At 72.1% G+C, this 230686-nt stretch carries 163 protein-coding genes, 1 tRNA gene and 1 pseudogene (2 of these 165 cut by a window edge); 79 read left to right on the top strand and 86 right to left on the bottom strand.

The features are described from left to right. The 5 genes from WMF31_RS14270 to WMF31_RS14250 form a co-directional block, all read right to left on the bottom strand. Positions 1-717, bottom strand: partial view of a hypothetical protein gene (locus tag WMF31_RS14270; protein ID WP_436602467.1) — the 5' portion only. The gene continues 120 nt to the left of window position 1, outside the view; 717 of the gene's 837 nt are visible here — the first part of the coding sequence; it begins with the start codon at positions 715-717; its stop codon lies beyond the left edge, outside the window. Further along, the gene (locus WMF31_RS14265) at positions 714-1739 is read right to left on the bottom strand and encodes an AAA family ATPase (protein WP_436602466.1); all 1026 of its coding nucleotides are present in this window, start codon (positions 1737-1739) and stop codon (positions 714-716) included. Before WMF31_RS14265 ends, WMF31_RS14270 begins: the two co-directional genes overlap by 4 nt. Positions 1740-1980: 241 nt before the next feature. Continuing rightward, positions 1981-3510: a right-handed parallel beta-helix repeat-containing protein gene (locus WMF31_RS14260; RefSeq protein WP_436602465.1), complete on the bottom strand. Its 1530-nt coding sequence runs from the start codon at positions 3508-3510 to the stop codon at positions 1981-1983. A gap of 384 nt (positions 3511-3894) precedes the next feature. Next, positions 3895-5916 carry a lipoxygenase family protein gene (locus WMF31_RS14255; protein ID WP_436602464.1) on the bottom strand — a complete coding sequence of 674 codons (2022 nt, stop codon included), beginning with the start codon at positions 5914-5916 and terminating at the stop codon, positions 3895-3897. A 231-nt stretch (positions 5917-6147) separates the two neighbouring features. Beyond that, a complete protein-coding gene (locus WMF31_RS14250) occupies positions 6148-6747 on the bottom strand; it encodes a ferritin-like domain-containing protein (protein ID WP_436602463.1) in 600 nt (199 codons plus the stop codon). A 459-nt stretch (positions 6748-7206) separates the two neighbouring features. Here WMF31_RS14250 and WMF31_RS14245 point away from each other — a divergent pair, with 459 nt between their 5' ends. The 4 genes from WMF31_RS14245 to WMF31_RS14230 all read left to right on the top strand — a co-directional run bounded on the left by WMF31_RS14245 (position 7207) and on the right by WMF31_RS14230 (position 13652). Further along, positions 7207-8343 carry a hypothetical protein gene (locus WMF31_RS14245; RefSeq protein ID WP_436602462.1) on the top strand — a complete coding sequence of 379 codons (1137 nt, stop codon included), beginning with the start codon at positions 7207-7209 and terminating at the stop codon, positions 8341-8343. Positions 8344-8750: 407 nt separating this feature from the next. Continuing rightward, a complete protein-coding gene (locus WMF31_RS14240; RefSeq protein ID WP_436602461.1) occupies positions 8751-9920 on the top strand; it encodes a glycoside hydrolase family 19 protein in 1170 nt (389 codons plus the stop codon). A gap of 329 nt (positions 9921-10249) precedes the next feature. Further along, on the top strand, positions 10250-12160 hold the full coding sequence (locus WMF31_RS14235) for a kelch repeat-containing protein (RefSeq protein ID WP_436602460.1): 1911 nt from the start codon (positions 10250-10252) through the stop codon (positions 12158-12160). A gap of 190 nt (positions 12161-12350) precedes the next feature. Further along, positions 12351-13652 (top strand): glycoside hydrolase family 5 protein, encoded by a 1302-nt coding sequence (locus WMF31_RS14230; protein ID WP_436602459.1) that lies wholly within the window; start codon positions 12351-12353, stop codon positions 13650-13652. Positions 13653-13754: 102 nt separating this feature from the next. Here the strand turns inward: WMF31_RS14230 and WMF31_RS14225 are convergent, their stop codons facing one another. Next, entirely contained in the window at positions 13755-14381 is a 627-nt protein-coding gene (locus tag WMF31_RS14225; protein ID WP_436602458.1) for a TetR/AcrR family transcriptional regulator, read from the bottom strand. Positions 14382-14457: 76 nt separating this feature from the next. Here WMF31_RS14225 and WMF31_RS14220 point away from each other — a divergent pair, with 76 nt between their 5' ends. Continuing rightward, positions 14458-15372, top strand: a complete 915-nt coding sequence (locus WMF31_RS14220) for an aldo/keto reductase family oxidoreductase (RefSeq protein ID WP_436602457.1) — start codon at positions 14458-14460, stop codon at positions 15370-15372. Positions 15373-16786: 1414 nt separating this feature from the next. Here the strand turns inward: WMF31_RS14220 and WMF31_RS14215 are convergent. Together WMF31_RS14215 and WMF31_RS14210 are read right to left on the bottom strand one after the other, a co-directional pair. Further along, a complete protein-coding gene (locus WMF31_RS14215; protein WP_436602456.1) occupies positions 16787-17290 on the bottom strand; it encodes a hypothetical protein in 504 nt (167 codons plus the stop codon). Between the two features lie 10 nt (positions 17291-17300). Further along, on the bottom strand, positions 17301-17963 hold the full coding sequence (locus WMF31_RS14210; RefSeq protein ID WP_436602455.1) for a hypothetical protein: 663 nt from the start codon (positions 17961-17963) through the stop codon (positions 17301-17303). Between the two features lie 982 nt (positions 17964-18945). On the opposite strand from WMF31_RS14210, the gene WMF31_RS14205 reads away from it, so the two are divergent. The 5 genes from WMF31_RS14205 (at position 18946) to WMF31_RS14185 (ending at position 23899) form a co-directional block, all read left to right on the top strand. Further along, positions 18946-20403: a type I restriction-modification system subunit M gene (locus WMF31_RS14205; RefSeq protein ID WP_436606560.1), complete on the top strand. Its 1458-nt coding sequence runs from the start codon at positions 18946-18948 to the stop codon at positions 20401-20403. Between the two features lie 169 nt (positions 20404-20572). Further along, positions 20573-20698, top strand: a complete 126-nt coding sequence (locus WMF31_RS14200) for a hypothetical protein (protein WP_436602454.1) — start codon at positions 20573-20575, stop codon at positions 20696-20698. A gap of 511 nt (positions 20699-21209) precedes the next feature. Next, positions 21210-22391 carry an LLM class flavin-dependent oxidoreductase gene (locus WMF31_RS14195; protein ID WP_436602453.1) on the top strand — a complete coding sequence of 394 codons (1182 nt, stop codon included), beginning with the start codon at positions 21210-21212 and terminating at the stop codon, positions 22389-22391. A 135-nt stretch (positions 22392-22526) separates the two neighbouring features. Beyond that, on the top strand, positions 22527-23111 hold the full coding sequence (locus WMF31_RS14190; protein WP_436602452.1) for a cupin domain-containing protein: 585 nt from the start codon (positions 22527-22529) through the stop codon (positions 23109-23111). Positions 23112-23167: 56 nt separating this feature from the next. Beyond that, a complete protein-coding gene (locus WMF31_RS14185; RefSeq protein ID WP_436602451.1) occupies positions 23168-23899 on the top strand; it encodes a glutathione S-transferase family protein in 732 nt (243 codons plus the stop codon). Between the two features lie 319 nt (positions 23900-24218). On the opposite strand, the gene WMF31_RS14180 is transcribed toward WMF31_RS14185, so the two are convergent. Further along, positions 24219-24938 carry a DUF1775 domain-containing protein gene (locus tag WMF31_RS14180; protein WP_436602450.1) on the bottom strand — a complete coding sequence of 240 codons (720 nt, stop codon included), beginning with the start codon at positions 24936-24938 and terminating at the stop codon, positions 24219-24221. Positions 24939-25376: 438 nt separating this feature from the next. Between WMF31_RS14180 and WMF31_RS14175 the strand changes: the two genes are divergently transcribed. Continuing rightward, positions 25377-30902 (top strand): DNRLRE domain-containing protein, encoded by a 5526-nt coding sequence (locus tag WMF31_RS14175; protein WP_436602449.1) that lies wholly within the window; start codon positions 25377-25379, stop codon positions 30900-30902. Between the two features lie 102 nt (positions 30903-31004). Next, positions 31005-32678, top strand: a complete 1674-nt coding sequence (locus tag WMF31_RS14170) for a VWA domain-containing protein (protein ID WP_436602448.1) — start codon at positions 31005-31007, stop codon at positions 32676-32678. A gap of 84 nt (positions 32679-32762) precedes the next feature. On the opposite strand, the gene WMF31_RS14165 is transcribed toward WMF31_RS14170, so the two are convergent. Continuing rightward, positions 32763-33755, bottom strand: a complete 993-nt coding sequence (locus WMF31_RS14165; RefSeq protein WP_436602447.1) for an AraC family transcriptional regulator ligand-binding domain-containing protein — start codon at positions 33753-33755, stop codon at positions 32763-32765. Between the two features lie 141 nt (positions 33756-33896). Then, a complete protein-coding gene (locus WMF31_RS14160) occupies positions 33897-34286 on the bottom strand; it encodes a hypothetical protein (protein WP_436602446.1) in 390 nt (129 codons plus the stop codon). A 383-nt stretch (positions 34287-34669) separates the two neighbouring features. Here WMF31_RS14160 and WMF31_RS14155 point away from each other — a divergent pair, with 383 nt between their 5' ends. The 4 genes from WMF31_RS14155 to WMF31_RS14140 all read left to right on the top strand — a co-directional run bounded on the left by WMF31_RS14155 (position 34670) and on the right by WMF31_RS14140 (position 40798). Then, positions 34670-35656 (top strand): hypothetical protein, encoded by a 987-nt coding sequence (locus tag WMF31_RS14155; protein ID WP_436602445.1) that lies wholly within the window; start codon positions 34670-34672, stop codon positions 35654-35656. Positions 35657-35981: 325 nt separating this feature from the next. Continuing rightward, positions 35982-37688 carry a DUF1592 domain-containing protein gene (locus WMF31_RS14150; protein WP_436602444.1) on the top strand — a complete coding sequence of 569 codons (1707 nt, stop codon included), beginning with the start codon at positions 35982-35984 and terminating at the stop codon, positions 37686-37688. A 43-nt stretch (positions 37689-37731) separates the two neighbouring features. Next, the gene (locus WMF31_RS14145) at positions 37732-39078 is read left to right on the top strand and encodes a DUF1552 domain-containing protein (protein WP_436602443.1); all 1347 of its coding nucleotides are present in this window, start codon (positions 37732-37734) and stop codon (positions 39076-39078) included. A gap of 208 nt (positions 39079-39286) precedes the next feature. Beyond that, complete coding sequence (locus WMF31_RS14140) at positions 39287-40798, top strand: PQQ-dependent sugar dehydrogenase (protein WP_436602442.1); 1512 nt, start codon at positions 39287-39289, stop codon at positions 40796-40798. Between the two features lie 272 nt (positions 40799-41070). Here the strand turns inward: WMF31_RS14140 and WMF31_RS14135 are convergent, their stop codons facing one another. Then, positions 41071-42297: a hypothetical protein gene (locus WMF31_RS14135; protein ID WP_436602441.1), complete on the bottom strand. Its 1227-nt coding sequence runs from the start codon at positions 42295-42297 to the stop codon at positions 41071-41073. Positions 42298-42529: 232 nt separating this feature from the next. Next, positions 42530-43129: a hypothetical protein gene (locus tag WMF31_RS14130; RefSeq protein ID WP_436602440.1), complete on the bottom strand. Its 600-nt coding sequence runs from the start codon at positions 43127-43129 to the stop codon at positions 42530-42532. Positions 43130-43148: 19 nt separating this feature from the next. Between WMF31_RS14130 and WMF31_RS14125 the strand changes: the two genes are divergently transcribed. Further along, entirely contained in the window at positions 43149-43568 is a 420-nt protein-coding gene (locus WMF31_RS14125; protein WP_436602439.1) for a hypothetical protein, read from the top strand. A gap of 170 nt (positions 43569-43738) precedes the next feature. On the opposite strand, the gene WMF31_RS14120 is transcribed toward WMF31_RS14125, so the two are convergent. The 7 genes from WMF31_RS14120 to WMF31_RS14090 all read right to left on the bottom strand — a co-directional run bounded on the left by WMF31_RS14120 (position 43739) and on the right by WMF31_RS14090 (position 53405). After that, positions 43739-44941, bottom strand: a complete 1203-nt coding sequence (locus tag WMF31_RS14120; RefSeq protein ID WP_436602438.1) for an ATP-grasp domain-containing protein — start codon at positions 44939-44941, stop codon at positions 43739-43741. Positions 44942-44980: 39 nt separating this feature from the next. Further along, the gene (locus tag WMF31_RS14115) at positions 44981-46204 is read right to left on the bottom strand and encodes an MFS transporter (protein WP_436602437.1); all 1224 of its coding nucleotides are present in this window, start codon (positions 46202-46204) and stop codon (positions 44981-44983) included. Further along, positions 46201-47244 carry a methyltransferase gene (locus WMF31_RS14110; protein ID WP_436602436.1) on the bottom strand — a complete coding sequence of 348 codons (1044 nt, stop codon included), beginning with the start codon at positions 47242-47244 and terminating at the stop codon, positions 46201-46203. The genes WMF31_RS14115 and WMF31_RS14110 overlap by 4 nt, the downstream gene beginning before the upstream one ends. After that, positions 47245-49281, bottom strand: coding sequence for an aminotransferase class I/II-fold pyridoxal phosphate-dependent enzyme (locus WMF31_RS14105; RefSeq protein WP_436602435.1), 2037 nt, complete (start codon positions 49279-49281; stop codon positions 47245-47247). It lies immediately after the preceding gene. After that, on the bottom strand, positions 49278-50345 hold the full coding sequence (locus WMF31_RS14100) for a cupin domain-containing protein (protein ID WP_436602434.1): 1068 nt from the start codon (positions 50343-50345) through the stop codon (positions 49278-49280). The genes WMF31_RS14105 and WMF31_RS14100 overlap by 4 nt, the downstream gene beginning before the upstream one ends. Continuing rightward, entirely contained in the window at positions 50335-51696 is a 1362-nt protein-coding gene (locus tag WMF31_RS14095) for an FAD-dependent oxidoreductase (RefSeq protein ID WP_436602433.1), read from the bottom strand. Before WMF31_RS14095 ends, WMF31_RS14100 begins: the two co-directional genes overlap by 11 nt. Positions 51697-52643: 947 nt before the next feature. Beyond that, positions 52644-53405 carry a polyphosphate polymerase domain-containing protein gene (locus tag WMF31_RS14090; protein ID WP_436606559.1) on the bottom strand — a complete coding sequence of 254 codons (762 nt, stop codon included), beginning with the start codon at positions 53403-53405 and terminating at the stop codon, positions 52644-52646. Between the two features lie 271 nt (positions 53406-53676). Here WMF31_RS14090 and WMF31_RS14085 point away from each other — a divergent pair, with 271 nt between their 5' ends. The 4 genes from WMF31_RS14085 to WMF31_RS14070 all read left to right on the top strand — a co-directional run bounded on the left by WMF31_RS14085 (position 53677) and on the right by WMF31_RS14070 (position 59778). After that, complete coding sequence (locus WMF31_RS14085; RefSeq protein WP_436602432.1) at positions 53677-54339, top strand: DUF47 domain-containing protein; 663 nt, start codon at positions 53677-53679, stop codon at positions 54337-54339. Continuing rightward, positions 54336-55343, top strand: a complete 1008-nt coding sequence (locus tag WMF31_RS14080) for an anion permease (RefSeq protein WP_436602431.1) — start codon at positions 54336-54338, stop codon at positions 55341-55343. The genes WMF31_RS14085 and WMF31_RS14080 overlap by 4 nt, the downstream gene beginning before the upstream one ends. Positions 55344-55467: 124 nt before the next feature. After that, complete coding sequence (locus tag WMF31_RS14075) at positions 55468-58236, top strand: cation-transporting P-type ATPase (protein WP_436602430.1); 2769 nt, start codon at positions 55468-55470, stop codon at positions 58234-58236. A 105-nt stretch (positions 58237-58341) separates the two neighbouring features. Beyond that, entirely contained in the window at positions 58342-59778 is a 1437-nt protein-coding gene (locus tag WMF31_RS14070) for an amidase (protein ID WP_436602429.1), read from the top strand. Between the two features lie 116 nt (positions 59779-59894). Here the strand turns inward: WMF31_RS14070 and WMF31_RS14065 are convergent, their stop codons facing one another. After that, positions 59895-60629, bottom strand: a complete 735-nt coding sequence (locus WMF31_RS14065; RefSeq protein ID WP_436602428.1) for a hypothetical protein — start codon at positions 60627-60629, stop codon at positions 59895-59897. Between the two features lie 218 nt (positions 60630-60847). On the opposite strand from WMF31_RS14065, the gene WMF31_RS14060 reads away from it, so the two are divergent. Beyond that, positions 60848-61603 carry a glutathione S-transferase gene (locus WMF31_RS14060; RefSeq protein ID WP_436602427.1) on the top strand — a complete coding sequence of 252 codons (756 nt, stop codon included), beginning with the start codon at positions 60848-60850 and terminating at the stop codon, positions 61601-61603. 21 nt (positions 61604-61624) lie between these two features. On the opposite strand, the gene WMF31_RS14055 is transcribed toward WMF31_RS14060, so the two are convergent. The 3 genes from WMF31_RS14055 to WMF31_RS14045 form a co-directional block, all read right to left on the bottom strand. Further along, positions 61625-63082 carry a cytochrome P450 gene (locus WMF31_RS14055; protein WP_436602426.1) on the bottom strand — a complete coding sequence of 486 codons (1458 nt, stop codon included), beginning with the start codon at positions 63080-63082 and terminating at the stop codon, positions 61625-61627. Between the two features lie 52 nt (positions 63083-63134). Further along, positions 63135-64331, bottom strand: a complete 1197-nt coding sequence (locus WMF31_RS14050) for an SDR family oxidoreductase (protein WP_436602425.1) — start codon at positions 64329-64331, stop codon at positions 63135-63137. A 155-nt stretch (positions 64332-64486) separates the two neighbouring features. After that, positions 64487-71119: an SDR family NAD(P)-dependent oxidoreductase gene (locus WMF31_RS14045; RefSeq protein ID WP_436602424.1), complete on the bottom strand. Its 6633-nt coding sequence runs from the start codon at positions 71117-71119 to the stop codon at positions 64487-64489. Positions 71120-71497: 378 nt separating this feature from the next. On the opposite strand from WMF31_RS14045, the gene WMF31_RS14040 reads away from it, so the two are divergent. Further along, the gene (locus WMF31_RS14040; RefSeq protein ID WP_436602423.1) at positions 71498-72037 is read left to right on the top strand and encodes a MarR family winged helix-turn-helix transcriptional regulator; all 540 of its coding nucleotides are present in this window, start codon (positions 71498-71500) and stop codon (positions 72035-72037) included. A 7-nt stretch (positions 72038-72044) separates the two neighbouring features. On the opposite strand, the gene WMF31_RS14035 is transcribed toward WMF31_RS14040, so the two are convergent. Then, positions 72045-72938: a LysR family transcriptional regulator gene (locus WMF31_RS14035; RefSeq protein ID WP_436602422.1), complete on the bottom strand. Its 894-nt coding sequence runs from the start codon at positions 72936-72938 to the stop codon at positions 72045-72047. 161 nt (positions 72939-73099) lie between these two features. On the opposite strand from WMF31_RS14035, the gene WMF31_RS14030 reads away from it, so the two are divergent. After that, positions 73100-74392, top strand: a complete 1293-nt coding sequence (locus WMF31_RS14030) for an MFS transporter (RefSeq protein ID WP_436602421.1) — start codon at positions 73100-73102, stop codon at positions 74390-74392. A gap of 19 nt (positions 74393-74411) precedes the next feature. Here the strand turns inward: WMF31_RS14030 and WMF31_RS14025 are convergent, their stop codons facing one another. Next, positions 74412-74783, bottom strand: coding sequence for a group II truncated hemoglobin (locus tag WMF31_RS14025; RefSeq protein ID WP_436602420.1), 372 nt, complete (start codon positions 74781-74783; stop codon positions 74412-74414). Positions 74784-74969: 186 nt separating this feature from the next. On the opposite strand from WMF31_RS14025, the gene WMF31_RS14020 reads away from it, so the two are divergent. After that, on the top strand, positions 74970-75530 hold the full coding sequence (locus tag WMF31_RS14020) for a helix-turn-helix domain-containing protein (RefSeq protein WP_436602419.1): 561 nt from the start codon (positions 74970-74972) through the stop codon (positions 75528-75530). 40 nt (positions 75531-75570) lie between these two features. Here WMF31_RS14020 and WMF31_RS14015 read toward each other — a convergent pair whose 3' ends face one another. Continuing rightward, the gene (locus WMF31_RS14015; protein ID WP_436602418.1) at positions 75571-75699 is read right to left on the bottom strand and encodes a hypothetical protein; all 129 of its coding nucleotides are present in this window, start codon (positions 75697-75699) and stop codon (positions 75571-75573) included. A 130-nt stretch (positions 75700-75829) separates the two neighbouring features. Here WMF31_RS14015 and WMF31_RS14010 point away from each other — a divergent pair, with 130 nt between their 5' ends. After that, positions 75830-76765 carry a LysR family transcriptional regulator gene (locus WMF31_RS14010; protein ID WP_436602417.1) on the top strand — a complete coding sequence of 312 codons (936 nt, stop codon included), beginning with the start codon at positions 75830-75832 and terminating at the stop codon, positions 76763-76765. A gap of 60 nt (positions 76766-76825) precedes the next feature. Here the strand turns inward: WMF31_RS14010 and WMF31_RS14005 are convergent, their stop codons facing one another. Further along, on the bottom strand, positions 76826-77701 hold the full coding sequence (locus WMF31_RS14005) for an NmrA family NAD(P)-binding protein (protein WP_436602416.1): 876 nt from the start codon (positions 77699-77701) through the stop codon (positions 76826-76828). 379 nt (positions 77702-78080) lie between these two features. On the opposite strand from WMF31_RS14005, the gene WMF31_RS14000 reads away from it, so the two are divergent. Then, on the top strand, positions 78081-79376 hold the full coding sequence (locus WMF31_RS14000; protein WP_436602415.1) for a trypsin-like serine protease: 1296 nt from the start codon (positions 78081-78083) through the stop codon (positions 79374-79376). Positions 79377-79549: 173 nt separating this feature from the next. Here the strand turns inward: WMF31_RS14000 and WMF31_RS13995 are convergent, their stop codons facing one another. The 10 genes from WMF31_RS13995 to tssJ form a co-directional block, all read right to left on the bottom strand. After that, positions 79550-80632: a hypothetical protein gene (locus tag WMF31_RS13995; RefSeq protein ID WP_436602414.1), complete on the bottom strand. Its 1083-nt coding sequence runs from the start codon at positions 80630-80632 to the stop codon at positions 79550-79552. A 230-nt stretch (positions 80633-80862) separates the two neighbouring features. Beyond that, positions 80863-81456 carry a TIGR00730 family Rossman fold protein gene (locus WMF31_RS13990; protein ID WP_436602413.1) on the bottom strand — a complete coding sequence of 198 codons (594 nt, stop codon included), beginning with the start codon at positions 81454-81456 and terminating at the stop codon, positions 80863-80865. Positions 81457-81541: 85 nt separating this feature from the next. Beyond that, entirely contained in the window at positions 81542-83026 is a 1485-nt protein-coding gene (tssC, locus tag WMF31_RS13985; RefSeq protein ID WP_436602412.1) for a type VI secretion system contractile sheath large subunit, read from the bottom strand. A gap of 3 nt (positions 83027-83029) precedes the next feature. Further along, entirely contained in the window at positions 83030-83521 is a 492-nt protein-coding gene (gene tssB / locus WMF31_RS13980; RefSeq protein WP_129349760.1) for a type VI secretion system contractile sheath small subunit, read from the bottom strand. 108 nt (positions 83522-83629) lie between these two features. Continuing rightward, positions 83630-85318 (bottom strand): type VI secretion system protein TssA, encoded by a 1689-nt coding sequence (tssA, locus tag WMF31_RS13975; RefSeq protein WP_436602411.1) that lies wholly within the window; start codon positions 85316-85318, stop codon positions 83630-83632. Positions 85319-85428: 110 nt separating this feature from the next. Next, positions 85429-86487 (bottom strand): type VI secretion system-associated protein TagF, encoded by a 1059-nt coding sequence (gene tagF / locus WMF31_RS13970; protein WP_436602410.1) that lies wholly within the window; start codon positions 86485-86487, stop codon positions 85429-85431. A 557-nt stretch (positions 86488-87044) separates the two neighbouring features. Next, positions 87045-90746 (bottom strand): type VI secretion system membrane subunit TssM, encoded by a 3702-nt coding sequence (gene tssM, locus WMF31_RS13965; RefSeq protein WP_436602409.1) that lies wholly within the window; start codon positions 90744-90746, stop codon positions 87045-87047. A gap of 42 nt (positions 90747-90788) precedes the next feature. Continuing rightward, positions 90789-91466, bottom strand: coding sequence for a DotU family type IV/VI secretion system protein (locus tag WMF31_RS13960; RefSeq protein WP_436602408.1), 678 nt, complete (start codon positions 91464-91466; stop codon positions 90789-90791). A gap of 34 nt (positions 91467-91500) precedes the next feature. After that, positions 91501-92859, bottom strand: coding sequence for a type VI secretion system baseplate subunit TssK (gene tssK, locus WMF31_RS13955; protein WP_129349768.1), 1359 nt, complete (start codon positions 92857-92859; stop codon positions 91501-91503). A gap of 132 nt (positions 92860-92991) precedes the next feature. Then, complete coding sequence (tssJ, locus tag WMF31_RS13950) at positions 92992-93609, bottom strand: type VI secretion system lipoprotein TssJ (RefSeq protein ID WP_436602407.1); 618 nt, start codon at positions 93607-93609, stop codon at positions 92992-92994. A gap of 685 nt (positions 93610-94294) precedes the next feature. Between tssJ and WMF31_RS13945 the strand changes: the two genes are divergently transcribed. From WMF31_RS13945 to WMF31_RS13880, 14 genes are all read left to right on the top strand, one after another. Continuing rightward, on the top strand, positions 94295-98074 hold the full coding sequence (locus tag WMF31_RS13945; protein ID WP_436602406.1) for an RHS repeat-associated core domain-containing protein: 3780 nt from the start codon (positions 94295-94297) through the stop codon (positions 98072-98074). Next, entirely contained in the window at positions 98071-98442 is a 372-nt protein-coding gene (locus WMF31_RS13940; protein ID WP_436602405.1) for a hypothetical protein, read from the top strand. The genes WMF31_RS13945 and WMF31_RS13940 overlap by 4 nt, the downstream gene beginning before the upstream one ends. A gap of 181 nt (positions 98443-98623) precedes the next feature. Then, entirely contained in the window at positions 98624-99853 is a 1230-nt protein-coding gene (locus WMF31_RS13935) for an RHS repeat domain-containing protein (RefSeq protein WP_436602404.1), read from the top strand. Next, positions 99850-100425: a hypothetical protein gene (locus WMF31_RS13930; RefSeq protein WP_436602403.1), complete on the top strand. Its 576-nt coding sequence runs from the start codon at positions 99850-99852 to the stop codon at positions 100423-100425. Before WMF31_RS13935 ends, WMF31_RS13930 begins: the two co-directional genes overlap by 4 nt. 160 nt (positions 100426-100585) lie before the next feature. Further along, complete coding sequence (locus WMF31_RS13925) at positions 100586-101749, top strand: integrase core domain-containing protein (RefSeq protein ID WP_436602402.1); 1164 nt, start codon at positions 100586-100588, stop codon at positions 101747-101749. 731 nt (positions 101750-102480) lie between these two features. Continuing rightward, complete coding sequence (locus WMF31_RS13920; RefSeq protein ID WP_436602401.1) at positions 102481-104841, top strand: serine/threonine-protein kinase; 2361 nt, start codon at positions 102481-102483, stop codon at positions 104839-104841. Positions 104842-104856: 15 nt separating this feature from the next. Then, positions 104857-105618 (top strand): hypothetical protein, encoded by a 762-nt coding sequence (locus WMF31_RS13915; RefSeq protein WP_436602400.1) that lies wholly within the window; start codon positions 104857-104859, stop codon positions 105616-105618. 11 nt (positions 105619-105629) lie between these two features. After that, on the top strand, positions 105630-106748 hold the full coding sequence (locus WMF31_RS13910) for a hypothetical protein (RefSeq protein ID WP_436602399.1): 1119 nt from the start codon (positions 105630-105632) through the stop codon (positions 106746-106748). A 338-nt stretch (positions 106749-107086) separates the two neighbouring features. Next, entirely contained in the window at positions 107087-108355 is a 1269-nt protein-coding gene (locus tag WMF31_RS13905; protein ID WP_436602398.1) for a PGRS family protein, read from the top strand. 756 nt (positions 108356-109111) lie between these two features. After that, positions 109112-110209 (top strand): hypothetical protein, encoded by a 1098-nt coding sequence (locus WMF31_RS13900; RefSeq protein ID WP_436602397.1) that lies wholly within the window; start codon positions 109112-109114, stop codon positions 110207-110209. Between the two features lie 344 nt (positions 110210-110553). Next, the gene (locus tag WMF31_RS13895) at positions 110554-111825 is read left to right on the top strand and encodes a PGRS family protein (protein WP_436602396.1); all 1272 of its coding nucleotides are present in this window, start codon (positions 110554-110556) and stop codon (positions 111823-111825) included. 748 nt (positions 111826-112573) lie between these two features. Then, positions 112574-113656: a hypothetical protein gene (locus WMF31_RS13890; RefSeq protein WP_436602395.1), complete on the top strand. Its 1083-nt coding sequence runs from the start codon at positions 112574-112576 to the stop codon at positions 113654-113656. Between the two features lie 62 nt (positions 113657-113718). After that, positions 113719-115263: a PGRS family protein gene (locus tag WMF31_RS13885; protein ID WP_436602394.1), complete on the top strand. Its 1545-nt coding sequence runs from the start codon at positions 113719-113721 to the stop codon at positions 115261-115263. Positions 115264-116521: 1258 nt separating this feature from the next. Beyond that, positions 116522-117343 (top strand): PP2C family protein-serine/threonine phosphatase, encoded by an 822-nt coding sequence (locus WMF31_RS13880; RefSeq protein WP_436602393.1) that lies wholly within the window; start codon positions 116522-116524, stop codon positions 117341-117343. A 157-nt stretch (positions 117344-117500) separates the two neighbouring features. On the opposite strand, the gene WMF31_RS13875 is transcribed toward WMF31_RS13880, so the two are convergent. From WMF31_RS13875 to WMF31_RS13860, 4 genes are read right to left on the bottom strand one after another with little or no spacing between them, the layout of a single operon-like run. Further along, positions 117501-118322 (bottom strand): sigma-70 family RNA polymerase sigma factor, encoded by an 822-nt coding sequence (locus WMF31_RS13875; RefSeq protein WP_436602392.1) that lies wholly within the window; start codon positions 118320-118322, stop codon positions 117501-117503. After that, on the bottom strand, positions 118319-118675 hold the full coding sequence (locus tag WMF31_RS13870; RefSeq protein WP_436602391.1) for a hypothetical protein: 357 nt from the start codon (positions 118673-118675) through the stop codon (positions 118319-118321). Before WMF31_RS13870 ends, WMF31_RS13875 begins: the two co-directional genes overlap by 4 nt. 43 nt (positions 118676-118718) lie before the next feature. Further along, positions 118719-121421: a type VI secretion system ATPase TssH gene (gene tssH, locus WMF31_RS13865; protein WP_436602390.1), complete on the bottom strand. Its 2703-nt coding sequence runs from the start codon at positions 121419-121421 to the stop codon at positions 118719-118721. 38 nt (positions 121422-121459) lie between these two features. Further along, complete coding sequence (locus WMF31_RS13860; RefSeq protein ID WP_436602389.1) at positions 121460-123370, bottom strand: transglycosylase SLT domain-containing protein; 1911 nt, start codon at positions 123368-123370, stop codon at positions 121460-121462. A 195-nt stretch (positions 123371-123565) separates the two neighbouring features. On the opposite strand from WMF31_RS13860, the gene WMF31_RS13855 reads away from it, so the two are divergent. Both WMF31_RS13855 and WMF31_RS13850 read left to right on the top strand, forming a co-directional pair. After that, positions 123566-124810, top strand: coding sequence for a type VI secretion system-associated FHA domain protein (locus WMF31_RS13855; protein ID WP_436602388.1), 1245 nt, complete (start codon positions 123566-123568; stop codon positions 124808-124810). A 91-nt stretch (positions 124811-124901) separates the two neighbouring features. Next, a complete protein-coding gene (locus WMF31_RS13850) occupies positions 124902-125597 on the top strand; it encodes a hypothetical protein (RefSeq protein ID WP_436602387.1) in 696 nt (231 codons plus the stop codon). A gap of 133 nt (positions 125598-125730) precedes the next feature. Here the strand turns inward: WMF31_RS13850 and WMF31_RS13845 are convergent, their stop codons facing one another. Then, positions 125731-126648: a hypothetical protein gene (locus WMF31_RS13845; RefSeq protein WP_436602386.1), complete on the bottom strand. Its 918-nt coding sequence runs from the start codon at positions 126646-126648 to the stop codon at positions 125731-125733. Positions 126649-127166: 518 nt separating this feature from the next. Between WMF31_RS13845 and tssD (WMF31_RS13840) the strand changes: the two genes are divergently transcribed. The 5 genes from tssD (WMF31_RS13840) (at position 127167) to tssG (ending at position 131777) form a co-directional block, all read left to right on the top strand. Next, a complete protein-coding gene (gene tssD / locus WMF31_RS13840) occupies positions 127167-127679 on the top strand; it encodes a type VI secretion system tube protein TssD (protein ID WP_436602385.1) in 513 nt (170 codons plus the stop codon). 137 nt (positions 127680-127816) lie between these two features. Continuing rightward, complete coding sequence (gene tssD / locus WMF31_RS13835) at positions 127817-128302, top strand: type VI secretion system tube protein TssD (RefSeq protein ID WP_436602384.1); 486 nt, start codon at positions 127817-127819, stop codon at positions 128300-128302. A 114-nt stretch (positions 128303-128416) separates the two neighbouring features. Beyond that, on the top strand, positions 128417-128839 hold the full coding sequence (gene tssE, locus WMF31_RS13830) for a type VI secretion system baseplate subunit TssE (protein WP_436602383.1): 423 nt from the start codon (positions 128417-128419) through the stop codon (positions 128837-128839). A gap of 81 nt (positions 128840-128920) precedes the next feature. Continuing rightward, positions 128921-130690 (top strand): type VI secretion system baseplate subunit TssF, encoded by a 1770-nt coding sequence (tssF, locus tag WMF31_RS13825; RefSeq protein ID WP_436602382.1) that lies wholly within the window; start codon positions 128921-128923, stop codon positions 130688-130690. Between the two features lie 13 nt (positions 130691-130703). Continuing rightward, on the top strand, positions 130704-131777 hold the full coding sequence (gene tssG / locus WMF31_RS13820) for a type VI secretion system baseplate subunit TssG (RefSeq protein WP_436602381.1): 1074 nt from the start codon (positions 130704-130706) through the stop codon (positions 131775-131777). An 85-nt stretch (positions 131778-131862) separates the two neighbouring features. Here the strand turns inward: tssG and WMF31_RS13815 are convergent, their stop codons facing one another. Then, positions 131863-132579, bottom strand: coding sequence for a hypothetical protein (locus WMF31_RS13815; protein WP_436602380.1), 717 nt, complete (start codon positions 132577-132579; stop codon positions 131863-131865). A gap of 146 nt (positions 132580-132725) precedes the next feature. Here WMF31_RS13815 and WMF31_RS13810 point away from each other — a divergent pair, with 146 nt between their 5' ends. Next, a complete protein-coding gene (locus tag WMF31_RS13810) occupies positions 132726-133436 on the top strand; it encodes a hypothetical protein (RefSeq protein ID WP_436602379.1) in 711 nt (236 codons plus the stop codon). Between the two features lie 170 nt (positions 133437-133606). Next, positions 133607-134581 carry a hypothetical protein gene (locus WMF31_RS13805; protein ID WP_436602378.1) on the top strand — a complete coding sequence of 325 codons (975 nt, stop codon included), beginning with the start codon at positions 133607-133609 and terminating at the stop codon, positions 134579-134581. A 70-nt stretch (positions 134582-134651) separates the two neighbouring features. On the opposite strand, the gene WMF31_RS13800 is transcribed toward WMF31_RS13805, so the two are convergent. Both WMF31_RS13800 and lon read right to left on the bottom strand, forming a co-directional pair. Next, positions 134652-135812, bottom strand: coding sequence for an FHA domain-containing protein (locus tag WMF31_RS13800; RefSeq protein ID WP_436602377.1), 1161 nt, complete (start codon positions 135810-135812; stop codon positions 134652-134654). Between the two features lie 166 nt (positions 135813-135978). Then, a complete protein-coding gene (gene lon, locus WMF31_RS13795) occupies positions 135979-138432 on the bottom strand; it encodes an endopeptidase La (RefSeq protein WP_436602376.1) in 2454 nt (817 codons plus the stop codon). Positions 138433-138816: 384 nt separating this feature from the next. On the opposite strand from lon, the gene WMF31_RS13790 reads away from it, so the two are divergent. Then, positions 138817-139629 (top strand): formylglycine-generating enzyme family protein, encoded by an 813-nt coding sequence (locus tag WMF31_RS13790; protein ID WP_436602375.1) that lies wholly within the window; start codon positions 138817-138819, stop codon positions 139627-139629. An 86-nt stretch (positions 139630-139715) separates the two neighbouring features. Then, positions 139716-140651: a methionyl-tRNA formyltransferase gene (gene fmt / locus WMF31_RS13785; protein WP_436606558.1), complete on the top strand. Its 936-nt coding sequence runs from the start codon at positions 139716-139718 to the stop codon at positions 140649-140651. Positions 140652-140798: 147 nt separating this feature from the next. On the opposite strand, the gene WMF31_RS13780 is transcribed toward fmt, so the two are convergent. From WMF31_RS13780 to deoC, 3 genes are all read right to left on the bottom strand, one after another. Further along, a complete protein-coding gene (locus WMF31_RS13780) occupies positions 140799-141638 on the bottom strand; it encodes an aldehyde dehydrogenase family protein (protein WP_436606557.1) in 840 nt (279 codons plus the stop codon). A 176-nt stretch (positions 141639-141814) separates the two neighbouring features. Then, a complete protein-coding gene (locus WMF31_RS13775; protein ID WP_436602374.1) occupies positions 141815-143356 on the bottom strand; it encodes an aldehyde dehydrogenase family protein in 1542 nt (513 codons plus the stop codon). Positions 143357-143442: 86 nt separating this feature from the next. After that, a complete protein-coding gene (deoC, locus tag WMF31_RS13770; RefSeq protein ID WP_436602373.1) occupies positions 143443-144396 on the bottom strand; it encodes a deoxyribose-phosphate aldolase in 954 nt (317 codons plus the stop codon). Positions 144397-144532: 136 nt separating this feature from the next. Here deoC and WMF31_RS13765 point away from each other — a divergent pair, with 136 nt between their 5' ends. The 4 genes from WMF31_RS13765 to WMF31_RS13750 all read left to right on the top strand — a co-directional run bounded on the left by WMF31_RS13765 (position 144533) and on the right by WMF31_RS13750 (position 147548). Further along, entirely contained in the window at positions 144533-145279 is a 747-nt protein-coding gene (locus tag WMF31_RS13765) for a peroxiredoxin (protein WP_436602372.1), read from the top strand. 253 nt (positions 145280-145532) lie between these two features. Beyond that, complete coding sequence (locus WMF31_RS13760) at positions 145533-146435, top strand: alpha/beta fold hydrolase (RefSeq protein WP_436602371.1); 903 nt, start codon at positions 145533-145535, stop codon at positions 146433-146435. Positions 146436-146584: 149 nt separating this feature from the next. Beyond that, positions 146585-146656: transfer RNA gene (locus WMF31_RS13755), tRNA-Thr, on the top strand. 292 nt (positions 146657-146948) lie between these two features. Then, on the top strand, positions 146949-147548 hold the full coding sequence (locus tag WMF31_RS13750; protein WP_436602370.1) for a Uma2 family endonuclease: 600 nt from the start codon (positions 146949-146951) through the stop codon (positions 147546-147548). Positions 147549-147785: 237 nt separating this feature from the next. On the opposite strand, the gene WMF31_RS13745 is transcribed toward WMF31_RS13750, so the two are convergent. The 4 genes and pseudogenes from WMF31_RS13745 to WMF31_RS13730 form a co-directional block, all read right to left on the bottom strand. Next, positions 147786-147977 (bottom strand): hypothetical protein, encoded by a 192-nt coding sequence (locus WMF31_RS13745; protein ID WP_436602369.1) that lies wholly within the window; start codon positions 147975-147977, stop codon positions 147786-147788. Next, on the bottom strand, positions 147974-148516 hold the full coding sequence (locus WMF31_RS13740; RefSeq protein WP_436606556.1) for a DUF6484 domain-containing protein: 543 nt from the start codon (positions 148514-148516) through the stop codon (positions 147974-147976). Before WMF31_RS13740 ends, WMF31_RS13745 begins: the two co-directional genes overlap by 4 nt. Before the next feature lie 98 nt (positions 148517-148614). Then, positions 148615-148890, bottom strand: coding sequence for a hypothetical protein (locus WMF31_RS13735; RefSeq protein ID WP_436606648.1), 276 nt, complete (start codon positions 148888-148890; stop codon positions 148615-148617). A gap of 277 nt (positions 148891-149167) precedes the next feature. After that, positions 149168-149740, bottom strand: a pseudogene (locus tag WMF31_RS13730) (contractile injection system protein, VgrG/Pvc8 family); the annotation flags it as partial. A gap of 688 nt (positions 149741-150428) precedes the next feature. Between WMF31_RS13730 and WMF31_RS13725 the strand changes: the two are divergent. Both WMF31_RS13725 and WMF31_RS13720 read left to right on the top strand, forming a co-directional pair. Beyond that, positions 150429-151214: a class I SAM-dependent methyltransferase gene (locus tag WMF31_RS13725; protein ID WP_436602368.1), complete on the top strand. Its 786-nt coding sequence runs from the start codon at positions 150429-150431 to the stop codon at positions 151212-151214. A gap of 121 nt (positions 151215-151335) precedes the next feature. After that, positions 151336-152391, top strand: coding sequence for an aldo/keto reductase (locus tag WMF31_RS13720; protein WP_436602367.1), 1056 nt, complete (start codon positions 151336-151338; stop codon positions 152389-152391). A gap of 86 nt (positions 152392-152477) precedes the next feature. Here the strand turns inward: WMF31_RS13720 and WMF31_RS13715 are convergent, their stop codons facing one another. Further along, positions 152478-154169, bottom strand: coding sequence for a serine/threonine-protein kinase (locus WMF31_RS13715; RefSeq protein ID WP_436602366.1), 1692 nt, complete (start codon positions 154167-154169; stop codon positions 152478-152480). A gap of 179 nt (positions 154170-154348) precedes the next feature. Between WMF31_RS13715 and WMF31_RS13710 the strand changes: the two genes are divergently transcribed. From WMF31_RS13710 to WMF31_RS13695, 4 genes are all read left to right on the top strand, one after another. Continuing rightward, positions 154349-154744 (top strand): hypothetical protein, encoded by a 396-nt coding sequence (locus WMF31_RS13710; RefSeq protein WP_436602365.1) that lies wholly within the window; start codon positions 154349-154351, stop codon positions 154742-154744. Continuing rightward, the gene (locus WMF31_RS13705; RefSeq protein ID WP_436602364.1) at positions 154741-155496 is read left to right on the top strand and encodes a sigma-70 family RNA polymerase sigma factor; all 756 of its coding nucleotides are present in this window, start codon (positions 154741-154743) and stop codon (positions 155494-155496) included. The genes WMF31_RS13710 and WMF31_RS13705 overlap by 4 nt, the downstream gene beginning before the upstream one ends. 175 nt (positions 155497-155671) lie before the next feature. Beyond that, positions 155672-155920, top strand: coding sequence for a DUF433 domain-containing protein (locus tag WMF31_RS13700; RefSeq protein WP_436602363.1), 249 nt, complete (start codon positions 155672-155674; stop codon positions 155918-155920). Between the two features lie 12 nt (positions 155921-155932). Then, the gene (locus WMF31_RS13695; protein WP_436602362.1) at positions 155933-156271 is read left to right on the top strand and encodes a DUF5615 family PIN-like protein; all 339 of its coding nucleotides are present in this window, start codon (positions 155933-155935) and stop codon (positions 156269-156271) included. A gap of 115 nt (positions 156272-156386) precedes the next feature. On the opposite strand, the gene WMF31_RS13690 is transcribed toward WMF31_RS13695, so the two are convergent. Both WMF31_RS13690 and WMF31_RS13685 read right to left on the bottom strand, forming a co-directional pair. Further along, a complete protein-coding gene (locus WMF31_RS13690) occupies positions 156387-157427 on the bottom strand; it encodes a hypothetical protein (protein WP_436602361.1) in 1041 nt (346 codons plus the stop codon). A 633-nt stretch (positions 157428-158060) separates the two neighbouring features. Further along, positions 158061-159068, bottom strand: a complete 1008-nt coding sequence (locus WMF31_RS13685; RefSeq protein WP_436602360.1) for a hypothetical protein — start codon at positions 159066-159068, stop codon at positions 158061-158063. A gap of 274 nt (positions 159069-159342) precedes the next feature. On the opposite strand from WMF31_RS13685, the gene WMF31_RS13680 reads away from it, so the two are divergent. Next, positions 159343-160236 (top strand): hypothetical protein, encoded by an 894-nt coding sequence (locus WMF31_RS13680; protein WP_436602359.1) that lies wholly within the window; start codon positions 159343-159345, stop codon positions 160234-160236. Between the two features lie 133 nt (positions 160237-160369). Here the strand turns inward: WMF31_RS13680 and WMF31_RS13675 are convergent, their stop codons facing one another. Next, positions 160370-161401: a synaptic vesicle VAT-1 family membrane protein gene (locus WMF31_RS13675; RefSeq protein WP_436602358.1), complete on the bottom strand. Its 1032-nt coding sequence runs from the start codon at positions 161399-161401 to the stop codon at positions 160370-160372. A gap of 100 nt (positions 161402-161501) precedes the next feature. After that, complete coding sequence (locus WMF31_RS13670) at positions 161502-166688, bottom strand: AAA family ATPase (RefSeq protein ID WP_436602357.1); 5187 nt, start codon at positions 166686-166688, stop codon at positions 161502-161504. A gap of 461 nt (positions 166689-167149) precedes the next feature. On the opposite strand from WMF31_RS13670, the gene WMF31_RS13665 reads away from it, so the two are divergent. Beyond that, positions 167150-168415: a PAS domain-containing protein gene (locus WMF31_RS13665; RefSeq protein WP_436602356.1), complete on the top strand. Its 1266-nt coding sequence runs from the start codon at positions 167150-167152 to the stop codon at positions 168413-168415. 70 nt (positions 168416-168485) lie between these two features. Here the strand turns inward: WMF31_RS13665 and WMF31_RS13660 are convergent, their stop codons facing one another. Further along, entirely contained in the window at positions 168486-169793 is a 1308-nt protein-coding gene (locus WMF31_RS13660) for a DUF362 domain-containing protein (protein WP_436602355.1), read from the bottom strand. A gap of 378 nt (positions 169794-170171) precedes the next feature. Between WMF31_RS13660 and WMF31_RS13655 the strand changes: the two genes are divergently transcribed. Next, complete coding sequence (locus WMF31_RS13655) at positions 170172-170336, top strand: DUF1328 domain-containing protein (protein ID WP_436602354.1); 165 nt, start codon at positions 170172-170174, stop codon at positions 170334-170336. 586 nt (positions 170337-170922) lie between these two features. After that, positions 170923-175863 carry a translocation/assembly module TamB domain-containing protein gene (locus WMF31_RS13650; RefSeq protein WP_436602353.1) on the top strand — a complete coding sequence of 1647 codons (4941 nt, stop codon included), beginning with the start codon at positions 170923-170925 and terminating at the stop codon, positions 175861-175863. A gap of 39 nt (positions 175864-175902) precedes the next feature. On the opposite strand, the gene WMF31_RS13645 is transcribed toward WMF31_RS13650, so the two are convergent. From WMF31_RS13645 to WMF31_RS13625, 5 genes are all read right to left on the bottom strand, one after another. After that, positions 175903-176406, bottom strand: a complete 504-nt coding sequence (locus WMF31_RS13645; RefSeq protein WP_436602352.1) for a hypothetical protein — start codon at positions 176404-176406, stop codon at positions 175903-175905. Between the two features lie 460 nt (positions 176407-176866). Then, positions 176867-178822 (bottom strand): hypothetical protein, encoded by a 1956-nt coding sequence (locus WMF31_RS13640; protein WP_436602351.1) that lies wholly within the window; start codon positions 178820-178822, stop codon positions 176867-176869. Positions 178823-179693: 871 nt separating this feature from the next. Beyond that, a complete protein-coding gene (locus WMF31_RS13635; protein ID WP_436602350.1) occupies positions 179694-180860 on the bottom strand; it encodes a hypothetical protein in 1167 nt (388 codons plus the stop codon). 8 nt (positions 180861-180868) lie between these two features. Next, the gene (locus WMF31_RS13630) at positions 180869-181552 is read right to left on the bottom strand and encodes an RNA polymerase sigma factor (RefSeq protein WP_436602349.1); all 684 of its coding nucleotides are present in this window, start codon (positions 181550-181552) and stop codon (positions 180869-180871) included. A 67-nt stretch (positions 181553-181619) separates the two neighbouring features. Further along, positions 181620-182711 carry a hypothetical protein gene (locus WMF31_RS13625; protein ID WP_436602348.1) on the bottom strand — a complete coding sequence of 364 codons (1092 nt, stop codon included), beginning with the start codon at positions 182709-182711 and terminating at the stop codon, positions 181620-181622. Between the two features lie 165 nt (positions 182712-182876). Here WMF31_RS13625 and WMF31_RS13620 point away from each other — a divergent pair, with 165 nt between their 5' ends. Further along, the gene (locus WMF31_RS13620; protein WP_436602347.1) at positions 182877-183254 is read left to right on the top strand and encodes a hypothetical protein; all 378 of its coding nucleotides are present in this window, start codon (positions 182877-182879) and stop codon (positions 183252-183254) included. A gap of 157 nt (positions 183255-183411) precedes the next feature. Here the strand turns inward: WMF31_RS13620 and WMF31_RS13615 are convergent, their stop codons facing one another. The 3 genes from WMF31_RS13615 to WMF31_RS13605 all read right to left on the bottom strand — a co-directional run bounded on the left by WMF31_RS13615 (position 183412) and on the right by WMF31_RS13605 (position 186769). Then, positions 183412-184308: a carbohydrate ABC transporter permease gene (locus tag WMF31_RS13615; RefSeq protein WP_436602346.1), complete on the bottom strand. Its 897-nt coding sequence runs from the start codon at positions 184306-184308 to the stop codon at positions 183412-183414. Position 184309: 1 nt separating this feature from the next. Then, the gene (locus tag WMF31_RS13610; protein WP_436602345.1) at positions 184310-185242 is read right to left on the bottom strand and encodes a carbohydrate ABC transporter permease; all 933 of its coding nucleotides are present in this window, start codon (positions 185240-185242) and stop codon (positions 184310-184312) included. A gap of 120 nt (positions 185243-185362) precedes the next feature. Continuing rightward, positions 185363-186769: an ABC transporter substrate-binding protein gene (locus WMF31_RS13605; RefSeq protein WP_436602344.1), complete on the bottom strand. Its 1407-nt coding sequence runs from the start codon at positions 186767-186769 to the stop codon at positions 185363-185365. 513 nt (positions 186770-187282) lie between these two features. Here WMF31_RS13605 and WMF31_RS13600 point away from each other — a divergent pair. The 3 genes from WMF31_RS13600 (at position 187283) to WMF31_RS13590 (ending at position 193129) form a co-directional block, all read left to right on the top strand. Further along, positions 187283-188563 (top strand): isochorismate synthase, encoded by a 1281-nt coding sequence (locus WMF31_RS13600; protein WP_436602343.1) that lies wholly within the window; start codon positions 187283-187285, stop codon positions 188561-188563. Positions 188564-188660: 97 nt separating this feature from the next. Next, on the top strand, positions 188661-190880 hold the full coding sequence (locus WMF31_RS13595; protein WP_436602342.1) for a chorismate-binding protein: 2220 nt from the start codon (positions 188661-188663) through the stop codon (positions 190878-190880). A 98-nt stretch (positions 190881-190978) separates the two neighbouring features. Continuing rightward, positions 190979-193129, top strand: coding sequence for an anthranilate synthase component I (locus WMF31_RS13590; RefSeq protein ID WP_436602341.1), 2151 nt, complete (start codon positions 190979-190981; stop codon positions 193127-193129). A gap of 324 nt (positions 193130-193453) precedes the next feature. Here the strand turns inward: WMF31_RS13590 and WMF31_RS13585 are convergent, their stop codons facing one another. Continuing rightward, positions 193454-194275 (bottom strand): GNAT family N-acetyltransferase, encoded by an 822-nt coding sequence (locus WMF31_RS13585; protein WP_436602340.1) that lies wholly within the window; start codon positions 194273-194275, stop codon positions 193454-193456. A 220-nt stretch (positions 194276-194495) separates the two neighbouring features. On the opposite strand from WMF31_RS13585, the gene argG reads away from it, so the two are divergent. Further along, positions 194496-195848 carry an argininosuccinate synthase gene (argG, locus tag WMF31_RS13580; protein WP_129349892.1) on the top strand — a complete coding sequence of 451 codons (1353 nt, stop codon included), beginning with the start codon at positions 194496-194498 and terminating at the stop codon, positions 195846-195848. A 165-nt stretch (positions 195849-196013) separates the two neighbouring features. Further along, positions 196014-196376 carry a phage holin family protein gene (locus WMF31_RS13575; RefSeq protein WP_129349894.1) on the top strand — a complete coding sequence of 121 codons (363 nt, stop codon included), beginning with the start codon at positions 196014-196016 and terminating at the stop codon, positions 196374-196376. Between the two features lie 70 nt (positions 196377-196446). On the opposite strand, the gene WMF31_RS13570 is transcribed toward WMF31_RS13575, so the two are convergent. Then, positions 196447-197430, bottom strand: coding sequence for an aldo/keto reductase (locus WMF31_RS13570; protein ID WP_436602339.1), 984 nt, complete (start codon positions 197428-197430; stop codon positions 196447-196449). 206 nt (positions 197431-197636) lie between these two features. Further along, the gene (locus WMF31_RS13565) at positions 197637-199394 is read right to left on the bottom strand and encodes a MutS-related protein (RefSeq protein WP_436602338.1); all 1758 of its coding nucleotides are present in this window, start codon (positions 199392-199394) and stop codon (positions 197637-197639) included. Positions 199395-199631: 237 nt separating this feature from the next. On the opposite strand from WMF31_RS13565, the gene WMF31_RS13560 reads away from it, so the two are divergent. Beyond that, positions 199632-200483: a BON domain-containing protein gene (locus WMF31_RS13560; protein ID WP_436602337.1), complete on the top strand. Its 852-nt coding sequence runs from the start codon at positions 199632-199634 to the stop codon at positions 200481-200483. 92 nt (positions 200484-200575) lie between these two features. On the opposite strand, the gene WMF31_RS13555 is transcribed toward WMF31_RS13560, so the two are convergent. The 4 genes from WMF31_RS13555 to WMF31_RS13540 all read right to left on the bottom strand — a co-directional run bounded on the left by WMF31_RS13555 (position 200576) and on the right by WMF31_RS13540 (position 206164). Further along, positions 200576-202264, bottom strand: a complete 1689-nt coding sequence (locus tag WMF31_RS13555; RefSeq protein WP_436602336.1) for a protein kinase domain-containing protein — start codon at positions 202262-202264, stop codon at positions 200576-200578. 533 nt (positions 202265-202797) lie between these two features. Then, a complete protein-coding gene (locus WMF31_RS13550) occupies positions 202798-203859 on the bottom strand; it encodes a 3-oxoacyl-ACP synthase III family protein (protein ID WP_436602335.1) in 1062 nt (353 codons plus the stop codon). A gap of 320 nt (positions 203860-204179) precedes the next feature. Then, on the bottom strand, positions 204180-204929 hold the full coding sequence (locus WMF31_RS13545; RefSeq protein WP_436602334.1) for a c-type cytochrome: 750 nt from the start codon (positions 204927-204929) through the stop codon (positions 204180-204182). Next, a complete protein-coding gene (locus WMF31_RS13540; RefSeq protein WP_436602333.1) occupies positions 204926-206164 on the bottom strand; it encodes a YncE family protein in 1239 nt (412 codons plus the stop codon). Before WMF31_RS13540 ends, WMF31_RS13545 begins: the two co-directional genes overlap by 4 nt. A gap of 254 nt (positions 206165-206418) precedes the next feature. Between WMF31_RS13540 and WMF31_RS13535 the strand changes: the two genes are divergently transcribed. After that, positions 206419-208032, top strand: coding sequence for a metallophosphoesterase (locus WMF31_RS13535; protein WP_436602332.1), 1614 nt, complete (start codon positions 206419-206421; stop codon positions 208030-208032). A gap of 31 nt (positions 208033-208063) precedes the next feature. On the opposite strand, the gene WMF31_RS13530 is transcribed toward WMF31_RS13535, so the two are convergent. Both WMF31_RS13530 and WMF31_RS13525 read right to left on the bottom strand, forming a co-directional pair. After that, entirely contained in the window at positions 208064-208804 is a 741-nt protein-coding gene (locus WMF31_RS13530) for a 4'-phosphopantetheinyl transferase family protein (RefSeq protein ID WP_436602331.1), read from the bottom strand. Then, complete coding sequence (locus WMF31_RS13525) at positions 208805-209644, bottom strand: metallophosphoesterase family protein (RefSeq protein ID WP_436602330.1); 840 nt, start codon at positions 209642-209644, stop codon at positions 208805-208807. A 229-nt stretch (positions 209645-209873) separates the two neighbouring features. Between WMF31_RS13525 and gltB the strand changes: the two genes are divergently transcribed. The 3 genes from gltB (at position 209874) to WMF31_RS13510 (ending at position 216716) form a co-directional block, all read left to right on the top strand. Next, positions 209874-214481, top strand: coding sequence for a glutamate synthase large subunit (gene gltB, locus WMF31_RS13520; RefSeq protein WP_436602329.1), 4608 nt, complete (start codon positions 209874-209876; stop codon positions 214479-214481). Continuing rightward, positions 214474-215919 (top strand): glutamate synthase subunit beta, encoded by a 1446-nt coding sequence (locus WMF31_RS13515; RefSeq protein ID WP_436602328.1) that lies wholly within the window; start codon positions 214474-214476, stop codon positions 215917-215919. The genes gltB and WMF31_RS13515 overlap by 8 nt, the downstream gene beginning before the upstream one ends. A 356-nt stretch (positions 215920-216275) precedes the next feature. Further along, entirely contained in the window at positions 216276-216716 is a 441-nt protein-coding gene (locus WMF31_RS13510) for a hypothetical protein (protein WP_436602327.1), read from the top strand. A gap of 57 nt (positions 216717-216773) precedes the next feature. Here WMF31_RS13510 and WMF31_RS13505 read toward each other — a convergent pair whose 3' ends face one another. Next, entirely contained in the window at positions 216774-218012 is a 1239-nt protein-coding gene (locus WMF31_RS13505) for a GRAS family protein (RefSeq protein WP_436602326.1), read from the bottom strand. 1001 nt (positions 218013-219013) lie between these two features. Continuing rightward, positions 219014-220402 carry a sigma 54-interacting transcriptional regulator gene (locus WMF31_RS13500; RefSeq protein WP_436602325.1) on the bottom strand — a complete coding sequence of 463 codons (1389 nt, stop codon included), beginning with the start codon at positions 220400-220402 and terminating at the stop codon, positions 219014-219016. 207 nt (positions 220403-220609) lie between these two features. Here WMF31_RS13500 and WMF31_RS13495 point away from each other — a divergent pair, with 207 nt between their 5' ends. Further along, entirely contained in the window at positions 220610-221257 is a 648-nt protein-coding gene (locus WMF31_RS13495) for a hypothetical protein (protein ID WP_436602324.1), read from the top strand. Between the two features lie 128 nt (positions 221258-221385). On the opposite strand, the gene WMF31_RS13490 is transcribed toward WMF31_RS13495, so the two are convergent. From WMF31_RS13490 to WMF31_RS13460, 7 genes are all read right to left on the bottom strand, one after another. Then, positions 221386-222783 carry a hypothetical protein gene (locus tag WMF31_RS13490; protein ID WP_436602323.1) on the bottom strand — a complete coding sequence of 466 codons (1398 nt, stop codon included), beginning with the start codon at positions 222781-222783 and terminating at the stop codon, positions 221386-221388. Between the two features lie 80 nt (positions 222784-222863). Further along, a complete protein-coding gene (locus WMF31_RS13485) occupies positions 222864-225815 on the bottom strand; it encodes a carboxypeptidase regulatory-like domain-containing protein (RefSeq protein ID WP_436602322.1) in 2952 nt (983 codons plus the stop codon). 101 nt (positions 225816-225916) lie between these two features. Continuing rightward, entirely contained in the window at positions 225917-226354 is a 438-nt protein-coding gene (locus WMF31_RS13480) for an ExbD/TolR family protein (RefSeq protein WP_436602321.1), read from the bottom strand. Positions 226355-226358: 4 nt separating this feature from the next. After that, positions 226359-226817 (bottom strand): ExbD/TolR family protein, encoded by a 459-nt coding sequence (locus tag WMF31_RS13475; protein WP_129349936.1) that lies wholly within the window; start codon positions 226815-226817, stop codon positions 226359-226361. Next, a complete protein-coding gene (locus tag WMF31_RS13470; RefSeq protein WP_436602320.1) occupies positions 226771-227478 on the bottom strand; it encodes a MotA/TolQ/ExbB proton channel family protein in 708 nt (235 codons plus the stop codon). The genes WMF31_RS13475 and WMF31_RS13470 overlap by 47 nt, the downstream gene beginning before the upstream one ends. A gap of 59 nt (positions 227479-227537) precedes the next feature. Then, positions 227538-228323 (bottom strand): energy transducer TonB, encoded by a 786-nt coding sequence (locus tag WMF31_RS13465; RefSeq protein WP_436602319.1) that lies wholly within the window; start codon positions 228321-228323, stop codon positions 227538-227540. A gap of 173 nt (positions 228324-228496) precedes the next feature. Beyond that, the gene (locus WMF31_RS13460; RefSeq protein ID WP_436602318.1) at positions 228497-229204 is read right to left on the bottom strand and encodes a response regulator; all 708 of its coding nucleotides are present in this window, start codon (positions 229202-229204) and stop codon (positions 228497-228499) included. 110 nt (positions 229205-229314) lie between these two features. Between WMF31_RS13460 and WMF31_RS13455 the strand changes: the two genes are divergently transcribed. Further along, on the top strand, positions 229315-229905 hold the full coding sequence (locus WMF31_RS13455) for a serine O-acetyltransferase (RefSeq protein WP_436602317.1): 591 nt from the start codon (positions 229315-229317) through the stop codon (positions 229903-229905). A 434-nt stretch (positions 229906-230339) separates the two neighbouring features. Here the strand turns inward: WMF31_RS13455 and WMF31_RS13450 are convergent, their stop codons facing one another. Further along, on the bottom strand, positions 230340-230686 hold the end of the coding sequence (locus tag WMF31_RS13450; RefSeq protein ID WP_436602316.1) for a PrsW family intramembrane metalloprotease. The gene runs 727 nt beyond the window's last position; 347 of the gene's 1074 nt are visible here — the last part of the coding sequence; the start codon falls outside the window, past its right edge — the gene reads right to left on this strand; the stop codon is at positions 230340-230342.

Raw genomic sequence — 230686 nt, 5'->3', positions numbered from 1 at the left:
TTGTGGGCGCCTTCTGGTCCAGATCCTCGTCGTGAGGTCGCGGAGGAGCTCCTTCCCGGAGAACTCTTGCCGCCAGGCGCCGGTGGTCAGCATCGCGCGGTAGCTGGCCTCGTGCTGCGTGAGCTTCGTCGTGATCGCGGCCGCATTACCCCAGCTTGGCTGCAGCGTGGGCAGGACCCGCGCCCACCACGGGCTCCCGGTGATGGCGGCCTCAGCATCCACCTGCGATCTCACGCGCTCCCTCCGCGGATGCTCGAGAAATTCCCCCACCACCGCGTCGCGGATCTCGGTGATCGTACGGCGGCAGCTCATCCACCAGGTGAGCGGCGCCGCCAGCTTCCCGAGCTCCTGTTCGATCTGCGCGGCGTCGAGGCCCGAGGTGTTGACCTCGCAGGCGGCGATGGCATCGGGGTCGAGGAGAAAATTCTCGATCTCGACCACATCCGTCGTCAAGACCACCACCGTATCCTCGTTCCATCGTGTCCGGTTGGAGGTGCCGAAGTCTCGATCTCGAAAGCCGAACACGTGCGTATTATAGTCGTTCCGCGCCGCGTTCACGACGGCGTGGAGGTGCCCGTGACCACCGGCGACGAGGACCTTGATGAGCAGCTCGCCTTCCCATGCCGTCTGGAGATAGGTGCGCGTCTCCTCGTCCTCGACCCAGAGATAGGCCGGAAAACTCCGGTAAAGGCCCGTCACGTCCGACGACGGCTTCACGACGCCTCTTGCGTGTGCGGAAGCGGCTGCGTTTCACGCCATGCCCGCGAGCGCGGATCCGTATCCGGCACGAGGAGGAAGCGCGCGTAGCTGGCCGTCTGATCCCAGACCGCATCCGCGTGCGACGCGACGAGGAGCTGCACGTCCGGCGCGAGCGCGCGGAGGGCCGGGAGGATCGTCGCCTGCCACTGCGGATGCAGGTGCAACTCTGGCTCGTCGATGACGACCAGGCCGCCCTTCCAGTCGTTGAGGATCACCCAGCCCGCGAAAGAGAGGAGCTCGATCTCGCCCGAGCTGATCTGGTCGATGGAGCAGATCCTCCTCCCGTCCGCGGTCAACACGAAGAGATCGGCGAGCAGCTCCTCGTCCTCGGGAGCGACGATCTGGGCGTCGATGCGGGTGCCGTCGTCCCCGTGGAAGCGGCTCCATGCATCGTTGAGCCGCTGGAGCCACGCATCTGCCTTTCCGCGCCCCGGCAAGGTCCCGTTGTACCCTCCCCGCGCGCGCTCGTCATTGATCCGTTGCTTGAGCCGCCAGAGGCGGTTGGTCTCGTTGTCGGTGGGACGCCCGCCGCGACCGACGAGGGGCTTGATCGGGCCCACGAGCTCCGGCGCGCGCCACGAGGAGAAGTACTCGACGGACAGGGATTGCAGCCACTGGGGAGGAATCGGCTCCTCCCTGCCGTCCGGCAGACGGTGAACGTGCTTGTCCGCCGTACGGATCCAGGTGGTCGGGCGCGCGTCGTCGATGGCGACATCGAGCTCGATGATGGCACCTTCGGGCACAGCGACGCGCCAGTGCTCCTCTCTGCGGGAGCGCTCGAGGTCACGCACGATGAGCGAGCCCATTCCCAGGCCGAGGAGCACCGCCTCGATGACGCTGGTCTTCCCGCACCCGTTGGGCCCGGCAAACACCGCCTGCTGGGCTGAGCTCCCCCGCGGCGTGGTCAGGTCCACCTCCAGCGCTTCCTGGATGCGCCGGAATTTCTCGACCCGGATCCGGAAAATCTTCGGTGTGTGCAAGGGGACCTCCTCCGCTGGCGCGTAGCGCGGGACGCTAGCACGAACGACGCGGCACTCGAAGGACGGGGCGGGCGCCACGACCGAGACGGCGTCTGCGCCCGAGTCGGGCAAGACGCCGCCGGACGCGCGTCGGACGTCACGGGCAGGGGCCTCTACGTCCTCCGCCGGGTCGCGCGCGGCCCTGTCGCGCAGGGCCACGCGCGTGGTTCGAGCTTCCTCTGGGAGCAGGCGCGCCGCCCGGCTAGAGCCCGAATGCGCCGATCGTGAGCGCTGGACCGTCGTTGCGCGCGCCGGCCTGCTGGTGCGGCACGTACTGGTGCTCGACCGCGGGCAGGCCGTCGAGCGACGCGCCGGCGCCGAGGAGCGGCGCGCCCGCCGCCGGGGTGAAATCGAGGTCCGCCGCCGACACGAACGGCGGGTCGACGCCGATGATCGAGCCCTCCAGGCCGTCCACCCGCCCGACCACCTTCGCCCCCGGGACGGGATCGAGCGCCACCCACCCCTCCATGATCCAGTTCCCGGCGAGGGTGATGATCCCCGCGGCCACCTCGTCTCGGTCTCCGAGGAAGGTGATCGCGCGCAGCTCGGTCGGCTCCCGGCTGCTGGCGAACACGTTGTTCCGCGCGTCGATCCGCTCGTCGTTGGTCGAGGCCTCGAACACCTCGGAGCGCTGGTAATCCTCGTACGTGTCGTTCCTGACGAACACCGTGTTGGAGAAGAAGTGGAGCGTGCCTTTCCTGTAATATTCGGTCTCCCCGCTGTCCCCGCCGTAGTGGATCAGGGAGGGGCCGTAGCCGTTGCGCAGGAGCACGTTGCCGTAGATGAACGTCTCGTGGAACGACGGCAGCGCGACCAAGTCGGTCGCCTCCTGCGCGTCCACGAGGTCGACCAGGTGGGCGCCGTCCTCGATCCAGTTGTACCGGATCACGACGCCGGCCGAGCGCTCCTTGATGTTGTTGCCGTTGCCGTTGCGCGTCGGGCCGAAGCGGTTGAACTGGTAGACGACGTTCGATGCCTCGTTGTAGACGTTGTGCTGGTTGTCGCCCGTCAGGTCGCCGTTGTCGTGGATGTAGTTGGACTCGATGAGCACGTTCGTGGTGAGGAGCTCCCGGCCGCCCGTGCCGACGAAGAGGCCATTGGCGTTCTCGCGCACCTCGCAGGCGCGGATCGTCACGTGGTCGCCGCGCTCCACGAAGATGCCGGCCGCGTTGCGCGCGTAGGGCACCACCTCCCCCGCCCTGTCGGTGAAGCGGAACGGGGGCGACGCGTTCCTGATCTCGAGCCCTTCGATCGTGATGTGGCTGGGCGCGAGCTCGTACGGGTCGTCGTGCTTGTGCCCGACGATCACGAGCCCCCTGGGCTGGTGGCCGTCGAACGGGAAATCGAGCTCGGGCCGGGTGGTGGCGTCCTCGCCGTCGATCACCGGCAGCTCGCCGCCCGGGCCCGGAACGCCGCAGATCCGGATCGGCTGTTCCGCGGTCCCCTGCCCTCCGATCATGATCTTCTCGTGGTACCCGTCGGGGCGCCAGAAGATGCGCACCGTGTCGCCGGCGACGAGCGACTCGAGCGGCACGTCGCCGATCGCCTCGAACTCCTTGCCGGGGCCGACCTGATAGTCCTTGCCGCTCCCGACGTGCGTGCAGTCGATGTGAACGGGAGGGATGTTGACGACGGGCGGCGGCCGGGTCCTGGCGCCCCCCGTCGTAGCGCCGTCCCTCGTCGTTCCACCGATCTCGCCGGTGCAGCCGGCAGCAAAGAGCAAACCCGTCATGCAGGCCTGAAGTCTCAAGATGTGCCTCCTCATCGCTGGGAAGTATTGATGTAATTGTTCGCGCAGAGCGCACGCGCCCCGCGCGGTGTACCAAGATGACACGGCTGAGGCCGTTGTCATCTGTCCGGAGGTCGCATTCGTCGCGGGGCCTGTGCCCCGGGGTGCCGGCGCACGCCGGACGGACGTAATGCGACGCCCGAGAGCCGCTCCTGGGCGGCAGAGGGATCGATACGGGGCGGAAGCGGCGGGGATGGCGGGGCCGTCGTGGCGGAGGGGCGTTGGCCGGGGCGGGCCACCGCTGGGGCCAGGCGACGCCCCGCCACGGCGATCTCCGATCTCGGACTCCCTGGGCGGAGACTCGCCGGGGAAACGGCGAAACCCGCGTCAGATGTTGATGCTCTGCGGGATCTGGGACGGGAGCAGGAAGACGTACGGATTGCGCTGGAGGTTGCGCTTGCCGATCGTCGCCTCGATCTCGATCAGCGCGCGCTGGAACGCCTCGAGGGGCTCGCGCACCCGCGGATCGGTGAAGTACGCGCCCGGGATGTTCCGGTCGTAGTCGCCGAGCCGCGAATAATACACTCCGCCGAGGAGCATCATCACGTTGATCTGGAGGAGCGCCTGCTGCAGGGGTGGCAGGTGCCTATAGATCTCCGAGGAGGGCAGGCCCTCGGCGACGCTCGGCGCCGGCGCGTAGGCCGCGAGCGGGTACGCCGGGGTGAAGCTCATGATGGACCTCTGCGGGAAGTTCACGGCCGCATGCTGGGCGCTGGCGGTGAAGATCACGTGCGTCAAGAGCGTCGCCAGGTAGCCCACGGTGCGGAGCGCGCCGTCCTCGCCGATGTCCTTCAGGCCGCCGCCCGACGGGGACGAGAGCTCGGCGAACCAGCCCTGCAGCTCGTAGTCGCCCTGCACGTCCGCGTCGCTCGTGTAATAGAGGGCGAGGTACCGCGACACCCACGGATGAATCGCTCCCCAGAGGAGGAGCGCGTCGTCGCGGTAGGGATAGCTCGGGAGCGCGCCCGGGTCGTCGACGCCGCGGCTCGCGAGCGCCGCCGGGAGGAACTGCTGATTGACCCTGTAGCCCAGCACGGAGTCGACCGCGAGCTGGACCGACGAGGCGATCGTCCCGGCGAGCAGGTTGTCCACCGGGCCCCCCGGGGCGACCAGGTCGGCCTCCGCGGCGTCGTTGATCGCCAGGGTGCCCTGGAGGTGCGGCGTGAGCAGCACGTTCACCGGGTGCTCGGGCGCGAGCTGCCGCGGCGTGGCCATCGCGAACGCCTCGATGACGAGGTGAGTCTGCCCGAGGTGGGAGATCATCTCGTGGTAGTTCCCGTCGGCGACCTCCACGTGGAGCTTGGCCACCTCCCACGCCACCCCGTCCGAGGGGGTGAAGATCGGGCTCGCCGCGCCGGGCGCCTGCGCGCACTGGATGGCCACCGGACGGAGCAGGCGGCTCGGTGCGCCCGCGGCGGGCACCGCGAAGAGCGCGAGCGGCGCCTCGACGTACTTCTGCTGGTCCGGGGCGGACCCAGGCACGAGCCGCGAGAGCGCCGCGTAGTCGGCCAGGTAAAGGCGCCCCTCCTCGCCCGCCCGCGCCAGCGTGTCGTCGTCGCCCATCACCGCTCGATACTGGGCGTCGGTCACGGGGAAGCGCGCGCCGGGCGAGGCGACGCGCCGGATCACGAGCGGGTTCGGCCCCGCCACACGCATCCAGGCGAACGACGCGTCGTCCTGGTAGACGCTCGCGATCTCCGGCAGGCGGAACGTCTGGAACTCCGAGGCGTAAGCGTACACGCTGGTCGCGGCCCCGTACATCCCGACCCGATCGAGCAGGAGCTTCCCCGCGGCGCTCAGGAGGATCTCCAGGAGCTTTCGGAGGAGATCGCCCGCCTTCCCCACGGAATGCGCCTTGTCGCCGGGGACCAGGCCTGTCGCGCGGTCCTCCGCCGCCCGGACGATCGTCTCCGCGACACCCTCGAACAGCGCCACGGCCGGCCGGCCCGGGGGCGGCGCGGGGGCGCGCTCGGGCTCGGCGTGGAGCGGCGTCAGCAACGAGGAGAGCTCCCGGTGACATTGCTTCAGATCGAGGAAGACGCCGAGCAGCGTGTCGCGCGTGTCCGTGTCCAGCGCGGCGCCTTCGGCGGCGCGAAGCGAGCCATCAGGACCGACGAGCTTGGACGCCCTGGCCACCACGTTGCCGACGAGATCGAGCACCACGAGCACCGCCGATCCCACCAGGATGGGGGCAAAGCCACTTCCGCTCGGAACGCTCCGGGCTACCCCGAGGGGGGCCAGGCGGGTGTCGTGGTCATAGACATAGGCCTTCTGGGCCTGAGCGAGCTCGCTCTTGCGCTGCTGCTGCTCCGCGGGCGGGTCCTTCTGCGGCAGAGAGGGGTACCTCATGGCGCCTCGATGGTGGAGGTTTGTCGGAACTGCGAGGGACGCCCACGCTACGCCGGGTCCCCATGCCAGGCAACCCTGCTCTCGGCCGGATCGGGCACGCCGGCGCTCGAGGCGAGATCCAGGCGATAACCTCGCTCCTCGCGCCACACGCAATGAGGATCCACCACAGATCCACGCAGGGCACACAGGATGTCTCGGGGACGTTCCTCCGGAGGCCCGGCGCGCGGGAGCTCAGGTGGGCGCGGCGGGCCTGTCGGACGCGCTCGCCGAGCGGCGCCACGCGGCGGCCGCGTCGAGGCCGTGCTCGCCGAAGCGAGGCACGTAGGCGCGCTCGAGGATCTCGCCATAACGGGCCACCGGCATCAGGCCCCAGGCGCGGTCGTCGTCCGGGATCGCCGCGCGCTTCGCGCCGGCAGGGGGCATGTAGCTCCCGCGCAGCCGCGCGAACATGGCGTGGAGCTCGCGATCGAGCATCCGCCGCACCGCCGGCGCGCACGGCAGCTCGAGCAGGGAGCGGAGCAGCGTCCAGCCGAAGTCGCGGTGCCGCACCTCGTCGCGCAGGATGCGGTCGAGCGCCCGGCGCGCGACAGGGACGGTGCACCCCTCGCGGAGCACCTTGAAGAGCGGGACCGCGACCGTCTCTCCGAGACAGAACACCTCGACGCCGGCCCGGGCGACCGCCAATTCGAGCGGCTCGTCGCCGCGGCCCTTGAGGCCGAGCGTCTCGCGGCGCAGCGCCGGCAAGGCCCCGCCGCCCGCGCGGGCGTGGACGCGATGGCTCAGCCGCGCGTGCGCGAGCTCGTCCTTCAGCGCGCGTTGCGGTCGGACCAAGCAATCGAAGTGCCACGCCGATCGGCAGGCGGTGGCCGGCGGGGTCGCCGGGCCGATGCAGCTCGGCGCGTAGGCGCGCGCCCGCGGCGAGCGACGATCGAGCGTGCCCCGTATGCAGGCGGCAGCATACCACGCCGGCGGGTGATCTCGCGGTGGTGCGGAGCGGGCAGCAGGCGCGAACCCACCGCCGAGATCGCCGCCCCGCCGTCACGCCGTCACGCCGTCACGCCGTCACGCCGTCACGCCGTCACGCCGTCACGCCGGAGCCAGGGCTTCATTCGAGATCGATCGTTCACCACGGAAGCTCGCGGCAGGGGCGAGAACGCATCTCCGGCGCGAGCATTGACTCGCTGGAGACCCCAGCTACCATGGCGGTCGCGCAGCGAGCGGGCGAGCGGGCGCGCATCCGTCATCAGCGCGCGAGCCTTGCTGTCGAGCGGCGCAGCAGCGGAGTTGACCATGAAGAAGATCCTTCGATGGGCGCGGGCGATCGCGGCGTCGGTGCTCCTCTGCGCCGTCGCGGCACCGGCCGAAGCGCAGGTGCTGGGTCCGGCGCCCGAGGAATGCACCGACAAGGTCCTTCCGAGCGGCGCGCGCATCCGCCTCTGCATCCCCCGTCGCGGATGGAACGGCGACCTCCTCGTGTGGCTGCACGGGTATGTCTCCGTCTTCCAGCCCCTCGATCTCTACAGCTTCCCGTTTCCCGAGGGGTTCCACCCGCAGAACGCCGCGTTGCGCCGCGGGTTCGCCTTCGCGGCGACGAGCTATCGGCGGAACGGGCTCGCGATCCTCCCGGGGGTCGACGACGTCCGCGAGCTCGTCGAGGCGTTCCGCGAGGAGGCGACTCCGGCTCACACGTACCTGTTCGGTGTCTCCGAGGGTGGGCTCATCACGACGCTCTCCATCGAGCGGTATCCGGAGCTGTACAGCGGCGGGCTCTCCATGTGCGGCCCCATCGGCAGCTTCAGGGGGCAGCTCAACTACTTCGGAGATTTCCGGGCGCTCTTCGATTACTTCTTTCCCGGCCTGCTCCCCGGCAGCGCGATCGAGGCTCCTCCGGAGCTCATCACCAACTGGTCCACCGTCTACCGGCCCCGGATGCGGGCCGCCATCGCCGCGAACCCCGACGCGGCCAGGCAGCTCGTCCGCACGGCGAAGGCGGCCTTCGATCCCGAGGATCCAGGGACCCTCGCGACGACGATCGTCAACGTGCTCCAGTTCAACGTCTTCGCCACCAACGACGCGATCGAGCAGCTCGGCGGGAACCCCTATGACAACCGCGGGCGCTTCTACGTCGGCTCGGACAACGATCTCAGGCTCAACCTGCGGGTCGCGCGCTTCGCCGCCTCGCCGGAGGCGCTCAGCAACGTCGCCCTGCACGAGACCACCGGCGATGTCTCGCTCCCGCTCGTGACGCTGCACACCACCCTGGACGAGATCGTCCCTTCCTGGCATCAGCCGCTCCACCTGCTCAAGGTCGACACCTCGGGCCGCGGCGTCGTGATTCCTTTCCCGGTCCACCGCTACGGCCACTGCGAGCTGACCAACGAGGAGATCCTGGGCTCGCTGGGGCTCCTCGTCGCGCTGGGCCGCTGAGGGCGCGTCGGGCCGGATCGATCGACGCGCGGCGCGCCTCGCCCGGCAAGCGCGTCGAGCCGAGCGGCGCGACCTCGCCGCCGGCACCACCGTCACGCGTGACCGATCCCACGGCCGGGCCGTCGGCCTTCGCGGCCACCATCGACGATCCGCGGGATCGCCGGAGGGCGATCCGCAGGATCGCCGGAGGGGGCGATCGGGTGGATCGCCCCCTCCGGCGCGATCGCTGCGCGCGCCGCGGTCATCGCTGCGCGGAGGCCAAGAACGGCGCTCCTTGAAGGCAGCCGGCCACGCGGCCCGCTCCTTGCGATGCGGCCAATCGAACCTCGCGACCGGCAACGCTGCGCCGAGACGGCCGGCGGGGCTGCATGCGAGACCACACCACCGCACAGCAAAGGAGCGCTGTCATGTCGCACCAGCTCGGCATCATCCCTGGTTCATTCCTGTCCCTGGCCTTCATCGCCGCAGCCGTGAGCGCGAGCGGGTGTCTCGCGGAGACCTCGCTCGACGAGGAGGGCTTCGACGGCCACGAAGCGGCCATGTGCTCGAGCGCGCCGGGCTGGGCCGAGGGCGTCGCGTACACGATCGGATCGGTCGTGAGCCACGGCGGCAAGTCCTACTCGTGCAGACAGAGCCACACGAGCCTCGCAGGCTGGACGCCCGCCGCCGTGCCCGCGCTGTGGCAGGAGACGGGGACCTGCTCCGGCTCGAGCACCAGCAGCTCCAGCTCAGGCGGCAACGGCAGCGGCAGCGGGTGTAGCTACCCCGCGTGGCAGCAGGGCAAGAATTACCGCACGGGCGACATCGTGCTCTTCAACGGGTCTGCCTATGTCGCCGAGCACGATAACCCCGGCTATGACCCGACGATCAGCACATGGTTCTGGGACCCCCACGCCGGCTGCGGCGGCGGTGGAAGTGGGAATGGAAGTGGAGGTGGAGGCGGTGGTGGCGGCAGCGGGTTCGGGGCGATCCTGAGCGAGTCGGTGTTCAACACCATGTTCCCCGCCCGCAACCCGTTCTACACGTACCAGGCCCTGATCGCCGCGGCATCGACCTTCCCCGGGCTCGCCACCACGGGCGACGCCGACACCCGCAAGCGGGAGGTCGCGGCCTTCCTCGCCAACGTCTCGCACGAGACCGGCGGCCTCGTGTACGTCGAGGAGATCGCCAAGGCGCCCCTCTGCGATACCTCATGGGGTCCGCCGGGCTGCGGCTGCGCACCGGGCAAGTCGTATTACGGGCGCGGGCCGATGCAGCTCTCCTGGAACGGCAACTACTGCGCTGCCGGCAACGCGCTCGGGCTGCCCCTCCAGAGCAACCCGGACCTGCTCGCACAGGACGCGAACGCCGCGTGGCGTTCGGCCTTCTGGTTCTGGACCACGCAGACCGGCGCCGGCGCCATGACGGCGCACGACGCCATCGTCACCGGCGCCGGCTTCGGTGAGACGATCCGCACCATCAACGGAGCGCTGGAGTGCAACGGCCGCAACCCCGCCCAGGTGCAGAGTCGCGTGAACCGCTACATGCAGTTCGCCCGCCTCCTCGGCGTGAGCCCCGGGGACCACACCGGCTGCTGAGCTGCCCCGGGGCCCTGCTGGGACGCCGTGCCGCCGAGGATCACGCCCCGCGGCGGCCACCCGGCCACGGTGCTCCAGGGCCGGCCTCGGCCTCGCCGTGCGCGGGGTCCTGGTCCTCAGGACCATGAACGAGGGATGGCGTGGCTGCACCAGAAGCGCAGGGGCTCCGCGCGCGCTCGCCATTCCGCGGCCCCGTACGGCTCCGAGCTCCACGACCCCCTGGAGGTGTCCCCATGTCCCACCACGAGACTCCTCGATATCGCTCTGGCGGCGGACGCAGCGCAGCGCGTGTGCTTTCGTTCTCACCGGCCCCGCCGCGCGCCTGTGAGGTGCCTGCTCCGTATTCCGGCACGTGGAGCCCCGCGGCCTCGACCTGGATGCTCGGGCTCGCGCTGGCGTGCGCGTCGGTGATGCTGTCCGCGGGAGAGGCCTGGGCGGACGGCGCGCCGTCCTGGGAGGAGGTGCCGCCGATGATCACGCCGCGCGGCGACCACACCGCCACGGTGCTCCAGGACGGTCGGGTGCTCGTCGCCGGCGGGTACGCGACGAGCGCCTCCGGGGGGTCGCTCCTGCGGGACGTGGAGATCTACGACCCGGCGAGCAAGTCCTGGGCGCCGGCGGCGTCGCTCGGCGCCCCGCTGCCCCGCGTCGGCGCGACGGTGCTCCTGCCGAGCGGCGAGGTGCTCGCGACGGACGGCATCGCCGCGCAGCGCTACAGCCCGGCGCTCGACGAGTGGACGTCGCTGCCGCCCCTGCCCACGTCCCTCTCGCAGGGCTCGCAGCTCTCGAGTCCCTCGGCGGTGCTCCTGCCGAGCGGCAACGCGCTCGTCGTCGGCCTCGGCGGGTCATCGGCCGCGGGGTTCCACCTCGCCGGCAGCGTCTACGATCCCACGTCGTCGAGCTGGACGGCCATCCCGACGCGCGCCGACCTGGCCGTCGGCCTCGACGCCCGCGCGACGCTGCTCGACGACGGCCGTGTGCTCGTGGTGACCGGCAAGAGCGGCGCGATCTACGACCCGGGTAGCAACGCCTGGGCAGCGTCGCCGGAGCTCGGCCACAGGCAGTACCTTTATCGCGCGGTGCGGCTCGCGAGCGGCGATGTCCTCGTCGTGGGCACCGGCAATGACGAGCCGGGGAGCCCGTACGTCGTGACCGCCTCGGAGGTGTACCTCCGGGAGAGCAATCTGTGGATGACGACGGAGAGCACCTCCATCGACTGGCAGTCGGGCGACGGCCAGTCGGAGCCGGCATGCTGGGGATGGGGCACCATGGGCATCGGCGTCTCCCTGCTCCCCAGCGGTCGGGTGCTCCGGACAGGGGGCATGCGGAACTACTCCTGCGACATGCGCCCAACGCCGTGGAACCCGGACTTGCCCCTGGTCGTGAACTACGCGTGGATGCTCTTCGATCTGCCCACGAGCGTCTACGATCCAGCGAGCTTCTCCTGGGCGCCCCTGGCAGCGACGCCGCCCGTCACCATGGCGCGCGCGCACCACACCGCGACGCTGCTCGACGACGGCAGCGTGCTGATCGCCGGCGGGTACGTCGATGACCCGGCGTTCGACGGGGATCCCGAGACGGCCATCGTGCCCGCGACGGCGTCGGCCGTGCTCTTCCACGAGCTTCCGCCGCGCGGCGCGCCGTGCGCGACGGGCAGCGACTGCGCGAGCGGGTTCTGCGCCGATTCGGTCTGCTGCGACGCGGCCTGCGCCGATCCAGACCACGCGTGCGCCGTCGCCGCGGGGGCGTCGCAGGACGGCATCTGCACGCCGCTCTCGGGCGCCGGTGGCGACGGCGGCAGCGGCGGCGACGCGGGCCAGGGCGGCAGCGGCGGCGATGCGGGCCAGGGCGGCAGCGGCGGCGACGCGGGCCAGGGCGGCAGCAGCGGCGACGGCGGCAGCGGCGGCGACGCGGGCCAGGGCGGCAGCGCGACCGGCGACGGCGGCGGCGACGCCGCCACCAGCGGCACCACGGGCAGCAGCGGCAGCGCCGTGGATGGCAGCGGCGGCACAGACGCGACGAGCGCGAGCAGCGGCAGCGGCAGCGGGGGATCCGGCGCGCAGAGCGGCGCCGGGGGCGGCTCCTCCGGGGGAGAGGGAGAATCCTTCCGCTGCCACATGACGCCGGATGCCCGGAGTGCGCCCTCATGGCTCCTCCTCCTTGGCGGGCTCGCCACGCTGCGGCTCCGCCGGCGCATCCAGGTGCCGCCGGCGCGACGACCGCAGCGAACGATCCCATGAGAGCGCCGGACGGCGTTCCGGATGGACCGGAGCGTCCGGCTTCGATGTCGGCTTGCTCTCCCTGATCCGAGGGGCTCAGGCGTCGAGCTTGGAACGCACGACGGACTGGAATATCGTGGCGTTCATGCCCTCTTTCCAAGCTTACCGCTCTGCGGCCACGTCATGGTTCCATCTCACAGCCCCCTTGTTGATGCTCGCTGCTCTGGGGTGCTCCTCGGAGAGCAACCCGAGCGGGAACGCAGGGGGCAGCGCCGGCGGCACGGCCACGGGCGGCGCCGCGACGGGTGATCCCGGCGCGGGCGGCGCCGGCACGGGCGGCGAGGGCACGGGCGGCGAGGGCACGGGCGGCGCCACGACGGGCGGCGCCACGACGGGCGGCGCCGGCACGGGCAGCGCCACGACGGGCGGGGGCGACACGGGCGGCGCCGGCACCGGGGGAGTCGGCGGCTCGGACGGGACCGGCGGCTCCGCGACGCCGGTGGATGCCGCGGCCATGGTCGCCGACATGGGCGTCGGAGCCAACATCGGCAACACGCTGGAGAACACCACCGAGTGGGAGACGGGCTGGGGTCAGCCGCGGATCACGCAGACGTTCATCAACGGCATGGCCAGCCGTGGCATCAAGACCGTGCGCGTGCCCGTGGCCTGGGACACCTACGCCGACAACGGCACGATCGACGCTGCCAAGATGGCCCGCGTCAAGGAGGTGGTCGGCTGGATCGAGGCCGCCGGCATGTACTCGATCGTGAACATCCACTGGGACGGGGGCTGGATCTACAACGAGGCCGACGCCGACAAGTACAAGCTCACCGACGACGTCAAGGCCAAGTTCGCGTCCTACTGGACCCAGATCGCCACGGCCTTCCGCGACGTCGGTCACACGCTGATCCTCGAGGGGATGAACGAGGAGGGGAATTACTGGGTCAACGGCGTTCACGACGGGGGGACGCCGGACTACGCCGCCCTCAACGAGATGAACCAGCTCTTCGTCACCACCGTGCGCGAGCAGGGCGGCTACAACGCGAGCCGCGCCCTGCTCATCTCCGGCTTCGTGACGGACATCGACAGGACCTGCGTGAGCGATTTCAAGGTGCCGACCGATCCGGCCGGCACGAAGAGCCTCTTCCTCTCGCTCCACTACTACACGCCCTACACCTTCTGCGGCCTCGACACGGTGGAGAGCTGGGGCTCTCCCAGGACGACGTGGGGCACGGATCCCGACATGGCGGAGCTGAAGAGCAAGTTCGACACGCTCGGCGCGTTCAGCGCGGAGCGGGGCATCCCGGTCATCCTCGGCGAGTTCGGCGTCACGCTGGGCACGAACTACCCCCGTGAGCCGGCGTCGCGGACGCTGTGGATGCGGTCGGTGGTGGAGGCGGCGCTGTCTCGCGGCATCGTCCCCGTGCTGTGGGACACGGGGGCGGACATCCAGCGCACGGACGGCTCGTTCTCGGCGGAGTGGCAGGCTGTCATGGATGCCGTCGAGCAGTAGCCGGCGCCAGGGAAAACCGAGCTGCGAGATCCGCCCTGCTGTCGAGCAGGTCCGGCGGCCGAGGGGAGCTCGAGGTCGACGTCGGCGTGCTGCTCGCCGCCGTCAGCCCCGATGCGCCTGCAGATACGCCGTCAGCAGCCGGGTCAGCTCCCGCTCCAGGCAGGCCTCGAAGCCTGCCGGCGCCTGCCCTTCCAGCACCGCGCGCACCGGCCCCACCAGCGCGCTGGCCGACATCACGGCGGTGGCGGCCGGGTCCTCGAACCGGACATCGGGAGCGGTCTCCAGCATCGCGGCGATCGCCGTCACCACGCGTCGGTGCGCGCGCGTCGCCAGCTGCTGGCCGCCGCGCTCGGCCGCCACCGCATAGAGCGCCTTCGACTCCTGCGGATCGCGCAGCTTCTCGCGCAGGAAGACGGCCACCAGGGTCGAGGCCATCCGCGCCACCGGCTCGCCGGCGCTCGCCTGGCAGGCACCTTCCATCGCTCCGGCGATGCCGTCCAGGTGCCTCTCCAGCACGGCGGCCAGCAGCGCGTCGCGATTGGGGTAGTACTGGTAGAGGCTGCCCACGGACATGCCCGCGCGCTCGGCCACGCGCGTGGTCGTGCAGCGGGCCAGCCCTTCCCGCGTCAAAACCTGAATCGTCGCGGCGTGCAGCGCCTCCACCGTGGCGGCCGAACGCGCCTGAACGGGCGATTTTCTGGGCTTGAGGGGCGTGGCGACCTTGCTCATGGAATGCGAATTCAAAACCTGAAGGATCCCTCATATCTTTCCGGCATCCCCAACGCAAGCGACGGAGGCGATGGATATGAGCGAGATCGCACAGGCCGGCACCTTCTCTCTCGGCACCCGCACGGTAAAGCGGATGGGCTACGGCGCCATGCAGCTCGCCGGCCCCGGCGTCTTCGGCCCGCCGAAGGACCGCGACGCGGCCGTGGCCGTGCTTCGCGAGGCCGTCGCGCTGGGCGTCAACCACATCGACACCAGCGACTTCTACGGTCCGCGCGTCACCAACCAGATCATCCGGCAGGCGCTGCATCCCTACCCCGACGACCTGACCCTGGTGACCAAGATCGGCGCCGTCCGCGGCGAGGACGGCGCCTGGCTGCCCGCCTATTCCGCCGAAGCGCTGACGCAGGCCGTGCACGACAACCTGCGCAACCTCGGCCTGGACGTGCTGGAGGTGGTCAACCTGCGGATCATGTTCAAGGTGGATGGCCCGACGGAGGGTTCCATCGAAGCGCCGCTGACCGCGCTGGCCGAGCTGCAGCGGCAAGGGCTGGTGCGGCACATCGGCCTGAGCAACGTCACCCCCGCGCAGGTCGCCGAGGGCCGCACGCTGGTCGACATCGTCTGCGTGCAGAACCTGTACAACATCGCGCATCGCCAGGACGACGCGCTGATCGACGCGCTGGCGCAGGCCGGCATCGCCCACGTACCGTTCTTCCCGCTGGGCGGATTCTGGCCGCTGCAGTCGTCCGCGCTGTCCGACGTCGCGCGCCGGCTCGGCGCCACGCCGATGCAGGTGGCGCTGGCCTGGCTGCTGCGCCGCTCGCCGAACATCCTGCTGATTCCCGGCACGTCGTCGGTGGCGCATCTGCGCGAGAACCTGGCCGCGGCTGCGCTCGTGTTGCCTGAAGAGGCGGTCGCCACGCTCGATGGCATCGCCGGAGAAGGCGCGCGGGCGAGCAGGCCGGGCGAACAGGTGGGTGCTGGGGCCTGATCGATCGGGTCACCTCGGCGTGACCTGCCACCTGCCGGCGGTGCACGGTGAACGCCGGCGATCCCGTGGCCGCGATCTTCACCGATCCGACGCGGGACGCGAGGATCACCGCTCCTGCGAGCGCCGCCAGCGCACGGCGGGATGGATGCGCCACGAGCGGCGCGGCCGCAGGCCGTAGCCCCGGCCAGGGGGAGTGCCGACACGGGGCGAGGAACGCTCCCGGCCTCGAGTCCCCCACGGTGCGCTCCACGATCCGCCGTGAGGCGGTCCCGAACCCTCGACGGACGCTCGACATTGCGGTCCCGAGAGCTCCCGAGCCCTCGCGCGCGCTCTGATTTGCGGTCCGGAGGGGTCCGGACCCCCCATCTGGCACAACGAACAGCGCCTCCGGGGGGTCGATGACACAAAAAAATCGAAAGAAATGGCGGCATCTGGCACAACTTCGCCCCCAGGAAGCGCTCCGCAGAGCATCCTGGGGGGTCCGGACCCCTGTGTGTCGCAATGCATTGCGTTTGAGCCAGTGTCGGACCCCCCTCACTTGGCACAGATCAGGACCGTCCTGGCACAGCGCCGGCGGCGCGCGTCACGCGACGGGGATCGGGGGATCAGAGGTCGGCCTGCGACCGCCTGAGATCACCCTCGTCCGTGGCAGGAGCGCGGGATTGCGCTGGAATGCCAGACGGGCCAGCGTGGCCTATTCATGAAATGAACAGAGGCGTCCAGAGAGAAATGGATAGGAACGTGATTCGTCGAAGAAGGGAGGGTGTCGGATTCTTGCTATGGGGAGGCCGCGTGGGGGGATGAGGCGGTGAGAAGAACGAGCGATGTTGCGGGGATAGATGGGCTGGCACGAATCTGGCCAGAGGGAGCCAAGAGGGGCGCGAGATGCCCTGGCGGCACCGCGGGCGGGGCGGCGGGGGCGGCGCCATCGCCGTGCTCGACGAGGAGCTCGAGCGGACCGACCGTTTCCTGAGCCCGGGAGGGACGTGATCCCCCGCGGGTTCACGGGCGGGATGAGCCGACCCGGAAGACGGACGCGAAGCGGGGAGCGCGAGGCGGCCCGGGTCGGGCGGGCCGAGCACGAGCTCCAGCAGGGCCGCGTCGGGCATCGCGGGGACGTCGGCCGGGGTGAGGCTCATCGGGCGCCTCCGCGTGAACGAGGGCGGTTCACCGGCGCGATGACGGCTCGGGCGCGGCGGCGGGCGGGCCTGGATGGACGGGGACTTTGCCCCGGATCGGCGGGTGTGCGGACCATGCGAACGTCCTACCGCCGAACGAATCACAATAAAACAATCTATGGTTTGTGTTTTCGCGGACGCTGAAGTGAGCCGCGCTCGACGTGCACGCCGGACCGCATCCACACGCCCCCTGCGTTCATGCCTCCGACTGGGCATGGTTCGGCGCCACGGTGAGCTCAACGCGGATCTCGTCCTGGCGGCCATTGCCCGTTGAGGATCGCGGGTACGCCTTCGGGCCAGAGGAGTGCGTCCTCGTACGTGATGCCGCCTTGCGCCGGGGCCTCGTACGCGTCCCATCCACAAGCCGGCGGCTCGAACCCCTCGCACTCCATGAGCGCCCGAGATATCTCGACGGCCTCGCGGGGCAGCGCGGGTGGAGCCCAGGCTTCAAACAGCTCCCGAAGCCGCAGGGCGAGCGGCAGACGGCGCTCGAGCAGCACGGGTTCGACCTGCGGCACCGCGTGATGGGCACCTCGCTTGGCATAGGCGATGTAGATGTCCAAGAGACGCAGGATATGGTCGCGCGGCGGCGTTCGGCTGAACGCCTGGTAAACACGAGGGGACGCAAAGGCACCTAGCCAGTGAATGACGTTGAAGACATCGACGACATCCTCCGTGTCCTCCCGACCGTCGACGCTGGTGAATCTCAGGGTGTTCCCGTCCTCGAAGGTGATCTTCATCGTCGCTCGCCTACCAGTAGATGCATTCGACGCTGCCGGCTCCCCACCATGTGGACACCAGGATGTACGCGCCGGCCACCATCTGGCCGTTCCTCATGCAACCGTAGGAGCACCAGGACTTGAAAACGAGGTTCCCCAGCTCCCAGGGGCACCACGGACACTGAGCGTCGCCGCAAGACGTGATCATGCAGACCGCCACGCCCCCGTTGTATGGGCATTCGGTGGTGTAGGGGCAGCCATAGGGCTCGTTCATGCACGAGAAATCAGGGATCATGTAGTCCGAGGCCATGGCCAACGCCTCCGGGGTTTCAGACCAGAGCCTGGCGGCTTCCCCGGCGCCTGGAGCATAGTGATCGACCATCGCAGCGAACGACTCTTCGTTGATCGATGCGGGATCTGGGACCTGACCCTCGATCAGGCTCGCGACCATCACGGCCGCGTAGGAGGTCGCCATGGTCTTGAGCGTGAACTCCTGGGGATCGACGCTCAGCAGCTCATCGTAAGCCTGCTCCTCCGGGGACCGCGGCTCGTCACCGACGTCGATCTCCGAGGCATCGCCAGCCTCGCTGTCCTCGTCAGGGCGCTCCGCAGGCGCGTTCTCCACCGGCTGGTCCTCTGCCTCCTCATCAGCCTGCGTGCGGTTCAGGAGGATCGTGCAAGCTGGAGCCAGCACGGTGAGAATCCCCCCCGGTCAGCACGAGCGCAAGAGCTCCACGCGTCCACTGCTGCATGCGGCGCCCCCTCCTGGACACGGCGCCACCTTATGGGGATCCGTCGCTGGCGTCCATCGATGCTTCTCCCGACCCAGCGTCGGGGGATCGCCTGACTCCGCGCGCTTCCTGGTCCTGGTTCAGCGTACGCTGCGGAGTGCGGGGAGCTCGTCTTGCGTCCACGAGCTCGGCGCCCATGCGGCACGATGGGCGCAAGCCGAACGCCGGCGCCGTGGGATCGGGTCCGGCTGACCGATGCGCTCGATCGCGATCGGTGGCGAGCCGCGTGTTCTGCTGCGCTGCGCCGTGCCCCGGAGGCGAGGCGCAAGGGGCCCCGCAGCACGCGGGCGAAACGCCAGACGCCGAGGTAGGCCGGCAGCGGCCATGCGCTGACATCCTCGCCGGAGGTCCAGCGTGCGCGCGGCCTTGCGGGAGCGGCGAGACGTTGATCGCCGATCCGATGCGGGCATAGCCTGATCACCCCGCATACCGACCAAGCGAGACCTACTGACCCACCTCACCCGGGACGAGCTGCTGGCCTTCGTCGCCCGGTTCGAGCTCCCCGTGAGCGACCGCCGCGTCCGCGAGCAGCTCATCGACGCCATCATCCAGGCGCGCAGCGCCGACCTGTCCGCGGTCCTCCTCGGCTACCCCCGCGACCGGCTGAAAGAGCTCTGCCGCAAGCTCGGCCTCGACGACCACGGCAAGGAGAAGGCGCCGATCGTCGAGCGCCTGCTCGGCAAGGCGGCGGCCGCGGAGGACGCGGCGCAGCGCGCGCTGCCGTTCGAGAAGGCGCCGCCCGCGGCGAGGCCCGCGGCCGCCGGCAAGGCCAACGGGAAGGCCGCGGGCAAGCGCGACGCGCACGCCGGGCACGCCGCCGGCAGGCCCGACGGGAAGAGGGCGAACGGCGCCGGCCGCCAGGCCGAGGGGCGCGGCGGCGGCGACCTGGGCTTCGAACGCAAGCTCTTCCAGGCGGCCGACAAGCTGCGGAACAACATGGATGCGGCCGAGTACAAGCACGTCGTCCTCGGGCTCATCTTCCTCAAGTACATCAGCGATGCGTTCGACGACCTGCATCAGCGGCTCTCGGCGCAGGTCGACGAGGGCGCCGACCCCGAGGACCGGGACGAGTACCGCGCCGAGCGCGTCTTCTGGGTCCCGAAGGAGGCCCGCTGGGCCGTCGTCCAGGCCAGCGCGAAGCAGGCCAAGATAGGCCAGCTCATCGACGATGCGATGGTCGCGATCGAGCGCGACAACCCGTCGCTGAAGGGCGTGCTGCCGAAGAACTACGGGCGGCCCCAGCTCGACAAGCAGCGGCTCGGCGAGCTCGTCGACCTCATCGGCACCATCGGCTTCGGGGCCAGGGAGGACCAGTCGAAGGACATCCTCGGCCGCGTGTACGAGTACTTCCTGAGCGAGTTCGCGCTCGCCGAGGGGAAGAAGGGCGGGCAGTTCTACACGCCGCGCTCGGTGGTGCGGCTGCTCGTCGAGATGCTCGCGCCGTACAAGGGCCGCGTGTACGACCCGTGCTGCGGCTCGGGCGGGATGTTCGTGCAGTCCGAGAGGTTCATCGAGGAGCACGGCGGGCGCGTGGGCGACATCAGCGTCTACGGGCAGGAGTCGAACCCGACGACGTGGCGGCTCGCCAAGATGAACCTGGCCATCCGCGGCATCGAGGCGAACCTCGGCCCCGAGAACGCGGACACGTTCCACCGCGACCTGCACAAGGACCTGAAGGCCGACACCATCCTGGCGAATCCGCCGTTCAACGCGAAGGACTGGGGGCAGGAGCGGCTGAAGGACGACGTGCGGTGGAAGTACGGCACGCCGCCGGCCGGGAGCGCGAACTTCGCGTGGGTGCAGCACTTCATCCACCACCTCGCGCCGGCGGGGCAGGCGGGATTCGTGCTGGCGAACGGGTCGATGTCGTCGAACCAGTCGGGCGAGGGGGAGATCCGGAGGGCGATCGTGGAGGCGGACCTCGTCGACTGCATGGTCGCCTTACCGGGGCAGCTCTTCTACTCGACGCAGATCCCGGTGTGCTTCTGGATTTTGGCCCGGGACAAGAAGAACGGGCGGTTTCGGGACAGGCGGGGGCAGATCCTGTTCATCGATGCACGGAAGCTGGGGCGGATGATCGACCGGACGCAGCGGGAGCTGACGGACGAGGATGTTGCGCGCGTGGCGGGGACCTACCACGCATGGCGCGGCGACAAGGGCGCGGGGAAGTACGAGGACGTCGCGGGGTTCTGCAAGGGCGCGACGCTGGAGGAGGTGCGCGCGCACCAGCATGTGCTGACGCCGGGGCGGTACGTGGGGGCGGAGGACGTGGAGGATGAGGAGGAGCCGCTCGAGGAGCGGTTTCCGAAGCTGGTGGCGAAGCTAGGGCGACAAACGGGTTGAAACCGCCTGAAAGTGCAGAAATTCGAACCGCCATGGCGCCAAGGACGCCAAGAAGAGAATCAACTCTTGGCGTCCTTGGTGTCTTGGCGGTTGATCTCTCGCTTGTTCAACGTGATCGGTACTCTAGGAGGATCTCCTACCCAGCTCGATGATGCTCGCGGTGGCCGGTTTGCCCATCCGAGTCCTGTCGCTGGAGCGACTGATCGAGGTGAAGGCGAAGCTGACGAGGCCCAAGGATCGGGCGATGTTGCTCCTGCTCCAGGCAACCCTCGACGAGAAGCGCCGAGCGCCCTGAGCGCCGCGCCGAGCAGCACCGTCAGCCCTCCGCGACGCGGGCGCCGGGGTCACGGCGCTGGCCAAGTCGCGGCGCCTCTGCGCCTCGGCGCACACCCACCGCGGGCGCACGCTCGTGCGCCATGACATCGAGCTCATCGTGGTGGGCCGCATGGCAACAGCGATTCAGGGTGCCCCAGTGAATCCGCTCGACCTCGACATCGTGTACCAGGCCAACGACGCGCCGGCTGGACGCCCCGCGACCGGCCGAGGTGGGATGGGAGAAGCGTGGGTTCCAGGGGGAGACGCCATGATGAGCGCGCCAAACATCCCACACGGGCCGCGTCCCGCGAACAGCGAGCCAAGACGCCCCTGGGCCTCGGCGCACACCCACCGCACGTGGGCCAGCTCGCAACCACGACGCCTCCGGGTAGACATCCCCCATCGTGTGCTCCGATGTGGGAACAGCAAGCAACTTGTCTTTCGCCTCGAGCGGATCGATTCTCCTCGCTCCCCCTTGCTTGTGAGGCGCAATGAAGCTCGACATCTTCACGGAAATGCAGAGTCCTCGTCCGTGGCCGGAAGACCATGAGCACAGGCTCATCCAGAACACCCTCGAGCAAGCGAAGCTCGCCGATCGCCTCGGTTACGGCTGCTGGTGGCAGGTCGAGCACCACACCGGCGAGGAGTTCAGCTACTCCTCCGCCCCGGAGCTCATGCTCACCGCGATCTCGCAGCATACGAAGTCCATACGCCTCGGGCACTCCTCGGTGCTGGCGCCGTTCAACTTCAACCACCCGATCCGCGTCGCCGAGCGCGCGGCCTTCCTCGACCACCTGAGCGGCGGGCGCCTGGAGCTCGGCCTCGCCCGGTCGACCATCCCCGAGTGGCGCACCTTCAACATCCCCCCGGACCGGACGCGGGCGCAGATGCAGCAGGCGTTCGAGATGCTCCCGAAGATGTGGACCCAGGAGCGGTTCTCCTGGAAGAGCGACGAGCTCGACATCCGCAACGTGCCCATCGTCCCGAAGCCGTACCAGAAGCCCCATCCGCCCCTCTGGCAGGCCTGCTCGAGCCTGGCCTCGTTCGAGCAAGCCGGGCGCAACGGCGTCGGCGCGCTCGGGGTCACGCTGTGGGCGCCGCCCGAGCAGGTGAAGGAGTGGATCGGCATCTACCGCGAGGCCATCCGCCGGTGCGATCGCCCGGTGGGGGCGTTCGTCAACGACCAGGTGGCGTTCTTCACGTTCGTCCATTGCGCCGAGACCGACCGGCAGGCCATGGAGAACGGCGCCGCCGCCGCGGCCGCGTGGTACACGAACGGGTCGTTCACGTTCTTCGAGGCCAAGGAGCACTTCCTCAAGACCTTCGCCGAAGAGCAGGCGCTGCTCAACGACCCGGCGGGCGGCGGGCTGACGGGCCAGCTCCTGCGCGAGCGCGCCGGGAAGTCGCCCGCGACGACCAGGGCCCAGGCGATCATCGCCCGCATCATGCAGGGCGAGGAGGTCCCGAACGAGGAGGTGTTCGAGGGCCTGCGCGAGCAGGACTCGCTCATCGTCGGCAGCCCGGAGACGTGCCTCAGGAAGATGCGCGTTTACCAGGAGCTCGGCATCGATCGCCTGATGTGCTTCCAGCAGGTCGGCCGCCTGCCCCACGAGGCCGTCATGGACAGCATGCGCCGGGTCGGCGCGCTGATCCCGGAGCTCGACCGGGCCTAGGAGCTTCCCCAGGGACCTCGGCCGCGCGGGGGCGAGGCGCGCCGCGGCGCCCGGACGGCGCGCGAATGATCCATAATGGCCGGCCAGCGGGGCGCCGCCGTGGCAAGGGGCGACCCCCGGAAGGTGGAGAAACCCATGCGCGACGCACGAGAGCTCATCGAATCGCTCGGCCTCATCCCCCACCCCGAAGGCGGCTACTTCCGGGAGGTCTTCCGCAGCGGCTCGACCCCCATGACCACCAACGGGCTGACGGATCCGGCCGGCTCCGTCGTCCAGACCGATCGCACCCCGCCCGAGCGGAACGTGCTCACCAGCATCTACTGGCTGCTCGACAGGAGCCGCCCCGTCGGACACTGGTGCATGAACCTCTCCGATCATGTGCATTATTATCACGCCGGGGCCGCGCTGACGTACTCCGTCATCCACCCGGACGGGCGGCTCGAGACGCAGCGGCTCGGCCCGGACCTGCGCCGCGGCGACGTGATGCAGCTCGTCGTGCGGGGCGGCTGCTGGAAGGCGTCGCACCTGGAGGAAGGGGACTACTGCCTGATCGGCGAGGCCGTGGCGCCAGGCTTCGACTTCCGCGATTTCCACTGGGGGGTGGCGGAGGAGCTCCTGCGCGCATTCCCGGGCGTGTTCGCGTCGAACAGGCACCTCCTCGGCTACGCGAAGCCCGACGCGCGGCGGAACTTCGAGGACTACTATGAGCGCCAGGGCTGAGCGCGGGCGCGCGCGCGAGGTTCCGCCCCTCTCGCCCCCGTGATAGCCATGCCGGCATGACGCTCGTCCTCCACCGGTTCGCCCTCAGCCACTTCTCCGAGAAGGCCAGGGCCTGCCTCGACTTCAAGGGTCTCGACTACCGCGTGGAAGATCACCTCCCCGGGCTCGATCAGATCCGCATCGTCCGCCTCTCCGGCCAGCGAAAGCTCCCCGTACTCGAGCATGACGGCACCGTCATCGCCGACTCGACCGAGATCGGCCTCTACCTCGAGCGCGCCTTTCCGGAGACCCGCAGCCTCCTCCCCGCGGACGCGGACAGGCGCAACGAGGTCCTCGCCCTCGAGGACCGCCTCGACAGGACCCTCGGCGCGATGGCGCCGCTTCTCCTCGTCGTCTCCGACCCTGACGCCGCCGTGATCGAGGCCGTGAAGCGCAGCATGTCCCGCCCGCTCGCCGCGATCGTCACGGCGCTGGCCGCCGGCGTGCGCCGCGCCCGGCCGCTCGTGCCCGCCCTCGCGCAGCAGCTCGACGAGGCCGAGCGGGTGGTGCGCGACACGCTCGCGGAGCTGACCCGCCGCCTGGAGACCTCGAAATACCTCGTCGGCGACGAGCCCTCGTTCGCCGACATCGCCGCCGTCGCGCTCGTGCAGCCGCTCAGGTTCCCGCGCTCGCGCTACGTCGTGAGCCCGGACCTCGCGGGCCGGGCGGTGACCGCGGTCGCGGAGGACCCGGCGTACGCCCGGTTCTTCGCGTGGCGCGACCAGTTCTATCGCGATCATCTCCAGTGAGCGGGGGGCGCGCGCCGCGGCGTGCGCCCCCGCTCAGCGGACAGGAGGCTTCAGGTCGTCCGGCAGCCTGCTGCCCGGTGGCCGCGGCAGATCCGCGGGGCGATCGAGCGGCGAGGGCGGAGACGTGGGATCAGGCCGGGGGCCCGCGCCGGTCCCGGGCGCCCCGCCGGATCCGGCGCCGAGCGCGGGCGCCCCGCCGGAACCCGCGTCGCTTCCCGCGCCGGGCGTGGGCGCGGGAGAGAGCGACTCGTCGGGACACCCGCACAGCACGCAAGCAGCGATCAAGAGGAGCCAGCAGCGCATCGTCCGACTCCCCTGCTCAGTACTTGACCCAGATCTCGGTGCCAGGATGGATCTCGGACAGCACCTCCGTGTCCGGCTCGGCCTCGATCAGGCCGAGGGTGACCGGGTTCGGGCTGTACGCGGCCTTCCCCGCCCAGACGATGAGCGCATCCTTGAAGACCGAGAGATCGTGGACGTGCTCGTTCACGGTGTACTTGTTCCAGCCGGGCGCGCGCGGGGGCAGGATCATCAGCGCCGGAGCCGGGAGCGCGGCCGGCGCGTCGCCGCCCGTGCCGTGGCTGCCGTGATCGCCCGAGGTGTCGACCCACTCCGCCGTCGTCTCGACGCCATCCGCGGTGCGGCACGTCTGGATGGTGGGAAAGTGCAGCGTCTTGAACGGCGTATCCGGCGCCTTGAACCGCACCGTCAGCTTGTAATAGTTGGTGTCCGCGGGGAGCACGTCCTCGACAGTGGGCTTCGTCCAGACCACCGCCGTGACGTTGCCCTCCGCGTCCTTCTCCAGCACGGCTTTGCCAAATGCGCTGTCCATCGGGCGCACCGAGGTGACCCCGGACGGGATCTGCACCTTGACCCGGTACGTGTCCGCGCCGTCGCAGCCGTGGCCGACGCCGAAGCTGGCCTCGTGGGTCGCGCCGGCGAACGCGGGGCCCGACACCGAGATGTGCGCCATCGCGGCGGTCGCGGTGAACAGTGCGGCCGCAGCGGCGGCCGCACCGAGGTGAATCGCGGTCTTCATCTCAAGAACCTCCACTCGAAAAGCTGGTGCAGCTTAGTGGGGGCGCCCGCATCCGTGAATGCGACCATTTGTCGCAGCGCCGCAGCGCGTCGCGTCGAGAACGGCCGTCGCCCCGGGGTGCGCATCGGCGCCGGACGCTGACGGGCGGGGCGGCGCCTGGCGCGTCTTGTCACCCCCTGGCGCGCTTTGTCGTCTGCATGGCCTGCGCCCGACAGGCTACTTCGTTCAATGACGGGAGACCGTTAGCCGCCCCGAGATCGGCCCGGCGGCCGGTCACCGCGCTTCCTGTCCTCTCTCATCCCGGCCAGCAAGGCCGCTGAGGTTGAATCCATGACACTCCGCAGGTCCGCGCTGCTGCGTCAGCAGCTCATTCACTCACGCGCCGCCCTCGATCATTCAAGACGCGCGGGTAGGCTGCCACTCCTCCTGTGCCTGGGCATGGCCGCCGGCTGTCAGGCCGGCGCCGACGCTCCGGGCGACGAGCCCATCGGGAGCGCGCAGCAGGCGCTGTGCGCGGCGGACGACGTGGGCTGCCAGAGCGGCGCCCCGAGCTGGCCCACCTGGTCGCAGCAGCCCGATCGGCCCGCGCCCGAGTTCCAGACGTTCGATGGATCCTCCAGCAGCACGAGCTCCAGCAGCACGAGCTCCAGCAGCACGAGCTCCAGCAGCACGGGCTCCGGCGGCTCCGGCGGCGGCGTGGAGTTCAAGGTCCAGGCGTGCGATCCGAACCTGCTCGGCAAGATGCCAGCGAACCCCAACCCGAAGGGCGCCGACCTGCAGAACATCACGACGAACTTCCACGTCCTGCAGTCGATGCAGCTCCTGTCCTCCATCCTCAACAAGACGACCGAGGCCATCAGCGAGTTCGAGACGGGGACGATCGAGGACGCGGACAAGGGCAAGTGCATCTGCTCCCAGCGCGTCGTTCCGGAGTGCCTGGACGTCATCCAGGAGGACAAGATCACCTACGAGGAGTGCACCAACTTCTGCGACGCGAACGTGACGCCGGCGAACGACTGCGCCACGGGGGTGCTCGTCTGGCTCGCCAACGACATCCAGCAGAGCGAGGCGGGCAAGCTGAAATGGGCCCTCAGCACGGTCAAGTGGCTCGACAAGATAGCGGGCGAGATCGCCGACGGTCAGTTCGCTGATTTCCTGAGCCAGCTCGGCGGCGAGCTCGAGAACGCCACCGAGCTGCTCGCGAAGATCCAGTGTTACATCGACCTCTACACCGAGGGCTACCACCTCGGCAGCTACTCCGCGCAGCGGCCCGATCTGCACATGTGCATCCCCTGGGCCGGACACGGCGCGTACGCCGCGCTGGCGGAGAGCGGCGACGGCAGGTGGGGCATCGGCGGCCGCTACACGTCGCACAACCTGAGCGCGGAGCGGCGCGCTCAGATGCGCACCGGCGGGTTCGCCGTCACGGCGTTCGGCGAGACGCTGAGCATCCTCCCGGGGATGGAGTTCAACATGCAGCTCGACGGGTACAGGTGGTTCAACCGCGAGGCCCCCCTCGGCATCGAGGCCTTCGGCCACTCCGGCGGCGGCGGCGTCAGCCTCGACGCCGCGAAGAAGCTCGGCGTCTTCTACCTCGCGGACGAGGACCAGATGCGCTCGCTCGACACCGACGGCGACGGCCGGGTGTCTCCGCAGGAGTTCCTCATCGGGACCTACATGCCGTTCGACTACACGGCAGACTACACGCCGGCCGGCGCGCCGACCCCCGCCACCTGGCCCAGGGACCTCGCGGAGCCGGTCGAGCCGTGGGAGGGGCGGTCCGCCGCCGTCATGGCCGCGGCGCTCAACCTCGATCTCCGGATGAAGCCGATCGAGAGGGAACTGCAGAAGATCCCGATTCCTCCGGTCCCCGGCGCGTTCCTCATCCCGTACTTCCGGCTCGGCGCAGGGGTCGAGTGGTACGACGAGGCCTATCTCATGCGCAAGCGCCTGCAGGAGGCGCTCAGCAAGCACTCGAAGCACAAGCTCGAGGACGCCGACTTCGGTCGCGACATGCACCCGTTCCAGGCGCCGGACGTGACGGCCGAGGCGGGGACCGAGGTCTCCGTGAGGCCCGAGGTGGGCGCGAAGCTCTTCCTCGGCGTGCCGCTCGGCAAGCGCCTGAAGATCGGCGTGGAGGCGAGCATCGGCTTCTCGGTGGATCTCCGGCCGAGCGGCTCCGGCGGCGTGGTCGACCTCAACACCGCGCTCGAGCAGGCGCTCGTGAACAGCAACCCCGCCGAGGACCTCGAGTGCAAGCCGGTCTTCAGCCACAAGGATCAGACCTACTGCTCGAACCGGCTCGTCGAGGAGTCCGGGCTGAACCTCGGCTGCACCCCGCTCGACACCAACAACTCCTGCTGCATCTCCTTCGTCGCGGGCGGCCGCGCCTGCATCGACGACTGGACGGGGATCACCGAGGAGCTGTGCAACCCGGGCAAGCTCTCGTACGAGCTGTTCTCGACCTTCCTGAAGGAGAAGACGGCCAAGCAGCTCAAGGCCGCCTTCAACGCGGGCTTCACCGCCAAGTGGAACGCGAACAAGACGTGCCAGGAGTGCAATGACGACGGCACCTGCACGACGGACGTGCGCAGCGACGATCTGCCCGATATCTCGGGCTGCCAGAAGCACGGCGTGTGCTGCCTCCCCGTGGCGTCATCGCCCTTCGGCCAGGCGGGGATGCGCTCCCTCACGGACGGCACGTACGCGCAGGCGCGCTTCCTCCAGGCCGGCGACCTGGCGTACGATCCGGCCGCGCGCGCGCTCTATGTCGCGGACCGGACGGCCGTCCGCCGCATCGACCTGACGAGCGGCGCGGTGACGACGATCGCGGGGTCGAGCGCCTCGGGCTCCACCGACGGCGTGGGCACGGCCGCGCGGTTCACCACGATCTCGGGCATCGCGCTCCATGACGGCGCGCTCTACGTCGCGGATCGCGGCAATCGCACGGTCCGCAAGCTCACGCTGTCGAGCGGCCAGGTCACGACGGTCGCCAACCGCACGATCCTCGGCACGCCGCGGGACGTGGCCGTGGACGGAGGTGGCCTGTACGTCACCGACAGCGGCGCGCGCACGCTGCTCCGCGTCGACCTGTCGACGGGGGCGTCCGCGGTCGTCGCCGGCCAGGCCTTCGCGGCCGGGAACGTCGACGGCGTGGGCTCGGCCGCCCGGTTCGCGGAGCCGACCAGCGTCGTCGCCGACGGGCGCGGCAACCTGTACATCGCCGACGCCTTCAACCACGCGCTGCGCCGGTTCGAGATCGCGACCGCGACGGTCACCACCGTGGCCGGCAACGGCGCGGCGGGCTCGGCGGACGGCGTGGGGACGGCCGCGCAGCTCACCTCCCCGCAGGCGCTCGCGGTCGACGGCTCCGGCAGCGTGTTCATCGGCGAGGGCAACCGGCCCGGTCGCGTCCGGCGCTTCGAGCCGGAGAGCGGCGCCACGACCACGATCGCCGGCGCGCCGGGCACCACGTGGCAGGACGGGCTGGCCGACGACGCCGTCTTCGAGCTGCCCGGCGGCGTCGCCGTGCTGCCCTCGGGCGACCTCTACGTGAGCGATACGCTGCCGTCGACGGTCCGCAAGATCGCCGGCGACTGCGACGCGTCCGTCCCGGGAGCGGTCGTGTACGATGTCACGGAGGCCGAGTGCCCCGGCACCTTCGGCGCCTACCGCTGCGTCACCGAGACCCGGAGCGATGTGGTCGAGTGGAGAGGCCCCGGGTGCCATCCGCTGCACGCGGGCTTCCAGTCGGCGTGCGGCTGCGCGTCGGACGCCGACTGCGCGAGCGGCGAGACCTGCGACCCCGTGAAGAGGCTGTGCGCCGTCGGCGGCACCCCCGTCGACTGCATGTGCAGCCCGAACCCGAACCCGACCTGCGCGAGCGAGCCGGGCCGCACGTGCGTCGAGGGGGCGTGCACCCGCCGCTGCACCTACGAGGCAGCGACCGCCGACACGGCCTGCGGTCATGGTCAGGTCTGCACGACCGACGGCGTCTGCGCGACGAAGTCCGGTGTCCAGTACGCGGAGCAGGTGCTCTGGGCGATGGAGAACCAGACCGAGCCCGCCCACGCGATCGCCAGCTACGGCATGACCGAGATCGAGCTGATCGCCGCGCTCAACGCGGGCATTCACGTCGGCCTCGAGGTCAAGCTGTTCAGGAAGCCGAAGACGTTCACGCTCTGGGACTGGCGGAGGTCCTGGGACATCGGCTCGGTCGAGAAGGCGAAGTTCCAGCCCGGGCTCGAGGCCACGTACCACTGGGACAGCGTCTCGTTCGGCCAGGTGACGAATTACCAGCCGGACGAGGTGACCCGCTACGCGACGGCGACGTCGGACACCGGCGATTTCCTGACGTGGTGCAAGGAGGAGCTGCCGCTCTACCCGGAGGACCCGCTGCCCCCCACCACGGGCGACGTCACGGGCGGCGTGCAGGACGTCATCGACTTCGGCTTCAACCTCGGAGAGCAGGTCTCCACGACGGAGAACCTCTGCATCGACGGCCAGCCCATGATGGACTGGCTGCAGGACCAGGACGCGCTCGCCGAGGCGTTCGTGTCCGGGACCTGCACCTACGTCGGCCCGGTGAGCGGCTCGCGCGGCGGCCTCGATTTCCCGTGCCAGGAGGCGCACCTGCACCTGCTCAAGCACTGGGGCTGCCTGGACACGCAGCGCTCCGCCGTCTCCAACCTGCTGCGCCTGGGCGGCTTCAGCGGCGCCGTCATCAACACGCCGACGCCCACGTTCGACCCGGCAGCGCTGCTGTACAACCCGAGCGACGGATTCGAGGCGTCGAACCTCGTGCACCGGAGCGCCCTCTCCGAGGCGTGGCTCGCCGAGGTGGAGGCCTGCTTCGACGACCACTCCGAGGACACCGTGCCTTGCGCGTGCGACGACGACGCGGATTGCACGACAGGACCGGGGCAGACGTGCGTGAGCGGGGCGTGCCAGGGCCCCGAGGGCGACGTCGCCCGGTGCTCCGTCGTGAAGAGCACGGGCGTGACCGTCGAGCGCTGCTGCGGCGACGGCGTGCTGCAGCCGTCCGAGCAGTGCGATGACGGCAACGCGCAGGGCGGCGACGGCTGCTCGTCGAGCTGCACGCCGGAGACCAAGGGCGCGTGCTGCCGGTCGCTCGGCTGCACCGACCTCGGCACGGGCGGCGTCACCTCCAGCGGGAGCTGCGAGGGCGCCGGCGGCTACTTCGTGAGCGGCCGCAGCTGCGCGGAGATCGACGCGTGCGGCGCCGAGCCGATCGGCGCCTGCACGGAGCCGGACGGGACGTGCCACACGCCGACCTATGCGTCGCAATGCGACGCGGTCGGCGGCGTCTTCACGGTGAACGGCCAGTGCCAGAACCCGCCCGAGCGGCTGACGCTGCAGCCCGGGAGCGCCGGCATCGACGCGACCCTCAACAGCTTCAGCGCGAGCGCCGGGACCAACCACGGAGCCTCGGTGAACCTGACCGCGGGGAAGTGGACCAATAACGGCGTCGAGTACGTGACCCGGAGCCTGTTCGGCTTCGATCTCTCGGCCATCCCGGCGGGCTCCACGATCGAGCGGGCGCGGCTCAGCCTGTACGCCGATCCCGACGCGCGCCTGTACGGCCAGGGCTCCGCGAACGGCCTGCCCCCCGGGCACTCGACGCACGGCGGATCCAACGCGTTCCTGCTCCAGCGCGTCACCGCGCCCTGGCAGGAGAGCACGGTGACCTGGGCGAGCCAGCCCGCGGTGACGACGGCGAATCAGGTGCTCCTCCCCCAGAGCGCGTCGACGGGCCAGGACTACGAGGACGTGGACGTGACCCGGCTCGTGCGGGACATGCTGGCCGCGCCCGCGGGCAATCATGGATTCATGATGCGGCTCGAGAGCGAGGCGGCGCGGTACCGGGAGGTCAGCTTCACGTCGAGCGACCACGCGAACGCGTCGCGGCGCCCCAGGCTCGAGGTGGTGTTCCGGAGGCCTTGACGGCCGGCGCGCGGCCCGGCGCTGGTCGCACGCGGTACGGCCGGCGCCGGGCGCGCATCCCAAGAGGATCCCTGTTCGATCATGCAGAGGAAGGAAGAGACGATGAGACACGCATTTCGAAGCTTCGCAGGCGTCGCCGGCGGCCTCCTCGCGAGCGCGGCGGGCATCTCCACGGCGCTGGCCCAGGTCGCCCCGCAGGACACCAACCACGTGGTCATCATCGACCGGTCCGGCAGCATGGCCGGCGCCGGCATCGATCTCGCGCAGCGAGCCGCCAAGATCTACTGGAACACGCTCGTGTCGACCAACGTGCCCGCGTCGCAGCCGTTCACGGAGATGCTCGGCGTGGCGAGCTACGCCGACGCCGCGTCGATCACGTACCCGCTGACGGCGCTCCCGGCGTCGGGCCTGGGCGCGGCCGTCGACGCGCTCGTCGCGAGCGGCTCGACCTCGATCGGCGCCGGGCTGGAGCAGGCGCTCGACATGCTGGCCGCGGAGAACCCGATCAAGGGACCGCGCGAGTGCGTCCTCCTGCTGTCCGATGGGCAGCACAACACGCCGCCGGCGCCGAGCGACTTCTACGCGGACTACTTCGCCCGCGTGGACGAGGTCCACTCGATCGCGCTCGGGTCGGGGGCGGACGAGGCGATGATGAGCGACATCGCCGCGAACTACGGCTTCTCGCCCGGGCTCTACCTGCGCGCGGACAGCGACACGGAGCTCGACCAGCTCGAGCTGATCGGCGCGTTCAACCGCATGGCGAACGATTGCCGCGACGGCGGGATGATCGACCAGGTGCTGACCCAGATCCCGCCGCACGCGACGACGTGCGCGGACACGCTGGTCTCGGCGGCCCAGATCGTCGATTTCACGATGATCTTCGTCGGGGACGCCGCGCCCGACGTGCACCTGCTGCCGCCGTCGCTGCACCCGACGCCGATGATCACCGAGGCGAACTACGCGGGATCCGGCTCCGATCTGACCTTCTTCTCGGCCGACAACTTCAAGCGGTTCTCGCTGAACATGACGGAGACCTACGAGGAGGGGTTCTGGCAGTACTGCGCCACCAACAACTCGGACCAGCCGATCTACCTCTACTCCGCCGTCTCGACCCTGGCCGACACCGTGACGCTCCGGGTCACGCCGAGCGCGCTGCACGTCGGGACGGCGCCGCTCGTCATCGAGGCCGAGGTGACCCACCTCGGCAGCCCGGTGACGGGCGCCGCGGTCAGCGCCGAGATGACCTCACCGAGCGGGGCGGTCACGCCCCTGTCGTTCCACGACGACGGGGCCGCCGCGCACGGCGACGCGGCGGCGGGCGACGGCGTCTACTCGGTGAAGGTCGGTCAGTTCAGCGAGACGGGCAGCCACGATGTCACCGTGTTCGCCGATCACGCGGGCGGCGCCGGCGTCCCGGTGTTCACGCGCCAGTACACGTTCGGGATCTACAAGGATCCGGCGCCGCCCTGCCAGGACCTCGGCGCGATGAGCTCCGCGATCGCCGCGACGGTGAGCGGCTCGGCCTGCTTCCGGATCGACAGGGCGAACCTGCCGACCGCCTGGACCCCGGCGAGCCTGACGCTGCAGATGAGCCCGACCGACGGCGTCCCGCTGGACGGCGTCAGCGTGTCGGTGAACGGCGGCGCGCCCCAGAGCGCCCCGGCGAACAGCTGGTCGTCGCTGACGACCGTCCCGTTCCCGGGCACGGCGAGCGACGTCATCTACCAGGTGAACACGACGGGGAGCCGGCAGCTCCGGATCCAGTGGTATCCGTGACGTCGCCAGGCGGCGCCGGCGCGACGCCGCCCAGGATCTAGCGCGCTCGGGATCCGTGCGGCTGCGGCGCCGGTGAGCCTCCGCTCATCGGCGTCGCAGCGCGCGGGACGCGGACCGCGGGCTCGCATAGCCGAGCTCGGCGGCGAGCGCGCGCCGCGTGGGATTGCCGGAGGCGGCGAGGTAGCGGTTCGCGATCCCGGCCCGCGCTTCCGCCAGCAGCGCGCGATGCGACGTCCCGTGCTCGCGGAGCTGCCGCTGCAGGGTCCGCGCGCTCACGCCCAGGTGCTCGGCGACCCGGTCGACGTTCGGGTTGCCCTCGGCGATGCAGATCCGGAGGGCTTGCCGGACCTCGCCGAGGAGGCTCGATCCGGCGGCGGCCGGCGCCCCGTCGATCGCGCCGATCGCTTGCAGCCGCGCCGTCGCGCACCCCTCGAGGATCTCGCAGAGGCGCGGCTCGGCGGAGTGGAACGGCACGTCCAGGAGCTCCCGATCGAAGACCAGCTCGTCGCAGGGGGCCTCGAACTCCACGGGCGCCCGAAAGACCCGATCGTACTCGCCAGGGACGCGCGCGCCGCGGTGCCGGAAGCGCACGGACAGCGGCCGGATGTCCTCCCCGGAGAACGCTCGCGCCCGGAGCACCACCAGGCTGACGATGAGCTCCGACACCGCAGGCACGCCGTCCTGCGAGAGATGGCGGATGTGCGCGCGGCGGCCGGTCACCTGGAAGCTCAGCACGCCGGCGCTGGCGAGCAGCGGTGAGAAGCGGATGAAGCGGTGCGCCGCCTCGCCGAAGCTGCGGCTGCTCCGCGTCAGGTAATCCAGGATGTCGAGCGCGCCGATCTCGAGCCTCTCCGCGGCGTGCAGCCCGAGCAGGCGATCGCCGCTCACCCGCTCGGCGGACGACCAGATCTGCCGCGCCGCGCTGAGGGAGATCGGTAGCCCGCGCTGGCGGAGCGCCGCCGGCGGCAGCGCGGCGTCCTGCAGGACCGCCTCGACGGGCAAGCCGAGCTTCGACGCCGCGGCGACCAGCAGCAAGACGAAGTCAGAGAACGCGGACGGGCGTGGGGCGCTGAGCACGGATGAAGCCAATCGGGCGCCAGCCTAGACGCGGGAGCGAGCCGGGGCAACCCCTGCGCCGATCGGGTCAGGTCCCACGCCGGCGACGACATCGGGCGCACGATCATCGCGGCGACAGGGACGAGCCTGAGCGAGGCGGTATCAGAGCTGCGTACGGCCGCTGAGAATCTTGCCGGTCTTCGTGTCCCGGACGGTGATGTACAGCACGCCTTGCAGATCGTGGATGATGCGCGCGAGCTGATGGACATCCCTGATCCTGGCGCCGTTGGCCATGAGGATGACATCGCCCGGATCTGCGTGGAAGTACCCGAGATAATCGGAGTACATGCGCCGGAGCGGGCTATTCGGGTGAAGATAGCTGATGACCACGCCGTCGCCGTAGATCACGGGGTTCGAGTAAACGGACGCGCCCAGCCGCGGAATGAAATGATCCTGCACAAGCAGGGTGTCCTCCGCCGATGCCTGCGACGGCGAGAGGCAAGCCCCCGCCGCCAGCGCGCAGACGGTGAGGATCCTTGCGACGCATTTCATGACTGCCCCCCTTCCCTCGTGAGGTCACGAGGAGAGCCTCGCGAGGCCGACCTCATGACGTCCGACGCTCGCCCCGGGCCGTGACCCAGCCTCACGCCCCGTCGGGCGGGCACGCGAGATCCATAGGGCTCCTGCCCGGGGGCGTCAACTCCATGACACGTCCACGCAATCCGTGGGCGCCGCGCCGCGCCACCGCGGGGCGCTCGCATCCGTCAGCGCCGCGGGCGAACGGAGGCCCCGGTCCGGGTCGTGCTGTCGAGCGCGATCGTGACGTCGCGGCGCCCCGCGGGCACGCCCCTCACGCGGCCACGCCGCTTGCGGCCCAGGCGGCGCGCCGCGATGGATGTCACAAGTTCACCACCATGACGACCCAGACGACACCGATGCCCGCACGACGAGACCTCCGCACCCCCCTGAAATCACCGCGCCTCCCCCGCCTGCTCCAGGGGAGTCGCGGGCCTGCCGCGGCGCCGCTGGCGCGGCTCACGCTCGCGCTCTCGCTGCTCGTCCCGGCCTGCGGGGGGGCGGAGCCGCCGGAGGTGCGGAGCTCGGGCTGCCCGCGCTGCGCGGCGGCGACGCCGGTCGGCGCGCTCCCCGAGGGCCCCATCGACGAGTGCTCCGGCGCGGTCGCCGGCCGGACGCACCCGGACGTGCTCTACGTGCACAACGACTCCGGCGACGACCCGCGCTTCTTCGCGATCGGGCTCGACGGCGCGCCGCGGAGCGAGATCGAGGTGGCGCGCGCGACCGCGATCGACTGGGAGGAGGTCGCGCGCGGCCCCTGCGGCGCGGAGGGCGGCGACTGCCTGTTCTTCGCGGACATCGGCGACAACGACAGCGAGCGCGACGGCTACGCCATCTACCGCGTGAGGGAGCCGGACACGCTCGATGCTGCGCCGCGCACGGCGCTCGCCGACGCGATCTCGCTCTCGTACCCTGACGGGAGCCACGACGCCGAGACGCTGCTCGTTCACCCCACCACGGGGGCCATCACCGTCGTGACGAAGGTCAAGAAGGGCAGCGCGGGCATCTACGAGCTCCCGGCGCCGCCCGCCGGCGCCCAGTCGTCGGCGGTGCTGGTCGCGGCGGGCTCGATCAAGGCGCCCGCCGGGAGCGCGAGCTTCACGAGCGGCGATGTGCACCCGGACGGGAGCGGCGTGCTGCTGCGGACCTCCTCTCATGTCTTCTTCTACCCGATGACGCCGGACCAGACCGTGGCGCAGGCGCTGGCCGCCCCGCCCTGCCAGCTGCCGGTGGCCGACGAGGAGCAGGGCGAGGCGATCGCTTGGGTGCCCGGCGGATGGGACTACGTGACGATCGGCGAGGGCGAAAAGGCGCCGATCCACCGCGTCTCCTGCGAGGCGCCGTGAGCGCGGAGAGGCCGTTGCCGCTCCGGGCGCCGAGGGAGGGAACACGGTTGTCGCTCGGGTCTCGGTGTCTCCATCGTCCGGCCGCGCGCGCGCGGCGCTGAACGACCTCCGGCGCGACGCCGGCGTCAACGCGGGCCCGGCGCCGGCCGAGGACACGGGCCGTGATCAGAAGTGTGCTCGACGGGAATATCACCTCACCCCCGGGGTGTCCTCGGAGACTTGAGCACCGTTTTGCTTCATTTCTACATCCTGGCTACTGCTCGGCGCATCGCCAGACCACCTCGGCCTCGACCAGGCGCGCTCCACCTGAATGGCTGACCAGTCCATGAGCAAGACCATGCCCGACGCCGTTCGATCGGTACCGTTCCTCCGTCGTTCCCTCGCGGCGGGCATGTCCGCGCTGGTGCTCCTCGGCCTGACGGGGGCCGCCTGCACGGGGCGGCTCGGGGAGACCTCGCCCGCCGGCGGCGACGCGGCGCCCGGCGGCGGCTCGGCGCCCGGCGGGGGCGCCTCGAGCTCGGGCGGGGGGCCGGTGGACTGCAGCGTGGCCAGCACGAGCCCCAGCGTCCTGCGCCGCCTGTCCAGGCTCGAGTACCAGCTGACCCTCCAGGACCTGTTCCAGCTCGACGCGCCCCCCGCCGTCGACGGCATCCCGGAAGACACGGGCCAGGGCGGCTTCCGGACGATCTCCGCCCTCCAGAACGTGTCGGATCAGCACCTCCGCGCCTACCTCGCGACCGCGGAGACGCTCGGACAGGAGCTCATGGCGGACGAGGCGCGCCGGGCAGAGGTGCTCGGCTGCGAGCCGGGGGCCGCCGGTTGCCTCGAGGGCTTCGCCCATCGCTTCGGCAAGCTCGCGTATCGAAGGCCGCTGGCCGCCGAGGAGGTGGACGACCTCATCGGGCGAGCGGAGGAGGTCGCGCAGGACGACCTGGATGCGTTCCGCTTCGTGATCGAGGCGCTGCTCACCTCGCCCAGCTTCCTGTTCAGGATCGAGGTCGGCGCGGGCGGCGCGGAGACGTCCCCCCTGACGCCGCTCGAGCTCGCCTCGCGGCTGTCCTTCACGCTGTGGGGCCGGGCCCCGGGCGCCGAGCTGCTCGCGCGGGCGGAGGCCGGCGAGCTCGACGCCCCCGAGGGCCTCGACGCCGTCGCGAAGGAGATGGTCGACGACGAGCGGACGGAGATCTTCTTCAACGCCTTCTTCAAGCAGTGGTTGAGCTTCGAGGCGCTCCGCGCCCCGGTCGACCCCGGCGCCGGCTGGACGCCCGCCCTGCTCGACGACATGATCACCGAGAGCGAGCGCGTGCTCGGCGAGCATGCCTTCACCCCCGGGGCCGACTTCCTCGACGCGCTCACCGCGAACCACACGTATGTCACCCCGGCGCTCGGGGCGTTCTACGGCCTCGAGGTGTCGGGCGACGGCGTGACGCGCGTGGAGTTCCCGGCCGATCACCACCGGGCGAACACGGGGCTGCTCACGCACGCCAGCCTCATCAGCGCCAAGAACGACGGCGACCTCCTCGCCGTGCGCGGCCAGTGGCTCCGCGCGGCGTTCCTCTGCCAGGACATCGAGTTCCCCGCAGGGCTCATCGACCAGCTGGCGAGCGAGCTGTCCGGCCTGACCTACCCCCAGGTCATCCAGAAGCGCAACACGGAGGCGGCGTGCTCCGGGTGTCACGCGCTCATCGATCCGCTCGGCGTCGGGTTCGCCCAGTACGACAAGGACGGGCGGTACGACGGGAGCATCCGCATCGACGAGTTCGGGCTGGAGCCGCGCTTCGCGGGCGCAGCCAACGAGTCGTTCGAGTCGCTCGCGGACCTGGCCGCGGAGCTCCGCCGGAGCCCCGATCTGGCCGCGTGCGTCGCGAAGAAGCTGTTCATTTACACCCAGGGGCGGGAGCCGGCGGCCGAGGACCTCTGCGCGATCGACGCCGCGGCCGAGGCGTTCGCGCTCGAGGGCAACCGGTTCCGCGCCTATCTGACCGCCATCGTGCAGTCGCCGTCTTTCCGGCTGCGGAGGGCCCCGGAGTGATGTGCTCGCCCAGCGTCCAGCGGACCGAAGAGGAGTGTCGCCAGTGAAGATCTCGAGAAGAGCTCTGCTCCGCGGCGCCGGCGTCGCGGTCGCCTTGCCGTTCCTGGACGCGATGCGACCGCAGCGCGCCAGCGCCGCGCCGGCCGACCCGAAGCGCTTCGTGGCGTTCTTCGTCCCGAATGGCACGGATCCCGGCGCGTGGCACCCGCGGGCCGAGGGGCCGCTCTCGGCGGAGGCGCTGACGCCGTGCCTCGTGGACATGAACGGCTTCGCCGCCGAGCGCGAGTGGCCCGCGGAGGATCCGATCTGGCGGGATGTCACGATGGTGGCGGGCGTCGACCATCAGAAGATCTGCTCCGACATCCACAGCCCGGCGATGGCGCTCTGCGCCCACACCGACGGCGGCGGAGAGGCCGTCCCGCGCAAGGCCACGCTCGATCAGTACCTGGCCAACCACATCGCGGGCGAGACCCCGTTCCGCAGCCTCAACCTGTCTCCCACCGGCGACACGGCCGTCACGCAGGGCTTCATCTCGTTCAGGGACGGCGGCCAGGTCGAGGACGCGTTCCGCGATCCGGCCGCCGTGTTCGACACGCTGTTCAGCAGCATGGGCAACCCGAACGCGGAGATGGACACGATCCGGCGGCGGCGCGCCAGCGTCCTCGACTGGGTGCGGGAGGACGCGAGGCGCCTGAACCAGCGCCTCGGCGCCGCGGACCGGGTGCGCGTGGAGCAGCACCTCGAGTCGGTGTTCGAGCTGGAGAAGCAGATCCAGTCCACGACCGCGTCGAGCTGCGCGATCCCCGGCGCGCCCCCGCGGGGGCAGGACCTGCACGGCAAGGTCAAGCAGATGATCGATCTCGGGCTCCTCGCGCTCGCCTGCGACCTGACCCGCGTGCTCGTGCTGCAGTACTCGAACAGCTGGGGCCTGGACTTCCGCGGGTACGATCTGCCCGACGGGGTGGGCGACTGGAGCGATCACTTCATCTCGCACAAGCTCGGCGATCGCGACCGCGCGACCGACCTCGACGGGCTGCCGCAGGCGGAGGCGAGCCGCATCGCCAACGCCCGCGTCGTCCAGACCTCGCGGTTCAAGGTGCGCCGCTTCGCGTACCTGCTCAACAAGATGAAGGCCGCCGCCACGCCGACAGGCAACCTGCTCGACGAGTCGCTCGTGCTCTACACGTCCGAGAACGGCGACGGCGACTCGCACGCTCGGACCAACATGCCCATCATGCTCGCGGGGCATGTGGGGGGGTTCCAGACAGGCCGTGTCATCAAGTCGAACGGACGTCCTACCGGCGCGCTTCATTGTTCCATCATCAACTACTTCGGCGTCGAGCTGTCGGAGTACGGCGACCCGGCGAGCGGGCCCATCCCGGGGCTTTGAGCCCTCCGGAGCCCCCCCGGGAGGGCGGCCCCGCCGCCGACGTCCTGCTCACCTCGCCCCTGCACAACATCGGTAGCCAGGAGAGCGCGAACAGATGTTCCGGAGGGCCCGATCATCACCCACTCATCCTGGACACTGTGCGCAACTTCCGTCCACTGGGCAGTCGATCCTAGGTGCGTTGCGACGATGATCGGGTAAAGTGCGCCCCATGATCAAACAACGTTCCACCTTTGCTTTCTGGATGGCCCTCGCGCTCGGCGTCGGCGCATGTAGCGGTGACGGCGGCGAGGGCAGCAGCGGCGATGCCACGTCGACCACGGGGAGCGGCAGCACCGGTGCGCAGGGGACGACCGGCCCCGGCGCCACCACCGGTCCTGGCGCAACCGGCGTCGGCGGCGGCACCACCACGACCACCGGCCCTGGCGCCACCACCGGCGTCGGCGGCGCCGGCGGCGGCACGACGCAGCCGGCCGGGACCGGCGCGGGCGCGGGCGGCAGCGGGACCGGCGGCAACGGCGATCCGCCGCCGTGCGACGCGAGCGTCGCCCCCGACGTCGGCAAGCTGGCGCTGGAGAACGTCGTCGACGGCCTGGACAAGCTGGTTTATGCCGCGCAGCCGAAGGGCTCGAGCGACTGGTACCTCGTCCAGCAGGGCGGGATCATCCGCGTGTTCTCCGAGGGCAAGCTGCGCCCGGAGAGCTTCCTCGACGTGAGCAGCCAGATCCAGCTCCTCTCGGGTGCGTTCGACGACGAGCGCGGCCTCATCAGCATGGCGTTCCCGCCCGACTACGCCGAGACCGGGAAGTTCTACATCATGCTGACGCCGACCACGGGCGCGAACATGAACCGCGACACGGTGCTCGAGTACCAGCGCTCGAGCGATCCCTACGTGGCCAACCCGACGCCCACGAAGACGATACTGCAGCTCGACACGTCCGCCCTGAATCACAACGGCGGCCACGTCGTGTTCGGGCCCGACGGCATGCTCTACGTGGGCACCGGAGACGGGGGCGGGACCTGCAACGACAACAAGCCTGGAACACCGCAGGATCCGAGCTCCCCGTTCGGCAAGATCCTGCGCCTGGATCCGAACGCTCCCGCGCCGCACGCCGCGGCCGGCAATCCCTTCGACGGTGACGCCGCCCGGACGTGGCATTATGGCATGCGCAACCCGTACACCTTCAGCTTCGACCGGTTGACGGGCGACCTCTTCATCGGCGACGTCGGCCAGGACGGTTATGAAGAGGTCGACTTCGCGCCGGCCGGCGCGAAGGGCCTGAACTTCGGCTGGGCGGCGTTCGAGGGCATCCACGCGAACACCTGCAACGGGCGCACCCTGCGCGAGGGCGCGACGCACGTCCCGCCGATCGTCGACATCGACCGGCGGCGGAGCGCCACCGGGGATTTCAGCGATTACGTGTCGGTCATCAGCGGCTTCGTGTACCGGGGCACCGCGCTGCCTCAGCTCCGGGGCGTGTACATGTTCGGCGACTACACCGGGGCGCGCATGGGCGCGCTCATGCAGTGCGGGGAGCAGACGTCGCCCATCACGGTCATCCTCAAGAGCCGTGATCCGAACTCGCCGAACACCCCGGCGTTCACGCGCCCGAACGGCCAGCCGGCCTTCAAGCAGCTCACCGCGATCGTCGAGGACAACGCCGGCGAGCAGTACTTCGTGATCAACCGCAACACGCTGGCGAAGCTCGTCCCCGGGCAGTGAGCGCGCGTGCGCCTGGCGCTGGCCGCGCGCCGAGCGGCCAGCGCCACGGCGCCGCACCGTGACAGCCCCCGCGGGGGCGCCCTGCGCCCCTCGCGGTTCCCCTCCCCCTCCCCCCTACCAGCAAACTCCTCCAGTACCCCAGCGCCACCGAGCGGCGGTCACCCGCACAGGAGACGGGCCCAGATCGGCGTTTTCGGCGCGCAGGCGTATTCCAGTACGCCGAGCACCGAAAACGTCGAAATGGGCCCATATCCAAAGCGGGTGACCGCTGCTCAAGGGTCGGCGGGGGGGTATCCAGCCTCTTGCGTCATCTCCTGGATCCAGCGAGTGACCACCTGCACGCCCGTCGGGTCGACCTTGTTGGTCCCGATGCGCGGCATCTGCCCCTCGAAGCCGCGCATCTCCTGGCGGGCGACGAGCAGGCTGCGCGCCGGATCGCCGGGGCGGATGGCGTACCAGTGCGCGGGATCGGTGATCTCGAGCCCCTCGAACTTCGCGTTGTCGTCAGGGCGCTTGTTGACGCCGGTCCGGACGGCGTCCGTCGTCAGCACGCTGGCGAGGTCGTCCTTCTCCAGCCGCAAGTAAAGCCCCGTGTCCCGGGCCGGCGCGTCCACGGCCTCGTTGTGGCAGCTCACGCCGCAGTTCGCGTGCAGGTACCCGAGCGCCTGGCGCTCCACCTCGTTGCCCGGGATCGAGAGGGCGAGATCGCTCCCGCCCTCGATCAGCCCGAGCTCCGCCAGCGATTCGCGCGTGAGCCCCTCGGCGCCCGGACCGAGCATCAACGCATCCCAGCCGAGGATGAAATCGGTGCGCCCCGAGTGGCACTCCTTGCACTGATCGCGCGTCGGCACCGTGTGCCCGGTTCCGTAGAGATCGGGCACGCCCTTGGCGTTCACCATCTGGATGGCCTCGCGCTCGTCCTCGGACCACACGTAGCTCGTGTAAAGCCACCCGTCCGCCGTCTTGCGCAGCAGGCGCGTCTCCGCGAGGCGCATCGCGCCGTCCGCGCCCTGCACGCGGAACTCCTTCCAGAACTGCGTCCCCTCCGGGTACATGAACGAGTCCGGATCGCTCGCGTCCACCTTCTGGCCCTTCGGGATCGACACGAAGCGTCGCTTCGCGGCGGCGTCACTCCAGAGCTCGATCGCAGGCTTGTATTCGAGGACGCCGCACGCGAGCTCGCGCTTGTCGAAATCCCCGTAAAGCCCGGTGCAGCGCAGATTGGCCGGCAGCGCGCCGTCATCCGGATTCTTGCAGTCCACGTCGGTGGGCATCACGAACTCCGCGCACTCCCCCGTGCCGTCCGGCGGCGCACCGCCGCCGCCGACGCCACCGGCGCCGCCTGACCCGGGCACACCGCCCCCGCCCCCCGGCCCGGACGTGGCCTCGTTCGGCCCCGTGCCGTTCGCAGACGACCCATCACCGCGGCCCGGATCACACGCGACCGAGACCAGCAGCGCACAGCCAAGCCAACCTGTCCTCGCGAGGCGAGTCAACATGCGCACGAGACTACCACGAAGGCGCTCTCCGCGGAACGCTCGATGGCAGGGCGAATCGAGGCGGCAAGGCTCGCCCGCAGCGCGTCGAGCGCCGCATTACAGCCCGAGCCGATTGAGCGGCTGCTGGCGGTAATGCGGCGGTGATCTCTCCAGCGGTGCCCGGTCCCGGGCGATCAGGCGGGCGGGCTCGGCGCGCGCTCCACGTCCTCGCGGACGTCGCGTGGCGCGATCCTCACGGACCGCAGCCGATGCGCTCGGTCCCGAGCGCGAGATCGTCGTACCACATCGTCTTGGCGCCGCCGTGGTACTTCTCGAACCCGAACTTGAAGAACTTGTAATCGTACGGGCCCCAGTCCGTGACGTGCAGCGCGTCCACCTCGGTGTCGTCCACGAACACGCGCACCTCCCTGCCGGGGCCGTTGTAGTAGAACTCGAGGCAATACCAGGTGTTCGCGACGAGCTTCACGCCGCCGCTGCACTCGTACGTTCCGCCGTTCGAGAGCTTCTCGGCGTCGTCGCTCCTGCGGTTCAGCTCAAGCTGACACTGATGCTCGCCGATGCGCACGTGCTCGCCGTCGTTGGGGTCGCCGGTGCCGCTCACCGCGGCGACATAGGTGTTGTGGCCGGACTGGATGTCGGTGTCGCTCTTGAAGTAGACCCTGCCCCAGAACTCGCTCGGCACGGGGACGGCGAGCATCTGGCTGAAATCCGTGCCCGAGACCTTGATCGAGCGCGTCCCGCTGTGGCCGGTGCTGTCCAGCGTGACGAAGTTGCCAATCCTGTCGCGCAGGTACTCGGGGAAGAACTGGAGCTCGGATGGCAGCGAGTCCACCTCGAAGTCGGAGCAGAAGATGCTCGCCGCAGCGCACCCGCCGGAGGCCGTGCCGCCGCCGCTGCCGGTCGCCGGCCCCGCGCCGCTGGTGGTCGTGCTGCTCGTAGCGCCGCCAGCACCGCCGCCGGTCGCGCTGGTGGTCGCGCCGCCGCCCGTCGCGCCGGTGGTCGCGCTGGTGGCCGCGCCGCCGCCCGTCGCGCCGGTGGTCGCGCTGGTGGCCGCGCCGCCGCCCGTCGCGCCGGTGGTCGCGCCGCCGCCTGACGTGGTGGTCCCGGGATCCGCGGCCCCTCCGCCGCCGCTGCCGGAGGAGGCGTCGCCCTCGGAGCCGGGGTCATCGCCGCACGCGGCCACGGCCGCGAGCGCAAGCACAGCAAGCAAGGAGAAGGGACGAATCGAGAAGGACATGCTGAAGATCTCCTGGAAGCGGGGCGCAGGATGAGCCCAAAGGATGCGAGCGACTCTACCAGTGAACTCCACGCATGTCAGGCATAACCGGAGGAGCGGCCCCGAGAGATCGGCGCCTCGCGGCCGCGCCCCGGAGGTCCGTTGTAACGGCCAGTGGCAGATAGGGTGTCCCCGAACCCGGGATGAACCCGGGGGGACGACGTACTAGGCTCCGCGCGCGCCGTCCGGCGGCTCTACGGGGCTCAGGACGAGCCGCACCGCGTCGCGGGCGCGCTCTGCCCGGAGGAGCGCTTCCTCGCGATCGGCGCCGACCGCGCCCGCCATCACACGCCGGTTCGGGTACGAAGGACGCGGGTCGACCCAGGCCCCGGGCGCGACGAACACCTCGACATACGCCACCCCGGGCATGCGGCGCGCCTCCTCGACCCCCTCGACGCGCTCGACGCGCCCTTCGCCCGGGGGCAGCGAGAAGCGCACCGCCGCCGCCCTCGGGAACCCCGGCTCCTCAGCGACCTCGGCGAGGACCGACTCGCCCAGCGCCTGCCGCACGACCAGCCCGATGTAGTCGACGTCCGTCGCCAGGCGCACGAGCTCGGCGATCGAGTCGCCCCCGACCCGGGTGTGCGTCTCGATGAGCCGAGGGCCTTCCGCCGTGTACTTGAGCTCCGTGTGCGTCGGGCCGTCCTGGATCCCGAGCGCCGTGAGCGCCGCCCGGACATAGGCGCGGATCTCCGCGTCGCGCTGCGGGGAGATGGCCGCGGGCACGACATACCCCGTCTCGACGAAGCTCTCGTCGTCGTGCCAGAGCTTGCCGGTGACGGCCAGCACGCGGTGAACCCCCCCCTCGGAGAGCGCCTCGACGCTGTACTCCTCGCCCTCGAGGAAGCGCTCGACGACGTACCGCGGCGCGCCCGGGCGCGCGACGAGCTCCGCGTGGATCCGGCGCAGATCGCGCTCCTCCCGCGCCTTGTGGATGGAGAGGCTCCCCTGGCCATCGATCGGCTTGATGATGAGCGGGAAGCCGACGCGGGCCGCGAACGCGAGGAGCCGATCGAGGCCCTCGACCAGCTCCGAGTCCACCCTCTCGAACCCGACCGCCTGGAGGTGGTCGCGCATGCGCCGCTTGTCGCGCGCGCGCGCGACGATCTCCGGCGCGTGAAGGAAGGGTCGCCCGAGCGCGCGCGCCACGTGCGCGGCGGTGAGCTGCTCCTCGTCGTGGAGGCAGACGACGCGATCGAGCCGGTCGACGGCGTCGATCGCCGCAGCGCAGCCGGCGATCGCCTCGTCGCGCTCGTCGTCCTTCACGACGAGCACGCGCGCGTGCGCCGCGGCGAGGTCGGGCGCGGCCGCCCTGGAGCGCCGGACCACGTGCGTGACGCGGGCGCGCCGGAGGACCGCAGGGTGCATGGGGCGAGGGCCACCGATCAGGAGAATGTGCATGGATCGTCACTCCGGGACAGGCCGGTCCTTGGGCGGACCGAAGGCGAGAAAGCCGGCCGCGAGGGCAGGGCCGAGCGCGAGGGCGACGTGAAACGGGAGCGCCGGCGCCCGCTCGTACAGGGACGTGCCCGCGAGCGGCGCCAGGATGAACGCCGCCGAGCTGGCGGCGAAGTACGCCCCCATGTAACGGCCGGGATCGTCGGCGGGCGCGAAGGCCGTCGCCGCGGCCGCCCCCGTCGGCAGCACGAGCATCTCCCCGAGCGTCCAGACGAGCACGAGGGCGGCGGCGCTCCAGAGCCCGTCGGACCACGGCGAGAGGCCGAAGCCGAGCGAGACGAGGAGCGCGCCCGCCGCGAGCACGCGGCGCGCGTCGAACCGCTCCGTCGCGTGCACCACCCACATCTCGGCCACGACGCACACGAGCGCGTTCAGCGAGAGGAGCAGCCCGACGCTCCGCGTGTCGAGGCCGAGGCCGCCCTTCAGGAACAGCAGGTACGCGGCGTTGACCTGGAAGAAGATCATCATCACGACCGAGGAGACGAGCAGGAACGCGGTGAACCGCGCGTGCCGGTGCCAGGGCGCCGCGCGGACGGTCGCGCCCCCGGGCGGCGCCGCCGCGACCGGGTCGCGCCCCGCGAGCGCGGCCAGGAGCCCGGCCGCGAGGAGGCACGTGACGCCGTCGATGAGGAAGAGGAGCCGGAAATCCACGCCCGCCAGCGCCCCGCCGAGCGCGGGGCCGATCGACATCCCGAGGTTCACGGCGGTGCGGTTCAGGGCGAAGGCGCGGCGCCGCATCGCGGGCTCGGTCCAGGCGGCGAGCGCGGCCGCGTTCGCCGGACGGAAGACCTCCGTCGCGAAGCTGAGCAGCCCGAGCACCGCGAGGAGCGCGGGCGTGCTCGAGACGGACACGAGCAGGCCGAGGAGCAGGGCGCTCGCGGCCAGCGACGCGACCTGCACCCGGACCGCGCTGAAGCGGCGGAGCACGGCGCCGCCGAGGAGGTTGCCGGGGATCGCGCCGACGCCGTAGACAGCCAGCACCTGGCCGGCTTCGGCCGGGCTGTAGCCCCGCTGCTCCGTGAGGTACAGGACGAGGAACGGCACGACCATGGTCCCCGCCCGGTTGACGAGGACGACCGCCGCGAGCAGCCAGACGCGAAAGGAGAGGCCGCGGTACGGCGCGAGGTAGCGCCGCCACCCGCGCGAGGCCGTGGCGGGCCGCTCGTCCGTCATGGGCCAGGCTTCGTCGCCACGAGCAGCGTGTGGTCGAGGTGGCGCGCGTCGTGCCGGCGCAGCTCCCCGAAGCCCGCGCCCTTCAGCCATCGCTCGTGCTGGGACGCCGGGTAGGCCATCCCGTGCCCCGAGGCGACCGCGACGAAGTAGATCGAGGACTTCGCCGCCTGCAGCCCGCCCGACTCGTCGTCCGCGCAGGTGAGCGTCCACGCGAAGAGGCGGCCCCCGGGCGGCAGCCGCTCGCACGCCTTCGCGTAGAGGAACCGGACCCGCTCCTCCGCGAAGATCTCGACCACGTGCGACAGGAGGACGGCATCCCCCTCCGGCCATGGATCGCGGAACATGTCGGTCTCGACGCAGCGGATCCGGCGCTCGAAGCCGGCCTCCTCCACCCGCTTGCGCGCGATCGCGCAGACCGACGGGAGGTCGACGAGCGTGACCGAGAGCTCCGGGAAGCGCCGGCAGAGGCGCATCGCGTTCGTGCCGTCGCCTCCGCCGACGTCGACCAGCACGCGCGCCGCGGAGAGCTCCTCGGCCTCGATCATCCCCGGCGCGAGGCGGGTGTACGCCGCCATCGCGGTCTGGAACAGCCGCTCCGACGCGGGGTCCGCCGCGAGCCGCTGGTAGAGCGTGTCGCCGGGGCCGGGGAACGCGTCGAGCCCGGCGTTGCGACCCTGGCGGAGCGACTCGGCGAGCCGCTGGCAGCCGACCTGCTGGACCTTCTGGTTGAAGGCGACGAACGACGCCATCGAGAGCGGCGCGTCGCTGCGCAGGTACGACTCGGCGAGCGCGGTGTTCGTGTAAGCGCCGCCCCCGTCCCGCTGGACGGTGCCGGTCGCGCTGCAGGCGAGCAGGAGGACACGCGCGCCGTGGCGCGAGATATCGAGCCCGGCCGCGACGTCCTCGACCGTCGCCCCCGGGCGGCGAGAGAGGAAGTCGAAGAGCCCGAGCTCGCAGGCGGCGCCGAGCGCCGTGCTCTGCACCCACCCGTTCATCAGGCCGCAGAGCGCCGTCCAGTCCTTTGGAGAGATCGTGTCCATCTAGAGCTCCTGTGCGCGGATCATCGCTGGATCGGAGAGCAGATCAAGGAAGCGCTGGTTCGCCTCGGGCCGCGCGACCGAGATCCGGAGAGCGCCCGGAACCACGTGGCCCGCCTCGGCGACGCGGAGGTCCTCCCGCGCGAGCAGGGCGCGCATTCGCGCCGGATCGCGCGGCTGGACGAGGAGGAAGTTCGCCTCGGAGGGGTAGACCCGCGCGATCGCCGGGCTCGCCTCGAGCGCGGCGCGCATCCGCTCGCGCTCGCGCCGCACGGCGCGCCACGAGTCGACCACGGGGCCCATGTCGGCGAGCCGCGCGGCGACGGCCGCCTGCGCGGGGGACGAGAACCCGAACGGCACCTGGACCCGCTCGAGCGCGCGCACGATCGAGCGCTCGGCCAGGGTGACGCCGCACCGCGCCCCCGCGAGCCCGAACGCCTTCGAGAGCGTGCGCACGAGCACGAGGTTCGGGCGCGCGGCCAGCGCGCCCAGGTAGGACGGCCGCTCGCTGAACTCGACGTAGGCCTCGTCGATGATCACGAGCCCCGGCGCGGCGGCGGCGAGCTCCAGCACCTGTTCAGGCGAGAGCCGGGAGCCGACGGGGTTGTTGGGATCGCACAGGAAGACGAGCTTCGGTCGGGCCCGCACCATGGCCGCGACGTCGAGCTCGTTCAGCGCGGGCCCGCGCAGCGGGACGGCGGCGACCTCGAGCCGGAGCAGCCGCGCCCAGTGGGCGTACGCCTCGAACGTGGGCGGCGTCGTGCAGACCACGTCGCCCGGCTCGGCGAAGGCGAGGAGGAGCAGCAGGACCGCGTCCACCCCCCCGCTCGTGAACAGGACGTTCTCCGCCGAGAGCCGCGGGAGCTCCGCGGCGCCCCGGGCGCGGTCGACCTCCGCCGTGATCTCGAGGTACCGCCGCTTCAGCTCGGGCTGGTCGACGTCCGGGTACCGCGCGCACCCCCCGAGCCACGCGTTCGTGTTGCTCGAGAGATCGATCTCGTCGAGGCGCGGGCGGCCCCGCTCGCGGAGCGGCCCCGGGATGGGCGCGGATCGGACCGTCGGGCGCGCGTGGCGCGACGGCTCGTCGTCGACCGGCGGGGGGCCGCCGAGCGACGCGAGCTCGCGCCGCGCGGCCTCGTCGCCGCTCCAGATCCAGTGATCGAGCGGGAGGAACAGGTCCGCGCCGAGCCTCCGCTTCCGGTCCACGCCGCCCCGGCCGAGGTGGACCCAGTCCATCCGGAGCCGCCGCGCCTCGTGGTAGAGGCGGTAGAAGGTGGAGACGTACAGGTTCTTCCGGGCGGCCTCGTGGTCGCGCCGGATCGCCTGCGTCAGGTAGTAGATCCCGTCGCCCAGCGCGCTCACGAGCAGGAGCCCCGCAACGACGATCTCCCCGCCGCGGCGCTCCGCCCGGAACACGAGGCGGATCCGCGGCGCGAGCTCCGACGCGAGCAGCCGCTCGAGCGACGCGCGGTTGTACGGGTTGTGCCCGCTGCCGTGCCGCCGCGCGTGCTCCTCGTGCAGGGCGACGAGCGCCTCGGCGTGCGCGCGGCGATCGCGGAGATCGCCCGCGCGCAGGAGCTCCCAGGTGAGCTCCGCCTCGCAGGCGCGCTCGCGCCGGCGCAGGTCGCGGAGCTGCCGCGCGCCGATGCGCGCCCGCAGGAGCTCGTCGACGTCCCCGGCGTCCATCAGCCGGACGACGCACTCGTGCCCCGCGGGCACGCGCGCGTACCCGGCCTCGCGGAGGGCCCTCGAGTCCTCGCCGCGCCGCACGTGCGGGACGAGGATCTGCGCGGCGCCGGCGGCGGCGGCGGCCTCGCCGAGGGCCCCGAGGAGCGCCGCGTCCGGCGCCGGGGTCGAGAAATTCAGCAGCGCGCCGGCGCCGAGGAGCGTCGGCAGCGCGAGGACGCGCGACGCCGCCGGTGGGATCGGGTAGACGCCGGCGACGTGGGGGAGGCGCGCCAGCTCGACCACGGGCCGGGGCGGCTCCAGGCCGCTGAGGAGCGCGTCCAGGAGCGCCTGGATGTCGCGGCGTGACCTCATGAGGCCTCGGCGGCGCGCCGGATGAGGACGACCATGCGGTCGAGCATCGCCTCGAGCATGTCCCAGCCGTCGCGCACGATCGCGTGCAGCCGCTCGTGCGCCACGGGCGCGAGGCTCCGGAGGAGGTCCTCCCCGATCTGGGTGTGCGCGTCGTCCGCCTCCTCGTGGACGCTGAAGTAAGGGGCGAGGTGGGCCTCGCCCTCGAACGCCCTCGCGGCCTCGCTGTGGAACGCGTGGGCGCTCACCTCGAGGACGAGGTGGACGAGCGCCGCCTTCTCCGCGTTGTCGCGCGTGAGCATCTGCGCGACGAACCACTCCCCGGCCGCCTCCACGATGGGATCGCGGCAGCGCGGCCCCTCCTCGAGCGCCGGCACCAGCATGCGATCGTGGCCGATCTCCTCCTGGAGGTGACGCGAGAACCCCTCGGCGAAGGAGGGGTCGACGCAGGTCGCCTGGCGCAGGAGCATCAAGCGCTGGAACGTCGCCGACCACCGCTGCAGGAGATCGAGGAACATCGCCCGTGCCCGCGGGTCCCGCAGCAGGCCGTCGCGGAGGAGCTGGAAGTACGGCGTGCGCACGTGCGCCTCGAGGCGGCGCTGGCTGTAGGCGCGCAGCGGCGAGAGCGGGTCCGCGGGGGCGGGGGGCCTCACCATCGGCTCCTCGATGCGCTCGTAGAGGCCCGCCTGCTCGAACTGGACCGACAGGGCGACGATGCCGTCCGGCGCCGAGCCGGCGAACCCGTGGGAGCACCCCGCCGGCACGAGGACGATGTCGCCCGCCGCGAGCGGGCGCTCGAGCTCTCCGAGCAGGCGCCCCGCGCCCTGGCAGACGATGATCATGGAGCGGATCGGGTGGACGTGCGGCGCGAGGCTCCTGCCGGGGTCGAGCCGGGTCCACGCGACCGCGAGCCGGGCGCGCTCGGGGATGAAGCCGGCCACCGCGGCGTGCCGCCGGAAGTCGCGGTGCTCGCCGAGATCGAACACCGCCCCGTCCACCTCGACCGTCGTGATGGCGGGGAGCTCATGTCGCGCGATGACGCTCACACGGTTCAACTCAGGATTCATGAGAGGACCTCTTCGCCGGCACCGGCCTGCGGAGCCACCGGATGCCCGTGATCGCGCCCGCGAGGATCCGCTCGACCACGGTGAGGCCGAGGGCGCTGCGGAGCGCTGCCTGTCTCTGGATGATCCGCCGCGCCTCGGCGTAGGGGAGATCGCTGTGCGCCACGAGCGCATACTCGTGGTGCCATAGCGAGGGCAAGAGCCGCAGCAGCGCGGCGTTGATGAGCTGCCGCCCGTGGAAGCGGGCCGAGGCGGCGTGCACCTTCAGATAGTCGAAGTGACCTATCGAGAGCTCGTCGAGCGCGTCGGCGTTGGGCTTCTGCGCGGCGTGGTACTCCGCGAACGCGCGCCGCCGGTCGGAGGGGTAGCGCCCGAGCGCCGTCGAGAGGGCCAGCGCGTCCTCGAGCGCCGCGTTCATCCCCTGCCCGAAGAACGGGTAGACCGCGTGGCACGCGTCCCCGACGAGGACCAGCAGATCGCCGCTGTTCCACGTCGAGACGCGCGTCCTCACGAGCGCGCTGTACCTGGCGCTCCGCGCCGAGTCGCGGAGGCTGCTGCTCGCGCGGTAGAGGGCCGGGAAGTCCGCGTGGAAGGCGGCCTCGATCGCGTCCACCCCGACGCCGCTCTCCACGATGAAGCAGCACGAGAAGGAGCCGTCGACGTTCGGGATCGCCACGAGCGCGGACCTCCGGCCGGGCCAGACGTGCAGCGCCTGTGCGGAGATGCCGAGTCGACGTCCGTCGCCCTGGCTGATCGTGAGCTCGGCGTAGCCGTGGGAGAACGTGTGCTGCTCCACGGACACCGCCTCTCGAGCGCCGAGCGCGCCGCGCACCCAGGAGTGGACGCCGTCCGCGCCGACGATGAAGGCGGGCGAGAGGCGCGCGCTCGCGCCGCTCTGCCGGCGAAACCGGAGCTCGCCGCCCGGGCTCAGCTCGTCCAGCGTGACGTTGAACTCCACCTGGACCCCCGGGCTCGCGAGCGCCCGCTCGAGCAGCGCGACGATGAGATCGCGCCGCTTCAGGGCATACAGGAGCTGCGACGCGCCCCCGTAGCTCTGCGCGACCTGCCCGCCGCCCGGGAGGTGGACGACGCGCGACTCCATCCGCACCGCGGCGGCGAGCGCCCGCTCGGCGAGCCCCAGCCGCTCGAGCACGCGGCGCCCGCGACCCGACAGGGTGAAATTGATCGTGCGCCCCTCCTGGTACGCCACGCGGGGATCCGGGCGCTTCTCGAGCACGCGGACCTCGATTCCTTGCTCGGCGAGCAAGATCGCCAGCGAGAGCCCGGAGATCCCGCCGCCCACGATGACGGCGCCGGACGAGGAGCTCGTCTCATCTTGTCTCGGAGGACTCAAAGAAGCCTGCATCATGATGCACCAGAACGGTTAATCGCAGACCGACCACGGAGCGCGGTCCACGACTCGAGCAAGCCCGGAGCAACTCGATGGCTCGGCGGTCGGAGCGCGTGCCACGGAGCACCACACGGCTGCCCAAGCCACGCCGTGTCAGGGCCAGCGTCGCAGCGGTCATCTGGGTTACAGCTGAGCCTGGCGAATCATCGATCCAAGCCGGGCGAAGTCAAGCCCACAGCAACTTTTTTGCTGATTGCGTCGTGAGCGCCCTTCTCGGGAACAACCGTGGCACGTGCGCTGTTTCGTGCAGGAAGCATACATCGTGAAACGTCCCATCGACGGGGCTGCGCGGGCGTTCGGGATCATCAATGCACTGGGCGCCGAACGGCGTGGGCCCTTGGCGGCGTGATGAGGCCGAGAGCGCGGGGAGGGCCGCGCAGCGCCCGCCGCGATCCAGCGGCGGCCGCGAGGCATGCCGCGATCTCGCGCGCTGCTCGTACCGCCGGACGAGAATGGTGTCCGAGCGCGCCCGTCAGTACCCCACCGAGGCCTGAAGAAATATCCAGACACATCGATTCAAGCGGCTGAGAGGCGCTCTTGCTCGTGAGGCGCGGGTATCCACCTCGTGGGAAACGCTTGCAATCGGCAATGGCGCTCTTGTGTCCTGGCGGCTCAGCGCCTTTCTGTCGAATTCCCTCCTCCAGGGCACGAAGCGTCGTCGTCCGCGACCCCCGCCGGGCTCCGGGGATGTGCTCGGCACCGGCACCCCGTGCGCGAGGGCGACGCTCGCTTGGCTCGAGAGCTGCCGCCCGAGGGGATCCACGCGCCCGGGGCACCTCGCCCCCTTCACCGCGCAGGATGCGCGCGCTCTTTCGCGCGGAGCGCCCGCCGCGCTGACCGTGGACCAGGCGGCGCCCGGCGGCCGATGACGAAGACGGCGGATCGGCGGCTCACCCGCCGCGCCGGAGCATCCGCGGCGAGCGCTCCCCCGGCAGCGTCAGCTCCGCGTTCACGCCGTAGCAGTACTTGGAGAACGAGTAGCGGACGAGCTCGAGGCGCTTGACCATCGCGACCATCCAGGCCGGCGGCCGACGCTCGAACTTGAGCTCGAGCACGGTGATGGGCTCCGCCGTCCGCGTCTGCACCGTGTGGTCGATGGGCCGCCACCTCCGGGGGTCCGCCTCCAGATCGAGCGTCTCCCGGCTCTGCACCGTGATCTTGGTGTCGAACGTCAGCCGCGCGTACGACTCGAGCTCGCTGATGTACGCCTCCCGCACGTACTCGACGAGCACCACGGGGCGGATGTGGTGGCGGTGATACGGGGCGAGGAAGCGCAGGGCCGCCTTCCGCGCCGAGGGCGGCAGCGCGGCGAGCGCCGCCTCGCGCCCGGCCAGCACGTCGCGCCACAGGTCCGCCGGCACGGCGGCGCGCGTCTTGATGATGACGTCCAGCCGCCGCCGCTTGACCTCCAGGAACACGGGGCTCTTCGTGCTCCCCGGGTACATGCGGGCGCGCAGCTTGAAGCGATCCCCCTGCTCCCGCTCGTTGGCCCAGTAGAGGTCGAAGCGGTCCGTGTCGAAGTAGAGCGACCGGATGCGGTACGTCCCGTCCGGCCCGGCGTACTTGTCGATCCGCGAGGTCGTCTGCACCGTGGCCCGGATCGCCGGGATGAGCCGATCCGGGATCAGATATTTGTACTCGTAGCGTTCGATGATGTTGTCCAGGGCCGTCTCTCCTCAGGGCGCGACGCGAGCGGCGTGCTCTCGCGATCGAACGACGGGTCCTCCAGGGATGCGCTCCGTCCCGTGGGGGACGAAGGCGAACCGCCCGTCTGCCGGGCGGCTGCATGCGCGATGAAATATTAGCACGAGAGAGGATCAACGCATCTCCCTGCGTGCTCGATCGTAAAAGCCGGCGGCGGACCCCGCAAGAGGCGGGCGCGTGACCCATGTTTGCGATCATGAACGAGGAGGTTTTGTTTGTTTGCTCGCGTTGACGTACCCGGCGACGCCGCGGTACGACCGCGCCATGGGATTGACCCAGGACTCTTTCTTCTTCGACGCCCTCTCCGAGCACGCACAGAAGAGCGTCACCGCGAGCAAACTCCTCCTGGACATGCTCGACCGGCCCCAGGACGCCCCGGGCATCGCCAGGCAGATCAAGGAGATCGAGCACGAGGGAGACCGGATCACGCACCGCTGCCTCGCCGCGCTGCACAAGACCTGGATCACCCCCCTCGATCGGGAGGAGATCCACGCGCTGATCGCCCGGCTCGACGACGTGCTCGACTGCATCGAGGCCGCCAGCGAGCGTATCGTCCTGTTCGAGATCGAGAGCGCGATGCCGGGCGCGCGCCTCCTCGCGGAGTCGCTCTTGGCCGGGTGCACCGCCATGAGCTCGGCGACCGGCCTGCTCCGCAACATGAAGGACCGCGACCGGCTGCTCGCGCTCTGCGTCGAGATCAACCAGCATGAGAACGCCGCCGACACGCACTACCGCGAGGCGCTGGCGGCGCTCTTCAAGCAGGGCAACGATCCGCTCCTCGTGCTGAAGTGGCGTGACATCTACGACCAGCTCGAGGACGCCAGCGATCGGTGCGAGGACGTCGCCAACATCATTGAGGGCGTGGTGCTCGAGCACGCATGACGACCTACATCCTCGCCATCATCGTGGTCGCGCTGATCTTCGACTTCATCAACGGCTTCCACGACGCCGCCAACTCCATCGCCACCGTGGTCTCCACGCGGGTGCTCTCCCCGCGCACCGCGGTGATCTGGGCCGCGCTCTTCAACTTCATCGCGTTCGCCCTGTTCGAGCCGACGGTCGCCCGCAACATCGCCAAGGGCGTCGAGCCGGCCTTCGTCACCCCCAACGTGATCCTCGGCGGCCTCTCCGGCGCGGTCATCTGGAACCTGCTCACCTGGTGGTGGGGCCTGCCGTCGTCGTCCTCGCACGCGCTCATGGGCGGCCTGGCGGGCGCGGCCGTGACCAACGCCGGCCGCGTCTCGGTGCTCGACTCGAAGATCTTCGGGATGACCGCGGCGTTCATCGTCGTCTCGCCGCTCGTGGGCTCCGTGATCGGGTTCGCGCTGATGCACGCCATCCGGTGGCTCGGGCGGAGCTGGACGCCCCGGAGCGTGGACGTGCGGTTCCGGCGGCTGCAGCTCGTCTCGGCGGCGGCCTACTCGCTCGGGCACGGCGGCAACGACGCGCAGAAGACCATGGGCATCATCACCGCGCTGCTCGTCTCGGCGGGCGTCCAGGAGGGCGGCGAGAAGATGCAGCCCATGCTCTGGGTCGTGCTGGCCTGCCACGCCGCGATGGGCCTGGGCACGCTCTCGGGCGGGTGGCGGATCGTCAAGACCATGGGGATGAAGATCACGAAGCTGAAGCCCGTGGGCGGCTTCGCCGCGGAGAGCGCGGGCGCGGCCACGCTCTTCGGCGCGACCGCGCTGGGGGTCCCGGTGAGCACCACGCACACCATCACCGGCGCGATCGTCGGCGTCGGCGCCGTGGGCGGCCGGCTGTCGGCGGTTCGCTGGGGCGTGGCCGGCCGCATCGTCTGGGCCTGGATCTTCACCATCCCGGCCTCGGCGCTGCTCGCCGCCCTGACCTACGCCGCGGCCCGCGCGGTGACCGGCGCGCCCTGAGCGGGGCCGCGGGCGACGAGATCGATCGCCACCGGGGCCCGCTCGGTGTCGCTGCGGGCCTCCTCGATCAGGACACGTCCGGTGCCTGGCCGCCCTCTTGCCAAAGGCTAAGATCCGCGTCGCAATGAGCGGCACGAATCAGGAGCGCGCCCGTGCGGGCGTCGACCAGGGCTGGCATGCCCGCCCCGTCGAGGAGGTCGTCGCGGAGCTCGGGAGCAGCCTGTCCCACGGGCTGGACGGCGCGGAGGCGAGGCGCCGGCTGGACCAGCACGGGCCCAACGCGCTCACGCCGCGCCGAAAGCAGGGGCCGCTGCTCCGCTTCCTGCTGCAGCTCCACCAGCCGTTGATCTACATCCTCATCGCCGCCGGCGTCGTCACGCTGGCGCTGGGCGAGCGCGTGGACGCCAGCGTGATCTTCGGCGTCGTGCTCGTCAACGCGATCGTCGGCTTCGTGCAGGAGAGCAAGGCCGTGTCGGCGATCGAGGCGCTGGCCAGGACCCTGGTCGCCGAGGCGACCGTGCTGCGCAACGGCGAGGCCAGGCGGATCCCTGCGGCCGGGATCGTGCCCGGCGACGTGGTCCTCCTGCAGTCGGGCGACAAGGTGCCGGCCGATATACGCCTGGCCCACGCGCGCGAGCCGCAGATCGATGAGTCCGCGCTGACCGGAGAGTCGGTGCCGGTGCCCAAGCAGGCCGAGGCGCTGGGCGAGGACGTGGTGCTCGCGGACCGCAGGAACATGGCCTACGCGTCGAGCCTCGTGACCTACGGGCAAGCCAAGGGCGTCGTCGTCGCCACCGGGGACCACACCGAGGTCGGCAAGATCTCGACCCTGATCTCCACGGTCGAGGAGCTGAAGACGCCGCTGGCGCGCAACATCGCGCGGTTCAGCCACGTCCTCCTCGTGATCATCCTCGGGCTGGGCACGCTGACGGTCGGCGTCGGGACGTCCGTGCGCGGGCAGCCGTGGGGAGAGGCGTTCATGGCCGCGGTGGCGCTGGCCGTGGCGGCCATCCCCGAGGGGCTGCCGGCCGTGGTCACGATCATCCTGGCCATCGGCGTGTCGCGCATGGCGCGCAGGCGCGCGATCATCCGCAAGCTCCCCGCCGTCGAGACGCTGGGCAGCACCACCGTCATCTGCTCCGACAAGACCGGGACGCTGACGGAGAACCAGATGACGGTGCGCCGGGTCGTCGCGGGCGGCGAGCCCTTCGAGGTCTGCGGCGGCGGGTACTCGCCCGAGGGCGAGATCTCGCGCGGGGAGCGGGCGATCGGCGCCCACGACGCCGGAGAGGCCCTCTACGAGACGCTGCGTTGCGGCGTGCTCTGCAATGACGCGCTCGTCGTCGAGCGGGAGGGCCGCTGGGCCGTCGAGGGCGACCCGACGGAGGGCGCGCTGCTCGTCGCGGCGCGCAAGCTCGGGCTGAAGCGGGACGAGGTCGTCGAGGCCGCGCCGCGGCTGGACTCGATCCCGTTCGAGTCCGACCGGCAGTACATGGCGACGATGCACGACGCCGGCCCGGGCGCGCCGCGCGTGGTCTACCTCAAGGGCTCCGTGGAGCGGACGCTGGCCCGCTGCTCGGAGGCGCTGCGGGCCGACGGCTCCGCAGGCCCTGTCGAGCGCGAGCGGATCGTGCTGGCGGCCGAGGAGATGGCGAGCACGGGGCTGCGCGTCCTCGCGTTCGCGCGCAAGGCGCTCCCCGCGGACGCGAGCCAGCTCGATCACGCCGACGTGGCAGGCGGAATGACGTTCCTCGGGCTCCAGGGCATGATCGATCCGCCGCGGCAGGAGGTGATCGCGGCGGTGAGGGACTGCAAGAGCGCGGGGATCAGCGTCAAGATGATCACCGGCGATCACGCGCTGACCGCGGCGGCGATCGCGAGGGAGATCGGCCTCACGGGCGAGGTCGACGGGGATGGCGCGCTCCGCGCCATGACCGGCCGCGAGCTGGAGGGCTGCGACGACGAGCGGCTGGCGGAGGCGGCGAACCGGGTCGCCGTGTTCGCGCGGGTCACGCCCGAGCAGAAGCTGCGCCTCGTGCGGGCGCTCCAGGCCAGCGGGCATATCGTGGCGATGACCGGCGACGGCGTCAACGACGCCCCGGCGCTGCGGCAGGCCAACATCGGGGTGGCCATGGGCCTCGCCGGGACCGAGGTGGCCAAGGAGGCCGCCGACATGGTGCTCACCGACGACAACTTCGCCTCGATCAAGGCCGCGGTGGAGGAGGGCCGCGGCGTGTTCGACAACCTGACCAAATTCATCGCCTGGACGCTGCCGACGAACCTCGGCGAGGGGCTCGTGATCCTGATGGCGATCGTCCTCGGCACGCAGCTCCCGATCCTGCCAGCGCAGATCCTGTGGATCAACATGACCACGGCGGTGCTCCTGGGCATGATGCTGGCGTTCGAGCCGATGGAGGAGGACGCGATGCGGCGCCCGCCGCGCGATCCGGACGCGCCCATCCTGAACCAGCCGCTCGTCATGCGCATGGGGCTCGTGGCGCTGATGATGCTCTTCTCGGCGTTCGGCCTGTTCTTCTGGATGAGGCGGTCAGGCGCCGGCCTCGCCGCGTCCACCACGGTGGCCGTCAACGCGTTCGTGAGCATCGAGATGTTCTACCTGCTCAACTGCCGCTCGCTCACGCGCTCGGTGCTCCACCTCGGCCTCCTCAGCAATCGCCCGCTCGTCCTCGGGCTGCTCGGGATGGCCGCCCTCCAGCTCGTGTTCACCTATGCGCCGGTCATGAACCGCCTGTTCCACACCGCGCCGATCGGCTGGCTCGAGTGGCTGCTCATCCTGGTGGCCGGGGCGCTGACCTGGGCGGTCGTGGGCTTCGAAAAATGGGTTCGCATGCGCACCGGCCGCACCGCGAGATCCCGCGGGATGGCGCTGTAGGCCGGCAGGACCGGCCGTCGCGCGCAGACCTGCGCGGGCGCGAGCGCGGCAGCGGCGCTCGAGAGGCCTGATCGGAGTCCGGTGAAACGGTGTAAGAGACCGCCCATGAAGATCTCCGAATACACCGCGTTCGACGCGCTCGGCCTCGCGGAGCTGGTCCGCCGCCGGGAGGTCACCCCCGCCGAGCTGATGGACACGGCCTCGGCCGCGATCGAGCAGGTCAATCCTGCGCTCAACGCGGTGATCGCCTCGCTGCGCGACGACGCCGAGCGGTCGCTCCGCGCAGGGCTGCCCGACGGGCCGTTCACCGGGGTGCCGTACCTGGTGAAGGATCTGGGCCTCCTGGTCGCGGGCACGCCCACCGGCATGGGATCTCGCCTCTTCCAGGGCGTCGTCTCGCCCGCGGACGACGAGCTGATGACGCGCTTCCGGCGCGCGGGGCTCGTCGCGCTGGGCAAGACCAACACCCCGGAGCTCGGCCTCAACGTGGTCACCGAGCCGGTCGCGCACGGGCCGACGCGCAACCCGTGGCGACCCGATCGTACGCCCGGCGGCTCCAGCGGCGGCGCGGCCGCCGCGGTGGCGGCCCGGATGGTGCCCATGGCCCACGGCAACGACGTCGCCGGGTCGATCCGCATCCCCTCGTCGTGCTGCGGCCTCTTCGGGCTGAAGCCCTCCCGCGGGCGCATCCCGACCGGGCCGGTGGAAGGAGAGGTCCTGCTGGGCATGGCCGCCGACCACGCGCTCACCCGCTCGGTGCGGGACAGCGCCGCGCTGCTCGACGCGATCGCCGGGCCGGACGCGGGCGCGCCGTACTTCGCGCCGCCGCCGGCGCGGCCGTTCCTGAAGGAGGCGCGCACGCCCCCGGGTCGGCTGCGGATCGCGCTCATCGAGGCGGCCTGGAGCGGGGCGCCGGTGCACGACGAGTGCAAGCGGGCGGCGCGCCGGGCCGCGGCGCTGTGCGAGGAGCTGGGGCACGAGGTCGCGCCGGCGCGGCTCGAGATCGACTGGGAGCGGGTCCGCTTCGCCTTCAGGATGCTGCTGTCGTACCAGGCCCACCTGCTCGATCGCGTCTGCCCGGCGCTCGGGCTCGCGCCGGGCCGCGACACGCTGGAGGTCGCCACCCTGGCCATGGCCGAGGCCGGGCGCCGGATGAGCGCCGTGGATCTGCACGAGGTGATCGTCGCGCGAGACCTGATCACGCGGCAGGTGGGGCAGTTCTTCACGCGGTTCGACGCCGTGCTCACGCCGACCCTGGCCACGCCCCCGATCCCGCCGGGCACGCTCGACGCGAACGATCCGGCCCTGGATGTCGAGACCTGGCTGGACCGCTGCTTCGTCTTCGCGGCGTTCACGCCGCTGTTCAACGTGACCGGGACCCCGGCCATGTCCGTGCCGCTCCACATGACCGCCGACGGCCTGCCGGTCGGCGTGCAGTTCGCCGGCCGGTACGCGGACGAGGCGACTTTGCTGCGGCTCGCCGGGCAGCTCGAGCAAGCGGCGCCGTGGGCCGGGCGCCGCCCCGGGATCTGCGCGGCGTGAGCGGCGCCGCGCCGGCGGCGACCGCGGGGCGCCCGGCCCGCGCTCGACCGGTCCCGGCGCGGTCGGCCCCGGGCTCGGGGGCGCGCGGCGCCGCCGGAGACGCGGAGCGCGGGCGCTCAGAACACGACGCGCAGGCCCACGCCCAGAGGGCCTGCGCTCGCCGGCGCGGCCGCCGCGCCCGGGCCGACGAGGAGGCGCGCGCCGGCGGCAGGCGCGCCGATCTCGACGTCCTTCCGCACCCGCCGGCGGCCGAACGCGAAGAGCGGCAGGCCCACGGCGACCGCGGCGGCCCCCGCGATCGCGGTCGCGACCGCCGCGTCGTACCCCGGGCGGCGGCCGTGCACGGGGACGTCCTCGCCGCGGGTCGCCACGATCACCGAGATTCCACCGAGCACGGCGGCCCCGCCCAGGCTCGCGAGCACGATCCCGGAGACCGTCATCGCGGTGCTGTACCGCTCCGTCGTCCGCGCCTTGAACTCGTCGAAGGCCCACGCCGTCACCTCGAGATCCGCCTCGATCCGGCGCAGCCTGGCCTGCTGCTCCTCGTCCGGGCCGATCCGCTCGAGGACGGCGATCTGGCGCTCAAGCGCCGCGATGCGCGCCTCGTACGCGGCGACCGTCTGCTCCCACGTGGCCCCCGGCGGGACGCCGGGCAACGCCGGCCCGGCCTGGGGCGCGGACGACGGGGGTGAGAGGGCCGCTGCGTGGCCCTCCGGCGTCTGCGCCGTCGCGCTCGACGCCGGCGCGGCGGCGCCGAGGATCAGCGCGCCCGCGGCGAGGCGAGCCCGCGCCGCGCCGCGACGCCCGGGGAGCGCGCGCCGGCGCGCGGGATGGGAAGGGCCTCGTTCCATCGATCCGGCCTCACGCCCTAACAGAGCACGAGGGCGATCGCCAATTTCGCCCGTCACCCGTGCGGACCGCAGGGCTGCCGCGAGGCGCGCACCGCCCTGGCAGGGCGACGAGCCGCCGCGCGCGCAGCACGGGCTCCGCGGCCCCGCCGCGTCTCCGTGTCGTCGTGGCCCAGCGTCGTCCCGGGGCGTGCGGCCGCCCGTGATAGGCTGCCGGCACCATGACCGAGCTCTTGGGCCTCGTGTTCTCGCCGTGGACCGAGAAGGCGCGCTGGGCGCTCGACGTCCGGCGTGTCCCGTACACCTTCCGGCACTACCAGCCGATGATCGGCGAGCCGGCGCTCCGGCTGAAGCTCCGCCGGCTCAGGGGGCGCGTCACCGTCCCGGTGCTCACCACCGACGACGGGCGCGTGCTCACCGACTCGGCGGACATCGCGCGCTGGGCCGACGGGCGCGGCGAGGGCCCGGCGCTGTTCCCCGCGGAGCACGAGGCCGAGATCGCGCGGCTCGTCGCGCTCTCGGAGCGCGCGCTCGACGCAGGGCGCGCCCTCACGCTGTCGCGCATGCTGGCCGACGACGAGGCGCTCGCCGAGATGACGCCGCCGCCGATCCGCCGCAGGCTCGGACCCCTCGCCCCGCGGCTCGGCGCGCTGGGGATACGCCGCACGCTCCGCAAGTACGACGGCCACAGGACCGACGGCGAGGCGCACCGGCGAACGCTGGTCTCCGCGCTGGAGGAGATCCGCGCGGCGCTCGCGCGGCGGGCGCCGGCCGAGGACGCGCCGAGGACGCTCCTCGGCCGCTTCACGTTCGCCGACATCGCGATGGCCCAGGCGCTCGTGGGCGTGGAGCCGCCGGCCGAGCTGAAGCTCGGCCCCGCCGGCCGTCGGTGCTGGTCCGATCCCGAGCTGCGCGAGCGCTACGCCGACCTGACGGCGTGGCGCGACGCGCTCTACCGCGCGTTCCGGGCCCGCTGACCGGAGAGCGCGCGCGTCGGGTCAAGCCCGGGCGGCGTGCGGGCAGCCGCCGTGCTGCAGGGCGGCCTCCGCGGGCTGCCCCTTCCCCTGCCCCGCCGGCGTCGCGCGCGCCGCCCTCACCGGCTCTCGCCGCCGGCAGAGCATGCGCATGCCGTTCACCGGCTGCAGCGAGATGAAGCCGCGGCACCGCGGGTCGAAGCCCGGGACCAGCCGGAGCCGGTAGCGCTGCAGCGCCATCGCCACCATGATCTTGCCCTCGAGCTGCCCCATGAACTCGCCCAGGCAGATCCGCTGGCCGGCGCCGAAGGGGATGAAGGCGAGCTTGTCGTCCGCGCCTCGCCGGTGGTCCGCGAAGCGCTCGGGCAAGAACCGCAGCGGATCGCGCCAGAACGCCGGGTGCCGGTGCGTCACCCACGGGACGATGGCGACCGTCGATCCCGCGGTGACGGGGTGGCCGCCGAGGACGTCGTCCTCCACGGGGCTGCGGAGGATGAACGGCACGGACGGCAGGAGCCGGAGGCACTCGTTGAAGACCATGGCGAGGTAGGGCATCGACTCGAAGTCCTTCGCCGTCGGGGCGCGACCGCCGAGGACGCGATCGATCTCGTCGGTGAGCCGGGCGCACACCTCGGGGTGCTGCGCGAGGAGGTACAGCGCCCAGGTGGCGGTGACGCTCGAGGTCTCGTGGCCCACCATCAGGATGGTCTTGATCTCGTCCCGGAGCTGCTCGCGGCTCATCCGCGCGCCGGTCTCGGGATCGACCGAGCTCATGAGGCGCACGAGCACGTTGTCCGCGTCGCCCGCGCCGCGCTGGTAGCCGTCGATGATGTCGTCGATCACGGCGTGCACGCGGTCCATGGCGCGGCGGAAGCGGACGTGGCTCGGCAGCGGCCAGGACAGGGGCGGGTTGACCAGCGAGTACATGCGCCGGAGCGCGATCGAGAGCGCGTACTTGAACGCGCGGCGGACGGTGTCCGTGTGGGCCGAGAGCGCGGCGCCGAAGAACGCCTCGCCCGCGATGCCGAACGTGACGTCCATCATGTCGTCGTTGATGTCGCGCTCGAACTCGCCCGCGTGGGCGTCCCAGCGCCGCAGCAGCGCCTCCATGTGGGCGACGATGATGGGAACGAACGTGAGGGTGTTGGCGTGATTGAACTGCGGCTGCACGTGCCGGCGCTGGCGCCGCCAGAGCTCTCCCTCGCTGTTCACGAGGCCCCACCCCAGCACCGGGACGAGCTCGTGATACCGCTTTCCCTTGGGGTAATTCCGGACGTTCGCGCGGAGGACGTGCGCGATGTCGTCCGGGTGAAACGCCAGGACGAAGTCCTCGGCGCCGGGCGCGCGCAGGCGCACGACGTCGCCGTACCGCGCGAAGAGATCCTCGTAATGGCGCATGTTGCCGGTCCTGAAGCTCGCCAGGTACCGCAGGCTGCCGAGCGGGCCGGGGCCCGGGAACTGCCGATCACGACGACGACTCATGACTCCTCCTTCCCCGTGAATGAACGCGAACCAGCGCCGGTACCCCGGGCCCTCAGACGCACAGCGAGCCGCCTCCGTCGACGGTGAGCGTCGCGCCGTTGATCCTCCGCGCCCCGTCGGACAGGAGGAGCAGGACGGCCTCCGCGACGTCCTCCTCGGTGCAGAGCCGCCCGCCCGGCGTGCGCGACTCCCAGTACGGGAGGATCCGCTCGTGGTCGGGGTAGCTGCTCGTCACGTGGCCGTAGATCGGGCCGGCAGCGACGCAGTTGACCTGCACGTTGCGCGGCGCGAGCTCGACGGCGAGCGCGCGCGTGAGCGACTCCACCGCGGCCTTCACGGCGCCCATGGCGCCGAAGTGCTCGAGGTACCGCGCCGATCCGTTCGAGGACAGCGCGACGATCCGCCCGCCGCCCTGCCGCTCCATCAGCCGCGCCGCGCGGACGGCGCACTGGTGGTAGCCGATGACGTTCGTGCGGAACGCGAGCTCCCAGTGCTCCTGGGTCGTCTGCTCGAGGGGGCCGAAGCGGCCGTTGGACGCGTTGCTGACGAAGTGGTGCAGCTCGCCCACGTCGCGCGCGATGGCCTCGAAGAGCTTGTCGACGTGCGCGGCGTTGGCGACCGAGCCCCAGACGTGCACCGCGTCGCCGCCCGCGCCGCGGATCTCGTCGGCGACCGCCTCGCCGTCGTCCCGCGAGTGGAAGCTGTTGACGACGACCCGCGCGCCGGCGCGCCCGAGCCGCGTCGCGATCACGCGGCCCAGCCCGCGGCTCGATCCGGTCACGAGGACCGTCTTGCCCGCGAGCGAGGCCCCGGCGACGGCGCCCGGCCGCCGCGCGGCCGGAGCCGCCGGCGCGCGCGCGTCGGGGCGCGTGACGCCGTATCCCGCCGGGTGGCCGCTCGCGTCCCCGGCGCCATGGCCCGCCACGTGGCCGTTCGCGTACCCGACGCCGTTCGAGGGCCCGCCGCCGTCCGCGACGCTGCTCCGCGGCGCCGCGCCGGCGCGCGCCGCGAGCGTGCGCGCGAGCAGGTCGGCGACGCGCGCCACCGTGCGGAGCTCGTCGGGCGCCGCCTTGAGCGCGCCCGGCAAGGCGAACTCCGCGCTCAGCGCCGCGAGGATCTCGCTGCGCTTCACGGAGTCGATGCCGAGATCCTGCTCCAGGTCGGCGTCGGGGGCGACGACCTCATCGGGGTAGCGCGTCATGCGCACGAAGACCGAGCGAACGTGTTCCAGCAGATCATGAGCGTGCATCGTCGAAACCTCGTGAGTTATGAGAGCCATTCATCGATGAGCGCCGACCGGCGGGACCGGCGCGGCCGCGACGAGCGCGAACGCGCGGGTCAGCACCGACCGGCCAAAGAACCCCGCCGCGCGCGCACGCGGACTGCGGCCGGCGGGCGGCGGCGTCACGACGCCCCCAGCGACACCGGCGCCACGTCGCGCGCGTCCGCGGCCACGCGCCCGACGACGCGCCCCTCGAGCCCCTCGACGTCGAGCAGCACGCCGAGGGACGGGTCGATCGCCTGCGCCCACGCGCTCAGGACGCGATCGCCGGCGGCGGGCGGGACCGTGGCGACGAGCTGGACGGGGCCGCCCGCCGCGCGGATCGCGAGGTCGTTCGCGGCCGCGCCGAAGCGGATCCGCGCGACGGAGGCCGCGGCGCACACCGGCAGCGCGCCCGCGTCGTCGCGGCGCAGGACGCCCAGCGTGAGCAGGGCGTCGAGCAGCAGGAACGGCGTCGCGGCCGCGCGCAGCCGCTCGAGGGCGCGGTCCGCCGGGGCGCGGAACCGGCCGGCCTTGAGCGAGGCCCCGAGCACGAACGAGCCGAGGTGATCGAACCAGCCCGCGTGCTGGAGCGGCGCGCCGCGGCTCACGTAGGGATCGCGGAGCGTCGGCCCCTCGACCCGCCCGGCGTGCCGCGGCGCGAGGTCGTCGCGCGCCGGGCCGAGCTCGACGACGCAGCTCGCGAAGACCACGTCGGCGCGGAGGACCACGCCCGACTTGTGGACGAAGTCGCCGCGCACCTCGACCGCGACCGCCACGCGGCCGCCGGCGAGCCGCTCGCGGCGCGTCGTCACCGTGCGCACGTCGCGGCCGGCCTCGTCGGGCAGGCGCAGGAGCTCGTGGAAACGCACGTCGCGGGCCTCGCGGACGAGGGCGCGGCCCTCCGCCGCGGCCTCGAGCGCGTGCCGGACGGCCAGCTCGACCAGGAACGCGCCGGCCGCGACGGCGCTGGAGCGCGCCCGGTGGTCGGCCAGCCACGGATCGACGCGCGGGTCGAGCGTCCACGCGCGGCCCTCTGCGCTCGCCGGCGCGCGGGCCGCCGCGATGCGCGGGGCGAAGCGCTCGATCTCGCTGTCGGTGAGCAGGACCTGGGCCGCGCCGGCGGGCCGCTCGGCCACGAGCTCCAGGAAGAGCCGCCGCCCCTCGTCCGGCTCGACGCCGCGGAGCCCGCGCGCCGCGCCGAGCGCGCTGTACTCCGACCCCGCGGTCATGCCGACGCCGTTCCAGCCGAGCCAGGCGATGCTGGACCACGGCCCCTCGTCCGCCTCGGCCGCGAAGTACGCCGCGGCGCGGTTCAGCGCCTCGTTGGCCGCGCCGTAGTCGGGCTGCCCGTCGTTCCCGAGCGCGCTGAACGCCGACGTGACGAGGTGGACGTGCGGGCGGGCCGCGGGCAGGTGGCGCGCGATGGCGCGGCGGAGGTGGCCCAGGCCCGCGAGCTTCGTGTCGACGATCCGCTCGAACAGCTCGAGCGACTTCGACGGGAGCCGGCTGGACGCCTGGATGCCGGCGCCGTGCACGATCAGATCGATCCGGCCGTACGCCGCCGCGACGGCCGCGATCGCCCGGTCGACGTCCTCGGCGCACGTCACGTCGACCGCGTGGTAGTCGACCGCGCCGCCGCCGCTGGCCCCTGCCCGCGCGCGCAGGCGCGCGAGGACCTGGTGCGCCTCGCGCGCCGCGCGGACGCGCGCGTAGCGCTCGCGCAGCGCGGGCATCCGCAGGCCTCGGTCGGCGCGCAGCGCCTCGGCGTAGAAGTCCCGCTCGTACGCGTCGAGCTCCGCGTCGGTCATCGCGAGCGCGCGCGGCGGGGCGTCCTCGAGCCGCGAGCGGCCGAGGAGCACGGCGCGGCAGCCGAAGCGCTCGATCAGGCCCTCGACGAGGTGCGCCGTGATGCCGCGCGCGCCGCCCGTCACGAGCGCGACCGCGCCCTCGCCGAGGGCGGGCGTCGCGCGCTCTGGCGGCCCCGAGGCGGCGCGGGCGAGCTGCACCACGTGCCGCGCGCCGCCCAGGTCGACCACCTCCTCGGGCGTGGCCGGCCGGGCGCGCCGCCACTCGTCGTGGAGCGCGCCGAGCGCCGCCGCGACCTCGCGCGCGTCCGCGTGGACGACCCGCACGTCGCCGCCCGGCAGCTCGCGCGCCAGCGACTTCACGAAGCCGCCGACCGCGCCGCCCTCGGGCGCGAGCCGCCCGGCCGGGTCCACGGCGCCGACGACGAGGGCGGCGAAGGCCACGTCGCCGCGCGCGATGGCGTCGTAGTAACGGCGCGCCGCGCCGAACAGCGCGCGCAGCGCCGGCCGGTACGAGCCCGGCGCGCCGTCGACGAACGCGCGCGCGTCCGCCGCCCGGGTCAGCACGGCGACCGCATCGATGTCGTCGGGCGCGAGGGCCTCGAGCGACGCGCGGAGCCGCTGCTCGTCGCGCGCGTCGATCCACGGGCCCGCGCCGCCGTCGGCCCCGGCGCCGCTCGCCGCGGGGTCTCGCGGGTCGCCGCTCGCCGCGGAGACGGCGTCCTCCAGGGGGGCGATGGCGAGGACGCGCGCGCGCTCCTCGGCGGAGCGCGCGGCGCGCCGCACGTCCGCGGCCAGCGCCGCGTCGGCGCACACGTAGAGGACGCGGGACGGGGCGCGCGCCGCGGGCGCCGTCGCCGGCGCGGGCGCGATCTCGGGGACGTACACGTGGATCGGCGTGCCCGTCGCGAAGCCCGTGGAAGCGGGCGCCGGCGCGACGCGGGCGGCGAGGGGCTCGGCGCTCGTGACATGGATCGCGCGGGGATCGGACGGCCAGCGCACGAGCGCGGCGCCGTGAGGACGCGCGCCCTGGATCGCCGCGTAAAGCTCGACGGCGCCCTCGGCCCCGCGCAGCCACGCGCGCCCTCGGCCGACCGCGAGCTCGCGGCCGGTGGCGTCGCCCTCCGCGCCTCCGACGCGGAGGCGCGCGAGCACCGGGAAGGCGTTGCGCGCGGCCGTGGCCTCGGTGCACAGCGCGACGAGCAGCGCCGCCTCGCCCAGAGGCCGCGGGTCCGAGGCCGCGGACGCCCCGCGCGCGACGTCGTCGCTGAAGGCGTTCACGGCCCCGGCGAGCACGACGTCGCAGTCCTCGTCGAGCACGAGATCGGCGATCGCGAGCGCGTCGAGCAGCGAGGCGCCGGAGGTGTCGACGACGAAGTTCGGCCCGCGCAGGCCGAGGACGTTGGCGACGCGCCCGGAGATGACGTTGGGCATGTTGCCCGGCTGCGTGTACGGCCCCGTCGCGGGGGAGCCCGCGCGGAGCGCGTCGACCGCCGCGCCGGCGAGCGCCGGGCGCACGCCGCGCGCTCTGAGCACCCGCGCCACGCGGTCGCGGAAGATCCGCTCGTTCGCGCGCGCGCCGCGGCGCGTCTTGCCCTCGTGGCCGACGACGACGCCGATGCGATCGCCGAGGTCGCGCGCGGGCAGCGCCGCGAGCGCGCGCTCCGCGGCCATCGCCGCGAGGAGCTGCGACGGGTCCATCGCCTCGAGCGCGTCGGGGAGGACCTTCGCGCGGCCCGGCAGCCGGAGCGCGCGCTCGTCGAACGCGAGGGCGTCCGAGGGCGCGTCCGCGGGCGCGCCGGAGGCGCCGGGGAACACCGCCCCCAGCCCGACGACGCAGAGCGCGCGGCGCGCGTCGCGCGGCCGCGGGCGCGGCGCGTGACGGCCGGGCTGGAACTCCTCGACGACGAGGTGGGCGTTGGTGCCGCCGAAGCCGAAGCTGTCGAGCGCGGCCCGCCGCGGGCCCGCGCCCGCGGCGGGCCACGGGGCGGCCGCCGTCGGGATGAAGAACCGCGAGCGCGCGAGATCGATGCGCGCGTTCGGCGCCTCGAACCCGTGCTGCGGGAAGATCGTGCGCTCGCGCATCGCGAGCACGACCTTGATGAGCGACGCGACGCCGGCGGTCCAGCCCGTGTGGCCGAGCAGCGACTTGACGCTGCCCAGGGCGACGCGCGGCGCGCCCGCCTCGCCGGCGAACACCTCCTCGAGCGCCTGGAGCTCGGTGGCGTCGCCGACCGGCGTCGCCGTGGCGTGCGCCTCGACGTACTGCACGGAGCGCGGCGCGACGCCGGCCCGCGCGTACGCGCGCCGCATGGCCAGGCTCTGCCCGCTGCGCTGCGGCACCGTGACCGACGGGCTCGGACCGTCGCTCGACACGCCGCTGCCGAGCAGCACCGCGAGGGGCCGCTCGCCGCGCCCCACGGCGTCGCCGAGCCGCTCGAGCACGACGACGGCGGCCCCCTCGCCGAACACGACGCCGTCGGCCGAGGCGTCGAGCGGGCGGCTGCCGGTCGCGGAGAGCCCGCCGAACTGCGAGAACTGGCACGCGTTCGGCGGGCCGGGCTGGTAGGCGCCGCCGGCGATCACGACGTCGGCGAGGCCGCGGCGCAGCATCGCGGCGCCCAGGTGCACCGCGTACATCGACGACGCGCAGGCCGCGTCGACGATCACCGCGCGCGCGCCGTCCCCGACGACGTCGCGCACGACGCGCGCGAGCGGCTCGAGGTGGCCGCGGCACGCCGCGCGCCGCTCGGCGTCGAGCCCGAGCCCGCCCGCGAGCGCGTCCACCACGGCCGCGCGGTCCGCCGGGTCCGCGCCGACGTCGGCGAGCGCCCGCTCGACGCCGAGCAGCAGCGTCGCCTCGTCGTGCTCGATCGAGCCGTCCGCCGTGGATCCGAGGATGCACGCGATCCTGAGCGGCGCGCGGCCCCTGAGCGCGGCCGCCTGCTCCCTGGCCTCGGCGAGCGCGCACGCGAGCATGCGGGCCGTCTTGGGCAGCCGCTCGAGCGCGCGGGCGTCGTACCCGGTGCGCCCCGCGTACGGCCCGAGCGCGTCGACGGCGCCGGTCAGCAGGCTGTAGGTCTTGTCGGCGGCGCGGCCGGGGCACAGGAAGTCGGCCGCGAGCTCCGGGTGTCGCTCGCCGCTGTCGACGATCCCGCTCGTCCCGGCGCGGAGCTGCGCGAGGTAGGCGTCGACGCCGCCGGCCCCCGGCAGCACCGCGCCCATGCCGACGATCGCGATCGGCTCCGCGCCCGCCGGCGCGCCTCCGGCCTCGCGCGGGCCCGCCGCGGGCGCGGCCGGGCTCGCGGGCGCGGCTTCCGCGCGCGGGCGGCCGCCCTCCCCGCCCTCGCCGGGGAGCGGCGCGACCTCCGTCAGCGCGCGCCCCGCGGCGCAGAGCGCCTCGACGACGCGCCGGTGCTCGGCCACGACGTCCTCCCCGGCTCGGAACGTCGCGATCATGCGCAGCCCCGGCTCCGCCGGCGCGCTCCGCCGCGCGAGCGCCGTCAGGGTGCCGCCGCCGCCGCACTCGACGAAGGTGCGGACGCCCGCGCCGACCAGATCGCGGACCGCCGCCCCGAAGTCGAGCGGCGTCACGAGGTGCATGGGCAGCAGGCGCGCGGGCGCGAGCGGCCCCTCGCCGTAGTACACGCGATCGAGGGGCGAGTACGTGGCCAGCGCGGGCCGCGCCGCGGGGATGCGCCCGAGCGCGCTCGCGAACGGACCGACCGCCGGCGCGAGCAGCGGCGAATGGAAGGCGTGGCGGCTCGCGAGCGCGGTGGCGCGGACGCCCGCGCCCGCGAGCCGCCGCGCGAGCGCCGCGATCCCGTCCGCCGAGCCCGACGCGACGGCCTGGTCGCTCGCGTTGACCACCGCGACGAACACGTCGTCCCGGCCCAGCGCCCGCACCTCGTCGCGGAGGCGCTCCTCGCTGGCGTGCGCCGCGAGCATGCGGCCGGGCGGCGCGTCGCGGAGGGCGAGCGCCCGCCGGCACACGATCTCGGCGGCCGTCGCGAGGGGGAAGGCGCCGCCCGCGGCGAGCGCGGCGATCTCCCCGAGGCTGTGCCCGGCCACGACGTCCGCCTCGAGCCCTGCGGACCGGAGCAGCGCGACGGCGACGTGGTCCTGGAGCAGGATGCCGAGCTGATCGAGATCGGGGCACGCCTCGAGGGCGGCCCGCGCGTCCGCCTCCCCCCGGGCCACGAGCGCCTCGATCGACGCGCCGAGCAGCGCGCGCGCCGCAGGCTCCGCCGCGGCGACGGCCTCCCGCGCCGCCGCGAAGCGCGCGTGGAGCGCGCGCAGGAGCGCGAGGTCGAACGAGCCCTGGCCGGGCAGCAGCAGCGCGATCTTCGCGCCGCGCTCGCCCCCGGGCGCCGGCCCGCCCGCGCGCGGAGGCTCCTCCGCCGCGCCCCACCGCGCGTGGTGCGGGCGCGACGCGTGCAGCGGCGCGCGCGCGACCTCGGCGCCGTACCGGCGGAGGCGCTCGGGGAAGAGCTCGCGCAGCGCGGCGCCGCCCCGCAGGGCGAGCTCGACGAAGCGCGGGTGCGGCACGCGCTCGTCGAGGGCCCCGACGTGCTGGGTCACCGACCTGGGCAGCGGCGCGAGCTCGTCGCTCGTCGCGGAGACGGCGACGATGCGCTGGTAGCCGCACGCCACGGGCTCGCCGTCGAAGCGGACCGTGCGGAAGTAGCCGTACGCGCTCGATCGCGTCACGGCGCCGAGCGACATGAAGATCGCGACGCGCTCGCCCACGCGGACCGGCGAGAGGTTCCGGCTGTAGCCCTCGGTGGTGAGCAGCCGGATCGCGGCGCGATCGTCCTCGTGCGGGAGCGTGCCGTCCGCGGCCTCGGCGAAGTAGAGCGCCTCGCGCGCGATGCACTGGAAGCGGAAGTTCGTGAGGTAGTGATGGCTCCCGTAGGCCATGCTGTCCTCGAACGTCACGCAGTACGGAACGACGAAGAACGCGTCCATGAATCCTCTCCACGCGGCCCGCCCGCGCGCTCGGGCGACGCACGCCCGGCGCCGCGCGCCGGCCGACGTGCCGTGCATCCCTCAGCGCCACGGTGCCCGGGCCGCTCGATTATGTGTACCTACACCTAAATGCGCGCGACGAGCCCGCGGCCGCCGGCCCCGCGCCGGCGCCGCGAGCGCGCGGCCGGCGTCACCGCGGCCCGGACGAGGGATCGTCAGGGCGCGCCGTGGCCGTCGGACCGCGAGGCGGGGCCAGCGCGTCGAGCGGACGGGACAGCCCCGCGACGCCGGATAGGTGTAGCTACACCTGTACAGATGTCAAGCAGCGGAATCCATGGGATTTGGCCGTTCGCCAGAAAACAGTGTATATACACTTTTATGGTCGACTTCTCCCGCGCCGCCCGGACCATCGCAGGCCAGTGCGCGCTGGTGCGGGTGCGCCGCGCGTCGCGCGTGCTGACGCGGCTCTACGATGAGAGCCTGCGGCCGGTGGGGCTCCAGGCGTCGCAGCTCACGCTGCTCGTCGCGGTCGCGACGTGCGGCGACGAGGGCGTGACGATCGGGGCGCTGGCCGACGGGCTGGTCATGGACCGGACGACGCTCACGCGGAACCTCGCGCCGCTGGAGAAGGCGGGGCTGCTCCGCGTGGCGCGCGCGCCCGACGACGCGCGCGTGCGCCTCGTCTTCCTGACGCGCCAGGGAGAGCGCGCCATCGAGGCGGCGTTCCCGCTGTGGGAGCGGACGCAGAAGCACGTCCGCGAGCAGCTCGGCGAGCGCGAGGCCGACGCGCTCCGCGAGGAGCTCGGTCGCGTCGTGGCCCTGGCCGCGCGGCCCGCCGAGGCGCCTGCCGCGCGCCCCGCCGGGGCGCCCCCCGTCAAGGCGCCTCCCGCGCGGCCTGGCAAGCGCCGAGCGAGGTGATCGCTCCTCAGCGCCCCCGCGCCGGGCGGCGGGCGAGCTCCGCCTCGACGAGCGCGCGGAACGTCGCGATCGCGGGGTCCGGCCGATCGCGCCGCCACACCGCGCCGACCCGGAAGATGGCCTCCGGCAGGGGCAGCCGCATCGGCGCGACGCGGGCAGCGCGCCCCTTCATCGCCGACGCCGGCAGCAGGGCCACGCCGATCCCCGCCTCGACGAGGGCGAGCACGGTGGCGAAATCGCGCGCCTCCTGCGCCACGCGCGGCCGGAAGCCGAGGTGCGCGCAGACGCGCAGCACGTGGTCGTGGAAGCTCACCGACACGGCGCGGGGCAGGAGCACGAACGGCTCCTCGCCGAGCGCCCGCGGGCCCGCGGCCTCGAGCGCCGCGGCGCGCCCGCGCGGCGCCGCGGCCACGAGCCGGTCGCGCACGACCTCGAGCGACGCGAGGTCGGGCGGCGCCGGCAGCCGCACGAAGCCCAGATCGAGCGCGCCGGAGCGGAGCGCGTCGAGCTGGGCGGGCGTCGACATGTCCTGGAGCTCGACGTGCACGCCCGGCGCCCGCTGGCGGAAGCGCACGACGACGCGCGCCACGAGCGCGGCCGTCGCGACCCCGAAGCCGAGCCGCAGCGCGCCGGCCTCGCCGCGCGCGATCCGCCGCGCGCGCGCGAGCGCCTGATCCACGTCCCGCAGGAGCGCGCGCGCGTCCTCCGCGAGCTGCCGCCCGAGCGCGGTGGGCGCGACGCCGCTGCGGCCGCGCACGAACAGGGCCCCGCCGAGCTCGTCCTCGAGCTGCTTGAGCTGCTTGCTGAGCGCGGGCTGGCTGATGTGCAGCGCCCGCGCGGCGCGCCCGAAGTGCAGCTGCTCGGACAGCGCCGCGACGGCGCGGAGGTGGTGCAGGTCCATTCGATTCCTTCACGTTATCGATCCGGCCGCGACATGTCATTGGACGCATCGAACGCCCGCCCCCACCTTCCGGCGTACAGCCCCCGGGCCCGCACGCGGCCCTGGCGCCGCCGCAGGCGGCCCTGCTGCCGCGCGGAGGCCCCCCCACCGCCGAGGATTCGATGGATCCAGGGATCGCGCTCGACACGGATGGTCAGCTCTCGCCCGCGCCTCGCGGCCGCGGCGGCGCGGCGCCTCGCCGCCTCGACGCGCCGGCGGCGCGCGGCGCCCCGCGGCCCGCGCCGCCGCCGCACCTGCGCGCGGCGCGCGTCGGCGTCGCGGCGGCGTTCTTCCTGTACGGCGCGGCGTTCGCGACCTGGGTCGTGCGCATCCCCTCGGTGCGCGAGGCCCTCGCGCTGAGCCCGGCCGAGCTCGGCGGCGCCCTGTTCGGCGCCTCCGCGGGCGGGATCGTGGCGATGCCGGTCGCCGGCTGGCTGGCCGGCCGCGCCGGCAGCCGGCCGCTCCTCCGGGCCGCGCCCCTCGCGCTCGGCGCGGCGCTCGTGCTGCCCGCGCTGGCGTCGAGCCTGCTCACGCTCGCGCTCTCGCTCTTCGTGATGGGCCTCGCGGGCGGGGCGCTCAACATCGCCGTCAACGCGCAGGGCACCGCGGTCGAGCGCGCGTACGGGCGCCCGATCTTCTCGTCGCTCCACGGGCTGTTCAGCCTCGGCGGGCTCGCCGGCGCGGCGCTCGGCGGCGCGCTCATCGACCGGGGCGTCCCGACCCTCGCGCACCTCGCGGCGGTCGGGGCGGCGATCGGCGCGCTGGCGCTCTGGGCGACGCGGTATGCGCTCCCCGCGGCGCCGTCGCCGGCGACCGGGGGGACGCCGGCGACGGCGGCGGCGGGCGGGCCCTCGCTCCGGGCGCTCGCGCCGCTCTTCGCCATCGCGTTCTGCGTGCTCGTCGGCGAGGGCGCGATCGCCGACTGGAGCGCCGTCTACCTGCGCGACGTGGTCGGCGCCTCGCCCGCGGCGGCCGCCGCGGGCTACGCCGTGTTCTCGATCGCGATGACCGCCGGCCGGCTCGTGGGCGACCGGCTCGACGCCGCGCTCGGGCCGCGCCGGCTCGTGTACCTCGGCGGCCTCGCCTCGGCGCTCGGGCTCGGCGTGGCGCTCGCGGTCCCGGGCTTCTGGACGGTGCTCGTCGGCTTCGCCGGCGTCGGCGCCGGGTCGTCGGTGGTGTTCCCGATCGCGCTGCGCGCCGCCAGCGGCGACGGCGGCCCCGGGACCGAGGCGGCGCTCGCGGCGGTCTCGACCGCGGGCTTCCTCGGGTTCCTCGTGGGCCCGCCGGTCATCGGCGTGACCGCGTCGTACGTGTCGCTGCGCGGCGCCCTCGGCTGGGTCGTCCTCGCGAGCGCCGTCATCGCCCTCCTCTCGCCGGCCGTGCAGCGGCGGAAGGTCGCGCCCGGCGGCGCGTGACCCGCGCGACCCCGGCGGGTCAGCCCGGCCGGTTGCGCATGAAGTCCGCGACCTCGGCGAAGCGCTGGTCGAGGAAGGCGCGGAGCGGCGCGGGCACGTCGACCTCGGCCATGGCCGCGCGCATGCAGCGCATCCAGGCGTCGCGCATGGCGACGTCGACCGGCACGCGGGCGTGGCGCATCCGCAGCCGCGGGTGGCCGTGCGCCGCGATGTAGTCCTGCGGGCCGCCCAGCCAGCCGATGAGGAAGAGCGCGAGCCGGTCGCGGCTCTCGCGGCAGACCTGGCCGCGCTCGTCGCACACGTGCAGGCGCGCGAGCGCCGGCTCGTCGCGGGCCATGAGGTCGTAGAAGCGCTCGACCAGCCGGCGCACCGCGGGCTCGCCGCCCAGCAACGGGAAAGGGTCTCAGCCGCTCCGTCCATGGAGGGCCGCATCTAGCGGATCTCGCCCGGCAGCGCACCCCGCTCCCGGGCGCCCGGCTCGGCTCTCGCGGGTTCCTCCTTGGACCCCCCCCTGAACCGCGCTGGACAGTTCGTTGGAATCATCTCCAACATACTGGAATCATGCTAATCTCCCGACATGGATCAGGATCCGGAGCTCTCGGGGAGGCTGGCGAAGAACATCAAGCAGCTGCGGGAGGCGCGCGGGCTGACGCAGCAGCAGCTGGCCAAGCTGGCCGGCGTGCCTCGGGCGACGTGGGCGCACCTGGAGTCCGGCGCGGCCAACCCGACGCTCGGGGTCCTGCACCGCGCCGCCGCGGCCCTCCAGGTGTCGATCGAGGAGATGCTCTCCGCGCCCCGCGCCACCTGCCAGCTTTACCCGCGGGACACGCTGCCGACGCGCTCACCGGGGCAGGCGATGATCCGCAAGCTCTTGCCGGATCCGATCCCGGGCATGGAGATCGAGCGCATCGAGATCCCCGGGGGCGGGCGGATGACGGGCGTCCCGCACACCCCGGGCACCCGCGAATACCTGACGTGCGAGACGGGCGAGCTCCAGCTCGTGGTCGGCGGCGAGCGGTTCACGCTCGGCGCGGGCGACGTCGCGGTGTTCCGTGGCGATCAGCGCCACTCGTACAACAACCCCGGAAAGCAGGTCGCGGTCGGCTACTCGGTGGTGCTGCTGGCGCGGGTGATCTGAGGGTCTGACGGCGCAGCGACGCTCGACGCCCGATCAAGGCTCAGTCCGCAAGCGCGGGCCTCCAGGGCGCGAGCACGTCCTCGACCGTGTAGCTTGCAGCCTCGGCCGCGCTGAGCTGCGTGGACTCGGCGGCTCGCTCGCTCGGCTTCGCGCCAGGTCCCGTGGTCACGTGCCGCGTGGGAGCCGGCGGTCGCGCGCCGCAACAACGAGGTGCCGATCCTGCTCGTGCTCTTCGTGCGTTGGGAGGCCGCCGGCGCCCCGCAGCCGCACGGTATACTCGCCGGCGAGCGATCCCTGCCATGGATGCACGAATCAACCTGGACCTCAACGACGTCGCGCTCTTCGTGCGGGTCGTGCAGGCGCGCAGCTTCTCTGCCGTTGCCCGCGAGCGCGGGGTCCCTGGCTCGACGGTGAGCCGGCGCATCGCGCGGCTCGAGTCCGTGCTCGGCATCCGGCTCCTCGAGCGCACGACCCGCCGCCTTCGCCTCACCGACGCGGGGCAGGCGTACTTCGCCCACGCCGAGCGGGCGGTCGACGACGTCTGGCAGGGGACCGATCGCGTCCGCGAGCTGCGCAAGGAGCCGCGCGGCCGCGTGCGGGTCCTCGCGCCGATCGTCCTCGGCGCCTCCGTGGCGAACGTCATTTACACCTACCTCGCGAAGCACCCTGGCGTGTCGATCGACCTCGAGCTGGACGAGCGGCGGATGGACCTGCTCGCCGAGGGGTTCGACATCGCGATCCTCAAGGGGAAGGCGGACAGCGGCGATTTCGTCGCGCGCGCGCTGTGGCGGTCGACGCGGAAGCTGCTCTACGCGAGCCCGCGTTACCTCGAGGCGCGCGGCGCGCCGCGGCGGGTCGAAGACCTCGCGCGCCACGACTGCATCGCGACGCGCGCGACGGAGGGGTTCGCGACGTGGACGCTCTACCAGGGGCGCAGCAAACGAAGGGTCACCGTCGCGCCGCGCTTCTACGTGAACGAGTTCTCCGCCGCCCACGGCGCGGCGCTCGCCGGCGTCGGCATCGCGATGCTCCCGGAGGTGCGCTGCCTCGAGGACGTGGCCGAGGAGCGGCTCGTCCGCGTCCTCGACGGGGTTGAGGGCGAGTCGGGCGGCGTCTACCTCCTCTATCGCGCCCATGGTTCGCTGACGGCGGCGGTCCGCACGTGCATCGACCATTTCCTCGCGGAGCTGCCGTCGACCGACCCGAGCCGCGTCGCGCACCAACGTCGCGCCTGAAGCCAGCCGGGCCGCCCACGCCCTCGCCTCGTCCACACCGATCGTCGGAACGTCCCTCGATCAGATGCCGACTCCGGCCTTCCTCGCGTGCGCGAAGACCTGGGCCGGAGTGACCGTGGCGGCGACCCGCTCGGCGCCGGGAACGCCGAAGTCGATCCAGCCCGAGTTGAACGAGTCCTCCATTTCCTCGAAGGGACCTGTGGTGCCGGGCGCCATGCCTCGAGCCTCCAGGCTGGCCGTCCACTGCTCGCGGGGGATCGACCGTGCCTTGACCGGCCGGCCGAGCGCCTCGCTCATCGCGCGGGCGAGGTCGTCCGGGCTCATCGGAGAGCCGAGCTCCACGATGAGCTTGCCGCTCCAGCCGCCGACGAGCCGACGGGCGACCTCCTTGCCGATGTCCTCCGTGGCGATCATCGGCACGGGGCGATCCGTCGGCGACCGGTACGTGTCGAGCCATCCGGTCGAGGCAGCCGTCTTGAGGCTGAACGTGTAATTCTCCAGGAACGAGCCGGCCCGGAGAAAGGCGGTCGGAAAGGGCAGGTCGCAGAGCGCCTGTTCCAGCAGGTGGGTCGTGGTGATGAGCCCGAGGCCGCTGCTCTGCTGCGATCCGATGGAGGACAGCACCACGAGCCGTGGCGGCGGCGCCTTGCGCAGCGCCTCGCGGAAGCTTTCGATGATGGCCTTCGCCTCCGGGAAGCCCGGCGCCGGGGCGAGCAACGGGGGCAGCATGAGGTAGGCTCCCTCGACTCCTTCCATGGCCGCGGCGACGGCCGCGGCGTCGCTGAAGTCTCCCCGGCGGACGTCAACGCCCTCCTGCGACCACGCGGCCGCCTTGCGCGGGTCGCGGGCCAGCGTGCGCACGGCGTGACCGCCTGCGAGCAGCTGCCGCGCGGCCGCACCACCCACCTGCCCGGTGATTCCTGACACGAAGAACATGATCGAACTCTCCTCTCACCCCGGCGGTGTCGGGGTGTCCCAGACCGGCCTTGTGTGTCAATCCGCTGGCCTGCATGGCCGCTCGTCGGCCTCCGCCTGTGGCTGCATGCGCCGATACGTAGCCCTCGCGTCCGCAGCGCACCAGATTGTTCACCGGCAACCGATTGTTGCCATGGATGCACGAATCGACCTGGGCCTCGACGACGTGCCGGGTTGCGCTGAGCGAACGCTCCTCGACGATGCGCACGAGCACCGACACGTCCCGCAGAGCATCGGGCCCCCTCGATGTTCCACTCCTCGAACGCGGCCGTTCCAGAACGCCGCCTGGTTCCGCCCCGTGTGTCGCCGCATGCTCCAGGCGTCACGATGCGGAGATGAAATGAACAAGAGAGAGCTTGGCAATACGTTGAATCTCGTGGTCTGCGCCGGCGTCGCATTCGGCCTCTCCACGGCTTGCTCCGTCGCAGAGGAGCCGGACGCTCCGTTCGAGTCGCTCGATGCGCAGTCGTCCGAGATCATCGGTGGCGAGATCGCCGAGGCGAGCCCCTGGGCCGTCCAGGTCTTCGACGTGCGCGGGAGCACGGGCGACTTCTACCAGTGCACCGGCACGCTGGTCGCGCCGCGCTGGGTGCTCACGGCGCAGCACTGCATGGCGGACGAGGGCGAGACGTCGGCGGTTCGGGTCGGCAGCAACACGTACGGCGCGGGCCAGCGCATCGCGGTCGACGCCGTCGAGGTGCCCTCGGCCGCGGCCGACATCGCGCTGCTCCACCTGACCGAGGACGCCGATGGCCCGTTCGTCCAGCTCGCCGAGGCGACGTCGGACGCGATCGGCAGTGACGCGACGGCCTACGGCTGGGGGAGCGAGGGCACGCCGCTGGTGATGGCGCCGTCGCTCAAGAAGGCGATCCTCCACATCGACGGCCGGTATTCCGACGAGGAGCTCCTGGCGACCGGCGTGACGGGCTCGGGCTGGAGCGGCGACTCCGGCGGCCCGTGGTTCGTCGACGGGCGTCAGGTCGGCGTGTTCTCGGGCGTGAACGGGCAGGACGGCACGAACCTGCACGCGACGCACCTCGGCGTCGACGTCGCGCGCCACCGCGCCTGGATTGACGCCACGATCGCCGGCGGCCCCACCGTCCACCCCAGCGACCAGGTCGTGCTCCACGATCTCTCGGACTTCTCCGGCGTCTCGCAGGGCTTCGGGCTCGGCCACCACGACCTCGCGGGCCTGAGCATCATCGGCAACGACCGCGCGAGCGCGATCGAGGTCCCCGCCGGGCTCCGGGTCACGGCCTTTTTTCACAACGACTTCGGGGGCGAGGCGCGCGTGTTCACGTCGGACACGGACCTCGTGGCCGCGGGCTTCAGCGACGTGATCTCGAGCATCGTCGTGGCGCTTGCGTCGGACCCGCAAGCGGACGTGGTCACCCTCTACGAGCACGCCGACTTCTCGGGCGACTCGGTCGTGTACGGCGTCGGCTCCTCCCTCTTTTTTAGCAGCCCATGGGACCAGAGGGTCAGCTCCGTCCGCGTCCCCGCCGGCTTCAAGCTGACGCTCTACGACGGGCTCTGGCGATACTCGGCCGAGTCGCGCGTCTTCACGACGGACGCGAACCTCGCCCCCCACGGCTTCGACGACAAGACCCGGAGCTTTTTGATCGAGCGCTTGTAGGAGCGGGCGAGCGCGGGCGGCGCGCTCGCCTGCGCGCCCTCGCCGCCGCTCACCCCATGTCGCCGCCGCCGAGGGCGCGCGACGCGGATCCTCGCTGTACGCTGAAGCTCAGGGCCGGCCGATCACGACGATGCCCGTCGTCTCGCAGGAGCGCTGGACGAGCCGCGCCGCCCTCAGCGCCGCCTTCGCCCGGCGAGCGCCGCGCAGGCGAGCAGCGCGAGCGCCGCGCCGCCGGCGGGGCGCTCGCCGCCTGCGCCGCCGGCGACGCTGCAGCTCCCGCCGTCCTCCACCTGCCCGCCGTCCCCGCCGCCCGCGCCGCCGCTGGCCGCGCCCCCGCCCGCGCCACCGCTGGCCGCGCCGCCGCCCGCGCCGCCGCTGCTTGCGCCGCTGCCGCCGCCGCCCGCGCCGCCGCTGCTTGCGCCGCTGCCGCCGCCGCCCGCGCCGCCGCTTGCGCCGCTGCCGCCGCTGGCCGCGCCCCCGCCCGCCCCGCCGCCGCCCGTCCCTGTCCCCGGATCGCAGGTCCCCCCGGGATAGAGATCCGCCGCCGCCCACTCGGGCTGCACGGGTGGCGCGAAGCTCGGCTCCGCGCTCGGCGGGTCTTTCCTGTAATAGCAAGGCTTGCAGGCGTGCGCGGTCTCGCTCGCCGCGTTCCCTGCCGCGTCAATCGCGCTGACCCGGAAGCACAGCGCCTCGGGTGCGTCGGCGCCGTCGAGCACGTCCGCTGTCCGGTGGATCGCCCGGGTGGACGACGCGGCGCGCGCGAACGCGCTCTCCGAGAACACGGGCCTCGAGAAGGAATCGTCCCGGAACGCCTCGATCGTGTAGATCACGGGGCTCGCGCCCAGGGCCGGCGCTTCCCCGTCGATCGTCAGCCACCACGCGAGATCGCTGCTCGTCTGGCAGTCACCGCCGCTCGACTTGAAATCGGCGTAGTCGTGGAGATTGAACGAGAGCCCGGCAGGCGCGGCGGGGGCGGTCGTATCGGCGGCGCCTGCCGTGAGCTCGATCCTCGTCACCTCGCACGGCCCCGTCGAGCAGAAATCGCCCTCGATGACGATCGCCTGCCCTTCACCGGGCGGCGGCTCGATCCGCGCGGCGAGGCTGTGCCCGGTCGCGGGGACGTCCGGCGCGAGCACGAGGTTTGCCGGCTCGCCGTCGACCGTCGCCGACACCCCCTCCAGCGAGATCTCGAAACCGTAGAAGAAGAGCGCCGCATTCCCGGGGTAGGTCGCGCCGCTCTCCGGAAAGGTCTCCATCAAACCGGGCAGCGGAGGGCTGCACGCGTCCGCGCTCGACTCACCGGCGAGGATCCAGGTCAGGCCCGCAGCGATTCCGATAGACCAAGAGCGTAAGTTCATCATGGACGTCAGCATATCAGGAACCCCCAGCGATGCGCCGCACGCTGGGTGCCTGAAGCGTGCTCTGCGCCCCTGGCCATGGGGGCGCCGCGGTGAGCGGGCTCCCAGAGCGCCGCCCTCGCGCGAGCTCACCGCTCCTCGGGCGTCATCCACTTCGCCCCGACGGTCGGTCTCCACCCCGCGAGCAGCTCCAGCAGGGCCTCCGGCTCATCGGCCACCTGCAGCATCGCGCGATGCGCCGGCCGCAAGAACCGCTCGGCCTCGACGTGATCGAGGAACGCGATCAGCAGCCGGTAGTACCCCGCCACATCGAGCAACCCCACCGGCTTCTGCTGCGAGCCGAGCTGGGTCCAGGTCCACACCTCGAACATCTCCTCGAGCGTGCCGATCCCCCCCGGCATCGCGACGAACGCGTCCGACAGCGCCGCCATCGTCGCCTTGCGCTCGTGCATCGTCTCGACGACGTGGAGCTCCGAGAGCCCCGTGTGCCCCACCTCGCGCGTGTTCAGGAAGCCGGGGATCACGCCGATGACCTCCCCCCCGCGCGCGAGCGCCGCGTCGGCGATCACGCCCATGAGGCCCACGTGACCTCCCCCGTAGACGAGCCCTATCCCGCGCTCCGCGAGGAGCTCCCCGAGCCGCACCGCCGCCGCGCGGTACGCCGGCGAGGCGCCGGTGCTCGATCCGCAGTAGACACAGATCCTCGACAGGGTTGTGGTCATGCCCCGAGCCTACGCCCGCGGGCGCGCCCGTTCCAGGGCTGCTCGGCGCGCGCGGCGCCGAGCAGCCCGCGCCCCCCGGGGCCCGCTAGTCCTTGTCGAGCTTGCCGACCAGGCTCAGCGTGAAGAACGCCCCCATGTACTTGAAATGCGGGCGCACCTGCATGTCGACCTTGTACCAGCCGGCGTTCCCCGGCACCTCGGTCACGATGATCTTCGCCTTCCGCAGCGGCCTGCGGCCCCGGACGCTCGCGGAGACCACGTCCTGATCGGCGACGTACTGGCCGATCCAGTCGTTCAGCTCCTTCTCCAGATCGGCGCGCTCCTTCCACGTCCCGATCTGCTCGCGCTGGAGCACCTTCAGGTAATGCGCGATACGGCACATGATGAACATGTACGGAAGCTGCGTCCCCAGCCGGTAGTTCATCTCGGCCGCCCTGCCCTCCTCGCTCTGGCCGTAGAACTTCGGCTTCTGCGCGGAGTTCGCCGAGAAGAAGCAGGCGTTGTCCGAGTCCTTGCGGAACGTGAGGCCGATGAACCCCTCCTCCGACAGCTCGAACTCGCGCCGCTCCGTGAGCATGATCTCGGTCGGCACCTTCGTCTGGATCTCGCCCATCGCCTCGTACTGGTGGAGCGGCAGGTTCTCGACCGAGCCGCCCGCCTGCGGGCCGATGATGTTCGGGCACCAGCGGTACTTGGCGAAGCTGTCCGCGAGCCGGGTGGCGAACGCGAACGTCGCGTTGCCCCAGCAGTACGCGTCGTGCTGGCCGATCACGTCCTCCTCGTAGTTGAACGCCTTCACCGGGACGGTGTTGGCGCCGAACGGCAGGCGGAGCAGGAAGCGCGGCATCACGAGCCCGACGTAGCGCGCGTCCTCGGTCTCCCGGAACGCGTTCCACTTCGTGTACTGCGGGCCCTCGAAGAGCGCCTTCAGGTCCTTCAGGTTCGGCAGGCCGAGGAAGTCCTTCAGGCCGAAGAACTGCGGGCCCGCCGCCGCGAGGAACGGCGCGTGCGACATCGCCGCGACCGCGGCGCACTTCTGGAGGAGCGCGACGTCCTGCGGCCCCGGCCCGAACTCGTAGTTCGCGATGATCGCGCCGACCGGCTTGCCGCCGAACTGGCCGAACTCGGCCGAGTAGACGATCTTGTACAGCCCGCTCTTCGGCACCTCGGGCGCGTCCTCGAAATCCGCGAGGAGGTCGTCCTTGGAGCAATTGAGCATCTCGACCTTGACGTTCTCGCGGAAGTCGCAGCGGTCGATCACGAACTTGAGCCCGCGCCAGGCGGACTCGAGCTTCTGGAACGTCGGGTGGTGGAGGATCTCGTCGATCTGCCGCGAGAGCTTGACGTCGATCTCCGCGATCAGCGCGTCGACGAAGGCCTTGTCGACCTTCTCGCCCTCGCGCCGCGGGGCGACGAGCTCCGAGATGAAGGCCTGCACGCCCCTCTTGGCGATCTCGTACCCCTCGTCGCCGGGCGTCATCTTCGTCTCGGCGAGGATCTCGTCGAGCAGCGAGCCCCCCTCGAGGCTCTGGACGCCGGCGCTCCCCGCGGCCTGTGTCTCTGTCGCCATCGGTCACTCCCCTTCCTTGTCGAGCCCGAGCTCGCTCACGATCTTGTTGCGCTGGGCCGGGTCGCTCAGGATCTGCTGGATCTTGTTGCGGAACGCCTTCTCGTTCCCGAGCGGGCCCTTGAGGGCCGTCAGCGCGGCGCGCAGGTCGAGCAGCTTCTTGAGCTCCGGCACCTGGTTCGCGATCGCCTCCGGCTCCATGTCGCTCAGCCGGCGGAACTTCAGGTTGACGGTGAGCTCGCTGTTCTCCTGCTCGGAGAGGACGTCCTTCACGTTGAAGGTGAGCGCGAGCTTCTGCTCGCTCATGACCTTCTGGAAGTTGTCCTTGTCCACGTTGATCGGCTTGCGATCCTCGAGGGGCCGCGGATCCGGCCGCATCGTGTAGTCGCCGAGCATGAGGAGCTTCAGCGGAAGCTCCACATCCTCCTTCGCGTTCCCGGTGGCCGGCTTGTAGGTGATGTTCACGCGCTCTTTCGGAGCGACTGATCCCTCTTTCATCGCAGGCTCCTTTCCCCGTCGGCAGCGGGCGGAGCGCCCGCAGGCCGCACGAGCATAGACCAAAACGCGCGGCCGGCGGGCAAGCTTCTCGGCGCCGCGCCGGGGCCGTCATTCCCCGAGCGAGAGCTTCAGGGCGAGCGCCGCGTCGAGCTGGCACACGCGCTCGAAGGCGAGCTCCTCCCTGGCCTTGGCCTCGGGGGCGACGTCGTAGCCCTGGTTCAGGACGCGGTAGCATGTGTGCAGGGCGGCGTAGAGCTCCGCGCACAGCGCCGGCTGCCAGGTGGTGAGTCGGTGGTGCTCGACGACCTGCTCCAGCGCCTCGAGCTGCGCGCGCGCCACCAGGAACTGCGACAGCTCGATGTTGATCTGGGCCATCGCGAGCTTCGCGCGGAAGCGGTCCAGCGCCGACGGCGCGGCGGCCGCGGCCTTCTCGAGGAGGACCATCGCCTCGATCGGCTGCTGGTTGGCGACGAACCCGCGGGCCTCGGAGAGCGGCTTGTCGAGGTAGCTCCGCGGCCGCGCCGCGGCGCCGTTCTGCGCGGCGCCGCCGAGGACGGCCGCCACCTCGGTCGAGAGCCAGGCTTGCGTCTCGTCGTCCGCGAACGGCATGCCGTCGTTGAACTTGAGGGTCGGCAGGAGCGGCGCGCGGAGGAGCAGGACGGCCACCTCGATGAGCACGGCCCGCCGGGCCTCGGCGTAGTCCTCGCCGAGCTGATCGAGCGCGTGGGCCGCGTACCGGTGCGGATCGAGCCAGAACGGGTAGTTCGACGCGAACTCGTCGGCGACCGGCAGGATGTCGGCGAACGCGCCCTGGCTGGTCAGGGCGGGGAGCGCCTGCCGCACGTGATCGGGCGGCGGCGGGATCGGCGTGGCGCCGCTCGGCGACGAGGCCCCCGGATCGTCGAGGATGTCGATCCAGAGCCCGGCCCGGAGGATGCGGTACCCGGCCGCGCGCTTCGGATCCGCGGCCCGGAGCGCGTCGCCCACGCGCGCGAGCAGCAGCGCGCAGCGGCCGAGGGCGGAGAGCGCGGAGTCCTCGTCGGTGATCGCCTCGACGCTGAGCCCCGGGTCGCCCGCGGGCGCGGCGGCGGGCGGCGCGGCGATCTGCGTCGGCGGCGGGGCCACCACCGCCGCGGCGACCGGCGCCGCGACCAGCGCCGCCTGCGCCTGCGGCGCGGGCTCGGGCTTCGGCGGCGGCGGCGGCGGAGGTGGCGGCGGCGGCGGGGCCTCCGCGGGCAGGCTTGCGACGAGGCTCCGGATCGTGTTCCGGAGGGCGCCGAAGCCGCCGTAGGCGTCGCCGAGCTTGTCGCTGAGGTCGACGTCGAGGGCGCGGCTCACCTGGTCGAGGGCGTTCACGACGTCGCGCTCCGCGGCGGAGGGCGTGAGGCCGGCGAGCGCGTCTGCCGCGAGATCGCCGAACCAGGAGCACAGGTTGCCGCGCGCCTTGGGCCGCCGGAGCGCGGGGTACATGGTGTCCCAGAACGCGCTGTTCAGCTCCTGCACGAGCACGAGCCCGTCGAGCAGCCCGGGGAGCTTGTCGAGCTGCGCCCTGGCGGTCGCGTAGTAGAGCGCGACGCGAAAGTCCTTGGACTTCTCGCTCAGGATCTCGTCGGCGCCGCTCGCGACGCGGCCCCAGTCGACCTTGCCACCGGCGAGCGACTGCATCTTGTCGATCTCGTTCTTGAGGGCCTCGAACGCCTCGTCGTAGGTGACGTCGGCGCCGACGCCGCCCTGGATGGGCGCGAGCAGCGTCTCGACTCGCGCCCTGGCTTGTGTGATCGCGTCTTCAGCGGCCATGGGTCGCGCAGGATATCAAGACGTCCCGGGCGTGGACGGCGAATTGGCGCGGCGAGGCGCGACGCCCGGGCCACGGCGTCGCGGCCCGGGTCCCCGGACGTCCCGGCGCTCTACCCGCCGAGGCCCTCGAGGAAGCTGTCGAGCGACCGATCGGTGCGGGCGACGAGCGCGTCGAGCTCCGGACCGAGCGCGTGTCGGGAAACGTGCTCCTCGACGGGGGGAGGTCCGCAGAGATCGGCGATGTGCTCGGCGTGGGCGGTGGGCGCGATCAGCTCGCGGAACGAGGCGACGTGGGGCGGGCCGAGGTGGAGGAGCAGGGTGCGCTGGGGGGACCAGAACGCGTTCATCAGGGTGCGGCCCCAGCGGGACAGGCGGAGGGTCATGTCCATCCAGACGGCGGCGGCGTAGGCGTCGCCGGCGCCGAGGGGCAGCCTGAGGGCGAGGCCGGTCTTCGGGAGCTCGTGGCCGCGGAAGGGCATCACGGAATCAAGGATGTTCTGCACGACCCAGAAGCGGCTCTCGTCGGTGCCGAACCCGGCGTCCCAGAGCGCCTTCATCGGCTGGGTCTTGAGCCAGGCGCGGTAGGCGGCGCTCGACGCGTCGGGGTCATCGAGCGAGGGGGGAGTGATCTGCGCGACGCGGTGGAGGAACGCGTCGACGGGCATGGAGCGGCCGCTGGTGGCGAGGTCGTGGGCGGCGGCGAGGAGTGGGAAGAGGGCGATGGGGAGCGACGCGCCGGCGGAGACGAGCTGGTCGTAATCGTAGGAGCCGAAGACGATGATGGGGTAGAGCCGGCCGGCGTTGTCGCCGCTGGCGGCCCAGGCGCCGACGAGGCCGCGGGCGGGCGGCTCATCGCCTTTCGGCTCGCCGTGGAAGATGAAGAGGCCGAGCGCCGACTGATAGTACCCATCGAAGTGGGAACCCATGGCGCGCCGGGCGAAGTCGATGGACGCGCCCAGCCAGCGGTCGAAGGCAGCGAGCTCCTCTCCGCCTGCGTTCAGGCGGATGAAGTCGCCCGTCGCGGGCAGCTTGCCGAAGCAGCCGACCTGCGGCGGAACGGCAGGGCCCTTCTTGCGGCGCCAGAACATGACGGCCGGAGAGTGAACCACGAACGGCGCGGGGAGCGCTACCACCTTGCCGGTCGCCACGGGCGCCTCGCCGATCGCCACGGGCGCCAGCGGGGAGGGGGGGCCGCGCGCGCGGGGGCGGCGGGGCCCCCTCCCGCGAACTCGCGCCTTGTGGTGGCCATGGCCACCTGCACGGACCTGCCGAGATCAGGAGCGACTCGCTTCGCCGCGGGCCGGCGCTCGGGTTCGCGGGGCCCTACCCCGCCGCCCCCGCGCGCGCGGCCCCCCCTCCCCGCTGGCTCCTCTCCAAGAGCGCCCCCGTCCCTGCTCAGCGAGGCCCAGAGGACAGCTCCCCCATTTACCCCCCGATCACAAAGAGCCGGCGGAGGAGGGGGTGTCGTGCGTGGGGCCGGCGGGGTAGGGCCCCGCGAACCCGAGCGCCGGCCCGCGGCGAAGCCCCCCCTCATGGATCGAGTCACCCGTCCAGCGGGCCATAGCCACCACAAGGCGCGAGTTCGCGGGAGGGGGCCCCGCCGGCCCCACGCACGACACCCCCTCCTCCGCCGGCTCCGTTGCAGATCACCCACCCGCGAGTTCGCGGGAGGGGGCCCCGCCGGCCCCACGCACGACACCCCCTCCTCCGCCGGCTCCGTTGCGGATCACCCCTTGCCGAAGCGATCCCCGATGCTGGGCGGGCAGTTCGTGGCGCGGAAGAAGCTCGACGGGAACGGATGATTCCCCCGAGTCGGCCGCACCTCCATCGTGACCGTCACAGGCGGCGCGGTCATCTGCCACGTCACCGTGAAGAGCTGGTCGTTGTCCTTCTGCGCCGTCGTCGTCCCGGCCTCGAACAGGCGGAAGATCCCCCACGGCCCCTCGCGCACCAGCTCCTCGTCGAGCCCGCCCGCGCCGCGCACCTGGATCTTCGCGCCCTTCGGCCCATCCCCGGGCCAGTTGAAGGTGTGCCAGAACTCCTTCTCGTTGCGATAGAGCCTCTTCTGGCCGTCCACCTCGAAGACCACCTCGCTCACGATCGGGCTGACCGTCTTCATGTTGATGTGGAAGACGACCCTGGGCTCCGCCCCCCCGCCCGCGAACAGCGCGTCCGTGATCTCGTCCGCGCGCCTCAGGCAGTTGTACAGGTTCGGGTTGAACGGCGTGAACGGCCTCGCCGCCTGCGGCTGACCCGCCAGGTGCGACCGCGGGTAGTAGTCGTGCCCCACCTTGTAGTGGAACCCCTTGAGGTACGTCTCGTAGAAGCCCCAGAGCACCCCGTCCTGCGGCTTGAAGAACGCCATCGCGTCCTCGAGCGACGCGTCGCGCGACGAGGCGAGGTTGAACGGATAACGATCCTTGATCTTGTCGCGGTAATGCGGCCAGACCTCCACCTCCCAGATCCCGCTCGCCGCGCCGCCGGCGCGCCGCACGACCGCCTTGTACGCCTGCCGGAGGGGGTTCATGAGCAGCGGCCCCATGTGCCGCTGCCCGGTCTCGTCCATCGAGAGCAGCAGCCCCTGCGTCTCCTTCACCGCGTCCTGGAACAGCTGCGTGGCCCGCGACGTGTCCGTGTCCGGCGGCCCGTCCTCGACCACGCTCATCTCCCCCGCGAGCTGCTCGAGCAGGCTGACGTACCGGTTCAGCTTGGGCGCCGGCGGCGGCTGCCCCTCGGCCGCCGGCCCCGGCACCCCGAACTCCACCATCGACGCGAACTTGTCGGGCACCGGATCGTAGTGCTCCGCCTCGCCGCTCGGGAGCAGCCCGCCGAGCGGCCCCGTCCTCCGCTCCGTCCGCTGCCGGAGCTTGCTCTTCACCTGGTCGATGATGCCGCCGTCCGCCGTGAGCACGTTCGGCTTCTCGTCCCGCTGGAACTGCGTCTCGTCCGCGAGCCGCTGCAGCAGCCGCCGGTACGGCCAGTCCGGCGTCGACAGGATCCTGAACTCCCGGATCGCGTCGCGGTTCGTCTTCGGGATCTCGACCTGGATGTCCCGGAAGAACGCCTCCCACTGCGAGATGTAGGCGTTGTCGTAGTCCTGCCGGACGCGATCGAGCTCCTTCTGGATCCGGTCGCCCTGCCGCGACTCCTCGTCCGAGAGCGGGAGCACCCAGAGCTCGCGCTCGAGCTTCTTCTTCCCCTCCTTCAGCGACTCGATCACCTGCGCGTGCCCCTTCGCGGTGTACGGCCCCTCCACCTCGAACCAGTTCCCGGTCCGGTTCCGCTGCGCGCTCTGGACGACCGACAGCACCTCGGGCCGGTCCGCGAACATCTCGTTGAGCGACACCGGCGGATACTTCAGGTTCTCCCGCGTGTTCGGCCCCGCCTCGTCGTACTTCTGGTCCTTGAGGGTCGTCACGAACTGGTCGTAGTAGCGCTTCGTCGGGTCGACCTTCCGGAGCTCGTCGCGCGCCTTCTGGATGAGCGGATCGTTCAGATCCTCGGCGGCCAGCACCCCCCGCCGCACGAGGTCGACGTAGTACGCGACGTGCGGGGCCAGCCTCGCCTTGAGATCGCTCTCGGGCAGATCCGTGATGGGCCTCAGGACGTTGGCCCAGACCTGGGTCAGCCGCCCGACCTGCCACTTCGCCTCCTCCTCCAGCTTGCCCCGGTGCTCCTTGCCGAGCAGGAGGTAGCTGCGCAGGGCGTTGTAGCCGTCCAGGTACTCTCTCTCGCGCACCGTCTCGAGCTCGCGCTCGAGCTGCGCCTTCGCCGGGGCGACGAAGCCCTCCTTGAGGCTCTTGATGTACTGCTCCAGCGTCGGCGGGAACAGCTTGTCCCCCTGGAACATGAACCAGCCGTGGTCGACCGGCGTGTCCTCGACGAAGCGATCGAGCTTGCCGACCTGCGCCTGCAGCTTGTCGAGCCGGTCGATGTTCCCGGGCACGTCCGGCCGGGCGCCGTCGCGCCCCGCCCAGCGCACCAGCGCGACCTCGTCCGAGATCTGCCCCGTCTCCGCGACGAGCGCCTTGTTGTTGTAGAACGACACCACCGCCGGGACGAGGAACAGGATCGCGAGGATCGCCGCCGCCGCCGCCGCCGCGATCCGCTGCAGCCGGCGCCGCCGCATCTCGGCCTCGGTGCGCGCCGCCAGATCCTGATCGGGGAAGACGACGCCCGTGAAGACGTCGTGGAGGAAGAAGCTCTTCGACTCCTTCTGGACCGCCGCGTCCTCCTCGCCCTCGCCGAGCGGCGCGCGCAGCCCGAACGCCCGCCCCATCGCCCCGACCACGCGGTCGAGCGGGCGCCCCTCCTGGACGCCGCTCGTGAAGTAGAACCCGCGCAGGATCGGCGCGGGCGCCGCGCCGGCCGACGGCGCGAACGCCGCCGCCATGAAGTCCGACAGGTTGCGCTTCACCCCCGCGAACTCGAGCGGGAACTGGAAGATCTTCTCCTTGGCCTCGCGGTTCCGCTCGCCGATGAGCCGCTTCGTCAGGCGCGCGTGCAGCCGCTCCACGAGCACGTCGAACTCGCGGTCGAAGATCTTGCCGGGCTCGTCCTTGCGCTCGTCGAGCCGCACCGTGGCGCCCCACGGCTGCGCGCGCTCGCTCTTCTTCAGGTCGCCGAAGTACTCGGCGAAGCCCGCCACCAGGTCGGCCTTCGTGAAGAGCACGTAGACCGGCAGGATCATGTGCAGCGTCCGCTGCATCTCGTCGATGCGCGCGCGGATCTTCTTGGCCGTCTGGTCGATCTGGTCGTCGCTCGCGTCGAGCAGCTCGCTCAGGCTCACCGCGACGATGACGCCGTTCAGCGGCTTGTGCTCGCGGTACTCGAGCAGGGTCTCGAGGAACGCCATCCACTCGTCGTGGTCGTCGCTCTCGGTCGTGTACCGGCCGGCCGTGTCGAGGAGGATCGCCTCGTTCGTGAACCACCACTCGCAGTTCCGGGTCCCGCCGACGCCGCGCACGCCGGTGCGCTCGGGGTCGAGGTACGGGAACACGAGCCCCGAGTGCCGCAGCGCGGTGGTCTTGCCGGCGCCGGGCGGGCCGACCATCACGTACCAGGGCAGGACGTAGAGCGCGTCGGCGCCCCGCTTGCCGCCGCCGAGCTTCGAGGCCTTGAGCGCGGCGATGCCCTCCTGCATCTGCCGGTGGACCTCCTGGATCTCGGCGCGCCGCTCCGGCTTCGCGTTGATCGCCTGCTCCTGCGCCTGCTGCGCGATCGCCTTCTCGAGCGCCCGCGCGGCGCGCGCCGCCCGGATGCGCCGGTAGATCGCGAGCCCGACGAGCAACGCGACGACCGCCGCCGTCGCCGCGAGCGGGATCTCGATCGGGAGCAGCTCAGCCCCCTCCCCTCCCGCCGGGCGCAGCAGAAACCACACTCCCCACACCACGGCGAGGAACAGGGCGCTCAGGATCCACAGCCACATCGGAAGTCTCCCTCGGGAACCGCAGAGAAGGGGCGGAGCCGCCTAATTTCCCGTGCTGAGCAGCTTCTTGATCGCGTCGGCCACGCCCTCGGCGTCCGAGGCGACGATGAGCCGGAGCACGATGACCACGAGCACGGCGAGGACGAGCAGGCCGAGCGCGATCGCCAGGTACGGCAGCTCGCGGCGGACCGCGCCGGCGCCGCCGTCCTTGCGCTCCGCGTTCGGCGCGAGGGCCTCGCCGCCGCCCTCGGCGACCGCGACGTGGTTGCCCACGCCCTCGATGACGGCGCCGAGGCCCTCCTGCTGGCGCAGACGATATTTCCCCTGGAAGCCGAGGGCCAAGCAGAGGAAGTAGATCTGCGCGACGTGGTTCCTGCCGCGCTGGCCGTAGAGGTTGTCGAGGTTCGTGAAGAACCCGTCGCCGGCCGTGTTGAGCTGGAAGAACTGGAACTGGAGCGGGTTCTGGAGCCACTGCGTCCTGCCCGGCCAGTTGGAGTTGAAGATCACCTCGTCGGCGAACGCCGCGAGCGCGAACTTCGCGTCGATCATGTCCTGCTCGGGGATGCGGGCCTCGCGGCCGTTCTGCATCATCGTGTCGAACAGGCCGAGGACGCGCCGCTGGAGGATGTCCGGCGCCGGCAGATCGCGCGAGTTCCTGAGCTGCAGGATCAGCGACAGGACGTCGGAGCAAACAAAGTACATCGTCTGCGAGAGGCTCATGCGCTCCTCACCCGGAAGGGGCGGCCCGGCACGGTCACTTCCCCGCCGGGACCGCGATCAGCCGGAGATCGACCTTCTGCGGTTCGATGGGCTGGTAGATGGCGATCGTGCCAGAGCCGAGGATGTCGTTCCAGTAATCGCCGGCCTGGTCGACGCGGAGGTAGACGAGCCCCGGCTTGACCGGGATGGCGCCCGGCGGCCGGTACTCGATGGCGACGCGCACGCCGGGCGTCGCCGAGTGCAGGATGTGCCCGATCTGGGTCCACGACCCGATCTTGAGCAGGCGCGGGAGCCGCTCGCGCAGCGTGGCCTCGTCGGTGCCCTTCGCCTCCAGGAACATCTCGTGGCTGCGCGGCAGCTTCGGGTCCTCGAACCGGCCGAGGTACATGCCGTCCTCGCGCTTCTCCAGCGGGACGATGACGTACTGCTCCGCGATGCTGCCGCTGATGAGCGCCATCGCCCGCTCGAACATCGGGTCGAAGACGCCCTCGAGATCGAGGTAGTTGAACTTGGGGAGGGTCGTGGGGTCGCCGTCGGCCGAGAAGGTGCAGAGCTCGCCGATGAGCGAGCCGAGGACGACGAAGCACTGCTCCGGGTGCGCGCCGCCGTGATCGACGAGGTGCGACACGACCGGGATGTACGAGTTCACGGTGTGGAGCAGCCAGAACTTCGCGGTGTCGGAGGCCTGGAAGTCGATCGACGCCGCGGTGCGCATGCGCCGCCCCTCGACGAGCGACTTCTGCTTGCCGACGAGCGCGGAGAGCACGCGCCGGAGGCCGGACATGATGTGGTCCGAGGCGTTGATGCGGAGGACCGACGGGATGAAGCTCTTGCGCAGCACGATGGCGCCGGCGCGGTCGCGGGCGAGCTGCGCGACGCGCACGGTCTGGTAGGCGTCGCGGGGCTCGGTGCCGAAGATGAGCCGCAGGTTGCTCCGCGCCCAGGCGACCGAGGTGTCGTTGCGCCCGGTGTTCACGTCGGGGACCGTCGCCTGGGCGGCCACGAACCGCTGGGCGGGCCCGACTTTGGCCGGGTCCAGGCTGACGTTCGCGGCGGTCTCGCGCACGTTGGGGATGCCGAGGAAGACGTCGAGCGCGTCGAGCGCGGCCGGGAACGCGCCCTCGAGCGGCCGCGCCTCGACCTGGTCCTCGCCGCGGTCGCCGATGAAGAACGGCGTCCCGTCGGGGAAGATGCCGTGACACCGGATCACCTTGAACTGCCCGGCCGCGAGCGCGCGCTCGTCGAACTGCGCGGACGTGATGCCCCAGTCATAGCCGACGACTGCGTGGAGGCGCGCGTGGAGCAGCGTCTCGTGGTACAGGTCCGTCTGCTGCAAGTGCTGAGGGGTCATGAAGAGCCCCTCGGTCCAGACAGGCTTACGCGGGTGGATCATGTCGCCCGTCCACTCTTATCAGATGTGCCACGCGCCGCGTCGCGAAAGCGGGGCGCGCGGGGGGAGCCGTGACGTCGCGCGGCGGCCGTCGCGCCGCGCGCGCATCGAGGACCGTCGGGCCGCGCCATGCCGCTATTTCCCCGCAGCGGGGCTCGCCTCCGGCGCGGCGGCCTTCTTCGGCAGGTTGAGCCGGCGCACGGCGGTCGCGTTGGGGAACATCGACTCGTCGAACTCGACGCCGTTGTCGATCTTGGTCGAGTCGATGAAGAACGCGACCCGCGGATCGGCCACCGGCGGCCCCGCGTCGGGGTTGCGCCCGCCGCACTGGGCCTCTCCGGGCGGGAGCGGGAACTCGTAGAACGTCTTCCAGCTTTGGCCCTTCGGGCCGTGGAAGAGGGCGACGCCGGCGAGGTGGCTCGCGTCCTTCAGCCGCTCGAACTTCACCTCGACGAGGTCGTTCGGGAAGACCTCGACCTCGTCGACCTTGGCGAGGTCGTCCTCGAGGACCTCCTTGTCCCGGAGGAGGACCTGGTCGTACGTCGCGTTCTCCAGGCGCGTGCTGCTCTTGAGCTGGTAGAGCCGCACGACGACGGGCCGCGGGTTGCCGTTCTCGTTGGGGTTGATGTTGTCGGCGGCGTAGATCGAGAGCGTCACGATCTGGACGTCGCAGGGCTCGGGGGCCGCGGGCGGCGGCGCGGGGCTCGAGCAGCCCGCGACGGGCACGGCGGCGCCGAGGAGGGCGGCGAGCAAGCCGACCACCGCGCCCGCGGCGACGCGGGCCGCCCGCGCGCCAGGGCGCGGCGATGGCTCCCGGCGGGCGGTTGCCGGGCGCGCTGGGAGCTCCCCCGAAGGAGGGGAAGGAGAGCGCGATCCCCCGACCTCGGTCGAAGCCTGGCGGAGCTTTTCGAGCGCGATCATGCCCCACCGTTGTAGGCGGAGTCGCGGTGATCGTGCAACTTTGGAGCGGGCCTGCGGGACGCTGGCGCTGGCGAGGGCGGAGGTCCCGGCGGGCTCGATGGGGCGCGCCGCGGCTACGCCCAGGAACGCGACGCCACGGCGCAAGGACGGCGCTGTGCCGAGCAGCACGCGCCGGCGGGGGTCTCCGCGCGGCGGGGGCGGGTGGGCGCTCGGCCATCCGCCAAGACGGGGACCGAAGAGCTTGCGCATACAACACCACCCGGCATGTCTCCCTTCGGGCCATGCCTCCTGAGACGTTTCGTCGCGCGCCACACGAGGCGCGCCTGAGACGCCGAGCCCCCTGAAACCTCATGGCTCCTCGGTCGGTGCTCGCCGCGCCCACCCGCCCCCGCCGCGCGGAGACCCCCGCCGGCGCTACGCCCCGCACCATGGCTCGTCTTGACGCTCCGGTCCGTTCCGCGACCATGCCGCGGTGGCGCGCACAGCTCCGGCTCCGAATATCCCGCCCATCCCTGGCATGAACCCCGGCACCTTCATCCTCGGAGGAGGCGGCGGGGGCGACGGTAGCGGTGGGCCGGGCGGCGGGGGTGGCGCCGGTGGGCACGGGGCGGGCGGCGGGAGCGGGGGCACCAGCGCGGGCGGCGGCGGCAAGAGCGCGCCGGATCCGAACCGCTATCCGGAGTGCGGCACGGTCTCGCATCCCATCGATGTCGTGACCGGGCGGGTGTTCACGCACGCGATCCCGATCGGCGCGCTGCCGGGGCCGCTGCCGCTCGTCTGGGAGCGGTCGTACAGCTCCGCGATGGCCGACCGCGACGCGGGGCTCGGTCACGGGTGGGGCCACAGCCTGGGCTGGGAGCTCGAGGTGCGGAGCCATCGGGTCCGGGTATGGACGGGGCTGGGCACGGCGGTGGATCTGCCGAAGCCCGCCGAGGGCGAGGAGGTGCTCGGCAAGTGGGGGTACGGGCTGCGGCGCGAGGCGGACGGGTGGCTCCTGGACGCCGGCGACGGGGTGACGCGGCGGTTCTCGCGCATCGAGGCCGGCGGCCGGCGCGCGCGGCTCACGGCGGTGGAGGACCGCAACGGCAACCGCATCGCGCTGACGTATGACGAGAAGACGGGTCGGCTGGTCGAGGTGACCGACAGCGCGGGGCGGCGGATCCGGTTGCGGGACAGGACGTCGGGCGAGTCGCGGGAGCGGCGGGTCACCACCACGATCGAGGTGCTCGACGAGGAGCGCGGCGGGTGGCTCGCGCTCGGCACGCTGACATGCGACGGCCCCGGCGATCTGGTGGCTGCGACCGACGCGGACGGCCACGCGTGGCGGCATACCTACGACGAGCGGCACCTGCTCATCGAGGACGCCGACCGCAACGGGCTGACGTGGCACTTCGTCTATGACGCCCAGCGCCGCGGCATCGAGGCGTGGGGCGACACCCCGGGCGAGAGGGATCCGAGCCTCGCAGGAGAGCCGCCGAAGTATCTTCACGACGGGCAGACGCGGTGGAAGGGGATCCACCACTGCAAGGTCAACACCTGGGACATCGGCTTCACCGAGGTGGTCGACTTCAGCCAGGCGCAGCGCTTCCATGGAAACGAGCACGGCACGCTCGACAAGCGCGTGATCGGCGGCGCGGTGCTGACGGCGACCTACCGCGAGGACGGCTGGATGACCTCGCGCACCAACGAGCGCAACGGGACGGAGCGGTTCGAGCGCAACGCGCGCGGCAGCGTCGTTCGGTACACCGACCCGCTCGGGCACATCACGACGATCGAGCGCGACGCGAGCGACCTGCCGGTCGAGATCGTCGACGCGAGAGGCGGCGTCCACCGGTTCGAGCGCGAAGCGCGAGGCAACGTCACGCTGTACGTCGACTCCACGGGTGCGGCGACCTCTCGCCGTTACGACGCGCGAGGGCTCATCGTCGAGGAGATCTCGCCGAACGGCGAGCGCACAGCGTTCTCCTACGATGCGCACGGCAACTGCACCGAGGTGACGCTGGCGAGCGGCGCCACGTGGCGCTTCCGCCACGACGCGCTCGGCCGGTGCATCGCGGTGATCGACCCCTTCGGCGCGGAGACGCGGTATCGGTGGTCGGCGCGCGGCGACCTCGTCGCGGTGATCGATCCGACCGGCGCGACGACGCGCTACGCCTACGACGGCGAGCAGCACGTGACCGAGATCGTGGACGCGAACGGCGGCGTGACGTCGTTCGTGTGGGGCGGCTACCACAGGCTCTGCGCGCGCCGCGACGCGAACGGCCACGAGGTGCGGCTCGGCTACAACCCCGAGGGCGAGCTGGTCGAGGTGCGCAACGAGAAGGGCGAGGTGCACACGCTGCGGCGCGACGGCAGCGGCAAGGTGCGCGAGGAGGTGACGTTCGACGGGCGGGCGATCCGCTACAACTACGACGCAGCGCACGACCTGATCTGGCGATCGCACGGTGAGCGGGACCAGGTCCGCCTGCAGTACGATCCCGCCGGCAGGCTCATCCGCCGGGAGTCCTGGGACGACTCGGCCGAGTGCTTCGACTACGACGAGCTCGGCGCCTTGGTCCGCGTGGAATGGCCAGGCGGGGAAATCCGGCTCGACCGCGACGCGGCTGGACGCGTGGTGCGCGAGATCCAGATCGTCGATGGCGTGGAGTACCGGGTGGAGAGCGCCTATGACCGGGAGGGCGAGCGCATCCTGCGGGAGACCTCGCTCGGCCATACCGAGGCGGTCGAGCGGGGGCTGCTCGGCGCGCGGCGGCGGACCGTGCTCGACGGGCGCGACGTGGTCGAGCATGCGAGCGACGTGCTCGGGCGGGAGGTCCTGCGCGCGCTGCCGGGCGGGGGGCGCATCGAGAGCGCTTATGACGTGCTCGGCAGGATCGAGCGGCGGCGCGCGGTGGGCCAGCCGCGCGAGGTGCCCGTGGGGCCGGGCGAGCCGGCTTGGATCGGCCCGCGGCCGGAGAACGTCACCGCCGACATGGCGTATCGGTACGATCCTGTCGGCGAGCTCAGCGCCTCCTGGGATCAGCGGCGGGGGTGGACGCGGTATCAGTACGATCCCGTGGGCCAGTTGCTCGCGCGCGTGCCGGAGCAGGCCCGGGCCGAGGTGTTCCGGTACGATCCAGCGGGGAACAGCCACGAGGGCGGCCCTGAGGCACCGACGCGGGAGTACGGGCCCGGCAACCGGCTCGTCCGCAAGGGGAACATGCAGTACCGGTGGAACCCCGAGGGGCGGCTCGCGGAGAAGTCGGTGGAGGCCCCGGCGACCGGCACCCGGAGAGACTGGATGTACACGTGGAACCTCGCAGGGCTCCTGGAGAGCGTCACCACGCCGGAGGCCGAGCGGATCGAGTTTCGGTACGACCCCTTCGGCCGGCGCGTGGAGAAGCGCGTGGGCAAGGCGCCAGCGTCGTTCCTGCACGCCTTCAAGCCGCACGCGGTGACGCGGTTCGTGTGGGACGGCGACGTGCTCGTCCATGAGATCACCCGGCGGGCGCACGCCGAGGGGGATCCGGTGGTGCAGGTCAAGACCTACTGCTTCGAGGACGACGGGTTCGCGCCGGTCGCGCACTGCGAGGACGGCAGGTGGTTCCACTACGTGAACGACCCCATCGGGACGCCGGAGCGGCTCGTCGACGCGCGCGGCGAGGTCGCCTGCGAGCTGCGGCGTGAGGCGTGGGGGCGGACGGAGGCGGCGCCGGGGGCGAGGACCACGACGGCGATCCGGTTTCCGGGGCAGTACGAGGATGCGGAGACAGGGCTTTGTTACAACCGGTTCCGGTACTACGACCCGGACGCGGGGAGGTTCATCAGCGTTGACCCGCTCGGCATCAACGCTGGACTCGATCCATGGATTTACGCTCTAAACCCTGTAAGCTGGTCCGATCCACTTGGTCTCATCAGCCTCGATCATGATAGGATCGCTCATGGGGGCTATTATGCTCGAAAGGCGCAGCGAAGGGCGGCTGCCACAGCGAAGGCTGCCATCTACCTGAAACACAAGAAAGCCAGGGACTGCACGCAGGCTGCCGAGATGAGCAAGGGGGGAGGACCTGCTCAATTCGACCCATCCCTTGATGCCGATGCGCTGACGCGCGAGGCACTCCGGCGAGGCACGGTGGTTCGATGCAATCCAATCGATGACGCCAACTTTCACACGCTTTATCGGTTTGACGAACCTATCGGCTATGCCAACGGTGAACCTACCCGTTGGATCCGCGCGGAATATGCCAGCGACGCGATCCACGGTCATCCCAGACCGCTGAGCGAAGTACGCAAGAAGATACGAAAGGCAAAACCATGAGTTCGAGCTCTCAACCGCCCTTGCGCGCGCTGCGTGTTCCCGCAGGCTGGTGCGTCAGCACCAACGGTCTTCGAGAAATCGATCCGTCTTCACTAACAATCGATCATCCGCATTGGGAATTTTTCGAGGAGGATTTGCTCGTACTTGTTCACGCACACCGAGAAGCCGTCCTCGATCTCGGCTGGTATCCAGAGATGCGCTCAGAAGGTCAATTCCGCGCCGAGCTAATCATAGCCGAAGACTGGACGAACCCCACAGTCACATTATCAACGAGGAATCTGGACGAGATTGTCGCGTGGATTGAAGAACAGATGGTTCATGCGCACAAGCTCAATCCGCCACTGCGCAAATGGCGTCCCAAGTGGTGAGAGAGAAGCGAGAGCCAATCTCGCCGCGTGCAGCGGGGCGGGACCTCCGGCCTGACGATGCGGTACTTCGTCGCGGCCGAAGCCGCCCCGAGATGACACAGGCCAGCGGCGCCACGTGGCGCTTTCGACACGGCCGGACCGGCCCGATGCTCGCGCGCGTGCCGGAGCAGGCCGGGCCGAGGTGTTCCGGTACGATCCAGCGGGGAACAGCCACGAGGGCGGCCCTGAGGCGCCGCCGCAGGAGTACGGGCCCGGCAACCGGCTCGTCCGCAAGGGGAACATGCAGTACCGGTGGAACCCCGAGGGGCGGCTCGCGGAGAAGTCGGTGGAGGCCCCGGCGACCGGCACCCGGAGAGACTGGATGTACACGTGGAACCTCGCAGGGCTCCTGGAGAGCGTCACCACGCCGGAGGCCGAGCGGATCGAGTTTCGGTACGACCCCTTCGGCCGGCGCGTGGAGAAGCGCGTGGGCAAGGCGCCAGCGTCGTTCCTGCACGCCTTCAAGCCGCACGCGGTGACGCGGTTCGTGTGGGACGGCGACGTGCTCGTCCATGAGATCACCCGGCGGGCGCACGCCGAGGGGGATCCGGTGGTGCAGGTCAAGACCTACTGCTTCGAGGACGACGGGTTCGCGCCGGTCGCGCACTGCGAGGACGGCAGGTGGTTCCACTACGTGAACGACCCCATCGGGACGCCGGAGCGGCTCGTCGACGCGCGCGGCGAGGTCGCCTGCGAGCTGCGGCGTGAGGCGTGGGGGCGGACGGAGGCGGCACCCGGGGCGAGGACCACGACGGCGATCCGGTTTCCGGGGCAGTACGAGGATGCGGAGACAGGGCTTTGTTACAACCGGTTCCGGTACTACGACCCGGACGCGGGGAGGTTCATTTCCCCAGATCCTCTGGGGCTAGCCGGTGAATCCAAGACGTATGCCTACGCGCCGAACACGCTGCTCTGGCTAGATCCCTATGGCCTCATCTTCGCACGGCAGTACTCATTGGAAGAGGTTCGAGCGATGCTGGCGGCCAGCGAAGGGCGTCCGAGCCCGCTGACGGGCGCGCCCGGCCACCCAGGCAGCGAACATGTTCAGGTTCCAGCACAGGGGCTCCGGCAGCGCTCATGCGGTGGAAAGACGAAGACGAGCTTCAGCTCCGCCACAACCCAGGCCAGGGCAGTCCACTCGGCGCTCAATTCACCTCAGGGGCAGGCTTCGCTCGCTCAGCTGGACAGTGATCCATCGCTCGTCCGTGCGCCTCCCATCAGGGCATCCTTGCCCTGGCCGGTCACCCTATCTCAGTCCGCCAATGGTGGCCGACCGATCCGGATCCAGTCGAGCACGGTCACGGTGATCACGGACAGGTTACCCGGTCCGGGTGAAGAACTGCACATTCAAACCGCGTTTGGTAGCCCATGAACGAGCTGCATCGTGCTGGAGAGATTTCCTTCATAAAAAACAGCGAGGGGCAGTGCGCGGTGCTCTCCTACGTGCGCTCCTTCGCGCGTGATTGCGCGTACGTTGCAGATCGATTTGTTTTCCACTGGCACGTATATGAGACGCCGCAACTCATGCCGACGCGGCAACTCCTCGCTGAGTACCTCACCTGCATAGGCTACCAGTCAAGCTGTGTCGACGCGCTTCGCGAGCTTACGCTCCCTAGAGCCTATGACATTCTTGAAGACATGCTTCGTTACGATCTCGCGCGCCGTGAGGAGCTGGTGACCGAGGCAGACGCCCGGCTGTCGACCGATCGCCTTCGTGAGGAGACAGCATGGGCCATCGTCGCATTCACCAACCTGAAGCGCATCGAGCCATCCACCTCCCCGCTCGCCTATTACGGATTTGCGCACGTGGTCGCATATGAAAACGCTGAGGGGGGCGTCCTCTTTGTGGGAGAGCAGGATATTGCCATGATCTGGTTTGTTGATGACGATGGTCCATCGAGGAGCAGCGTGGATATAAAGTCCTCTTCGCGCCAGGGGGGGTAGCCTGGATTTTCTATGTCGAGGTGGTTGCGCGTGAAGTGGCCTGGGAGGGTACGGACCGGTGGCCTGGGTAACGGTTCAGACCGGGAGCCTGGGTAGCACCCGGACGGACCGGGAGCCTGGGTGACATATGTCGTAGAGGGTCGGCGACGGAGGATCGCTGGTGCCCTGGAAAGAGACATGTTCAGTGGACGAGAGGCTTCAGTTCATCGCGCAGGTCAACGAGTCGGACGAGACGTTCGCGGAGCTGTGCCGACGGTTCGGCATCAGCCAGAAGACGGGGTACAAGTGGGTGGAGCGTTACGAGCAAGCCGGACCTCGTGGTCTGGAGGAGCGGCGGCCCGTGGCGCACACGTTCCCGCATGCGACGCCAGCGGCGATCGTCAACGCGCTGGTCGAGCTGCGGAAGGAGCGACCCACCTGGGGTCCGAAGAAGCTGCGCGCCCGGCTGGAGAGCATGGGCCTTGAGGGGCTGCCGGCGACGAGCACCATCGGCGAGCTGCTCAAGAAACACGGGCTGATCCGGCCCCGGCGGCGCCGCGTGGTGATGCCGACGTCAGCGATGCCGTCGACGCTGGCTCCAGCGGAGCAGCCTAATGACACATGGTGCGCCGATTTCAAGGGGCATTTCGCGCTTGGCGACAAGACCCGGTGCCACCCGCTGACGTTGACGGACCAGGCGTCGCGGTACTTGCTCAAATGCGAGGGCGTAGCGAAGCCGGACGAGGCCTCGGTGCGGCCGCACTTCGAGCGCGCGTTCCGCGAGTTTGGGCTGCCGAATCGTATCCGCTCCGATAACGGCCCGCCGTTCGCCACGCAGGGCATTGGAGGGCTCTCGGCGCTGTCGGTGAGCTGGATCAAGCTCGGCGTGGTTCCCGAGCGCATTGAGCCCGGCAAACCGCAGCAGAACGGCCGGCACGAGCGCATGCACAAGACGCTGAAGGCGGAGGCGACATCGCCGCCCGAAGCCACGCTCGCGGCGCAGCAGCGCGTCTTCGACCGCTTCCGGCACGAGTACAATGACCAGCGGCCTCACGAGGCGCTCGGCCAGAGGACGCCGGCTTCGCGCTACACGCCGTCGCGGCGGACGATGCCGAGCAAGCCCTCCTCGCCGGAGTATCCGGACACGATGGCCGTGCGACGCGTGGGGGACATGGGTCGGCTTCAGTTCGGTGGCGCGAACACCTTCGTCTCCAAGCTGATCGCCAACGAACCCGTGGGGCTGCTTCCGATCGCCGACGACGTCTGGGAGCTGTACTACGGGCCGGTTCTGCTCGCGCAGGTCACCTTGAAGAACAAGGAGCTGCAGCTCGCCAAGGCACGGTGACCTGCGCGCACTCACGCCGGAACGTGAGGAGAGGCTCGCGTGTACCGAGACCGCGGGAAGCGGTTCGTGTATAGATCCTGGCGGTCCGAGAGAGCGCGGTGAGCGTGTCGCGTCGACGAGGATCCGGCCCCTGTTCCCAGTCCTCCCGGAGCAGGGGCCCGTAGCTCAAGGAAGTGTCACCGCTGCTCCCGGTCAGAACTGTTACCAGGGCTCCGCTCGTACAATCCGGCGGGGGCTCCCGGCTGCCTCCTCCAGACCCGTTCCGATCCGGCAGAGGCTCCCGGCTGCCTCCTCCAGACCCGTTCCGATCCGGCAGAGGCTCCCGGCTGCCTCCTCCAGACCCGTTCCGATCCGGCAGAGGCTCCCGGCTGCCTCCTCCAGACCGGTTCCGATCCGGCAGAGGCTCCCGGCTGCCTCCTCCAGACCGGTTCCGGTCCGGCTGGCGAGCATCGAGCTGCCTGCGGGGCCACCACACCCCGCGCGCCCAGCCGTCCCCTCCCCGCCTCCCCCCTTCACGGGGACTGCCGCCCATTCGACCGAGTGCCGTTCGCTTTCCTGAGCCGATCCGCTCCCAGGCGCCGATGATCCTTGCAAGCGCTGCCCGACGCGGCGCCCGGCGAGAAATCCGTGACCACGGCGCTGAACATCCACCCAGAAGCGGACCGCGCGGCGCGCGGCGCGCCGACCTCGGTTGACCCGCGGGGAGCGCGCTGCGTAGAAGGCGGGGTGCCATGAGCCGACCGGAGGGGATCCGCTCCGACGCGCCGCCGTCGCCCCCGGGCGACCGCACGTACGCGACCGGCGACCGCTGCGAGAAGTACCGCATCCTGCGGATGCTCGGCGAGGGCGGCATGGGGCAGGTCTACGTCGCCGAGGACGACTACCTGAAGCGGCGCGTCGCGCTCAAGGTCGTGCGCCGCAAGTACATGCTGGGAGGGAGGTTCGCGCAGGCGCAGCGCAAGGAGGCGCGCGTCCTGGCGGAGCTCGATCATCCGAACATCGTCAAGGTGTACGACGCGGGCATCACGCGCGGCGGCGTCATGTACATCGTGATGGAGCTCGTCGACGGGATCTCGCTCCGGGAGCTGATCCGGCGCGTCGGGGCGCTCGACGTCCCGAGCAGCCTCTCGATCGCCGCGCAGATCGCGGATGCCGTCCGCGTCGCCCATCGCGCGGGCATCGTGCACCGCGACCTCAAGCCCGAGAACGCCCTGATCACGCGGGCCGGGCTGGTCAAGGTCGTCGATTTCGGCATCGCGACGCGGGTGAGGCGGCGCGCGGAGGAGGAGGCGTCGAGCGATCCGTTCGCGAACATCGCGACGGTGCACTACATGGCGCCCGAGCAGGCGCTCGGGGACGGCGCCACCAAGGCGTCCGACGTCTATGCCATCGGCATGATCCTGTACGAGCTGATCGCTGGCAGGCACACCTTCGCGGCGGCGTCGGACGAGATGCCGACCCGGGGCGAGGTGACGCTCCACCAGATCCACGCGGTCCCGAGGCCGCTCGTGGAGGCCGTGCCAGGGTTCGACGGCCGCGAGATCAGCGATCTCGTCGACAGGATGCTGTCGAAGATCCCGCGCGAGCGCCCCCGCGCGGCGGAGGTGCAGCGCGCGCTGGCGCGGGAGCTCCGCCGCTACCAGGAGGAGAACCCCCACGACGCCGGTCGCTTCTCGCTCGCGCCGGAGCACCGGCGCGACGCGCCGATCGCGCCGCAGCCCCGGGGCGGCTGGGCGGGCCCGACGGAGCCCGACGCGGGGGTGGCGGGGAGCACGGGCGAGGCCTCGAGGAGCGGCCGCGGGCGCGCCGCGTGGCCGGAGACGGGGGAGGATCGACCCGGACCGCAGCTCGTGACGGCGCCGCTCGACCGCGCCTTCCGGCCGCCGGCGCCGGAGACGGCGCTGCCGTTCCAGCCCGCGGGCGCGGCCCCGCCGGTGCTGCGGGGCCGCGGCTGGACGATGCGGATGCCCGGCGCCCCGCCGGTGCCGGGCGGACCGGGATCGGCGACGACGGCGCCGCCGCCGGAGAGCGCGGCGTGGTCCCCGGCGGCCGGGTCTCCGCTGAATCCGCGGCAGATCACCACGCAGCGGATGCTCCCGGCGGCCCCGCAGCCCGCCACGGCGCCGTTCCCGAGCGCCTCCGGGTACGCAGCGAACGCGCCGGCGCCAGGGCCCGCGACCCACGCGGGGGCGGCCAGCCACGCGGGGCACACGACCCACGCGGGGGCGGCGAGCCACGCGGGGGCGGCGAGCCACGCGGGGGCGGCGAGCCACGCGGGGCCGGCGAGCCACGCGGGGCCGGCGAGCCACGCCGGGTACACGACCCACGCGGGGCACACGACCCATGCAGGGCCCGCGACCCACGCAGGGCACACGAGCCACGCAGGGCCCCCGGCGTCGCCGCTGGGGGGAAGCTCGGGCGCACGCGCGACGTCGCCTTCGCTCACCACGATGGCGAGCCCGGGCGCGGTGCCGCTCCTCGTCGAGCACCGTCCGCGGGCAGTCGGTCGACTGGCGAAGGCGGGGCAGTGGTTGGCCGTCTCGGTCGCGTCGGCGCTGACGTCGGGGCTCGCGGCGGCGCTCGTGCTCACCTGGTGCTCGTCTCGCGGGGTAGATGCGCCGGAGAGCATGGCGACCGATCCCGCACCGGTGACGAGCGTCCCCGTGCGCCTGCCGGAGACGACCACGACCGCGGGCCCCGCGGCGGTGGCCAGCGCGAGCTCGTCGCCGACGGCGGCGGCATCCGGGGCGGCATCGCCGGGGGATTTCGCGGCGGCGCGGACGGCGGCGCCTGCGCTCGCCGAGGCGCCGTCCCCCCCCGCCGCCTCCAGCACGCTATCGGCTGTGGTACCTCAGGCCGCAGCGACGGCCGCCCCGCCGCCCGCGGCACCTGCGCGCCCGGCGCCACCCCCCGCAGCCGTGGCGCCGGGGCCGCGAGCGACGTCCACGGCGCGCTCGCGAGAGGCCAGGCCGCCGTCCACCGATCAAGATGACGACATCTACGAGGACGACATCTACGGAATGCCGGCGCCCGACCGGCGGCGCGCGGCCCCGGCGCGCCCCGCGCGCAAGGCCCCTTCACGCCCGTTCTGATCGAGGTCACCCCGCATGAGCCACGACGTCAAGAAGTACCTGCCGAACGAGGAGACGTTGCGCCGCGTTGCGGACCAGGGCGCCTCGGACGAGAACATGCGTCGCGCGCTCCAGAACCCGCGCCTCCGGGAGGCGCTCGCGCACCGGGAGCCGTCGAGGGACGCGCGGCCGTCGGCCGGAGCGGCGCCGGCGGCGGGGTCCGCGGCGCTGCCGCACGGGGCTGCGGTGGGCGCGGCCGGGGGCGCGCCCGCGGTGCGGTGGCCCGCGGGGAGGATGATCAAGTACGCGGTGATCGCGACGCTCTGCGTCCTGGTCCCGACGGTGCTCGGCTTCGTGCTCGGGAGGCGCAGCGCCCAGGAGGACGGTGTCCGATCGGTTGTCTCGACCGCGCCGGGAGCGCCCACGGGCGCTGCGAGCGCGGTGCTCCACGCCGGCCCGAGCGCGTCGGCCCAGGCCACGGCTGCACCGAGCGCGTCGGCCCAGGCCACGGCTGCACCGAGCGCGTCGGCCCAGGCCACGGCTGCACCGGGCGCGTCGGTCCAGGCCACGGCTGCACCGGGCGCGTCGGCGCAGGCCACGGCCGCGCCAAGAACGCCGGCATCCGCCCCTGCCGCCCCGAGGACGCCCGCCCCGGCGACGCGCGCTGGCGCGCTCGGGGCGAGGCCGAGCGCGGAACGCACCCCGACGCCGCGGCCCTCGGCATCGTCCGAGCCTGCCCCGACCGCGACCGTCCCCAAGCAACCTCCCCCGCCCTTCGGAGACAAGCCCGAGTTCTAGAGCCTATGAAAATGCATCGACCGATCGCCGCCCTGCTGCTCGCCGCCCTGCTGCTGCCGCCCGCGGCCGGGAGCGCCGCTCCGCCCGCGCCCGGAAGCGCCGCCCCCCCTGCGCCGGGGAGCGCCGCCCCGCCTGCCCCGCCGAAGGAAGACGCCCTGTCGGCAACGGCCCGCGATCTGTTCGCGAAGGGGGCGGAGGCGTGGAACCAGCGGAGGTACGACGCGTGCCGCGCGTGGCTCCTCGCGGCATGGAGCATCAAGCCGCACCGGCAGATCGCGGGCAACCTGGCGGCCTGCGAGATCAAGCTCGGGCTGTTCCGCGACGCGGCCGAGCACCTGTCGTTCCTGACCCAGGCGACCGCCGACGGGAAGCGGGGCGAGCTGAGCCCGGAGCACCGCCGCCTGTTCGACGACGCGCTGTCGAAGATCGCCGTGCTGAACATCGACGCCGAGCCCGGCGCGACGGTGCTGATCGACGGCAAGGCCGTGGGGCAGGCGCCCCTCTCCGCGCCCGTCTACCTGGAGCCGGGCACGCACACGCTGGAGGCCCGATCGCGGTCGGGCAGCACGGCGGAGTTCTCGAGGCGGTTCGAGGCGGGGGCGCAGAAGACGCTCACGCTGCAGCCGCGGACGCCGCAGGCGGAGGTGACCCCACCGCCGCCGGCGCCGGCAGCAGCGCCGCCGCCGGACACGCCGGCCGCACCCGCCGCGCCGGCACCGCCGCCGGACACGCGGGCGCGCGACGGCGTGGTGATCGGTGGCCTCGCGCTCGGCGGCGCGGCGATCGCGGCGGGCGTGGTGCTGGCGATCGTGTCGAACGGCAAGGGCGAGGACGCGGATGACGCGCTCCAGTCGATCGTGCGGGACGGCGGCGCGAACGCATGCAACGACCCCGCGTTCGGCAGGGCGCGCTGCGACGCGCTCGACGACGCGTACATCGCCGAGGGGACGACAAGGAACCTCTCGATCGCTGGCTTCGTGACCGCGGGCGCCGCGCTGGGCGGCGCGGCGCTCGCGTACGTACTGTGGCCGGTCGGGGCCCCGCGGGCGGAGGCCATACGCGGCGGCGTGCGCGTCGCGCCGAGGATCACGCCGCAGGGCGCCGGGCTCACGATCGGGGGTGCGTTTTGAGCAAGCGCGCGGCGGAGCGAGCGACGACTGGCAGTGGTCAAAGGAAGAGGGTGATGCGACGAGTGTACTGGAGCAGTGTCGTTGTCGTGCTGGCGGGCCTCGCCACCGCCGGTGCCGGCGCGGGGTGCGGGACGCTGCCGGCGGACTGCCCTTACCGGGCGCGGTGCGATTTTGGGGAAGCAGGCGAGGGAGGCGGCGGCGGAAGCACGCCAGAGGGGTGCGTGCCAAGCAAGAGCCGCGAGGCGGTAAACGACGGCTGCGGGGTGTTCGTCGCGGCCAGCGGGGACGACGCCGCGGCCGGGACGAAAGCGGCGCCCGTCAAGTCGCTCCAGCAGGCCGTGACGCGCGCGCAGCAGGAGGGCGCCGCGCGAAGGGTATACGCATGCGCCGAGACGTTCGAGGGCGCGATCGAGCTGCCGGGCGGCATCGCACTCTTCGGAGGGCTCGACTGCTCGAACGGCTGGCGTTGGCTGGGCGAGACCAAGACGATCCTCACCGCGCCAGAAGGAGAGATCCCGCTCGTGATGCGCGGCGGTGACGGCGCTGTGCGCGTCGAGGATGTCCACGTCACCGCGCGGCCCATCGGCCCGGACGACGCGGCGGCCCGGGGCCTGTCGTCCATCGCCGCCCTTGCCGACGGCATCGCCGTGGAGATGGCGCGCTGCGTGCTCGAGGCAGGCAACGGGGCGGACGGTCGCGACGGCGAGCCGTACGAAGAGCCGGCGCTCGCCGGCGAGCAGGGCAACCCGGGCATGGAGGCGTGCTCGGGGGAAGCTACACTCGGGGGGCTGGTCAAGCGGAATGAGTGCGGCACGCCGGACGACCTCAGCGACGATTCCACGGGCGGGACGGGTGGCATCGGGCAGATGACCGAAGGTGGCGCTGGTTCGCCTGGGAAACCGGTCGGTACGGGCGGTCTCGGCGGCATCGGTGAGAGTCCGCTCGAGTGCACCGCCGGCACTGCCGGCGATGACGGCCTTCCCGGCGAGCCCGGCCCCAGCGCCACCGGCCTCGGCACGCTCTCCTCCTCCGGCTACGCCGGCATCTCCGGCACCGCCGGCTCGCCGGGCACCACCGCGCAGGGCGGCGGCGGCGGCGGCGGCGCCAAGGGCGGCTCCGGGGCCAACCAGTGCACGCCCGAGTCCCCGGGCGGCGCCAGCGGCGGCTCCGGCGGACCCGGCGGTTGCGGTGGCAACGGCGGCAACCCCGGCGGACCGGGTGGCGCCAGCATCGCCCTCGTCAGCCTCGACGCCGAGCTGACCTTCACCGACGTCTCGCTCAAGACCGGCAACGGCGGCCGCGGCGGCAACGGCGGCCCCGGTCAAGACGGCGGCTCCGGCGGCCTCGGCGGCCCGGGTGGCACCGTGCCAGCCGGCATCGAGGGCCTCCACCCCGGTTGCTCCGGTGGGCCCGGGGGCAAGGGCGGCAACGGCGGCAATGGCGGCGGCGGCCTCGGCGGCCATTCCCTCGGCATCGCCTACCGGGGCAAGCTGCCGCCTTCCAGCGGCGTCTCCGTCGAGACCGGCGAGGCTGGCCCCGGCGGGACCGGCGCCGGCGACAGCGGTGCTGCCGGGGTCAAGGCGGATACGCTGGAATTTGCGCCGTAGCTACGCGCCAAGGACGTGCCCCGAGAAGAAATCGCATCTTCACACAACAAAATCCGGCAACCACAAGCACCTGTTCGTAATGCACCACGAAGAGCACCATCGCCTCAAGGACCAGCGAACAGGCCTTTACGCCCCTCGGCCGGAGCGGTAGGCCTTCGCCCGCACCTCGAGTGCAGCAGGTCGCACTCCGCGGAGTGCGACTCGGCGGGTTACCCGACCTCTACGGAGGCCGGGTGGTGGCCGATGGGCAGCCGGAGCAATTCTCCTTCCACGCAAGTGACCCGAGACCGGCTCAGCCCCGAGGGCTTGAGGTACATCGGCGCGCAGCCGCGTCGCCGCGCGTTGCATCGCGGCGTGGCGGTGTGTGTGTTGTGCGTTGTGCGGCGGCGCACCTGCGCCGCGATGACGCCGGGCGGTGGATGAAATCGACACCGCCGGCCGCACTTTCTTGAGCCGATCTCTCCGCGCGCGCCGATCTCTTTGCAGGAGCCCACGCGCATCGCGGCGGTGCCCGCGAGCTCGGTCGCGCGGCGCCACGCGGCCGCGTGCAGCCCTGAGGATCTCGGTGAGCAACCAAACCAGTCTCGACCCGACATCACGACGTTCCCCTCCCTGCGCGCGCGCAGCGCGCGCTTTGGGAGGGGCCGGCGGCGCGCAGGCGCGAAGCGCCGAGCACCGACGGGGGGTGGGCAGCCCTCTCCCTCTCTGCTTCTTCCGCGGCGCACTGCCGCTCTTCCGATGCGGTAACAATTGCCCATGAAGACGCATCGTTCGATCGCCGCCTCGCTCCTCGCCGCCCTCCTGCTGTCACCCGCAGCCGGGAGCGCCGCCCCGCCCGCACCATCGCAGGCCACCTCGCCCGCGCCGCCGCAAGCCGACACCCTGTCGAGGACGGCCCACGAAATGCTCGCGAAGGGGGCGGAGGCGTGGAACCAGCGGAGGTACGACGCGTGCCGCGCGTGGCTCCTCGCGGCATGGAGCATCAAGCCGCACCGGCAGATCGCGGGCAACCTGGCGGCCTGCGAGATCAAGCTCGGGCTGTTCCGCGATGCGGCCGAGCACCTGTCGTTCCTGACCCAGGCGACCGCCGACGGGAAGCGGGGCGAGCTGAGCCCGGAGCACCGCCGCCTGTTCGACGACGCGCTGTCGAAGATCGCCGTGCTGAACATCGACGCCGAGCCCGGCGCGACGGTGCTGATCGACGGCAAGGCCGTGGGGCAGGCGCCCCTCTCCGCGCCCGTCTACCTGGAGCCGGGCACGCACACGCTGGAGGCCCGATCGCGGTCGGGCAGCACGGCGGAGTTCTCGAGGCGGTTCGAGGCGGGGGCGCAGAAGACGCTCACGCTGCACCCGCCGATGCCGAAGGCGAAGGTGGCCCCGCCGCCGCCGGCGCCGGCAGCAGCGCCGCCGCCGGACACGCCGGCCGCACCCGCCGCGCCGGCACCGCCGCCGGACACGCGGGTGCGCGACGGCGTGGTGATCGGTGGCCTCGCGCTCGGCGGCGCGGCGATCGCGGCGGGCGTGGTGCTGGTGGTCGTGTCGAGCAGCAAGGGCGAGGAGGCGAACGACGCGCTCCATTCGATCGTGAAGGATGGCGGCACGAGCGCATGCAACGACCCCGCGTTCAGCAGGGCGCGCTGCGACGCGCTCGCCGACGCGTACATCGCCGAGGGAACGACAAGGAACCTGGCGCTCACCGCCCTGGTGACCGCGGGCGCCGCGCTGGGCGGCGCGGCGCTCGCGTACGCGTTGTGGCCAGTCGAGGCGCCACGGTCAGCAGCTTCACGCGGCGTGCGCATCGCCCCGGCAGTCACGGCGCAGAGCGCCGGGCTTATGATTGGAGGTGCATTTTGAGCGAGCACGCGGCGGAGCGATGGACGACTTGCCGTGAAGATCAAAGGAAGAGGGTGATGCGACGCATGCGCTTGAACGGTGTCGTTGTCGTGCTGACCGGCCTCGCGGTCGCCGCTGGCGCAGGGTGCGGGACGCTGCCGCCGGACTGCCCCAGCCTGGCGCGGTGCGACCCGGCGGATGGCGGAGATGGCGGCGGCGGCGAGGGTGGCAGCACGCCGGAGGGGTGCGTGCCGAGCAAGAGCGGCGAGGCGGTGAACGACGGCTGCGGGGTCTTCGTCGCGGCTTCGGGGGACGACGCCGCGGCCGGGACGAAAACGGCGCCCGTCAAGACGATCCAGCAGGCCGTGGCGCGCGCGCAGCAGGAAGGTGCCGCGCGAAGGGTCTACGCGTGCGCCGAGACGTTCGAGGGCCAGGTCGAGCTGCCCGGCGGCATCGCGCTCTTCGGAGGGCTCGACTGCTCGAACGCCTGGAGCTGGATCGGCGAGACGGACAAAACAACGCTCACCGCACCCGAAGGCGAGATCCCGCTCGTGATGCGCGGCGGAGACGGCGCGGCGCGCGTCGAGGATGTCCACGTCACCGCGCGCGCCATCGACCCGAGCAACGAGACGGCGCGGGGCCTGTCGTCCATCGCCGCCCTCGCCGAGAGCGTCGCCGTCGAGATGGCGCGCTGCACGCTCGAGGCGGGCGATGCGGCAGACGGCCGCGACGGCGAGCAGTACGCAGAGCCAGCGCTCGCCGGCGAGCAGGGCAACCCGGGCATCGAGGCGTGCTCGGGAGCAAGGACCTTTGGCGGCGATGTCAAGCGGAATGAGTGCGGCACGCCGGACGACCTCAGCGACGATTCCACGGGCGGGCTCGGGGGCAATGGCACGCCGACCGAAGGTGGCGCTGGTTCACCTGGTGGGCCGGAGGGCACCGGTGGCCTTGGTGGTCTGGGCGCGACGACACTCGAGTGCACCGCCGGCACTGCCGGCGATGACGGCCTTCCCGGCGAGCCCGGCCCCAGCGCCACCGGCCTCGGCACGCTCTCCTCCTCCGGCTATGCCGGTCTCTCCGGCACCGCCGGCTCGCCTGGCACCACTGCGAAGGGCGGCGGCGGCGGCGGCGGAGCCAAGGGCGGCTCCGGTGCCAACCAGTGCGCGCCCGAGTCCGCCGGTGGTGCCAGCGGCGGCTCCGGCGGCCCCGGTGGCTGCGGTGGCAAAGGCGGCAATCCCGGCGCGCCCGGCGGTGCCAGCATCGCCCTCGTCAGCCTCGACGCCGAGCTGACCTTCGACGACGTCTCGCTCAAGGCCGGCCGCGGCGGCCGCGGCGGCAACGGCGCGCCCGGTCAAGACGGCGGCAACGGCGGCCTCGGCGGCCCGGGTGGCACCGTGCCGGCCGGCATCGAGGGCCTCAACCCCGGTTGCTCCGGTGGGCCCGGGGGCAAGGGCGGCAACGGCGGCAACGGCGGCGGCGGGCTCGGCGGCCATTCCCTCGGCATCGCCTACCGGGGCAAGCCGCCGCCTTCCAGCGGCCTCTCCGTCGAGACCGGCGAGGCCGGCCCGGGCGGGACCGGCGCCGACGACAGCGGTGCTGCCGGGGTCAAGGCGGATACGCTGGAATTTGCGCCGTAGCTACACGCCAAGGACCTGCCCCGAGAAGAAATCGCACCTCCACACAACAAAATCCGGCAACCATCCGTGCCTGTTCGTAATGGTGCACAAAGGGCACCATCGCTTCAAGGACCAGCGAAAGGGCCTTTACGTCCCTCGGCCGGAGCGGTAGGCCTTCGCCCGCACCTCGAGTGCAGCAGGTCGCCACTCCACGGAGTGCGACTCGGCGGGTCACCCGGCCTCCACGGAGGCCGGGTGGTGGCCGATGGGCAGCCGGAGCAATTCTCCTTCCACGCAAGTGACCCGAGACCGGCTCAGCCCCGAGGGCTTGAGGGGCATCGACGCTCAACCTCGTCGCCGCGCGTTGCAGCGTGGCGGCGCGTGTGCGTTGTGTGGCAGCGCACCTGCGCCGCGATGACGCCGGGAGGTGGATGAAATCGGCTCCGCCGGCCGCACTTTCTTGAGCCGATCGCTCCGCGCGCGCCGATCTCTTTGCAGGAGCCCACGCGCATCGCGGCGATGCCCGCGAGTTCGGTCGCGCGGCGCCACGCGGCCGCATGCCAGCCTTGGAGTGCTCGGTGAGCAACCAAACCAGTCTCGACCCGACATCACGACGTTCCCCTCCCTGCGCGCGCGCAGCGCGCGCTTTGGGAGGGGCCGGCGGCGCGCAGGCGCGAAGCGCCGAGCACCGACGGGGGGTGGGCATCCCTCTCCTTCTCTGTATCTTTCTTGGCGCACACCCGCTCTTCGGATGCAGTGGGAATTGCCCATGAAGACGCATCGCTCGATCGCCGCCTCGCTCCTCGCCGCCCTCCTGCTGTCACCCGCAGCCGGGAGCGCCGCCCCGCCCGCACCATCGCAGGCCACCTCGCCCGCGCCGCCGCAAGCCGACCCCCTCTCGAAGGCAACCCTCGAAATGCTCGCGAAGGGGGCGGAGGCGTGGAACCAGCGGAGGTACGACGCGTGCCGCGCGTGGCTCCTCGCGGCATGGAGCATCAAGCCGCACCGGCAGATCGCGGGCAACCTGGCGGCCTGCGAGATCAAGCTCGGGCTGTTCCGCGATGCGGCCGAGCACCTGTCGTTCCTGACCCAGGCGACCGCCGACGGGAAGCGGGGCGAGCTGAGCCCGGAGCACCGCCGCCTGTTCGACGACGCGCTGTCGAAGATCGCCGTGCTGAACATCGACGCCGAGCCCGGCGCGACGGTGCTGATCGACGGCAAGGCCGTGGGGCAGGCGCCCCTCTCCGCGCCCGTCTACCTGGAGCCGGGCACGCACACGCTGGAGGCCCGAGCGCGGTCGGGCAGCACGGCGGAGTTCTCGAGGCGGTTCGAGGCGGGGGCGCACAAGACGCTCACGCTGCACCCGCCGATGCCGAACGCGGAGGTGGCCCCGCCGCCGCCGGCGCCGGCAGCAGCGCCGCCGCCGCCCGTCGCGCCCGCGCCGCCGCCGGACACGCGGGTGCGCGACGGCGTGGTGATCGGCGGCCTCGCGCTCGGCGGCGCGGCGCTCGCGGCGGGCGTGGTGCTGGTGGTCGTGGCGAACGGCAAGGGCGAGGAGGTGAACGATGCGACCCGGGCGATCGCGACGGACGGCGGCGCGAACGCATGCAACGACCCCGCGTTCAGCAGGGCGCGCTGCGACGCGCTCGACGACGCATACATCGCCGAGGGGACGACGAGGAACCTGGCGCTCGCCGCCTTGCTGACCGCGGGCGCCGCGCTGGGCGGCACGGCGCTCGCGTACGCGCTGTGGCCGGTCGAGACGCCGCGAGCAGCGGCTTCACGCGGCGTGCGCATCACCCCGACAGTCACGACACAGAGCGCCGGGCTCACGATCGGAGGTGCGTTTTGAGTGAGGACACGGCGGACCGAGCGATGATTTGGGGGGACCGAAGGAAGCAGGGAATGCGACGCATGCACTTGAACGGTGTCGTTGTCGTGCTGGCCGGCCTCGCGGTCGCCGCCAGCGCAGGGTGCGGGACGCTGCCGCCGGACTGCCCGCACCGGTTCCGGTGCGCCCCGGCGGATGCAGGAAGCGGCGGTGGTGGCGAGGGGGGCAGCACGCCGGAGCGGTGCGTGCCAAGCAAGAGCGACGAGCCGGTGAACGACGGCTGTGGGGTCTTCGTCGCGGCTTCGGGGGACGACGCCGCGGCGGGGACGAAAGCGGCGCCCGTCAAGACGATCCAGCAGGCCGTGACGCGCGCGCAGCAGGAAGGTGCCGCGCGAAGGGTGTACGCGTGCGCGGAGACGTTTGGGGGCCAGGTCGAGCTGCCCGGCGGCGTCGCGCTCTTCGGCGGGCTCGACTGCTCGACCGACTGGAGTTGGATCGGCGAGACCAAGACGATCCTCACCGCGCCCGAAGGCGAGATCCCGCTCGTGATGCGCGGCGGCGACGGCGCGGTGCGCGTCGAGGATGTGCACGTGAGCGCGCGGCCGATCGACCCGAGCAGCGAGGCGGCGCGGGGCGTGTCGTCCATCGCCGCGCTCGCCGACAGCATCGCCGTCGAGATGGCGCGCTGCACGCTCGAGGCAAGCGATGCGGCGGACGGCCGCGACGGCGAGCCGTACGAAGAGCCGGCGCTCGCCGGCGAGCAGGGCAACCCGGGCAGGGAGGCGTGCTCAGGGGAGATCGTCGTACCTGGCGGCGTCAAGCGGAATGAGTGCGGCACGCCGGACGACCCCAGCGACGATTCCACCGGCGGGACGGGTGGCATCGGGCAGATGACTGAAGGTGGCGCTGGTTCGCCTGGTGGGCCGGAGGGCGCTGGTGGCCTGGGTGGCGCGGGTGAGAGGGCACAGGAGTGTACCGCCGGCACCGCCGGCGACGATGGACTCCCCGGCGAGCCCGGCCCCAACGCCACCGGACTCGGCACGCTCTCCTCCTCCGGCTACGCCGGCCTCTCCGGCACTGCCGGCTCGCCGGGCACCACCGCGCAGGGCGGCGGCGGCGGCGGCGCCAAGGGTGCCTCCGGGGCCAACCAGTGCACGCCCGAGTCGCCCGGCGGCGCCAGCGGCGGCTCCGGCGGCCCCGGCGGCTGCGGCGGCAAGGGCGGCAACCCCGGCGGACCGGGTGGCGCCAGCATCGCCCTCGTCAGCCTCGACGCCGAGCTCACCTTCGACGACGTCTCCCTCAAGGCCGGCCGCGGCGGCCGCGGCGGCAACGGCGCGCCCGGTCAGGAGGGTGGCAACGGCGGCCTCGGCGGCCCGGGGGGCACCGTACCGGCCGGCATCGAGGGCCTCCACCCCGGTTGCTCCGGCGGGCCCGGGGGCAAGGGCGGCAACGGCGGCAATGGCGGCGGCGGCCTCGGCGGCCATTCCCTCGGCATCGCCTACCGGGGCAAGCCGCCGCCTTCCAGCGGCGTCTCCGTCGAGACCGGCGAGGCTGGCCCCGGCGGGACCGGCGCCGGCGACAGCGGTGCTGCCGGGGTCAAGGCGGATACGCTGGAATTTGCGCCGTAGCTACGCGCCAAGGACGTGCCCCGAGAAGAAATCGCATCTTCACACAACAAAATCCGGCAACCACAAGCACCTGTTCGTAATGCACCACGAAGAGCACCATTGCCTCAAGGACCAGCAAACAGGCCTTTACGTCCCTCGGCCGGAGCGGTAGGCCTTCGCCCGCACCTCGAGTGCAGCAGGTCGCCACTCTGCGGAGTGCGACTCGGCGGGTCACCCGGCCTCCACGGAGGCCGGGTGGTGGCCGATGGGCAGCCGGAGCAATTCTCCTTCCACGCAAGTGACCCGAGACCGGCTCAGCCCCGAGGGCTTGAGGTATATCGGCGCGCAGCCGCGTCGCCGCGCGTTGCACCGCGGCGTGGCGGTGTGTGTGTGCGTTGCGCGGCGGCGCACCTGCGCCACGATGACGCCGGGCGGTGGATGAAATCGACGCCGCCGGCTGCACTTGAGGACGGCCTCGGCGGCCCGGGGAGCGCCGAGCCGGCCAGCATCGAGGGCCTCAACGCCGGTTGCTCCGGCGGGCCCGGGGGCAAGGGCAGCAACGGCGGCGGTGGGCCCGGCGGCCACTCCCTCGGCATCCCCTACCGGGACAAACCGCCGCCTTCCAGCGGCTTCTCCGTCGAGACCGGGCGGCCCCGCCGTTGCCGGCGCCGGTCCCGCCGCCGGCAACAGCTGGGCCGCCGGGATCAAGGTGAATACGCTGGAATTTGCGCCGTAGCTACGCGCCAGGGACATGCCACGAAAAGAAATCGCATCTTCACACAACAAAATCCGGCAACTACCCGCACCTGTTCGTAATGCATCATGAAGGGCACCATCGCCTCAAGGACCAGCAAAAGGGCCTTTACGCCCCTCGGCCGGAGCGGTAGGCCTTCGCCCGCACTTTGAGTGCAGCAGGTCGACACTCCGCGGAGTGCGACTCGGCGGGTCACCCGGCCTTCACAGAGGCCGGGTGGTGGCCGATGGGCAGCCGGAGCAATTCTCCTTCCACGCAAGTGACCCGAGACCGGCTCAGCCCCGAGGGCTTGATTGTGCATCGGCGCGACAGCCTCGTCGCCGCGCGTTGCGCGGCGGTGCACCTGCGCCGCGATGACGCCGGGCGGTGGATGAAATCGACACCGCCGCCTGCACTTTCCTGAGCCGATCTCTCCGCGCGCGCCGATCTCTTTGCAGGAGCTCACGCGTATCGCTGCGGTGCCCGCGAGCTCGGTCGCGCTGACGCCCACGACCGCGTTGGCCATCCGGTGCGAGGAGGACAATCGTGTATCCACAGCTCGCCGTCGAGGCGGCAGCACAATCGCACGTGGCGCGCCGCCATAGCCACAACGAGGGCCGGCTCGCGACACTACCGTGCTTCGGGCTGTTCATGGTGGCCAGAGGACTCGACGGCAGCACGACCGGAGAGATGACGTCGCGCACGGCCATCGAAGTGATCAAGAGCTGCCCCGAAAACAACGGTGATCTGGAGGACACATGGCCACACAGCGCGACAAGACCGCAGGGCCGGGACGAGGTGCGTGTGGCATTGAGCGTGAGGCGGGCCAACCGTTCGATCGACGAGGTGAACCAGCAGCACGAGAAGGCGCCCGACAGCGCGACCGCCTTCGCGGGCGTGCTGCTCGCGCCCGGCATGGCGTACATCGCGCACGGGGGTGACACGCGGGTCTACCGGATGCGCGGAGGGACGATGGAGCGGCTCATGCGGGATCACACGCCGCCGGAGGAGCTGCTCGCGGAAGACAATGGCCCACGGGAGGAGGTCAGAGCGCTGGGCGACCGGGCAAGCGTGGTGACGCGCGCGCTGGGGTGCGACGAGGACGCGAACATCCTATCTCGTGTCGAGGCGACCCACCCGGGGGACCTGTTCCTCGTAGGCTCCGACGGGCTGTGCGGCCGGGTGCCCGAGCGGCGCATCGCGGGCGTGCTCCGGGCGCATGGCGGCCTCCGCGTGGCGGCGAGCCTGCTGATCGACCTCGCGATCGAGCATGGCGGGCCAGGCGACGTGATGTGCGTGCTGGCGCGGGTGGGAAGCGGGCCACGCGCGCGGCGGTCACGCGTGCGGCCGTCACGTACACGGCGGTGACGCGCTGCGATGGGGGCGACCGCTCCCGCGCAGCGACACGCTTCGGCTGGTCGGTGGCTCGCGCGCGGGAATGCGCGGCGCGTCCATCGGAGCGGCAGTCAGGCGCCCAGGGCACAGGCACGCAGCCGAGGGCACCGACGAGCACGTCTCGCCGCGGCTATGCCTCGTCGAGCGGCAGGACGAGCTCCGCCGCCGGCGGAGACGAGATCCCCCGCGCAACCAGCATCCTCCGCAGGCGGGTGAGGATTTCCTTGCAACGGCGCTTGACCGTGGCCTCGCTCAACGACACACGCGCTGCGGTCTCCGCGATCGTCAGGCCCTGCTCGTACCGCAGCTCGAGCAGCCGCCGCCCCTCCGGCGACAGCGCCCCGCGTGCTTCCCGGAGCGCGCGGATCGCCCGCGCATAGGCCTCCTTCTCGACCATCGCCTCCTCCCCGAAAGGCGCTCCGCCGCCGCGCCCCAGCGCGGCGGCCATGGCGAGCCCCACGTCGTCGCACACATCCCCCAGGTGCCGGTCGACCTCGCCATCGCCGTCGGAGAACACGTCGGTGTCGTCACGCAGGGTCGCCGCCAGATCGAAGCCGGCCCTGCGCATGGCCTCGACCAGAGAGCGCGCGGCGGGCCGCGCCTGGTGCGCACAGTCGATCATCGCCCCGAAGGCGCGCCGCCAGGCGTAGGTCGTGAACCGCTCTCCGAGGCAAGCGTCGTAGGACCGCGCGGCCAGCACGAGCCCCTCGTAGCCGGCAGACCGGAGCTCCCCGCGCAGGCCAGGGAACCGCCGGAGCGCGAGCGCCCAGGCGAGGCGGTCCACCATCGGAATCGCCGCCTCGACGAGCTTCTGCTGCCGGGGTGTGAGCGGAGCTGACGACGCGCCCGAGCCCCCCTCGGCGCCCGCCGCGCCCTCGGCGCCCCCCGCGCCCTCGGCGCCCCCCGCGCCCTCGGCGCCCCCCGCGCCCGGCTGGCCCGGCCCGTCGCTCACGAAGAGCCCCCCGCCGGGGCACGCCGCCTCCCTCCCGCCCCCGTGGGGCGATCGCGCGCATCGCCCGGCAGCGTCGCGCCGTCCGCCGCGCGTCCGCAGGCGGGCGACGCGCGCGTGCCGCTGCGCTCGACGCGCGCAGCCCGGCGCAGCCGATCGACCATCGGCCTGACCTCGGGGTGCGTCGTGAGCACCACGAACAAGAGGTCGTCCATCGCCTCGAGCGCCTCGGCCGGGAGCAGGCCCCGGTACGGCGAGAGCGCGCGCTCGATGTGCCGCGCCACCACCGGATCGTCGAGGAGCACCTCGTCGTCCTCGGCCGTGGCGCCGGCGTCCTCCACGAGCTCCTCCTCCATCGAGCCACCTCCCGCGCCGCGAGCGCCCCGACGCGCGCGCACCTCAGTCCGAGAACGCGATCGTGAAGTTCTTCGCGGCGTCGACGCCGATCTCGACCCGCTTGGGGAGCGGCCCCTCCGACATCTTCTCGAGGATGGCGACCGAGAGCTGCGGCAGGAGCGAGGCCCGGAGGATGTGATCGATGTTGCGCGCGCCCGTGTCGACCTCGGTGCAGCGCGCCGCGATCGTGTCGACGAGCGCGTCCGAGTACGACGCCTCGATCCGCTGGCTCTTGCGCAGCCGATCGACCAGCGCGTCGAGCTTGAGCCGCGTGATCTCGCCGAGCGCGTCGGGCGAGATCGGCAGGTACGGCACCGTGGTCATGCGGGCGAGCAGCGCCGGCTTGAAGTGCGCGGAGAGCGTCGGCTTGATCGCCTCGACGATCTCCTTGATGAACTCGCCGTCCGCGTCGAGCCGCCGCGACGGGTCTTCTTCCCGCGCGGCGAGCGTCATGTTCGTGATCTTGTCCGTGGCGAGGTTGCTCGTCAGGATGATGACCGTGTTCTTGAAGTCGACGAGCCGCCCCTCGCCGTCGCTCAGCATGCCCTTGTCGAACACCTGGTAGAACAGGTTCATCACGTCGGGATCGGCCTTCTCGACCTCGTCGAGGAGCACGACCGTGTAGGGCCGCTGGCGCACCGCCTCGGTGAGCATGCCGCCCTCGCCGTAGCCGACGTAGCCGGGCGGAGAGCCGATGAGCCGGGAGACCGTGTGCTTCTCCTGGAACTCGGACATGTTGATGACCGTCATCATCCGCTCGCCGCCGAACATGAGATCGGCGATCCCGAGCGCGGTCTCCGTCTTGCCGACGCCGCTCGGCCCGACCAGCAGGAACACACCCTGCGGCGTGCTCAGCGGCTTCAGCCCCGCGCGCGCGCTCCGCAGCTCCTTCGCGATGGTCACGATGCCGTGCGTCTGCCCCTTGATCCGCCGCGTGAGCCGGTCCTCCATCTCGAGGAGCGCCTTCACGTCGTCCTGGACCATCTTGCCGACGGGGATGCCCGTCCACGCCGCGACCACGCTCGCGACCATCGCCTCGTCGACGTCCGGCCGGATCAGCGGCACCTCGCCCTGGCTCTCCTTGAGCTCGTCGAGCGCCTTGACCACCTCGCGGCGGGCGGCGTCCCGCTCCTCGGTCGTCTTGGCCTCATCCATCTTCTTGCGCGCCTCGATGACCCGCTGCGTGCCGGCCGTCTCCCGCGCGTAGGCGGCGCGCACCTCCTCGAGCTCGGCCCTGGCCTTGGCGAGCCTGTCCTTGAGCTCGGCGACGCGCTCCTCGTCGATGTGCACGCCCCGGTCCCGATCCCGCTCGAGCGCCTTGAGCTCGCTCTCGGTGTTCACGATGAGGATCTCCGCGTCCTCGACCGCGGCGGGCCGCTGCTGCAGCGCGACCTTCACCCGGGCCGCGCACGTGTCGAGCAGATCGACCGCCTTGTCCGGCAGCTGCCTGCCGGTGAGATACCGCGCCGACAGCCGCACGGCCGCGGTCACGGCCTCGTCCTGGATGATGACGTTGTGGGCCTGCTCGAACTTCGGCCGCAGCCCGCGGAGCATGACGACGGCCGAGGGCTCGCTCGGCTCGTCCACCTTGACCGGCTGGAACCGCCGCTCCAGGGCCGCGTCCTTCTCGATGTACTTCTTGTACTCGCTCCACGTCGTGGCCGCGATCGTCCGGAGCTCGCCGCGGGCGAGCGCCGGCTTGAGCAGGTTGGCCGCGTCGCCGCCGCCCTGCTGGCCGCCCGCGCCGATCAGCGTGTGCGCCTCGTCGATGAAGAGGATGATCGGCTTCGGCGACCCCTTCACCTCGGCGATCACCTGCTTCATGCGGTTCTCGAACTCGCCCTTCACGCCGGCGCCCGCCTGGAGCAGCCCGAGGTCGAGCCCGAGGATGTCGACCCCCTGCAGGAGCGGCGGCACCTTCGGGTTCTCCGGCGTGCTCTCGACGATGAGCAGCGCGAGCCCCTCGACGAGCGCCGTCTTCCCGACGCCCGCGTCGCCGACGATGATGGGGTTGTTCTTGCGCCGCCGCGCGAGGATGTCGATGACCTGCCGGATCTCCCGCTCGCGCCCGAAGATCGGATCGATCTGGCCCGCGCGCGCCTTGCCGGTGTAGTCGATGCAGTACTTCGCGAGCGCCGAGTCGGCCCCCGCGCTCGCCATCCCGGCCGGGAGCTTCCCCGCCCCGGGCGCGCCCGCGCCCGCCGACGCGACCGACTCGGCCTCCTCCTTGGAGCCGGAGACGATCTTCGGGAGGCTCGCCTTGAGGTCGTCCTTCGAGATGCCCTCGAGATAAGCGCCGATGCCGCTCACCGAGTAGCGGGTCGGCTGCTGGACGAGGCGCTGGAAGAGCACGCCGCTCCGCACCCGCTGGTAGCCGTACTCCATCGATCCGATGAGATAGGCGTCCTGCATCCACTCGAGCATCGTCGGCGAGAGCACCGGCCTGCCGGCGTTGCCCTTCCGGAGCTCCTCCAGGCTGCGCTGGAGCGCGGCGCGGAGGTGCGACGGGTCGAGATCGTAATGGGACACGAGGAACGCGATGTCGGAGTTCGCGTCGTCGAGCAGCGCGAGGAGCAGGTGCTCGAGCGTGACCTCGTAGTGGCGCGCGTTGACACACTGGCCAATCGCCGCCTCGAGGGCTGAAGTGCAGTTCTTGGTGAGTCGCTTGACGATGGCCTTGGTGTCGACGAGCTGCATGCGGGGCATGCTAGCCGAGCCGCGTCCCCGTCCGAAAGCGCCGTTCGTCAGCCGCGCTGATCGCGCTTCTTCTCCGCGGCCTCGGGGGCGGCGCCTCCGGCCTCGCGGGCCGCTCCGCGCGCCTTCGCCTGCCGCCTCACCGCGCCGCGGCCCGCCTCGCCGCGCTGCCCCGCCGCGGGCCGCGCGGGCGCGGCGGCGTCCCGGGCCCTGTCGCCCTTCGCCTCCCCGGCGCTCGCCGCCGTGTCCTTCGCCTCGCTCGGGGCGGCCGCGGCGGCGCGGTCCACGACGTCGGGCCGGACACGCAGCTTGAGCAGGGCGCCCGCGCGGAGCTTCTGATCGGGCTCCAGCCCGTTATCGCTCGCCACGTCCTCGACGTCTATCGCGAACTGCCGCGCCACGCCGATCAGCGTATCGCCGGGGCCGACGCGGTAGTACATCACCGCGCGCTTCGACGACCGCGCGCGCGCGGCCCGCCGCCGCGCCGGGGCATCGCCCTCGTCCGCCTCCGGCCCCTCGTCGCCATCGCTTTCCGCGGCCAGGGCGGCCACGGGCTCGCGCATCGTACGCCGCTTCTTCGGCTTCGGGAGGAGCGCGAGCAGGCTCTCGTCCCGGCGGAGCGCCCGCCGCTCGGTGAAGTCGCGGCCGCCGAGCAGATCGACCGGGTCGAGGATCGACGCGTCGTCCGTGGCGAGCGAGTCCATGTCGAGCATCGCCGGCAGCGCCGCCTGCGCCCGCGCCAGCGTGTCCGCCGGGATCATCACGAGGTAGTCCCCCCGGCCCGGCGGGACCCGGTCGCCGAGGAGGTCGGGGTTCAGCTTCCGCAGCGTCGAGGTCGCGACGCCTGCGGCCTTCGCGAGCGTCTTGAGCGGCGTGCCCGGCGGCGCCGGGATCTCGGCCGCGTCGATCGGCCGGCTCACCTTGACGTCCTCGAACCCGAACCGCTCCAGGTTGTTCGCCACGATCGCCGCGGCCCCGATCTTCGGCACGTAGGCCGCCGTCTCCGACGGGAGCGCCTGCTGGCGCGCCAGCTCGTTGAAGTCGGACGTGCCGTACCGATCGATGCGGTCGAGCAGCTGCTCGTAGCCCATGTTGTAGGCCGCGAGCGCGAGGTCCCAGTGGCCGAAGCGCATGTACAGATCGCGCAGGTGATGCGCCGCCGCCTGCGTCGCGAGGCGCGGGTTCTTCCGCTGATCCAGGTGCCGTGTCTGCTGGAGCCCGTAGACCGCGCCGGTGGCCGGCATGAACTGCCAGAGGCCCACCGCCCCGGCCGGCGACCTCGCCCTCGGGTCGAACCCGCTCTCGATCATGGCCACCCAGATGAGATCCTCCGGGAGCCGCCGTTCCCTGAGCTCGGTCTGGATCATCTCCTGGAACCGACCGCTCCGCTTGAGCCAGGTCGCGAACATGTTCCGGCCCCGATCGGTGCGCGTGAAGAAGCGGACGTACTTGAGGGTCCGGCGCGACACGGAGAGCCGGAGGTCCGGCAGCTGCAGCCTGGAGAGCGCCTCGGCGCCGGCCGCGTCGAGGTCGTCCACGTCGTCGGCGTAGCTACCCTCGGCGGAGAAGGCGCGCGGCGGCCGCGAATAGCTCGGCCGCTCCAGGTCGCAGGCGGCGCCCTCCCGCGCCTCCCGCGCCGCGGCATCCCGCAGCCGCGCGAGCTCCCGCGACTCGCTCCCCGACAGCGCCCCGGCCGGCGCCAGGCCGGAGGGCCCGGGCGCCGCCGGCGCGTACGGCGCGACCGGCGCGCCCCCGGGCGCCCGCGGCGCGTACGAGGCGGCCGGCGCGGGCGCCGCGAGCGAGGCCGATCCCCCGGGCGCGACGGCCCGCGCGCCGCCCAGCTGGTAGGTCGCGACCGCCGACTGCACCGAGGTGATCGCCGACTGGGGCGCCGCCATCCCGACCCCGTAGCCAAACGCCAGGGCCGAGACCATGGGAGGGATCTTGTGGACGAGGCTCATGTGTGGTCGAAGGTCGCACCATGTAGGCAAACAAGTCAAGTAACCGGCCCTCGTGGGGTCGTGCCTGCTGCGGCGGGCTCCTCTCCCGACCGCGCGTGGGCTGGCTCGCGCTCCGCGCCGTGACCTCGCGGCCGCGCGGTCCGGGTGGGCTTCAGGCACTCCCGTGGGGCGAAGCGGGTCTGCTAGTCTGCACGCATGCCGGCGGCGCTCTCGGCCCGCGTGTCCGACACCCAGGCCAACCAAAGCTTCGAAGCTTCGTTCGAGCGCTTCCCTGTCCGGATCGGCAGGAACCAGCTGAACGATCTGCACATCGACCGGCCGTACATCTCCCAGTTCCACGCCGCCGTGGACGTCCGCGATCGCCGGATCCTCGTCCGCGATCTCGGCTCCACGAACGGGACGATGTTCGCCGGCCACCGGCTGGCGCGGGACACCGCGGTGGACGTGAGCACCCAGCCGGAGATCACGATCGGGCCGATCCAGATCCGGCTCGCGATCATCGAGGCGCCGCTCAAGGCCGAGCTCCCGAGCGACGGCACGCTGCTCGGCACGGGCGGGGAGAACCTCTCGGCGCTGCTCCAGTCGCAGAAGCGCGCGGCGCCCGGGGTCGAGGACCCTTACCTGCGGCAGGTGGTCCCGTACCTGGAGGCGTACCGGACCGCGTGGGCCGCGGTCTACCGGATCATCTGGGAGCACCTGGCGCGCCTCCCGCCCGAGGCGCGCCAGGGGTACCTGCGCCGGCTGGGCGAGGAGCACCCGGCCGTCCTCGCGGAGAAGGACTTCCAGAAGATCGCCCAGTACTACGGCGTGGACTACCGCACGCTCGGCGAGCTGGCGCCGGCGAACGCGGCGTTCGCGGCGCTCTCGGAGCTCGCGGGCGTGCTCGCGCCGGGCGCGAAGCCTCCGGACGACGTGGCCGGCATCGTCAACTTCGCGCGGCGGCTCCGCGACACGATGGACGTCTTCCTGAAGTGCTTCGTGAGCTTGCGCGACGGCTACTACGAGTTCGAGGAGGAGGTGCTGGCCCGCGATCGCTCCGTGGACAGCGACAAGGTCGCGAACGCGAAGGACGACAAGGAGCTCGGCACGGTCCTGCTCACGCCGGCCGGGGGTCCCGACGCCGCGCACCAGCTCCGCCAGATCTTCGCCGACGTGATGACCCACCAGATGGCGCTCCTGCAGGGCGTGATGGGGGGCGTCAGGTCGCTGCTCGTGAAGCTCTCGCCGAAGACGCTCGTGAGAGAGCTGGAGCGGGAGGGCAAGAAGGGCGGGCTGTTCTCGAGCAAGTACGAGGATCTCTGGAAGCTCTACGAGCGCCGCCACGGCGACTTCGGGGAGGACAAGGAGACGTTTCGAGAAATATTTGGCGAGCAGTTCTTTCGCGCGTACGTTGCGACGGCCGCAGAGGACGATGGCTCACGGAACTCGAACAAACGATAGCGCCCCTCGGACTGCGGGGCTCCGCGCGCCACACGGCGCCTCGGGCTCGCCGGTCTCCCCCGGTGGCGCAGCCGAACGCGAGGCGCCATTCATGCGAATCAGGCAGAAAGTCGTAGCAGCAGGTTGTCTGGCGGTCGCCGCGTGCCTCCTCGCCCCGCGCGAGGCGGCGGCGCAGGCGACGACGGTCGAGCGGGATGAGAGCTGGGGCACGGTCTCGGACGTGAGCCTCGCGCTGGGGGCCTCGGCCGTGTTCCTGATGCCGCGCGTTTACTACAGCGATCCCGAGGCCACGGTCGGCTGGAAGGGGCGCTGGCATTTCTCGGTGCTGGCGCCGGCCATGACGATGACGGCGCTGACGCTGCTCGTGGACCTGCCGATCAAGGGCGCGATCGAGTCACCGCGCCCTGGCTGCGGGATCGAGGAGACGAAGACGGCCCTGGCCGGCTCGGGCTGCGAGTCCTTCGGCGGCCCGTCGACGCACGCGTTCGCCTCCTGGGGCGCGACGGGCGCGGGCACGGGCATCTTCCTGGTGGACACCTTCCGTTACTCCGCGGGCCGCTTCAACGCCGGCGGCTTCATCGGCCACGTGGCCTTCCCCCTCACCGCGTCGATCGTCACCTCGATCGCCCGCGGCGTCGCTCCCGGCAACGCGGAGGCCTACGAGAACGGCGGCCAGATCGCGATTGGCGGCGTCACGGGCTTCCTGAGCGGCCTCGCCTTCGGCACGGCCTACGCGATGTTGCAGCGCCCGAACTGCGGATACGGCAACGCGCTGTTCTGCTGGTGACCGCCGCCCCCGGCGAGACACCGCTTCCCCGTCCCCCCCCCGAGGGGCCAACCCCCCCGCCGAGACGCCACCCGCCGCCGAGACGGCGGCGACCCCCCCCACCTACCCCCCCCTCCCCCAGGCCCGCCGTTGCTCAATCCTGACCGACGACGCGCTCCCAGAGGGGGTCGTTCGACGAGAAGAGCGTATCCCGCTCCACCCGGAGGAACCGCTGGAACTCGACGCGGCGCAGCTCGCGGTCGCTGTCGCGGTTACCGTCGTCGTACTTGACGATCTTCACCCGCACCTGCTCGAGCAGCTGGATGCCGTTCGGCTTGTACGAGACGTCGGTGCGCAGCACGTAGCGCGCGTAGAGCCCCCGCTCCGTGACGGAAGGGATCACGGCGGTCCGCTCCAGGTCCACCGCCGCGGCCTCGATCAGCCGTCCCCTGCGCGCGAGATAGAAGTGGGCCCGTTGCCTGCAGTCGTCGGGATCGGGGCAGCTCTTCGTCTCGGCCACGACGAGGTTGTCGTTGCCGAGGCGCACCGGCGACAGCCGGGTCCCCTTCGCTGGCGCGCGGAAGCTGCCGATGCCGAAGACGTCCGCGCGATCGCCGGCCGCGCGCACGAGCGCGACCAGCCCGCCCTCGTCGCCGTTCTCGAACGTGAGCGCGCGCAGCCAGAGCACGCGGAGCCCTTCCGGCCCGGAGCGGATCTCGACCTCGTCGGGGTCGATCTTGCGCGGCCAGCCGGACTTCGAGATGCCGCCGCGCAGCGTCTCGTTGGCGAACACATAGTGCCCGGTGCAGTCGACGTCGGTCGGGCCGATCCCGCGCTCCGCGCTGTAGCCGGGGACGATGATCTCCATCCACTGGTCGGGATCGAGGTTGCGGACGGCGGCCTTGCCGCCCGCCGCGCGCCGCGCGGGCGGGAGCTGGGTGGAGCACACCGGAATGGGGTTCTGCTTGCGCGTGAGCAGCTCACCGTGCGGCTGCTCGGGGTACGATCCGCAACCCGCGAGCGCGGCGACGAGGCCCAGACCGGCGACAGAGCCGAAACGAACGATCCTCACGCGCTCTTCGTATCATGCAAGGGCTCGCCGAGGCGAGTTCGCGACCCATCGGCCTGGCCGGCCACGCTGGCCGGCCAGGCCGCGCTGGCCGGCCAGTTCACATCGGTGGACCGAGGCTCGCCATGCCAGCGGCCACGCCCGCCGCGCCGCGAGCCACTCGCGTCGCCCCATCGCCCACAGCGACCGCAGCTTCTCAACGCGATCGACACACCCACGACACCCGTGTCGAACCGGCGGAAACTTGCGGGATCATCGAGAACCCAAGGCAAACCAAGGGCCAAACAACGACGAACCCAGGGCGTAACGCGCAGGACGATCTGGGACACAAAAGTCTTGACGCTCCCATCTAGGGAGTTACCTTCTGGACTCCCTGCGTTGAGCAGGGGCAGAGATACGATGCACATCGTATCTCCTGGATTGCAAACTCCTACTCCGGACGGGGCGAACCGTCTGCCAGCGCGCAATGGGGCGTAGACTGAGCCCAGGCGGCGAGTCCTAGAAGGAACAGGGTGCTGATCATGGCGTTGCAAGCGTATCTGAAGCTGAAGGGTGTGACGCAGGGTGCGATCGAAGGTTCGATCACCCAGAAGGGCCGTGAGAAGTCCATCGGCGTCATCGAGGTGAAGCACTCGATCGTGAGCCCGCGTGACCCGGCGACCGGCTTGCCGAGCGGCAAGCGGCAGCACAAGCCCTTCGTGATCACGAAGGAGCTCGATAAGTCGACGCCCCTCCTCTACAACGCCCTGGTCAACAACGAGAGCATCCCGGAGTGGGAGCTCAAGTTCTTCACGCCGGGCGCCGCTGCCTCGAAGAACATCGGCAAGGAGCAGAACCACTACACGGTGAAGCTCATCAACGCGACGGTCGCGAGCATCGACTTCTTCATGGACAACACCCGCAGGCCGCCGGAGGGCAAGGACGTTCCGGAGTACGAGAAGGTCGCCTTCACGTACCAGAAGATCGTGTGGTCCTACGACGACGGCGACGGCGCCCGCCAGGCGGACGACGACTGGGAGACGCCGAACGCGTAGTACCTAGCTGCTGAGGTCTCGTCGATCCGGGCGGCCTTCGGGTCGCCCGGTCGCGTTTGTGGCCCTGAACCGGGCGGCCAAGGTGGGCCGTTCGGTTCAGGGATGGCCATCACGCACAGCAGGACCAGAATGTTGGCATGGCCCTCAACGCCTACCTCAGAATCTTCGCCACTCGACAGGGGGAGGTCAGGGGGTCCGTCACCCAGAAGGGGCGAGAGGGTACGATTCTGGTGACGGGGGTGTTTCACTCGGTGGTGGGACCGCGGGATCCGGTGACCGGGCGCCCGACCGGCAAGCGGATGCACAAGCCCATCGTCGTGACGAAGGATCTCGATCGCTCGACGCCCCTCCTCCTCAACATCCTCAGCCACAACGAGAGCATCGCCCGCTGGGAGCTCCAGTTCTACCGCTCGGTCGCGATCGGCGTCGAGCGGCCGGTCTTCACGGTCCAGCTCACGAACGCGACCATCTCGAGCATCCAGTTCACCATGCTCAACGTGAGGAACCGGGCGCTCTCGCGCGTCCCGGAGCAGGAGGAGGTCGCGTTCACCTACGAGAAGATCGTCTGGACCTGGAACGACGGCGGCCTCTCGGCGGGCGACGACTGGCTCACGCCGCGCTGAACGGGTGGTGCGGCGCTCCGGGGGCTCCCCGGAGGGGGGCACCCAGAGTGCAGCGCCACCCGTTCAACGGGCGGGGCTTCCGCTGGGGGCGCGGGCTGGTCTACGATGGCGCCCGTGGCCGGCGCTTCCCTCCTCACGCGCATCCAGCACGCGGCCGACCCGCACTCGACGGAGCGGCACACCTACCGGGATCACGACCTCGAGTCGGCCATCCTGACGCACCTCGGGCACATGCTGAACACCCGCCAGGGCAGCTCGCTGACCTGCCCGGACTACGGCCTCATGGAGGTCTCCGAGGTGCTGCACGAGTTCCCGGAGGCGATCGGCCTGGTGCAGCGCTCGATCAAGAACTGCATCCAGACGTACGAGCCGCGGCTGAAGAACGTGCAGGTCCGTCACCTGCGCAACGCGGACGCGGTGCAGTCGATGGTCCTCGAGTTCGAGATCACCGCGCAGATCCAGTACCCGGACGGCCGGCGCCAGGCGCTGCGGCTCGGCGCGGCCGTGGACCAGAGCGGCAACGTCCGGATGACGTAGCGCCCTGTCGTCCGGCGGGGCCCCGGTCTCGCGGCCGTTGACAGGCTCCGGCGCCGGCGGTCGACTGGCGGTGGCGAGAGGATGTTCAACAAGTACTACCAGGACGAGCTCACCTACCTGCGGGACCTGGGGCGCGAGTTCGCCGCGGCCTACCCCGGGATCGCGCCCATGCTCGCGGAGCGCGGCGGCGATCCGGACGTCGAGCGGCTGCTCGAGGGCGTCGCCTTCCTGACCGGCAAGATCCGGCAGAAGCTCGACGACGAGCTGCCGGAGGTGATCCACTCGGTCGCGTCGCTGCTCTTCCCGCACTACCTCCGCCAGATCCCGGCGACGTCGATCGTCGAGTTCACCCCGCTGCCGAACGTGGTGCGCGAGAAGCTCCTGGTCGCGCGGAACGCGGAGATCGGGTCCGTGCCCGTCGACGGGGTCTCGTGCCGCTTCCGCACGACCCAGGACGTCGAGCTCGTCCCGCTCGCGATCGAGGACGTGCGCGTCGACACGGGCGCGCAGCTCGCGCAGACGCTCCGCATCGAGCTCCGCCTCACCGGGGGCGCCGCGCTGCCGGCCCTGTCGCTCTCGTCGCTGCGCTTCTACATCCACGGCGAGCGCAGGCTGCAGGACGACCTCCGCCTCTGGGTCGGCGCGCACGTCGAGTCCGTGGCGCTCGCCGCGGTGGACGCGGCCGGGCGCGACACGACGATCGCCTCGCTCCCGGCGCGCGCCGTGCGGCTCACCGGCTTCTCCGACGAGGAGGCGCTGATCCCGTACCCGAAGACGGTCTACCCCGGCTTCCGGCTCCTCCAGGAGTTCTTCACGCTCCCGCAGAAGTTCGCCTTCTTCGAGGTGACCGGCCTCCAGGCGCTCTCGGTGGAGCGGGTCTCCGACAGGTTCGCGATCCTCCTGCAGTTCCGGGACGGGCTCCCGCCGGGGACGCGGATCGGCCGGGAGAACTTGCGACTGTTCTGCTCTCCGGTCGTGAACCTGTTCGATCACACGAGCGATCCGATCAAGCCCGAGGCGACCAAGCACGAGTACCTCTGCCGCCCGGCGGGCGCGGCGCCCGCCGCCTTCGAGATCTACAGCGTCGACAAGGTCGTCGGCATCGCCCGTCGCACGAGCCAGCGCGTCGAGATCCCCTCGTTCTTCAGCTTCCAGCACGAGCTCGACCCCGACGCCGCCGCGCGGACGATCTTCTACCAGGCGCACCTCCGCCCGGCCGCGATCGGCGACGGCATCGACATGTACCTGTCGTTCGGCTCGCCGCAGGACGCCGGGGCGCTCCCCGAGTTCGACGTGATCAGCATCGAGGCGACGAGCACGAACCGCCGCCTGCCGGCGCAGCTCAAGGTGGGCGATCTCCGGGTGCCCACGGCGACCTCCCCCGCGGTGGCGAGCTTCACCAACCTCACCGGCGTGACGGCGCCGCTCCCGCCGCCGATGGGGCGCGAGCTGCAGTGGCGCGTGCTGGCCCACATGGCGATGAGCTACCGCTCGATCACCGAGCTCGAGGTGCTCCGCGCCACGGTCGATCTCTACAACTTCCAGGCGATCGTCGATCGCCAGGCGGCGCGCGCCAACCAGCTCCGCCTGGCCGCGATCAAGTCGATCCGGGTGCGGCCGACCGACCGGCTCTACCGGGGAGCGCCCGTGCGCGGCGTGGCGGTCGACATCGAGCTCGACGAGGGCGGGTTCGTCGGCGAGGGGGAGATGTACCTGTTCGCGAGCCTCCTGAACGAGATGCTCGGGTCGTACGTCTCGTTGAACTCGTTCACGCAGCTGACGGTCACCGGCACGAACACACGCGTGGTGCACAAATGGGAGCCGAAGAGCGGCAGCCTGACCCTGATCTGAAGGAGGCGACCCGTTGAGCGCCGCGCCCGCCGCAGAGGAGACGCTCCAGCGCTTCGCGGAGATCGCGCCGCGCTCCTCGTACTACCGCCTCATCTACCTGCTCGAGCGGCTCTTCCCCGCCGCGCCGCCCGTAGGCCAGCTCGGGCCCGTGCAGGACGAGCGCATCCGGCTGCGCGGCGATCCGTCGCTCATCTTCGCGTCGAGCGACGTGAGCGAGCTCGCGCTGGTCAAGTACCCGGACGCCGTGCAGCGCGCGCGCGTCTCGACCACGTTCCTCGGCCTGTACGGCTCGGTGTCGCCGCTGCCCGCCTACTTCATCGAGGAGATCGCGCTCTCGGATTACCAGGGCGGGCCGCAGCCGATCCGCGAGTTCCTCGACGTCCTCCACCACCGGCTCCTGTCGCTCCTCTACCGCGCGTGGACCAAGTACCGGCTGCCCGTCACCTACCGCAAGCAGGGCGCCGATCCGTTCACGCGCCGGATGTTCTGCGCCGTCGGGCTCGACGGGTTCCGCGAGTACGGGACGCCGCTCGATCGGTTCTTCTTCCTCCGCTACGCGCCGATCCTCGCCTCGAAGTCGCGCTCGGCGCGGAACCTCGAGACCGTGCTGTCCGAGATGCTCGGGAACATCGGCGTGCGGATCGAGCAGTTCGTCGGCCACTGGACGCTCATCGAGAAGCCGTTCAGGAACAAGCTCGGCGTGATGAACCACCAGCTCGGCGAGAGCCTGACGCTGGGGCGCTACGTGTTCGACGGCTCGGGGCGCTACACGATCGTGGTCGGCCCGGTCGGCTACGACGAGTACCTCTCGTTCCTGCCGGGCGGCGAGCGGCAAGCGCTCGTCCGCGGCGTCATCGAGACGTTCACGCCGGGCATCCACGACGTGATGCTCGAGATCCACGTGGACACGGAGGAGGCGCCCCGGTTCCAGCTCGGCTCGCCGCGCGCCGCGACGCTCAAGCGCACCGCGTGGATCGGCGGCGCGGCGGCGGAGCGGCTCGTCCTCACGGTCCCCCTCGACGAGAAGCACCTCGCGGGCAGCGCCGACGCGGACGAGGAGGACCGGGGCGAGCCGCCGCCGATGTGACGGCCGGCGGCGTCGCGGCGTGCCGAGGAGCCGTCGCGGCGCGCCGAGGCGCCGTCGCGGCGCCCGGGCTCGCCGGCGCGCCGCCTCAGTAGACGGTGAGGCTCTGGAGCGCCGCGGTGATCTCGTCGGCGCTCGCGTCGATGTTCTCGTGATGCACGATCTGCACGAGCAGCACGCGGCGGGGGCTCCGGATGAGGATCTCGTGCGCGAACGCCTCGGACACGGGCTTCGACGGGATCTTCGCCTTCACGAGGTAGCTGCGCCCCTGCGTGTTCGCGGTCGCCACGGGCGCGCGGCCCGAGAGGATCTGCGCGCCCTGCTCCTCGAGGTCGGCCTCGTAGCGCTTGAGCACGTCGGGCCACGGGTCCTCGGGGCTGTCGATGCGCTCGTAGATCGAGAACAGGAACTGCCGCGGGGACTGGTACGTGATGAAGCGGCGCTCCGGCGTGTAATCGGCGCCGCCGACGTTCCAGTCGATCGGGCGGCTCATGCGGACGTCGCCGTTCATGAGGCCGACGCCGATCCTGCGCGGCAGCCGGTCCGTCGCGGGGGCGTCGAGCGGCGGGAAGTACACCTCGAAGCTCGCGTCCTTGCGCAGGGCGCCCGCGGCGCCGTGGAGGTAGAAGACTTCGTCTTGCTTGGGGGCCGTGGGCGACCCGCCGCAGCCGGCGAGCAGCGCGATCGCCGTCACGGCGGCGCAGGTCACGCCGGCGCGCCCTGCCGCGGCCGCGCACGGGACGCGCGGACGCCGGGCCGGGTGGGCGGGGGCGTGGGCGAGCGTCGGCATTCCGAGGTGCCTCATCGGGGGAACTCTAGGCCAGCGGGGGCGCGCCAGCCAAATGTTCGCAGAGGAGTTTGCCCTCGAGGCGCCTGGCATTGAATGATTGCCCGGCCCGGGCAGCGCTGCGCCCGGCGATCGGGCGGCGCCCTGCGCGCCGCGAGAGGGCCATGTCGAACGAAACGAATCCGAGTCGCAAGGACACGCCCGCCGGGGCCTCGCCGGCGAGCGCGCCGTGCCCGTCGTGCAGCAGGAGCTCCCATCGAGCGCGCCGGGCGCCCGGCCGCCTCGTCGCGCCCCGGCGCCCGGCGCTCGCGGCCGTGCTGGCGCTCGCGCTCGGGGGCGCGGCGTGCAGCGGCATCGACGCCGGCGTGGAGTACCCGGGGGATCTGCCCGAGCCCGATCGATACCTCTTGACACCCGAGAACGGCGCGGACCCGTCGCTCACGCTGGGGGAGTTCAAGATCGGCCCCGAGACGTGCAGCGGGATCGACACGCACCCGGTCACCCAGAGGCTCTCGCCGGACGATCTCACCCGCTTCCTGGAGGCCCAGGGCGCCGGGAACATCGCCCCGAAGCTGGCGCGGTCGAACCTGTACTGGTTCGATTTCCCCGCGCGCGACGGGTCGTTCGTGCGGCTGCGCCTCGCGGTGCTGGAGGACGCGCGCCGCGCGACGCAGGATCTCCACGACGCGCTGCTGCAGCACGGCCCGGGGTGGTGGGGCGTCCGGCGCTCGAACCTCGCGGTGCTCGCGCCGAAGGCGAGCCTGCGGGAGGCGGTGGCGTTCGCCATCAAGTACAAGCTCGTCTGCTGGGGGATGTTCACGTACGCGGGGAACGACGACGCGTACGTGGTGCCGGGGCCGTACGCCGAGCTGTGAGGCGCTCCGCCGCGGCGCGGGGCCCCGCGGGCCTGCACGCATCACGCCGCCGCGGCCCCCGTCAGGCGGTCTCCTCGGGCGCGCGGCCTCCGCGGTCGAGGCGCGGGGGCGACAACGTACGAGCTCTGCGATTCTGGCAAATCCGAAGGAAGAATGCGTAGACTGCGCCCATGCGTCGTCACGTCTTGCTCGCCGCTTGTGCATGCCCGATCCTCGCCGCGACCGCCGCCGCCACCGTGCCCGGCTGCGGAGAGGAGTTCGAGGACATCTGCGCGTTTCTCGAGGATCCGAACAGCTGTTACGCGACCTATCATCGCGACATCGGGGCTCGGTGCGGGGCGCAGGGCGACGGGGACGCGCCGAAAGGCACGTTCGCCAGCCGGGAGGCGCTCGACGTCTGCTTCCTCAATGAAGGCGGGCAGGTCGTCTTCGATCCGCCGCTCGATCTCGCGGCGTTTCCCCCGAAGAGCCTCTCGTTCAAGCGCCTCGACGCCCTGGCGCAGGAGTGCGGCTCGTTCACGTTCTCGGGCGAATACAGCTATTCGGTGACCATCCATCCATGCGGCGAGACCGAGGAGGACACCGCCGCCGACGCCGGTCCTCTGCCGCTGTGCGCTGACGGCAGCGGCGCTGGCGAGGGGATCGCCCGCGTGAGCGGCGGGACCGTCACCGTCACGACGCCGGAAGGTCGAGATACCCTCGACGTGAGCTGCGCAGACGGCACGACACACCATTTCAACCGGATCGACGCCGAGAGGAAGTGCGTCGAGCGCACGCCCCTGCTCCCGAGGGCCGTGCTCGAGGCGAGCGCGGGGAACCAGCCTCCGCCGGACGCCGGCCCGGTGCCGCCCGATACGTTCGCCGGCTCCATCTCGTTCCGCGTCCACTACCCGCCGAGCGCCGGGTCGGGCGCCGCGGGCGACGTCGTGACGTACTTCACGTGTCAGATTCCCCCGCCCGCGGCGATCTGCTTCAACGGCGAGAAGGACGGCCTGGAGACCGACATCGACTGCGGAGGCACGCTCTGCGAGAAGCGGTGTGGGAAAGGGCAGTCTTGCGCTCAGGACAGCGACTGCGACGGCCTGAGTTGCCTTCCAGACACGAGCGGCTTCCGAAAGTGCACGGATCCGAACGCTGAGCCTTGAGCCTTCACCCCATCGCGGAGCGCCGGGGCGTGGTCTCGCGGGCGCTGCGGGCAGCCAGGCGGGCGTGAGCTCACGCCACCAGCACCTTCACCACGAACGTCGTGCTGCCGAGCCGTAGCCGGTCGTTGTCGCGCAGCTGCCGGCGCTCGCCCTGCGCGAGGCGCTGCTCGTTGACGAACGTGCCGTTGCGCGAGCCGTCGTCCTCGATGAAGACCTGGCCCGTGGTCGGGTCCCCGTGGATCGCCGCGTGGCGCGAGGAGGCGCTCGCGTCGGCGAGCCCGATCTCCGTCGCCGGGTCCGCCCCGGCCCGCCCCACCTGGGTGCGGCCGCTGTAGATGGGCCAGAAGCTGCCCGCGGGGTCGTTCTGGAACGTCACCATGAAGCCGACGAGCACGCGCGAGGGCTGCCCCGCGATCGGCTGCACCACGCCGGAGACCGCGCCCTGGACGACCGGCGGCACCACCGCGGCCGCCCTGCCCTGCACGGCCCCGGGCACCCCGCCCTGCACCAGCGGCGGCGGCGCCACCATCCCCGGCGTGCCCATCGGCACCGCCCCGGGCACCCCGCCCTGCACCAGCGGCGGCGGCGCCACCATCCCCGGCGTGCCCATCGGCACCGCCCCGGGCACCCCGCCCTGCACCAGCGGCGGCGGCGCCACCATCCCCGGCGTGCCCATCGGCACCCCGCCCTGCACCAGCGGCGGCGGCGCGACCGCCGCCCCTCCGCCCTGCACCAGCGGCGGCGGCGCCACCATCCCCGGCGTCGCCGTCGGGACGACCAGCGGCGGCGGCGCGACCCCCTGCGGCGGCGCGCCGAACACAGGCCCCCCCTGCGCCGCGGGCTGCTGCCCCATCGCGCCGCCGAGCGCCGCGCCGGCTCCCACGCCGGGGATCGGCGACGCCAGAGGCGGCGGCGCGGGCACGGCCGACGGCGTGCTCACCGGAGGAGACGACGGCTGCGAGGTGAGCCCCGCCGAGGGGGCCGCGCGCGCCCAGGGCGACACCGGAAAGGGGGCGTCCGCGCCCGTCGAGAACGGGGCGCTGCCGCCCGGCACGCCGGACGCGGCGAGGCCGCCGCCGAGCCCCACCGGCTGAGGCGGCGGCGGATAGGCCCCCTGCCCCACCCCCGCCTGCACGGGCGGCGGGGGCGCGACCGGGGCGGAGAGACCAGGCGCTGCACCGGCCACGCTCGCGCCGCACATCGTGCAAGCGGTGTCGGTGTCCTTGAGCATCCACGCGCAATTCGGACACGGCCTCATGCGCTGACGAGGCTACCGATTCGCTTGACAGCCGTCGAGACGAAAGCCGGCGCGGACGCGCGCGCGGCACCCCCGGACAGACAGAAGGCGCCGCGCGAGCCAGCCGCGCGGCGCCTCCAGGGAGCCGATCGAGCCTCGATCAGTTGCTGGCGATCGAGCTCTTCTCGGACTTCTCGAGCTCCTTCTTCTCGCCGTCCTTCGACTCCTCGGTGACGGGCGCGGGCTCGGGCATCCGCTCGAGCGCGGCCTCGAGGACCTGCTCCATCCGGCTCACGAAGAAGAACTGCAGCTCGTCCACGACCTCCTTCGGGACCTCCTCGAGATCCGCACGGTTGCGCTCGGGGACGACGATGCGCTTGATGCCGGCGCGGTGCGCCGCCAGCACCTTCTCCTTCAGCCCGCCGATCGGCAGCACGCGGCCGCGGAGCGTGATCTCGCCCGTCATCGCGACGTCGTGCCGGACCTTGATCCCCGTGAGGAGCGAGACCAGCGCGGTGAACATCGTCACGCCCGCGCTCGGCCCGTCCTTGGGCATCGCGCCGGCCGGGATGTGGATGTGCAGGTCGCTCTTCTCGAGGAAGTCCTTCGCGATGCCGTACCTCGCCGCGTTGCTGCGCACGAACGACAGCGCCGCCTGCGCCGACTCCTTCATGACGTCGCCGAGCTGGCCCGTCAGCTGGAGCTTGCCCGTGCCGTACATCCGCGTCGCCTCGATGAAGAGGATCTCGCCGCCGACGCTCGTCCACGCGAGGCCCGTCGCGACCCCGCTCTCGGCCGTGCGCTCCGCGACCTCGCTCGTGTACTTCGCCGGGCCGAGGAACTCGTGCAGGTCGTCCTCGTTGTCGACGCGCCGCTTCTGCGTGTCGCCCTCGGCCACCTTCACGGCGACGCCGCGGATGACGCCCGCGATCTGCCGCTCGAGCGAGCGGACGCCGGCCTCGCGCGTGTAGTGATCGATGATCTCCTCCAGCGCCCGGTCCGTGACCTCGAGCTGCTCGGTCGTGAGCCCGTGCTCGGACAGCTGCTTCGGGAGCAGGTGCTGCCGCGCGATCGCGAGCTTCTCCTTCCGCGTGTAGCCGGGGATCTCCAGGATCTCCATGCGGTCGCGGAGGGGCGGCGGGATCGGGTCCGCCACGTTCGCGGTCGCGACGAACATCACGTGCGACAGGTCGTACGGGATCTCCAGGTAGTGATCCGCGAACGTGTTGTTCTGCTCCGGGTCGAGCACCTCGAGCAGCGCCGCCGAGGGATCGCCCCGGAAGTCGTGCCCGATCTTGTCGACCTCATCCATCATGAAGACCGGGTTGATCGTCCCCGACTTCTTCATGCCCTGGATGATCTGGCCAGGGAGCGCGCCGACGTAGGTGCGCCGGTGGCCGCGGATCGCCGCCTCGTCGTGCACGCCGCCGAGCGAGACGCGGTGGAACTTCCGGCCGAGGGCGCGCGCGATGCTCCGGCCGAGCGAGGTCTTGCCGACGCCGGGAGGCCCGAGCAGGCAGAGGATCGGCCCCTTCTTGTCCTGCTTCAGCTTGCGCACCGCGAGGTACTCGAGGATGCGCTTCTTCACCTTCTCCAGGCCGTAGTGGTCCTCGTCGAGCACCTTGCGGACGCTGCTGATGTCCAGGTTGTCCTGCGTCGACTGCGTCCAGGGCACGTCGAGGATCCAGTCGAGGTACGTGCGCACCACGGTGTACTCGGCCGACCCGACCTGCATCGTGCGCAGGCGCTTGAGCTGCTTCTTCGCGACGGTCTCGGCCTCGGTCGGCAGGTTCGCCTTGGCGATGCGATCCTCGAGCCCGTCGAGGTCGCCCTGATCGCCGTCGTCCTCGCCGAGCTCCTCCTTGATGGCCTTGAGCTGCTGGCGCAGCACGTACTCGCGCTGGTTCTTGCCCATCTCCTCCTTGATCTGGGAGTTGATGCGCTCGCGCATCTTCAGGATCTCGAGCTGCCGCGTGAGCAGCCGGAGCACCTTGCGGATGCGCTCCTTGACGTCGATCGTCTCGATGAGCTGCGCCTTCTCCTCGACGGGCGCGTCGAGGTTCGCCGCCACGAGATCGGCGAGCGCGCCGGGCGCCTGGATCGAGTCGATGAGCGAGCCCGCCTCGCGCGGGAGCTCGGGCATCAGCTGGATGACCTGCTTCGCGATGTCGCGCAGGCTCATCGCGAGCGCCTCCGCCTCGACGTCCTCCGTCGCGGGCTCATCCATGCGGCGGATCTTGGCCCGGAGGTACGGCGAGTGCGCCGTGACGCCCTCGAGCCGGATCCGGGTCAGGCCCTGCAGGATCAGCGAGTAGTTGCCGGAGCTGTGCTTCAGCGCCTTCAGCACGCGCGCGGCGCAGCCCATCGGGTAGAGATCCTCGGCCCCGGGATCGTCGGTCGAAGGATCGCGCTGGGCGAAGATCGCGATGACAGGGCCGGGGAGGTTGTCGACGTCTTCCACCAGCGCGACCGACTTCTCGCGACCGACATCGAAGGGCGCGACGGCGCCCGGGAACAGCACCGCATTGCGGATCGGCAGAACCGGCAGCTCGTCGCCGAAGACAACCTCTTCCTCGGAGCGCGGCGGCATCGGCGGGTTCTTTTTCTCGGACATGGCGATCTCCTCTAGGCACCCGACCGGGGGAGGTAAACCCCTTCATGAACCAGCGACCAGGCGGCGCGGTCACCGCGCGCGCCCCGGTCATCTTTGCTTGCATCGAGACGGACGTGGATCGTGCGACGCGGAGCCCCCGATGGCGCAAAATGGGCCAGGGTGCCCGTGGAAACCCACCATAGACATGGCGCATGCCGCGTGCCACAGCGCTGGTCATTTTTTTCCGGTACGCTGCGGGTCAGTCTGGTGCGCAGCGCGTCGCGCTTGCCGCTCGCCGCGCCCGCTCGTCGGACAGCAGACGCGACCGTGGCAGCGCTCGGACCGCGCGCGGCGACGCCGGCATCGACGCCGGCGCCGACGGGTCGCCGGAGCCTCCCCTGAACGATGATCGATCCCCTGCTCGGCCTCGGCGCGCTCGCGCTCGCGCTGCTCACCTTGCCGGCGGCGCCGGCCTTCGATCCCGGGCCCAGCCCGGCGTGCCCTCCGGACATGCGGCTCGTCAGCGGCACCCACCATGACGAGGTGCAGCACGTGTGCGTCGAGCCGGTCCGGGGCGGCAGGGCCACGCACTGCTTCGCCTACTGGGAGGGCATCACCGCGGAGGAGGGGCCGGCGACCGAGATCGTGGTGTGCATGGACCAGTTCGAGGCGCCGAACCAGCGGGGGGCGAGGCCGCTGGTGATGCAGTCGTTCGAGATGGCGACCGCGTGGTGCGCCGAGCGCGGCAAGCGGGTGTGCTCCGAGCAGGAGTGGGAGCTCGCGTGCGAGGGCCCCGAGCGCCGCCCCCTCGCCTACGGCTGGCGCGTCGACAAGGCGATCTGCAACAGCGGCAAGGCGTGGCGGCCGGTCGACGAGCGGAAGCTCGGCGCCTCCGGCGAGGTGGCGCGGCGCGAGGTGGAGCGGCTCTGGCAGGGCGCCCCGAGCGGCGCGCACCCCGGGTGCGTCTCGGCCTTCGGCGTCTTCGACATGATGGGCAACGTCGAGGAGTGGGTCGCCTCCCGCCGCGGCCGGCGGTGGCCGGGCGCGCTCATGGGCGGCTTCTGGGCCAAGCCGTGGACCGGCTGCCGCGGCACGAACGACGCGCACGAGCCGGGGTTCGCGTTCTACGAGACCGGGTTCCGCTGCTGCGCCGAGCCGCGCACGACGCACGGCGCCGCGCCGGACGCGCGCGACGGAGCTTCCGGATCGCGGCGGTGACGGGCGCTCGGGAGCTCGCCTCGATCGGAGAGGGCAGGCTGAAGAAGGCGGGCCACCGGGGCGCGGCTCCTGCTAGAAGCGTCGGCGTGCGCGCCCTCTTCTTCGGAACCCCCGCCATCGCCGTGCCCTCGCTCGACGCGCTCGCGTCCATCGCGGACGTCGTCGGCGTCGTCTGCCAGCCGGATCGGCCCGCCGGGCGCGGGCTCGAGCTCAAGGCGCCGCCGGTGAAGCTCCGGGCGATGGAGCTCGGCTTCCCGGTGGTGCAGCCCGAGAAGATCCGCACGCCCGAGTTCGCCGCGTGGGTGAGGGACGCCGGGGCCGACGTCGCGCTGGTGATCGCCTACGGGCGCATCCTGCCGAAGGCGGTGCTCGAGGCGCCGCGGCGCGGCTGCATGAACCTGCACGCGTCGATCCTGCCGCGCTACCGCGGCGCGGCGCCGATCACGTGGGCGATCGTCGAGGGCGAGGCCGAGACAGGCGTGTCGCTGATGCAGATGGACGAGGGCCTGGACACCGGGCCGGTCTACGCCGTGCGCCGGACGCCGATCGGCGCGGACACCACGGCCGACGAGCTCGCGGTCACGCTCGGGGCGCTCGCCGCGGAGGTCGTGCGCGAGGACCTCCGCCGCGCGGTGGACGGCGAGCTCGCGGCGACGCCGCAGGACCACGACAGGGCGACCCACGCGGCGCTCCTGAAGAAGGAAGACGGGCGCATCCGATGGGACCGGACCGCGCGGCAGGTCCACGACCACATCCGCGGGATGACGTCGTGGCCGGGCGCCTTCACGACGCTCGGGGGCAAGGCGCTCAAGGTGCTGGCCGCGCGCCTCGAGAGCGAGACCGACGCTGGCGGGGCGCCGCCGGGCACCGTGCTGATGGCCAGCCGCGGCGTCCTGATCGTCGCGTGCGGCGCGGGCGCGATCCAGATCCTGCGGGCGCAGGTCGAGGGCCGGAAGCCGCTCCCGGCGGCGGATCTCGTCGCCGGGCGGACGCTGCAGACCGGGATGGTGCTCGGGCGCTGAGCGGCGCGCGCGGGGGGTGGGGCACCTGGGGTGCTCACCGGAGGGGCGTTCGTGCAGGCGAGCCACGCAAGGGGCTCGCCGGAACGAGAGGCCCCGGAGGTGAGCACCCCAGGTGCCCCACCCCCCGCGCGCGCCACGCCTATGGGGCTACGGTCCTGCCGGGTGCCAGATCGTCTTCATCTCGACGAAGCGCTCGATCCAGCGGGGCGATGTCGCCGAGGCGTCGTCGAACCACGCCGCCTCGCCGAGCGACCGGACGCGGACGCGCTTGACGCTCGCGGCGGCCGCCTCCTCGACGCGCTTGCCGAGCGCGGCGTCCACGCCGTGCAGATCGAGCGCGGCGACCTCCATGTGCGCGGCGAGGTGCGGCAGCACCTCCGCGAGCTGGCCCGTGAGGAGGTTGACGACGCCGCCCGGCAGATCGCTCGTGGCGAGCGCCTCGCCGAAGACGAGGGCCGTGCGCGGATCGAGCTCGCTGGCGAGCACGACGCAGGTGTTGCCGGCCGTGATCACCGGAAGCAGGGAGCCCGCGAGGCCGAGCAGCGCGGGGCGCGGCGGGGCCGCGATGACGACGACGCCCATCGGCTCGGGCACCGTGAAGGTGAAGTGCGGGCCGGCGACGGGGTTCAGGCTGGAGAAGAGGCCCTGGTACTTGTCGGCCCAGCCCGCGAAGGCGACCACGCGATCGACCGTCGCGAGCGCCTCGCGCTGCGCGGCGCCGGCATCGAGCCCGCCGCGCTCGAGCGAGGCGGCGAGCTCCGCGCGCCGGGCCTCGAGCATCTCGGCGAGGCGGTAGAGGATCTGCCCGCGGTTGTAGGCCGTGCGCGACGACCAGCCCGAAAGCGCGCTCGCCGCCGCCAGCACCGCGTCGCGCGCGTCCTTGCGGGACGCGCGCGGGATGTTCTCGACCGTGCCCGCGCCGTCGTGATCGCGCACCTGGGTGGTCCTCCCCGATTCGGAGCGCACGAACGCGCCCCCCACGAACATCTTGTACGCCTTGCGCACGGCGATCCGCGCCCCCGCCTCGCCCACCGGCGCCTCCGCGTCGCCCGCCGCCGCGCTGGGCACGCCCGCCTCGCCCGCCGGCGCGCCCTGCGCCGCCGCGCCGACGCCGGCCGGCGCGCGTCCGTCGTGATCGCCGCAGTCCTTGTGCCCGGACGCCATCAGTCCACCTCGAGGTAGGCGAGCAGCCCCTGCCGGCCGCCCTCGCGGCCGAAGCCGCTCTCCTTGTAGCCGCCGAACGGCGCGCTCGGATCGAACTTGTTGAACGTGTTCGCCCAGACGACGCCGGCGCGGAGGCGCTGCGCCACCCAGAAGCTCTTCGAGCCCTTGGCCGTCCAGACGCCCGCCGACAGCCCGTACATCGTGTTGTTCGCCTTCTCGATCGCCTCCTCGGGCGTGCGGAAGGTCAGGACCGAGAGCACCGGGCCGAAGATCTCCTCGCGCGCGATCCGGTGCGACTGCGCGACGCCCGTGAACAGCGTCGGCGCGAACCAGTAGCCGCGCTCCGGGAGCGCGCAGCGCGGCGTGAAGCGCACGGCGCCCTCGCGCTCGCCCGAGGCCACGAGGTCCTGGATCTTCTCGAGCTGCGCCCGCGAGTTGATGGCGCCCACGTCCGTGTTCTTGTCGAGCGGATCGCCGACGCGCAGGGTCGCCATGCGCTCGCGCAGCTTGTGGAGGAGCGCGTCGTGGACGCTCTCCTCGACGAGCAGGCGCGAGCCGGCGCAGCAGACGTGGCCCTGGTTGAAGAAGATGCCGCGGATGATCCCCTCGACGGCCTGGTCGAGCGGCGCGTCCTCGAAGACGATGTTCGCGGCCTTGCCGCCGAGCTCGAGGGTGAGCCGCTTGCCGGTGCCGGCGAGCGCGCGCTGGATGCGCTTGCCCACCTCGGTCGAGCCAGTGAACGCGACCTTGTCGACGCCGGGGTGGCCGACGACCGCGGCGCCCGTCGCGCCGGCGCCCGTGACCACGTTGACGACGCCGGGCGGGAGGTCAGCCTCCTCGATGATCTTCGCAAGGAGGAGCGCGGTGAGCGGCGTGGTCTCGGCGGGCTTGAGGACGCAGGTGTTGCCCGCCGCGAGCGCGGGGGCGAGCTTCCACGCCGCCATGAGGAGCGGGAAGTTCCACGGGATCACCTGGCCGGCCACGCCGAGCGGGCGCGGGCGCCGGCCGGGGAAGGCGTGCTCGAGCTTGTCGGCCCAGCCCGCGTGGTAGAAGAAGTGCGCGGCCGCGAGCGGCAGATCGACGTCGCGGGACTCCTTGATGGGCTTGCCGCCGTCGAGCGACTCGACGATCGCGAGCTCGCGCGCCTTCTCCTGGATCGCCCGGGCGATGCGGTAGATGTACTTGCCGCGATCGAGCGGGCGCAGGCGCGACCAGCGCTTCTCGTAGGCGGTCCGGGCCGCCTGCACGGCGAGGTCGACGTCCTGCTCGGAGGCCTCTGCGAACTCGCAGAGCTTCTCCTCGGTCGACGGGCTGATGCTGTCGAGGTAGCGGCCCGACGCGGGGGCGCGCCACGCGCCGCCGATGAAGAGGTCGTAGCGCGGCGCGATCTTCACGTGATCCCGCGCCTCGGGCGCCGGCGCGTAGCGCCACGCGTCGCCGAACACGACGGCCGCGGCCGCCGCGTCCGCGTCGCGCGCGGCGCTGACTTGCCGGGACGAGCCCGCGTCGCCGCCTGCCGCGGCGGTGCTCTTGTCGTTCATGCCGCGCACTCTACGCCCGGGACCGCAGGTTGAACACAGGGCCCGGGACCGCCGCTGGACCCCGCACGGCGCCGCGCGCGATCCGATCAGTCCTTGCTGAAGTAGTCGGCGCCCTGGTAGGCCCCCGTGCGCTCCTTCTCGAGCTGCATGAGGACGTCGTTGAGGAGCGTCGACGCGCCGAAGCGGAACAGGTCGCTCGTGAGCCAGGCGTCGCCGAGCGTCTCCTTGACCATCACGAGGTAGTGGAGCGCCTGCTTCGCGGTGCGGATGCCGCCGGCCGGCTTCATCCCGATCCGGCGGCCGGTCGCGTGCGCGTGGTCGCGGATCGCCTCCAGCATCACCAGCGTCACGGGGGGCGTCGCGGCCGGGGTGATCTTCCCGGTCGAGGTCTTGATGAAGTCCGCGCCGGCAAGCATCGCGATGTGGCTCGCCTTGCGGACGCGGTCGTAGCTCCCGAGCTCGCCCGTCTCCAGGATCACCTTGAGGTGCGCCGCGCCGCACGCCTCCTTGACGGCGGCGATCTCGTCGTGGACCGCGGCGTGCTCGCCCGCGAGCATCGCGCCGCGATCGATGACCATGTCGATCTCGTCCGCGCCGAGCTCCACGGCCTGGCGCACGTCGGCGAGCTTGACGGGGAGGGTCGACAGGCCGGCCGGGAACGCGGTCGCCACGCTCGCCACCTTGACGGTCGACCCCTCGAGCGCTCGCTTCGCCACAGGGACGAGCTTGGGATAGACGCACACCGCCGCACAGGAAGGGATGTCCGCGCGCTCGTGGGGGCGCAGCGCCTTCTGGCAGAGCTGCTGGACTTTTCCGGGGGAGTCTTTCCCTTCCAGCGTGGTGAGATCCATCATCGAGACGGCGAGCTTGAGGCCGGCGCTCTTGGCCGGGCCCTTGATGCTCCGCTTGCCGAGCTCGGCAGCACGCTCTTCGACCATGACCTTGTCCACGGTGGGCGAAGAGAAATCGGGGTAGGTATCTCCCCTGCCCTTGCGCACCGCCGGAGGGGCGGTGTCGCTGCCGTTGCCGAAGGTCGCCATCGGTCGGGTCTCCTTGGCGCCGCAACGTATCAGAAGCGTCGGATCGATCCCACCGAGCGCGTGCTAACGTGGCGCACCGATGAAGAGACGCTTCCCGACTGCCCTCGTTTTTTCCGTAGTTGCTGTCGTCTTTGCCTTGGTCTCGCTCCTCGCGTGCGGCGCGGTGCAGCGGCCCGATGGAGGACAGGGGCTTCTGCCGGTCGGCTCGCCTGCGCCGGACGTCTTCGCCGCGGATCAGCACGGCGCGATCCAGCGCCTGTCGGACCAGCGAGGCCGCGCCGTGGTCGTCTACTTCTACCCGAAGGACGGGACGCCGGGCTGCACGGAGGAGGCGTGCGCGTTCCGCGACGCGTGGGATCGCTTCACGCAGGCGAACGTGCAGGTCTTCGGCGTGTCGTCGGACTCGCGCGAGTCGCACGAGATGTTCGCGAACCAGAACAAGCTGCCGTTCCCGATCCTGGTCGACACCGATCACACGTGGGCCACGGCGTTCGGCGTGCCCACCAAGCTCGGGGCGACGGCGCGCGTGACGTTCCTGATCGATCCCGACGGCCGGGTCGCGAAGGTCTACCCCGACGTGGATCCGGGCGTGCACGCCGAGGAGGTGCTGAAGGACGCCGCGCAGCTCACGGGCGCAGCGCTTCCGGTCGCGCCCGCGGGCACGGGCAGCGCGGCGCCGGCGGGGCCGGACGGCGCGGCGCCGGCAGGCGCGGGCAACGCGGCGCCGGCGGCGACGCCGGGGGCCGGCGCGGTGGCGCCTGGGGCAGCGACGCCGGGAGCGGCGACGGCGCCGGGCGCAGCGGCGCCGGGAGCGGCGACGCCTGTCGCGACGGGGGCGGTCCTGCCCCCTGCGCCGCCCGCGGCGACGCCGGCGAGGCGGTGACGGCGCGGGGCGCGCCGGACGCGGGACGCGCGGCGTCAGCGGCGCGCAGCGCACCGGCGGCATGCAGCGCACCGACGATACGCCGGAGCACCGGCGGCATGCAGCGCACCGACGATACGCCGGAGCACCGGCGATACGCCGGAGCACCGGCGCCACGCAGCGCATCGGCGGCATGCGCAGCATGGGAGCCCCGCGCGTGATGCGCGGAGAGCTGACAGGAGCCGCATCTTCATCACGCGAGATCGGACGAGCGGTGCGTAAATCCTCGGACATCTGGAAGGTCAACGGGCTGGATCTCTGCGTCCACCGGTTCCGGGACGACGACGCCCGGCCCACCGGCGTCACGCTGCTGCTGCTCCACGGCTTCCTCGACGCCGGGAGCACGTGGGACCTCGTGGCCGAGCCGCTCGCGCGCGCCGGGTACGACGTGGTCGCGCCCGACCTGCGCGGCTTCGGCCGGAGCGCCCGCGTCGGCGCGGGCGGCTACTACCACTTCCCCGACTACATCGCGGACGTCGCGGCGCTCGTCGACGCGCTCGCGCCGGAGCGGCTCGGCGTCGTGGGCCACTCGATGGGCGGCGCGGTCGCGGTCTACTACGCGGGCGCGTGCCCCGACCGCGTGGAGCGCCTCGCGCTGCTCGAAGGGATGGGGCCGCCGGCGAGCCGGCCCGACATCGCGGTCACGCGCATGGAGACGTGGCTGCGCCAGATGAAGGGGCTCGATCGGACGCCGCGCAGGCTGTCGTCGATGGCCGACGCGATCGCGCGGCTCGTGGTGCACCACCCGTGCGTGCCGCGCGAGGTGCTGGTCACGCGCGCGCGGCTGCTCACGCGGGAAGAGCCGGACGGCGGGCTCGCGTGGGCGTACGATCCGATGCACCGGACCACGTCGCCGATGGTGTTCCAGGCGGAGGCGTTCATGGCGTTCCTGGAGCGCATCGCGTGCCCGACGCTGATCGTGAGCGGCGGGCCGAGCGGGTGGCATCCGCCGGACGAGGCGGAGCGTGCGGCGCACATCGCGCGGGCGGAGCACTTCGAGCTGCCGGACGCGGGGCACATGATGCACTGGTCGGCGGCCGCGAAGCTGGCCGAGCGGCTGGACGAGTTCTTCCGGGCGGGGGGCTCGGCGGCGGCGGAGCGCGGCGGGAGGCGATGAGCCGGGGGAGCCCGGGGAGAGCTCGCGGCGAGCGTGGGCTGCCCGGGGAGGCGCGAGGCTGCCCGGGTGGTGCGAGCAATGAGGTTAACGAAAGTGCTTGACTCGGTGGGGCGAGTGGGTAATCTGCGCGCCTCACCGACGAGAGACGCGCCACCTTAGCTCAGTGGTAGAGCAACGGTTTCGTAAACCGTAGGTCTGGGGTTCAAATCCCCAAGGTGGCTCCGAGAAATTGCCAGCGTGTTCGTGCTCCGAGGGAGCACCGGTGCTCCGCTGGCGTGGTTGACGTACCAGGGTGATGGTCGATCTCGTGATGAGCCGCCTGCCTGGGTAGCCTGTCGGAGAGGGCGCAACGGCGCTGCGTGGGCGCGCGGGGTGCCCCGGGGATGCGCACCGACGCCGGCTGGAGACGGACGGGGGCGAGCGCTCAGGAGTGCGCCACGGCAGCGGTGTGGCGCGGACGCCAGGGTGCGGACGGTGCTGGTCGAGCCGCCGGCGCCGCTCTATCGTCGACCCATGTCGAGCGCCTCTCCGGAACGCCGCTCTGCGACGGTGGAGGACCTCCTCACCATCCCCGAGGAGGAGCGCTTCCACGAGATCATCGACGGCGAGCTCGTCCGCAAGGCGATGCCGAGCCCACGCCACGGCGCGGCGCAAGCGGAGCTCGCTGCCGAGATCGCCGGCGCCTACGGCCTGCGCTCCCGCGGTCGTGGACCGGGGGGCTGGATCTTCGCGACCGAGGTCGAGGTCCTCTTCGAGGCGCCGCAGGTCTACCGGCCCGACGTGGCCGGGTGGCGGCGTGAACGCCTCCCGCGATGGCCAGACGAGAGCCCGATCGCGCTTCGGCCGGACTGGGTGTGCGAGATCCTCTCGCCGTCCAACAAGCAGAACGATCTCTTCAAGAAGCTGCGCACCTACCAGCGTTGTCGGGTCCCGCATTCCTGGATCCTCGATCCGGAGGCCGAGGCGCTGGTCGTTCATCGCTGGACGCCGGAAGGCTACCTGATCGTCCTGACGGCCGATGGCCACGAGCGCATCCGGGCCGAGCCGTTCGAAGCGGTCGAGTTCTCGGTGCGCGGCCTCCTCGCGGGGGACGAGGGGGAGCAGGGCGCGTAGCGCCGGAGATAGCGGATCGCTCACGCAAGGACGGCCTTGTGCCGCGCTCGCCTCTGACTCGGGTTTCGCCGTTTATTCGGCGAGTCTCCGCCCAGGGAGCTCGGGCAGCGGCGCCCGAGTTTATGGATTCTTCAAGTGTGCGGATTCGCCGATCAAATCAAGAATGTTGAGCCCCGCGCTCCACCGCGAGCACCATCGGCGCAAACAAGCTCCCGGATCGTCCCGGTCGATACCCCCCTACAGATCTCCCCACCCCGCATCGCCCACGAGTTGAAGGCCGTCGACATACGCCTCCAGCCGCTCGTCCAGCTCACCCAGGCTCTCGAGATCGTAGAGCGGATCCAGGACCGCGGCGTCCCGGTACGACCACAGGAACGCCGCCTCCAGGGCGTGCTGCTCGAAAATCTCGGCATCGATCGTCGAGATCAATTGATCTGCACCGAGCCGCCCTGGATCCGGTTCACGCCGGAGGAGCGCGTCAGCAAGTAAGCCCCACGAATCAGCACCTTGCCAGCGCGCGTCAGCGTGATGCTGGCGTCCCCGCACTGGAGCACGATCTCCTTCTCCGCCGTGAACACCAGCCGCTCGCCGTCCGCGGTCGCCGTGGCCGCAGCCCGCCCCGCCCCGCTCGCGCGCTCCCCCAGCACATGCATCCGCCCCATCACCACGGGCCTGTCGCGCCGCCCCCCTTCGAACAGCAGCGCTACCTCGCGCCCCTCGTCCTCCGGCCCGAGCGCCGTCATCGCCCGCGCCGGCACCCCGCCGCGCGCGCCATCCCCCAGCACCGCGGCCTCCACGAGCGGCTCGCCGCTCCCCCCGAACCCCACAATCCGCCCCACCACGACCCCATCGATCGGCCCGGCCTTCTCCGCCTCCGCCGCGAAGCGGTCCTCGTGCGCCGCGACCACCAGCTCGAGCAGCGCCTCGGCCCCCTCGATCCCCCCCTCATCGGCCTCCCCCGCGTCCATGCCCTTCCCCTCGGCGCGCGCCCCCTCGCCTTCCGCCACCTCGATCCGCAGCGCCTCGCTTCCCAGCTCCGCCGTCGGCCCCCGTCCGTCATCCCGCATCACCCGACTCCTCCGCTCCCGCTCATCATCTCCAGGTGCAAGCGCCCCAGACCGCATCGGTTCATCCCCACGTTGCTGTCCTTGACCTTCACCTTCCCCGACGCCTCGACGTTCACCGCCCCCTCGCTCTTCACGTCGAGCTTCCTCCCCACGGCCCGGATCGGCCCCTCGCCTTTCACGGCGATCCTCTTCCCCTGCACCGTGACGTTCCCGTTCTTCTCGAGCGTGACCGTGTCCTCTCCGCACGCGATCGCGAGCTTCTCGCCGATGATCATTCACCTCCTCCCGCACGTTCCCCCCGATCGTCACGGTCATGTCCTTGGCCATGCTCAGCGTGTATCCCTCGTCCACGCTGATCGACTTGCCCTTGGCCACCATATCCGAGCTCGCTCCCCCCCACCGATTCGCTCTTGTTCCCGCCGATCGACACGCTCTGGCTCTCTCCCATGTCGATCGCCTGGCTCTCCCCGACTGACTCGGCATGATCCCCGCCCGCGCGGACCTCCCGACTCGCTCCGACCGAGAGGCTCTCGTTCTCGCCGATGCTCTCTGTGAGGCGAATCCGGGCAATGCTCGATGCCGCGCCGGGAGCATCACAGTCGCCCGGATAGTCGTGACCTCGAGATCGTCGTCCACGTCGGCCTGGGCCTTGCTCGCGAGCGACAGGCTGGGATTCTTGAAGTTGTCGTCGCGAAGCGCCACCGTCCCCGAGCGCACCCTCTCCGCGTAGCGGAAGTGCGAGACGTGCTCGTTCTGGTGCGTCGCGCCGAGCGGCGGCCGGAGCACGACGGTGCTCTTCCCCGCGAGCGGCCCACTGGCAGCGGGGCTGTCGGCGAACACGAGCACGTAGCCGCCCTCGTCGTATTCGAAGAAGTGACAGATGCCCTCCTCCTCGAGCAGGCGCGAGATGAAGTCGAAGTCGCTCTCCCGGTACTGCACGCAGTACTCCCTCGGGCGGTAGCCGCCGCTCAGCGCGAAGCGGTAACCGTTGCTCGGGATCCCGGCCGTGCGCAGGACCTTCTCGACGATCTCCGGGGTGGCGAGTGCCTGGGAGATGCCCTCACTGCCCTCGAACCGCGTCACGCGGAGCTCGTGATCCAGCCCGTCGACCTGAAACAAGTGCATGGACTCTTCCCCTGTGCAGAGCACGAGCGGAGCGCGAGCAGCGTGCGGCCCGCGGCATCGTACGAGCTCCGCGCATTCGGCCGCAAGAGGCCAGCGCGCGCGGAGGCGGCAAGCTAGAGCGCGCCGCGCGCGGATGTCGAGCAGCGCGGCGGCGGGCGCTCACGCCGCGGGCGCGGCTGCGGATCGGCTAAAGGGCCTCTACTTCGCGCGGGTGCCCATCCACCGCGACGGTATCCCGCCCGGCCCCGCGACTCGGCTCGCTCCTGCCGGCAGCGGGCTCGGCACGGGCGCGCACCTCGAGCTGCTCGCGCGCATGTCCGAGCAAAATCCTGGACGGCTGACAAGGTACACGTACGTCGGTCGCGCCCCGCTCGGCGTCGAGCTCAACCCCGGCGACGCAGCGCCATCCGAGCACGCATGCCGCAGGCTCCTGCTCGGGGTGGAGCCGAGATCCTCATGGCTCACGCCCGTGGCGCAGGGCTCCCCGCGTGGGCATGGCCGCGGGAGCACGCACGGATCGAAAGAAAGGCCAACATCACCGAAAACACGGCCAGCGACGAGCTCCTCTGCAGGTCCTAGGCTCCTCGCATGCGATCTCCCGCTCCACGGAAGGACCCTTCCAATGCCCGTCGAACGTGAACACCTCGCCACCGGTGACGAAACCGGTAACGAAGCGCGCTGGAGCGCCATGACGGCCAGCTACGAGCGCTGGGCCGAGCCGATGACGGCCCAGTTCGCGCGCGCGGCGCTGTCGCTCTCGGGCGGGATCGCGCGCGGGGAGCGCGTGCTCGACGTCGCGGCCGGCACGGGCGCCCTTGCTGTGGCCGCGGCCGAGGCGGGCGGGCGCGTGCTCGCGACCGACTCCTCGCCCGGCATGGTGGCGCGCCTGCGTGAGCGGCTCGATCCCTTCGCCGGGAGCGAGGCGCGCGTGATGGACGGGCAGGCGCTGGAGGTGGAGGACGCGACCTTCGACGCGAGCTTCTCGGTCTTCGGCGTCATGCTGTTTCCCGAATGGCGGCGCGGCCTGGCGGAGCTGGTGCGCGCGACCCGGCCCGGCGGCCGGGTGATCGTGGCGACCTGGGTGAACCCCGAGGGCGCAGGCCCGGCGCCGCTGATCAGGCAGGCCTACCGCAGCGCCTCCCTGGAAGCAGCGCTCCCTCCTATGCCGCCCGGCATGATGGTCCTCTGCGCGCCGGAGGGCCTGAAGGCGGAGATGGTCAGGGCCGGGTGCGGCGAGGTCGCCGTGCACGCGGTCGACGGCGTCTGGGGCGGGCCCTCGGTGGACCAGGTCTTGAAGGTCATCGACGAGATACAGCGCCTGTCGCCGCACCACGCCCACGCCGGGCTGGACGACGAGGAGCGCGCTCGGCTGCGCGGGCTGTTGCGCACCGCCGTCGAAGCCCGCGCCGAGCCGGGCGGAGCCGTTCACATCCCGGCGACGGCGAACGTCGCGATCGGCCACAAACCGCGCTGATGCCACCCGGCTCGACCGCGCCCGCCGACATCGAGCGCGTTCAGAGCCCGTGGTCGAGACGTTGTGAGGCTGCGGTTCCTCGACCTCCTGGCAGATCGTAAGCTCCCGGCGGAGGTCCCCGATGAGCGAGCGACGAGAACAGGCCGACCGGACCGGCCGGCGCGAGGTGCTGGGCACGATGGCGGCGGTCGCCGCAGGCGCGGCCGGCTGCGCGCCGCCCGCCCCGCCACCGGGCCAGCCCGCCCAGACCGCCCAGCCCGCCCAGCCTGCCGCAGCGGCAGCACCCCCGCCGCCCGGCCCACCGCCGGCCGCGCCCGCCCCGCCCCCTGCCCCAGGCACAGATCCCTCGCTCCGCCCCCTCGGACGCACCGGCGCCTCGGTCGAGCCCGTCTCGCTCGGGGGCGAGGGCATCCTCCGCACCACCGGCCGCAGCCGCGAGGCGGTGCCGGTGATCCTCGAGGCCCTGCGGCTCGGCGTCGGTTATTGCGACACCGCGCCCGCGTACGCGCAGAGCCAGGACTATTACGGCGAGGCGTTCCGCGCCGCGGGCCCGGGCGCGCGCGAGAAGGTCTTCCTGGCCTCCAAGACCCACGCCCGCGATCGCGACGGCGCCCTGCGGCTGCTCGACGACAGCCTGCGCCGGCTGGGCACCGACCACCTCGACCTGTGGCAGCTCCACGACCTGCGCGACATGGCCGAGCTCGACGAGATCTTCGGCCGGGGCGGCGCCATCGAGGCCGTCGAGCGCGCCAAGGCAGACGGGCGGATCCGCTTCGTCGGCATCACCGGGCATCACGATCCCGCGATCCTGCTCGAGGCCATGCGGCGCTACCCCGTGGACACGGTGCTCTGCGCGATGAACCCCGCGGATCCCGCGCGGATGCCGTTCTTGACGACCGTGGTGCCCGAGGCGCGCCGGCGCGGGATCGGCGTCATCGGCATGAAGGTCATGGCCGCGGGGCGCCTGCTCGCGGACCGCGTGGCCACGCCCCACGAGCTCATCCGTTACGCCGCGAGCTTCGCCGATACGGTCATCATCGGCTGCTCCTCGATCGCGGAGGTGCGCGAGAACCTCGGCGCGCGCGCGCAGCCGGTGCCGATGCCCGAGGTCGAACGCGCCGCGCTCGAGGCGAGGGTGGCGGGCCGCGCGTTCCGCTACGACGCGTTCAAGGCGTGACGTCGTCGTCGGAACCGTCGTCCTTGCGACGGGGCTGCGCCCTCGAGTCGGCGGGGGTGCTCCGCTCGTGCTCTGCCAAGCGCACCTCAGCCTCGCACGTGTGCAGCGACCAGCGCCGCAAGAAGCGCCGCCGCCAGACCGAGCGCCAGCACTCCGAGCACGACCAGCCCCGTCCTCCTTCGCGTCCTCGGCGGAGGCGCCGCCCTCGTTGCCATCGCCCCCGCGCCAGCCATCCCCTGCTCCCAGGGCTCCGTCCTCGCCAGCCGCTCTCCCCCTGCCCTTGCCACCATGGCGGCCTCCGCCCCCGCCCACTTCTCGGTGCTCACCAGCGAGCTCGGCTCCATGGTGGTCGCTGCCGGCCGTTCCCATTTCTCGGTGCTCGCCAGCGCCCCCGCCCCCGCCCCCGTACCTGCCCCCGCCTCCGCACCGCGCCCCGCCGCGCCGGCCCCCGCGCTCGACCCCTGCCTCGCGGCCACTGCCCCCGCCGCCCCGCCCTCGACCACCGGCGGCACCGGCATGCGCGGCAGCCCCGGAGCCACCACGTCTCCGCTCCCAGCCTTCTCCCCCTCCCCCGCGCTCGCGACGCCGAGCCCCCACGCCGGCGCCACCTCGAAGAGCTGCGCCATCGCCAGCCTGTTCGGCTCCTCTGCGCCCGCCGGCCCTCCGCCGACCGCCAGCCCCCGCAGCGCCCCCCTCTCCCGCACAGCCTCCTTCTTCTCCCGCTCCCGCGGCGCGCCCCGCACCGCGCTCCCCCGGATCGCCCTCGCCCGCGCCGCATCCGCCACCTCGCGGAGCAGCCGCCGCGCGCTCGCCTCATCCCCCGGCAGCCCCGCCGCCACCCCCGCCGACAGCGCCTGCTGCGCCACCGCGCGCAGCGCCTCCGCGAGCTCCCCCGCCCGCGCAAACCGCTCCTCGGGCCTCTTCGCCAGGCACGTGGCCACCGCCTGCCACAGCGCCTCCGGGCACCCCGGCAGCACCTCGGGCAGCGGCCTCGCATCCAGGTGCACGTGCGCCGCCAGGATCTCCGTCTCTCCGATCCCCGACCCCGCATCCAGCGCCGCATACGGATGCGCCCCCGCCAGCATCTCGTACATCACCACGCCGAGCGCATACAGATCCGCGCGCGCGTCCACCGCGCTGCTCCCGGTGATCTGCTCCGGCGCCATGTACCGCGACGTCCCGACCACCGCGCCCTGCCGCGTCAGCCCCAGCCCCGCCCCCGCCCCCGGCCCCGCCCCCGGGCCGGCCCCCGCCCCCGGGCCGGCCCCCACGGCGCGCCCGTCCTTCGCCACGCCGAAGTCGAGCAGCCGCGCGTGCACGCCCTCGCTCACCATGACGTTCTCCGGCTTCACGTCCCGGTGCACGAGCTCGGCCTCGTGCGCCGTCGCGAGCGCGTCCGCGAACTGGATCGCGTAATGGACCGCGCGCACCCCATCGAGCCGCCTGCCGCCGGCCGTCATCTGCCGGAGCGAGACGCCGACGACGCGCTCCATGATCATGAAGAGCCGCCCGTCCGCCGTCGCGCCGGCGTCGTAGAGCCGCACGATGTTCGGGTGCGCGACGCGCGCGACGAGCTTCGTCTCGCGGAGGAAGCGCTCCGCGTAGCGCGCCTCCCCCGCGAGCGCGCGGTGGATGATCTTGATCGCCACCGGCCGCTCGATCGCCGTATCGAGCGCGGCCCACACCTCGCCCATGCCTCCGCGCCCGAGCGGGCGCTCGATCAGAAAGCGCCCCTGGAACAGCACCCCGGGGCTCAGCAGATCATCGACGCTCGTCACCTCGCGACACCCCACCCGGAAGCATGCCGTCCCTCGTCGCAGCTCTACTCTTGTTGCTCCGCCCCAGCAAAGCTAACGTCGCTTGTCCATCCTCTATCCATCGTCCCATTGCCCCATCGCACGCAGCGCCGACCGGCGCCGACTGGCGTCGACCGGCAACGCGCCCCCCTGGAGCCCTCATGTCGAGCCCGCGCCCCGCCCCCGACGCCGACCCCGCTCCTGACCCGGAGGATCCGATCCTCGAAGCCCGTGTCGCGCACGCCGTCGCGCCCTATGCCGATCTCCTCCCCTCCGAGGATCTCGAAGCGCTGCAATCCCTGACCCGGCGCTTCCTCGCGACGCACCCCGTCGCCGCCCCGCTCGTCGATCGCCTCCGCCCGCGCACGCCTCCCGCGTCGAGCGGCGAGGTCGACCGGCGCGCCCCCGCGGCGCTGGCCGAAGCAGCGCAGCGCCTCACGGCGAAGGCCGCAAGCGCAGCCGCGGGACCAGCGGCGAGCGCAGCCGCGGGACCAGCGGCGAGCCCGGCGGCGGGCCCCCGGCACGGCCCCACCGGCCGGCGAGGCCCCGCCCGATGAGCGGCGCCGACCGGCCGCGGCGCCCCCTGCGCCCCCTGAGCCCCGACCAGCAGGCGCTCGTCGCGCAGGCCGTGCCGCTCGCCGAGAAGCTCTGCGACCACTTCCTCCGGCGCACGCGCGCGGGCTACCTGGCCGATGACCTCCGCTCCGCCGCGTTCCACGCGCTCCACGAGGCCGCGCTCGGCTACGACCCGGCCCGCGGCGTCCCGTTCGCGGCGTTCGCGTGGCGGCGCGTCGACGGCGCGCTCTCGGACGCGCTCCGGCAGGAGTCGAAGCACTGGCGCGCCGCCCGCGAGGACGCCTACGACGCCGCCGAGGCGGTCGACGACCGGAGCGATCCCCTCGCCGACGGCGACGCCGAGACCATCGCGCACGTCGACGGGATGGCCGACGAGGTCGCGGCCGCGGCGGTGCTCGGCCTCGTGGGCCGGGCGCTGCGCGCGACCGGCGAGGACGGCGCGCGGCTCCGCGCCACGTACGACCGCGCCCTCCGCGCGGCGGAGTCCGCGCTGTCGCGGCTCCCGGACGAGGAGCGGCGCGTCCTCGTGCTCCATCACGTCGAGGAGCGGACCTGGCGGGCCATCGGCGCCGCGCTCGGCTGCTCGGAGCGCACCGCGAAGCGGCGCGGTGCGGAGGCCCGCAAGCGGTTCGCCGCGGCCCTGCGGGCGGACCGGGAGCGCCGAGAGCGCGCGCAGGGGGACGCGTCGGCATCGGAGCCGCACGTGGAGGTCGCCGGGGCGACATCGGGGTGAACGATTCTCCGGACGAAGCTCCCCGGCGGCGCGTCCTCCCCGGCGAGCCCACTCTTCCTTCGACGGCCCCGTTCCTCCACGAAGAACAGCCTCCCTCCACCCGGGAGAGCGGCCCGATACCGCCCGGCCCTGCTACGCTGGAGCCGCAAGGACGCGCTGCGGCGCCGGGAGGACCATGACGAACCACCACCTGCTCGAACGCATCACTGTCCACCCCGACGTCATGGCCGGAAAGCCGGTCGTGCGCGGGACGCGGCTCACCGTGCCTTTCCTCCTGGGCTTGCTCGCCCACGGGGCCAGCATGGACGAGATCCTCGAAGAGTACGAAGGTCTGACCCGCGAGGACATCCAGGCCTGCCTGCTCTTCGCCAGCCGTTCCCTGGAGCAGACGTCCTTCCTGCCAGTCCTCAAGGAAGCGATCTGAGCGCGATTTCTGGTGGATGAGCGCACTGGGCCGCGCGTGGCACGCTGGCTGCGCGATCAGCACCATGATGTCGTCTCGGTTTACGAGGATGCTCGCGGGCTCGATGATGCCGACGTGCTCGCGATGGCCGTCCGCGAGGACCGGATCCTGATCACCAACGATACGGACTTCGGCGAGCGCGTGTTCCGCGCCCGCCAGCCACATCGCGGCGTGGTCCTCCTCAGGCTGGCGGATGAGCGCAGCCTCAGCAAGGTGGCCGCCCTGAAGCGGCTCCTGGCGCACCACGCCGCCGATCTATCCGGTTCGTTCGTTGTGGTAGGCGAAGCGTCGATCCGCATCGTTCGGCCCTGATGCCTGTCGAGCGGCCCCGTCTCATGCGACGCGCCGCGGGGCGGATGTCCGGAGGCGCTGCGATGCCGCACTGCGCGCACACCTGACACGCGCAGCGCGGCACATTCGCCTTCGATCAGGCAGGGCTATCCGTCGTCACGGCCTCCGGTGCAGGCGTCGGTCCCGGCGCTCCCCCGCCGCCAGCCCCACCGCCGCCAGTCCCACCACCGCCGCCAGTCCCACCACCGCCGCCAGTCCCACCGCCGCCGGCGCCGGCCCCACCACCGCTGCCACCGCTCCCGCCGGCCCCACCGCCGCCCTCCGCCGCCTTCGGCTCTTCCTTCCTCGGCCGCCCCACCTTCGGTCGGCCCGCCGCATACAGCGACGGGAACCGCTCCTGCGCGCGCGCGTTCTTCCGCCACAGCCAGAGCCCCGCCGCCCGCACCTCGTCGTAGCGCTGGCACAGGAGCGTCCAGACCCGCACGTAGCGGTCGTACGCCGCCCGGGCCTTCGGCGTCATCGCCGTCGAGAGCCGCTGGATCATCATGCCGGCCAGCTCCCGCGCGCGCGCCGCGTCGCCGGCCCGGTAGTGCTTCCGGTCCGCCTTCACCACGTCGGCGCGCAGCTCGTAGATCCGCGCGTAGCCGAGCAGATCGTTCGCGAGGTCGCGGTGCCCGGTGCCCGGCCGCAGCCGGTCGAGCTCCGGCTTGATCGCCGGATCGTCCGAGAGCTGGTACTCGCACAGCGCCTGCATGCGCGCCTCGACCTCCACCGCCTCGGTCACGAGCGCGACCGGCAGCCGCGCCTCCGTCTCGAGCGCCCCGGCGGCCCGGGCCTCCGCGAGCGCGTGCAGCGTGGCGAAGCACGCGGGCCCGAGCTCGTCGAGGTGGGTGATGTCGAACTCCTCCTTCGGCAGCCGCGAAAAGCGCGCGCGCACGTCGGGCGAGGACACGAAGCCGACCACGCCGAGCGCCGCATAGGTCGCCGCCTCGACATCCATCCTGACGGTGACGAGCTCGGCCTCGGCGAGCTCGTCGAGCGCCGCGGCGAGCGCGTCGAGCGCCTCCTTGCCGGCCCCGGGATCGTAGAGAGGCGGGGCGTATGACGGCTCGAACAACGCCGCGCTGGTCAGGGGGCTCTTCTTCATCTTCGTCGTCGTCTTCGTCACAGCGGGCATATCTCTCCTCCTGAAATCTCCTCGAACGGGAGGCCGTTGATTGGGCTCAGCCCGGACCACCGCGTCGCCGCGCAGCCGGCGGGCGCGCGATGGAGCAAGGCCAGCGGAGCAGAGCGCGCCGCGCGAAGCGGATTCACCGCCCGGCGCCCTTCTGCCCCGTCGAAGAGATAAATCGGGAGCGCACCCCCGATCGGGTCACGAAGATCGACCGCAGGGCTCGTCGTTTTCCTGCTCCACGGGAGCCCTGCGCGCCCGCGAGCTCCGCCAGGAGAAGAAAAAGCTGCCCGTCGGGCGCTCGACAGCCTCCGGGTTGAATTTCAATTCTCCGGGCGGCTGTCGACAGCCTCCGGGTTCAATTTCAATTTTCCCCGGAGACTCTCGACAGCCTCCAGGCTGAATTTCAGCTCTCCGGGCGGCTGTCGACAGCCTCCAGGCTGAATTTCAGCTCTCCCCGGAGGCTCTCGTCAGCCGCCAGGGTGAATTTCTTGCTGTTCGCTGAACCTCTCGCCACCCTCTCCCCGCTCACCCACACCATGCTTTGCTGGGCGAACGAGCATCGCTCCCTGGCGCTGTCGTTCACACGCAGCAGGACGCCGTCGGGAGCGATGTCTTGCTGGGCCGCATCCCCCCCCGTCAGGAGAGCACTTCGGTGGCAGTCTTCGCCCCGAGGACGTTCTCGATCCAGCGGTCGAGGGTCGCGACGTCCGAGCATGCCTGGATGCGCGCGCTCTCGTTCTCGGCGAGCACGATCCCTGAGCGCGCGAGCAGCCGCAGGAGGGTTTCCTTCTTGCCCTTGAGCTCTCCCTCACGCATGCCCTCGAGCTTGCCCTCACGCATGCCCTTGAGCTCTCCCTCACGCATGCCCTCGAGCTTGCCCTCACGCATGCCCTCGAGCTTGCCCTCACGCATGCCCCTGAGCTCTCCCTCACGCATGCCGCGATCGATGAGCCTCTGCACGAACGGGGGGAGAGTCGCCTCGCCTTCGATCTGCCGTTCCATGACCAACGCCTCCAGAGCCTGCTGCATGGGTTCGCGCAACCCGTCCCAGATGAGCTGAAAATAGACCATCGCGTGCTCCTGGTCGAGCCGCCCCAGGGCCGCGAGCGCCGCCTGGACCACGGTGAGCCCGCTCGGCCCGTTGCCGTGCGCCACCGCCGAGAGCACGGCGAGCTCGGCCTCCATTTCCGCTTCCGCAACGGCCGGGTCGGTGATCTCGGGGACGACGGCCGGACCGAGCACCAGCGGCTCGATGTGGCCTCGGCCCAGGCCGAGATCGATGCTCTCCGCCGCCCAGGCGGCCACGCCGGCGTCCGGCGCGACCACGAGGACGACCGTGGCGCACCGCTTCCTGGCGCGCACGCCCGTGACGTACATCGGCCACGAGAACTTCTTGTTCGGGTCCACCTCGCGCTGGACCTCGAGGACGATCGCCAGCACGAGCTTGCCGTTCGCGTCGCGCAGCTCGAGCACGAGATCCGCGCGGAACTCCGCCGGGATGAGCTGGTCGAGCGACGACTCGACCACCGCGACCGAGGCGTGCGGCGGCACCTCGACATGGAAGAGCGTGGCGAGCACGTGGGGCGCGAGCTCCGGGCGCTCACGGAACATCTCGACGAGGGCGTTGTGCTCGAGCGTCGGCATGACTCCGGCCTCGAGCACGCCCCATGCCGACGCGAAACGACGGGAGAACGCGGGGAGAGCTCCGGCTCAGGGGTGGCGGCGCCGTGGCGGAGCACGGTCACCATGCCCCCTCCATGGCATGTCGGCCCAACGGTCGTTCCGCCACGACGCTGCGATCGAGATCCGGCCCGAGGGCTCGTGCCGATGCGGGTGCGCGCGTCGTGCGCCGGGCAGAGGGACTCGGAGGTATGCCTCCCATCGGCTACGCTGGAGATGCGAAAGGAGGTCTGAGCTCATGATTCCTGCCCGGCGGCTCACCTGGCTGGTGGTCTCCATCGCCATCCTCGCGACCCTCGCGGCGGCCGTCCCCTTCGTCTTCACCGCAGGTTCGGGCCCCTTCCGGCACACGTCCGTCCGCGGAGAAGAGGTCCTTCTCCACGGCCACGGCCCTTACCGGCACATGCCCGCGGACGTGGCGGTGCAAGGGCTCGCCCAGGACCTGGTGACCCTCGCCGTCGGCGTGCCCTTCCTCCTGCTGGCCCTCGGATGGGCACGCCGGGGCTCCCGCGCGGGGCACCTCGCCCTGTGCGGCGCCGTCGGGTACCTGTTCGTGCAGTACTTCCTGTACCTCGCCATGGCGACCTACAACGAGCTGTTCCTGCTCTGGGTCGCCCTCGTGCTGCTCACGTTCCAGGCCCTCGTGCGGCTGTTGCTCGCGGCGCCGCCAGAGGCGTTCCGGGTCGACGGGACGAAGGGGACACGCAGGTTCGTGGGCGGGTTCCTGCTGTGCAACGGGGCGGCCATTGCCCTCCTGTGGCTCGGGGTCGTGGTGCCACCGCTCCTCGACGGGACGCTCTATCCCGCGGAGCTCGCCCACTTCACGACCCTCGTGGTTCAGGGCTTCGATCTGGCCCTGCTCCTGCCGCCCTCTCTCTTCGCCGGCTCCTGGTACCTGAAATGCCGGGAGCCGGGGAGCCTGCTCGCGCCGGTCTACACGGTGTTCGTGAGCCTGCAGATGCTCGCGCTCCTCGCCAAGATCCTGTGGATGAGCGCCATCGGCGTGGACGCGGGGCCCGCCCTGGTGATCATTCCGATTCTGCTCCTGGGCGCCGTCGCGGCGGCCGCGATTTCCCTGCGCGCCCACCGGGGGGCGCGCTTCCAGGGCGACCAACGGGTTGAAACCGCCTGAAAAGCGCAGAAATTCGAACCGCCAAGGCGCCAAGGAGAGAATCCATTCTTGGCGTCCTTGGCGCCTTGGTGGTTGATCTCTCGCTTGTTCAACGTGATCGGTGCTCTAGTACGTTGCCGCCGTCACGGCGCCTTCACATCGTCAGCACCAGCTTGCCCACCGTGCCGCCCGACTCCAGCGCCCGGTGCGCCTCCCCCACCCGCTCCAGCGGGAACGTCGTCACCGGCGGCGCCACGACGCGCCCCTCCTCCACCCAGCCCACGAGCCGGTCCATGGCCTCGCGCAGGAGCTCCGTCTTGTGGAACAGGTACGAGAGGTTGAAGGCGAGCACGCTCTTGTTGTCGTTGCAGAGATCGAGCGGGTTGAACCGCGGCATCCGGAGGAAGTCGAGCGCGAGCTTCGGATAGCTCGGCCGGCCGCCCTGCCGCGGCAGCATCGTGTGGAATCCATAGACGACGAGCTTGCCGGCCGGCCCGAGGTGCCGGTAGCTCTGCCGCAGCGTCTCGACCCCGTTCGCGTCGAGGACCACGTCGTAGCCCTCCGGCGCGAGCCGCTCCGCCGCCGCCCAGAGCGGCTCGCGGCGCTTGTCGATCACCGCGTCCGCGCCGAGGCGCCTCGCCGCCTCGACCTTGTGCGCAGCGCCGACCACGCCGACCACCCGGCAGCCGGCGATCTTGCCGAGCTGCACGAGCGCGCCGCCCACGCCGCCGGCGGCCGAGTGCACCAGCACGGCCATGCCCGGCCGTAGCCGCACGAGCTCGAAGAGCGCATAGTACGCCGTCATGAACACCGCCGGGAAGCCGGCCGCCTCCTCCGGCGAAAGGCGCGCGGGCAGCGGAAAGACCTGGTGACGCGGGACCACGACGCGCGAGGCGTAGCCGCCGAAGCGGGTCACGCCGAAGATGCGCGCCCCGACCGCCAGGTCCGAGACGCCCTCGCCGAGCGCGGCGACGGTCCCGGCGAGCTCGAAGCCAGGCGTGATGGGCCAGCCGACATATTTCTTCGCCGATTCGTAAAGCCCCATGCGCACGACGCAATCGGCGTAGTTGACGCCCGCCGCCCGCACGTCGACGAGCACCTCGCCGCGCGCCGGGCTCGGGTCGGGGTGCTCCTCCAGGCGAAGCTTGTCGTGGCCGCCGGGCTCGTGAATGACGATCTTTCGCATGGGCGCCTGCTCCGGAGGATACCGCTTCGCCAGGACGAGATCAGAGGTCGTCGCGCGCAAGGAGCCAGGCCGCAACGACGGTCCTCCCGGACAATCTCCCTCATCGTGTCGACGACCTCGGGATCGTCGGCGAGCAGTCCGGGCGCAGGCCGCCCAGGCCGGGCGAGCCCGCGCCGGCGAGCTGCAGCGCCTGGCCGGTCCTGCGGATCGCATACGCGATCCCGCGCTGGAGCGTCCCCTGCACGACGACCGCGCCGAGGTCGACCCCGAGCGCCACCAGCGTTTGCGACACATCGGCCCGGACCCCGGTGAGCACCGCCTCGGCGCCGAGCAGCCGCAGCGCGGTCGCGGTCCGCACCAGCGTCGCCGCGACGCCGCTGTCCACGCCCCGCACCCCCGTGATGTCCAGGATGACGACCTGGGCCCCCGTCTCCGATACGCCGCGCAGCGCCGCCTCGAGCGCGCGATCCGCCCGCTCCGCGTCCACGGTCCCGATGAGCGGCATGACCATGATCCGGTCGGTGATCGGGATGAGCGGCGTCGACAGCTCCGCGAGCCGCTCGCGCTGCATCCGGATCAGATCCTCCTGCAGGGCGGCGCGCGCCCGCTCGGCGCTCGCCCGCTCGGCGAGCTCCTTCTCCAGCTGCGCCTTCGCCGCGGAGAGCTCCGCGGTGCGGTCGGCCACGGCCGCCTCGAGCGCGTCGTTGGCGCGGCGGAGCTCGTCGCTCGCCGCCTGGACGCGCGCGTAGAGCAGCGCGTTCTTCACGGCGATGGCGGCCTGCGCGGCCACGAGCTCCAGCACGTCGAGGCGCGCCGGAGAGAAGATGTCGGGCGCGGCGTTGTTCTCCAGATAAAGAATCCCCGAGAGCTCCCCCTGGCTCACCATGGGCAGACCGAGCACGGACCGAGGCCGGCGCGCCGCGACATAGGAGTCTCCCTCGAACCGCGCGTCCTGCGCGGCGTCCCCCACGACGACAGAGCTCCTCGTGCTCATGACGAGCTCGATCACGGACGGAGCCACGACGCCGCTCTCCCCCACGGGCACAGGCGGGCCCACGCGCACCTCACCGCCGTCCTCGGCGACGGCCTCCACGCGCGGAATGCCCTCGCGCTCCAGGATCAGCGCCCCCCGCTGCGCGCCGACGCTCTCGAGGGCGAGCTGGAGCAGCCGCGTCATGACGCGGCCGAGGTCGACCTCGCGCGCCACCGCCTGCGCCGCCCGGATCAGCGCCGCCGCGTCGAGCAGCGCCGCGCGCCGCGCGGCCATCTCCGTGGTCGACGACGCCACCGACGTCAGGTTCGAGAGCAGGTTCTCGGACCCGGGTTGCCACGTCCCCGCGCGGGGGAGCAGCTCCATGTACGCCTCCTCCATCTGCCGCAGCTTGGCCGTGGCGCCCCAGCGCGCGTAGGCCTGGTACGCCTCGACCAGGCACGACCGCGCGAGCCGCGGCATGCGCCGCGAGGCCAGGAACCTGCCGCAGAGCTCGCTGACGAGCGCGCGGTAGCGCACGTACCCCGCCTGCTCCGCCGCGTCGCTCGCCTGCTGGTAGAGCTCGAGGATCGGCTCCAGCGCCTCCCCGGCGACGCGCGCGCGCTCCGCCCGGACGAGCAGCTCCAGGTGCCGGAGCTCGGGGCAATTCCGCGCGAGCGTGGCGAGCTTGTCGTGGCTCGACGCGAGCATCTCGGCCAGCGCGCCGCCCTCCTCCCCGCTCGCCCGAGGGCCGAGCGCCAGGAGGGTGAGGCAGGTGTAGAGCGGCAGATCGACGATGCCGATGTACTGGCCCGAGAGGGCGCGGGCCCGCTCGTGCGCGCGGCGCGCCATCCGGAGCGCGCCCTCGTGATCGCCGTAGAGGTACGCGAGCGCGAGCTTGTTCGTGTAGTAGAAGCCGGCGACGATCGCGAAGCCCACCGCCTCGAGCTTCGGCACGAGGGCGTCCTCGTCGAAGCCGGCGTCGCTCAGCGTGCCGCGGTCCAGCGTGCGCCCCTCGAGGTTCTGGATCACCTGCCGCGCGACGGTCTGGACCGCCGTCGACAGCGCGTCCTTCGTGCGGGACGTGAAGCGCAGGAACCCGCCGACGTCCTCGCGCACGCGCCGGAGCTCGCCTTCCAGGCTGAGCTTCATCTGGGCGAGGATGTTGGAGGACGCCGACGCGAACATGAAATCGCCGGTCTCCATCCCGGCGATCCGCGCCCGCTGGAGGACCTCGAGCACCTCGCGCTGCGGCCTCGAGTGGTTCATGACGACCCCGTAGTTGAAGTCGAGCTTCGCCCTGAGGGCATCGATCTGGTACCTGTCGTTCAGGGCGACGCCCATCCGCGCGATCCTGTAGCCCTCGTGCGGCTGGCCCCAGAACGCGGCCAGGTAGAAGCCGTGGTACACGTACGCCACGCTGGCCATCGGCGAGATCCCGTGCCGGAGCGACAGGTTCGCCATCCTGACGGCGAGGAGCTGGGCCAGCGGCGGGTTGAGGAAATACGCCGATGGCGACCCGTAGCCGAGCATCTCCACCACGGCCCGGACGCGCGGATCGGCGAGCTCCGGGCCCGCGCCGACGTCCTCGCCCCGCCGGGCGGCGAAGCCGCGCTCGGCCTCGGCGAGCTCCGCGCGGAGCGCGGCGGCGAGCGCCTCGCCCTCGGTGGGCACCTCCATGCCGAAGAGGCGCAGACCCTGGAGCGCCACCGCGAGCGTGTCCGCCCAGCGGTGCTGCGCGTTGTAGAGGACCATCCGCATGCAGTAAACGCGCGCGCGCTCCACGTCCGAGGCGGCGCGCTCGAGGAGGGCGTCGAAGAGCGCCTCCGCCTCGTCGCAGCGGCCGCTCAGGTGCGCGCACTCGGCCTTTGCGGCATGGATGTCGAAGACGTCGAAGGCGAGGCCCGGCTCGCCGGCCCATGGATCCGGGCCGAGCGCGGACACCGCGGCGCTCAGGTAGCCGAACGCGGCGTCGTACGCGGTCGCCGCCCGCGCGCGCCGCCCCGCGGCCAGGTTGAGCCGCACGAGCTCGCCGCGCTCCGCCGGATCCTGGATCAGGGCCGCGCCGAGGTTCAGGTGGCCGGCGACCACGAACAGGTCCTCGTCGCTCGGGTCCTCTCCGAGGCTCGCCGCGAGGAGCCGGCCGATGCGGCGGTGCAGCCGCTTCCGCTCCGGCTCGCCGATGAGCGCGTACGCCGCCTGCTGGACGTGATCGTGCAAGAACCGGTACGACACGCGGAACGACGGGTCCGCGAGCAGCCCCTCCGCGACCGCCGCGTCGCCCGAGTGGACGAAGCGGTAGTCGGGATCCAGGGGCACGACGAGGCCCTCCCGCAGCGCCTCCCAGAGCGCCGCGGCCACGTCGGCCGGGGGCCGCTCGGCGACGGACGCGAGCGTCCGGAGCTCGAACCGGTGGCCCACGCAGGCCGCGAGCCGCAGGGCGCGCTGCGCGTCGGGCCCGAGCCGCCGGATCTTCGCGGCCATCAGCTCGACCACGCCGTCCGCGTCCGCCGCGCTCCGGGCGCGCTCCGTGTCCCACGTCCACGCGCCCGAGGCCGGATCGAAGCGCACGATCCCCTCCCCGGCGAGGGCGTGCAGGAACTGGTGGATGTAGAACGGGTTGCCCGCGGTCTGCTCCAGGATCAGCGCCGCGAAGGTGTCCGTGTCCTCGACGCGGCAGCGCAGGGCGTCGGCGAGGAGCCGGCGGATGTCCTCGAGCTCGAGCGGCCCGAGCCACACCTCGCTTTCGAACGCGCTCGCCGCCCGCAGGTCCCGGACGAGCCTCGCGAGCGGGTGGCCGTCGTCGACCTCGTTGTCGCGGTAGGCGCCGATCACGAGCATCCGCCGGCCGTCGGGATCGGTCGTCAACAGCTCGAGGAGCTTGAGCGACGCCGGATCGGCCCACTGCAGGTCGTCGATGAAGACCACGAGGAGGCGCTCGTCCGTGATGGCGCGCACGAAGCGCTGGAAAGCCAGGCGGAAGCGGTTCATCGACTCGTTCGGCCCGAGCGGCTGCACGGGGGGCTGCGGGCCGAGGATGCGCGCGAGCTCGGGGATGACGTCCACGACGACCTGCCCGATCGCTCCGAGCGCTTCGGCGAGCCGGGCCCTCCATCGCAGGAGGGCGTCCTCGCCCTCCGAGAGCAGGCGCTCGCACAGCTCGCCGAACGCCTGCGCGATCGCCGCATAGGGGGTGCGCTGCCGGATCTGGCCGAACTTCCCCGAGACGAAGTACCCGGGCCGCTGCGCGAGCACCTTGTAGACCTCGCGGACGAGGGCCGACTTGCCGATGCCGGCGTGGCCGGAGATCATGAACAGCGCGACGGCCCCGGCCGCCGCGCGCTCGCCCGCGGCCAGGATCGCCTGCGTCGCGGCCTCGCGCCCGTAGAGCCTCTCCGGCAGCCAGAGCCGATCGCCCGCGTCGCGCGCGCCGAGCGGGAAAGGCTCGACGCGGCCGTCGGCCTCGTACCGGCGGAGGCACTCCTCGAGATCGAGCTTCAGGGCCTCCGCGAGCTGATAACGATCCTCTGCCGCCTTGGCGAGGAGCTTCATGATGATGTCGGACAGCACCCGTGGGACGTCGGCCGAGGCGACGTGCGGCGGCGGCGGCGTCCTGGCGAGGTGAGCGTGCACGAGCTCCATGGCGCTCGGCGCCGTGAACGGGAGGGCGCCCGTGACCATCTCGTAGAGGGTGACGCCCAGCGAGTAGAGGTCCGTCCGGGAGTCGAGGCTGCGGTTCATCCAGCCTGTCTGCTCGGGGGACATGTACGCCAGGGTCCCCTCGCCGGCGCCCGGGTTCTCGGCCCTCGGCGCCTCCTGCGACAGGCGCGTGGCGATCCCGAAGTCGGCGAGCTTGACCTCGAGCGGATCCAGGCGGACCAGGATGTTGTGCGGCTTGATGTCCTTGTGAATGATGCCGGCGTGGTGCAGCGACGCGAGGGCGTCCGCGACGTGGATGCCAATGCGCAGGATCGTCCGTAGCTCGAGCCGCTCGCTCCGCAGGACGATATCGAGCGATGCGGCGCCGAAGTCCTCGATGACGAGGACAGGCACGCCGTCGCTCTCCTCGACGTCGAGGATGCGAATGACGCCCGGGTGCGCGCTCTCCCTCGCGATCGCGTGCTCGTGGCGGAGCCTCGCGATCGCCCGCGGGGACGCGCGATCGGGCCTGGGCCCCTTCAGGATGACGGCCAGTCCGTCGGCGACGCGGCGCGCGCGGCGGACGACGATCTCATGTCCCTGATGCAGGATGTGGTCCACGGCATAGCCGTGCAGCAGGGTCGCGACTCCGGCATCGGTGCTTGCGCCGTTCTCCATGGCTGAAAACTATCACGGGCGCCACCAAACCGGACCACGAGTGTAAGAGCGCCGAACAAAACCGGACCGGGCCAGGCGGCCGAGGGTGGGTGCGGCGCTGGGCGCGACGAGGAGTCCTGCTGAAATAGGGTGACGAGGAGCAACGACGCGATGCGCCCGCCCTCGGCCGCCTTGCGACGGGAGGTTTTGTCCGGCGCTCAAGGCTCGGCGTCGATGGGAGCGCCGGGGACCGCGCGTTCGATGCAATGTGCAGGCTGGCCGCCTGGACGCCTCAGCCTGCCCGGCGGCTCCAGCGCGGCGCGACCTGCCCCGCGTTGGCAGGACCACCTTCCACGCGCTCCCCCCTGGAAATGCGACGGGATATCAGTATCGTCTCGATCCCTCGAAGGGGGCCGCCTCCACGCCGCAGCCTGCGGGAGCGCGCCCCGCGTCAGCTTCGCGAGGGGACAGGATCGAGGACCATGAGTCATGAACAGAGCTTGACGGCGCTCGAGGCGGAGATCGCGGCGCTGCGCCAGCGCGTGGCCGAGCTGGAGGGCGCCCAGGCGAAGCTGGAGGCGCTCTCCTCCGTGCTCCCGAGCTTCATCGCGGTCTTCAACAGAGAGGGAATCATCGTGGAGATGATCCCGACCTTGCTCTTCTCTGTCGAGATGATCACGACCGAGCTCGGAATGCCGCTGGCCCGGGTGATCAAGCCAGGTCACGCCGACCGGTGCCTCGCGCTCATCCGGGAGGCGCTCGAGACGCGAACGACCCTGAGCATCGAGTACCCCCTCCCATGGGGTGAACGCGAGGTGTGGTGCCACGCCGTCTGCAAACCGCTCACGGGGGACACGGTCCTCTGGATCGCGAACGACATCACGGCACAGCGGAAGCGGGCCCACGCCCAGGCGGAGCTGCGCGATTTCCAGGCGCTCGTGGAGTACGCGCCCGACGGCGTCTGCCTCGCGTCCCAGGAGGGCGCGCTCTTCTACGAGAACCCGGCCTTCCGCGCCATGACAGGGCACGCCGAGGGCGCGCCGTTCCCGAGCCTGTTCGAGGTCTTCGCGGCCCCGCGGGACGAGCTCTCCGCGATCGTGCAGCGGTGCTTCCGCCGCGCCTCGTGGCAGGGGACCCTGAGCCTCGCGCAGCCCGGCGGGCGCACCGTCCCCTGCCAGGTCTCCATGGTCGCGCTCGCCGCCGAGCACGGGCGGCCCCCGGGGGTCGCCGTCCTCGCCCGCGATCTGACCCCCATCCACGAGGCCGAGCGCGAGCGGCTCGCCCTCCAGGAGCAGGTGATCCAGGCCCAGCAGGCCACGCTGCGCGAGCTGTCCACCCCCCTCGTCCCGCTCGCCGAGGGCGTCGTCGCCATGCCCCTCATCGGCACCTTCGACCGCACCCGCGCCCAGCAGGCCATGGAAAAGCTCCTGGACGGCATCGTCCAGCACCAGCTCCACACGGTCATCGTCGACGTCACCGGCGTCAGGGACGTCGACGCCGAGTCCGCCGACGCGCTGCTGCGCATCGCGCGCGCGGCGCGCCTGCTCGGCGCCCGCCTCCTCCTGACCGGCATCAACCCCGACACCGCCCAGTCCCTCGTCGACCTCGGCGTCGACCTCGGCGGCATCGCCACCCACAGCACCCTGCAGAGCGGCATCGCCCACGTCCTCGCGCGCCGCCCCGTGGCGCCGCGCGCTGCGGCCGCCCCCGGCCCCAGGGACGGGACCCCGGCGCAGAACGCGCCCTGAGCGAGCTCGGAGGAAGCAGGGGCCCGGGACGTCCCGGGGCCCCTCCACCTCCACGCGCGAACGCCCAGCGCTAGACGGTCGCCGCGCCGCTCGCGCTGGCGGACTGCGCCCGCGCCCGCCTCCGGACCGCGAGCTCCGGCGACTCCGCCACCGCCATCCCCACGAGGCGCATGCCCTCCAGGAAGTGCCGCACCCCGGTCCGCACGAGCTCGTGGCTCTCCTCGCCCACGTCGGGATAGCCCCGCCCCTCCGCGTCCGGCTGCACCTTGCCCCAGTTCGCGAACAGCCGGCCCCACGGGCTCTTCAGCACGGGCTCCATCTTCTCCTTCGCGTACCGCGGGTACCAGAACATATCGTGATACGCCACCGACGCCACGTACGCCCAGGGCGCCAGCCAGGTCTTGAGCGACCACTCCACCGGCTTCTTCAGCGGACCCCAGTAGATGCGGTGCTGGTTGCGCGAGGCGAACGTCATCTCCTTGTAGGGTCCATCGAAATTCCACGGCTCGTTCAGCGCGTCGGCGTCGCCCACGATCTCGATGTCGCGCACGTCGCCCGTCCCGAGCCCGAGATCGTGCGCCAGCCGCACGTACTTGAGGTCGCGCAGCGGGTCGAACCCCATGAGCTTCGCCGCCACCGCGTCGATCGCCACCTGATCCGCCGACGCGAGCAGGACGTTCTTCACGTGCGGCACCATGCAGCGCGGGCCAGGGCCGTCGCCCGCGAAGGTGCCGTCCATCACCGCGAACACCCCGCGGTGGATCTTCTTCTGGATCATCAGCAGATCCACGAGCGTCTCGTGGATCACCGGGTGGGTCCAGTGCCGGTGCTCGTTGAGCAGGCCGCCGAAGGCGTTCTTCATCGCCCCGGTGCTCGTCGTGAAGACGTGCGTCTTCACCGTCGGCAGATGGATGATGTTCTCGCCGATGAACCGCTTCGGGATCGAGAACCCCTTCGGGTACACCTCGTTCAGGCAGAGGAACTTCTTCCGCAGGTCGCCGACCGCATCCCCGATCGGGATCCACTCCTCCCCCTCGTAGAGGTGGACGTTGCGCAGGCCGTGCGCCTGGACGACGTCGATCTGCTTGTTCTCGCGCTCCCCGAGGTGGGCGTCGATGACGACCGTGCGGTTGTGGCACGCGTGGATCAGCTCCTTCGCGTAGCCATCCCGCGTCATGGCCCGGATGACCCCGTCGAGCTGCCACGGCGTCGTGGACGCGCTCGGATAGAAGAAATGCCAGGAGATGTTCACCTTGAGCGCGGTGTCGGCGTCCTTGGCGATCACATCCTGGTACCCGGCCAGGTTCATCAGCCGGTGGTAGTCGGAGAGCACCGTCGCAGGCGAGGTGCGGATCACAGCGACCTTCGATTTCGACATGGCCCTGTTCTTATAGCCCGTCCCGGGTCGCCCGGTCCGGGAAGTTGCAGGGTGGCGATGTGGAGCCTCGGTGCACGCTCGATGACGGGGCGCAGCGCCGCCCGGGCCGCCGTCCGGCGGCCGCGCAGTGCACCCTGTCACGGTCGAGGCACGTTGCCCCAGGGGCATCGAGGACGCACCGGTTCCTGAGCGGACGCAGCGGCCCCCGCGCCCGGCCTCGAACCGCCGCGCGCCGCCCGGATGCCGGGAAATCACGCCGGCCACCGGCCTCTGCAGTGCTCCGGCACAGGGGCTGCAATCCAGGGTTCGCGTTGAGGTCGTCTCCACCAGAGGCCGGCTCGACCCCCCTGGACACCCTGGACACCCCTGGAGGACACCATGCTCGGCTGGAGTATTGCCTTTTTCATCATCGCGATCGTGGCCGCCATCTTCGGATTCGGCGGAATCGCGGCGAGCGCCGCGACCCTCGCGAAAGTCCTGTTCGCCGTCTTCCTGGTGCTCGCCGTGATCTCGTTCGCGCTCGGGCGCCGCGTTCCCACGTGATCCGACGCTCCGAACGAAGGAGGTGAAACCGTGAAGTCAGCGCCTCAACAGGAGCCCAGATACCTCTGGACGCTCGGCATCCCGCAGCCGGTGGCGAGCCCCATCCCGCTGCCGACGGCGAGCCCCCCCGGGCCAGCGCCCAGCCCGCCCGAGCCGGCGCCCGGCCCCCCGGGGCCAGCGCCCCGCCCGCCCGAGCCAGCGCCCCGCCCGCCCGGCCCGACGCCCGGCACCCCCGGGCCGGCGCCCCACGAGCCCCACACGCCCGGCCACGTCCCGCCGGGCCCCGAGATCCAGCTCCCGGGGACGGAGCCTCGACACGACCCGGGCGAGCGCCGCCAGCCCGATGTGCCGGCGCGCCCGCATGTCCCCGAGATCCCCGGGCCGCCGCCCCAGATCACCCCGAACCCCGAGCCGACACGGGCCAGGAGCGCCCGAGGAGGAAGGAACAGGGAGGCACGGAGGAACGGGGAGGCACGGAGGAGCGGGGGAGCACGGCGAAGCTGGGGAGCCGCGAACCCGGACCAGGTTGGCCCTGTTGGCCCTGCGGGGCGCCGGTCCTAACCTGTGTCGCTGGTCACCCCGATCCATGCCCCGAGACCCCGCGCCCTCTCCCGTCTCCAGCGCAGCCGCCCCGCGCCAGCACGGTCGCTTCCGCCGGGCGCTCGCCCGCGCGGCCGCCGTGTCCGGCGCCGCGCTCGGGCTCGGGACCGTGTTCGTCGCGGCCGTGGGGGTCGGCGCCGCCCTCCACCTGAACACGGCGCCGGCGCGCAACCTGGCCCGGCAGCTCGTCAATGACGTCCTGCGATCCAGCCTGGAAGGAACGATCGAGCTCGAGCGCATCGACCGCCTCGGGCTCTTCACCGCCGAGGTCTCCACGGTCACGGTGCGCCACCCCGGCGGCGCGGAGCTGCTGCGCGCGCGCGGCGTCCACGCGGACTTCGACGCGCTCGCGATCGTCCGGGAGCTCCTCCTCGGGGACGGCGATCTCGCCATCACGGTCCCGCTCGTCCGGGTCGCGGACGCGGACGTCCTGCTCGCGCAGGACGAGGAGGGCGAGCTCACGCTCGCGCAGGCGTTCACGCCGAAGCCCTCGCCGGAGCCCACCACCGCCGAGGGCGGGCGGCCGCTCCGCCTCGAGCTCACGCGCGTCGTCCTGGGCCGCGCCGCGGTCCACGGCACGGTCGCCCCCGGGCGCCCCCTCGACGCGACGGTCGAGGACCTCCGCGCCTCGCTCGTCGTCGCGGACCGGAGCCAGTACACGCTCGAGCGCGCGCGCATCACCGAGCGGCGGCTCCTGCCCGTCCCGGTCGAGGCCAGGATCTCCGGGCGCGTGATCGTCCCCGAGGACGCGCCGCTGGACGTCGCCGCGCAGGTCGAGGGGAGCGTCGGCGCGATCCCGCTCGTGGCCGAGGGGAGCCTCAAGGACGAGCGCCTCTCGGCGCGCGCCTCGTCCGCCCGCGTGACGCCGGAGGCGGCGCTCGCGATCGATCCGGGCGCGCCGCTCGCGCGGCCGCTCGCGGTCACGGTCACGGCCGAAGGGGCGCTGTCGGACCTCGCCGTCACGGCGCGCGCCGCGGTCCTCGATCCGCTCGTCGAGCCCGACGCCGTGACCGGCGAGGTCGTCGCCCGCGCCCGGCTCGACGCGCGGGCTCCGGAGCGCATCGCGGCCGAGGTCCGCGTCACCGAGCTCGATCCGCGCGCCTTCGCCGCGACGGCCCCGGCCGCCCGGGTGAACGCCGAGGTCCGGGGGGAGATCTTCCTCGACGACGAGGGCGGGCCGCGCGTCGTCGCCGAGGCCCACACCGAGCCGTTCACCGTCGCGGGCCAGCGCGTGCCGGCGATCGACGCGCGCGCGACCCTCGAGCGCGGCGCGCTGCGCGTCGACGCGACCGTCCACGAGCCCGGGGCGCCGATCGAGGCCCGCGTCGCCCGCTCGGAGGAGGGGGAGATCACGTTCGAGGCGCGGAGCGAGATCCCGTCGCTCGGCGCGGTGCGGCACGCGCCGCGCGGCGTCCGCGGCAGCGCCGCGCTCCACGTCGGGGGCGCGCTGAAGGGCGACGCGCTCGACGCCACGGCCACCGTGCGCGTCGCCGGGCTCCGCGTCGGCCCCGGGCTCTCGCTCGGGCGCGGCGAGGTCCGGGCCAGGGCCGCGGGGCCGCTCGACCGGCTCGCGATCGAGGGCGCGCTCCGCGGGGCCGATCTGCGCGCGGAGGGGTACGCCTTCCACTCCGTCGCGGCGAGCGCCGCGGGGCCCGTCACGGCGCCGCGGATCCGCGTGTCGCTCGCCAGCGCGGAGCGCCGGATCGCCGCCTCGGCCGCCCTCGACCTCGCGCGGGGCGAGGCGCGGCGGATCCGCCTCTCGGTCTCGCGCGGCGAGGACGAGCTCACCGCGCAGGCGGCCCGCGTTGCGTGGGACCGCGCGATCGCCGTCCAGGGGCTCGCGGTGCGCGGGGACGGCGTGGGCGCGCTGGAGGGGAGCGTCTCGCTCGCGGGGGACGAGGTCGAGGGCGACCTCCGCGGCAGCGCGCTCGACCTCCAGCGCATCGCCGACATCGCCGGCGTGCCGCTCGGGGTCGGGGGGCTCGCCAACCTCGACGTGTCGCTGCGCGGCCGCGGCGCGCGCCGCGCCGGGCACGTGCGGATCGAGCTCGAGGACGGCGCGGTGCCGGGCGTCGCGCCGCGGCTGTCGATGAACGTGACGGCGCGCCTCGACGGCGAGGCGCTGAAGGCGGACGGCCTGGTCCGTCTGGTCGCGCCGCCCGACCCGCCGCCCGGCCGGGCGCGGGACGCAGGGCGCGAGGGCGCCCCGCCCGGTGAGCCGGCCGCCACCGTCGGCGACCGGGCGGCGCGGGCGGCGCGCGCCGAGACGCCGCCCCCGCCGGTGTGCGACGGCGCGATCGCCCGGGTCCTGGTCGACGGGAGCGCGGCGACGCTGCGCGGGCCGCTCCTCTCGGCGCGCACCTGGCAGGCCGTCACCGGCGCGGCCCGGGTGGAGGCCGAGGCGTGGGAGATCGGCTGCCTCGCCCAGGCGTCGCCGGTCCCGCTCGCCCTGAGCGAGCTCGCGGGTCGCGTCACCGCGCGCCTCTCGGTGGCGCGCGAGGACGGCGCGCGGCTGCCGTCGATCCAGGGCCTGCTGCTCCGCACCGACGGCCTGCGCGCGGCGGGGCCCCTCGACGAGGAGACGGGCGCGCCGGCGTGGGTGTCGCGGTCGCTCGACGCCCGGCTCGCCGGCGAGCTCGACGCGGAGACGGGCCGCGCCAGCGTCGCGCTGTCGGTGTTCGACCGGCAGCTCGTGGCGGAGCTCTCGGCCGCGGTCGACGCCGACCTCCCGGCGCTCCTCGAGCGGCCGGCCGCGGCGCTCGCGCGGATGCCCGTGGCCGCGCACCTCGCGGTCCCGCGCCGCCGCCTGAGCGATCTCGCCGCGCTGGCCGCGCTCGGGAAGCGGACCCCGGCGCTCTCCGGCGCCGGCGGGCTCGACGTCTACCTCGCGGGGACGCTCGCGCGGCCGAGGCTCGTGGCCCGCGCGATGGCGGCGCACGTGGGCTCCGACGGGCGCGCCGCGCCGTTCGGCAAGACCCGGATCGACTCGCTGCTCGTCTACGACGGCCGCCACGCCGCGCTCGACGCCTACGCGCTCCGCGGCGAGCGGACGTACCTCCGGGCGACCGCGGAGCTCGACGCGGACGCCGCCGCGCTCCTCGGCGGCGCCCCCGGCGCCGTGCCCTTCAGCCACGGCAGCCTCGAGGCCAGGCTCGCGGATCTGCCGCTCGACGAGATCCCGGTCCTCGCGGACCTGCAGATCAGCGGGCAGGCGCGCGGCGAGATCGCGGTGCGCGGCCTCTTCGAGGCCCCGGAGGTGACGGCGCGGCTCGCCTTCCCCGGCCTGAAGCTCGGCCCGGACGTGCAGCTCACGACGGCCGAGGTGGCGCTCCGCATCCCGCCGCCGCGCGGCGCCGCGCGGCCTTTGGCCTCGGCGGGCGTGCGCCTCGCCGCGCGCGACGGCGGCCGGCTCGAGGCCAGGGCGGAGGCGCCCGTGACGTGGGAGGCCGGCGCGCTCCCGACGATCGCGGACGACGAGGACGCCGCGATGTCGGTCGCGGTCCAGCGCTTCCGCCTGGCCGCGCTGGAGCCGTTCGTGCAGGGCTCGGTCAACCGGCTCGACGGCCTGCTCGACGGGGAGGTGCGGCTCGGGCTCGGCGAGCAGGCCGGGTTCTCCGGCCAGATGCGCCTCACGGACGGCCTCGTCCACGTCGCCGCCATCGGCCAGCCGCTCGAGAACGCGTCGTTCCGCGTCACCGCGAGCCCTTCCGGGGAGCTCCGGATCGAGGACATCCGCGCCGAGGCCGGGAGCGGCCTGGTCCGCGGCGAGGCGACCCTGCAGATGGAGGGGTTCGCGTTCCGGAGCGCCCGCGCCGCGCTGGAGGTCCCGCGCGATCGCGCCCTCCCGATCACGATGGAGGGCGTCCCGCTCGGCGACGCGCGCGGCCGGGTCACGCTCGCGGCGGAGAACCGGGACGAGCAGATCGCCGTCCGCGTCGACGTGCCCACGCTCGACCTGGCCCTGCCGCCCACGATCGGGCGGAGCGTCCAGCCGCTCGACGAGAACGAGGACATCACGACCTCGGCGCCGCTCAGCCGCGAGGAGTACGAGGCGCGCCGGGCGCCGGCGGAGCCGGTCGAGGAGGAGGGCGCGGGCGGCAAGCCGCTCGTGATGGAGGTCCACCTCGGCAGGATCGGCGTCGAGGGCGACATGGTGCAGGCCTCCCTGTCCGGGGACCGGGCGCACCCGCTCCGCATCCGCATCGCCGAGGAGACCACGATGGAGGGCAACGTGAGGATCCTATCGGGCAAGCTCGACGTGATCGGCAAGGAGTTCGAGATCGAGCCGGGCGTCGTGGCGCTGCAGGGGGATCCGTCGAATCCGTACCTCAACGTCACGACGTTCCACGACACGCCCGAGGGGACGCGCATCTTCATCGACTACGTGGGTCCGCTCAACCCGATCACCGAGGACAAGATCACCTTCCGCTCGGAGCCCCCGCGGCCGGAGAACGAGGTCATCGCGGAGCTGCTCCTCGGCAGGCGGTACGCGGAGGGGACGCTGGCGGGCGGCACGGCCACCGAGGAGCCCGGCTCCGGCGGGGGGAGCGCCGCGGGGGGCGTCGCGGCCGGCGTGGGCACCGGGCTCGCGTCCGCGCAGATCAACATGATCCTGCAGAGCATCGGCCCGCTCCGGAACTTCGAGACGCAGCTCGACACGACCGACGAAGGGGCGCTGAAGACCACCGTGGGCTACCAGCTCGGGCAGCGGATCACCGCGAGCGCCAGCTACGAGGCGGGCCCCACGGGGCGGCAAGGGCAAGGCCCGGCGTCCGAGGGCTCGCCCGCCGGGGCCCGGTCGAGCTTCCGCACCGAGGTGAGCCTGGAGTGGCGCTTCCGCCGGAACTGGTCGCTGCGGGCGGGACTGGCCACGGGCGAGAGCGCCGCGTCGACGACCCTCGACCTGCTCTGGAAGCACCGGTACTGAGCGCCCCCGGGCCGCGCGCCGCCGCTCGGGGGAGGCGGCTCACCGGAGGCTTCGGCCCGGCTCCACGCAGATCCCGATGCAGTCGGCCCCGCCGTGCTTCGGGTCGCAGTCGTCCGAGGGGTCATCGATGCACGTGAGCCCCTTCGGGCACTCGAACCCGGCGAAGCCGCCGCACACCTCGGGCCTCGGCTCCACGCAGATCCCGATGCAGTCGGCCCCGCCGTGCTCCGGGTCGCAGTCGTCCGAGGGGTCATCGATGCACGTGAGCCCCTTCGGGCACTCGAGCCCCGCGAAGCCGCCGCACACCTCGGGCTCCGGCTCCACGCAGATCCCGATGCAGTCGGCCCCGCCGTGCTCCGGATCGCAGTCGTCGGAGGGATCGTCGACGCACTCGAGCCCCTCTGGACACGGGGTCCCGACGAACCCTCCGCACGTCTCCGTCTCGTGCGGCGCCTGCGTCTCGCCCGTGTCCCCGCCGCCATCGTTGTTGCAGCCTGCGAGCCCGATCACGATCAGCAAGAGAGCCAGTCCTTTGTGGCGCATCGAAACCTCCGAGATGCCTGTCCGAACCCCGTTGCGGCCACCGGGCGGTGGCCGCGCGACCCACGTGTGCACGGGCGCCGCCCCTGTGGAGGACGCGCCCGGCCGGTCTCCGGGCCCCCGCAGGGCACGCGGTGGCCCGGGCTCGCCGGCAGGGCGTCCTCCACAGGGGCGGCGTTCCATCGCGCTCGCCATCAAGCAGGTTCGGTGCCACTGAAAGCTCGTCGCTGTCCGCGCTGGATCCGGCGGCCTCCAGCGCGGGGACCGCGATCGAGATGTCTCGCTGTGTCCCGGGGTTGTGCCAGCGGCGCCGGTCAGGGGTTCGCGGCCTCAGGGGCGGAGGATCTCTCCCCTTGTGCGCCCGGGCGGCGTTGTGCGCCCGGGCGGCGTTGTGCGCCCGGGCGGCGGCGCTTGCGCGGCGCGCGCCGCCCGGGCGAGGGGTCGCGATCGGCCGCTGCCGGCGTCAGAACCTCTGCGAGAGCCGGTCGAGCACGCCCCTCATGACGGGAACGTAGCCGGCGTACACGCCCTGCTGGGTGGGGATGGCCGGGCAGATCGAGCCCGTGACCCCTTGCTCCCCGAGCTCCCGGAGCAGCTGCAGCTGCCGGATGCTCGGGTACGCCTTGGCCTTGTACTGCGTCGACGTCCTCGGCAGCGGCTCCGCCGGGTCGTTTCCATTTTCCGGCATGCACACCGGACTGTCGATGGACTCGCCCGCTGCCGCCCTGCAATCGCACGAGCTGCTCGCGTCGTCGCACGAGCGCGGCTCGATATCGAAGGTGCAAGCGTACTGGAGATCGCCCGCCGGCGAGACCGTGTACTCGCGGCCGTTGATCGCGTTCCACCCCGTCTCGTCCGGCTGGACGATCGGATCCCCGGTGATCGGGTTCGTGCCCGAGCGGGGCGCCATCGACTCGATCATGAACGGGTCCCCGGGCGGGATGTGGTTCGCCGGATCGCCGAGGATGATGTCCCAGACGTTGTCGAAGCCGCTGCCGGGCAGCGGGGTGCTGAGCTCGGTGGCGTTCTTGATGCCGGACAGGATCCCGGTGGGCCCGATGTTCCCCTTCCGGGCGATGTCCTGCCACGGCACCCCGACGATGCCGGTGAACACGACGTGCTGCGGCCCCCGGATCCGCGTGTTGCCGTCCGTCAGATCCAGATCCGAGAAGATCGGGTTCGGCACGAGCTCTCCGACCCGCGAGATCACGAAGGGCTCCGTGAGCGCGCGTCTGTACCGCTCGATCGGGTAGAGGAAGTCGAACCCGAAGCGACGCTTCTGGTCCCAGCACCGGAGGTTCACCGGGTCCTCCTCCGCGGAGAGCCTGGCGGGCGTGCCATCAGGGCCCGTGCAGGTCGGGTCCGGGGGGCAGCTATCAGGATGAGCCTGGTTGCAGGACATGCAACACGGGTCGTTCGGGTCGACGGCGCACTCGCTCCGCGCCCGCCACATCCTGAAGTTTTCCCTTGTCTCGGCGACGAGATAGCTCCTGCCTTCCTGCCTGATCGAGCAATCGTTCTCGTCGGTGAGCATCACGATGAGCAGGAGCGAGTCGGGCCGGAGGAAGGCCTTCCGTTGCTCCAGGAGCGCATGGTCGACTCCCACGGGCCGGGCGACATCCATCGGGTTGATGACCTCGAGCCTCTCGTGCGGCTCGGGATCGACGAGGAAGCGGTAGAAGCTCTCGAGCGGCGCCTCGAAGCCGCACCCTTGATCCCCGACCCCGTCGAGCATGGCGCCGAGCTTGGTGGTGATCGCCTCCATGTCGGAGTCCCCTGCCGGCGCGTGGCGCCCGTCCGGATCCCACACGAGGAAGCCCTTGTTCATGTAGGTCGGCAGGTCGTTCGTCGCGCTCTGCGGATCGGAGCGCGCGAGGAGGTGGGCCCTGTCGTCGTTCGTGGGGGACAAGGCCCGATCGCAGGAGGTCGACCCGTGGCCGCCGAGGCTGCTGCTGATGACGCCGATGTGCATGTCGCGCACGGGGCTGTGCAGGCGCGAGCTGCCCTCCGGACACGGGTCGAGCTCGCTCTCGGGCTGCGCCGAGGGGCCCACCGTGCTGCCGTCCGGGTACACGCAGAGCGGGTTTCTCAGGGCGTCCATGAACGACGCGGTGGTCCAGCGCAACAGCTCCTGCTTGTCCGCCATCGAGCGGGAGTTGTCGACCACGAAGAGGAGATCGACCTTGTCGGGCGTGAAGTCCGGTGGCGGGGTCCAGCCGCCGACGCCGGTGGAGCTGACATCGGAGCCGCCGGCGCCGCCGTCGCCGCCGTCGCCGCCCACGCTGGCCGATGAGGTGGGGCCGTCGCCCCCCGCGCCGTCGAGCTCCCCGCCGAGCGAGATATCCAACCGGCATCCACCGAGCGAGACGGCGCCCAGGGCGAGAAAGGGCAGTACAGTTCGTGAGAGCGTCAAGTACATGATTCCTCCTGGAGCAGGGTCAGCGAGCACCGCTGAGGGCCAGCCGGGTCAGTGCGGTAGTGGCCGCTCGATCGGCTTTCCATTTCAAAAAGCATCCTCTTCATTCACCGGACATCGCATGAGCCGACGCGCCGTCCTGCCGGCGAAGCACCGTCCGGAGCACGCACGTATCCCGAGGACCGAGCAGCCCGGCGCGCCGTGACAAGGAAGACAAGGCCAGGCGCCCTCTCCGGGGGCGTACGTTGGACGCCGGGCCAGCGACGAGCTTGGGTGATGATGGACCAGGACACCGCTCATGGGGAGAAGCGAGGAGCGAGCCGCCTGGGACGCCGGGACGCGAGGGAGACCTGGATAGCATTCTGCGCCTCTGTGCCCCTCGTCCTGGCGGCTCGAAATCCTGCTCTCCTCAGGCGGCCTCGACCCGCTCGCCCGGCGCTCCCCGACGAGCTGCGGCGCAGCCCGCGCCGTGGGCCGTTCTCACTCGGGATACCGCGGCATCTCATCGCCGCCCTCGCCGGGCCAGGGCCGCTCGCGCCCCCCGTCCGACAGGGCTAGCACTGCTGCGGGAAGTTGCCCCGGATCAGCAGAAAAACCGCCATGGCGCCAACGACGCCAAGAAGAGAGGGAAAGGGTCGTCCCTCCATTTTCCCCTTCTACTTCCCTGGTTTCTTGGCGCCCTTGGCGTCATGGCGGTTCGCCTCTCGGCCCGACTTCCCGGAGTAGCGCTAGAGCACCGATCACGTTGAACAAACGAGAGCTCAACCGCCAAGACACCAAGGACGCCAAGAATTGATTCTCTCCTTGGCGTCCTTGGCGTCCTTGGCGGTTCGAATTTCTGCACTTTTCAGGCAGTTTCAACCCGTTTATCGCTCTAGTACGTGAAGGCCTGGAGTCGCGCGACGTGCGGGCTCATCGGATAGGCCTGCAGGAACGCGCGCGCGCGCTGCGCCGCCGCCGCGCGCTGGCCAGCGTGCCAGAGCGCCTCGATGGTGAGCGCCTCCCGCTCCTGCGCCAGCGCGCCTCCCGGGAAGCGGACCCGCGCCTCCTCGGCGATCCTCAGGGCGCCTCCGGCGTCGCCGCGCCGGAGCGCCGCGCGCGCCTCGCCGAGGAGCCTCAGCTCCTCGCGCAGCCGGCTCTCCGGCAACGCCGCCGCGCCGGGCGCCCCGGCCGCGCCGTCCGCGCCGGGCGCCCCGGCCGCGCCGTCCGCGCCGGGTGCGGCGACGCCGGTCTGCGGCGCCGACGCGACGGGCGCCGCCGCGGCGATCTCTGCCGCGGACGGGGACGGCGCAGCGGCGGCGGGCGCCGATCGCGAGAGGCCCCGCTTCGGGGCCGCCGCGCCCTGCCCCGCAGGGGCCGCGACCGCGCGAGGCGCGCGGAGCGCGGGCGCCTCGGCCAGCCCAGCCGCGCCCGCCGGCAGCGCCCTGGCCGGCGAGGCCGCCCCGGCCGGCGGGGCGGCCTCGGCCGGCGGGGGCGCGGCGGTCTGCACGGCCGCGCTGCGGCCCGCCGGCAGCGCCGCCGGCGTCGGAGCCGCCGGCGCGACGATCGCGACGGCCGGGCGGACCGCTGCCGGCAACGCCGTGCTCGGCGTGTCCACGGCGGCGTAGCCGGCGATGAACAGCCCCCCGCACGCCGCGCCGAAGAGCATCGACTTCACGATGCCCGCCGTGCCGGCCGCGCCGGCCGCGCTCGCGAGGCCCCCGCCTCCCAGGACGGCCGCGACCTTGCCCGCCGGCGCCGCGGCAGCCGCGATCTTGCCCGCCGGCGCCGCGGCAGCCGCGATCTTGCCCGCCGGCGCCGCGGCGGCCGCGACCTTGCTCGCGGCTGCGCTCGCCGCGCAGCCCGGGTCCACCGGCAGCGCCCCGCCCCCGGCGCCCTGAGCAACACCGCCGAGGGCCCCTGCCCCGGCCAGACCGAGCTGCGCGGCCATCGCGGCCCACACCTGCTCCTGCGCTCCGTCGGGGGGATCCACCGACGGGGCCGCGCGAAGCAGCTTGCGCTCTGTCCCGAGCGAGCTCACCTCCGCATCGAGCCATCTCACGGGATCGCTCATCGCCCACCTCCCGCGCGCTTCCATGCGGGCCGCTGTTCGACGCCGGACAGGGAGAGCGCCGGCTCCGGCCCCTCCGGATCCTCCGGCGAGCGCTTCACGGCCGTGAGCCCCGGGCCGACGGCCCCCGCCTTCAGCACCGGCTCCGATTTCGAGACCACGCGCCCTCCCACCCGGAACTGGTCGCGCGCGTTCAGGCGCGCAACGGCGCGGCGGAACGCGTCGCGGGCGAGGCGGAGGCGCGAGTACACCGTCCCCAGCGGGACGTCGAGCAGCTCGGCCACCTCCTCGCCGCTCATGCCGTCGAGCTCGAAGAGCGTGAACACGGCGCGCTGCTCGAGGGGAAGCTCGTCCAGGATCGCCTCGAGCAGCACGATCGCCTGCCGCCGCTCCGCCTCCGCGCCGACATCGACCCGGTCATCGGCGCAGTCGAGCAGCGGCTCGTCGTCGTGGGCGCGCCGCCTCAAGTGCGCAAGCTTGCGCCGGTCGCGCGCGACATGAAAACAGATGCTGTAAAGCCAGGTTGTGATCTTCGACCTACCCTCGAACTCGGCGAGACGCCGGTGGACCACCAGGAACACGTCCTGCACGGCATCCGCGGCATCGCTCTCGGGCACGCCGAGCCGGCGGAGCGACCGCCAGACGAACCGGAAATGGTGCGCATAGACCTCTCCGAAGGTCATCCTGTCCTGCCGCCTCTCGCCATGCTGCCCCCTTCGTGGTGGGTCCGGGGCGTCGCCATCACACGAATCACCAGATCGACAGCCGGGCGCCGACGCCCACGAGCAGCCCCACCGGGGCGGATTCGAGCACGACCTCCCTGGTCACCGGCGCGTCGGCCGCCGGCATCTCGCCGCTCCCGGTCCGGTCGCCGCGCTCGACCGTGAAGCGCGCGCGCGTGACCGGGACGAGGAGCGTCGCGCGCGCAGACCAGCCCAGCGGCCCGTGGAGCGGCCCCTCGGCGAGGGCCGCGCCGCCGACGGCGAACCAGGGCACGGCCGCCTCGCGATTCACGGGGAACCCCTCGCCCGCGCCGTGGACGGCGCCGAGGAGCGACGCCGCGCAGGTCGAGAGCCGCGGCCCGTCCCGGCGGCCGGCGACGGTCACGCAGCCGCGCACCGTCGCGGCGGCGAGCTGGGTGGTGGCGACCCCCGGAGGGAACGTGATGTCGCGTTGCGGCAACCACACCGCGCCGAGGCCGGCGGACCAGACGCCGCGGCGCAGGGACACATCGGCCAGGACGGCGGCCCGGAACGCATCGAGCATGCCCACGGTCTGGGCGGCGCCGAGCTCCGCCGCGAGATCCCAGCGCGGCGGCTCGACCCGGGACGGCGCCGGCGCAGGCGTGGCCCTCTGGACCGGGACCACCGGCGCGGGCGGCGGGGCGAGCGGCGGCGGGGCGAGCGGCGGCGGCGGGGCGAGCTCCGGCATCGGCGCGGGCTCGCTGTCGAGCAGGATGGCGATGGTCAGCGCCAGCGCGTCGGCGAGCTCGTCGCACGTCGGCGCCTGCTCCGACGAGAGCCTCCGGGCACGCCCCCCCGCCTGCAGGACCGCGGTATAGCGCGGCCCGTCGCGGTGGATGCGGACCTCGAGCTCGGGCGGGACACCGCCGTCGCTCACCGGGGCGCTCACCGGATCGAGCGCGGGCCGCTGCATCATGCGCTCGACCGCGACGGCGAGGGACGGCGCGTCGGGGCAGTCGGACGCCTCGGGCCCCCTGTGAACCACGAGCCGCGGGCGCGGCCGGCCCTCGGCCTGGTCGGCGCGCAGCGAGCCGGGCGCGAGCGTGCAGAGGACCAGGACGCAGAGCGCGCCCAGGCGCAACGGACGAGGGCAGATCACGGGGCCTCTTTATCGCAAGGCGAAGCGCGAGCGGAGCTAGGACGCGCCGGCCTCGCCGAGCTTGGGCCGGAGCGCTCCGGCGGCGAGGCCGGCGCGCGCACGCCGGCCGCGCCGGGACCTCAATGAGGCCGATGGAACCGCGGAGGATAGGATAAAGTGGTCGCCATGAACGCCTACGACCTGGTGACGTGCACGAGCTGCTACGGCGAGGGTGAGATCAACACGGACTCCGGCCCCTACCTGTGCCGGGATTGCCACGGCAATGGCCGCATCCTCCCGACGGGAGAGCAGATCGAGGAGCGCATCCGCGAGCTCGAGGTCGATCTGGAGCGCCGCCCGCTGGAGGCGCGTCCGGAGACCCGGTGGCTCCTCTTCGAGCTGCGGCGCACGCGCAAGCTGCTCTGGCAGATCCGGTCGTACTGCGAGGAGGCGCAGACCGACGAGGAGCGGGCGATCCTCGTCAAGGTCCGCGATCTGGCGGACGCGGCCGTGGCCCCGAGGAGCCCGGCGCTGCCGCGCGAGCTGCTCCCGGAAGACGCCTGAGGCCCTGCGCCCGGGCGACGCCGCCGGCGGGCAGCGCGCCCGCGTCCTCGCGCCCCGCTGCCCCGGACAGCGCCCCCGGCGTCCTCGCGCCCCGCTGCCCCGGACAGCTCCCCCGCGTGGACGGCGCGCCGGGCCCGTCGGGCCGCGGCGCGCGCCGTCAGCCCTTCACCGCGCCCGCGGTCAGCCCGGCGAGGATCCGCCGCTGGAACACCAGCGTCAGCACGACGAGCGGCACGGTCACGACGATCGACGCCGCCATGGTCGGCCCCCAGGGGATCTCGTACATCGCGCTGGTGGACGTCGAGAACGCCTGGATCGCGTAGGTCACCGTGCGCTTGTCCGGCGTCTGGGTGAAGGAGAGCGCGAACAGGAACTCGTTCCAGGCGGCGATGAAGGCGAGGATGCCCGTCGTGGCCATCCCGGGCACCGAGAGCGGCAGCATGATCCTGGTGAACACCTGCCAGGGCGTCGCGCCGTCGACATAGGCCGCCTCCTCGACCTCGCGCGGGATCGCCTTCAGGAAGCCGGTGAGCACCCAGACCGTGAAGGGGAGCGTGAAGATGAGGTACGTCAGGATCAGCGCGGGGAGCTGGTTGTAGAGCCCGAAGAAATTGACCATCTCGAACAGGGCGCCGAGGACGGCGATCTGCGGGAAGATGGTCATCGCCAGGACCGCGTAGAGCACGACGCTGCGCCCGCGGAACCTGAACCTGCCGAGGGAGTAGGCGGCGAGCGAGCCGACGGCGAGCGAGAGCAGCGTGACCGACACGGCGACGATCACGCTGTTCAGGAGCGCAGTCTGGAACTGGCCGTTCTCCAGCACGGCGCGGTAGTTGTCGAGCGTCACGCGGGAGGGCCAGTAGCGGACCGGGGTCGTGAAGAGCTCGTCGTCCGGCTTGATGGACGAGATGAACGCCCAGACGAACGGGAACACGGTGAACACGAGGACCGAGGCGACGAGCAGATAGAACACCACCCGCAGGGCGATCTGCCCGCCATGCGGGCCGTGTCGGCCCGGGAGCGGCCCGGCGGGGGCCTCAGGAGAGCCGTTCATTTCACGCCTCCTCGGTGCGGAACACCGCGAGATAAATCAGGATGAACACGGCGATGATCAGGAACAGGGCGACGGAGATCGCCGAGCCGTAGCCGATGTCCGAGATGCTGACGAGCGTCTGCTGGGCGTAGGTCGCCATGGTCTGCATGTCCGGCCGGTTGCCGAACATGACGAAGAAGACGTCGAAGACCCGGAGCGCGTCGAGCGTGCGGAAGATGAGCGCGACGAGGAGCGACGGCTTGAGGAGCGGCAGGGTGATCCGGGTGAACTGCTGGAGCGCCGTCGCGCCGTCGACGCGGGCGGCCTCGTAGAGGTCGCTCGGGATGAGCTGCAGGCCGGCGAGCAGGAGGAGCGCCATGAACGGCGTCGTCTTCCAGATGTCGATGAGCGCCACGGCCCAGAACGACACGTCCGGATCGGCGACGAACGCGATGTTCCGGTCGAGGATCCCCAGGCGGTTCACGAGGAGGTCGTTGAACACGCCATAGACGTCGTTGTACATCCATTTCCACATCTGGGCGGAGATGACGGTCGGGATCGCCCAGGGGATGAGCATCGCCGCGCGCACCGCGGACCGCCCCTTGAACCGCGAGTTGACGATGAGCGCGATGCCGAGGCCGAGGCCGAGCTCGCTCAGCACGGTGACGACCGTGAAGAGGACCGTGAGCAGGACGGCGTCGTGGAAATAGCTGTCCTGCGCGAGATCCGCGTAGTTCTGCGCGCCGATGAACGCGGCCGGCTCCCCGGCGCCGAGCCGCGCGTTCGTGAAGCTCAGGTAGAACGTCTGGGCCAGCGGGTAGAGCGCGACGAAGGCGACGACCAGGAGCGTCGGCAGCAGGAAGAGCCAGGCGCGCGTGGTCAGCCGCCTCTCGAACGACGCGCCGCGGGCGGGGGCCGGCCCGATCGTGGTGCTGGGGTTCGCCGGCGTGCTCATGGATAAGCTCCGTTCCTCGGAAGTTGGTGTGGCCGGAACCGGAAGGACCGGGAGAGGATCGCGCGGGCGGCGCCGCGACCCCGAGGGGCCGCGCGGCCGCCGGCGCGATCGGCGCTCCGGTCACCGGAGCGCGCGCGTGAGGCGCTGCTCCACCTGACCGAGCACCTGCTTCGGCTCTTTACCCTGGAGGACCTCGCTCGCTCCCTGAAAAAATGCGATCGACGCCTCGTTGTAGCGGGCGCCGGTGCGGTTCGAGGGGCGCGCGACCAGGGCGATGTCCTTCGCGCTCGCGAGGAACGGCATCGACTTCACCACCTCCGGATCCTGCTGCACCGACCGGATCGTCGGGATGAAGGAGCCCGCCGTCGCGCGGAACTTCTGCCCCTCCGGGCTCGTCAGGTAACGGACGAGCTCGATCGCCGCGTCCTTCTGCGGCGAGAACTTCGAGACGGCGAGCTGCCAGCCGCCGATGGTGCCGGCGCTCTTCTGGCCGGGCTCGTGCGGCAGCGGGGCCGCCGCGAGCTTGCCCTTGATCGGCGACTTGTCGGCGTTCCCCGCGGCGTAGGCGTAAGGCCAGTTGCGCATGAAGGCGGCGTTCCCGCCCTGGAACGTGTTCCGGGCGTCCTCCTCCTCGTAGCTCGTCACGCCCGCGGGGGAGATCGAGCCGATCCAGCCCCTGGCGCGCGCGAGCGCCTTCTGCGCGCCCGGGTTGTTCACCGTGATCTTGCCGTCCTCGATGATCGCGCCGCCGCCGTGCGACGCGATCCACTCCAGCGCATTGCAGGTGAGCCCCTCGTACGCCTTGCCCTGCCAGACGAAGCCGATGAAGTTCGGGTTCGCCGCCCGCTCCCCGTCCTGGATCTTCTTCGCCATCTGCTCGAGCTCGTCCCACGTCTCCGGCGGCTTCGAGTAGCCGTATTTCTGCAGGAGGTCGGTGCGGTAATAGAGCAGACCGAAGTCGGTGAACCACGGCATCGCCACGAGCTTGCCGTCGATCGTGTTGTTCTGAACGATGCTCTCGACATGCTGCTTCGCCGCCTCGCCGAGCTTCTCGCGCAGGTCGACGAGGTTCTGCGCGAAGGCGCCTGGCCAGATGACGTCCAGCATCAGCACGTCGACGTCCCCGGACTGCGCCTGGAAGAGGCGCTGGTAGACGGAGTAGGTCTCGGTCGCGTCCTTCGGCCGGGGGATGATGGTCACCTCGATGCCGGTGTCCTTCTGGAATTGCTGGACCATCACCCTGTCGAGCTCGGCGCCGACGCCCACGGGCTCGCTGTAGTACTTGAGCTTGGCTCCCGCATATTTCTTCGCCTCGGCGGCGTTCGGCACCGCGGGGGGCTTCGCCTTGATCGCCGTCTCGCCCGGCGCCGCCGCGACCGCGGCCGTGGCCGTGGTCGCGGCGTCGCCGCGCGGGCGGCTCTCGCCGGCAGGCGGGCTCTTGTCTCCGCGGCACGCGGAGAGGCCGGCGACCAGGAGGAGCAGCGCTGTGGCGCCCCATGCGCGGAGATCATGCTGCCTGACGTCCATCGCAGGATCCTTTCTGAGCTTTCATCTGAACGATTTCACGTACCGAGGCCCGCCCCCCTGCCCCTGGCGAGGCGCGCCGCTCACGAGCGCCGCCCAGGGCGAGCCTCCGGGCAGCATCGGCCAGATAGGCGCTCCGGGGCAAGCGATCGCGCCTGCCTCGCCACGATAGCTCCGCAAAAGCGGGAGTCTCCTGATGCGACATGATGGCGCAGATCATGGCGAGCGCAGCGCCGCGCGCGCCGGCACGTGCGCGCCGCCACGTGCGCGCCGCCATGTGCGCGCCGCCATGTGCACGCCGGCACGTGCGCGCAGGGCCCTGAGCAGCGCTGGAGCCCGGAAAGCGCGGGGAGCTTTGCGCTTGCGGAGCCCGTCCGGAGGGACTAGAGCGCGATGCTGCGCGGCCGGCGCTCGCGATCCGGCGTGGAGCCGGGGGCGCTCGTCCTCCGTGCCTTGCTGGCTCCAGGTCGGTCCTGCCCGGGCAGGACGAGCCGAAACCGGCCTGCGCAGCGGTACATGGCCCCCCTGACGCTCTCCTCGTTCACCGATGCTCCCCGTGAGGCGGCGCGCCTCGTCGCCCGCACCGTCCGGCTCGACGCGGACACGCTCGCGACGATGCCGGGCGGGATCTCCGCGCTCGCCGGGGAGGCCGCGCGCGTCTGGATGCACCCGAGCGCGCAGCTCATCGCCCACGGCGTCGCCGCCCGCCTGGAGCTGCCGCACGGCATCGACGGCGGCGTCGCGTGGATCCAGGCGGCGCTCTCGTCGATCCAGGCCACCGACGCGGTGGGCCACCCGGGCTCTGGCCCGGTGGCGCTCGGCGCCCTGCCGTTCGACCGGACGGAGCCGGCCGCGCTCGTGGTGCCGGCCCAGCTCGTCGGCGTGACGCCCGACGGGGCGGCGTGGGTCACCACCATCGGCGAGGGGGCCGCCCCGGCCCCGCACCTCGAGCCGGCCGAGCCCCGCCGGCGCTCGCCCGACAGCTTCACGCTGAAGTCGGCGCTCCCCCACGACGCGTGGTGCGAGCGCGTCGCGGCCGCGGTGGCCGAGATCGCGCGCGGCGATCTATCCAAGGTGGTGCTGGCGCGCGCGGTGGACGTCGAGGCGAACCGGCCGCTCGTCGTCGAGGAGATCCTGCGCCGCCTGACCGCGCTGTACCCCTCGTGCGCGATCTTCCACGTCGACGGCTTCCTCGGCGCGAGCCCGGAGCTCTTGCTCTCGCGCCGCGCGCGCGCCGTCGCCTCGCACCCGCTCGCCGGCACGTACGCGGTCTCCGCGGACGTGGACGCCGATCGGCGGTTCTCGGAGGTGCTCCGGCGGTCGGCCAAGGATCAGCGCGAGCACCGCTTCGTGGTCGAGGCCGTGGCCGCGGCGCTCGGGCCCGCGTGCGCGTCGCTCGACGTGCCGGACGAGCCGTCGATCGTGAGCCTCCGCAACGTGATGCACCTCGGCACGCCGATCCACGGCCACCTCAAGGAGGGGGCCCCGGACGCGCTCACGCTCGCGGCGCGGCTGCACCCGACGCCCGCGGTGTGCGGCACGCCGCGCGACCTGGCGGAGGCCTGGCTGGGCGCGCACGAGGGGTTCCGGCGCGGGCTCTACGCCGGGCTCGTCGGCTGGGTCGACGCCCGCGGCGATGGCGACTGGTTCCTCGGCATCCGGAGCGCCACGGTCGACGGCGCGCGCGCGCGGATGGTCGCCGGCGTCGGGGTGGTCGCGGGCTCCAGCCCGGAGGCGGAGCTCGTGGAGACGCAGCTCAAGCTCCAGGCCATGCTCGCGGCCCTCATCCGCCCCTGATCCCGGGGCTGCCGTCGAGGGCGCCCGGGACGCCGCGCCGTCCACGTCGGGAGGCCGGCGTGGGCGGCCCTCGCACGTGCCCCAGGGGAGCACCGCGGTGAAGACACTCCTCATCGACAACTACGACTCGTACACCCACATCCTGGGGCAGTACCTCTGGGAGGTGAACGGCGAGGAGCCGATCGTCATCCGGAACGACGGCCTCTCGCTGGCCGAGATCCGGGCGCTGGAGGTCGACAGCATCGTCATCTCCCCGGGCCCCGGCCGCCCGGAGCGCCGGGCGGATTTCGGCGTCTGCATGGAGGTGTTCGACGCGCTGCCCGATACGCCCATCCTCGGGGTCTGCCTGGGCCACCAGGGGCTCGCGGCGCGCTTCGGCGGGCGCGTCCGCCACGCCCCGCGCGTGATGCACGGCAAGGTCACGGAGGTCGAGCACGACGGCGCCGGGCTGTTCGATGGCGTGCCCAGCCCGTTCCAGGTGGTGCGCTACCACTCGCTGATCGTCAGCGACGACGACCTCCCGCCCGGGATCGAGGTGACCGCGCGGACGCGCGGCGACGGGCTGATCATGGCCCTCCGGATCAGGGATCGGCCCTTCTACGGCGTGCAGTTTCACCCCGAGTCGATCGGCACCGCGCACGGGAAGAAGATCCTCGGCAATTTCCGCGAGATCGCAGCGCGCGCCGCGCGCCCCCGCGGTGCACCGGCGCGCCGTGGGGGCGCGCCCGTTCCGGCGCCGACGCCGGCTGCGCCCGCACCCACGCCCGCGCGGGTGGCCGCCACGCCGACGCGCGGACCGGCGGGCGAGCGGGGGCGCGCCCGGGTGCGCCACGTCCGGCTCCCCTGGGTCGATCCCGAGCGGGCCTTCGCCGGGCTCTTCGCGGCGGCCCCTCACGCGTTCTGGCTGGACTCGAGCGACGGCGGTCGAGACGGGCGCTTCTCGTTCATGGGCAGCGCCGCGGAGGCGCTCGAGAGCCGCGGCGCGGCCGTGACGCGCTGGAGCGCCGCCGGCCCAGAGGGCCCCTTCGAGGCAGCGCTCTCCGAGGGCAACCCGTTCGCGGCGCTCCGGCGGGAGCTCGCGTCCGTGGTCCTCGAGCCGAGCGGCCTGCCCTTCCACTTCACCGGCGGCCTCGTGGGCTACCTCGGCTACGAGCTCAAGGAGCACCTCGGCTTCCGCGCGTGCGCCGCCCCGCGCCGCGCGCTCCCGGACAGCGCCATGATGGTCGCGCGGCGCCTGCTGGCCTTCGATCACGAGGAGCGCGCCGTGTACGCCTGCGCGCTCGGCGAGGACGAGCCCTCGGCGCCCGGGCCCGGCGCGTGGCTCGACGCGATCGCGGCGCGCCTGCGGGCGCTCCCGGAGCTCCCCGAGCCGGCCCTCCCGCCCGTCCCGGCGGGCTTCGCCGATCGGCTCGCGCTGACGCAGCGGCTGTCGCGCCGGGAGCACCTGGCCGCGGTCGAGGCCATCCTCGCCGAGATCCACGAGGGCGAGACGTACGAGGCCTGCCTCACCAACGAGTTCCACGTGCGGACCTCGCTGGATCCGTTCGCGCTCTACCGCGTCCTGCGCCGGACGAACCCCGCGCCGTTCTCCGCGTTCCTCCGGCTGCCGGGCGGCGCGGTGCTCTCGTCGTCGCCGGAGCGGTTCCTCGCGGTCGACCGCGCGGGGCGGGTGCGCAGCGAGCCGATCAAGGGGACCCGGCGCAAGGGGGCCACCGAGGAAGAGACCCTGGCCCTGCGCCGCGAGCTCGCGGCCAGCGACAAGGATCGCTCGGAGCTGCTCATGATCATCGACCTGGTCCGCAACGACCTCAGCCGGGTCTGCGCGAAGGGCTCGATCGAGGTCGAGGAGCGCATGCGGATCACGGAGCACGCGACCTTGCTCCAGCTCTCCTCGGTCGTCACCGGCGCGCTGCGCGACGGCCGCGGCGCGCTCGACGCGCTCGAGGCGTGCTTCCCCGGCGGCTCGATCACCGGGGCGCCCAAGCACCGGACGATCGCGCTCCTCGACGCGCTGGAGCGGCGCGCGCGGGGCGTGTACACGGGCTCCATCGGCTATCTCGCCTTCGAGGGGCCCATGGACATGAACATCGCCATCCGGACCCTCGTCGCCGGCGACGAGGGGGTGAGCTTCGGCAGCGGCGGCGCGGTGGTCGCGGAGTCGCGCCCGGAAGCGGAGTACGAGGAGATCCTCGTCAAAGGCTTCCCGCTGCTCCGCGCGGTCTACCTCGCGGAGCGCGCCGACGACGCGGAGCGCTCCGCCGAGATGGCTCGCTCGCCTGCGCCCGGCCCACGTCCGGCGCGGGCGTCGCGCGGGTGACGGGCCGACGTGCGCGACGGACGCCTGCTCGCGCCAGAGAAGCGGTGTGGCGCACATGGAGCACCGCGTATACTGCTCCGCCAGAAGGAGATGCGGTCTTGAAACGAGAGAGCAAGGTCACACGGGGGGGCGTCGCGGTCAGGCGGGAGGTCGAGGAGCTCGCCGTCGATGGAGCGATCCAGCCCATCGTGGAGGCGCTCGACAGCCATCTCGGCGTGGTCCTGGCGTCGAGCTACGAGGTCCCCGGCCGGTACACGCGCTGGGACATCGGGTTCATCGACCCGCCGCTGGTGCTCGTCTCTCGCGGTCGCGACTTCCGGTTCACGGCGCTGAACGAGCGCGGCCGCGTGATCCTGCCCGCCATCGACGAGGCGCTCCGCGGGCTCGACGCGCTCGAGGCGCTCGCGCGTCGCGGCGACGAGGTGGTCGGCGCGGTGCGGCCGCCCGGCGCGCGGGTGCCCGAGGAGCTGCGCAGCCGGCAGCCGTCCATCTTCTCGGTGCTGCGGCGGCTCATCGAGCTCTTCGCGATCCCGGGCGATCCGCTCTTCGGGCTCTACGGCGCGTTCGCCTACGACCTCGCGTTCCAGTTCGAGCCGATACGGCTCCGGCACGAGCGCCCGGCGGATCAGCGGGATCTCGTGCTCTACCTGCCCGACGAGCTCGTCGCCGTCGATCATCGCCGCGAGCGCGCGACGCGCACGCGCTACGAGCTCACCGCGGGCGATCGCTCGACCGAGGGGCTGCCGCGCGAGGGCGCGACGCGCGCCTACGCCGGGGCCGATCGCGCGCCGCAGAACGAGTTCGCGCCGGGCGAGTACGCCGCGCTGGTCCGGACCGCGCGCGAGTACTTCAAGCGCGGCGATCTCTTCGAGGTGGTGCCGAGCCAGACGCTCCACGAGCCGTGCCCGGTCGCGCCGACGGAGCTCTTCCGGCGGCTGCGCGAGCGCAACCCGGCGCCCTACGGCTTCTTGATGAACCTGGGCGACGCCGAGTACCTGGTCGGCGCCTCGCCGGAGATGTACGTGCGCGTCGAGGGCGACCGGATCGAGACCTGCCCCATCTCGGGCACGATCCCGCGCGGCAGCGACCCGCTCGCGGACGCGGCGCAGATCGCGCGGCTGCTCGCCTCGGCGAAGGACGAGTCGGAGCTCACGATGTGCACGGACGTGGACCGCAACGACAAGTCCCGCATCTGCGTGCCCGGGAGCGTCCGCGTGATCGGGCGCCGGCAGATCGAGATGTACTCGCGGCTGATCCACACGGTCGATCACATCGAGGGCCGGCTGCGGGAGGGCTTCGACGCGCTGGACGCGTTCCTGGCGCACACGTGGGCGGTGACGGTCACGGGGGCGCCGAAGGCGTGGGCCATGCAGTTCATCGAGGATCACGAGCGCTCGCCGCGCGCGTGGTACGGGGCGGCGGTCGGGATCATCGGCTTCGACGGCAGCATGAACACGGGGCTGACGCTGCGCACGGTCCGGATCAAGGACGGCGTGGCGCAGGTCCGGGTGGGCGCGACGCTGCTCTACGACTCCGATCCGGACGAGGAGGAGCGCGAGACGCACGTGAAGGCGTCGGCGCTCCTCGACGCGATCCGGAGGCCCCGCGACGTCCCCGCGCCGGCGCCGGCGGCCGTGAGCCCGGTGCCGGGCGGCCGCAAGATCCTGCTCGTGGATCACCAGGACTCGTTCGTGCACACGCTGGCCAACTACCTGCGGCAGACGGGCGCCGAGGTGGTGACGCTCCGCGCCGGCTTCCCCCACGAGGAGCTCGACGCGTACGCTCCGGACCTGGTGGTGCTCTCGCCGGGGCCGGGCTCGCCGAGCGATTTCGACGTCTCGGGGACGCTCACGGCGGCGCTCGCCCGGCGGCTGCCCGTCTTCGGCGTCTGCCTCGGCCTGCAGGGGATGGTCGAGCATTTCGGCGGGAAGCTCGGCATCCTCGACTACCCGATGCACGGCAAGGCGTCGAAGGTGCGGGTGCTCGGCGGGCGCCTGTTCGAGGGGCTGCCGCGCGAGTTCCGCGCGGGGCGCTACCATTCGCTGTACGCGCTGCGCGACGCGCTCCCGGCGTGCCTCCAGGTGACGGCCGAGAGCGAGGACGGGGTCGTCATGGCGCTCGAGCACGCGGAGCTGCCGGTCGCGGCGGTGCAGTTCCATCCCGAGTCGATCCTGTCGCAGGACGACGACGTGGGGCTCCGGCTGGTGCGGAACGCGGTCACCGAGCTGCGCAGGGCCAGCACGGCGTGAGGGATCACCGGCGCTCGAACGCGTGGACACGAGCCTCACGCCGGTGAGGCACAAAATGAAAAAGCGCCGCCGGGGCCTCGGGGGGGGGAAGGCCGCGCCAGCGACGCTGATCCAGGCTTAAGCAGTAGTCGTACCATTGGAAAAGATCCATCGAGATCGGGCAATTCGCGTGGGTGTCCCGGGCGATCGTTTCGATCCTGCAAGGACGGAGATGCAGGGTTGCAAGAGCGCCGCGCCCCGGGACGGCGCGCTGCGGCCCTCGAGGGCGCTCAGGGCGACCCTGGTTGGCCCTCGGCCTACAGGGCGACCCTGGTTGGCCCTCGCCTACCCTGGCTGGCCCTCGCCTCGCCGCATGAGGATGCCCTTGCTGTAGGCCATGAAGAACCCGAGCCGGATGGCGTTGCGTTCGGTCGGGATGCCAGGGCGCGCGCCGATGCACGCCAGGGAGCCACCGCGCTCGCGAACCCGCTCGAGGCGGCGGAGGATGAGCGCCTGCTGGATACCCCGCCCGCGGAACCGGGGGAGCACCGAGGCGCCGAAGAGCGCGGCGCCCTCCTCGCCGGTCTCCACGCTGCCGCCGCCGGCCGGCTCGCCGTTCACGAGCGCCAGGAACGAGTCGCACTGGGGGTGCGCGACGATGCGGCGGGTGACCTCGAAGAGCGCCGGCGCGATCGGTGAGCCTTCGGGCCGGAAGCCGCTCGTGGCCGTGTCGATGAACGCCCGCGCCTGCGCCTCGTCGGCGGGATCCACCCGGACGATCTCGAGCCCCTCGGGCAGGCCGCGCGGCGCCAGCGCGCGCAGATCCTCGTCCGTCTCGATCTCGCGCGCCAGCACGTTCTCGAACTCGCGCAGCACGAACCCCCGCGCGGCGAGGCCGCGCAGCAGCGACTCGTGCGCGAACGGGCAGACCTCGATCCGCGGCTCCACGCCGCGCTGCGCGTAGAACGCGACGAGCCGATCGAGCTCCTCGTCGGAGACGGGCCCATCCAACCCGAGCCCGACAGCGAGGTTGCCCCAGGAGCCGTCTCCGTCGAAGGCCATCCAGCCGCCCGCGATGGGCTCGGCGTGCGCGACGACGGCGGCGGTGCCGAGCGCCACGCGGCGCTCCTCGATCCGGGCAATCTCGGCATATGACAGCTTCGGCATGGCTGCGTTTCCTCGGCGAGAGGGGTTGCGCAAGAGGCGGTGTCGTCGATGGTAATCCGCCGCGCCACGCCGGGGCCAGCAGCCGCGCCCACGACCGCGGCAGCCCGGGTCCGCGCCCGGCGCCCACAGGCGGGGATCGCCCGCCCGCGCCGCTCACGCCCGCGGAAGCGCGCGATCTCCGCTCGCGCGGCCGCGGGCGTTGTGACTATGCTGCGCCGCCATGAGCAGGATCTTCCGTTCCCTCCCCCCGGCTGGCACCCACCTGGGCATCGCGTTCTCGGGCGGGCTCGACACGCGCTGCGCGGTGGCGTGGCTGGCGCGCAACGGGCTCAAGGTACATGCGTATACCGCCGATCTGGCGCAGCCGGACGAGGCGTCCCCCGGCGACATCCCGCCGATCGCCCTGCAGCACGGCGCGGTCTCCGCCAGGCTGGTCGACTGCCGCGAGGCGCTCGTCCGCGAGGGCATCCTCGCCATCCAGTGCGGCGCCTTCCACCTCTCGACGGGCGGCAAGAAGTACTTCAACACCACGCCCCTCGGCCGCGCGGTGACGACGACCGCCATCGTGCGCGCCATGCGGGACGACGACGTCCACGTCTTCGGCGACGGCAGCACGCACAAGGGCAACGACATCCAGCGATTCTATCGCTACGGCATCCTCGTCGATCCCTCGCTCCAGATCTACAAGCCCTGGCTCGACCCGAAGTTCGTCGGCGAGCTCGGCGGACGCAAGGAGATGAGCGAGTACCTCGAGCGCCACGGGCTGCCCTACCGCATGGGGACGGAGAAGGCCTATAGCACCGACGCCAACGTGCTCGGCGCGACCCACGAGGCGAAGGATCTCGAGCGCCTCGACACCGGGATCAAGATCGTCCAGCCGATCATGGGCGTCGCCTCCTTCCGGCCGGAGGTCGCCATCGCGACCGAGACCGTGACCGTCGGGTTCGAGCGCGGCGTCCCGGTGACGATCGACGGCAAGCGGTTCGGCTCCCTGTTCGAGCTGTTCGTCGAGTGCAACCGCATCGGCGGGCGCCACGGCCTCGGCATGAGCGACCAGATCGAGAATCGCGTGATCGACGCGAAGAGCCGCGGCGTCTACGAGGCGCCCGGCATGGCCCTCCTCCACGCCGTGTACGAGCGGCTCCTGTCCGCCATCCACAACGAGAACACGCTGGAGGTCTACTTCACCCAGGGCCGGCGCCTCGGACGGCTGCTCTACGAGGGCAAGTGGTACGACCCCGAGGCCATGATGCTGAAGGACGCGCTCTCGCGCTGGATCGCGCCCGGCGTGACCGGCGAGGTGACGCTCGAGCTGCGCCGCGGCGACGATTACAGCATCCTCGACACGCGCGCCGACTACATGGCCTATGCGCCGGACAAGCTCTCGATGGAAAAGGTCGAGGAGGCGTACTTCACCCCCGAGGACCGCATCGGCGCGCTCGAGCTCCAGAACCTCTCGGTGACGGACAACCGGCAGTTTTTGATTCACCTCATCGAGAGCACCCGCGCCCTCGGCCCCGGCGGCGCCCCCGCCATCGGCGAGCTGCTCGGCGGCGACAAGCCGAAGGAGTGACGGCGCGCCCCGGGCCGCCGCGCGGCCCAGCAGCCCGGCTCATCGACGAGCGGGCTGCTGCGCGCCGCGGCCTCCTGCGCCGGCGAGGTTGCGCCCGGCCCGCGCCTGGGTCACCAAGAACGAGCGAACCCCGGCCCCGAGCGGCGCCGGGCCAGGGAGGTGATCATGTTCAAGGGTTTCATCATCCAGGCAATCGCCGCGGGCGTCGCGGTCCTCGTCGGGGCGAAGCTCATGCCCAGCGTGCGGATCCGCAAGACCGGGACGGCGATCGGCGTCGCCGCCGTGTTCGCGCTCCTCAACTTCTTCCTTGGATGGCTCGTGAAGTTCCTGGTCGCCGTGGCGCTCCTGCCCGCCGCGATCCTCACGCTCGGCCTGGCGTATCTCTTCCTGGGGCTCCTCGTGAATACGGTCCTGCTCTACGCGACGGACAAGCTCATTGACGATTTCGAGATCAGGGGCATCGGACCGCTCGTCGGCACCGCGGCCCTCATCTCGTTCGCTGGATGGTTGCTGCCGCGCCTCTTCTGAGCCCGCCAGTCGACGCGGACCGTCGCGGCGGCACACCGGCGAGGTCGCCGGCATGCCGCTCGCCTGGGTCTCACCAGCGCTGGTGGACCGCCGCCCGGAGCCGCCGGTCGTAGATCGCGCGGATCTTCGCCATGGTCTCCGGCGGCAGGGCGGGCAGATCCGCGGCGCCGACGTTCTCTTCCACCTGAGCGGGCCGCTTCGCGCCGGGGATGACGCACGTCACCGCGTCCTCCATGAGGATCCAGCGCATCGTCCACGCGGCCATGCTCACGCCGGCGGGCGCGAGCGGGCGGAGCTCGTCGACGACCTCGAGGCCCAGCCCGTAGTCGACGCCCGAGAACGTCTCGCCCCTGTCGAACGCGGCGCCCTCGCGGTTGAAGCTCCGGTGATCGTCGGCGGCGAACCGGGTCGAGGCGCTCATCTTCCCGGTGAGCAGCCCCGACGAGAGCGGGAGCCGCGTCAGGATCCCGACCTGCCGGCGCTTCGCCTCGGGGAAGAAGAGCTCGGCCGGGCGCTGCCGGAGCACGTTGTAGATGATCTGCACCGACTGCACGCCGGGGTACTCGATGGCCTTGAGCGCCTCTTCCACCCGCTCGACGCTGACGCCATAAAACCGGATCTTGCCCGCCTTTACGAGCCGATCGAGGGCGTCGAACACCTCGGGCCGGTAGTAGACGTCCGTCGGCGGGCAGTGCAGCTGGAGGAGGTCGATCGCCTCCGTCTCGAGGTTCTTCAGGCTGCGCTCGACGAAGGCCGTGAGGTTCTCCTCGTTGTAGCCGGCCGCGGTGTGGGGGTTGAGCCGCCTGCCCGCCTTCGTCGCGATGATGAGCGGCTCGCGCCGCTCCCGCCGGAGGCGCGCGAGCAGCCGCTCGCTCCGGCCGTCGCCGTACACGTCCGCGGTGTCGAAGAAGTTCACGCCGCGGTCGACGGCGCGGTGCAGCGCGGCGAGCGACTCCTGATCGTCGACGTCGCCCCACGTCCCCCCGATGGCCCAGGCCCCGAAGCTGACGGTGGAGACGCGGAGGCCCGTTCTTCCAAGAGGTCGGTAGTCCATGGCGGCGCATCCAACCAGATTTTTCCGGCCAGAGCGAGGCCGCCCAGATCTTCCCGGCCAGAGCGAGGCCGCCGCGCCCGCAGGAGGAGGGGGGCTCGGGGGGCTCACCGGAGGGGCTGGAGTGGAGGCGAGCCACGAAAGGGGCTCGCCGGAACGCAAGCCCCGGAGGTGAGCCCCCCGAGCCCCCCTCCTCCTGCGGGCGCGGCTCAGTCGGGATCCACCGCGCGGCGGCGGTGCGCGCGCTTGCTGCGCTCGACGAGCGCGACGAGCTCCTCGCGCGTGACCCCGAGCCGCGCCGCGGTCCGCTGGGCGAGCGAGCTCCGGGCGACGCCGGGCACGAACTGGTAGGTCGGCCACTGCTGCGCGTCGAGCTCGACCTGCAGGAACACGAGCCGGTCCACCGGCCGCTCTCGCTCGAGGCGCGCCGCGAGCTCCAGGAAATGCGTCGTGATGAAGGCCTGGGGGCGGAGCTCCGCGAGGAGCGAGATCACGAGCTGGAAGATCTCCTCCCCTTCGGACGGGTTCGTGCCGGAGCAGAGCTCGTCGAGCACCACCATGTCGCCGACCTGCATCGCCTCGAACAGCGCGCGGATGCGCATGAGCTCCGTGCCGAGGCGGCCCTCGCTCTGATCGGCCTGCGCCTGCTCGATCAGCGACACGAAGAGCCCGTGACACGGGGACAGGCGGGCCTCCGCCGCCGGCACGAAGAAGCCTGCCTGCCCCAGCATCTGGGCGAGCGAGAGCGCCTCGAGGAGGCGCGTCTTCCCCCCCGAGTTGGGCCCGGTCACGATGACGGTCGCGTCGTGACGATCGGCCGTGATGTCGCACGGGACGATGGTCGCCGGGCCCGCGAGCAGGAGCGGGTTGAACAGCGCCCTGAGCTCGCGCCCTGGGCGCCCGTCGCGCGGGCCGCTTGGCCCTACGAGCTCGGGGCCGCTTGGCCAGGCGAGCTCGGGGCCGCTTGGCCAGGCGAGCTCGGGGCCGCTTGGCCAGGCGAGCTCGGGCAGGCAGACGGAGAGCCCCGCCGCGCGCGCGCGGTCGCGCAGCGCGAGGCCGGCGAGGTAGAACTCGAGGTCGCCGAGCAGCTGGACGAGCGCGACGAGCTCGTCCTCGAGGCCCTCGAGCACGCCGTTGACGTGGCGGGCGAGGAGCTCGTCCTCGCTGAACCGGTATCCCCTCCACAGCATCACGAGCCGCGTGACGACGCGCCCGAGCGGCGACCGGTAGAAGCGGTTCCCGTCGTTCTCGCGGATCGACAGGGCGCGGAGATCGCGGACGTGGCCGTCGGAGCCGACGCGGATCCGGAGATCCAGCGTCGCGAGCTCCTCGTCGTACGCGAGCAGGTCCGCGAGGCGGCGGTACGCCTCGGACCCGCGCACGGCCGCGCCGAACGCGGAGAGCCGCGAGAGGCCCGACCGAGCCCCCGCGAACCCGCCGGCGAGCGCGTCGAACGCCCCCTTCGCGGCGACGAGGATGTCCAGCCGCCGCCGGCTGCCCTCCCGCCGGGAGATGGAGACCGTCTCGAGCTGATCCATCCACCCGCGGATGGCCGCGTAGGCGCGCGCGAGGTCGCGGCGCAGCGCCTCGGAGCCGACGAGCTCCCGGAAGATGTCGCGCCGGAGCTCCACGGCGTCGCGGTCGCTCGGCGGCTGCGAGAGGGCGCGGCCGAGCAGCGCCGGGCTCGGGGTGTGGGTGCGCCCGTCGATCGTGAAGCGCATGCAGCCCGCGATGAGCTCCGGCAAGAAGACGTGCTGCGCGAAGCGCGAAGGGTCCCAGCTCGACGCGGGCAGCGACGCCGATTCGATGTGCCGGTCGAAGGCTCCCGCGGGCGCGCCGCTCGCGAACGCGAACGCCAGCGACTCCTTGACCGCGCGCGCATCGACGCGGAGCCCGGGCCGGTGCGACAGGAGATCGGGCGCGGCGCACAGCCCACGGAGGACAGGATCCGGCGGCGCCGCGCTCACGCCCCCGAGACTACGACGGTCCTTTCCCGATCGCTCGTCCGGCGTCCAGGGTCGACGCCGCGTGGCCGCCAGGGTGGGGCTTTCCATGGCCGTCCCGACACGCCCCCCGGGCGGTTGTTCCTGCGCTCCACGCTCCCGGCCGGGTGGCGGAGCGCGCCGGGAGGCGATTCCGTTTCATGGCACGACGTCTGCCTGGGTGTGCGGCCGGAGAAACGCACCATGAGCTATCGCTGCACGATGAGCAGAATCCGCTGGTTCTCCGGCCCAGCGGTCCTTGCGCTCGCGCTGGCCGGCACGGCTTGCAGGAGCGAGAGCGAGAGAGCGGAAGGAACCGTCCGCGAGCAGGGGGCCCGGACCGATGACAGGGGCGCAGCGCCCGAAGGCCAGGGCCCGCCTGCCGGCCAGCAGACGCGCGAGCAGGCCGCTGAGGTGCGCGAGGAGGCCAAGGAGCTCGCGCGGGAGGGGCAGGAGCTCGGCCAGCAGGCGCGCGAGCAGGCCAACCGGGTAGGTCAGCAGGCCGAGGAGCTCGCCGAGCGAGGGCGCCAGGTGGGCCGCGAGGCCGGCGAGCAGATGAACCGGGTCGGCGAGCAGACGGGCGCGCTCCAGGATCAGGGCGACAGAGCGCGCGACGACCAGGGCGAGCGAGCGCGCGAGCACGCCGCGCCGCCCGCGCCGAGGGATCAGGGCGCGCAGCAGGACAGGGGCGCGCAGCAGAGAGGCACGCAGGGCGAGCGGGACAAGGGGCAGTCAGGCGAAGCCGTGTCGAGCCAGCGCGAGGCCTGGACCAAGGCGGCCCAGGAGAACGACTACCAGGTCGGCTTCAACCGCGACGGGTCCGTCGTCGCGACCAAGGAGGCCCCGAAGGCGGGCCGGCGCCCGCCCGATGAGGCGCTCCGCAACGCGGTGAGCGGCAAGCTCGCGGACAGCGACAACGAGCGGGTGAAGAAGCTGAGCGTCACGGTGCGCGACGGGGTGGTCACGCTCCGGGGCAACGTCGCCGACATCAAGGAAGCGACCGAGGCGGTGAACGAGGCCATGGAAGCCGAAGGGGTCACCACGGTGATCTCGCAGGTCCGCACCGGGCAGTGATCAGGAGCCCGACCTCCCCTCGGCGCAGACAGGGGGCCTCCGGCGAACAGACGAGGGGCCTCCGGCGCAGACAGGGGGCCTCCGGCCGGCGATCAGGGGGTGGTCGGGCTGGCCACCGCCCGGCTGGGCTCGGCCGCATAGTTCATGGGCCGGAGCTTGACGGAGCGCTCGACCGGCTCCGCCGCCGAGAGCGTCAGCATGAGCGTCTCGTCGAAGGAGCCGGACCGGGACACGACCACCACCTGCGTGCCCACGGGCAGCTCGGTCGTGAGCGGGGTCGTACCGAGCGCCTTTCCCTTCCAGCTCACGGTCGCGTCCGGCGGGTCGCTCGCGATCGTCACGCTCACCCTGGGCGCTTCCTGCGGCGGCGTCTCGTCGCCCCGCTCGGGCGCTTTCCGGGGCGAGGCGGCGGCGATGACGATCGGGGCCGGCTCGGCCGCCGCGGGCGCGCGCTTGCTCACGAGGTGCATGCCGCCCCCCACCAGCACGACCAGCGCGACCACGCCCGACGCGCCGACCAGGTACCCGCGCTTCGACGTGGGCGCGGGCACCGTCGCCGCGCGCAGGCTCACGGAATCGCTCACGGGAGGCCTCGGCCTGCCGACGCCGGACCTACCAGCGCCGGTGTGGCTGGGCCGGCTCGGGCTGGACAGGCTCGAGCTGGGCCGGCTCGGGCTGGACAGGCTCGGGCTGGGCAGGCTCGAGCTGGGCAGGCCCGCATGGCTGGGCTGGCTGGGCTCGCCCACGTAGGGGAGCCCGTGCCCCGAGGCAGAGCCCGGCGTGGCCAGGGCGATGCCGTAGCCGCTCATCGTCACCGGACCGGACGACGGACCGGCCGCCTCGTGCAGGCCCGAAGGGCCCGCGATCCGCTCGATCTGGGCCTTGATCTGCTGGCGTATGCTCGCCCTGCTCTCCGCGAAGAGCCCCCGCATGCAGGCGCCGAGGTGCTCGCCGCGCACGTCCTCGCCTGACCATTGCAGGTAGCTCTCGAGCACATCGCACATCTCCTGCGCCGTCGAGAAGCGCCTCGCCGGCTCGCGCTCGAGGGCCTTCGCGGCGATCTGGTCGAGCGCGATCGGGATCCCCGGGACGACGCTCGCGAGCCGCGGGATCTTCCCCAGCACGAGCTGGTGCATCACGCTGATCTGATCGCCCTCGAACAGCCGCCGCCCCGCGAGGAGCTCCCAGAGCACGATCCCCACGGCGAAGATGTCCGCCCGGCGATCCGCCGTCCTGCCCGCCGTGACCTGCTCGGGTGCCATGTAGGTCAGCTTACCCTTGAAGGTCCCGCTCTCCGTTTGGGAGGAGTTGACCGACGCCTTCGCGATCCCGAAATCGACGAGCTTCACCGCGCCGTCGTACGTGACGAAGATGTTGTGCGGCGAGACGTCGCGATGCACGATGCCGAGCGGCCGGCCATCGAAATCGCAGAGCTCGTGCGCGTAGTGCAGCCCGCGCAGCACCTCGGCGATGATCCGGATCCAGGCGCCGCGGCTGAACCCTGCCATGCCGGGCGCCAGATCGGCCGCCGCCCTCATCACGCGCTTCAGCGGCTGGCCTTCCAGGTACTCCATCACGATGAAGTAGCCGTCCTGATCGCCGCCGACCTCGTAGGTCTGGACGACGTTCGGGTGATTCATGCGGGCCGAGAGCTTGGCCTCATCCATGAACATGAGGACCTGGCGCTCTTCCTCGTCCGCGAAGCTGCGAAGCCGCTTCACGACGACCAGCTTGTTCACCGACGCGGGCCCGTGCGCCATCGCGAGAAAGACGTCCGCCATTCCGCCCCGGCCCAGCTTCGCGATGGGACGATATCGGCCGACCCCGAGCTGGGTCGGCGTGTCTCTCAGGCTCGACGGTCCGTAGTCTCCGATCACACCCACCTCAGTTCAGTATGAAAAATTCATTAATTAGAGGTCTATGTCAATGCGAAGAGTTTGCGTTCCGGTCATCAGGCCGACATGCTTCATGCGCTGACGACGTGCGCTGATGACGTGAAACACCGGCGGTCGTGCGCCCGAGAGGGAAACGTGACGACACCCGTGCACATCGGTCACGCGGCGGTCGCCGCGGCCGGGTCGCGACGACGCCGGGCCGGCGCAAGCGCCCGAGGTGGGGCAGCGCGGGGCGCCAGTCCCAGGTTGGCGAGGCAGAAGCGCAGCGTGACGAGCCCGAAGCTCGACGCCGGCGCGAGGTGGATGAAACGCTCGGCCTCCGCGGCGAGCCCCTCCTGTGGCTCGCCTGCGCGAAGGCCCCTCCGGCGAGCCCCCCCGGGGGGCCCGCCCCCCGACCCCGGAGACCGCCGCTCAGCGCGTCAGAGCCTCCAGAGCGCGCAGCCCCAGTGAACGCCGGTCCCGAGCGCGAGCACCATGGCGAGCTGCCCCTTCTTCAGCCGGCCCGCGCGCATCTCCTCGTCGATCAGGATGGGCACCGTGGCGCCGCTCGTGTTGCCGAACCGGTCGATGTTGCTCGGGAGCTTCTCGACGGGCACGCCGAGATCCTTGCGGATGTGCTCGTTGATCCGCCCGTTCGCCTGGTGCGCCAGGAACACGTCGATGTCGTCGATCGTGATGCCCTGCGCGGCGCAGAGCTCCCGCGCGGTCGCCGGGAGCTTGGTCACCGCGAACTTGAAGAGCTCGCGGCCGTCCATGCGGGGGATATGGGCGTCGTCCTCGAATGACGTCGGCTTCCAGTAGGGGCGCGCGCGGAAGCCGCCGCCGGGCACGTAGAGCAGCTCGGCGAAGCGCCCGTCGGAGCAGATCTTGTTGGCGCGGAGGCCCGCGTCGCGATCGGTCGCGCGGAGGACGAGCGCCCCCGAGCCGTCGCCGAACAGGACGGCGAGGTTCCGGTGGCGGTCCGCGCGCGCGCGGGCCTCCGGCGTGGCGGAGCGGCCGTTCTTCGGATCGAGGGCGCCCCAGTCCTCCCAGGGCATGAAGCCGGCGTGCGCCTCCGCGCCCACGAACAGGATCGTCCTGGCCGCGCCGGTCTGGACCAGCCCGTCGATCATCTGGAGGCCGAACAGCATGGCGGCGCACTGCTGCCGCACGTCGAGCGCGGGGACGCCGGGAATGCCGAGCTTCGCGCCGAGCAGCGCACCGGAGCCGGGGAAGATGTAGTCCGGCGTCATCGTGGCGAACACGATGTAATCGATCTCCGACGCGGGGATGCCCGCCGACTCGATCGCGCGCTTCGCCGCCTCGCACGCGAGATCGCTCACCCCGACGCCATCCGGCGCGTAATGCCGCTGGCGGATGCCGGAGCGCTGGTAGATCCACTCGTCGGAGGTCGTGATAACCCGCGCGAGGTCGTCGTTGCTGACAGGTTCGCCGGGCGCGTAGTGCCCCGTCCCGATGATCTCAAATCCAATCTTGGCCACGGAGATGCCTTACCCGAACTGCACGCCCGCCGCGATGGGGAACCGCACGCCGAGAGCGCGCGATCGAGCCCCGCCGCGATGCGGCGGACGACCCCCGCCGCACGCGATGGACGGATCCATTGCAGCACGACGGTCCGCGCCGGCGCGCGTCCCTCGAGGCGCGCCGGCGCGGGGGGAGCCGCCGGCCACGGGCGTCGCGGGCCGCGTCCGGCTTGACGGTGCTGGACCCTCCGGATAGCTTGCCGCCCGTGCGGACGGCGGTGGATTTGCCGCTCCCCGCGCCGGCCAGCCCGGGCATCGGGCCGCCGCGCCGGCGGCCGTCACGGCTGGTGGTAGAACGTCAGCAGGTCGCCGAGATCCTGCTCGGAGAGGACCTCGATGGAGAAGGGCGGCATCTGCCCGCCGTAACCGACGAACCCGCCGTGCCGGACCTTCTCGACGAACACGAGCCGGCGCTCGGCCTCCGTGTACTCGCCGAGCGGGTGGTCCTCGAACGTCTCGTCGGGCAGCACGGGTGCCCAGTCGACGAGCCGCCCCTGCCCCGAACGGGCGCGCCCGTGGCAGGAGGCGCAGGCGCGCTCATGGATGATCTCGCCCCGGCCCGCATTGCCGGGCGGCGGCTCGCGCAGCGCGTACACCGGCGTGAACGGGGCGGGCTCGGCCGCGGCACCGTCGGCGGGCAGCGACTCCAGGTAGGCGTACATCGCCTGCGCGTCGCCGTCGTCCGCGGTCCAGGGCTCGTCCTTCATCATGAAGAAGTAGAGGCAATGGTTGATCGCGCCGAGGAGATCGACCTCCTGCCCCCCCCAGTAAGACGGACGATCCACGGCGCCGGCGAGCGGCGCGCCCGGGAGGAGGATCGCGTCGCCTGCCTCCCCGGGCTTCGCCTCATGGCACGTCGAGCAAGCGTATCGATTGAAGCGCGACCCCGCGATCGAGGGGTCGCGGAACAGCGCGGCCCCGTGCTCCGCGGCCGTCGCGTCGACGACCCGGATCTCCGGATCGCCCGGACAGCCGCCCAGGAGCGCCGCGCAGGCGAGCGCCGCCACCACGCCGCCGCGCGCCCTCATCGCGCCCCCGCGGCGACGCGCACGAACGCGTCGGGATAGAGGCCCACCTCGGCCTCGCTGAGCGTCTCCAGCGTCCCGGGATCGAGCCGGAGCACCTTGCCCGGGGTGGTGGTCTGATCCCCCTCGCAGACGACGAAGAGCCCGTGCGCCTCGTCGAGCTCCGCGAGGTGCGGCCTGAAGCACTCCCCGCCGAGCTCCCGGGAGACGACGTCGTCGTTCCCCGGGCCCACGCCGACCAGCGCGATCGTGTCGGGCACCTGCGTCGGCACGTAGACGCCGCTCCCGTCGGGGGTCCACGCGACGAAGTAGGGCGCGCCGATCATGGGGAACCTCCGGGAATCGTCGAACGTCTCCGACGCGACATCGAAGAAGCGCACCTCCCTGCTCTCGACGTTGCTCACGGCGATGGTCTTCTGATCGGGCGACATGACGGCGGCGTAAGGCCCGTAGTTGGGGAGGGCGGGGAAGATGGAGGGGCTCGGGCCCACGGGGATGCGCTTCACCTCGGCGTCCGGGTCCGTCAGATCGACGATCGCCAAGACGTCCTCGCCATAACAGGCGACGTAGGCGCGGGCGCCGTCCGGGCGCGAGAGGACGATGCCGTGGGCGGCCATGCAGACGGGGATGAACCGCGGCGCGGCCGAGCCCGAGGGCCGCACGGCGTCGGGCTCGATCACCGCGAGCGTCGAGCGCGCCGCCTCGATGTTCCCCGGGTTGTCGAACACACGCTTGAGATCGTAATGAGAGACGACCACGCGACTTCCATCCTCCGAGATCACGATATCTCCCGGGTTGGGCTCGACGCGCACCTGCCCGAGGACGCGCAGGTCGTCGAGCGCGAGCTTCTGGACATAGCCGGCCATCACGCTCTCGCCGTGGCTCGCGTGGGGGCCGATCGCGCCGGAGAGCACAGGATAGGACAGCGCGACGTAGAGCGCGCCGCCCGCCTCGTCCACGGCGACATGATGAGGCCCGTCGATCGTCACCGGATCCCGGCCCACCGGGTGAACGCCGAACCGCTCCCCCGTCTCCAGGTCGATGAGGGAGATCGTGTCGGAGCGGCTATCGGTCACCACCCCCATCCCCCCCTCGGGAATCACGATCTCGGGGCGCCGGTTCGGGTAAGCGTCCCCCTCGTAGGCCCCGTAACGGCGCTCGATGATGGGATCGGGCTCGCTGCAGCTCGCCAGCATCGTTGCCGCGAGCGCGCAGCCCAGGAATCGGAAAATGACCATGGCTGACCTCGAGAAGAGCCCGGCGCGCGGACGCGCCGCATCGTAGCAGCAACCACCGCGAAGGCCGCGAACCGCCCGCCATGGCGTACGCCGCCCCGGCCGGAGCAGCCGACGCCGCGCCCTTCACTGTGGCTCATACCACGCAAGTTCATGACAATCTCCACTCTCCTGGATGACCTGGCTCCCGGGAGCGTCTCTACCGTATTGGTGAACTTTTCTTGATCCGGCGCTTGCACATGGTCATGGATGCAGCGATGAGCCAGACACGAGCAGTGCGCCCCGGAACGGCAGAGCGCGGTCGCCCGTTCCGCCCATTGCCCGGGCGCGCCCGACGCGCGCGAGCCGCGGCGTCTTTTCTCTTCCTCGCGTTCGCGGCCTGCGCGCCGGAGGACGCCGCCGCGCCGCTGTACGCGCCGACGCCGCTGCCGCCGCTCGACGGCGCGCCGCCGCTCTCGACCGAGCGCACCCTGACGCCGCTCTCCGCGGTGCTCGATCCGCCCAGGAACCCCGCGGTCCCGGAGGAGATCGAGGAGCTGCTCGCCGCGGGCTACGGCGAGCTCGGGATCGCGCCCGGGCAGCCGCTCGTGCCGGCGACGCTCGACGGCGCGCCCGCGCCGCCGCGCGGCCCGGCGCCGCGGCTGCTCACCCGCTTCGTCCACCTCGCCGACACCCAGCTCGCCGACGACGAGTCGCCCGCGCGGCTCGCGGTCTTCGACTCGCCCGGCCCGTTCGCCTCGGCGTTCCGCCCGCAGGAAGGGCACGAGTGCCGGATCCTCAACGCCGCCGTGCGGACCATCAACGCGCTCCACAGGAGCACGCCGATCGATTTCGTCCTGCTCGGCGGCGACAACGCCGACAGCGCGCAGACGAACGAGATCTCGTGGTTCATGGCCATCCTCGACGGGGCCGAGCGCGTCGAGTGCGACTCGGGCGCCGACGACGACCCCGTGCAGGGCCCGGACAACGATCCCAAAGATCCGTTCTTCGCCGAGGGGCTCGCGGTGCCGTGGCGCTGGGTGACCGGCAACCACGATGTCCTGCACCAGGGGAGCTTCCCGGTGGACGACCGCGAGGCGCTCGCGATCGGGAGCCTCTCGGACGGCGGGACGCGCGACTGGTCGCTCCCCGGCGCGCCGGTGATCACGGGCGAGGTCGTCCCCGACCCGGGGCGAGCGCTCCTCCGCCGCCCTGCCCTGCTCGATCGGGTCGCGGCGGCGGGCGATGGACACGGGATCGGGCCCGACGAGCGCGCGTACGGGAAGGCGTTCTACACGTTCGACGTGGAGGACACGCCGGTTCGCGTCGTCGTGCTCGACACGGCCTCCGAGGCCGGCGGCCCGACGGGCGTGATCCTCGAGGAGGACGTCGAGCGGTTCATCCGCCCGGCGCTCGATCGCGCGAAGAGCGAGCGCAAGTGGGTCATCCTCACCTCCCACCACGGCTCGCGCCTGCTCGGGGACGGCGCCTTCTCGCCGGCGGGCGCCGCCGCGCAGCCCGGGGCGCTCAGCGCGGAGGCGTGGCGAGCGCTCGTGGGCGAGTACGACAACGTCCTCCTCCACCTCGCCGGGCACACCCACGAGCACCGGGTGACCCGGGCCGAGCCGGCCGGCGGCCACGCGTACTGGGAGCTCGAGACCTCCGCGCTCGCGGACTATCCCAGCCAGCTCCGCGTCCTCGAGATCTGGGACGAGGACAACGGCTTCGTGGCCATCCGGGGGGTCGCCCTCGACTACGCGGTCGACGGCGACCCGGTCGCCGAGGAGGGACGCCGCCGGGCCATCGTCGATTTCACGTCCGGGTTCGGCTCCGACGGGAGCGGCGATCCCGCGTGGCGCAACGTCGAGCTCTGGATCGAGCGGCCCGACTGAGGCGGCGCGCGCGCTGGCCGCAGGCCCCGGCTCACCCCTCGTCGCGCAGCGGCACCGTCTCCTTCAGCTCGATCGACAGCGGAGGATCGATCCCCCGGCGGATCGCGGCGGCCATCATGTGCTGCGCCGAGGGGCGGTAGAGCGCGAACTGCCACGCGGCGCGGTCGTCCGCGAGCCGCGGATCGAACGAGATCCCGATCGAGGGGCCGTCGTCCAGGTGGAACGAGAAGTGGTCGAGCGGTATCGCGAGCCCCATCCCGCGCGCCTTGATGTAGGACTCTTTGAGCGTCCAGTACTCGAAGAAGCGCGTCCGCCGCCTCGCCTCCGGCTGCGCGTGGAGCGCGCGCACCTCGGCGGGCGAGAAGAACCGATCCGCGATGTCGACCGTGCTGCTCGCGCGCCCGGTGTCCTCGACGTCGACGCCGACCTCGCGATCCATCGCGACGAGGCAGGCGATGAGACCCCGCGTGTTGGACAGGTTGAACCGGAGCGGCGGCACGCCCGGCGGGCCGGCGATCTGCGGGCGGCCGTACTCGTTGCGGACGAACGACCACGCCTCGGGCGCCACCCTCGCGTACCTGGAGAGGACGGCGCGCACGAGCGCCCGGGTGAGCAGGTACTCGTGCCGGTTCTCGGCGAAGAGGAAGCGCGCCTGCCGCTCCGCCTCGTCCGGCGAGAGCAGCCGGTGGTACGCCGCGAGCAATGCCTCGTCGCGGACCGCATCCGAGAAGACGTACCAGAGGTGGGCGACACCGGGACCGAGCTCGAGCATCTACGCTCCCAGCGAAGCCGAGCGGACCGGCCCTGGCAAGATCTCTCGCACGCAGCTGTCGACCGTGCGGTGGCCGGGCCGCTGCCGCGGGTAGCCGAACGACACCTCCTCGAAGCGGACGCCATCGATCCAGTCGGTGCGGGGGATATGGAGGTGGCCGGACACGACCACCCGCGCGCGAAACCGCGTGTGCCAGTCGTGCGTGCGCCGCGTCCCGCACCAGATCGAGAAGCGCGGGATACGCCAGAGGCGCACGAGCTCTTCGCGGAGCGGGAAGTGGTTGATGAGCACGGTAGGGTGCTCCTGGATGGCCGCGAGTCGCGCCTCCGTCTCGGCGAGCCGGGCCCGGCACCACGCCGGCCGGCTCTCGTACGGGCTCGGGTCGAGCAGCTCCTCGTCCGTGCAGAGGACGCCGCTCTCCATCGCCCACGCCACCGCGCCGCCCTCGGGCACGCCGGCGGGCCGGAAGCTGTAGTCGTAGAGCAGGAACAGGGGCGCCAGCACGTGCGGCCCGCCCTCGCCCTCCCAGAGCACGTACGGATCCTCCGGCGTGATCACGCCGCGGCTCCGGCAGAGCGCGACCAGCCGATCGTACCGGTCCCGCCCGCGCGGCACGCCGCGCTCCCGCGGCAGCGCGTAGAGCTCGTGGTTGCCCGGGACCCACACGAGCTGCTTGAACCGCGGCCCCAGCGTGTCGAGCACGTAGAGCAGGTGCTCCTCCGTCTCCCCGAGGTCGCCGGCGAGGATGAGCCAGTCATCCGGCCGCGGCGTCATGCGCGCGATCGCCCACCGGTTCTCCGCATAGCCGACGTGGAGATCACTGAGTGCGAAGAGCTTCATCGTCGATGGCACACGGCCGGCGCCGCGCCAGCGGACCGACCGGCCCTACCCACACCACGAGCGACGGCGGGCGTCCACTGCCGAGCGCGGCGCGCCCCCCGGCTCCGGCCCTGGAGAGGGGGTGCGCTCGACGAATTTTTCGGCCCTGTTTCGCCGATGCTGGCGCATCGCATCAACTAGGGCTCCAATCCTCGTGCCACATGTGCTACGCGCGTGTGAAGTCTGCACCATGCCTCTGCCCCAACGACAAGGTCTTTACGATCCGGCTTTCGAACACGACGCATGCGGACTCGGATTCGTCGCCACGCTCCGCCGTGAAGCGACGCACGAGGTCGTCTGCCAAGCGCTCGAGATCCTTGAAAATCTAACCCACCGCGGCGCCGCGGGCTGCGACCCCTGCACCGGCGACGGAGCGGGCGTCCTCCTGCAGATCCCGCACGAGCTGTACGCCGCGTCCCTCGCGGCCCAGGGGATCGAGCTGCCGGCGCCCGGCGACTACGCGGTGGCGACGGCGTTCTTCTCGCAGAGCCCGTCTCGGCGCCGCCAGTGCGAGGCGATCCTCGAGGCCGCGGTCGTGCACCACGGCCAGCGCGTCCTCGGCTGGCGCGACGTCCCCATCGACGACGCGGCGATCGGCCCGGTGGCGCGCGACTCGCGCCCCGCGATCCGGCAGCTGTTCATCGGCAGGGTCGCGCCGAAGCAGTCGTTCGAGCAGGTCCTCTACGCGATCCGCAAGCGCGCCGGCCGCATCGCCCACGCCGACGACTTCTACATCACCTCGTGCTCGTCGCGGACGGTCGTCTACAAGGGCCTGATGCTCGCGGAGCAGGTCGCGGCGTTCTACCCCGACCTGTCCGACCGCCGCGCGGTGTCGCGGCTCGCGATGGTCCACTCGCGCTTCTCCACGAACACGTTCCCCACCTGGGAGCGCGCGCACCCCTACCGGGTCATCGCGCACAACGGCGAGATCAACACCGTGCGCGGCAACACCGCGTGGATGTCGGCGCGCGAGGCGCTGCTCAAGAGCGATGTCTTCGCCAGCGCGATCGAGGACTTCAAGCCGATCATCCGCCCCGGCGGCTCGGACTCGTCCGCGCTCGACAACGTGGTCGACTTCCTGCTCGCGAGCGGCCGGTCCTTGCCGCACGTGATGATGATGCTCGTGCCCGAGGCCTGGGCGCACGACCCGGACATGTCGGCCGAGAAGAAGGCGTTCTACGAGTACCACGGCTGCCTGATCGAGCCCTGGGACGGCCCGGCGGCGCTGTGCTTCACGGACGGACAGCTCATCGGCGCGACGCTCGACCGCAACGGCCTGCGCCCCGCGAAGTACGTCGTGACGGGCGACGGGCTCGTCGTGCTCGCGAGCGAGTTCGGCGTGCTCGACATCGAGCCGTCGCGCGTCATCCAGAAGGGCCGGCTCCAGCCGGGCAAGATGTTCCTCGTCGACACGGCCGAGGGGCGCGTCGTCAGCGACGACGAGATCAAGCGCCGCGTCGCGACGCAGAAGCCGTACGCCGCGTGGGTCGCCGAGAACAAGATCGACCTGCGCGCCCTCGAGGACGTGCCGAGCCTCTACACCATCCCGCACGCGGAGCTCCGGACCCTGCAGCAGGCCTTCGGCTACACCGAGGAGGATCTCAAGATGATCCTCTCGGCCATGGCCAGCCTCGGGGAGGAGCCGGTCGGCTCGATGGGCGTCGACATCCCGCTCGCCGTCCTGTCCGAGAAGCCGCAGCTGCTCTTCCGCTACTTCAAGCAGCTGTTCGCCCAGGTCACGAACCCGCCGATCGACCCGCTCCGCGAGGAGATCGTGATGTCGCTCGTGAGCTGCGTCGGCGGCGAGGGCAACCTCCTCGAGGAGACGCCGCGCCAGTGCCGCATGCTCGAGCTGCCGCACCCGATCCTCACGCAGGACGATCTGTCCAAGCTGCGCAAGAACGTCTTCCCCGATTTCCGCGCGGCCACGCTGCCGATGTACTTCCCGGTCGACGGCGACCCGGAGGACAACCTGCGGAGCGCCCTCGCGAAGCTCTGCAAGGACGCGAGCCGCGCGATCGCCGACGGCGCGAGCATCCTCATCCTCAGCGACCGCGGCATCGACGAGACGCTCGCCCCCATCCCGAGCCTGCTCGCGGTGGGCGCCGTGCACCACCACCTCATCAACGAGGGGACCCGCACGCGCGCCGGCATCATCGTGGAGACCGGCGAGGCGCGCGAGGTCGGCCACATGGCGCTGCTCATCGGCTACGGCGCGGGCGCGGTGAACCCGTACATGGCGTTCGAGTCGATCGCGGCGATGTGCCGCGACAAGACGCTCGGCGCCGACCTCTCGCCCTCCGCGGCGAGCGCCCGGTACGTGAAGGCGCTCAAGAAGGGCATCCTGAAGATCATGTCGAAGATGGGGATCAGCGCGCTCTCCAGCTACCAGGGCGCGCAGATCTTCGAGGCGATCGGCATCGATCAGGTCGTCATCGACGCGTACTTCACCGGCACGGCGTCGCGCATCCGCGGCGTGGGGCTGCGGGAGATCGCGAACGAGGCGCTCGCGCGCCACCACGACGCGTACAGCGAACGGGCGGGCCCGACGCTCCGGGTCGGCGGTCACCACCACTTCCGCGTGACCGGCGAGCGACACCTCTGGACGCCGCAGTCCATCTCCTCGCTCCAGCGGGCGGTCCGCCTGAAGGACGCCAAGAGCTACAGCGAGTACGCCGCGCTCATCAACGAACAGCAAGAGCACCCGATGTCGCTCCGCGGGCTGTGGGACTTCAAGCCCGCGGGCCCGCCGGTGCCGATCGAGGAGGTGGAGCCCGCCGCCTCGCTCGTGAAGCGCTTCGCCACGGGCGCCATGTCCTTCGGGAGCATCTCGGCGGAGGCGCACGAGACGCTCGCCGTCGCGATGAACCGCATCGGCGCGCGGTCGAACACCGGCGAGGGCGGCGAGGACCCGCGGCGCTTCCTCCCGCTCGAGAACGGCGACTCGAAGCGGAGCTCGGTGAAGCAGGTCGCCTCGGGGCGGTTCGGCGTCACGGCCGAGTACCTCGTCAACGCCGACGAGCTGCAGATCAAGATGGCGCAGGGGGCCAAGCCCGGCGAGGGCGGCCAGCTCCCCGGCCACAAGGTCGACGCGGTGATCGCGAAGGTGCGCCACTCGACCCCCGGCGTGACGCTCATCTCGCCGCCGCCGCACCACGACATCTACTCGATCGAGGACCTCGCGCAGCTCATCTTCGACCTGAAGAACATCAACCCGAGGGCGCGCATCAGCGTGAAGCTCGTCGCCGAGGCGGGCGTCGGCACCATCGCCGCGGGCGTGGTGAAGGCGCACGCCGACGTCGTGCTGATCAGCGGCGACTCGGGCGGCACGGGCGCCTCCCCGCTCACGTCCATCCACCACGCGGGCGTGCCGTGGGAGCTCGGCCTGGCCGAGGCGCACCAGGTGCTCGTCATGAACGGGCTCCGGAGCCGCGCCATCGTGCAGACCGACGGCAAGCTGATGACCGGCCGCGACGTCGCGTTCGCCGCCCTGCTCGGCGCCGAGGAGTTCGGCTTCTCGACGGCGCCGCTCGTGGCGACGGGCTGCATCATGATGCGCAAGTGCCACCTGAACACCTGCCCCGTCGGCATCGCCACGCAGGACCCGGAGCTCCGCAAGAAGTTCACGGGCGCGCCGGAGCACGTCATCAACTTCTTCTTCTACGTGGCGGAGGAGCTCCGGCAGATCATGGCGAGCCTGGGCTTCCGCACCCTGAACGAGATGGTCGGGCGCTCCGACTGCATCGTGCAGCGGCGCGCCGGGCTCCACGCGAAGGCGCGGAAGATCGACTGCTCCGAGGTGCTGTACCGCCCGAAGGAGGCGCTCACGAGCCCGAACCACTGCGTCGAGCCGCAGGATCACAAGATCGACCGGGTGCTCGACCTCACGCTGATCGAGAGGGCCCGCGCCACGATCGAGGGCGGCCCGCCGGTCGTCATCGAGACCCGCGTGCGGAACTCCGATCGGACCCTCGGCGCCATGCTGAGCGGCGAGATCGCGCGCCGCCACGGCGGCGCCGGGCTGCCCGAGGACAGCATCGTGGTGAAGTGCACCGGCAGCGCCGGCCAGAGCTTCGGCGCGTTCGCCTCGCGCGGCATGACGCTCGAGCTCGTGGGCGACGCGAACGACTACGTCGGCAAGGGCCTGTCGGGCGGCGTGGTGGCGGTGCGGCCGCCCCCCGAGGCGCCGTTCCGGCCGGACGACCAGGTGATCGTCGGCAACGTGGTGCTCTACGGCGCGACGGGCGGCCGGGCGTTCTTCAACGGCCGGGCCGGCGAGCGCTTCGCCGTCAGGAACAGCGGGGCCACCACCGTCGTCGAGGGCGTGGGCGACCACGGCTGCGAGTACATGACGGGCGGCACCGTGATCATCCTCGGCACCACCGGCCGCAACTTCGGGGCCGGCATGAGCGGCGGCCTCGCCTACGTCTTCGACGAGGACGCGCTCTTCGAGGCGCGCTGCAACAAGGAGATGGTGCAGCTCGAGACGATGACCGCCGCCGACGCCGAGTCGGTGCGGGCGCTGCTCGAGGAGCACGTGCGGCGCACGGGCAGCCGGAAGGCGCGCGAGCTGCTCGCCGCCTGGCAGGACGTCCTGCCGAAGTTCGTGAAGGTCGTCCCGAGCGAGTACCGGCGCGCCCTCGAGGCCGCGTCGGCGCCCGCGACGAACGGGGCGGACGGGTCCAACGGGCTCCTGTCGCTGCTCTCCCCCTCCACCCCCTACGTGTCCACTGGACGCTACATCCCCGCCAACGCGGGCTCCGCGAACGCGGGAGAGAGGTCGGCCGCCCATGGGTAAGGTACGAGGCTTCCTCGAGATCCAGCGGGTCGACATCAAGAAGCGGCCCGTCTCGGAACGTCTGAACGACTGGCAGGAGTTCGAGCTCCCGGTGCCCGATCCCGAGCTCAAGGATCAGGCCGCCCGGTGCATGGACTGCGGCATCCCGTTCTGTCACGACGGCTGCCCGCTCGGGAACCTGATCCCGGACTGGAACGACCACATGTACCGCGAGCGCCTCCCCGAGGCGATCGCGGCGCTGCACGCGACGAACAACTTCCCCGAGTTCACCGGCCGCGTCTGCCCGGCGCCCTGCGAGGCGTCGTGCGTCCTGAACATCGAGAACAAGCCGGTCACGATCAAGAACGTCGAGCGCGGCATCGCCGACCGGGCGTTCGAGCGGAACATGGTCGCGCCGCTCGTCGCGAAGAAGCGCACGGGCAAGAAGGTGGCAGTGATCGGGTCGGGTCCTGCCGGCCTCGCGGCCGCGCAGCAGCTCGCGCGCAAGGGGCACGACGTGACGGTCTTCGAGCGGGACGACCGCATCGGCGGCCTGCTCCGGTACGGCATCCCCGACTTCAAGATGGAGAAGCACCTCATCGACCGGCGCATGGAGCAGATGCAGGCCGAGGGGGTGACGTTCCGGACGGGCGTCCACTGCGGCGTCAACATCACCGGCGACGCGCTCCGGCAGGGGTACGATGCGATCGTGCTCTGCGGCGGGGCGCGTCGGCCGCGCGACCTGCCGGTGCCGGGCCGTGAGCTCAAGGGCATCCACTTCGCCATGGATTTCCTGACCCAGCAGAACAAGCGGGTGGCCGGCGACGTGATCCCCGACAGCGAGGCGATCCTCGCGACGGGCAAGCGCGTGGTCGTCATCGGCGGCGGGGATACGGGGTCCGACTGCCTCGGCACGAGCCATCGCCACCGGGCGGCGCACGTGACGCAGCTCGAGCTCCTCCCCCGGCCGCCGGAGCAGCGGTCCCTGACGAACCCCTGGCCCGCCTGGCCGCTCATCCTCCGCACGTCGTCCTCGCACGAGGAAGGCGGCGAGCGGGACTGGTCGGTGTCGACGACCGCGTTCCTCGGCGACGAGCACGGCCGTGTTCGGGCCCTCAAGGCGGTGCGCGTGAGCCTGGAAGGCGGGAAGTTCGTGCCGGTCCCGGGGAGCGAGCTCGAGATCCCGTGCGAGCTGGTCCTGCTCGCCATGGGCTTCGTCGGCTCCGAGCGCGAGGGGCTGCTCGATCAGCTCGGCGTCGCCATGGACGCGCGCGGCAACGTGAAGACCCCGCCAGGAGGAGGGCCCACGAGCGTGGAGGGCGTCTTCGCCGCGGGCGACATGGCGCGCGGCCAGAGCCTCGTCGTCTGGGCCATCGCCGAGGGCCGCAAGGCCGCGGACGCGGTCGACGCCTACCTGATGCAGCCGGCGAAGCGCCGGCTGGCGGTCGCGGCGGGCTAGTACCGTCCCAGCGGTGACGGCCCGGGACAGCACCGTCGACCGGCCCGTCCACCGAGCCCGAGCTCGACCACGGTCGGGATGGCCGTGGTCGAGCTGCGGCGGCCCGCACACCACCCATCTCTCCAGAATTGTCGATTGTTCCTTGGATTCTGCGGGTGCCGCGTCCATGTGCCCGCTCGTCGCCCGGCCGGACACGCGTTCTCCGCGCGAGCCGCAGGCGGTTGCCGCGCCGGCTCTCCGGGCCGCGTGGCGGGCTGCGGGAGATGGCCCGAGCTCGCCACGTGAGAATTTCCGTCGGCTGGGTGGAATAGATCCTGGTAGGAGCCGCGTGGTGCGGCACGAAGCCAGGAGCAACGATGAGCACCAAGGACAGTCCGCATCACCACCCCGACCAGCGGAAAGAGGATCTGCGGGAAGGCCCGCAAGCGAGGGAGGCCTGGGAGCAGGAGAAGCTGCGCGAGCTCGGCATCGAGGTGACGGAAGCGGATGGGCCGATCCACTGTCCCGAGTGCCGCCGCGAGATGCTGGAGCGGCTCGCGAAGGCCCAGGCGCGCGGCTCGATGCTCTTCCAGATCGTCCGGCAGCAGGGCCTGAGTCCTCTGCCTCTCCACGGGATCCAGCCCGGGGCCGAGGGCCTTGTCGCCTCCGCGCCGGCGCTTCCAGCCCGGCCCCGCCTCGCCGGGCGGCTTAGCCCCCGCGCTCGGAGGGTCGTCCTCGTGGGCGCCGCGATCGTTGCCCTGACGCTCTGGGCAGCGCTCACTCACCTTCGCCCTGGGCTCACTCACCTTTCGCCCTGAGGCGAGCCGCCGCACATGGCGCCCGCCTCCTCCCCGGCCGGCCGGCGCGCCCGCCGATCAGGGAGCGCGCCGGAACAGACCGGAGAGGAAGCGCGACGGCGGCGGGACCTGCCGCGGCTGCCACGCCGACGTGGCCAGGAGGGATATCCCGTTGCGCATGAGCAGGAGCGCCGGCTCGTCCGCGCGGACGTCGAACCCCTGCTTGAGGCGGAGCGCCGCGCGGACGGGCGCCTCGTGGGGCGCGATCCGGAGCGGCTCGAAGCCGTTCATCCGGAGGCGGCGCTGCCAGGCGCCCCGGCGCTCGTGCCGCTCGACCCGCGCCGCCCCCTCCCCCACCACCACATTCATCACCTCCTGCCCGAAGAAGACCTGCTCGATCGTCTCGCGCGCGGCGATGTGGGGCGGGAGCAGCGCGTCCAGCGCCTGGAATACCGCATAGTAATGGCCTATCGCCTCGGACAGCCGCGGGAGGAACGGTTGCGCGTTGTGCTCCACGTCCGGCTCGACGAGCGTCAGCACCCGCGGCGATATCGCGCGAATCTGCGTGAGGATGGCGTCACGGTTCACGATCGGGTGCACGGACGCGTCCGGCACATGATGCAATGCAAAAGCCGCATTGACGGCGATGGGCGCCGTGGAGCGCGACGCGATGCGGCTCCAGTCCACGCGCTCCACCGCCGAGGCGATACCGTGGAACTCGAAGGGGACCCCGAGCCGCTCCGCCCAGCCCCCGATGTACGCGCCCGCCCACCGCAGCCGCTGCTCGGGATCGGGACCCCGACACGGCAGATCGATCCCGGTGAGGCGGACGCGCGGCGGGCCGCCGGGCCGCGACGCCAGCCGATGCAGCAAGAACGGCCACTGCGTGCCGCCGCCAACACCGATGTCGATGAGGTGGATCTCCTCCTCGCCCTGGAACGCCTCGAGGATGGCCGCGTTCGCGCTGAGGTACCCGAACCGGATGAGCGGCGTGGCGTGCACGAGCAGCTGAAAGGCCGCGAGCATGTCCCGCGGGCCGGCGCTGCGCAGGTACAGGTTGCCGTCGCCGGACCGATCTCCGTCCAGACGGGCGAGCAGCGCCCGGCCGAACACGCCGGAGATGCGCTCGGACGCATCCCCCGCCTCGGGCACGCCCTGGAGGATCCCCTCGATGAGGGCCCTCGCGCGCTCGCCCTGGCCCGCCTCGATCGCCTCGCCCGCCGCCAGCAGGCGGCTCAGGAACGGACGGCGCCGGGTGTGCGTCTGCTGGGTGCCCGAGCTCGGCTGCTGCCCCGGCCCGGTGCCGGCGGAGCTCACGGGCTCCTCTCGCTGCGCTCGTAGGCTGACAGGCGCCTCTTCGGCCGATGCGTGTCTGCGGGTCGCGTTCATGGTGTCCAGGGCTGTTCAACCAGGCAGCACGCCGTCCTGGCTGGGCTCTCTGCGATCAACCGACTTGAAGCTCGAACGCATGAAGTCGACCACCTCGCAGGAGCCGGGGGTTTCAATGTTCGCTGACGTGGCTGAGCGTGAGCCCAACGGAGAGCACGGCGCCTGCGCGGGGCGGCCGCGCGCCCGCCCTCGGCGCGAGGGCGCATGGGCTCACGCGAGGGCTCGACAGACAGCTCTCTGTTAATCGATGAAGCCGCCCGCTCGGTCAAGTCCAAGCTTGTCATTCTCGTCGCGCTCCCGCCCTCGTGCCGTCCGGACCTGTCTTTCCTGTGTTTGGCGGGAGACGTAAGCTCTCGTGGGTATCTGCCAGGGCGGCTGGGGCAGCCTCGGTTGAGGGGAGCCCCGACCCCGCCGCGGCGCGCCAGGAGCGCGCTCCACGCGGCGCGCGACCGCGCGGACGCGCCCTCCGGGGCGCGCGCGGCGCGCCGCACAGCACAGATCGCCGTGGGGCGCACACCGACCAGGCGCGCCGCGTGGGCCGGATTCGTTGAGCTCACCGTGGTCGTGGCAGCACCTCGCTCGGGACGGGGCTTGCACACGACATTACATCCCGCGAGCTCACGCCTGTAAAGCCCCTTTACCGAGCGCCCGGACGATCACGCCGCCGCTGTCTCGTCGGATGGAGGTAGTCCTGCGACAACCGAGCTCTGCTCGGCCCACCAGGAGGCCCGCGAGGGCCGCATCAACACCCATCGAGCGACAGCGCGCTTGCTGGAGGCGATGTGTGGAACGACCGCCCTCCGGCTCAGCGGACCGAGGCCCGGTGGAGGCCGTCCCGAGGCGCGGCGCGGCGGGCAATCGCGCTCCGGGGACGCGGAGCTGCCATTGACGCTCCTCTGTATCTGTGCATGCGACACCGGGCGATCGGCTCACTCGCTATCGGACAGATCGCCCCCGCCGGCGAAGTGAGCGCGATTCACATTGTTCTTCTCGAGCCAGCGCCGGACTCGATTCCGGTGCACGCCGAGCCGGGTGGCCGCGCGAGACACATTGCCTCGCTCGAGGCGGAGCGCCTCGGCGATCGGGTCCTCCGGCGGCGCGCTGCCGCCGCGCGCGGCCCGGAGGTGCGGGCTCGACGGCGGGCGCTGCGCCTCGCGCGCGTCCGGGGCCAGGCCGACGCCGGCGAGCGGGTCCAGGTCCTTGGCCTCGACGGTGCGCCGGCCCTCGTCGAGCGCGCGCGTCACGGCGCGCCGCGCCTCGCCGACGAACTCGCGCAGGTTCCCTGGCCAGCGGCGCAGCGCGCACGCGATGATCATCGAGTGGTGAATCGCCGGCGGCGCGCACCGCGTGGCCGCGCCGACCGCCCTGGCGCACTGGGCGAGCACCCAGGGGATCTCCTCCAGCCGCTCCCGGAGCGGCAGCAGCCGGACCTCGGGGCGGCCGATGCGGTAGTAGAGATCGTCCCGGAAGCGCCCCTGGGCGACGCGGGCGCGCAGGTCGTGCGTCGCGGCGCAGATGCGGATCTGCACCGGGCGGGGCGCGACCGCGCCGAGCTCGAGCACCTGCCGGGTGTCGATCGTGCGCAGGAGCTTCGCCTGCACCGCCGCGTCGAGCTCCGCCACCTCGTCGAGGAACAGCGTGCCCCCGTGGGCGGCCTGCACGTAGCCCTCGGTGTCGTGCGTCGCGCCGGAGTAGGCGCCGCGCCGCGCGCCGAAGAGGAGCCGCTCGGCCAGGCCCTCGGGGATGGCGGCGCAGTTGACGGCGACGAACGGGCCGCGCGCCTGCGGCCCCGCCTCGTGGTAGGCGCGCGCCGCCAGCTCCTTGCCCGTGCCGCTCTCGCCCGTCACGAGGAGGCTGTCGCCGGCGGCCGCCGCGCGGACGATGGTGTCGTAGGTCTGCTGCAGTCTCGGCCCGATGACCGTCTCCTTCTCGACGCGCACCCCGCCGCGCGAGAAGCTCCGGATGTCCGGGAGCGCGAGGAACACCGAGGTCCCTGCCCCGACGACCTGGATCGCTTCCCGCCGGACCTCGCTCCGGATGAGCTCGCCGTTGACCGACGTCCCGTTGGTGCTGCCGAGATCCTCCACGGTCCAGGCGCCCCCGTCGTAGGCAATCCGGGCGTGCCGCCGCGACATGAGCGAGTCGTCCATCAGCGGCACCCCGGCGACGCCCCCGCGGCCCAGCACCACGGAGCCGCGATCCAGGGGGATGGGCGCGCAGCGCGGCTGATCCCCCGAGAAGATCAGGACGATGCCGGGAACCGCCGCGTCGACCGACGGTTCAGCGGGGACCGAGACGCGGACGGTGGAGTGGTCCATCGGGGGGCATCTTACCCGTTCAAGAGCCTGGCCGGCCAGTGGCCGGCCAAGCCGGCGGCCGCCCCCTGGTCCCCTGGGCAGAACTCCCGTCAAACCCGGGTCGCCCCGATCGCCAGGTTCGGCACGGGTCGTGCCTGTTCGCCCGGCATGGTGGCCTCGGCACGACTTCGCAGCTTCAGGGATCTGGGGTCCACCCCGGAGGAGAGCATGGGTTCCGGCCGCAACATCGACGAGGTGGGCCGCCGCTCACCGCGGCGTCTGCACACATCCTGCGCCCTGTCGAGCTTCCCCACGCTCCCCGGCCTCCAGAGCATCACGGGGCTGCGCGGCGCGCTCGAGTTCCTGGAGTGGCCTGCGCCCGAGTGGACGCTGAAGGACCTCCAGGACTGGTTCACCGAGCATCTCGTGGCGCCCGGCCTGATGAAGCGCCCCCAGATCGTGCGCGAGCCGGGCGCGACGCCCGTCATGCTCGACCCGCGCGCCGACGCGGGCAGCCACCTCGAAGACCTGATCCACAAGGCCCGCGGGCGCGTCATCACGGCCCTCCGGGGGCTCATCGCTCCCGTCGCCGACGATCGATTCCTGAACGCGGCCATCTACGGGGGCAGGGTCCGCCGGGCCGCCGTGGGAGGTCGCCCCGTCTGGGTGGCCTCGCCGCGCGAGATCGACTTCCTCGGCGACATTGTGCTCAGCTTGCTCGCTGCCGACATCCTGCTCGATCGTGAGTTCTATCGTGCACACCTCTGCATCTGCGAGGTGTGCGGGAGGGTGTCATTCAAGGACAGCCCGGACGCGCGGGGCGTATGTGGTGAGCACCGGAGCAGCGTGTCCGGGTTCACGCCGCGCGTGCGTTGAGCGCCCACGGCACAGCAGCACCGCTCCAGACGACGGAGGCCGGCGGACCAGCCGGCCTTCGCCGTTTCTCCTGCGACGGATCCGGTCCGCCCTGCGCGCGTCGCGCCGACGCCGTGTGGACGGCGCGCTCAGTTCGCGTCGAACGAGACCCAGGCGCCGGTCGCCCAGGTGTCATCCGCCTTGAAGGCGCCGATGTAGCTCGCCCCCGTGTCGAAGAAGCCGTCATCGGGCGGCGTGGCCGCGTTCTCGGTGAGCGTGGCCGCCGGCCGGAAGTCCGGCGTGGCCGCGAAGCAGTCGGCGATCTTCGGATCCACGGCGCTGTTGGACGCCTCGCCCTCGAACCACGCGATCTCGTCGAGGCCGCCGTCGTCGTCGTCGTCGAGCTTCGATTCGGTCGCCTCGTCGGCGTCGGTCTCCTCGTAGGCGATGTTCGCCTCGACGTTGCCGAAGAAGATGGAGCTCGCGATCTCCACCTCGGTCTCGGCGTTCCGGATATCCACGCCCGCCTCGAAGCCGGTCACGATGGTGTTGAAGATATGGGCCTTCGTCGACTTGCGGAGCAGCATGCCGTACTGCTGCTTGTCGACGTCCTTGTTCTTGCCGCACAAGGTCGCGTTGTAGATCGTCGGCTCGCTCGTCGGCTCGTTCAGCGACCCGTCGTCGTCGTTGTCGCCCTCGAAGCCGTTCGTGTCGTCGGCGACCGTCGGGTCCTGCTGGACCACGACGAACTGGAGCTTGCCCTTGTAGCCGAGGTCCCAGTCGATGCCGTCGTCGCCGTTCTGCGCGCAGATGAGGTGCTTCGCGTTGACGGTGCCGCCGAAGAACTCGAAGCAGTCGTCGAGCGTGTGGTGCACCATCACGTGATCGACCTTCGTCCCGGAGCCCACACCGGCGAACGTGAGGCCGTTCACCTCGTTGTCCTGGGAGAGCAGGATCCCCGTGTACTCGATGCGCACGTACTCGAGGACGCCGCTATTGTCCTCCGGCTTGTCGCCGCCGTACTCGGTGCCTTCGCCGGTGATGCCCTCGACGCTGGCCTTGCCGCCCTCCACGTTGATGGGAGCCTCGCCGAGCAGGATGACGCCGCCCCAGTCGCCCGCGGCGCGATCGCCCTCCTCGCCCTGGCTGGTGAAGACGATGGGCTCTTCGGCGGTGCCCCTGGCGTCGATCTTGGCGCCGGGCTTCACGACCAGCGTCGCGAGGCTCACCTTCTCGCCCATGATCTTCGTGCCGGGCTCGATGGTCAGCGTGGCGCCGCGCTCGACGAAGACGATGCCCTTCATGAGGTAGCAGTTGTCGGCGGTCCACGTCGTGTCGGCCGAGATCGCCTCGGCGACCTCCACCGGGGTGGCGCAGTCGGCGCCGCCGACGCTGTCACCACCGCCTGTGCCACCGCCGCCCGTGCCGCTCGTGGTCGAGGTGCTGGTCGTCGTCGAGGAGCCCGAGTCATCGTCGCCGCCGCAAGCGACGAGCCCCGCGATGCAGAGCACCGAGGCGCAGGCCAGGGCAATTCCAGATGTACGCATGTTATTTTACCTCCTGGCCCAACATGGCGCCTGTGGGAAAAATCGGGACGAGCGCCGCGTGACGATTCAATGGCACACGCTCAGTAGGTGAACGACGCGCCGAGCGCCACCGTCGTACCGATCCTGTATCGACTGGCGATGTTGTCCCCGGTGGCCTCCTCCCCCTTCGTGACGACGATCGGCGCGTCGATGAGGTTCTCGCCGGTGAGCTTCAGCTCGACGCGCTCGCCGATGCGCTGCGCGACGGTCAGGTCGATCTGGTGCCGCGGCTGCTCGTACTCGTCCGGCATGTTGCTCCCCACCCTCTTGAGCCGGGTGCCGAACACGTTGTAGAGGAGCCGGGCGCTCGTGCCGGTCGCCTCGGCGCCATAGTCGAGCCCGAGGTTCAGGATGAAGGGGGATTGTCCCTGGAGCGGGTGCCTCGTGCTGCTCTGGATCGTGAGCCCTCCCGCGCTGATCTGAGGATCGATCGTCACCTCCGAGCTCGCGAAGGTGATGTTGCCGAGCGCGGTGACGTCCCTGAGGAGCGGGGCGATGAAGCCGAGGCTCTTCCGGAGCTCGAGCTCGACGCCGGCGACATGGCCGGTATCTCCGTTCACGTAGGTGAGCCTGTCCCTGCCGCCGTTCGGGATGATGACCTCCTCGATCGGGTCCTGGAAGTGCTTGTAAAAGATGCTTATCGCGGCCACCTCGCCGGCCGTCGGGAAGATCTCGAAGCGGACATCGCCGTTCACGATGCTCGTCCGCCGGAGCTCAGGATTGCCTTGCACTTCCATCCCGCTGTAGCCCTCCTGGTACAAAAACGGGCTGAGCTCACGGAGCTGAGGCCGCGCCAGCGTCCTGGTCACGCCGAGCCTCAGGTTCGAGATGGAGCTCGTCTTGACGATGACGTTGGCCGCGGGGAGGAGATCGATCTTGTCGCTGTCGGCGCGGATCTCGGGGCTGGCCGTGGAGTACCTGTCGAACGCCCGGAGCGACAGCGTGGAGGCCTCGATCCGGGCGCCGAGCACCGCGCGGATCCGCCGCGTGAGGGCCGTGTCGGTCATCACGTAACCCGCATAGAGATCGCTGCTCGCCGTGTAGGAGTCGGTCTCGCGCGTGATCTCCTCCAGCTCGAGCGCGGCGCCGATGTTCTCGTCCGAGAACAGCTGGCCCGGGTCCTGGCGCAGGAGCGTCGGGTCCGAGCCCGGGCGCTGCTTGAAGCGGAACCGGCGCGCGTTGAACTCGCGATCTCGAACGTTGATCAGGCCGCCGACCTTCAGCCGGGTCGGGGTGTCGCCGCGGAGGAGCGGCTGGACATAGGAGATCTGCCCGCCATAGCTCGTGTCCGACATGTCGCTGAAGAAATGCGCGCCGCTCAGCGTGCCCTCGTCCCACGAGTAGGCTCCGCTCGTATCGTCTCGGATGTAGACGACCTCCCTGGTGTCGGGCTCCTCCGACGTCGCGGCGGAGAGCGACGCCTTCCAGTCGAGCGTCCCGCCGCCCAGCGCCTCGAACCGGTGCTCCCCCTGGAGCTGACCCAGGGTGAGCGCGCGGGAGGTGAACCGAAGCTGCGTGTCGCGGAACACGCTGTCGCCATCGCGCGGGTCGCCGTTCGCCACGCTGGCCGCGTCGTCCGATGAGCGGCTGTGGAGCCCGGTGAGCGTCACTTTGTGGTTCTGCCCCGGGTTGTACGTGACGCTGGCGAAGCTCCCCCACGACACCTGATCGCGGATGGTTCCGGTCTCGACGTCGCCGACCTGCTCGATGCCGTCGCCCTGAGGGGTAGGTCTCCAGCGGTTGATGAGCTCATCGGCGCGCGCCGAGAACTTCCGGCCGTAGCTCAGCGTGGCGACGTAACCGAGGCGCTGCTCGCCGCCGAGCTTCAGGGTGTCGCCGACGACCACGCTGCCGCTCCCGTTCGGCGGGGTGAACGACCGCTTCGTCGTCATGGGCGAGTTGATCGCCCTCCCGTAGGCCGTCATCTCGTCCCTCGTGATGGTGCCGCCGCCCGGCTTCGGGACGAGGCGCACCACCTTGTAGTCCGGGATCTCGTCCGGCACCGCGCGGGTGCCGTCGTCGATCCCGAGCCAGTCGGTGCTCGATCCGGGGTAGGTCAGGCGATCTCGGAACGTCGCCTGGCTGTTCAGCCCGAGCGACAGCGAGGCCTGGAAGAGGAACCTGGTCGGGAGCTCGCGCGTGTTGATCTGGACCGAGCCGCCCGCGAAGTCGCCGGGGATGTCGGGCGTGAACGTCTTGACGACGGTGATGTCGCTGAGGACCAGCGACGGGAACAGGTCGAGCGGGACGGCCTGCCGGTCGGGCTCGGGGCTCGGGAGCGGGGCGCCGTTCAGGAGCGCGTTCGTGTAGCGCTCGCCGAGCCCACGCACGTAAACGTACCTGCCGTCGACCACCGTCGCGCCGACGATGCGCTTCGCGGCCTCGGCGGCGTTGCGGTCGGGGGTCTTCGCGATCTCCTTCGCGCCGACGGCGTCGCCCACGTGGGCCGCGTTCTTCCGGAGGAGGAGCTGCGCCGCGACGCTCGCCCGCTCCGGCTCGAACTCCACCTCGATGACCTCCTCGGCCTGCTGATCGGGCTCGAGGCCGACGTCGACCTGCACCACCTGCCCGGCGGTCACCTGGACGTCCTGCACGCGCTGGGGCTTGTAGGCCTCGTACCAGACCCGCAGCTGATAGCTCCCCGGGGGGAGCTCCAGGCGATACCGCCCGTCGAGGTCCGCGATGGCCTTGAGCTTCGTCCCGACGACCGACACCTGCGCGTCGAGGACAGGCTCGCTGGAGGAGGTGTCCCTGACGACGCCCCACACCGCGCCCTTGCCGGCGGGCGGCGGGCGCGACGGGCTCGGCTCGTCGAGCGCCGCGAGGTCCGCCGCGACGCTGTCCGCCGCGGCGGCGCCGGCTCCGGGCGCGGGGCCCGGGGCCGGCGGCGGCGCCGCCGCGGCGCCGGGGTCGCCCTGGGCGAGGGCCGTGGCCCCCCAGCAAAGCGGCGTCACCGATGCTGCGACTACCCCCCAGATCCTTCTTCGAATCATGCACCTGTCCCTTCACGCGCCCCGAGCGCGGGCGCGCACACCGATGTCCGGGCGCGACGGCGCCCGCCAATGCGTTGATGGTGAGGAAGCGCCGCCCGGGCTCAGCGCGCCGGCTTCTCGGTCAGGACGGCGATCGTCCTGGCCCCGCCCATGCGCGCGGCGTCCATGGCCTCGACCGCGACCGCGTAGGCGGCCGCGTCGTCGGCGTCGAAGTAGAGCACGTCGTCCGAGCGCGCCGCGAAGATGCGGGCGAGCCGCTCCTTCAGCTCGGCGCGCGGCACCTCGGTCTGGTTGATGCGAAGGACGCCGCGCTCGTCCACCGTGAGCACCACGGGCCTGTCCGCGTCGTCCGGGGCCCGCTCGACCTTCACCGGATCTTCCTTCTTCGGCAGGTTCAGCCAGAACTGCTTGGCGAGCAGCGGCGTCACCACCATGAAGATGATGAGGAGCACGAGCACCACGTCGACCAGCGGCGTCACGTTCATGCTCGGCGTCACGCCAGCGGGCCGCCCGCCGCCCTGCGGAGCGCTCATTCCCATGGCGTCACCCCTCCCCCGGCGCCTCGGGGGCCCCGCCGCCCCGCTGGCTCACCTGAAGCGAGATCCCGGCGAAGCCGACCTCCTGGCAGAGCGCGAACGCCTCCCGCACGCGGCCGTAGTTCACCGACGAGTCGCCCTTGATGACCACCCGGCGCTCCGGCTCGCGCTCGCGGATGGCCCGGAGCCTCGCGCCGAGCGCCGGGAGGTCGGCCATGGCCTCCTTCTCCAGGAACACGTTGCCCGCGCCGGTGATCGTCACGTGGATCGGGTCGAGCTTCGCCTTCGACCGCGCGTCCGGCTGGAACACCGCCGGGAGCTCCACCCGCTCGCCGTGCTCCATCTGCGGCGCGATCACCATGAAGATGATGAGGAGCACGAGCACCACGTCGACCAGCGGCGTGACGTTGATGTCCGGCTCAGGCGGCCTTCGGCTCGATCCCTTGCTCTCCGCTCGGACGCCCATGCTCGTTCTCCATCTCGTCGATGAGCTCACCCGCGCTGCGCTCCAGCGCGAGCTCCACCGCGGCGATGCGGGTGGTGAGGTAGTTGAAGCAAAGCACCGCCGGGATCGCGACCCCGAGCCCGAGGGCGGTGACGATGAGCGCCTCGGCGATACCGCCGCTCACGGCGCCGAGGCCGCCCGAGCCGGTCGAGGCGATGGTCTGGAAGGCGGTGATGATGCCGATGACCGTGCCGAGCAGCCCGACGAAGGGCGCCACCGAGCCGACCGTGGCGAGGACCGAGAGGCCGCGGCGCAGGTCGGCGGAGATCGCCTCGCGGCGCCGCGACACCTCGCGGCGCGCGAGCTCCACCGCGGGGACGCCGCCCTCGCCGGCGTCGGCCGCGCGCCGGAAGCGGCGAACCGCCGCGGCGACGAGGCGGGCGAGCGCCGAGCGGTCGTACCGCTCGGCGATGTCCATGAGCCGCGCGGTGTCCCACGCTTCCATGACCGGCCTGGCCTCCCGGGCGAAGCTCCGCGTCTCGGACGCCTGGCGCGCGAGGGCGATGAGCCGCTCCACCACGACCGCGACGCTCGCCAGGGCCATGAGCACGAGGGCGAACGCGACGAGCTTGCTGAGGAGCCCCATGCTCGCCCAGATGTGCTCGAGATCGAACTGCATCATCGTCATACACTCCTTGGTTCTTCTCGCCGGAGACCGCGGCCGCGGCCGCTCGATCGACGCTATCTCCGGGCCCTGAACGGGATCTTGACGGTCTTGTAGACCGACACCGGCCTCCCCGCGTGGATCGCCGGCCGGTAACGCCACGTCCTCACCGTCGCGAGGACCGCGGCGTTGAAGAGCGGGTGGCCGCGAACGAGGGTGACGTTCGTGACCTCGCCCGTCTCGGTCACCACGAACCGGACCACCACGGTGGCCTCGATCCCCGCGCTCCGGGCCGCGTCGGGGATGGGCGGAAGCGCGTTGGAGAGCGCGACCGGCGGCGTCGCGTTCTCGGGGAGGTGAATCGGCCCCCGCGGCGGCGGCGGGGGGGGCGGCGGCGGCGGAGGCGGCGGAGGCGCGGCGGCCACGACGGCCGTTCCCGTGCCGCCGGGGACGCCGCCGGGCACGCCGCCCGGCGCGCCGCCGGGCTCGCCGTAGATGTCGTCGTCGGCGCTCGCCGGGGCCTCGCCTGGATCGGCCTCGGCGGGCGCCTCGCTCGGCACCGCGGCCGGCGCGACGAGCGCGGGGCGCCGGGGCGTCGGGGCGCGGGGCGCCAGCGCTTCCGCCGGCGGGGGCGGGGGCGCCGGCGCGGCGGCGGGGGGCGGCGCCTCGGGGACCCGGGCGGCGAGCCTGACCGCGACGACCTCCTCTTCCTCGGGGAGTTGCGGCGGCTCGATGGATCCGCTCAGGCGGGCGGCGAGGAGCGCGATGGCCGCGAACAGCAAGAGGCCCGTCGCGTACCCGATCGCGAGCCGCCTCGCCCGGTCAGGGTCGGCCTCGCCCGCATTCCACGTCTCCAGGTGCATGAAGGTTCTCGACGCAAGAGCAAGAGATCAAGGATCCACCGGACACCACGCGAAGACAGGCAGGTTCGAGCGGACTGGCCACATCCTCTGAGCGGCCGTTCCAGTGTGGTCTCTGCGTGTTGCGACAGGATGACGGCGGAGCAACGTTTCCCGCCGGCGCCCCGGCGCGGCGCTCACGCGCTCCGGCTCTCCGGCACGTCGGGGGACGCGGCGAAACGGTAGCCGATGCCGCGGACGGTCTGGATGTAGTCGCCCGCGTGGCGCAGCTTGTCGCGCAGGCGCTTGACGTGGGTGTCCACGGTCCTCGTCGTGATGCTCACGTCGATGCCCCAGACCCCGTCGAGCAGCGCGGAGCGCGTCTGCACGCGCTCGCGCGCCTCGTACAGCGCGACCAGCAGCTTGAACTCGAGGAGCGTCAGGTCGACCTCCTCGCGCTCGACCCACACGCGGTGAGCGCCCTCGTCGATCCGGAGGCACCCGAACTCGATGCATCGCTCCCCGACCGACGCGGACTGGACGCGGCGGAGCACCGCCTGCACCCGCAGCATGAGCTCCCGCACGCTGAACGGCTTGACCACGTAGTCGACGGCGCCGAGCTCGAAGCCGACGATGCGGTCGACCTCGTCGCCGCGCGCCGAGACGATCATGACCGGGATGCGCTGGGTGCCCTCGTTCTGCTGGAGGGCGCGGCACACCTCGGTCCCCGAGATGTCGGGCAGCATGAGGTCGAGCAGCACGAGATCGGGCCGCTGCTCCTGGACCAGCCGGATCGCGTCGCTCCCCTGCCCCGCGAGGACCACCTCATGCCCGGCTTGCCTGAGGTTGTAATCGAGCACCTTCTGGAGCGCCGGCTCGTCTTCGATGACCAAAATCCGCGCCATGGTGAAGAGCGCGTGTACCCGAGCGATGTGACGGCCCGATGACCGGATGGCAACAGGGCCGTGCGGCGAATGATCGCGCGGGCGGGCCGAGATGCGCTATCCTTCCCGGGATGCTGCGGACCTTGCGACTCATCGCGGCCGATGTGCGCCAGAAGGCGACCTGGTGCTACGGCAGCGCTCCACTGCCGACGATCCTGAAGACGCTGGCGACCGACGGCACGGCGGCGATGGTCCTCTACCGGCTCACGCAGGCGGCGCGGGCTCACCGGATGCCGGTGGTGGAGATGGTCCTCAACAAGACGACGAACCTCGTCGGCGGCTGCGTCATCGGGCGCGGCGCGGACTTCGGGCCGGGCTTCGTCCTCATCCACTCGAACGGCGTCGTCATCAACGGCAACGTCCGCGGCGGCTCGAACGTGCTCATCGAGCACCAGGTCACGATCGGCGCCGATCGCCGGCAGACGCCGGTGCTCGGGAGCGACCTCTTCATCGGCGCCGGGGCGAAGATCATCGGCGCGGTCACGGTCGGTGATGGCGCCAGGATCGGCGCCAACGCGGTCGTCGTGAAGGACGTGGCGCCGAACACGACGGTCGTCGGGATCCCCGCGCGGCCCGTGCAGCGGCGTGAGGACCGGGGGAACGAGGGCGCCGCGTCGCGGGCGGACGGGGGCGCGGACGCGGCGAGCTTGCCGCGGGGCTGATCGGCCCGGAGGTCTTGCCGGGCTGCCCGGCCCAGGGAGAGGGTGTTCGCCGCGCGGGGTGGGGGCCCCGCCGAACTCGCCTGAGACCTCACTCCTCCGGCAGAGCCGGAGGAGTGAGGTCTATTGGGCTCAGACACGGCCCGTCCCCCACCCCGCGCGGCGAACACCCTCTCCCTGGTCCTACGGGATCGGTGCAAAACCAGGGACGAGCCTGACCTGGGACGAGCGCCGCCCAGCGGCTCCCCCTCTCCCTGGTCCTACGGGATCGATGCAGAGCGAGGGACGAGCCTGCTCTGGGACGCGCGCCGAGCGGCGGTCGCCCGCACAGGAGACGGGCCCGGATCGGCGTTTTCTGCGCGCAAGCGCACTCAAGTGCGCTGAGCACCGAAAACGTCGAGATGGGCCCGTCTCCGAAGCGGGCGACCGCCGCTCGCTCAGCGGGGGGAGCGGGCGATGAGCGCTTGCCGGAGCTGCGCGATCTCCTGGCGGAGCGGCGCGATGAAATCGGCGCTCAGGGTGCGGTTATTCCCCCTCATCGCGCGCGCGGTGTGCCACTTGCTGAGCGCCAGCCGCGCGCCGGCGCGGATGAAGCTCCGGCCGGTCGCGCCGCGCCAGCCCAGGGTGCAACGGAGCCGGCCGATCGGCGAGCACACGAGCTCGAGCTCGTCCTGGGTGAGCATGCCGAGCGCCACCTCGTCGCGCAGATGATCCCGGATCACCCACCCCTTGCGGATGACCAGCGCCACGATGATCCCGAAGAACGCCGCCACGAAGCACAGCC

This window comes from Sorangium sp. So ce1036 (assembly GCF_051369805.1).
GTDB classification, from domain to species: Bacteria; Myxococcota_A; Polyangia; order Polyangiales; family Polyangiaceae; genus Sorangium; species Sorangium cellulosum_F.
The sequence above is the reverse complement of the archived record's forward strand: the minus strand, read 5'-3'. Positions and strand labels throughout refer to the sequence as shown.

Coding starts and splice junctions, on each gene's coding strand:
- tssH (WP_436602390.1), bottom strand. CDS start 121,421: ATGCCCCGCATGCAGCTCGTCGACACCAAGGCCATCGTCAAGCGACTC.
- WMF31_RS13680 (WP_436602359.1), top strand. CDS start 159,343: ATGATTCCTGCCCGGCGGCTCACCTGGCTGGTGGTCTCCATCGCCATC.
- WMF31_RS13690 (WP_436602361.1), bottom strand. CDS start 157,427: ATGCCCGCTGTGACGAAGACGACGACGAAGATGAAGAAGAGCCCCCTG.
- WMF31_RS14005 (WP_436602416.1), bottom strand. CDS start 77,701: ATGTTCTTCGTGTCAGGAATCACCGGGCAGGTGGGTGGTGCGGCCGCG.
- WMF31_RS13700 (WP_436602363.1), top strand. CDS start 155,672: ATGACGAACCACCACCTGCTCGAACGCATCACTGTCCACCCCGACGTC.
- WMF31_RS13750 (WP_436602370.1), top strand. CDS start 146,949: ATGTCGAGCGCCTCTCCGGAACGCCGCTCTGCGACGGTGGAGGACCTC.
- WMF31_RS13870 (WP_436602391.1), bottom strand. CDS start 118,675: ATGGAGGAGGAGCTCGTGGAGGACGCCGGCGCCACGGCCGAGGACGAC.
- WMF31_RS13860 (WP_436602389.1), bottom strand. CDS start 123,370: ATGAGCCTCGTCCACAAGATCCCTCCCATGGTCTCGGCCCTGGCGTTT.
- WMF31_RS13735 (WP_436606648.1), bottom strand. CDS start 148,890: ATGATCATCGGCGAGAAGCTCGCGATCGCGTGCGGAGAGGACACGGTC.
- WMF31_RS13610 (WP_436602345.1), bottom strand. CDS start 185,242: ATGAGCACGCCGGCGAACCCCAGCACCACGATCGGGCCGGCCCCCGCC.
- WMF31_RS14195 (WP_436602453.1), top strand. CDS start 21,210: ATGAAGCTCGACATCTTCACGGAAATGCAGAGTCCTCGTCCGTGGCCG.
- WMF31_RS13600 (WP_436602343.1), top strand. CDS start 187,283: ATGGCCCCCCTGACGCTCTCCTCGTTCACCGATGCTCCCCGTGAGGCG.
- WMF31_RS13570 (WP_436602339.1), bottom strand. CDS start 197,430: ATGGACTACCGACCTCTTGGAAGAACGGGCCTCCGCGTCTCCACCGTC.
- WMF31_RS14055 (WP_436602426.1), bottom strand. CDS start 63,082: ATGAGTCGTCGTCGTGATCGGCAGTTCCCGGGCCCCGGCCCGCTCGGC.
- WMF31_RS13705 (WP_436602364.1), top strand. CDS start 154,741: ATGAGCGGCGCCGACCGGCCGCGGCGCCCCCTGCGCCCCCTGAGCCCC.
- WMF31_RS13960 (WP_436602408.1), bottom strand. CDS start 91,466: ATGAGCCTCTCGCAGACGATGTACTTTGTTTGCTCCGACGTCCTGTCG.
- WMF31_RS14050 (WP_436602425.1), bottom strand. CDS start 64,331: ATGCACGCTCATGATCTGCTGGAACACGTTCGCTCGGTCTTCGTGCGC.
- tssF (WP_436602382.1), top strand. CDS start 128,921: ATGTTCAACAAGTACTACCAGGACGAGCTCACCTACCTGCGGGACCTG.
- WMF31_RS13710 (WP_436602365.1), top strand. CDS start 154,349: ATGTCGAGCCCGCGCCCCGCCCCCGACGCCGACCCCGCTCCTGACCCG.
- argG (WP_129349892.1), top strand. CDS start 194,496: ATGAGCAGGATCTTCCGTTCCCTCCCCCCGGCTGGCACCCACCTGGGC.
- WMF31_RS13535 (WP_436602332.1), top strand. CDS start 206,419: ATGAGCCAGACACGAGCAGTGCGCCCCGGAACGGCAGAGCGCGGTCGC.
- WMF31_RS13510 (WP_436602327.1), top strand. CDS start 216,276: ATGAGCACCAAGGACAGTCCGCATCACCACCCCGACCAGCGGAAAGAG.
- WMF31_RS13470 (WP_436602320.1), bottom strand. CDS start 227,478: ATGATGCAGTTCGATCTCGAGCACATCTGGGCGAGCATGGGGCTCCTC.
- WMF31_RS13800 (WP_436602377.1), bottom strand. CDS start 135,812: ATGCTCAAGGACACCGACACCGCTTGCACGATGTGCGGCGCGAGCGTG.
- WMF31_RS14170 (WP_436602448.1), top strand. CDS start 31,005: ATGAGACACGCATTTCGAAGCTTCGCAGGCGTCGCCGGCGGCCTCCTC.
- WMF31_RS13560 (WP_436602337.1), top strand. CDS start 199,632: ATGAGCAGAATCCGCTGGTTCTCCGGCCCAGCGGTCCTTGCGCTCGCG.
- WMF31_RS13675 (WP_436602358.1), bottom strand. CDS start 161,401: ATGCGAAAGATCGTCATTCACGAGCCCGGCGGCCACGACAAGCTTCGC.
- WMF31_RS13555 (WP_436602336.1), bottom strand. CDS start 202,264: ATGGCGGACGTCTTTCTCGCGATGGCGCACGGGCCCGCGTCGGTGAAC.
- WMF31_RS14230 (WP_436602459.1), top strand. CDS start 12,351: ATGCTCGCTGCTCTGGGGTGCTCCTCGGAGAGCAACCCGAGCGGGAAC.
- WMF31_RS14225 (WP_436602458.1), bottom strand. CDS start 14,381: ATGAGCAAGGTCGCCACGCCCCTCAAGCCCAGAAAATCGCCCGTTCAG.
- WMF31_RS13850 (WP_436602387.1), top strand. CDS start 124,902: ATGCGAATCAGGCAGAAAGTCGTAGCAGCAGGTTGTCTGGCGGTCGCC.
- WMF31_RS13725 (WP_436602368.1), top strand. CDS start 150,429: ATGACGGCCAGCTACGAGCGCTGGGCCGAGCCGATGACGGCCCAGTTC.
- WMF31_RS13455 (WP_436602317.1), top strand. CDS start 229,315: ATGCTGCGGACCTTGCGACTCATCGCGGCCGATGTGCGCCAGAAGGCG.
- WMF31_RS13920 (WP_436602401.1), top strand. CDS start 102,481: ATGAGCCGACCGGAGGGGATCCGCTCCGACGCGCCGCCGTCGCCCCCG.
- WMF31_RS13995 (WP_436602414.1), bottom strand. CDS start 80,632: ATGGAGACCTTTCCGGAGAGCGGCGCGACCTACCCCGGGAATGCGGCG.
- WMF31_RS14020 (WP_436602419.1), top strand. CDS start 74,970: ATGGATCAGGATCCGGAGCTCTCGGGGAGGCTGGCGAAGAACATCAAG.
- WMF31_RS13775 (WP_436602374.1), bottom strand. CDS start 143,356: ATGAACGACAAGAGCACCGCCGCGGCAGGCGGCGACGCGGGCTCGTCC.
- WMF31_RS13645 (WP_436602352.1), bottom strand. CDS start 176,406: ATGCGCCACAAAGGACTGGCTCTCTTGCTGATCGTGATCGGGCTCGCA.
- WMF31_RS14070 (WP_436602429.1), top strand. CDS start 58,342: ATGAAGATCTCCGAATACACCGCGTTCGACGCGCTCGGCCTCGCGGAG.
- WMF31_RS14045 (WP_436602424.1), bottom strand. CDS start 71,119: ATGGACGCGTTCTTCGTCGTTCCGTACTGCGTGACGTTCGAGGACAGC.
- WMF31_RS13495 (WP_436602324.1), top strand. CDS start 220,610: ATGGGTTCCGGCCGCAACATCGACGAGGTGGGCCGCCGCTCACCGCGG.
- WMF31_RS14240 (WP_436602461.1), top strand. CDS start 8,751: ATGTCGCACCAGCTCGGCATCATCCCTGGTTCATTCCTGTCCCTGGCC.
- WMF31_RS13585 (WP_436602340.1), bottom strand. CDS start 194,275: ATGCCGAAGCTGTCATATGCCGAGATTGCCCGGATCGAGGAGCGCCGC.
- tssD (WP_436602384.1), top strand. CDS start 127,817: ATGGCCCTCAACGCCTACCTCAGAATCTTCGCCACTCGACAGGGGGAG.
- WMF31_RS13515 (WP_436602328.1), top strand. CDS start 214,474: ATGGGTAAGGTACGAGGCTTCCTCGAGATCCAGCGGGTCGACATCAAG.
- WMF31_RS13605 (WP_436602344.1), bottom strand. CDS start 186,769: ATGGACGTCAGGCAGCATGATCTCCGCGCATGGGGCGCCACAGCGCTG.
- tssK (WP_129349768.1), bottom strand. CDS start 92,859: ATGATCCACCCGCGTAAGCCTGTCTGGACCGAGGGGCTCTTCATGACC.
- WMF31_RS13485 (WP_436602322.1), bottom strand. CDS start 225,815: ATGATTCGAAGAAGGATCTGGGGGGTAGTCGCAGCATCGGTGACGCCG.
- WMF31_RS14190 (WP_436602452.1), top strand. CDS start 22,527: ATGCGCGACGCACGAGAGCTCATCGAATCGCTCGGCCTCATCCCCCAC.
- WMF31_RS13855 (WP_436602388.1), top strand. CDS start 123,566: ATGCCGGCGGCGCTCTCGGCCCGCGTGTCCGACACCCAGGCCAACCAA.
- WMF31_RS14180 (WP_436602450.1), bottom strand. CDS start 24,938: ATGAAGACCGCGATTCACCTCGGTGCGGCCGCCGCTGCGGCCGCACTG.
- WMF31_RS13780 (WP_436606557.1), bottom strand. CDS start 141,638: ATGTTCGTGGGGGGCGCGTTCGTGCGCTCCGAATCGGGGAGGACCACC.
- WMF31_RS13990 (WP_436602413.1), bottom strand. CDS start 81,456: ATGACCACAACCCTGTCGAGGATCTGTGTCTACTGCGGATCGAGCACC.
- WMF31_RS14000 (WP_436602415.1), top strand. CDS start 78,081: ATGAACAAGAGAGAGCTTGGCAATACGTTGAATCTCGTGGTCTGCGCC.
- WMF31_RS14125 (WP_436602439.1), top strand. CDS start 43,149: ATGCTCGCCGCAGCGCACCCGCCGGAGGCCGTGCCGCCGCCGCTGCCG.
- WMF31_RS14010 (WP_436602417.1), top strand. CDS start 75,830: ATGGATGCACGAATCAACCTGGACCTCAACGACGTCGCGCTCTTCGTG.
- WMF31_RS13890 (WP_436602395.1), top strand. CDS start 112,574: ATGAAGACGCATCGCTCGATCGCCGCCTCGCTCCTCGCCGCCCTCCTG.
- WMF31_RS14115 (WP_436602437.1), bottom strand. CDS start 46,204: ATGACGGACGAGCGGCCCGCCACGGCCTCGCGCGGGTGGCGGCGCTAC.
- tssD (WP_436602385.1), top strand. CDS start 127,167: ATGGCGTTGCAAGCGTATCTGAAGCTGAAGGGTGTGACGCAGGGTGCG.
- tssM (WP_436602409.1), bottom strand. CDS start 90,746: ATGTGGCTGTGGATCCTGAGCGCCCTGTTCCTCGCCGTGGTGTGGGGA.
- WMF31_RS14035 (WP_436602422.1), bottom strand. CDS start 72,938: ATGGACCTGCACCACCTCCGCGCCGTCGCGGCGCTGTCCGAGCAGCTG.
- deoC (WP_436602373.1), bottom strand. CDS start 144,396: ATGGCGACCTTCGGCAACGGCAGCGACACCGCCCCTCCGGCGGTGCGC.
- WMF31_RS13945 (WP_436602406.1), top strand. CDS start 94,295: ATGAACCCCGGCACCTTCATCCTCGGAGGAGGCGGCGGGGGCGACGGT.
- WMF31_RS13685 (WP_436602360.1), bottom strand. CDS start 159,068: ATGCCGACGCTCGAGCACAACGCCCTCGTCGAGATGTTCCGTGAGCGC.
- WMF31_RS13660 (WP_436602355.1), bottom strand. CDS start 169,793: ATGTCGAAATCGAAGGTCGCTGTGATCCGCACCTCGCCTGCGACGGTG.
- WMF31_RS14075 (WP_436602430.1), top strand. CDS start 55,468: ATGAGCGGCACGAATCAGGAGCGCGCCCGTGCGGGCGTCGACCAGGGC.
- WMF31_RS13910 (WP_436602399.1), top strand. CDS start 105,630: ATGCATCGACCGATCGCCGCCCTGCTGCTCGCCGCCCTGCTGCTGCCG.
- WMF31_RS14260 (WP_436602465.1), bottom strand. CDS start 3,510: ATGACGGGTTTGCTCTTTGCTGCCGGCTGCACCGGCGAGATCGGTGGA.
- WMF31_RS14120 (WP_436602438.1), bottom strand. CDS start 44,941: ATGCACCCTGCGGTCCTCCGGCGCGCCCGCGTCACGCACGTGGTCCGG.
- WMF31_RS14040 (WP_436602423.1), top strand. CDS start 71,498: ATGGTCGACTTCTCCCGCGCCGCCCGGACCATCGCAGGCCAGTGCGCG.
- WMF31_RS14185 (WP_436602451.1), top strand. CDS start 23,168: ATGACGCTCGTCCTCCACCGGTTCGCCCTCAGCCACTTCTCCGAGAAG.
- WMF31_RS14255 (WP_436602464.1), bottom strand. CDS start 5,916: ATGAGGTACCCCTCTCTGCCGCAGAAGGACCCGCCCGCGGAGCAGCAG.
- WMF31_RS14175 (WP_436602449.1), top strand. CDS start 25,377: ATGGCCGCCGGCTGTCAGGCCGGCGCCGACGCTCCGGGCGACGAGCCC.
- WMF31_RS13650 (WP_436602353.1), top strand. CDS start 170,923: ATGCCCCGAGACCCCGCGCCCTCTCCCGTCTCCAGCGCAGCCGCCCCG.
- WMF31_RS13615 (WP_436602346.1), bottom strand. CDS start 184,308: ATGAACGGCTCTCCTGAGGCCCCCGCCGGGCCGCTCCCGGGCCGACAC.
- WMF31_RS13940 (WP_436602405.1), top strand. CDS start 98,071: ATGAGTTCGAGCTCTCAACCGCCCTTGCGCGCGCTGCGTGTTCCCGCA.
- WMF31_RS13480 (WP_436602321.1), bottom strand. CDS start 226,354: ATGGGAATGAGCGCTCCGCAGGGCGGCGGGCGGCCCGCTGGCGTGACG.
- WMF31_RS13720 (WP_436602367.1), top strand. CDS start 151,336: ATGAGCGAGCGACGAGAACAGGCCGACCGGACCGGCCGGCGCGAGGTG.
- WMF31_RS13915 (WP_436602400.1), top strand. CDS start 104,857: ATGAGCCACGACGTCAAGAAGTACCTGCCGAACGAGGAGACGTTGCGC.
- WMF31_RS14220 (WP_436602457.1), top strand. CDS start 14,458: ATGAGCGAGATCGCACAGGCCGGCACCTTCTCTCTCGGCACCCGCACG.
- WMF31_RS13900 (WP_436602397.1), top strand. CDS start 109,112: ATGAAGACGCATCGTTCGATCGCCGCCTCGCTCCTCGCCGCCCTCCTG.
- WMF31_RS14100 (WP_436602434.1), bottom strand. CDS start 50,345: ATGAATCCTGAGTTGAACCGTGTGAGCGTCATCGCGCGACATGAGCTC.
- gltB (WP_436602329.1), top strand. CDS start 209,874: ATGCCTCTGCCCCAACGACAAGGTCTTTACGATCCGGCTTTCGAACAC.
- WMF31_RS14105 (WP_436602435.1), bottom strand. CDS start 49,281: ATGAGGTCACGCCGCGACATCCAGGCGCTCCTGGACGCGCTCCTCAGC.
- WMF31_RS13500 (WP_436602325.1), bottom strand. CDS start 220,402: ATGGACCACTCCACCGTCCGCGTCTCGGTCCCCGCTGAACCGTCGGTC.
- WMF31_RS13665 (WP_436602356.1), top strand. CDS start 167,150: ATGAGTCATGAACAGAGCTTGACGGCGCTCGAGGCGGAGATCGCGGCG.
- WMF31_RS13790 (WP_436602375.1), top strand. CDS start 138,817: ATGATCGATCCCCTGCTCGGCCTCGGCGCGCTCGCGCTCGCGCTGCTC.
- WMF31_RS14030 (WP_436602421.1), top strand. CDS start 73,100: ATGGATCCAGGGATCGCGCTCGACACGGATGGTCAGCTCTCGCCCGCG.
- WMF31_RS13620 (WP_436602347.1), top strand. CDS start 182,877: ATGAACGCCTACGACCTGGTGACGTGCACGAGCTGCTACGGCGAGGGT.
- WMF31_RS13655 (WP_436602354.1), top strand. CDS start 170,172: ATGCTCGGCTGGAGTATTGCCTTTTTCATCATCGCGATCGTGGCCGCC.
- WMF31_RS13815 (WP_436602380.1), bottom strand. CDS start 132,579: ATGAGGCACCTCGGAATGCCGACGCTCGCCCACGCCCCCGCCCACCCG.
- WMF31_RS13460 (WP_436602318.1), bottom strand. CDS start 229,204: ATGGCGCGGATTTTGGTCATCGAAGACGAGCCGGCGCTCCAGAAGGTG.
- WMF31_RS13640 (WP_436602351.1), bottom strand. CDS start 178,822: ATGTACTTGACGCTCTCACGAACTGTACTGCCCTTTCTCGCCCTGGGC.
- WMF31_RS14060 (WP_436602427.1), top strand. CDS start 60,848: ATGACCGAGCTCTTGGGCCTCGTGTTCTCGCCGTGGACCGAGAAGGCG.
- WMF31_RS13810 (WP_436602379.1), top strand. CDS start 132,726: ATGTCGAACGAAACGAATCCGAGTCGCAAGGACACGCCCGCCGGGGCC.
- WMF31_RS13630 (WP_436602349.1), bottom strand. CDS start 181,552: ATGACCTTCGGAGAGGTCTATGCGCACCATTTCCGGTTCGTCTGGCGG.
- WMF31_RS14080 (WP_436602431.1), top strand. CDS start 54,336: ATGACGACCTACATCCTCGCCATCATCGTGGTCGCGCTGATCTTCGAC.
- tssB (WP_129349760.1), bottom strand. CDS start 83,521: ATGAAAGAGGGATCAGTCGCTCCGAAAGAGCGCGTGAACATCACCTAC.
- WMF31_RS13490 (WP_436602323.1), bottom strand. CDS start 222,783: ATGCGTACATCTGGAATTGCCCTGGCCTGCGCCTCGGTGCTCTGCATC.
- WMF31_RS13530 (WP_436602331.1), bottom strand. CDS start 208,804: ATGCTCGAGCTCGGTCCCGGTGTCGCCCACCTCTGGTACGTCTTCTCG.
- WMF31_RS13930 (WP_436602403.1), top strand. CDS start 99,850: ATGAACGAGCTGCATCGTGCTGGAGAGATTTCCTTCATAAAAAACAGC.
- WMF31_RS13525 (WP_436602330.1), bottom strand. CDS start 209,644: ATGAAGCTCTTCGCACTCAGTGATCTCCACGTCGGCTATGCGGAGAAC.
- WMF31_RS13740 (WP_436606556.1), bottom strand. CDS start 148,516: ATGGACGCGGGGGAGGCCGATGAGGGGGGGATCGAGGGGGCCGAGGCG.
- WMF31_RS14245 (WP_436602462.1), top strand. CDS start 7,207: ATGAAGAAGATCCTTCGATGGGCGCGGGCGATCGCGGCGTCGGTGCTC.
- WMF31_RS13885 (WP_436602394.1), top strand. CDS start 113,719: ATGCACTTGAACGGTGTCGTTGTCGTGCTGGCCGGCCTCGCGGTCGCC.
- WMF31_RS13465 (WP_436602319.1), bottom strand. CDS start 228,323: ATGCACCTGGAGACGTGGAATGCGGGCGAGGCCGACCCTGACCGGGCG.
- WMF31_RS13805 (WP_436602378.1), top strand. CDS start 133,607: ATGCGTCGTCACGTCTTGCTCGCCGCTTGTGCATGCCCGATCCTCGCC.
- WMF31_RS13670 (WP_436602357.1), bottom strand. CDS start 166,688: ATGGAGAACGGCGCAAGCACCGATGCCGGAGTCGCGACCCTGCTGCAC.
- tssC (WP_436602412.1), bottom strand. CDS start 83,026: ATGGCGACAGAGACACAGGCCGCGGGGAGCGCCGGCGTCCAGAGCCTC.
- WMF31_RS14215 (WP_436602456.1), bottom strand. CDS start 17,290: ATGAAGATCACCTTCGAGGACGGGAACACCCTGAGATTCACCAGCGTC.
- WMF31_RS14065 (WP_436602428.1), bottom strand. CDS start 60,629: ATGGAACGAGGCCCTTCCCATCCCGCGCGCCGGCGCGCGCTCCCCGGG.
- WMF31_RS14150 (WP_436602444.1), top strand. CDS start 35,982: ATGAGCAAGACCATGCCCGACGCCGTTCGATCGGTACCGTTCCTCCGT.
- WMF31_RS14160 (WP_436602446.1), bottom strand. CDS start 34,286: ATGAAATGCGTCGCAAGGATCCTCACCGTCTGCGCGCTGGCGGCGGGG.
- WMF31_RS13545 (WP_436602334.1), bottom strand. CDS start 204,929: ATGAGGGCGCGCGGCGGCGTGGTGGCGGCGCTCGCCTGCGCGGCGCTC.
- WMF31_RS13540 (WP_436602333.1), bottom strand. CDS start 206,164: ATGGTCATTTTCCGATTCCTGGGCTGCGCGCTCGCGGCAACGATGCTG.
- WMF31_RS14155 (WP_436602445.1), top strand. CDS start 34,670: ATGCCCGCACGACGAGACCTCCGCACCCCCCTGAAATCACCGCGCCTC.
- WMF31_RS13475 (WP_129349936.1), bottom strand. CDS start 226,817: ATGGGCGTCCGAGCGGAGAGCAAGGGATCGAGCCGAAGGCCGCCTGAG.
- WMF31_RS13575 (WP_129349894.1), top strand. CDS start 196,014: ATGTTCAAGGGTTTCATCATCCAGGCAATCGCCGCGGGCGTCGCGGTC.
- WMF31_RS14140 (WP_436602442.1), top strand. CDS start 39,287: ATGATCAAACAACGTTCCACCTTTGCTTTCTGGATGGCCCTCGCGCTC.
- tssA (WP_436602411.1), bottom strand. CDS start 85,318: ATGGCCGCTGAAGACGCGATCACACAAGCCAGGGCGCGAGTCGAGACG.
- lon (WP_436602376.1), bottom strand. CDS start 138,432: ATGTCCGAGAAAAAGAACCCGCCGATGCCGCCGCGCTCCGAGGAAGAG.
- WMF31_RS14110 (WP_436602436.1), bottom strand. CDS start 47,244: ATGGACACGATCTCTCCAAAGGACTGGACGGCGCTCTGCGGCCTGATG.
- WMF31_RS14135 (WP_436602441.1), bottom strand. CDS start 42,297: ATGTTGACTCGCCTCGCGAGGACAGGTTGGCTTGGCTGTGCGCTGCTG.